This window comes from Nocardia acididurans (genome assembly GCF_016741815.1).
In the GTDB taxonomy this organism is placed as follows: Bacteria; Actinomycetota; Actinomycetes; order Mycobacteriales; family Mycobacteriaceae; genus Nocardia; species Nocardia acididurans.
This window is the reverse complement of record NZ_JAERRJ010000007.1, coordinates 226,331-454,897: the sequence shown is the minus strand read 5'-3', so window position 1 is coordinate 454,897 and position 228,567 is coordinate 226,331. Positions and strand designations below refer to the sequence as shown.

Here is a 228,567-nt window from a genome sequence, read left to right as displayed (position 1 = left end):
GACCGGATTTCACGCCGACCGGCGTGGTGGCGATCCCCGCGCACACCGGGCTCGCGCCGATCAGCTTCGCCATCGTCGAATCGGAGCAGTCGATCGGGATCACGGTGTCCTGCCGCAGCGGCAGGGGAATCGCCGAGCGTCTGGAACGGCTCCTCGACGAGATCGCCGACGCGGTCGCGGAACCGAATCCAGCTGGTTCCCAGGAGATTACGTCGCCCGCGACAGTGGTGGAGGTGTTGCGGCAGCAGGTCGCGGCACGGCCCGCGGCGATCGCGGTCGCCGGGCCGGACGGGGAACTCACCTACGCGCAGCTGGGGGAGCGCGCGGCCGCCGTCGCGGCCGTACTGCGCGACAACGGCGTCCGTCGTGGCGATGTCGTCGCGATCCTGGCGGGCCGGACCTCGGCCGCGATGGCGGGACAGTGGGGCATCCTCGCGGCCGGAGCCGCGTTCCTGCCGCTGGATCCCAAGCATCCGCGCGAGCGGATCACGCAGACGCTGCGGGACTCCGGAGTCGGCGTATGCCTGGTCGAACGTCGGCACGCCGACATCGTGGTCGACACGGTGCCGGTGCTGGTGCTGGAGGATCTGCCCGAAAACTGTTCGGACACAATCGATGCCGGTGTTGAGCCGGGCGATGTCGCCTACGTGACCTACACCTCCGGGTCGACCGGACGGCCCAAGGGCGTGCGGGTCACCCACGACGGGGTCGTGCACTACCTGCGCGCCGCGCGGGACTGGTACCGGCTCACTGGGCAGACCCGGTACGCGCACTATCACACGCCCGCGGCCGATATGGCGTGCATGGCGATGGTGACGCCCGCCGTCGCGGGCGGCACGGTGCTGCTGGTGCCCGGGGAGATCAACCACCTCACCCTGTCGCGGATGCTCGGCTCCGACGGCGCGAACACGATGTTCCTGACGCCCAGCCTCGCGGAAGTGCTGCTGCGCCAGGATATTCGGCCCGAGCGGGTGCACACCGTGGCGCTCGGCGGCGAACAACTGAGCCTGGATCTGGCCCGGCGGGTCCGCGAGTTCTTCGGCCCCGCCGTGCGACTGGTCAACAGCTACGGACCGACCGAAGTCAGCCTGGTGTGCGTCTCGCAGGTACTCGACGGCGCGCCCGTGGCGGGTGCGAGCTCGGTGCCGATCGGCCTGCCCGCACCGGGTACGACCGTGCACCTGCTGGATGCCGCCGGTCACCCGGTGCCCGACGGCGAAGCGGGCGAACTGTATCTGGGCGGCCCGCAGGTCGCCGCCGGTTACCTCGACCGCCCCGAACTCACCGCCGAACGGTTCGTCACCGTGCACGGCGAGCGCACCTACCGCACCGGGGATCTGGTGCGCCGGCTCTCCGACGGCACACTGGAATTCGTCGGCCGCGTCGACCACCAGGTCAAGATTCGCGGCAACCGGGTGGAGCCCGACGAGATCCGCTGCGTCCTGGAATCGCACCCCGAGATCGCCGCCGCGGCCGTCGTCAGCCGCCGCCGCGAGGAGCACAGCGATCACGTGCTGGACGCCTTCCTGGTGCCCGCGCCCACCGCGACCGGCGGACAGCCCGACGATCGCGCCCTGCGCGATTTCCTGGCCGCGCGGCTGCCGGTCTACATGATCCCCAGCGGTTTTCACCGCCTCGCCGAACTGCCGTTGACCAGCAACGGCAAAACCGATCGCCGCGCCCTGGCCGGACTGCTCGGCGGCCCGCCCGCGGATTCCGCCGACGCGCCGGACCCGGTGCCGGACAACGGGATCGCCGCCGAGGTGGCGGACGGCCTCGATATCGCCTCGCGGGTGGCCGAGATCTGGGCGCGGATCCTGCGTTGCGACAGTGCCGATCTCACGCCGGACGCCGACTTCTTCGCGCTGGGCGGCGATTCGCTGGCCACCGTGGAGATGCTCGCGCAGGTGTCGCGTGACATCGTCGGCGGCGCGGGGGAGCAGGCGTTCGTGGCGCAGGTGGAGGGCCTCATCCACCACCTGACCCTGGATCGAGTATGTGAGGCCGTGACCGTCGCGGTGAGCGGAGGAGTGCGCGCATGATCTTCATCGGAAGTGGTTCGCTGCTGTGGCGTGCGGTCGATTTCGCTGCCGCCGCAGGGTATTCCGTCGATCTCGTGGTGGTGCCCGCGGGGCAGGCGGCGAGTGCGGGCAACCGGCGGGTGCCGGTGCTCGCCACCGCCGACGTGAACGCCGCCGCCGAGCAGGTGGCCGCCGCCGCCACCGACGGCATCGCCTTCTCGGTCAACAATGCCGCGATCCTGCGGGAGCCGTTGCTGGGCAAGGGATTGCGCATCTACAACATCCACAACGGCCTGCTGCCGCGGCATCGCGGCCTGCCCGAGGCGGCCATCGCGCACGCGATCCTCAACGGGGACACCGCCTACGGCGCGACGCTGCACGAGATCGACGCCGGAGTGGACACCGGGGCGATCCTCGACGTCGAACAGTTCCCGATCACGACGTCCGACGGGTTCCAGGACATCATGCTGAAGGGCCTGCGCGCCTGCACGTTGCTGTTCGAGCGCAACCTGGAAGCCATTGCGGCCGACCGCACCAGCCCGATCCCGCAACCGGTCGAGGGCGGCGCCTACTACGGCCGCAAGGCGCTGGGCGCACTGAGCGATCTCGCCGACCACCCGGATTTCCCGCGCGCCACCGATCTCGGCATCTTCGCGGCGTTCTATCCGGAACTGGCCGCCGCGCGCGGGGCATCCTGACGAGGCGGGTCAGGGGCCACCGACCCATTCGCCATTGCCGTCCGAGCCCATGCACATGACGCCTCGATTATCGGAGCTGCGGGCCAGCTTGCCGAGATACACGCTCGGATCACAGGACTCGCCGACCTCATAGGTGCCGGAGATGACAGGGCCGTGGCCGACCCGGTAGTTGTTCGGTCGGCCGGTCGTCCATGGAATCGCCCCTCCCTCGATCCGAAGTCGCGTGACGGCGATGTAGCACACGGAGGGTATCCGGAATGCGCGGAATCGCTACAGTGGGAAGCGGTTCCGTGCGGAGGGGAGGGTTCCGGTGCCACGGATGGACGAGCCGTACATCGAACGGGGACGGCTGTGGTACCTGGACGTCCAGGCACTGCCCGCCGAACTCCAGGAGAAGCTGCGCCGGCGCGCGGCGGCCGACTACGAGACGGTGCGCTCGGCGCCCGAGGACGACCTGCGGCAGCTGGACTCGGAAATCGCACGGCTGCAGGGCAAGATCTGGGAGGCCACGCTCGGGCACGCCGACGCGGGCTATATCCGGGAACTGCACGGGCTGGCCGCCAACGCGCGGGCACGCAAGCGGGAGGCGCTGCGCGGACGGGCCTCCGCTACCGGGGCGCGCGGCCGGACCATGGCCGTCGTCGCCCCGATCTTCGGGCTCCTGGGTGTGGTGGTGCTGGCGGCGCTCGGGGCCTCGGCCGTGCTCACGGTGCTCGTCCCGCTGCTGCTCACGGTGGCGATCGCGACCCCCTACCTGCTGTCGCGGCGGAATCCGCACACGCTGACCGGTGCCGAGCTGGCGGCGATCGAGCAGGCCACCCGCAGCCTGCCCGTCGCCGACGAGATCCGCGCGCGGGCACTGGTATCCGGGCAGGAGGAACCGCGCGACGCCGCCGATCTGGTGGCCGTCGCCGCCCACCTGGTCGATGTCGTCACCGCGAGTACCGCGTGGCGCAGCGCCTACCTGCAGCCGCATCGCGCCCAGTTCGACGTGCGGGCCGAAGTCCGCCAGATCGCGCACAGCGCCGCCCGCTACGACGCCATGGCCCGGCGGCTCGCCGTCGCGCCCACCGGTGACACCCGCACCGCCGAACTCGCTCGCAGCGCCCAGGATTCGGCGAAACGGCAGCTCGAGATGGTGTGGCAGACGCTGTGCCGCCGCGTCGACGCATTGCGTGAGTTCGCCGCCCACCTCGCACAGCTCGACCTCGAACTGCACAATGCCGACCTCGCCCGCCAGGCCCTCGACATGGACGACGACCTGGCCGAACTGCTGGCCTCGGCGGTCTCCAACGAGCTTGCCACCGAACAGCTCCGGCATATGAGCGAGCAGACCGCCGGACTCACCCTCGCCATCCGCGAACTCGTGGATCAGCTGCACCTGGATGTGCAGACCCTGCGTGCGCTGGCGCCCGGGGACGCGTAACCGGCGCGCCCGGACTTCACAGGTTCGGGTGGTAGGGTCCCGGACCCGAGTCAGGGCGAGGTGCGACCGGAGCCGGTTCGAGCGGCGGCACGCGGATCGCACCCGCCGCGGAGCGTCGGGTTGGAGGGTTCGATTCAGTTGCGGGGCAGTGCTTCCGGGAATTCTCGCGGGGTGGGCGATGCGGTGGATCGGGGGACCCGGCGCGGCAGGCATCGCAGGCCGTCGCCGCTGCACGCGCTGAAGGGGCGCGCGGTCATGGCGGCCGTCGCGTTCGGGGCGGCGGTATCGGCGATACAGGCGGGCATGCAGGAGGCGTCCGCGCACGACCCCGCGAGCGTCGGCATCCAGGCGCTGGGCGCGGCTCAGGTGACGGCCGAGGCCGCCGAGCAGCCCCCGGCCGGGCTCTCCGGCACCGACGCGCATTTCCCCGAGATCCTCACCGCCGCACCGATCGAGGATTCCGCGCAGATCCAGAACCTGCTGCGCAACGGCGAGCACTTCGCCGCCGACGACGCGGCCCGCGCCTCCGCGGGCCTGCGCCCCCTGTTCGTGAAATTCGCCCAGGGCGTCTTCACCTCCGGGTACGGAGCCCGCTGGGGCGTAACCCATTACGGCGTCGACGTGGCCGCCCCGATCGGCACCCCCATCGAAGCCGTCGAGGACGGTGTGGTGATCGACGCCGGACCCGCCTCCGGATTCGGCATGTGGGTCCGCCTGCTCCACGACGACGGCACCATCACCGTCTACGGCCATGTGGACACCACCTCCGTCACCGTCGGCCGGCGAGTCCTGGCCGGCGACCAGATCGCCACCGTCGGCAACCGCGGCTTCTCCACCGGCCCGCACTGCCATTTCGAGGTGTGGCTCAACGGAACCGACCGCGTCGACCCGCTGCCCTGGCTGGCCAGCCGGGGCATCTCGCTGGGGCCGGAACAGGATTGAGCCGTCCGGTGGAGTGCGCGGCCGCTACCGGTAGCGTGGATGGATGCCCGAGATCGCCGAGAACGCGCGGCGCCTGTCCGCCGCTGCCCGCGAGCGCGGGTGGTGGGTGGCGGTCGCCGAATCGCTGACCTGCGGCACCCTCTCGTCCGCGCTCGGTGCCGCGCCGGACTCCGCCGAGTGGTTGCGGGGCGGCGTGATCGCCTACAGCGCGCAGGTCAAGCACGAGGTGCTGGGCGTACCCGAGGTCCCGGTGGTCTCCGAGACCGCGGCCCGCGCCATGGCTTCCGGCGTGCGCTCCCTGCTCGGCGCCGACCTCGCCGTCGCGGTGACCGGTGTCGGCGGACCGGACCCGCAGGACGGCGAGCCCGCCGGATCGGTCTGGCTGGCGGTGGACGACGGCTCCCGGCAGTGGGCCCGTCACGAACAGTTCGACGGCGAACCCACGCAGGTGCTCGAACAGTCCGTCGCGGTAGCCCTGGACATGCTGCTCGACGCGATCCGCGGCTGAGACGTCAGTGCGGGTTCCCGTACGGCGTGTCCGGTGGATCGGTCTGTTCACCACGGCGTTTACGGCGCAGGATCACGACGGCCACGGCGATCGGGATGGCGAGTAGGACGAGGAGTTCCATACTCGGCGACTACCCGCGCGGGGCGAATGATCACCGATTGCCCGGATTACTCGTCGACGGTGATGGTGAGGTGGGGTTTGTCGGCGTCGTCGGGGCCGGAGACCATCTGCCAGACCGCATCGATCATGGGGGCGAGGAGTAGTTCGCCGAACTGGCGCACCAGAATCGCCACGATCTGGGTGGATTCGCGGCGGGTGGTGGAGGCGAGGCCGGATTCGCGGAGTGAGACGACTTCGTTGCGGGTCAACTCCACCAGGCGTTCGAGGAATTTCTGCTGGGTGGGTTCGGGCTCGAGGATGGTGCGGCGCAGGTAGTTCACGACGGCGGGGTTGTCGCGCAGCATCCGGCGGACGGCGTCGTCGCGGGCGGAGGCGACCTCGGTCGCGGTGCCGGTGGGCGGAATCGAGTGCACCGCTTGATAGAAGTACTCGCTCACCAGCTGGTCGACCGCGTCGCGCAGGCCCGCCTTGGTTTTGAAGTGGTGCTGCACCAGGCCGAGGGTGACGGAGGCTTCGGCGGCGACCGCGCGCAGCGAGACGCGGGATTCGCCGTACTGGGCGAACAGGTCCATGGCGGCATTGCGGATGCGTGCCTTCGCGGTCAGGTCCTCGTTGGTGGCCCGTGGATTCAGCATCGCCCCTCGACTCGTCATGTGGTGCGGGTCAGTTTACTGCTCGTAGTAATTGCTGGTCGGATGCCATGTCTGTTTGGTCGTTGACCTAGTTCACGATACAACTGTATCGTTCGCTGCATGGAGGTACCAGCAAAGCGCCCGCTGGCGGGCATCGAAGTCGTGTCACTGGCGGTCAACCTGCCCGGCCCCCTGGCCGCCGCCCGGCTGGCCGAGCTCGGCGCGACCGTCACCAAGGTCGAACCGCCCGCCGGTGACCCGCTCGCGGCCGCCGCGCCCGACTGGTACCGGAACCTCATCGCCGATCAGCGCGTGGTCTCCCTGGACGTGAAGCAGGAGGCCGACCGCGCCAAACTCGACGAACTGCTCGCCACCGCCGATCTGCTGATCACCTCCATGCGCCCGACCGCCCTGGCCCGCCTGGGCCTGGCGCAGCCGCAGCAGCGCTTCCCGGAGCTCTCACTCATCGAAATCGTCGGCCACACAGCCGATCCCGAGATCCCCGGACACGATCTGAACTATCAGGCCGTGCACGGCACCCTCACCCCGCCGCAGATGCCCACCGTGCCCGTCGCCGATATGCTCGGCGCCGAACGCGCGGTGTCCACCGCCCTGGCCGCCCTGGTGGCCCGCGCGGAATCCGGTGGCGGACAACCGTATCGGGTGGCGCTCGAGGAGGCCGCCGCCTGGGCGGGCAATGCCGTGCACTACCGGCTCATGGGCGAGGGGGCCGTACTCGGCGGCGCGTTCCCCGGCTACGGCATCTACGAATGCGCCGACGGCCATGTGGCCCTGGGCGCGGTGGAGCCGCACTTCTTCCTGGGCGCGCTCGCCACCTTCGGCGCCGACGGCACCCACGAGGCCTTCGCCCGCGCCTTCGCCGACAAGACCATGGCTGAACTCGAGGCCATCGCGGCCCGGGACGACCTGCCGCTCAACGGAATCCGCACCAACTCCGGAAAGTAGACACCGATGTCCGAACTGTTCCCCGACTACCGTCCCACCTGGGAGACCGATCAGCACCGCGAACTGCGCAAGCACGCGGCCGAGTTCTTCCGCAAGGAGATCGCGCCCAACCGCGAGCGCTGGGGCAGGCAGCACATGGTCGACCGCGACTTCTGGAACAAAGCCGGCGACGCGGGCCTGCTCGGCCTCGATCTGCCCGAGGAATTCGGCGGCGCCGCAGGCGATTTCGGCCTGCAGGCGGTCGTGCAGGAGGAGCTGATCTACGCGCACGACAATGCCTTCGGCTTCTCGGTGCACTCGCCGATCGTGTCGCACTACGTCTACAAATACGGCAACGAGGCGCAGCGCGCGAAGTGGCTGCCGGGCATCATCAGCGGTGAGCTGGTGCTGGCCATCGCCATGACCGAACCGGGCACTGGATCGGATCTGCAGTCGGTGCGCACCACCGCCGTCCGCGAGGGCGACCACTACGTCATCAACGGCTCGAAGACGTTCATCTCCAATGGAACCCACTGCGACCTGCTGGTGATCGTCGCCAAGACCGACCCCTCCAAGGGCGCGGCCGGCGTCTCGCTCATCGTCGCCGAGACCAAGGATCTGCCGGGCTTCGAACGCGGCCGCGTGCTGGAGAAGATGGGCCAGCACGGCCAGGACACCCGCGAGCTGTTCTTCTCGGATATGCGGGTGCCGGTGGCGAACCTGCTGGGCGAGCAGGAGGGCCTGGGCTTCTACCAGCTCATGGAGCAGCTGGCCCGCGAGCGCCTGATCATCGCCAGCCTGTGCTCGGCGCTGGCCGAGGCCGCCGTGCTGGAGGCGCTGCGCTACTCCAGGGAACGCGAGGCGTTCGGCCGTCCGATCGGCAAGTTCCAGCACAACGCCTTCACCCTGGCGGAGGTGAAGACCGAGGCACTGGCCATCAAAACCCTTGTCGACTACGCCATTGCGCAGTACATCGACGGCAAGAACGATCCGTCGACGGCGTCCATGGCGAAACTGTTCGCCGCCGAGACCGCCGACAAGGTGGTCGACAAGTGCCTGCAGCTGTTCGGCGGCTACGGCTACATGATGGAGTACCCGATCGCGAACATGTACGTGGGTTCGCGGGTGAACCGCATCTACGGTGGTACCAGCGAAATCATGAAGGAGATCATCTCCCGCTCGCTGTGAGCGCGCGGACTCGCGCAGTAGCGGTGGGCGGCGGTCACCGGATCGGCGTGCGCGGTCGGGCCACCATGCGCAGCCCGTGGCGCGGGCGCAGGGTCAGGGTGGCCTCGGGTTCGACGGGGTGGCCCGGCACCAGATCGAAGACGTAGCGCTGACTCCAGATCGCCGTGATCAGAACGGCTTCCATGAGCGCGAAACTGGAGCCGATGCACATCCGGCGGCCGCCGCCGAAGGGCAGGTAGGCCGATCGCGGCCGGGTGCGCGCCGTGCCGGGCAGGAAGCGGGACGGATCGAACTGCTCCGGGTCCGGCCACCACCGGTCGTCGTGGTGGATGTGGTGCGAGGGCAGGATGACGGTGGTGCCGCGCCGGATGCGGTGGCCGTCGATTACGGTGTCGCGCACCGCGACTCGTGGGATCACCCAGGCGGGGGAGTAGTACCGCATGGCCTCCTGGAAGCAGGCGGCGGTCCAGGTCAGGCGGGGCAGATCCGCGACGCCCGGCGGGCGGCCGCGCAGTACGGTGTCGATCTCGTCGAGCATCCGGTCGCGGGCCCGCGGATGCAGCGCGAGCAGGTACCACATCCACGACAGCGCGTTGGCGGTGGTCTCGTGGCCGGCGAGCATGAAGGTGAGGGCTTCGTCCCGTACGCGTTTCAGCGGCAGCCCGCCCTGCTCGCCGGCGGCGGTGAGCAGGTGGTTGAGCAGATCCGGGCTGTCCGTGGGGTTTTCGTGGCGCTCCCGGACCACCCGCCACACCTCGGCGTCGAGGGTGCGCACGATGCGCTGGATCTTGCGCAGCGGCGGCGGCAGCGGCACCGGGGTGAAGGCGACCCGGGAAGTGGCGCGCCACAACCGTTTCGGTGGCGCGGCGATGACGAAGAGCCGTTCGAGGCGTTCCCCGAAGCGCAGCCCGTCGGTGACCAGCCCGGACATGCGCACCGCGATATGCCCGAACTGCTGACCGAACAGCGCGTTGCCGACCACGTTCAGGGTGAGCCGCACCATCTCGTCCACCATGTCGAGCTCGAGGCGGGCCGCCCCGGTGTCCAGGGCGTCGACCCCGGCGCGCATGGGTTCGGCCATCAGCTCGAGCAGTCCGTTGAGATGGCGTCTGGCGAACATCGGATTGAGCATGGTGCGATGCCGCTGCCAGGATTCGTCCTCGTCGGTGAACAGGCTGACGCCGAGCAGGGCGCGCAGGATCTCGTATTCGAACGCCTTGTGGAAGTTCAGCCGCCCCGTGTGCAGCACCTGATCGACATGGTCGGGATGGCCGAGGGCCACATAGCGCCGGGTGCCCGCCCGGAAGCGCAGGACGTCGTGGCCTTTGATGCGCCCGATCAACCCGGCCCGATGATCGAGCCCGATGGTGAGGGCCTCGACGGTGGCGATCCGGGTGCTGGTTCGGTGGCTGGGCCGATGCGAAACCGATTGCCTGCCTTGCGCTTCGGATATCACTGTGGACATGCCGGACCTCCTGCGGCGTACACGGCGTCGTGCCTGATCCGCAGTAAGTGGTGACACCCGTCACCATTGGCTGCGGGTGTCACCAGTTTGGGTTCGCAGCCCGGCCTTGTCAAGATGGGAACCGTGGCGAAAACCAAGACGTGGGGCGGCCGCAGTGCGGAGCAACGACGCGGCGAACGCCGCGAGCGACTCCTCGACTCCGCACTGGCCCTGTGGCGCGAAGGCGGCTGGACCGCGGTGACCATCCGCGCCGTCTGCGCGCGCACCTCGCTCAACGACCGCTACTTCTACGAGGCTTTCACCGATCGCGACGAACTCCTCGTCGCCGCCTGGGAGTCCGTGCGCGACGATATGCTCGCCGCCCTCACCCGCGCCTTCGAACACAACCTGGACCGCCCGCTGCGCGAGATCGTCCGCCTGGCCGCCACCGTCGTGGTCGACCGCATCGCCGCCGACCCCGCCTACGGCCGAATCCTGCTGCTGCACAACGCCGGAAGCCCCGCCCTCGAGGAATGCCGCGCCCGCGCCCTGCGCCTCACCGTCGACCTGGTGGTGGCCGCCGCCCAGCAGTTCGCCGATCCCGCCGAGAACCCCACCGACCTGCACATGAACGCCATCATCGGCGTCGGCGGCTTCGTGGAACTCATCACCGCCTGGCAATCCGGCGTCCTGGTCTGCGACAGCGAGCAGATCGTCGACCACGTCGCCGACCTGGTCGCCACCTTCGGCACCCGATACCGCCACGGGCACGAGCTCACCTAGTCCGCGGACGGGCTCGGCGAACTCCCGCGCCCGTGGCGCGCATCGAGCGGCGGCGGTTGCTGTAAGAATGCTGAGGTGGTGGCGACGGCAGCGGTGGACTATGGGACCGGGCGGCGCATCGCGGTGCTGGTGATCTGCTGCAGCGCGGTACTCGTGGCCGGGCTCGACACCACCGCGCTCAATGTGGCGCTGCCCGCCATCAGCCGGGATCTGCACTCCGATATCGCGGGCGCGCAGTGGACCATCGCCTCGTACACGCTGGTGCTGGCGTGCCTGCTGACGTTCTCGGGAGCGCTGGGGGATCGGATCGGGCGGCGCACCGTATTCCAGATCGGGCTGGGCATTTTCGCCGCCGGATCGCTGGCGTGCAGTCTCGCACCGTCGCTGGGCTGGCTGGTGGGCTTCCGGATGGTGCAGGCGGTCGGCGGCTCCATGCTCAGCCCGGCCGCCATGGCCATTGTCACGCATGTCTTCGCGCAGCCCGCCGATCGGGTGCGCGCGCTCGGAATCTGGAGTGGCGCATACGGTGTCAGCATCGCGGCCGGGCCGTGCCTGGGCGGGCTGCTGGTGGACGGCATCGGCTGGGAGGCCGTGTTCTGGATCAATGTGCCGATCTGCCTGGCCGCGCTGGTGGCGACCGCGGTGTTCGTGCCGCAGTCGCGGGCGGATCGGGCGCGGCGACTGGATCCGCCGGGCCAGCTGCTGGTCATCGGATTCCTGGGTCTGCTGATCTTCGCGATTATCGAAGCGCCGCACCGGGGTTGGGGGTCGCCGATGGTGGTCGGCGCGTTCGCGGGATCGGCGGTGTGCCTGGCCCTGCTCATCCGGCAGGAGTTGCGGACGCCCGAACCGCTGGTGGACGTGCGCGCCTTCCGCTCACCGAAACTGTCCGGGGCCACCGTGATCGCGGTGCTCGCCTACTTCGCGCTCGGCGGGTTCCTGTTCCTCAATACGTTCTATCTGCAGGAGGTGCGCGGAGACCGGCCGGTGATCGCGGGCTTGGAACTGCTCCCCATGGCGGCGGCCATGGTGGTGGGCGGTCCGGTCGCCGGTCGACTGGTGGCCCGCTGGGGGACCCGGTTCACCCTGCAGGTGGGCACGGTCGTCGCCGCCGCGGCCTCGATTCTGCTCACGTTCACCTTCGATACCGGTGGGCAGATTCCGCTGCTGCTCGGCTACGCGCTGTTCGGCGCGGGCATCGGAATCGTCAACCCGCCCATCACGAATGCCGCCGTCTCGGGTCTGCCCGCCGCGCAATCCGGCGTCGCGTCCAGCCTCGCCTCGACCTCACGGCAGGTCGGCCAGTGCCTGGGTGTGGCGGTCATCGGCTCCGTCGTGGCCGGCTACTCGGGCGCGCTGGCCTCCGCCGAGGCGTTCCACCGCCCGGCCACCCTCAGCTGGCTGACCATGAGTGCGGTGCTGGTGGCCGCGTTCGTCGTCGCCCGCGCCATCACCCGCCGCTGATCGGCCGACTCAGCGGCCGCGCCGGCCGGTGAGCAGGACGACGCCCAGGCCCGCGATCAGCACGATGCCGACGCCGAGCGCGAGGAGCCAGACCGGCACGCCGCTGGAATCGTCTGTGGCGGAGCTGTTCTCGTCAGTGGTGGTGGGCGCGGCGGGGGCGGTGGCGTCCGCGGGGGTGGTGGCGGGAGTGGAAGTGTTCACGCGAGTGAGTTCGAAGCCGTAGCTGCCCTGGATCGGGTGACCGTCCTCGGAAACCACCCGGTATCCGACGGTATAGCTGCCCGCCGGAGCCTGCGGGTCGAAACCGACCGTCAGGGTGGCCCCCGCGGCCCTGGGTTCGCCCCGGCCGTACTGCTTACCGTCGGGACCGACGATATTCAGTGTGGTGAACGAGGACTGGATGTTCTCGTTGAAGGTCAACGTGACCGCGGCGGGCGCGGCGTCGAGCCGTGCCCCCTCGGCCGGATCGCTACCGGACAGCGCGGCATGCGCGGCGGCCGGGCCCGCCGTCAGGGTGAGCACGGCCAGCACCGCCGCGAACACGACGCCCAACCGCCGGATACCGGCCGCTGACAGAGGATTCACTCCCACTCGAACACGCATGAGGGCACCCTACAGGCACCGTCACGGCACCCGGCCACGTCAGCGGACTCGCGGACCACCTCCGTCCGGAGCAGCCCCGGTGCGCCGCACCGGGGCTACTGGCCGGTCGCCGAACGGCCTACTCGGCCACCGCTTTCGGCAGCTCCACCGCTTTCGGCAGATCCTCCTCCGCCAGCACCGCCTCGCCGCGCGCCACCATGCCCGCCTCATCCGACAGCGTCAGCTGCGGAATGAACAGGGCGAGCAGGAACGCCACCGCCACACCCGGCAGCAGGTACCAGAAGCCGGGCACCAGGGCGTCGACGTACGCGCCGACGATGGCATCGTGCAACTGCTCCGGCAGATGCTTGACCACCGACGGCACCAGCGCACCCGGATCCACCCCGGCCGCCTGTCCCGGATTCGCCAGGAACGCGCCGGTGAGTCCCTCGGTCAGGCGGTTGGTGAAGATCGAGCCGAACACCGCGACGCCGATCGCGCCGCCCATTTCGCGGAAATAGTTGTTGGCGCTGGTCGCGGTGCCGATCTGATCGGGGGAGACCGCGTTCTGCACCACCAGCACGATGATCTGCATGATCAGGCCCAGGCCCGCGCCCATCACGAACAGCATGCCCGACACCACCCACATGGAGGTCTGCGCGCTGAGCTGGGTCAGCCACAGCATGCCCAGGCCCATCACCACCGCGCCGATCGGCGGGTAGATCCGGTAGCGGCCGGTCTTGGTGATGGCGGCCATGGAGGTGATGAGCGTGGCCATCATGCCGACCATCATCGGAATGAGCAGCAGACCCGACACCGAAGCCGAAGCGCCCGTTGCCATTTGCAGGTAGGTCGGGATGAACGCGACGGCCGCGAACATGACCAGGCCCACCACCAGGCCGATGGCCGAGGTCAGCACGAAGGTGCGGTTGCGGAACAGCCATAGCGGCAGCATGGGCTCCTCGGCCCGCGACTCCACCACGATGAACACGCCGACCACCAGCACCAGGGCCGCGATCATGGTCAGGATGGTCGGGGAGTCCCAGGCGTAGCGCTTACCGCCCCAGTCGGTGAGCAGGATGAGCAGGGTGGTCGCCGTCGACATGAGCACCACGCCCAGGTAGTCGGGCTTGGTCTTGGGACGGTGGGTGGGGATGCTCAGGTAGCGGAACGCGACGATCATGGCCGCGATACCGATCGGCACGTTGATCCAGAAGCACCAGCGCCAGCCGATGTGATCGGCGAAGAATCCGCCGAGCAGCGGCCCGGCCACCGAGGTGATGCCGAAGATCGCGCCCATCGGGGCCATGTACTTGCCGCGATCCTTCGCCGGCACCACATCGGCGATGATGGCCTGCGCCAGGATCATCAGGCCGCCGCCGCCCACGCCCTGCAGGCCGCGGAAGGCGATGAACTCCCAGAATCCGGTGGCCAGCGCCGCGCCGATGGAGGCGAGGGTGAACACGCCGATGGCGAACAGGAACAGCCAGCGGCGGCCGAACATATCGCCGAACTTGCCGTAGATGGGCATGACGATGGTGGTCGCCAGCAGATAGGCCGTTGCGGTCCAGGCCATTTCGGAGACGCCGCCGAGTTCGCCGACGATGGTCGGCATGGCGGTGCCCACGATGGTCTGGTCCAGGCTGGCCAGGAACATGCCTGAGATCAGGGCGGAGAAGATGAGCCAGATGCGTTTCTGGGTGAGGACGATCGGGGTCGGCGGCGCGCTAGCCGTCGTGGTCATCGGCACAACTCCTCAGCTGTTGTCGGGTCGGTGGAACAGTTCGGCCGCCAGCGCGCACTGCGCTCGCAGCGCATCGGCGAGCGTCCGAGCAGGATGGGTGGCCAGCGACATCGCGGCCCGGGTGGCGAGGGCGGACATGAGTCCCGCGGTGAGCCCGGCGAGTTCGGCCGAGATCGCGCCGCCGGCGCGCGTGGTCATCAGCTCGCTCAGCGCCGCCTCGTGCTGCGCACCGGCCGCCATGAATCCGGCCAGGACCCGCGGCTCGGTCTTGATGATCTCCGCGACGAACGAAATGCTCTCCCGCACTTCATCTTCTGGTTCGTACCCGGAGGCGTAGAGCGTGACCACATCGTCGATGAGCACGCCGCTGGGTCCGCCGCTGATGAATTCCGCACGCGCGGCGGGTGTTCCGATCTCGGTGACCGGCCCGACGACGGCGTCCAGCTTCGTTTCGTAGTAATTGAAGAAGGTGCGCGGCGAGACCCCCACCGCCTTGGCGATGTCATCGGTCGTCGTCGCGTCCAGCCCGCGTTCGACCGTGAGCCGCCGGGCCGCCATGCACAGATCGATCCGCGTCTGCCGCTTCTTGCGTTCCCGCAGCCCGAGTTCCGGCTCGCCGCCCGTCACTTCCGCCATGGTCGAAAATCTAGCAGAAACTGCAAAATTTCAGAAACTGCAAGTTCAATGGTCCGCTGTGCCGCCTGCCGACCGCGCGCGGGGGTGGCTGGTTTCGGGAACCCGGCCACCGCGTGTGATTCCTTGCCGGGTTCGTCGGGGTGGCGTGGATCAGGCGGTCACGCGGTGCCAGTTGGAGCCGTCCGGGCCTTCGATCTTGTAGTCGATGGACTTCTTGGTGCCGTAGAAGTCGCTGCCCGAGGTGACCACGCCCAGTGCCTTCTTCAGCGCCTTGGCGTATTCGAAGGAGTTGCAGGTCGACATGTAGATGTCGCCGGTGTAGCCGCTGGGGATGATCTGTTTGATGATCCCGGCCAGGGTGCCGGCGTCGAGCTCGAGGGTGGGGCCGACGTCACCGATGAGCTTCTTGTTGCCGTGGGCGGTGATGAAGAGGTTCTCCTTCTTCTCCAGCCGGGCGGCCGGCCAGAGTGATTTGACGTAGGCGTACGGGATGCCGAAGACGCTGCTGTCGTGTGCGTCCTTGTAGCCGGAGTCGAGGACATCGATGTCGTTCTTGACGAAGACCACAATCATGGGACTAGCCGTTTCTTTGGGAACGAAAGCATCCCCCCGAACGGAATTCCTTGTGTCCGTTAAGCTTTCAGCCGATTTGGCGGTTCGAGGGTAGCACCGTCGTGCCCGCGCGGGTGTCACCTTCCGGACGTTCGACCAAGAGGTTTCCAAGCTGTTGCACTGGAGTGGCGCAGGTCACAGTTTGATAGCAGAACGCACCAATCGTTCGCAAAGGCTTTCCAGCTTCTTTGCTTGGTCTTTACGATTACCGGCGTTCTTCATAGCGTCGTGCTTTCTCAGCCTCGCCCGCCGCTCGCTCTCGATGCCAGTACATGTTGACCGATGAACCGGAGCGGCACAGCCACTTCGGCGAAGGAGAGATATGTCCACCGACACCGAACAGCTTCCACGGACGTCGCTGCCCGGCCTCGCGGCCCGGGTCCGCCACGATCTGCCTGCCTCGATCGTGGTGTTCCTGGTTTCCTTACCCCTGTCCATCGGTATCGCCGTCGCCGCCGGCGCACCGGTGGCCGCGGGACTGATCGCGGCGGTCGTGGGCGGTGTCGTCGCGGGTGCGCTCGGTGGTTCGACACTGCAGGTGAGCGGGCCCACCGCCAGCCTGACCGTGGTCGTCGCCGAGTGCATCAACCAATTCGGCTGGGCCACCACCTGTTTCATCACCGTACTGGCGGGCGGCGTGCAGATCCTGTTCGGACTCGGTCGCATCGCCCGCGGGGCGCTGGCCATCGCACCCGTCGTCGTGCACGCCATGCTGGCCGGAATCGGCGTGGTGATCGCGCTGCAGCAGGTCCACGTCCTGATGGGCGGCGATTCGCTGAGCTCGTCGTGGGACAGCATTACGGGCCTGCCCCGGCAACTGGCCTCGGTACATGTGGGCGACCTGTTCCTGGGCCTGCTGGTGATCGTCATCCTGGTCGGCTGGCGGTATCTGCCCGCACCCGTGCGCAAGGTGCCCGGACCGCTGGTGGCGGTCGTCGTGGCCACCCTCATGGCGCTGGTGCTGCCCACCCAGGTCGAGCGCATCGTGCTCGACGGCACCCTGCTCGACGAGATCGGGCTGCCCGCGCTCCCGCACGGCGGCTGGGCGACGGTGGCGCTGATGGCCGTCACCATCGCCCTCATCGCGAGCGTGGAGACCCTGCTGTCGGCGGTCGCGGTGGACCGGATGAGCCGGAACGCCTCGCGCCGAACCGATCTCGACCGCGAACTCATCGGACAGGGCACCGCGAACATGGTGTCGGGCGCCATCGGCGGGCTGCCGGTGGCCGCGGTCATCGTCCGCAGCATCACCAATGTCAAAGCGGGAGCGCACAGCCGGGCCTCCACCATGCTGCACGGCGTGTGGATCCTGCTGTTCTCGGTGGCGCTGGTCGGCGTGGTGCGGCAGATTCCCAAGGCCGCGCTGGCCGGACTGCTCATCGTGGTCGGCATCCAGCTCATCAAGCTCGCGCACATCCGCCGCGCGCAGCGCACGGGTGATCTGGTGGTGTACGCGGCCACCGTGATCGTCGTCGTGTTCTGGAATCTGTTGCTGGGCATGCTCGTCGGGCTCGCACTGGCTTTCGCGCTGCTGCTGTGGCGGGTGGTGCGGGTGACGGTGCTGGCGCAGGCCATCGAACTGGGCCGCTGGCGGGTCGCCATCGACGGCACCTGTACTTTCCTCGCGATGCCCAAGCTCGCGGCGGAATTGGCCAAGGTGCCGGCGGGAGCGAAGGTCACCCTCGAGATGACGGTGGACTACCTCGACCACGCCGCGCAGGAAGCCATCCAGGAGTGGGTGCAGCAGTTCCGGACCGGCGGCGGCACAGTCGAATTCGTGGAGATGGGCTCCGCGCGCATGGCCGACACCGCGGACGGCGCGCCCGCGCGGCGGCACTCCCGGCACATGCTCGACGAGGTGCTGGGACCGTGGCGGCGGACCGGGGCCGAGGTCGATCCGATCGTCGCGGGCGTGGCCGCCTACCACCGCGGGCACGCGCATCTGATCCGTCCGCACCTGGGCGTGCTGCGCGACGGTCAGGAACCGGACTCGCTCTTCGTCACCTGCGCGGATTCGCGGGTGGTGCCGAATGTGATCACGAGCAGCGGGCCGGGTGACCTGTTCACGGTCCGCAATGTCGGCAATCTGATCCCCGCTGGATGCCGCGACGCCTCCATGGAGGCCGCGCTCATCTACGCGCTGGAGAAGCTCGACGTGCGGTCGGTGGTGGTGTGCGGGCATTCGGGATGCGGTGCGATGGAAGCGCTTTCGAGTGGCGCGGTGACCGGATCGGGGCTCGACGAGTGGCTCGCCCACGCGCGGCCGAGCCTGGAGCGCTACCGCGACGGGCATCCGGTGGGCGTGGCCGCGCTGGCGGCGGGCTTCGGGCCGGTGGATCAGCTCGGGCTGGTGAATGTGGCGGTGCAGTTGGAGACGTTGTACGCGCACCCCGTGGTGCGGCGGGGTGTGGAGGAACGCGGAGTGGTGCTGTCGGGTTTGTTCTTCGATATCGCGACGGCGCGTGTGGTCGAGGTCACGGTGGACGGCATCGCGGAGATCGACGGCGTAGAACGCCCGGTCGCGGCCCAGATCGCTTGACAAATGCCGAATACACGGATGTATCGGAAAGGGGATCATGCGCGTTTTGCATTGTGGCTCAGGTTTTCTCAGGCTTTGCTAAGTCTTTACTTCTAACCTTGCCACCACTCGTCCGGTGAGTCTGTGGCCAAAGCTGTCCACAGTCGCAAATTCGAATGCCCGCAGACACTTCGAGTTCAGCCCGGGTCTATGGGGGACCCGGTGGAGGAGCGATATGTCCATCGACACCGATTCACCGCCAGGCAGATCCAGTGACCGGTTCAATACCTGGCTACGTCACGACCTGCCCGCATCCATAGTCGTCTTCCTTGTCGCACTACCGCTTTCGATCGGTATCGCGGTGGCCTCCGACGCGCCCGTCGCCGCCGGACTCATCGCGGCCGTCGTCGGCGGTGTGGTCGTCGGCCTGCTCGGAGGATCCCCACTTCAGGTCAGCGGTCCCGCCGCCGGCCTGACCGTGGTGGTGGCCGAGACCATCAATCAATTCGGCTGGAAGACAGCCTGTTTCATCACCGTCGCCGCGGGCGGCCTGCAGATCGTCTTCGGTCTGAGCCGCATCGCCCGCGCCGCGCTCGCCATCGCGCCGGTGGTCGTGCACGCCATGCTGGCGGGCATCGGCATCACCATCGCTCTGCAGCAGTTGCATGTGCTACTCGGAGGGGCCTCGCACAGCACCGCGCTGCAGAATCTCATTCAACTGCCCGGTGAACTCACCAGCCTGCACGGGGATGATTTCTTCCTGGGCGCGGTGGTCATCGCCATCATGCTCGGCTGGAAATACGTGCCCGCCAAGGTGCGCGTCGTTCCGGGACCGCTGGTCGCCATTCTCGTCGCGACCGTGCTTTCGCTGATTCTGCCCGGCAATGTGGAACGCATCGTCCTGAGCGGATCGCTGTTCGACGCCATCGGGCTGCCCGATGTGCCCAGCGGTAACTGGGGCGCGGTCGCACTCGCCGTATTGACCATCGCACTCATCGCGAGTGTGGAGAGCCTGCTGTCCGCGGTCGCCGTGGACAAGATGCACACCGGGCCGCGCACCAATTTCGACAAGGAACTCGTCGCCCAGGGCGCGGCCAATATGACCTCCGGACTGCTGGGCGGTCTGCCCGTCACCGGCGTGATCGTGCGCAGCGCCACCAACGTGCAGGCCGGAGCGCGCACCAAGGCGTCGGCGTTCATGCACGGCATCTGGGTGCTGGTGTTCTCGGTCGCGCTGGCCGGACTCGTGCAGCAGATTCCGAAGTCGGCGCTGGCCGGTCTGCTCATCGTCATCGGCATCCAGCTGGTCAAGCTCGCGCACATCAAGCTCGCGCGTCGCACCGGCGACCTGCTGGTGTACGTGGTGACCGTGCTGGGCGTGGTGTTCCTGAACCTGCTCGAGGGCGTGCTCATCGGCCTGCTGCTGGCGTTCGCGCTGCTGCTGTGGCGGGTCGTGCGGGTGTCCATCACCAGTGGTCCGGTCGAGGGGACCGACCGCTGGATGGTCAGCATCGACGGCACCTGCACCTTCCTGGCGCTGCCCAAACTGTCCGCGCAACTGTCCAAGGTGCCCGCGGGCAGCGACGTGCTGGTGGAGATGAGCGTCGACTTCCTCGACCACGCCGCCTACGAGGCCATTCACGACTGGGCCGGTCAGCACGAGAGCAACGGCGGCACAGTCGAATACGTGGAGCTCGGCACCGCGCGCATGGCCGCGGCGCTGGACGGGCCGCCGGTGCGCGGCCGGGCGCGCGGACTGCTCGACGATGTCCTGCGGCCGTGGCGCAAGGAGGACGACGACAACCCGATCACCGCCGGCGTCGCCGCCTACCACCGCACCCACGCACACGTCGTGCGTCCGCACCTGGACGAGCTACGCAACGGGCAGAACCCGCACTCGCTCTTCCTGACCTGCGCGGACTCCCGGATCGTGCCCAATGTGATCACCAACAGCGGTCCCGGTGACCTGTTCACCGTCCGCAATGTCGGCAATCTCGTGCCCGCCCAGGGCCGCGACAGCTCCATCGAAGCGGCCATCGTCTTCGCGCTCGACGAGCTGCAGGTGGATCACGTTGTGGTGTGCGGACATTCGTCCTGCGGCGCGATGAAGGCCATCCTCGCCGGGCCGCCCTACGGCCCCGGCCTGGGCGACTGGCTCAAGCACGCCCGCCCCAGCGTGGAGCAGTTCGGCCAGGGTCACCCGGTGGCCTGGGCCGCGGGCGAGGCCGGATTCGGCACCGTCGACCAGCTCGGCATGGTGAACGTCGCCATGCAGCTGGAAACCCTGCGCCACCACCCGGCCGTGCGCCGAGCCGTGCTCGAGCGCGGCGTCACGGTGACCGGCCTCTTCTTCGACATCGGCAGCGCCCGAGTCCTGGAGGTCGGCGTGGACGGCATCGCCGAGATCGCAGACGTCGACCTATCGGCCCTGGCCGAGGCAGTCGGAGCCCACTCGCACTGAGCTGTGAGCTGAAGTGACCCGCGAGCGCGGAATCATCCCATCAGGTGGTTCCGCGCTCGTCGCGTATTCGCCCGCGCCGCAGCATGATCCGGCGGCGACGCAGACGGCGGTGGCGATCCGCGCGCGGCGTGGGTGTCCAGGCCCCGCCGAAGTCGGTGCTCGCCCGCCTGTGGCGGTGCTGTGATGTGGGGGTGCGCGGCGGCTTCGGTCGCGTTCGGTTGTGTCAGTTCGCCTTCGCGCCGTGGCGGTCCGGTGCCGCGGGCCGCAGTGACGCCGTAGGTGCGAGAGACCGCCCGGGATGCGGGGCCGAGCCACCCGCCGCGATTCGCATTTATGCTGGCGAATGTGTCGAGCCCTACCGTTCACTGGCGCGCCTTGCGCCGCTTCGTCTCCGATCGACCTACCCTGAACCTCGCCTATCGCATCGCGGTGGGCGTGCTGGGGGCCGTGGTGCTGGTGATCGGCATTCTCGCGATCCCGTACCCCGGACCGGGCTGGCTGATCGTCTTCGCGGGGCTGGGCATCCTGGCCACCGAATTCGCTTGGGCGCATCGCACACTGCACTGGACACGTGAGCGCTATCGGCGTGTCATGGACTGGTTCGGCGCGCAGGGAATCCTGCTGCGCGGACTCGCCGCGGTCGCGACCGCCGCGCTGGTGGTCGTCACACTGTGGTTGCTCGGAACGTTCGGAGTCGTCGGGAATCTGATCGGAGTCGAATGGGAATGGTTGCGCAGCCCGCTGTTCGGATGAACGTGGTGCCAGGCACCGAACTGCTGCGGCCGGACTGGCTGCGCGAGCGGATCGCCGAAATGGGCATCTCGTGGGGGACGGGGGACACCCGCGTCTCCGGCACCCTGTGGTGGTGCATGGCTGCCTCCTCCCTGGTGGACCCGGTCATCGAAGCCTGGGTCGCGGGCGAGGACGATATCGACCCGACCCTGGAACGCCTCGCGCTCGAAGTGCGGCCCGACGGCGGCATCGAGCGGGTACACCAGGCGGACGCACATCCCGCGACGGTCACCGAACCCGATGCCGAGACGCAGACCCCGCCCACGGAACCCCGCGCGGCCGTGCGGCTCGCGCCCGGTGTTCAGCTCGCACCCGGTGTGCGTCTCGAACCGGGTACGGATCCGGAACCGTGCTCGGATCCGGAGCACTGCACCGGAAATTCCGGCGCGCACGAATCGTTCTCGACGATCGGCACCGGTCCGGTCCTGCGGCACACGCTGTCCCGGGTGATACCGGTGGTGGCGGAGGTCTCCGGGGCGAGCGTCGCCTCGCTGTGGGCGATCGTGGCCGACGCCATCGGCAACCGCGCCCTGGACGCGGGCGATCAGGAGGCCGGTGCCGCGCTGGCCCGCGATATCGCCGGACGCCTGCCCGTCCCGCGGTTCACCGATATCGGTGGCCGCACCTTCGTACGCCGTATCTCCTGCTGCGTGGTGTTCGAGGTCCCCGGCTGCGAAATGTGCACAAGTTGCCCGAAACGTCCTGCGGCCCAGCGGGAAACACTGCTCGCCGAGCTGGCGTCGCAGGGCTGAGCAGGTCGCCGCACCGGCGACGACGCGGCGGGGGCCGGTCCATTGGCACGGCTGACGGGGCGTGCCGATAGAGTTGTGCCCGCCGGAGCTCTCCGTTTCACGCATGTGCGCGGGGTGTGACCGGCCGTGATCGTGGGGAACCGTCCCCGCATGCGATGCCAGCGGGCCCAGCCCGTACCGACCGAGCCAAGGAGTGCGCAGCCGTGACCACCACAGCCCCGAAGACCCCAGCCGCCCGCGTCCGGGTCCCGGCTGGGACTACCGCGGGCGCGGCGCTGCGCGAGGCGGACCTGCCCAACAAGGGTCCGGGCGCGGTGATCGTCGTCCGCGACGACGAGGGCAACCTGAAGGATCTGTCCTGGGCACCCGAGGCCGACACCGAGGTCGAGGCCGTCACCGCCGATTCCGCGGACGGCCGCAATGTGATCCGGCATTCGGCCGCGCATGTGCTGGCCCAGGCCGTGCAGCAGGAGTTCCCGGAAGCCAAGCTGGGTATCGGCCCCTACATCAAGGACGGCTTCTACTACGACTTCCAGGTGGACAAGCCGTTCACCCCGGAGGATCTCACCAAGCTGGAATCCCGGATGAAGAAGATCATCAAAGGCGCGCAGCGGTTTTCGCGCCGGGTGGTCGACATCGAGGAGGCTCGCGTCGAACTGGCCAAGGAGCCGTTCAAGCTCGAGCTCATCTCCGACAAGTCCGGTATCGACGATCCGGAGGTCATGGAGGTCGGCGGCGCGGAGCTGACCATCTACGACAACCTCGATCCGCGCTCGGGCGACAAGATCTGGGGCGATCTGTGCCGCGGCCCGCACTGCCCGACCACCAAGTACATTCCGGCCTTCAAGCTGACCCGCTCCTCGGCCGCCTACTGGCGCGGTGACCAGTCCCGCGAGGATCTGCAGCGCATCTACGGCACCGCCTGGGAATCCCAGGAGGCCCAGGACGAGTACCTGCACCTGCTGGCCGAGGCCGAGAAGCGCGACCATCGCAAGCTGGGCCTGGAACTGGACCTGTTCTCCTTCCCCGACGAGCTGGGCTCGGGTCTGCCGGTGTTCCACCCCAAGGGCGGCATCATCCGCAAGGAACTCGAGGACTACTCGCGCCGCCGCCACATCGCCGCGGGCTACGAGTTCGTCAACACCCCGCACATCACCAAGGGCCACCTGTTCGAGGTCTCCGGCCACCTGGACTGGTACCGCGACGGCATGTTCCCGGCCATGCACCTCGACGCCGAACTCAACGAGGACGGCACCGTCCGCAAGCCCGGCCAGGACTACTACGTCAAGCCGATGAACTGCCCGATGCACAACCTGATCTTCCGGTCGCGCGGGCGCTCCTACCGCGAACTGCCGCTGCGCATGTTCGAATTCGGCTCGGTGTACCGCTACGAGAAGTCCGGCGTGGTGCACGGCCTCACCCGCGTGCGGGGCATGACGCAGGACGACGCGCACATCTACTGCACCAAGGAGCAGATGCACGCGGAGCTCACCACCACGCTCCAGTTCGTGCTGTCGCTGCTGCGCGACTACGGCCTCGACGACTTCTACCTCGAGCTGTCCACCAAGGACCCGAAGAAGTTCGTCGGCTCGGACGAGCTGTGGGAGGAGGCCACCGAAACCCTGCGCAAGGTGGCCACCGACTCCGGTCTGGACCTGGTGCCGGATCCGGGCGGCGCGGCCTTCTACGGCCCGAAGATCTCCGTGCAGGCCAAGGACGCGCTGGGCCGCACCTGGCAGATGTCGACCATTCAGCTCGACTTCAACCTGCCCGAGCGTTTCGAACTCGAGTACACCGGCGCGGACGGCGCCAAGCACCGCCCGGTCATGATCCACCGCGCGCTGTTCGGTTCCATCGAGCGCTTCTTCGGCGTGCTCACCGAGCATTACGCGGGCGCGTTCCCGGCCTGGCTGTCGCCGGTGCAGGTGGTCGGCATCCCGGTCGCCGAAACCTTCGCCGAGCACCTGGACGCCGTCATCGAAGAGCTCGCGGCCCAGGGCATTCGCGCCGAGGTCGACCGCTCCGACGACCGCATGCAGAAGAAGATCTTCAACCAGACCGCGCAGAAGGTGCCGTTCATGCTGCTCGCCGGTGCGCGCGACGTGGAGGCCGGCGCGGTCAGCTTCCGGTTCCGCGACGGCACGCAGGTCAACGGCGTACCGGTCAAGGACGCTGTCGCCACCGTCGTCGACTGGATTCAGCGCCGCGAGAACGCTTCTCCCACCGCGGAGGGGTTCGAGATCCGCAAGGGTGATGCATGAGTGAACGTACGGCTGCTGGTGGCCTGAACGAGGCTGCCGGGCAACAGGATTCGGCGATCATCGATCGCGGTGCCGGGGAACCCGATCGCCTGCAGCGGTTGTGGACGCCGTACCGCATGTCGTACATCACCGGTGAGGCCGCCGAGCAGGAGGCGCGAAACGCCGACGCGCCCAAGAAGTCCGGACACCCCTTCACCGACATCCCGGAGATGGCGGACGAGGACGGCCTGATCATCGCGCGCGGCCAGTGGGTGTACGCGGTGCTCAACCTGTACCCGTACAACCCCGGCCACATGATGGTCGTGCCCTACCGCCGGGTGGCCAACCTCGAGGACCTGACCCTCGAGGAGAGCAGCGAGCTCATGGCCTTCACCCAGCAGGCCATTCGCGTCATGAAGAAGGTGTCGCGCCCGGCCGGTTTCAATGTCGGCTTGAATCTCGGCGGTGTTGCCGGGGGTTCACTTGCCGATCACCTGCATCAACACATCGTGCCGCGCTGGAGCGGCGACGCGAACTTCATTACCGTCGTCGGCGGAGTGAAGGTCATGCCGCAGCTGCTGCGCGAGACGCGCGGGCTGTTGGCGCAGGCATGGAAGGAATCCGAGTAGCGTGCTGAGCTTCTTCGGTCGCGAAACGTTCGCCAAAGCGACTGCCCCCCTGGGGAAGGCACTGGTGAGCACGGGGCTGACCCCCGACGCGATGACGCTCATCGGCACCACCGCCTCGATCGCCGCCGCGGTCACCCTGTTTCCGACCGATCACCTGTTCTGGGGAACCATGGTGATCTGGCTGTTCGTCATGTTCGACATGCTGGACGGCGCGATGGCGCGGGCGCGCGGCGGTGGCACGAAATACGGTGCGGTGCTGGACGCCACGTGTGACCGCGTGGCCGACGGCGCCATCTTCGGCGCGCTCGCCTGGTGGGCCGTGTACACCGAGAACAGCAAGCATCTGTTCCTGGCGACCCTGGTGGTCCTGGTGACCTCACAGGTCATCTCCTACGCCAAGGCGCGCGCGGAGGCCAGCGGACTCTCGGCCGACGGCGGGCTCATCGAGCGCCCGGACCGCCTGGTCATCGTGCTCGTCGGCGCCGGATTCACCGGCATCGGAGGGCATTTCGGCATCGAATGGCTGTCGTATGCCGTGTACGCCGCCATGTACGCCCTGGCGGTGCTGAGCATCATCACCGTGTTCCAGCGGGTCCTGGCGGTGCGCAATTCGCCCGGGGCACGCGACGTTCTCGCCCCCGTGGCGAAGGCCCCGGAGGCACCGCAGCAGTGAGCAGCGATTTCACGTCCGCGTTGACCGACAAGGGGTACGCGGCCGGGTGGCGGCTGGTGCGCGGACTCCCGGAGGGGCTGGCGCGCAAGGGTTTCGACGCCGGAGCCGATTTCGCGTCGCGCAAGGCCAACCGGGCCGCGCACGCGGGGCACCCGAATCAGCTGCGCCGCAATCTGGCCCGCGTCCTGGACACGACCCCGGACCGGGTGCCGGACACGCTGATTCGCGACAGCATGCGGTCCTATGCCCGCTACTGGCGGGAGGCGTTCCGGCTGCCGTCCATGGATCACGCGGAGATGGTGCGCACCGGACGGCTGTTCGTGAACGAGGTCGAGAACCTCGATGCCTCGATCGCCGCGGGCCGCGGCACCGTGCTGGTCCTGCCGCATTCCGGCAACTGGGATATGGCCGGTGTATGGCTGGTGCAGAAGCACGGTGGGCTCGCGACCGTCGCCGAACGACTGAAGCCCGAATCGCTGTTCGAGCGGTTCGTCGAATACCGGGAAAGCCTCGGCTTCGAGGTGTTCCCGCTCAGCGGCGGCGAGCAGCCGCCGTTCCCGCAGCTGGCGAACCGTCTGCGCGACAACCGCGTGGTCTGCCTGATGGGGGAGCGCGACCTCACCGGCAAGGGCGTGCCGGTCGAGTTCTTCGGCGAACGCACCTGGATGCCCGCGGGCGCGGCCAAACTGGCCGTCGAAACCGGTGCGGCGCTGATCCCCGTGCACTGCTGGTTCACCACCGGCCCCGACGGCCGCGAGGGCTGGGGTTTCAAAACCGAAGCCCCGATCGACGTTTCGGGCGGTGTCGCGGCGGCGACCCAGGCGCTGGCCGACCGGTTCGCCGCCAATATCGCCGCCCACCCCGCCGACTGGCACATGCTGCAGCCGCTGTGGGAAAGTGACTTGTCCCAGGAGCGACTGGCTCGCATCGAGGCGGCGCAGCAGGCGCTGGGATACAGGGAGCCGGAAGCCGATACCGGCACCGCGGGGTTCAGGGGAGACGGCGCACTATGAGAATCGGCATGGTCTGCCCGTATTCGTTCGACGTTCCGGGCGGGGTTCAGGCGCATGTCGTGGAATTGGCGCAGGTGCTCATCGAGCGCGGCCACAAGGTGAGCGTGCTCGCACCCGCCGCCGACGACACGCCGCTGCCCGACTATGTGGTGTCGGCCGGGCGCGCGGTCGCGATTCCCTACAACGGGTCGGTGGCGCGACTGTCGTTCGGGCCCACCGCGTATTCGCGGATCCGCCGCTGGATCGCCGAGAACGATTTCGACGTGCTGCACATCCACGAGCCCAACGCGCCCAGCCTGTCCATGCTGGCGTTGAAGATCGCGGAGGGGCCGATCGTGGCCACCTTCCACACCTCGACCACGAAGTCGCTGGTGCTCAGCACTTTTCAGGGTGTGCTGCGGCCGTACCACGAGAAGATCAGCGGCCGGATCGCGGTGTCGGAGCTGGCGCGGCGCTGGCAGGTGGAGGCGCTCGGCGGTGACGCCGTGGAGATCCCCAATGGGGTCGACGTGCCCGCCTTCGCGCACGCGCCGCTGCTCGACGGTTACCCGCGCACGGGCGGAACCGTACTGTTCCTGGGGCGTTTCGACGAACCTCGCAAGGGCATGGACATTCTGCTGGGCGCACTGCCCGAGCTGGTGCGCCGCCACCCCGGTATCGAGATCCTGATCGTCGGCCGCGGCGACGAGGACCGGCTGCGCCGCGAAGCCGGGGAGCACGCCGGGCATCTGCGTTTCCTGGGCCAGGTCTCCGACGCGGAGAAGGCGTCGGCCATGCGCAGCGCCGACGTGTACTGCGCCCCGAACATCGGCGGCGAGAGCTTCGGCATCGTGCTGGTCGAGGCCATGGCCGCCGGAACCGCCGTGGTGGCAAGCGATCTCGACGCCTTCCGCCGCGTACTGCGCGACGGCACCGCCGGAATGCTGGTGCCGGTGGGTGATTCGGCTCGCCTGGCCACCGCGCTGGACAGCATGCTCACCGACACCGCATTGCGCGAGGAGTTCATCCGCACCGCCAATCAGGTTGTCGGCGAATATGATTGGCCGGTGGTGGCCGAGCAGATCCTGCGCGTCTACGAAACCGTCACGGTCGGCGATGTCCGTGTCAGGACCGCCGGATGATCACATTCTCCGCGACCGGGATTCTGGTCCTCTCCCTCATCGCCGCGGTCGTCATCACCATCGGCGTGTGGGCCTACACCACCGCCAATCGCCTGGACCGCCTGCACGTGCGCACCGACCAGGCCCGCCACGCGCTCGACGCGGCACTGGCGCGGCGGGCCGTGGTGGCCCGCTCGGTGGCCACCACCCTCGCGGGTCGCGCCGCCGACCGCTCGGTCAACCCCTCCCGCCGCACCGGCGCACCGGCCTCCGACAACGAACTCGCCGAACAGGCCCGCCGCCTGACCGCACTGGCCGACCGCGCCGAACGCACCAACTGGCGCGACCGCGAAACCGTCGAGAACCAGCTCGCCGCAGCCCTGTCCGCCGTGGACGTCGCCCTGCTGCCGCCGCAACTGGTGGCCGAACTCGCCGACGCCGAGGCCCGCGTCCTCATCGCCCGCCGTTTCCACAACGACGCCGTCCGCGACACCCTCGCCCTGCGCACGCGCCGTCTGGTCCGCTGGCTGCATCTCGGCGGCACCGCCCCGCTGCCCACCTACTTCGAGATCGCCGAACGCGTCACCCCCGCCGCCTCCACCGGCCTCGACGTCGACACCGTCCGCACCTCCGCCCGCGTGGTCCTGCTCGACGAACAGGACCGGGTACTGCTGCTGCGCGGCCGGGATCCCAAGGTCCCCGACGTGCAGTTCTGGTTCACCATCGGCGGCGGCATCGACCCCGGAGAAACCCTGCGCGAGGCCGCGATTCGCGAACTCCACGAGGAAACCGGCTACCCCGCCGACTCCTCCATGCTGCGCGGCCCGCTGTGGCGGCGCGTGGCCGTCTTCCCCTTCAACGGCGAACTGATCCGCTCCGAGGAACTCTTCTTCGTCCTGCGCGTCAAGACCTTCGACCCGAAGCCCGCCAAACTCGACTTCATCGAACGCCGCTCCATCACCGGCAACAAATGGTGCACCCCCGGCGACATCATCGACCTCGACGGCTCCGGCGAAACCGTCTACCCCTACCACCTGGATCAGCTGCTCCCCGAAGCGATCAAGGCCCTCGAGACCGATACCGAGCCCGAGGTCCGCTCCATCCGCTGAGCGTTCGGGTTCAGGCGGGTGGGGCGGCGGTATCGCCGTAGGACACCAGCAGCGTGCTCAACGCGGCGGCCACCTGATCCCGTTCGCCGGGGGCGAGACCTTTCAGCAGCCGTTCCTCATTGGCGATGTGCAGCGGCAGCACGCGGTCGATGACCTCGAGGCCGTGGTCGGTGAGCCGGATCCGGACCGAGCGCCGGTCCTTCTCGTCGCGGATGCGCGTGACCAGGCCCTTGTCGTGCATCCGATCCACGCGCAGGGTGATCGCGCCGGTGGTGACCAGCGAGGTCTTGAGGAAGGTGCCCGCGCTCAGCTCATAGGGCGCGCCGGAGCGGCGCAGTGTGGACAGCACATCGAATTCGCCTGGCTCCAGGCCGTGTTCGGCCAGGAAGTCCTTGATCTCCCTGTCCCACATGCGCGAAATCCGCATGAGCCGCCCGACGACGCCGAGTGGCGCGAAGTCGATATCGGGTCGTTCTCGCCGCCATTGCTCGACCACCGCGGCCACGCTGTCGGTCATGGGCCCTCCGGGAATTTCCGTGCGACGAGCGGGTTGACAGTATCCGCAAGCGCTAATTATCTTAGCGCTCACTTTATCAGAGCTGGCTCAACAAGGAGGGTCCGTCATGCCTCACACCTCGACCCGCGGCACCCGGGTGCACTACGAAGCGGATGGTCAGGGCCCGGGCCTGGTGCTCGTCCACGGCACCGGCGGTGACGCCGAGAAGGTCTTCGGCAATGTGTTCGGCCATTTCACCGACAGCCGAACCGTGGTGCGGCCCAACGTCAGTGGCAGCGGTGCGACCACCGACGACGGTTCGGACCTGACCGTCGACCTGATCGCCGACCAGGTCGTCGCGGCGACCGAGGCCGCGGTGGACGGTCCGGTGGACCTGCTCGGGTTCTCCCTCGGCGCGGTCGCCGCGGCAGCGGTCGCGGCGACCCGCCCCGACCTGGTGCGCAGCCTGATCCTGGTCGGTGGCTGGGCGCACTCCACCGGCCCGCGCGACCAGTACTACTTCCGGACCTGGGCCACCCTGCTCGACACCGATCGTGAACTGTTCAAACGCTTTTCGGCGCTGACCGGATTCAGCGCCGCCGCACTGGACCGCTTCGGCCACGAGGGCCTGGCCTACTCCCTGGCCGACGAATGGCCGCCGGCGGGCATCGGACGGCAGATCGACCTCGGACGGCGGGTGGACCTGCGTCCCCTGCTGCCGAAGATCACCGCGCCCACCCTGGTGATCGGCTTCGCCGACGATGCCATGATCCCGATCGAGGGTTCCCGGGATCTGCACGCCGCCATCGCGGGCAGCCGCCTGGTCGAGGTGCCCGGTGAGGGCCATATGGACTGGTTCGCCGACCCCAGCGGCCTCATCGAGCTGACCCGCGACTTCATCGCCACGCCCGCGTCGGTCGGGTAGCGCTCGAAAAGCAGGCGAAATCGGCGGCGCGTGGCCGCTAGTCTCGCGACATGAGCATGCAGACGGCGGGGAGTGCCGTACGCCCCGGGGACGACGGGTACGACCGGTTTCTGGCGGGCGTCGGGCGGGCGTTCGAGGAGACCGTCGCCGAGGGCGCGGAGCTGTTCACCGTCGATACCGAGGGGTTGTTCGACGTCTTTCTGGCCGGGCTCGGTCCGGAGCTCGCCGCCGAGAACGCCTGCGGCACCTGCCGGAGCTTCATGCGCCGATACGGCGGACTGGTGGTGGTGGACGCGGACGGGACGACCCGCTCCGCGGTGTGGCGTGGTGCCCGGGTGCCCGCGGAGTACGCCGCGGCGGTGGGCGCGCTGGCGGAACATGTTGAGCGCGGTCCCATTACGTCGGTGTTCCGGTCGAAGGAGACCGCGTGGGGTCGGGCCGAGGGCGGATCGTGGACGCATCTGGCGCTCGTCCCGCCCGCCGGGCTCGTGCACCAGCCGTCGGCGCTGGTGACCACCTATCAGTATGTCGCGGGGAAGAACGCCGACCGGGGCACGCTGGCGCGCGGGCTGGCCGAGTATTCGCACGACATCGTGAAAAAGGCTGTGGCCCTGCTGCGTACCGAGCAGCTGTATCGCTCCGACGCCATCTTGGGCGCGGGCACCTGGCTGCTCGACGTGCACGAGCGGCTCGACAAGGTTCGCGGTCGTGGCGAGGCTGCCCAGCGGCGGCGGGACGCTATCGTCTGGCAGGCCGCCGCCACGGCGCCGGCGGGGTTCGCGCACGTCAAGAGCGGCATGATCGGCACCCTGCTCGCCGATCTCGCCGACGGTCTGCCGTATCCCGTTGTGAAGCAGCGCTTCTCGGAGAAGATGCACCCGCTGCAGTACCGTCGCCCCACCGCCGCACCGACGGCGGCGATGATCGCCCGCGCCGAGAAGGTCATCGCCGAATTGCGGGCCGCCGGTGCGCTCGAGCGGCGATTCGCCACGCTCGCCGATGTCGTCCCGCTGTGGCGGCCCCGGCCGCAACCGGATCGCCCGCGCGGCGACGGTGTGTTCGGCCATCTCCGCCCGGCCGAAAAGCGCGCGACCGCCACCGATCTCGATGCCGAGCCGGTGGTGATGACCTGGGAGAAGTTCGAGCGCACCGTGCTGCCGGACGCGGAGCGCATCGAATTCGAAGTACCTTCGGGCACAACCAGTTTCGGCGCGATGGTGACGGCCGTCCACCCGGGCGCACCGCCGATCATCCAGTGGGACAGCCGAGATCAGCGCAACCCGGTGACCTGGTACCTCTACGTCAACGGTTCCCCCGCCGAGCGCTGGGGACTGAAGCCGGGGGAGTACCGCGAGGTGACGGCCGTCGTCGGCCACCCGGCCACCTGGCGCGCCGGAGCCGACCGCACAGGTCGAGCGCGCGGCGCGATGCTCGCCCTCGCCGGCGCGACCGACACCCAGTACACCCGCAGCGCCGGTTTCTTCCCCGAGGACCTGAAAAGCGAACTCCACGAGATCCGCAAGACCCTCGAGGCATACACCCGGGACGCGGTGGTCGCGGGCAAGGACGACGCCGAGGTCTGCGGCCTGCTCCTGTTCCCCGGCGGCACACTCGGCCATACGGTGCGCGTCAGCTCGGATGGTGTTCGCGTGCGCTACGTCCTGGATCGCTGGGACTGACCTGTGCGGGGACAACCGCCCCCCGGAGTGGTCGGAGGTGACGCGCCGACAGCCGCACGGTGTCGAGGATCCGCAGCAGCATCAGGACGGCTGCGAGCACCAGAACGAGGTAGGTCAGCACGGCGATATCCGGTGCCCACAGCAGCAATTGGGGCAGTTCGACGCCGTAGGACGCCGGAAGTGTCACGCCCAGCAGGTAGAGCAGCGCCGCCAGGAGCAGCAGGGGTACTCCGGCCCGCGCGACGAGCCGGTACCACGCCGAATCCTCCGGGCTGGGCCGCCGCAGCACAACGATGGTCCGGACGCTGAAGGCGATCAGGAGAACGGCACCCGCGCCGAGCGCGCCCAGGATCGCCGCGTAGGTGTGATCCGCCGGGTCGGACGGCGGGTCCAGGCCGAGTGTGGCGGCGGCCAGTCCGAAGCCGATGTCGAGCAGCCGTGGTTCCTGGAAGGTGCCGTACGCGTTCAGCATCAGCACCACGGCCCGGTCCGGGAGCAGGATGACCTGTGCCATATAGCCGGGAGCCGCACCGCCGTGCCAGATCATCGGCGTATCGCTTCCGGGGACGGTCCACCGTCGCCAGCCGAGGCCGTAGCTCTTCCCCGGACTGGTGTCGATATCGCCCCGGAACATGCTGTCCCGCTCGGCATCTCCGAGGATCTGCGGTACGCCGCCCAGCCCGGCTCGGGCGAAGGCGGCGAGATCGGTGACGGTTCCGCCGAGGTAGCCGTAGCCGACGCCCGCGGGATCGAACGGGGCGGCGAAGGCGGCCGGGCGGCCGAACAGATAGCGATGCCCCCGGGGGACTTCCGTGCGCGCCTGTTCCGCACTCGTGACAGCGGTGGCCATGCCGAGCGGATCGAGTACCCGTGCGCGCAGTACGTCGGCGAACGGTGCGTTGGTGACAGCCTCCACGACGGCGGCCAGCAGCAGGTAGTTGGTGCTCGAATAGTGGTGCGCGGCACCGGGTTCGCCGGTGAGGGAGGTGCCGGTCAGGTCCGGCAGCACGTCCGCGGGCCGCCGCCCGGCATCGTCACAATCGGTGTGGCGGGTGGACGTCGGCAGGCCGCTGGTCTGATTCAGCAGCTGGCGCACGGTGATTCGGGCGGATCGCGCGGCATCGCGGGTGTGGAAGCCGGGCAGGTACGCGACAACCGGTGCGTCCAGTCGCAATTCACCGGCGGCGGCCATCCGCATCACGAGGGTCGCGGTGACCGGTTTGGCGACCGAGCCCCACAGGAATCGCGTGTCCTGCCCCACCGCGGCGCCGTCGCCGTCGGTGCCGAACAGGCCGGTGTGCCGTACACCGCCGGTATCGACGATCGCGTACGCGGCTCCCGGAATGCGCAGGGCGCGCAGGCGTTCGCGCAGGAAGTCGTCGGTCCGCTGGAACTCGGATCCGGCGTCCGGGCTCGATCCATGGTGTGCTGCTTCGCCTTTCGGTGCGCATCCGCTCAGAAGCAGGAGGGCCAGCGCCGCCAGGCACCGTAGCAATATGACCATATTGGAACGATAACCATACGGGTATATTGTTGTCACGTGCCCCGAGTCGCCGACCATGACCAACGCCGAGAGTTGATGACGCGCGCCTTCCAGCGCCTGCTGGCCGCCGAGGGGATCGGCCGGGTCTCCTTCACCCGGGTCGCCGCCGAGGCCGGTATCTCGGTCGGGCTGATCCAGCACTATTTCGCCAACAAGGATGAGCTGCTGCGGTTTTCCTACCGGGACTGTCTGCGCCGCAGTGCCGAGCGCGTGGCCGCCCGTATCCGTGCGGGGGAGGCCGCCGCCGAGCCCATCTCGGCCATGCTGCTCGCGAGTCTCACCGAGCTGCTACCCCTCGACGCCGAGCGAACCGTGGAATTCCGCGTCGAGCGCAACCTGTGGCTGCTGTCGCTGCACGATGCCGAGTTGGCCGAGCTCGCCCACCGGGCCACCGCCGACCTGCACGGGCGGATCGTCACGGCGATCGAGAACGGCAAGGAGTGCGGCGAAGTCCGGCTCGAGGTGGACGGTTCCACGGCGGCGACCATGATCCTGTCCGCGACCCGCGGGCTCGCCGACGCGCTGTCGATGCGGCCCGGCCCGGCGCTGGACGCGGCGGCGGTCGACGCGGTGCTGAAACCGGTCGTGTCCGTTGTCTTCACGGGCCGCTGCCGCCATTACGACCCCGGAACCGGCGGGCGGGTTCCCGATTCTGAGACGGATGTCCAGTAGTCGGGACTGTTCGGTCATAGCGGACTTCCGTGGGGCTCGGCACGGTTACCGTGAGGCCGACCAATGGTGCTCGGTGGCAAGGACTTCGGGAATGAAGCTGATGTACGCCCTCTGGGGTGAGGGACTCGACGAGTGGCTGCACGGGGCCGAGCTGCGCAAGCGGCTGGCCGATATCGGCGGCTACGAGTTGCAGGTGAACGTGCGCGACGCGGAGGTGGCGGGAGCGCAGCTGCGGCACAGCACCTATGCCGAGCCGATCTCCGCCATCGTCGGGGTGCGGACGCTGGGCGGGCACGAAACCGTCACCGCGGCACTGGGTTCGGTCGCCGATGAGCTCAACGGGTGGATCGTGGACGAGCGGCGGCCACTGGTGCCGCCCCAGGTCGAGGACGGGGTGCGCACCGACGCCCTCGCCAATGTGGCGCTGCTGCGGATCCCGGCCGAGCTGACCCGGGAGGAGTGGCTGCACCGGTGGCACGATCTGCACACGCCCATCGCCATCGAGACGCAGGCGACGTTCGGGTACGTGCAGAACACGGTGGCCGAGTCGATCACCCCGGGCAAACGGGTCGACGCGCTGGTCGAGGAATTGTTCCCGATGGAGGCATTGGAAAGCCCGCACGCCTTCTACGGCAGCGGCGGCGACGACGCCGAATTGCAGCGGCGGATCACCCGGCTGATGGAGAGCGTCGTGAATTTCGGCGCGCACGTGGACCTGGACGTGGTTCCGACGAGCAGATACGTCTACAAGCTCACCTGAGAAGCCGACGAACCCACTACCGTGGCTGCAGGAGACGGTTTGCCGCGTGCCGAATGCGGTAAAGCCCTGTGTGGAGGTGATTGGTTCTCGTGTCCTATCTGCTGTACGACTTCTTGATGCCGTACCTGGGTCCATCCGCCGCGGAATATTGGGCGACATTGCTGGTGATTGCGCCACTGTAGGAACAGTGGCCCCCGACACGCCGAATGGAATACGGTTCATCCGAATTCGCTGATGATTTGCTCATTCTGAATTGACCGGCCTCGCGCGCTGAGGCGAGTCGACGCGAAAGGAATGTGCCAATCATGCCGCACTCGATTGTGCGGGGGATTCGGTGTGTCGGGAAATTCGCCGTCGTCGTGACGGTGGCCACCGCGCTGGCGGTCGCCGCCGCGGCCACGGCTCAGGCGCAGGAGGCGGACTGCGGACCGGGGTGCCCGGATGGGACCCAGCCCGCCGCCCTGTCCCTGTCGGGCCTGGTCGGCCTCGGCTGGGGTGCGATGCTGGGCGTCTACACCCTGACGCCGCGGGCCATCGCCCTGGCCATGGTCCCGCCGGATCAATTCCTGGCCTTCGACGCCATCATCGACCGCGAGAGCAGCTGGAACACCTTCGCGGTCAACCCGGTCAGCGGCGCCTACGGTCTGCCGCAGGCGCTACCCGGACACAAGATGGCCTCGCACGGCCTGGACTGGCCGTTCAATCCCGTCACCCAGATCCGCTGGGCCTACGACTACATGTGCCAGCGCTACGGCAGCCCCAATGCCGCCTGGGTGTTCTGGCAGGCCAACGGCTGGTACTGAGCGGTCGGCCGCCTCGGTGCGGCTCAGCCCAGGGGAGTGCGGCCCAGCAGCACATGCCCGGTGAATCGGAGCTGCTTGGCGCGCGGCAGCGGATGGAACAGACAGCCGTGGATGTCGCGGTACCACATCTCCACCGGGTAATCGCGTGAGAAGCCCAGTCCGCCAACGATTTCGATGGCCAGCCGCACGGTCTGGATCAGCGCGTCCGCGGCCACGGTCTTCCGGCTGAGAATGCGCGCGGCGTGCGCGTCGGTCGCCGCGAACCGCAGATTGTCCGAGTCGATGAACATGGCGTTGATCAGATCGGCGGCCGTGGTGTGCGCATTCGCCAGCTCGCCCACCAGGCTCGCCAGATGCGCGTCGCTGCGCTGGGCGGCCAGGGTCGTCGCCAATTCCAGTGCGTTGTCGGCGATTCCGAGATAGGCGGACATGACCAGCGGCATGGCCGCGCCGATCACGATGTTCAGGATCGGCGGCCACACCCCGGCGGGCCGGATCAGCGATACCGCCGCATCGGGCACGAACACATCCTCGAACACCACCGTATGCGAGCCGCTGGCGCGCAAACCCAGTGTGTCCCAGGTCTTGTCGATGCTGACGCCCTCGGCCGAGAGCGGGATCGCGCAGTGCAGCACCTGCGGCCCGTCGGGCGCGTCGTCCCAGCGGATACTGGTCACCACGATCGTGCCCGCCTCGCAGCCGCTGGCCGGGGTCTTGCGGGCGCTCACCCGGTAGCCGCCGTCCACCCGGACGGCCCGGCCGTTGGAATCCACCCAGTCCGACGCGCCCGTGCTCACCAGAATCGCGCCGGCGGACACCTTCCCGAAGATCGCGGAGGCGTCCATGCCGTGCTTGTGCCGCCACAGCTGGGTGGCCACCAGATGCGTGTGCATGGCGAAGGCCACCGCCGTGGAGGCGTCGTGGCGGCCGAGTTCGCGCAGGATCTCACCCATCTCGGCGTGCGTGACCGCGCCGCCGCCGTATTCGGCGGGCACCAGGGCGCGGGCGAGTCCGGCCGAGCGGAGCAGGTCGAAGGCGACGGTGGAGATCTCCCCGGAGCGGTCGCGGTCGGCGACCCCTTCGGCGAGTTCCGCGCCGATGGCGGCGGCCGCCGCGATCGGGTCCGGGGCGGTGTCGGCGGGGCGGGTTTCAGGAGCGGAAGTCGTCATGTTTCGAAAGGTAGGGACGGGCGCGATAACCGGATAGTCCAGAAATTGAACTCTTCCGGTCCGCATAATGGACCTGTTCTGCGAGGTGATGCATGGAAGACCCGGCCATCGGTTACGGGCAGTACTGTCCGATTTCACGAGCGCTCGATCTGCTCGGCGAGCGGTGGTCGCTGCTCATCCTGCGTGATCTGTGCACCGGCACAACACGATTCAACGATCTGGCGCGCGGCCTGCCGGGGCTCTCGCGCAGCCTGCTCACCAAGCGGCTGCGGCGGTTCGAGAAGGCCGGGCTGGTGGAAAAGATGGGCAGTCGCTACCTGCTGACGGAAGCCGGGCGCGAGCTGGAACCCATCCTGTTCGGCCTCGGCGCGTGGGGTGCGCGCTGGACCTTCGGCGATCCGATGCCCGAGGAACTGGATCCGGATCTGCTGGTGTGGTGGATGCACACCCGCCTGGACACCTCCGCCTTCCCCGGCAAGCGGCAGGTCTTCGGCGTGCGGTTCACCGACGACCCGAAGCGGTACTGGATCGTGGTGGAATCCGGCGACGCCTCGGTCTGCGATACCGACCCCGGCTTCCCGGTGGATGTCACCATCACCTCGGATGTGGGCACGCTCTACCAGGTGTGGCTGGGCCGCATCCCGCTGCATCACGCGCTGCGCACCGGCCGGGTGGAGTTCTTCGGCCCGACCGCGCTGACCCGGCACATGGGGACGGTGCTGAAACTGTCGCCGGTGGCCTGAGTCACCAGACTCCGCCGGTGTTGCAGTGAAATAGCCGCTGGTGCAAGAGCTTTGCGCGCCCGACTGTGACCCGCGCTACTGGGCTGCTGGTGACCAGTCCAGTGGTGTCGGACTGGCTATCAAGTGGCCTGGTGTGGACGCCTAGAATCGGGGTGTTCGATTCCGAGCGATCCGATTGGCCCAGATGACACAGGAGTTTGCCGTGACCACGCCCGACACCACATCCACCATCGGCACCGCCCGCGTGAAGCGCGGCATGGCCGAGATGCTGAAGGGCGGTGTGATCATGGATGTCGTCAATGTGGAGCAGGCCAAGATCGCCGAAGATGCCGGCGCCGTCGCCGTCATGGCCCTCGAGCGGGTTCCCGCCGACATCCGCGCCCAGGGCGGCGTCTCCCGCATGAGCGATCCGGACATGATCGACAGCATCATCAACGCCGTCTCCATCCCGGTCATGGCCAAGGCCCGCATCGGCCACTTCGTCGAGGCGCAGATCCTGCAGTCGCTCGGTGTCGACTACATCGACGAGTCCGAGGTGCTGACCCCGGCCGACTACTCGAACCACATCGACAAGTTCGCCTTCACCGTGCCGTTCGTGTGTGGCGCCACCAACCTGGGCGAGGCGCTGCGCCGCATCACCGAGGGCGCGGCCATGATCCGCTCCAAGGGTGAGGCCGGCACCGGCGACGTCTCCAACGCCACCACCCACATGCGCAAGATCCGCGACGAGATCCGCCGCCTGGTCTCGCTGCCCGAGGACGAGCTGTACGTGGCCGCCAAGGAACTGCAGGCCCCCTACGAGCTGGTGCGCGAGGTCGCCTCCACCGGCAAGCTGCCGGTCGTGCTGTTCACCGCGGGCGGCATCGCCACCCCTGCCGACGCCGCCATGATGATGCAGCTCGGCGCCGAGGGCGTCTTCGTGGGCTCGGGCATCTTCAAGTCCGGCAACCCGGCCCAGCGCGCCGCCGCCGTCGTCAAGGCCACCACCTTCTTCGACGACCCGGACGTGCTGGCCAAGGTGTCGCGCGGCCTGGGTGAGGCCATGGTCGGCATCAATGTCGAGGAGATCCCGCAGCCGCACCGCCTCGCCGAGCGCGGCTGGTAAGCGCCGGTAAGCAACGAACTGCGAACCGCCGGACGGTCTTTCGGGACTGTCCGGCGGTTTTCTTGTGCCATAAGTCCCTAGCGCGAGCCGGGCGGGTTGCGGGCCGGGTGCTGAGCGTCAAGGGACGCTGACACGAACCGTTCGTTCCGGGCGTGTCCGGCTACGGCTGCGCTACCTGCGTGGATAGCTTCCGGCAAACCCAGCTATTTTTCCCGGATTGTACTGCGGCAAATTTACTACCTGGCGATTCCTGGCTATGTTCGGCTCAACCACCGGTGGCACAGTCGACGCGAAGCATTCTGGCAAGGAGTCCGCATGCTGGAGATTGACCAGTTCACCTATGGCTGGCTGACCCCCACACTCGCCTACGTCATGTCCGTCACCGGTTCGTTGCTGGCGCTGCGCTGTATGGTGCGGGCGCGCAATGGAAACGGGCACGGCGGGTGGATCGCCACGGGGGCGATAGCACTCGGCGGCACCGGTATCTGGGTCATGCATTTCATCGCGATGCTGGGATTCTCGGTGCAGGAGACCACCATTCGCTACAACATCCCCATCACGCTGCTGAGCGCGGCCATCGCCATGCTGGTGGTGTGGATGGGACTGTCCATCGTGGTGCATCAGCACGGGGATGTATTCGCCCTGCTGGTGGGCGGTTCGATCACCGGGCTCGGGGTCGGGGCCATGCACTACTCCGGCATGTACGCCATGAAAACCGATGCGGTCGTGCGCTACGACCCGTGGATCGTCTTCCTCTCGCTGGTGATCGCGGTGGTCGCGGCCACCGCCGCGCTCTGGTTCGCCCTGCATGTGCGCGGGGTGCTCGCCACCATCGTGGCGGCGCTCATCATGGGAATCGCGGTGTGCGGCATGCACTACACGGGCATGTTCTCCATGCGCGCGCATCTGGCCGAACATATCGCCGCGCCCGCGGGAGCCCAGGCCAGTCAGCTGCTGACGCCGTTGATCATCGCGGTCAGCATGGTCACCATGCTCATGCTGCTGCAGGTCGGCATCACCGATGTGGACGAACCGGATCTGAGCCGCATCCGCGGGCAGTACGCCAGCCGCTACTGGCCCGCCAAGGACGACGACGAGGAGCAGGAGCGTCCCCGCCGCATCGCGCCCGACGATTTTCCCACCGAGACCTTCAAACCGAGTTCGCGCGAGTGGTGAGCTCGAACATCGCGCGCAGGGATTCGTCCGTGAAATCGTCCAGGGGATAGAACAATTCGATCGCCAGCTCCGACAGTGTGACATCCGACGGCGCGCCGAAGGTGACCATGGTGCTGAACACCCGCAGCTCCCCGCGCGGGGTGGAGATCCGCAGCGGGACCGAGAACGGGGTGGACGGCATTGCGGGGGAGGAGGTTTCGGGCTCCGGCGGCATCGGATACGCCGACACCTCCTCGTACAGATCCCGCAGCACCGGGTCACCGGTGGCCTGGACCTGGCGAAGCAGGCGCTCCAGCAAGAACTCTCGCACGTCGTGATAGTTCGCCAGCTGGACCGGCGCGGCCGGATCCTCCGGATACAGGGCGTAGCGGTACATGTTGGGCGGCAGGCCCCGCAGCGCCTCGGGCACCGCGCTGTCGAACAAGCCCATGGCGCGATTGGTGGTGACCACATTCCAGTACCGGTCCACCACCACCGCCGGATACGGTTCGTGGTTTTCCAGGATGGTGTCCAATGCCGCTCGCGCCGAACGCATCTCGGCGTCGTCGAGGCCGCGCTCCCGATATTCCGGCGCGAAACCGCCCGCCAGCAGCACGGTATTGCGTTCCCGCAGCGGCACATCGAGGGTCTCGCAGAGTTTCAGCACCATGGCCCGGCTCGGCTGCGCCTTCCCGGTCTCCACGCAGGACAGGTGCCGCGCGGAGGTGCCGGCCGCCAGCGCCAGATCGAGCTGACTCAACCGCCGCCGCTGCCGCCACTCGCGCAGCAGCGCGCCCACCGGGGACTCCGGTACCGAACCCGTCACCGGGCCAGGGTATCCGGCGCGGGTGCAGCCCTCCATGACCTCCGAGGTCATTGAGAGCATGACCGGGTCCTGGCAGCGTCGAGACCATGACAACGACGACAGCACCTCTCCGCACCACCGACCCGGAGCCGCTGCGCGCCCTACTCCAGGCGCAGCGCGACGCCTGGGCGGCCGGCGACGGCGCCGCCTTCGCCGCGACCTTCACCGAGGACGCCGACTTCATCTCGGTCATCGGCGAATTCATCCGTGGCCGAACCGAACTCGCCACGGTCATGCAGGAGGGCTTCGACGGCTTCATGAAGGGCACCCACATGGCCGAGCCCGATACCCTGACCATCCGATACCCGGCACCCGACATCGCGATCATGATTACCGTAGGGGACCGGCCGCTGCGCCCCGGACCGAAACCCGACGCGGTACCCCAGTCCATTCAGACCCGAGTCGCGGTGCGCGCCAACGGAACCTGGCTGTTCACCAGCTTCCACAACACGCACATCCGCGAGTTCCCGGCCTGAACACCCGCCTCACCGCACGAATCCACCCTCGGCGGCGATGGTCTGACCGGTGATCCACTCGGCATCGGGGCTCAGCAGGAACCGCACCAGGCGAGCCGCGTCACGCGGTTCGCCCCAGCGGCCCGTGGGGAAGCGCTGCCGTACGAGTTCCCACGCCGCCCCGGGTGCGTAGCCGGTATCGGTGGGGCCCGGATTCACGCAGTTGACTCGAATCCCCCTGGGGGCCAGCGCCGCCGACGCCTGGGTGCAGACACCGCGCACCGCCTCCTTGCTCACCGCATACGCGATCTCACCGGCCATGGGCCCGAGATACTGCCCGCTGGTGAGCAAGACGATCGAACCCCCGCGTCCCTTGGGCAGCGCGGCCGCGAACTCCTGAACGAGCAGCATGCTCGCCCGCACATTCACCGCGAGGTGCCGATCGATATTCGCCGCCGTCCACGCGCCGAAGTCCTCCGCCACGGAGTAGGCGTGATCGACGACCAGCCCGTCCACGATCTCATGCTCGTCACGCACCTGCGCGAAGATCCGGCCCGGTTCCTCGGGCTCGGCCAGATCCCCGTCCCGCAGGGCCGACACCTCCAGCCCCTCGCCCCGCAGCTGCGCGGCCACACTGCTGCCGGCGAGCCCGTCCGCATCCGGATATCGTTGCTGCCGATCGTATTCCGGCAACCCATGGGTCAGCACCGCCGCACCCGCCCGCGCACAATGCTCCGCGATGGCGGCCCCGATCCCGCCGGGACGGCTCACCCCCGTCACCAGAATGCGCTGCCCGCGTAACTGATCCACCCTGCTCCTTCGGCTATCCCAGCGCCGCGAACCACAGCTCGAAGCTCAGCACCCGCTCCCGCACCCGAGGCGGCGTCATCGCGTCGAGCCGATTCACCAGCGCCTGCGCCGCCGGCTTCGGGAAGCTCCCCTTGGTGGCGAGGCTGACCCGCAGTGGCCGCTCCGGCGCGAATTCGACTCCCACCACCAGCTGTTCGAGGTCGTGATAGGGCGCACCCGCCACCGCCTCGTCGACGATGCGCGACATCTCATCGCAGAAAGCGGTCAGCTCCTCCACGGACAGTTCCGCGGCGAACGCCGCCTCCTCCGCCAGCAGCACCACCTGCGTCCGCTGCACTGCCTGCGGTAGGGGCGTGCCGTTGACCGGTGCGGGTGGGGTGAGGCGCTGCGTGGCCGCATCACCGGTGGCGGCGTGCGGCGGGTTCGAGTCCTGCCAGTAGGGGCGACTGTCGGGGGAGGCGCCGAGGCGGGCGGGAGCGTCCGGATGCCAGAGCGGCGGAGGCGGCGGCAGGTCCGGTGCTTGCTGCTTGGCCGTGCGGTCCGAGCGGGGCCAGAGCCGCTTCGTCGGCGGGTCGGGGGTCGGCTGTCGTGCTGGAATCCGTTGCGTCGCAGCCATGTCGGGGTGTGGCGCGGGTGGAGCCGGTGCGGCTGTCTCCGGTTCGTGGCGGCGGAAGGTGTCGGTCGCGATGTAGGCGCCGAAGGGGGAGGCGTGGCCGATGGCGCCGGTGCCCACGACGACTTCGGTGTGGCCCAGGCGGCGGCGGAATTCGTGGCCTCGGGTCAGGGCTTCGGCGATGGCGTCGCGGTCGGCGGGGGACAGGACCAGGCCGAAGCCGTCTTCCAGATGGTTTGTGCTGGAAGCGCCTTCGGCGACGACGAGCATGAGGAAGTTGCCGGCGGTGAGGGTGTCGGGGGTCGGGCGGGTGCCGGTGATGTTGATGGCGGAGCGGATGCCGTCGCGGGTCCAGTAGAAGCGTTGCGGGGCGACGCTGTGGGTGGCGGCGGTGAGCAGGGCGATGCCGCGCGGGGCGTGTTCGCGCAGCAGCCAGGCCAGCCAGTCGGCGCGGTCCGGGGTGACGGTGACGCGTAGCTCGGTCTGGTTGCTCGCCACCTCGATCCACGGGGTGTGCGTCATCGGCATGAGGTTGAGTTTGGTTGCGGCGCTGTGCTTCCGGAAGTCGAGGACGGCGCGGCGGCGGCGCGTGAAGTACGCCGGATAGGGGAACACCCGGGCCTGTTCGCCGAGCAGTGCGAGCAGGCGGGCGTGGCCGAACATGTCGGCCACCTGGTATTCGTCGTCGATCAGCGGGACGGCCAGGATCGGCGGGAGGCCGTCGGGGTACAGGCTCGCGCCGTCGGGGTGTTCCTCGAACAGATATCCGGTGACGCCGGGTTCATTGGCGGCGACGCCCGCGGCGGGTACGCGTTTCCCGGCTTCGAAGGGCCGTCCCGCACTCGCCTCCTGGTGTGCCAGCGTCATGAGCGCGAGCGGGTAGTTCGGCACCGTGCTCCCGTCCTCGGCGTCGCGTCGCTCGCGCAGCACCTGCAGCACGAGTTCGCGCTGCCCCAGCCGCTGCAGTCCGTCGCTGGCGTACAGCCACACCTCGCGCCCGCCCGGCGTGGTGCCGACCAGTATGCGCGCGGACAATCGGCCCGGAATCAGCTCAACGGTGCGGATCTGGCGCATACCGTCGGGACACCCCCTCGAGAATCGGACTTTCGCAACGGTTCTACCAGGGCTCAGTCGATCCGCAATGCGGGGCGGTCGGGGTGGTCCCAGCGCACGGTGAGGTCGGGTTGCTCGGTGGTCTCCTGATCGTGCTGCAGCAGAACGGGAATGGTCCACTGTTCGGCCGGGGCCGTGTGGCGGCGCAGCGCCGCCGCCGACATCTGCAGCCGTACCGTGAGATCGAACTCCAGCCCGCGCCCGAGCAGCATCGGTCCCGCGAGGATCAGCACGGTATTCGGCTGGGCGGCCAGCGGCCGGGCGCGCGCCGACCGGTCGGTGTGTTCGTCCCACAGCGCGGGCAGCCACCGCTGCCGCTCCCGGAGCGCCTGCACCACTTCCCGGTCGAGCGCCGCGTAGTCGAACCAGGCCGTGCGATACGACAATTCATCGGTGTGCCCGAACTCCAGCCGCAGGGACGCGGGCCGGATGAAGTCGTGCACGGCCACCACACCCGACTCCCGCCCATACCGCACACCCAGATCCGCCACCCGGTGCGCGAACGGCACCGGATCGGCCGCATCCGCGCCGTCGATCGCGATCACGCCGGCGCCGGGCAGTCCGAACGCGCGCTCGGCGACCAGCTCCGCGAGGGATCCGGGTGTGATGGCGGTGAATTCGGGCACGAGAGCATTCTTGATCGTCGCCCGCCGCGCCGCGCGGGCAGTCCGGAGTACGGCCGGGCGCAGTCCGCCGTTCCGGCAGGTCGCGCGGTTGCCGAAGGCGGCCGGTTGTTAGCCTGAGCCCGACAATCCGGAAAGGGACGGTGCATGGCGACGATCGAAGAGGCCCTCGAAATCGAGCAGATCGAGCGGGACATCTTCCGCGGCGCGTCGACGAAGACGCAGCTGCCGCGCACCTTCGGCGGACAGGTCGCCGGGCAGGCGCTGGTGTCGGCAGTGCGCACGGTGGATCCGCGATACCAGGTGCATTCACTGCACGGGTACTTCCTGCGGCCGGGCAATCCGGTGGAGCCGACCGTCTACCTGGTCGACCGCATCCGGGACGGCCGTTCCTTCTGCACCCGCCGGGTGACCGGCGTGCAAAACGGCGAGGCCATCTTCACCATGTCGGCGTCCTTCCACATCGGCGACGAGGGCCCCGAACATCAGGACGAGATGCCGGTGGTGCCCGCGCCGCTGGATCTGCCCGACGCCAAGACCTCCATGAGCCCGGAACGCCTGTGGGCCATGCGCGAATGGGAGCACTGGGACATCCGCACCATTCCGCAGGAGGAGGTGGCCCGCCGCGACGGTCTGGCCGCCCAGCAGCAGGTGTGGTTCCGCTACCGCCACGAGCTGCCGGACGATCCGCTGTTCCACGTCTGCACCCTGGCGTACATGAGCGATATGACCCTGCTCGGTTCGTCCAAGGTCATCCACCCGGACGAGCCCACCCAGAACGCCTCCCTCGATCACGCCATGTGGTTCCTGCGTTCCTTCCGCGCCGACGACTGGCTGCTCTACGACCAGCAGTCGCCGTCCGCGGGCTTCGGCCGCGCGCTCACCGCGGGCCGCATCTGGAATCAGCGCGGCGAACTCGTCGCGGTGGTGGTGCAGGAGGGCCTGATCCGCAACCTGCGCGAACCAGGCGAATCCTTCCCGCCCGGCACGGCGTAATCATCCTCCCGTAGCGCGAATCGCCTTGGCGCCGAAGGCTCGTCACCGTCGGCGCCGGGCTCGGCATCAGGCAGTCTGGACTCGCAGGTGGCACACCACGGTGTCCGGCATCTTGCGCAGCACCTTCTCGAGTTCGTCGCTGCGGTGGCTGGGCAGCACGTGATTCCAGCCCGCCGGGGGTTCGATCTCGGCGATCACCACGACCTTGCGCCGGCCTTCGAAATTGTCCCGCACATAGCGTGCGACCGGTCCGCCGACCGTGGAGTCCCCGTCCTCCAGCATGATCAGCCGGACATCGGGATGCCAGGCCTCCCACTCCTTGGTGAACAGGGTCATGTTCTCCCCGGGCAGGCAGACGTGCACGGCGATCACGTCGCGGCCCAGTGACATGGCGGCCGACAGCGCCTCCCGGCTCAGTTCCGACACCTCGGAGACGGGCACCACGATGGCGGTCTCGGTGGCGCGCGGCTCCTCCGGCACGCAACCGGTGCCACGGCAGCCGTCGATCCGGTTGTAGGCCTTGCGAATTCGTTCCATCCCGAAAACCAGCAGCGGCAGCACCACCACGATCAGCCACGCGCCCTCGGTGAACTTCATGGCGGTGGTGACGAGCGCGGCCACGAAGGTCAGCAGCGCGCCGAAGCCGTTGAGCGCGATCCGCCACTCCCAGCCGGGCCCGTGCGTGGCCAGCCAGTGCCGCACCATGCCGACCTGCGCGATGGTGAAGCCCACGAACACGCCGATCGCGAACAGCGGAACCAGCGCATTCATATTGCCCTCGGAGGCGATGAGCAGTACGGCCGCCGAAATGCCCAGTGTCACGACGCCGAAGCGGTACACCTGGCGCGGCGAGGTGACCGCGAACCGGTGCGGCAGGCAGTTGTCGTCGGCCAGGATCTTGGTCAGCGTCGGCAGCCCGCCGTAGGAGGTGTTGGCCGCCAGCGCCAGCAGGATCACGGTCGCGAATTGCACGATGTAGTAACCGATTCCGTGCCCCAGCGCGGCTTCGGTGAGCTGCGACAGCACGGTGGTGCCCTCGATCGGATGCACCTCGAACTTCTCGATCAGCGTCGCCAGCCCGAGCAGCATCACACCGAGCAGCACGCCCAGCGCCACCTCGGCCCGCTGGGCGCGGCGCACCTTCGGCTGCGCGAAACTCGGCACCGCGTTGGCGATGGCCTCGACGCCGGTCAGCGCCGCACAGCCACTGGAGAAGGCCTTGAGCAGCAACAGGATTCCGATGGTGTGCGCATCGGTGACGACCTGCGCGCCGGTGGCCACGCTCGCCGGTTCCGAGCGCAGCAGGCCCGCGACGATCACGGTGAGAATGCCGAGCACGAACACGATGGTGGGCGCCATGAACGCCCGCGCGCTCTCGCGAATCCCGTACAGGTTGAGCACGGTGATACCGACCAGAATGCCCAGGCACAGCCACACCGTGTACGGCAGCATCCCCGGGAACGCGGAGGTCAGCGCCGCGACACCGGCCGCGATGGACACCGCCACATTGAGGACATAGTCGACGATGAGCGAGGCCGCCGCCACCAGGCTGGTCCGGTGTCCGAGCCACTTCTTGGCCACCGCGTACGCGCCGCCACCGTTCGGGAAGGTGGCGATGACCTGCCGATACGAGGCGATGAGCACAGCCAGCAGCACCACGATGGCGGCCGTGACCGGAAGTGTGAAGCCCAATCCGGCCGCGCCCGCGGCGGCCAGTACCAGCACGATCGCCTCCGGGCCGTACGACACCGACGCCATGGCGTCCAGCGACAGTCCGGCCAGTCCGGTGGAAACGGTGAGGCCGCGACGAGGCGGAGGTACGGCGGAATCGTGGACAGCATTGTTCGGAACGCGCGGGTTCGAACCGGGCTCCGAGTGGGGAAGAACTTCGGTCACAAGGGACGAGTGTCGGCCCGCGTCCCGCACCCGGTCACACGTCCTGATGCAATCTTGACGCCGTGGGTGAGCAGGGCCACACCTGCCCCGAATCGTAGGATCACCAGTGTGACTCCGACGATTGGTGTGCTGGCATTACAGGGTGACGTGCGCGAACACGTGCACGCGCTGACGGCTTCGGGCGCGCAGGCGGTCCCCGTGCGCCGGGAATCCGAACTGGCAGCCGTCGACGGCCTCGTCATCCCCGGCGGCGAATCCACCGCGATCTCCAAACTGCTCGAGGTCTTCGATCTGCTCGAGCCCGTGAAGCAGCGCCTGCGCGACGGCCTGCCCGCCTACGGTTCCTGCGCGGGCATGATCCTGCTCGCCTCCGAGGTCCTCGACACCCGCCCGGATATGCAGCCCCTGCACGGCATCGATATGACCGTGCGCCGCAATGCTTTCGGCCGCCAGGTGGATTCTTTCGAGACAACCCTCGATTTCGCCGGCCTCGAGGACGGACCGGTGCACGCCGTGTTCATCCGCGCCCCCTGGGTGGAACGGGCGGGGGAGGGCGTGGAGGTGCTCGCCCGCGTCCCCTCCGGCCCGGCGGCCTGTCGCATCGTCGCGGTGCGACAGGGCAATGTCATGGCCACCTCCTTCCACCCCGAGGTGACCGGTGACCTGCGCGTACACAAACTGTTCGTGGACACCGTGGTGCGCCCGCGCGCCGGTGTCTGAAATGTGAATCACACGTCGCAGTAGACTGGGGCCCGCTGTCCGTCCGCGGGCGCGCGATTCTCCGGAACCGTCGAGCCCCCTGAACCGAGGAAGTAGGGAATGAGCGGCCACTCCAAATGGGCCACCACCAAGCACAAGAAGGCTGCCCTCGACGCCAAGCGCGGCAAGCTCTTCGCGAAGCTGATCAAGAACATCGAGGTGGCGGCGCGGACCGGCGGTGGTGACCCGGACGGCAACCCGACACTCTGGGATGCCATTCAGAAGGCGAAGAAGAACTCGGTCCCCAACGACAACATCGAGCGCGCCCGCAAGCGCGGCGGTGGCGAAGAGGCCGGCGGCGCCGACTGGCAGACCATCATGTACGAGGGCTACGGCCCCAATGGTGTTGCCGTGCTGATCGAATGCCTCACCGACAACCGCAACCGCGCCGCCGGTGAGGTCCGCGTCGCCATGACCCGCAACGGCGGCAATATGGCCGACGTCGGCTCGGTGTCGTACCTGTTCTCGCGCAAGGGCATCATCACCCTCGACAAGAACGGCCGCAGCGAGGACGACCTCCTGGAGATCGTGCTCGACGCCGGCGCCGAGGAGATCAACGACCTGGGCGACCAGTTCGAGATCATCTCCGAGCCCACCGACCTGATCGGGGTGCGCACCGCCCTGCAGGGCGCCGGCATCGACTACGACTCGGCCGAATCCGGCTTCATGCCTTCGGTTTCCGTGGCCGCCGACGCCGACCTGGCGCGCAAGGTGTTCAAGCTCGTGGACGCGCTCGAGGACAGTGACGACGTGCAGAATGTCTACACCAATATCGACATCTCCAGTGAGGTGCTCGCCGAGCTCGACGCCTGAGCTGCCGATCGACGAAACAGCCGCCCGTATGTCTACGGGCGGCTGTTCTCTTTCTACCGGCTGGGTGTCAGCGCAGCGTCGTATTGGCGGTCCGGAGCCTGGGCAGCAGTACGCCCAGCGCGATCATGCCCACGCCGAGCACGAAGTGCAGCCAGTCGTCGGCGGTATTGAGCGGCACGAAGTTGATGTCATCGGTCTTGTCGATCACCAGGCCGAAGATCCACAGGATCAGATAGATGACGCCGCCGCCGATCAGGAATCCGCGCGCGGCCGAAATCGTCCTGCTCGCGGCCAGGCCGGCGAGACCGAAGACGACGTGAACGAGGTTGTGCAGCACCGAAACCTGGAAGACGCCCAGCAGCTTCGCATGCGATTCGTGCCCGGCGAATTCGAGCATGTCGTAGTCGGTGGTGATGCCCGGAATGAAGCCGAGCACGCCCACCAGCAGGAATACTGCCCCGACCGCGGCCGAGGCCAGCTGCACCGGAGTCCACCGGCGAGTGGTGCTGGGATTGAAAGTGGCCATCTCCTCATCGCCTTTCCTCGATCCGGCGAGAGACATCGCAGGTCGCGCTGCCCGCCTCACCGGGCCTGTCGCCGAACTACCCGGCGGACGGGGACGCAAACAGTGGCAGGATCCAGGTCATGGCTGAACTGATCGCGGTCCGTGGGGACATCACCGAGCAGGCGGTGGACGCGGTGGTGAACGCCGCCAATTCGTCGCTGCTCGGCGGCGGGGGAGTGGACGGCGCGATTCACCGCAAGGGTGGGCCGGAGATTCTCGCCGAATGCCGCAAGCTACGCGCTTCGCAGTACGGCAAAGGGTTGAAGACCGGGCAGGCCGTGGCCACCACCGCCGGAAATCTGCCCGCGCGCTGGGTGATTCACACCGTGGGGCCGGTATGGTCGGCGGCCGAGGACCGTTCGGAGCTGCTGGCTTCCTGCTATCGCGAATCCCTGCGCGTGGCAGATGAATTGGGCGCGCGCACGATCGCGTTCCCGGCCATCTCCACCGGAATCTTCGGCTGGCCGATGGATGACGGCGCGCGGATCGCGGTCGAGATCGCGCGCACCACCGAAACCGCTGTCCAACAAGTGCGATTCGTCCTGTTCAGTGAAGACGCGCTGCAAGCCTTCCTCGCCCAAGGGATTTAGCCGCAGTCGCCGCCCGCGGATCCGCGCCGCGCCGGTCGGGCGGCGGTCGTGTAATCGTGTAGTCGTGTCCGGTAGGCTCTCGAACAGTTGTTCGCGTATGGCGAGAGGGGTTGTGGTGCGGGTCATGGGCGTCGACCCCGGGCTGACCCGGTGCGGCCTGAGCATGGTCGAGGGCGGGGTGGGCCGGCAGGTCACCGCGATCCAGGTCGATGTGGTCCGCACCCCGCCCGATATGGATCTCGCCGAACGGCTGCTTCGCGTCTCCGACGCCGCCGAACTCTGGATGGACACCCACAAACCCGAGGTCGTCGCCATCGAACGCGTCTTCTCACAGCACAATGTGCGCACGGCCATGGCCACCGCGCAGGCGGGCGGCGTCATCGCCCTCGCGGCGGCGCGGCGCGGCATCCCCGTGCACTTCCACACCCCCAGTCAAGTGAAAGCCGCCGTCACCGGAAACGGTTCCGCCGACAAGGCGCAAGTGACCACCATGGTGACGCGTATCCTCGGGCTCGCCGTCGCACCGAAACCCGCCGACGCCGCCGACGCGCTCGCACTGGCCATCTGCCACTGCTGGCGCGCGCCCATGCTCGACCGCATGGCGAAAGCGGAGGCGATGGCCGCGGCGCAACGGCGCCTGTACGAGGAAAGGCTTGCCCAGCAACGGAAGGCGGTACCCCGGTGATCGCGTCGATACGCGGTGAAGTGCTCGAGATCGGACTCGACCATGCGGTGCTGGAGGCCGCCGGAGTCGGCTACCGGCTCAATGCCACACCCGCGACGCTGGCCACCCTCACCCGCGGCGAGGAATCCCGGCTCTACACGACCATGATCGTGCGCGAGGACTCGCAGACGCTGTTCGGCTTCGCCGACACCGAAGCCCGAGACCTGTTCGGGCTCTTGCAGACCGTCTCCGGCGTCGGCCCGAAACTGGCCATGGCCGTACTCGCCGTACTGGAACCCGAAGCCCTGCGCAAAGCCCTCGCCGAAAGCAATGTGGCGGCGCTGACGCGCGTCCCCGGTGTCGGCAAGCGCGGCGCCGAACGCATGTGCGTGGAACTGCGCGACAAGGTGAATCTGGTTCCGGTGCAATCGGGTCCGCCCGGATCCGGCCCCGCGCCCATGGTCACCCCCATTCGCGATCAGGTGGTGGACGCGCTCATCGGCCTCGGCTTCCAGGCCCGCCAGGCCGAGGGCGCGGTCGACGTGGTCCTCGTCAACGACCCCGACGCCAACACCAGCCAGGCGCTGCGCGCCGCACTGGCACTGCTGGGCAAGAACCGATAGGTCGGCGCTGATCATGAAAGACGACCCAGCCGAACACGGCGCAGCCGAATTCGATCCCGAAGCGGACGGCGCGGCCGAATTCGATCCCGCGCGGGTGAACCCCGAGGGATACGGTCCCGGCGAGTTCGATCCCGCCGAATCCGCCGTCACCGCGAGCCTGCTGCAATCCGAGGGCGAGATCGAAGCCAGCCTGCGGCCGAAATCCCTGGAGGATTTCATCGGCCAGCCGCGCGTGCGCGAACAGCTCGCCCTCGTCCTGCGCGGAGCCAAATTGCGTGGTGGCACACCGGATCACGTGCTGCTGTCCGGCCCGCCCGGACTCGGCAAAACCTCGATGGCCATGATCATCGCCGGTGAACTCGGCACCGCCCTGCGCCTGACCTCGGGCCCCGCCCTGGAACGCGCCGGCGACCTGGCCGCCATGCTCAGCAACCTGGTCGAAGGCGATGTCCTGTTCATCGACGAGATCCACCGCATGGCCCGCCCCGCCGAGGAAATGCTCTACCTCGCCATGGAGGACTTCCGCGTAGACGTCGTGGTCGGTAAAGGCCCCGGCGCGACCTCGATCCCCCTCGACATCGCCCCCTTCACCCTGGTCGGCGCGACCACCCGCTCCGGCGCGCTCACCGGCCCCCTGCGCGACCGCTTCGGCTTCACCGGCCACATGGATTTCTACGAACCCGATGAGCTGCAACTGATCCTGCAGCGCTCGGCCCGAATCCTGGGTGTCCGCCTGGAATCCGACGCCGCCTGGGAGATCGCGGGCCGCTCCCGTGGCACGCCCCGCATCGCCAACCGCCTGCTGCGCCGCGTCCGCGACTACGCCGAGGTGAAGGCCGACGGCCTGGTCACCCCTGAAATCGCCCACGCCGCGCTGGCCGTCTACGACGTGGACGTCCTCGGCCTCGACCGCCTCGACCGAGCTGTGCTCTCCGCCCTTATCCGCAGCTTCAACGGTGGCCCCGTAGGAGTTTCGACCCTGGCCGTGGCAGTCGGCGAGGAAGCGGCCACCGTCGAAGAAGTCTGCGAACCCTTCCTGGTCCGAGCAGGCCTGGTGGCCCGCACCCCCCGCGGCCGTGTAGCCACCGCCGCCGCCTGGGAACACCTCGGCCTGGTCCCACCCCCCGACCTGGTCTTCGGTTCCATCGAGGTCCGCGCCCGCGAAAACCACCCCACCCTGGACCTTTTCGAGTAAAACGGTGTGCCCTCCCTGCGGGGGAAGGGAGGTGGCGTATTCCTGGAATGCGCGAACGATGGCGACTGAGATTCCGGCCAAATACATGCCGGAATGACGGAGGTCGGCTGGACGACATCGCGGCAACAGGCTCAGGAGCTGTAGGTCGGTGAGGCGGTCGAACCGCATCCCACTCGGCTGCGACCCGCCCGCGGTCGATCAGTCGACTGTCAGGACGATCTTGCCTGCGGTGCGGTTGGTATCGCCGAGGGCGTGACCCTTCGCGGCCTCGGACAGTGGGAAGGTCGCGGCGATCTCGGGGTGGAGGGCGCCGGATTCGGCGAGGTCGGCGAGGGCGGTCATCCCTGCGTGGTCGGCCTCGACGAGCAGGCCCGCGAAGCGCACGCCGAGTCGGTCGGCCTCCTTGGTGAGCTGATCGGAGCCGAACGCGCGGATGGAGACGAGGATGCCTCCGGGGCGAGCGCAGGGAACGCAGGGCGTGGGCTTCGTCGATGGGGTCCAGGATCACATCGGCGTCGCGTACCGCTTCGGTGAAATCGGTTGTGCGATAGTCGATCACTTCGTCGACGCCGAGGCGGCGGAGGAAGTCGTGGTTGGCCGGGCTCGCGGTGCCGATGACGTGTGCGCCGCGTGCTCTGGCGATCTGTACCGCGAAGTGGTCGACGCCGCCGGCGGCCGCGTGGATCAGAACCCGTTGGCCCGCTTGCACATTCGCGGTGTCGACCAGGGCCTGCCAGGCGGTGAGAGCAGCCAGGGGGATGGCGGCGGCTCGAACGTGATCGAGGTTGTCCGGTTTGCGGGCGAAGGCGCGGGCGGGACCGGTGACATATTCGGCGGCCGCGCCGTGGCCGTGCGGGTAGGGGAGCATGCCGAAGACCTCGTCGCCGGGGTGGAACAGGGTGACCCCCGGGCCGACGGCCGCGACCTCACCGGAGACATCCCAGCCCAGCACGAACGGCGGCGCGGGGAGGAACATGCCCGCCAGGGCGCGGTGCTTCCAGTCGGTGGGGTTGAGGGCGGTGGCGCGGACCCGTACCAGGATCTCGCTCGGGCCGGGGGTCGGCACGGGCTGCTCGACCTCGTGCAGCACCTCCGGGCCACCGAGAACGTCCTGGTCGATGGCCCGCATGGTCTCCGGAATCGTGATGTTGTTCTGGCTCATGCCGACCAGATTGCCGCCTGAACCGCGCCCGGAAAATGGCAGGATAGCCAATATTCGATAGGATCATGCCATGCGCGCGGAGGGTGGCAGTGTCTCGAACGAAGGAGCGACCGGTCTGTCGTGGGACGGTCCGGTCGCCGGACCGCCGAGCGCCGAGGCGGACGGTGCGCGACCTCATCGCGTGGTGGTCCTGGCCCTCGATGGGGTGTATCCATTCGAGCTCGGCATCCCCAACCGGGTTTTCGGCACCGCCGGTGGGCGCTACGAGATCGTCACGTGTTCCCCGGACGGCCGTCCCGTGCGCAGCAGCTCCGACTTCGATATCGCGGTCGCCCACGACAGCAGTGCGCTGGAATCCGCGGATACTGTTGTGATCCCGCCATGCGAGGTGTGGTCGATCCTGGATCACGGTCTGCCGCCGGAGATTTCCGACGCGCTCACCCGGATTCGGCCGGGAGCGCGCGTGGTGTCCATCTGCACGGGGGCGATCGTGATGGCGGCGGCCGGGCTGCTCGACGACCGGCCCGCCACCACGCACTGGAACTTCACCGCGGAATTCCGGCGCAGATTCCCGCGTATCCGGCTCGATCCGGATGTGCTGTATGTCGACGACGGCGACATCCTGACCTCGGCGGGCGCAGCCGCCGGAGTCGACCTGTGCCTGCATCTGATTCGCCGCGATCACGGCAGCGAGGTGGCCAATTCGGTCGCCCGATGCTGTGTGGTCCCGCCCTGGCGGGAGGGCGGGCAGGCGCAGTTCATCGAGCAGCCCGTGCCGCCGCCGGCCTCCGCGGGCACCGCCGCCGCCCGGCAGTGGGCCCTGGAGAACCTGCACCTGCCGGTGTCCATGGCCGATCTCGCGGCGCAGGCGCGCATGAGCGGCCGCACCTTCGCCCGCCGCTTCCGCGATGAAGTCGGAATGAGCCCGGGGCGCTGGCTCATTCAGCAGCGGGTGTTCCGGGCCCGGGAGCTGCTCGAGGCCACCGATATGCCGATCGACCGCATCGCGAGCGAGGTCGGCTTCGCCACCGGCGCGTCCCTGCGGCAGCATCTGCACGAGGCCATCGGCGTCTCCCCGGGCAGTTATCGGCGTACCTTCCGGGCGGCGGCCGGAGTACCGTGAGGATCATGGAGCCGGACAACGGAATCCAGGATCTGCCGGTCATCGACATGTGGGCGCCGATCGTGCCGTCGCGGGGGATCATGCGGCACGTCGGGGCGAATCTGCCCGACGAATTGCTCTCGTATCTGGCCGTTTTCAGCAAGATGCGGGTCACCGCGGAGCAGTACGCCCAGGCCGCCCCGGCTCTGACGCGCGAGGACGACGAGATTCTGGCCGATCTCGACGCCGCGCGGATCCGCTGGTCGCTCATCACCGGATTCGACGAGAAGTCCACCTGCGGCAAGACCTTCGTCTCCAATGAGGTGGTGGCCGAACTGGCGGCCCGGTATCCGGATCGGTTCATACCGTTCGCGGGCGCGGATGTCCTGGCCGACGGAGCGTTGAAGGAGTTCGAGCACTGGATCACCGAGCGGGGATTCCGGGGACTTTCGCTGCGGCCCTTCATGATCGGGCGTCCGCTCACCGACCCGGTCTGTCAGCCGTTTCTCGCGGCCTGCGCCGAACTCGGGGTGCCGGTGAGCGTGCACTGCTCGCACAACTGGACCAGCACCCGGCCCTCCGACCTCGGCCACCCCCGCCACATCGACGAAATCGCCTGCCGCTACCCGGAACTGACGCTCATCATGAGTCACGCCGGATATCCGTGGGTGCTGGAGGCGTGCCTGACGGCGTGGAAGCATCCGAACGTGTACCTCGAACTGGCGGCCCACCGCCCGCGCTACTTCACCGCGGCGGGCGCGGGCTGGGAGCCGCTCATGCGTTTCGGGCGGTCCACGATCGCCGACAAGATCCTCTACGGCACCGGCGCTTTCCTCATCAACCGGCCCGCCTCGGAGCTGGTGGGGGAGATGCGGGAGCTGCCGCTCTCGCCCGAGGTCGCCCGGAAGTGGTTGTACGACAACGCGGCCCGGCTGCTGTCGCTCGACTGAGTGCGCGAGGCCAGCACCAGCCCGAGCAGCCCGACGGCGAGTCCGGCAATGGTCAACGGCGGCAACGGTTCACCGATCACCAGCCAGGCCATGGCCGCGGTCACGGCGGGGATGGCGAAGAAGTATCGGCCGACCCGCGTGGTGTCCCAGTACCGCAGCATGGTGTTGAGCAGCAGGAACGCCGCCATCGAGTTCACCAGCACGATCCAGGCCAGGGATCCGGCGAAGTGCCCGGCGTCGGCGACGTGGAAATCATTGCCCAGCAAGGCGATCAGGCCCGCGAACGGTGCGCTCACGGCCACGTGGACGGCCGTCCCCGTCCGGGGATCGATGCCCGGCGTGAACCGCTTCTGATAGATCGTGCCCAGGGACAGCCCGGCCAACCCCACCACGCACAGGATCAACCCGCTGACCGAGAACGTGGACTGATCCACCACCGCCAAACCGACTCCCACACCGCCGATTCCGAAGCCGAGCCACTGCCGCCGCGTCACCCGTTCGCCGAGCGCGCCCGCGAATACCGCGATCACCACCGGGCTCAACCCCTGCACCAGCGAGATCACCGCCGCGGAGACATGCTCGCCCATCGCGGTGTAGAACGCCCCGAACTGCACCATCTGCATGAGCAGCCCGGCGACGACGGCGTGCCCGAGCATCCGCCCCCGTGGCCACGCCGCCCGGGTCAGCACGGCCAGCAGGATCAACAACACCCCCGCGATCCCGAATCGCGCGAACAGCACCAGCATCGGCGGAGCCGCACCCACCCCGATGATTCCCGCGATGAACGCGCTGCTCCACATGAAGATCAGTGCGGGCGGACCCGCCACCTCCAGCAACCGATTCTCCACGAGACCCTCCTCAGTAACCGCCTCAACTGGTTACCACCGTCGCATTCCCTTGAATAACCTGTCAAGGGGGTTACGATGGCTCCGTGTTCACCTTCGTCAGCGGCAACCTCACTCTGGACTTCATCGGCACGGTGAAGGCCCGCCGCACGGACTTCGCCGACACCCTGACAACCCCGGCCGACCTGAGTGACTGGTTCGTAGCTGCAGGGCTGCTGGACCGCGCCCCCGCTGTGGACGCCGACACGCTCGAGCAGGCCAAAACCCTCCGCGAAGCCACCTACCACCTGACCCTGAGCCGGTTCGACGTGCGGCAGGACGGAGCGATGCTGCCGCCCCCGAACCTGCGGCAGGACAGCACGACCGCCGACGTTGCCCGGCGCGCGGTCAACCGATTCGCGCGGGTCTCGCTGCCCGATATCGACCTCCGCCCTGACGGCACCATCCGCCGCGCCGGGACAGCGGAGCAGGCCCTGGCCGAAATCGCCCGCACCACAATCGAACTGCTCGGCACCACCGCCGCGCGGATCAAAGAATGCGGCCGCGACGGGTGCACCCGCCTCTACCTCGACACCTCCCGCGCCGGCTCCCGCCGCTGGTGCGATATGACCGTCTGCGGCAACCGCTCCAAGAGCGCCGCCTTCCGCGCCCGCAACGCCTGACAACCTGCCACGCCTCGAGCATCCGCCGGGACCGGCGGATGCGGGTACCGGGTATCGCGAAACCGCCAGCGGCGGTGCGGTTCTCGTGGACGACCGACCAGGGCGTTCTGTGCGGTCCGTGTCGCGGACACGGCCGTGACGGGTTCGCCGGTTGTCGGTCGGTGCGGCTAGGGTCTGCGCATGCACCGCACCCACTGGCTCCCCGACCGTCCTGTTCAGTCGTCGACGTCCCGGCAAGTGCGCGACCGCTTGTTCTTCGCCACCGCGACACCACCCGAAAACGATTCGGAGGTGTGGACATTGGTGGCCACCGGGCTGCCCGGTGAACTCAGCTGTACCGTTCGAGCCCAGTCCATGGAGCAGGCCGAAGCCGAGGCCCGCACCCGCATCGCTGATCTGATGGCGGTACATCCGGGCAGTGTCGAGCTCATGGTTCACGTGACCACGACACCCGCCGAGGCAGAACGCTTCCGCGCCATGACCGAAAGCATTGTGAGCGAATGGTCGGAACTGCTCGAGCGCCTCGCTGATACCGAGTACTAGAACCCGCGTGAACAGTTGATCCGGTGGCGGGGCTCGTGAGCCACGGCGGCTACTTGTGCGCGACCACGAAGATGCGCCGGAACGGCAGCCAGGTCGTCCCGTCTGGTTGCCGCGGGTAGGCGGTACGCAGGAGCGGGGCGAGCTCCGCGCGGAACCGCTGCCATTCCTGCTCGTCCAGCGCGGTGCGCACCGGTGTCAGCGCGGTCCCCGTCACCCACTCCAACACGGGATCATCCCCGTTCAGCGCCTGCAGATACGTTGTCTCCCAAGCGTCCACCGCACATCCGGACGCGGTGAGCACCCGCGCGTACCCCTCGGGGTCGAGCACATCGCGCGGCTCCAGAATCCCGCTGTCGCGCAGCTTGTCGCGCCAGCCGTCCCGGTGCGCCAGCTCGCGGATCGCCCGGTGCGAGGGTGCGTCGAAATTCCCCGGCACCTGGAAGGCCAGCCATGCCCCAGCGGGTAGCGCGCGCACCCATCCGGGCAGCAGCTCCGCATGGCCCGGCACCCATTGCAGTACCGCATTGCACACGACCACATCGGTGTCCGGCGCGGGCCGCCACTCCCGCACATCGGTGAGTCCGGCCGACAGCCCCCGCGAGCGCGCGGCGGCGACCATTTCCGGTGAGGAATCCAGCGCCTCGATCACCGCGCCCGGCCACCGCTGCGGCAGATGAACCGTGAGGTTGCCCGGCCCGCACCCGAGATCGACCACCCGTCGCGGTTTCTTCGCATCGACCCGCGCCAGCAGCTCGAAGTACGGGCGGGCGCGGTGATCGTCGAAGACGAGGTATTGCTGCGGGTCCCACATGGTTCCTCCAGCGTCGGCCGAGATCCGGGGCGATCTCCAAGCTACCTGGGCGCCCGGGTGTACCGGTGTTTGACGCCAGGCGGAAAATACTCCGGATCCCCGTGCGGGTGCAGCAGCACCCGGGGCCGCTGGCGGCGCGCGGGCACATAGTGTGCGAACTCGCTGTTGAGGCGGAGCAGTTCGGCGTGCACGGAGTCGGCGACGCGGGTGGCGAGGCCGGTGAAAGCGACTGTGCCGGGGGCGAGTTCGACGCTGATCTGCAGGTGGCGGTCCTCGTCGCCGTCGGATACGACCTCCAGCACGAACTTGCCGGTGATATGTTCCGCGACGCCGGGTCGTTCCAGACCGACGGTGATGTTCTCCGGATAGATGTTCGCGCCGTAGAACGACACCGTGAAATGGCTGCGCCCGAAGACATAGACGAAGGGCTGCTCCGGTCCCTCGGTCCGCGGGTGCAGGCCGTGCGCGTGCAGGAAGTCGAGCATCCGATGATGCGGGATCAGCCCGCCTTCATCGGCAATGTGATAGCGCACCAACGGAATTCCGCCGTCGGCCGAGACCACCAGGGTGCCGTCGACCGCTTCGAAGAAGCGGTGATACGGGTCGTACTGCACGAGAGTCGGCAGGCGGGATTCGCCGAAGAGCTCGCGGGCGATCTCCGGCCGCGCGGCCAGCAGCCGCCGGATCTCCACGGACAGTGGAGTCTCGTTGGCGAGCACGCCCGCATCGGCGGTGCCGTACAGCGACGCGATATCGGTGCGCGGATCGCAGTGCGCGCGCTGCGCCACCAGCGTGCGCCACTCCTCGCTGAAAACCTCACCGGCGGTGACCAATTTGATGCGGTAGTCCACCCACGGCACGCCCTCGGCGTGCCCGGAGTCGATCACATCCTTGAGGAACGGCGGATAGCCGAGCAGCACCACCTGATCGAAATGCGGTGCGAGAGTGGGCAGTACGCGCAGAATCTCGGCCTTGTTGTTGCCGGGCGCGACCGTCGTCACCGGATACCCGCGCGCGGCGAGCTCACGCACACAGCCCAGCGTGTACAGCCCGCCCACCCAGGTGCCCAGTGCGAAGCACACCACGGCCAGCGTCCTCCGCTCCGCAGCCTGGAAACCATCCCGGAACACCTGCTCGAAACGCGCTGTGGTCCTTTGCTCATCGCCCATCGATCGCGGCCACGGCGTGGGCTCCCCGGTCGATCCTGAGGACATGGCGATCATGTCCGCGATCCGCCCGTCCCGGCACAGCTCGGGCAGCGGATACCGGCGCAGATACCCCGGCTTGTCCACCAGCGGCAGCTTGCTGAAATCTGCGGCGGAGCCGATCGTGGCGGGGTCGATACCGTGCTCGGCGAGGAAGGTGCGATAGGCGGGCACCGTGGCGGCGGTGCGCTCGAACAGTCCGACGACGACCTCTTCCGGAGTCAGCACCATCGGAACCTCCTGGGATCGAACGAGATAGGGCAGCCCTCAGTGCATCTTCTCGAGCTCAGTGCATCTTCTCGAGCTGCTGCGCCACCAGATCGAGAAACGCGTCCACCTCGGCGCGATGGTAGGCGGGCGCGCCGTCCGTCGCGGTGTGAAAAGCCATGTGCCGCACATCGTCCGCGGTGAGCCCGTTCGGTGTGCGGTGCGCCAGCGTCGCGGCGAGCCGGTCCAGGAACGCACCCACCTCCTCGGCCCGGTACCCGGATAGCCCGTTCGGCGGCGCGGAGAACCGGATGCGCAGCACATCGTCGTGGGTCAGCGTGTCCTCGAACCGCCCGGCGGGCACGCGAGACCGCCCCAGCCGCAGGAATTCCAGTTCGATGCACACGTGGTCGAGGAAGTCGTCCACCTGTTCCGGGTCGTACCCGCGATTGCCGCGCGGCGCACCGTCGAAGTGCATCTGCCGGATATCGGCGGCGGTGAGGTGGTCGAGGCCGAGCATGGTGTCGGCGATGCGCGCGCAGAAGGCGTCCACCTGGGCGGGGTGGTAGCCGTGGTGCCCGAACGGTGCTCTGCCGAAGTGTTTGCGGCGTACGTCTTCGGGGGTCACGCGGGTCATTGTGCCAATCGGCTCATGTCCGAATCGCTGCCGCCCCTGCCTGATACGCACTGACCGGTCGGCCCGCTCAGTCCTTGCGGATGCCGTCCACGAGCAGCCGCCGGATCGCCTGGGTGAGGTCGCCGGTCTCCATCTCGTCGGGATCGCGCAGCCCGTGCAGGATGGCGGCGAGGATCATGCCCGTCACCGCGCGTGCGGTATTGCGGGTATCCAGATCGGCACGCAGGTAACCGTGTTCCACGCCGTGCTCGAGATATCCGGCGGTCAGAGCGTCGGCGGTGTCCATGAGCCCGTACAGCCGGGTGGTCAGTTCCGCGTCGATGCCGGTGGCCTGGAACAGCAGCAGCTGCGCCACGCGGCGGTCCTCGAGCAGGATCCGGGTGAGCGCGCGCCCGATGCGCTCGGTCTGCTCGCGGTACTCCTCGAGCGAGTCGGCGGCGTCGGGTGCGTTCTCGGTGCCGAGCGTCTCGATGATGCGGGCGGCCACATCGTCGATGACATGGTCGATGATCTCGCGCTTGTTGGCGAAGTACCGGTAGAAGGTGCCGTGCCCGATGCCCAGCTCGGCGGCGATATCGGCGATCCCGGTGGCGTGATAGCCCTTCTCGGCGAAGCACACGAATGCGGTGTCGATGATCTCCTGGCGGAGTTCTGCCTTGCGTCGTTCGATTCTCGAGGATGGCTTCGTCACAGCCCCGATGATACGGTGATCACAAACGGAATGAGATGTCATTCCGTGATAAGGGATTCACATTCTGCAGGGAGGTTCGCTGTGGCACCTCAGTACGACGCCATCGTGGTCGGTGCTGGATTCGGGGGAATGGGCGCGGGCATCGAGCTCGATCGGCTCGGTCTGAGCAACTATCTGATCCTCGAGCGCGAGGACGATCTCGGCGGCACCTGGCATGTCAACCACTACCCGGGCCTGGCGGTGGACATCGCCTCGGTCACCTACTCGTACTCCTTCGAGCCCAACCCGAACTGGTCGCGGCTGTTCGCGCCGGGCGCGGAGCTCAAGAAGTACGCCGAGCACGTGGCCGACAAGTACGACCTGCGCCGGCGCATGCGCTTCGACACCGTGGTGGGCGGGGCCCGCTGGGACGAGGAGAACCAGCAGTGGGTCGTCGCCATCGAGAACGGTGAATCCCTCACCGCCCGCTACATTTTCACCGCCACCGGCTTCCTGTCGCAGCCCTACACGCCGCCGTTCCCCGGTATCGAGACCTTCCAGGGCAAGATCATCCACTCCACGGACTGGGACGACAGCTACGACCTGACCGGCCGCAAGGCCGCGCTCATCGGCACCGGCGCGACCGGCGTGCAGCTGGCCCCCGAACTGGCCGAGAAGGTCGACGAACTCACCGTCTTCCAGCGCACCGCCATCTGGGTGGTGCCCAAGGTCGACTTCGAGATCCCGCCGGCCGTGCAGAAGCTGTTCCAGCGCGTGCCCGCCACCCAGAAGGCCGCCCGCCTGGTGAACACCACCATGCTCGAGGCGCTCATGGTTGTCGGCGTGCTGCACTTCAAGGAAGCCAAGCTGCTCAACAAGGGCGCGGGCGTGCTGGCCAAGGCGCATATGTTCAGCCAGTTGCGCGACAAGAAGACGCGCAAGGCCATGACGCCGGACTACGATTTCGGCTGCAAGCGGCCCACCTTCTCCAACAAGTACTTCAAGATCTTCAACGAGCCGCATGTGCGCCTGGAGACCAACTCCATCGACCACATCGAGCCCGACGGCATCGTCACCACCGACGGCCACAAGACCGAGATCGACACCCTGGTGCTGGCCACCGGCTTCAACCTGTGGGACGTCAACTTCCCGGCCATCGAGATCATCGGCCGCGACGGCGTGAACCTCGGAAAGTTCTGGCGCGACAACCGCTTCCAGGCCTACGAGGGCATCACCGTGCCGAAGTTCCCGAACTTCCTGAGCCTCAACAGCCCGTACTCCTACAGCGGCCTGTCCTACTTCACCACCATCGAGGCGCAGATGAAGCACATCGGCCGCCTCTTCGGTGAGATGCTGCGCCGCGGCGAGCAGACCTTCGAGGTCACCGAGGACGCCAACCAGCGCTTCCTGGACACCGTCACCGACAAGCTCGGCTCCTCGGTGTTCTACGACGGCGACTGCGGCACCGCCCGCAGCTACTACTTCAACCAGCACGGTGAGGCGGCGCTGCTACGCCCGAACAGCACCCTCACCACGCACCGGCACGCCGTGAGCTTCCCGCTCGACGACTACAGCTACGGCCGCACGGCCTGATCGAGGCTCGCCCGGAGAGACGGTCGGCAGGGGCGGTACCGGTTCGAAAGAGCCGGTACCGCCCTACAGTGTTTTCGGGGCCGGCAGCGGGCGGCCACATGTTTGTCGCGGGTCCGCGGCTGTGTCTTTCGGTCGGCCCAGTGTCTTTCGGTCGACCCAGCACTTTTCGGTGCACAGGCAAACTCCGCTATTCCAGGGAGCGCGTGTGCTGCGCGGTTTCGATGAGTCCCGCGAACAGGCGGGTGATGCGTTCGGCCAAGGCGTCGGCCGTTGTGCCCATCTCGCCGGCGCGTTTCACCAGCTTCCCGTCGATCTCCAGGGAAGCGAGCCCGTGCGCCATCGCCCACCAGGCCATGATCAAGGTGTCGGCCTCGGCGGCGGGTAGTGCGCCGGCGTGAATCGCCTCGGCGACAGCATCTTCCAGCACGGCGAAGGCGGCGTCGCCCGCGTGCTCGGTTTCCGGATTCTTCTCCGGCTGGGAGAGTTCCGGTCGGAACATGAGCCGGAAGTAGGCGGGCTGCTCCCGGGCGAACCGGACATACGCGTCAGCCATGGCGATCATCGTCCCCATGATGGTGTCCGCCGAGGTGCAGGCTGCCGCCAATCTGTCCCGCAGCAGCTCGAACCCGCGACTGCTCAGCGCCGCCAGCAGGGCCGACCGATCGGCGAAGTGATGGTAGGGCGCCCCTGGACTGACCCCCGCCGCGCGCGCCACCTTGCGCAGGCTCACCGCCGCCAGCCCCTCGGTCTCGATGAGGTGCAGGGAGGCGCGCAGCAGTTCTTCGCGTAGCGCCCCGTGGTGGTAGCGGTCCTTCGTCGGCGGCATGCGAAGAGCGTAAGGGGTTGACAGCGGGTGCCCGGTGAATCTATACATTGTTCAGATTCTAAACAGTGATTAGATCGGAGTGGCAAGCATGTCGAATCGTGTTCTCGTGACCGGTGTTTCGGGTTACCTCGCCGGCCATATCGTCACCGACCTCCGCGAGCGCGGGTACGAGGTGCGCGGCACCGTGCGCTCGCTCGCGAAAACCGCCGCCACCGCACACCTCACCGGCGTGGAACTGGTCGAGGCGGACCTCTCCTCCGACGCCGGGTGGGCCGAGGCCGTCGCGGGCTGCCGCTATGTCGTGCACGCCGCCTCGCCCTTCCCCGCCGCCGAGCCGAAGCGCGAGGACGAACTCGTGCGCCCCGCCGTGGACGGCACGCTGCGCGTCCTGCGTGCGGCCGCCGCCGGGGGAGTGGAACGCGTCGTGCTCACCTCCTCCATCGCCGCCGTGCGCATGGGCCACGACCACCGCTGCACCGAGGACGACTGGTCGGTCCTCGACGCCTGCGACCCCTACCCCAAGAGCAAGACCCTCGCCGAACGCGCCGCCTGGGACTTCGCCGCCGAACACCCGGAAACCGAACTGGCCGTGATCAATCCGGGCATGATCCTCGGCCCCGTGCAGCGCGCCGGCGTCGGCACCTCCGTCGACGCGATCCGAGCCCTGATGGCCCGCGAGATCCCCGCGGTTCCGCGCATCGGCTTCTGCCCCGTCGACGTCCGCGATGTCGCCACCGCCCACCGCCTCGCCCTGGAGACGCCCGCCGCGGCCGGTAACCGCTACATCGTCGCCGGTGAATTCCTCCCCCTCCCTGACATGGCCCGCATCCTGGCCACCCGCTACCGCGTCCCCACCCGCGTCCTGCCCGATGTCCTGGTCCGCCTCGGCGCCCGCTTCGACCCCACCGCCCGGACCGCCGCCCGCTTCCTCGGCCACGAGGAACACGTCAGCTCCGACAAGGCCCGCCGCGACCTAGGCTGGACCATGCGCCCGGTCGAGGACACGCTCTTCGACACCGCCGCCGGCCTCATCGACTTCGGTGTGGTCACCGACCCGGGCCGCCCGCGCGGACACGCGCGCAGCGCGGCCTCCGGCGCCCGCACCGCCACGGCCGGCTGAAGCGGGGTTGACGCATGCTGGTCATGACTGCTCTCGTGGCGCTGACAGCGTTCATCCGCCGCCGGGTTCGCGCCCGGCGAACCGGGGCCGCCGATCCCGCCGTCGCGTCGAAACGATTCGTGCGCAGGGGAATTGGATCGGGTCGACCGCGGCTGGCCGCAGCCGCGGGAGGCGCTTTCCTCACCTTCGCGGCGGCGATGGTCATCGTGCAGCTGACAACCCCCTGTTGAGCGGGATCGGGGCCGGATCACCGGGGATCGCGGCCTCATCGAGGTGGTCGGCAGGTGCGCTCGAGGTGGACCCGGTTACGCCGTGAGCGGATTCGTGGCAGGTGTGACAGGTTCAGATAGAGAGTCGGCGCGCCCTGCCTTAGGTTGTGCTGGCAGACTGTCTGGGTAACAACCCAACCGACCACTGACTAGGGGCTGACTTCGACGATGGACCTTCTGCTGCCACTGCTTCTGGTTGCTCTGCTCATTCCCATGTTCCTCGGCGTTCGCCGACAGAAGCGGGAGATGGCGAAGGTGACCGAGATGCAGGACAACCTGAAGGTCGGCGACCGGGTCATCACCACGTCGGGGCTGTACGGCACCGTTGTCGAGACCGATGATTCCAGCGTCGATCTCGAGATCGCCGAGGACGTCGTCACCACCTGGTCGCGTGCCGCGATCCGCGAGGTGCGCAACGACGACGCCGAGACTTCGACCGCCGGCATCTCGGAAGAGGCCGTCGACGATTCCGTGCCCGGAACCACCGAGGCTCCCGCCACCCCGGCTGCCTCGGCCGAATCCACCGGCGATGCCGCCGGTGACGCCCCGCGGCTGACCAAGGACTGACATCCCGCGCGCCATCGGCCGCCGCGATCCGGCGGCCGGTGGCGCTGCGGCGTGCGCCCGCGACCACCTCGATTCCCGCCTAGGAGATTACGAACCGTGCCACCTTCCCAGGGATCGGCGCATCCATGGCGCCTGCTGGGCGTCTACGCAGCGCTGCTGGCTTTGATATTCGGTCTGGTGTTCTTCACCGGCGACAAGAGTCACTCCCCGAAACTCGGTATCGACCTGCAGGGCGGCACCCGCGTCACGCTCACCCCGCGCACTCCCGACGGCGGTAAGCCCAGTCAGGACGCGCTGCGCCGGGCGCAGGACATCATCGAGCAGCGTGTGAACGGGCTCGGCGTCTCCGGCTCCGAGGTCGTGATCGACGGCGACAACCTCGTGATCACCGTGCCGGGTGACAGTGGTTCGCAGGCCAAGACCCTCGCCACCACGGCCAAGCTCTATATCCGCCCGGTGCTGAACGTGATTCAGGCGCAGAAGCCGGGAGCCGCACAGCCCCAGCCGAACGCGCCCGCCACCACGGCCCCGGCCGCGCCCACCACCGCCGCGCCGCCGGCCGCGGACAATCCCGCCACCGACAGTCCCGCCACCGACGAAGCGCCGGTGACGAGTGAGGCTCCCGCGCCGCAGAATCGGGTGTTCCCGGCACAGGCGCCGACCACGGAGGAAGCGCCGACCACGGAACCGGCTCCGCCGACGGAGGAGGCGCCGACCACCGAACCGGCCACGCCGCCCACCACCGAGCCCGCCAAGCCCGGTCTGACCAACCAGCAGAAGACCCAGCAGGAGATCGCCGACGCCAAGGCGACCCGGCAGTCCACCGATCCGACCGTCCAGCAGATGGCCATGCTGACCCTGGACTGCTCGAAGCCGGATCCGCTGGCGGGCAACGACGATCCGAACCTGCCGCTGGTCGCCTGCTCCACCGACGGCCAGTACGTCTACCTGCTCGACAAGTCCCGCCTGGACGGCCAGGAGATCAAGGACGCGCAGGCGGTCGCGCCGCGGCAGAACCAGCCGCAGTGGACGGTCAACATCGACTTCAAGTCCAGCGGCGCCGAGACCTGGGGCAAACTCACCAACGAGTTCCTCAACAAGCAGCTGGCCTTCACCCTCGACTCGAAGGTGGTCAGCGCGCCGCGCGTCAACGACGGCAACCAATTCGCGGGTAATACCGAGATCTCGGGCAGCTTCACCAAGGCGTCGGCGACCGAGCTCGCCAATCAGCTGAAGTACGGTTCGCTGCCGCTGTCGTTCACCACCTCCGAGGCCGAATCCGTCTCGGCCACACTGGGTCTGTACTCGCTCAAGGCTTCGCTCATCGCGGGTCTGATCGGTTTGATCGCGGTGCTGCTGTACTGCCTGATCGTGTACCGCATGCTGGGTCTGCTGGCCGGTTTCTCGCTGCTCATGGCGGGTGTGGCCGTGTACGGCGTGATCATCCTGCTGGGCCGCTGGCTGAACTTCACCCTCGACCTGGCCGGTATCGCCGGTCTGATCATCGGTATCGGTCTGACCGCCGACTCGTTCGTGGTGTTCTTCGAACGCATCAAGGACGAGATGCGTGAGGGTCGCAGCTTCCGTTCGGCGGTGCCGCGCGGCTGGCAGCGTGCCCAGCGCACCAACCTGTCGGGTAAGACCGTGTCGCTGATCGCCTCGGCCGTGCTGTACATGCTGGCCGCCGGTCAGGTGAAGGGCTTCGCCTTCACCCTCGGTATCACCACCGTTCTCGACGTGATCGTGCTGTATCTGGTGACCGCCCCGCTGATGATGCTGGCCTCGAAGTCGCCGTTCTGGGCGAAGCCGTCGGTCAACGGACTCGGCGTGGTCTCGCAGATCGCCCGTGAGCGCAAGGCCGCCGCGTCTGTCGGCGCCGGTGCCGGTAAGGAGCTCTGACGATGAGCAATCCCGTCGTTGATTCCGACATCGACTACGTCGACGCCGCCCCGAACGCCCCCCAGCACAGCTTCCTGGAGCGGTTGTACACGGGCACAGGCGGTTTCAAGATCGTCAGTCGCCGCAAGTTCTACTACTCGCTGAGTGCGGCGTTCGTCATCATCTCGCTGCTGAGCATCGCGGTGCGCGGGTTCACCCTGGGCATCGACTTCGCCGGTGGCACCCGCATCCAGATCCCGGCCGCCGACAATGTGTCGGTCGAGCAGGTGGAGAAGGTCTACACCGACACCCTCGGCCATGCGCCGGTGACGGTGCAGAAGGTGGGGTCGGGCGCTTCGGCCACCATCCAGGTGCGCTCGGACACGCTGGACACCGCGCAGTCCGATCAGCTGCAGACCGCCATGTTCGACGCCTTCCATCCGAAGGACAGCGACGGCCAGTCGACGCGCAATGCCATCAGCATCGCCGAGATCAGTGAGACCTGGGGACATCAGATCACCCAGAAGGCCCTGATCGCGCTGGTCGTGTTCATCGCCCTGACCATGGTGTACATCGCGATCCGCTTCGAGCGGGATATGTCGTTCGCGGCCATCGCCTCACTGTTCTTCAACCTGATCGTCACCGCGGGCATCTATTCGCTGGTCGGTTTCGAGGTGACTCCGGCGGCCGTGATCGGTCTGCTCACCATCCTCGGCTACGTGCTCTACGACAACGTGGTCGTGTTCGACAAGGTGGAGGAGAACACCAAGGGCATCCTGCACGTCACCCGGCGCACCTACGCCGAGCAGGCGAACCTGGCGGCCAACCAGACCCTGATGCGTTCCATCAGCACCACGGTCATCGGCATTCTGCCGATCATCGGCATGCTGGTGATCGCGGTGTGGATGCTCGGTGTCGGCACGCTCAAGGATCTGGCGCTGGTGCAGCTGGTCGGCATGATCGTCGGCGCGTACTCCTCGATCTTCTTCGCGGTGCCGCTGCTGGTGTCGATCAAGGAGCGGTTCGGTCCGGTCGCGGCGCACACCCGCAAGGTGCTCGCCAAGCGTTCGGGTGCGACCACCTCGCGGGTCGGTACGGCCGCGGGGCAGCGCGCCTCCCGGTCCGCCGCCCGCGACGCGGGCACCGAAACCGGTTATGCGGCCAATGGTTTCGCCGCCTCCGGCCGCGAGACCTCCGGTCCCCGCACCCGCGACGCCGGCGCCCCGCGCCCCGGCGCCAAACCGAGCGGGAAACGACACAAGAGAAGGCCCTGACATGCGCCGGGGGTCGCGGGCGAGGTGGCAGGAAGCTGAATCTTTCGATGGGAGTGGAATCTTGACGCCTCGCCGGGGTGGCGCGCGTGACGGTGACGGAACGACGGCTCGCGGCGCCATGCTGCGTCGCGGCCTGGCCGTCGGTGTGGCCGGGGTGCTGGCCGCCGGCGCCGTCGCCGGATGCGCGGGCAAGAATCAGGTGCCGTCCATCGGCTACGGCGTCGACGCGGTGATCGCCAGCTACAACGGCGGCAGCACGCTCGGCGCGAGTTCCGGTGCGGCAGCGGTGTTCTCACGGGTGCTGACCGGGTTCTACTACACCGGTCCGGACGGCCAGCCGGTCGCCGACACCGATACCGGCACCGCCAAGGAGGTGCCGGGGGAGACCCAGACCATCCAGTACCGGCTCAACGCGGACGGTGTCTACTCCGATGGCGTGGCCACCTCCTGTGACGATCTGGTGCTGGCCTGGGCCGCGCGCAGCGGCCGGTTCACCAAAGCCGGTCCGGGCGGCCCGGTTCCGCTCTTCGACGCCGCGACGACCGCGGGCTACAGCGATATCGAGCGCGTCGACTGCCAGCCCGGATCCAAGGACGCCACCGTGGTGTTCCGGCCGGGCCGGCACTATTCGCCGTGGAAGACGCTGTTCAACGCGACCGAGCTGGTGCCCGCCCATGTGGTGGCCAAGCAGGCGAATGTCGGCAATCTGGTGAATGCCCTCCAGTCCGGTGACACGGGCACGATCGAGCGCATCGCCGAGTTCTGGAACAACGGCTTCACGCTGACCCCGGGCAAGCTGGATCTGTCGGTGCTGCCGGCGTCGGGGCCGTACAAGATCGAATCCTTCACCGCCCAGGACGGTCTGGTCCTGGTGAAGAACGACAAGTGGTGGGGCGATCAGGCCAAGACGCCGCGCATCGTGGTGTGGCCCCGGACCGCCGACCTGAAGAAGAAGGTCGCCGACAACGCCATCGGCGTGCTCGATGTCGGCGCGGGCTCGCTCGGTGAGGTGGGCCTGGGCGGATTCTCCGTCGAGTCGCTGCCCAGCCGGGGCGTCGAGCAGTTGGTGCTGAGCACCGGCGGCGTCTTCAGCAATACCGACGCGCGCCGGGCGCTGGCGCTGTGCACGCCGCGGCAGGCGCTGTTCGACAAGCTGGGGCATCCCGAATTCGACGCGAAGTCCGGTCTCGGTTCCGGACCGCTGAATTCCCGCACCCTCCAGCAGGATTCGCTGTACTACGACGCGGTCACCGGGGCGGCGAACCGGTACAAGGGCGGTGATGTCGCCGGTGCGACCCAGGCGCTGGGCGCGTCGGGAGTGCAGGCTCCGACCATCCGGATCGGCTACGCCAAGCCCGACGAGCGGCGCGCGCAGACGATCACCATGATCGCCGAGGCGTGCAAGCCCGCCGGAATCACCGTGGTCGACGCGGGCACACCCGATTTCGCGCCGTCCCAGCTCACCGAGGGCAAGGTGGACGCCATGCTGGTCGGCACCGCGGGCATGCCCGGTCCGTCCGGTTCCCTCACCGGCACCGACGCCACCGCCGCGCTGAAGACCGGTCAGGGCCTGAATTTCAACCGCTTCGGCAACGGCCGCTACGATGCCATCGCGGATCAGCTTGCGGCGGAGGACAACTCGACCACCGTGCTGAACCTGCTGACCGAGCAGGAGAATCTGCTGTGGAGCGAGATGCCGTCCATCCCGCTGTTCGCCACCCCGCGCACCATCGCGTTCGGCGACGGCATGGAGAACGGTATCGCCAGTCCCACCCGGGCGGGTGCGGGCTGGAATATGGATCGCTGGGTGCTGAAGCGGTGAGTTGCGCCGGACGGCGTGCTGACGAGGAGTGTGGGTGTAGATGAGCAAGCATGAGATGGTCGAGTCGGCCGAGATCGCCGATGAGCGGGCCGCCCGCGCCGCCGAAGCGGTCAACGAGCTGACCCGCTGGCACGACGACTTCCCTTCCCCGGGAGTGCGTTTCGCCGACCTGACCCCGGTGTTCGCCGATTCTGCGGGCTTCCGCGCGGTACTGGACTGCTTCGCCGCCTGCGCACCCGACGCCGACCTGGTGGCGGGCGTGGACGCGCGCGGCTTCCTGCTCGGCGCGGGCGTGGCCGCGGTATTGGGTACCGGCGTGGTGGCGGTGCGCAAGGCGGGCAAGCTGCCGCCGCCGGTCATCTCGCGGGAGTACACCCTCGAATACGGTTCCGCCGCACTGGAAATCCCCGCCGACGGCATCGATCTGAAGGGCCGCAAGGTCCTGCTGCTCGACGACGTGCTCGCCACCGGCGGCACCCTCGCGGCAGCCGCGGAACTGTTCCACGCGGCCGGCGCCGAGGTGGTCTCGGCAGCGGTGGTGCTGGAGCTGAGCTTCCTCAACGGCCGCGACAAGCAGGGCGGCTATCCGCTGACCTCGATCGTCAAGCTCTGAGAGCTGCGAACCAGAGGGTGGGGTGACGACATGGTCGTCACCCCACCGTTTTTCGTGCGCTACTTACCCGCGCCGATGGCCTGACCGATCAGCGCCTGTGCGGCGGTCGGCAGCAACTCCGCCATCGCCTGCCAGAACCGCGGTTCGCCCGGCACGAACACCGGACTGGTGATCGTGCACCCGGCGGTCGCGGGCACCCCGTTGAGCCGATCCCGCACGAACGTGAACGCCCCCGGAATATGCCCGGCGACCCCGGAAATGTGCTCCGCCACCAGTTCTCGCTCGTACACGACACTGGGCGCACCCTCCGCGCAGTACTTGCCGATCAGTCGATCCACCCCCGCGTTCGGCAGGATCTCGTCGTACTGCGCGTGATAGATGTACACCGGCATCGACGGTGTGTGCTGCCCCAGCGCGTTCTCGGCGAAGAACCGCCGCAGCGCCGGATGCTCGAACGGATCCCCCTGGAACGCGCCCAGATAGTCGTAGAACGGCACCAGCGCGGTCCCCATCGGATGGCACAGCAGGCTCTTGGAGGCGATGAGCAGATTGGTCACCGGGTCCACGACACTGTTGCGCAGCAGCTCCCGCACCTCGGGATACTCGTTCGAGACGCCCGCGAACACGCCCATGACCAACCCGGTGTACAGCCCCCGGTTGTTGTGCCGCAGGGCAGCCGGGAAATCGGCGGCCGCCACCCCGCCCGCCGCGATGCCCACGATGTTCAGCTCGGGCGCGTAATTCTGCGCGATCTCCGCCGCGAACGAGGACGGCACGGTTCCGCCCGAATACCCCCACAGCGCGGTCGGCGTCCCCGGTCCCGACAGCTGTGCCGGCGCGAAGTTCTCCGCCGCCCGGATGCCGTCCAGGGTCGTCTGCGCATTGAGCCGTGAGGTGCCGTACGACGAATTCGGTCCCTCGTAGTCCGGCAGCGCCACCGTCCACCCCTGCCCGATCCCCGCGGCGATGGGGATCATGACCTCGGCGGCATTCACATAGTCGAAAGGTATTGCGCCGGACTGGATCACATACGACGGCGCACAGTACTGCGCCGCACTGTCCTCGGCGATCTGATACGACAGCAGCTTGCGTCCGCCCTCCGGTGCGGGCCCCTTGGGTACCAGCACGGTGGTGACGGTCGAGATCGGCTCCCCGAACGAATTGGTGGTCCGGTAGAGCAGCTGCCAGGCGTCGATATTCAGCTGTATCAGCCCGAAGAACGCGGGGTTGATCCGCCGCGCGCGCAGGATCTCCCCGGGTTCCGCGTCCGCGACCAGTCCGGCGGGCGGCGAATAGAATTCGTCGAATTCCGGTGGCAGCGTCACCGCGGGCGCGGGCTCGACCCGCACCTCCCGATTCGGTTCGGCGGTCGACCCGGCCTGCCCCGTCGTAACCAGCAGCCCGACCGCGATTCCGGTCGCGAGCAGCCGTCCCCATCCACGTCTGTTCATCATGTCTCTCTCTGCGCACCGCACTGTGAGGCTCGAGCGTCTCAGGCGGGGGCCGCCGCGGTCTGTGTGCGCGAGATCAGGGTTGTGACAGCTGGTTTGTCCTCAGTGACAAGGTTTATCCGGCAGCACACGCCAAAATCCCCAGTTCCACATGATTCGGATGCGTAAGAGTTCGTTCGGATCCACAATGCGGGGGTGGGTAGTTCATTGGAGGAACCAGAGCAGTCATTCCCGGCGTTCGTCACCGCGTGCATTCCCGACATGGCCAGGCAGATGGTGGCCGCGGTACTGCAGGCGTTCCCCGACTACGACCAGCTGCCGCGCACGGTCGTGGAACAGGATCTGGTGCGCCGTGCCGAGGAGAACCTGCGCCTGTTCGTCCGGCTGGTCATCGAGGGCCGGGAACCGCGCCCGGAGGATCTCGACGACATGATCGCGGTCGCGGTCCGTCGTGCGCGCGAAGGCATTCCGCTCGACGCGGCGCTCGCGGTCTACCACCGGGGCGCGCTGGAGGCGTGGGACTTCCTCAGCCGGGCGGCCGACACCCCGCAGCGTCAGGCCGAGCTGCTCGCCGCCGTGCCGCAGCTGCTGCGCTATCTGGGCGTGGTCATCCCCGGTGTCGCGGGTACCTATCTGCGCGAACGCCAGGATCTGCACTGGGAGCAGCGGGAGGCCAAACGCACGCTGGCGCAGGCGCTGCTGCAGGGCAAACCGGCCGAACTGCTGGCCGAACGGTTCGGGCTGACCCTCGGCGGCTATCACGTCCTGGCCCTGCGCACCGCCGACACCGTGGAATCCTCGGAGGCCGGGCGGCCGGCGCTGCGCGTCATTCACGGCGAGATCGACGTGCTCTCACCGCATGCGCTGACCCTGCTGGATCGCACCGGGGGCTGGGTGCTGGTGCCGACCACCGAATCGCAGGCCCGGCTGGATTCGGCGGTGGCCCGCATCGCCACCGCCGCCGGTGTCCGGGTGATCGCCGGAACGGCAACGGCCACAGTGGTTTCCGAGATTCCGGCGCGTGCGGAGGAGGCGGGGGAGATCGCGCGGCTGGCGCGCGGTCTGGGTCGCCCGACCGGCGTCTACCGGATGGCCGACCTCGCGCTGCAGTACCAGTTCGCGCGGCCCGGTCCGGCGCGCGCGTGGCTGCTGGATCTGCTGGCTCCGCTCATCCCGCATCCGCATCTGATGGATGCGCTGCGGGCCTACCTGGCGCACGACCACAATCGGGTCGCGGCGGCGGAGTCGCTGGTGGTGCACCGGAATACGCTCAACTACCGCCTGAATCGCATCGCCGCCCTCACCGGATACGATCCCGGCCGCTCCGAGCACACGCCGCTGTTCTCCGCGGCGCTCACGGCCTACGATCTGGCCTCGGCTGACCTCTGATCGTGGTGGGCGCGGCGCTCACTTGGCCACCATCCTGGCGACGGCGCCGCTGACTATCAGCCAGAACAGCGCCGCCAGACCGTAATTCAGGACGATGTCCAGATCACCGTTGCCGGTGTGGAACAGGCCCGGGAAGAACAGTGCCAGGGGTTCGGCGAACTGCTTGATGAACAGGAAGAACCGATTGGATTGATCGGCGTCCAGCACCAGCATCAGGATGTACAGGCCCTCGGTCAGGGCGAACAGAGCACCCACCCCGGCGATGATGCGCGCGGCGGTGGCCTCATTGCGGGCGACGTACGGCATAACGGGAATATGCCCGAAACATGCCGTCGCCACGCCCGCCGCAACCGTGTCGCGACCAGCGGAAACCGCGTGTCGTTATCGGCTGGGCGGACTGGGCAGTATCAATCAGCGAGCAGGTACCGGCACTCGGTGGGACCGGACGAAGCGAACCCGGCCGCACCCGTCAGTACCGGGCCACCAGGCGGGCGATGAAGCTGGTCACGACGAGCCAGAACACGGCCGCCAAACCGTAGTTCAACACGATGTCCAGATCACCGTTGCCGGTGTGGAACAGACCGGGGAAGAACAGCGCGAGGGGTTCGGCGAGACCTTTGATGAAGGTGAAGAACCGATTGGACTGATCGGCGTCGAACACCAGCATCAGGATGTACACACCCTCGATGAGCGCGAACAACCCACCGATCCCCGCGATGACGCGGGCTGCGACACCCTCGGATTGAGTGCGATAGAGATAAGGCATATGTCTCGGATGCCCGGTGCGTACCGGTTGAAACAAGCTGGCGTTCCGGTCTTTCGGCGACCGGGCATGGCATGATGTCCGGGTGATGACCGCGGCGGCCATGGGCGTTCGGGCGTGAACTCCAAAGTCCTTGTGGGCGTGGGCCTCGGCTTGCCGCTGGCTCTCATGGCGCTGATCCTGGTCATCATCCTGCCCGCCACCGAGGAGAACTGTGGCGTCGGCACACCGGCGGTGGTGTCGGCCACCACCGGGCGCACCGAACCCAACTGTCCCGCCACGGGATCGCCCGCCGAAACCGGGCTGCGGGACGGCACACTGCGCGCACTGCGCTGTGTGGTCGCGCAATTCGGGATGATGGATATGCGCGGTGTGATCACCGACGACTCCTATCCGGACCATCGGGACGGGCGCGCAGTGGAATTCATCGTCGGCGCCGATCAGGCCAAGGGTGATCGGATCGTCGCCTACCTGCAGGAGAACGCCGCCGCCTTCCGGGTCGACTACCTGATCTGGAAGCAGCGCAGCTGGACCCCCGCCGCGGCGTCGGCCATCGCCTGGACGCCCATGGAGGATCGCGGCGACAGCGCCCGCAACCACACCGATCGGGTGCAGGTCACCATCAAGGAGCAGACCGCCACATCGGCCGGCGCGACGCCGGAGGTGTCGCTGGCCGCGGTGAACGAGGCGGGCCGCCTCAACGGCCTGGGTCGTCGTCAATACCCTTTGGCAGCAGGAACTTTCACCGTCTCCGACGTATTCGGCTCGCGTGGCGGCGGGCACCTCGGCGTGGATATGGCCGCCTCCGACGGCACCCCCATCTACGCGGCCGCCGACGGCCTGGTGGTGGCCGCGGGCCCGGCCTCCGGATTCGGCGAGTGGGTGATCATCGACTCGCTCGACGAGAGCGGGCGGCGGTACTCCACCGTGTACGGGCACATGTGGTCCAACGGCGTGTTCGTGCGCACCGGCGATGTCGTGCGGATGGGCCAGCACATCGCGAATGTCGGCAACAACGGCCAATCCACCGGTGCGCACCTGCATTTCGAGGTGGTGCCGGGTGGCCGCCTCACCGGCGGCTCCCAGGTCGACCCGATCGCCTGGCTGGGCGGCGCGAGCCTGCCCGCCCCGGGCGCGGCGGTGTACTGCGAGAACGGATTCGGTACCGCCGGAGGCAATCTCGCCACCGGCAAGGTGCCCGCCGAACTCGAGATCTGGTACCGGCGCGCGGGCTCGCTGTGCCCGGAGATCAGCGCCTCGCTGCTGGCGGCGCAGGGACAGGCCGAATCCGGTTTCCGGCGCGGGCTGACCTCCCCGGCCGGCGCGCAGGGTCTGGCGCAGTTCCTGCCCGGCACCGCGCGCTCGCTCGCACCCGACGGGCAGCCGTATGTCATCGACGCGGACGGCAACGGTTCGGCCAGCGTGTGGGACGACGGTGACGCCATCATCGGCCAGGGGCGCTACATGTGCACCATCGCCGCCACCGTCAAGGGCTGGATGCAGGAGGGCAAGGTGAGCGGCGACCTCACCGCGCTGACCATCGCCGCCTACAACGCCGGTGAGGGCGCGGTCCTCGCCTCGGGCGGCATGCCCAGCCAGTACGCCGCGCACTTCAGCGAGACGCGCCCCTACGTCGCGCGAATCCTGGCGGCGGAGGCGAGCTTCCGCAGCGTGACCAGCGGCGGCCGGTTCATCCCCGACGCGGCCGCCGATCTGGGGCCGCAGATCGCCGAGGCCGGACGCGAATGGATCGGCACCCCCTATGTTTTCGGTGGCGGCGGCACCTCCGGTCCGACCAACGGCGGCTTCGACGCGGCCGGATTCACCACCGCCGCAGTCTTTTCCGCCAGCGGCGGCACCATCACCCTGCCCAATACCGCCGAGCAGCAGTGGGAACGGGGCGCGGAGGTGGAGCTGATCAAGGCCAAGGCCGGTGATCTGGTGTTCGGCACCTTCGGCCCGCGCGGTCCCGCGACGGTCGGCATCTACCTGGGCAACGGGAAGATGCTGCACGCCGAAAGCGACCGGGGCGTGGCCGAAGTGCCGCTGCTCAACGGCATGAAGGCGCGGCGCATCGGGCAGTGAACCCGGCTCCCGGTGAGCCGGTTCACGGAAATAAGTGCTTGCGCAGATTCGTTAGCCTGGATAACTTGGGTGCATTCCCTTCCCTGTCCGATCGGAGCTCTGACATTGATCTTCTGAGGTAACCGCCGCTGCGTGGCCCGCATTAGCGCGCCGCATCTTCACTCGCGAGCACACCTCAGGAGGGTTTATGTCTATTTCTGTCTCCCTTTCCGATCTCACCTTCGCGTGGCCGGACGGCACCCCTGTCTTCGACGGTCTCGACGCCATCCTCGGACCCGGTCACCTCGGCCTGGTCGGGAGCAACGGCGCGGGCAAATCGACGCTGCTGCGGTTGATCACGGCTGAACTGAGTCCCCAGCGGGGTTCGGTGAGCGTCCCCGGGCGGCTCGGCTACCTGCGCCAGGACCTCGGTCTCGCCGCGGGGCAGCGGGTCGACGAGGTGCTCGGCATCGCCGATATCCGGAATGCCTTGCAGCGCATCGAATCCGGTGACGGCGGTGAATCCGACTTCGAGGTCGTCGGCACCCGCTGGGATGTCGAAGGCCAGGCGGTGGCGCTGCTCGGCAAACTCGGATTGCATTATGTCGCAGGCGATGTCACGCAGCTCGACCGTCGTCTCGACACCCTCTCCGGTGGCGAGACGGTGCTGCTCGGCCTGGTCGCCGAACTGCTGGCCGAACCCGATGTACTGCTGCTGGACGAGCCGACCAACAATCTCGACGCGGTGGCGCGTGCGCGTCTCTACGAGGTCGTCGGTCAGTTCCCCGGCACGGTGCTGACCGTCAGCCACGATCGGGAACTGCTGGAGCGCGTCGATGCCGTCGCCGAACTCCGGCAGGGCGAAATCCGTTTGTTCGGCGGCAATTACAGCGAGTACGAGCGGATCATCGAGATCGAGCAGGAGGCCGCCCGCGCGGCTATCCGCGACGCGCGCAGCGATGTGAAGAAGCAGGCCCGCGAACTCGTCGAGGCCCGCATCAAACTCGACCGCCGCCAGCGGTACGGGCAGAAGATGTGGGATCAGAAGCGTGAGCCGAAAATCATCATGGCCGAACGCAAACGGCAGGCCCAGGTGTCGGCGGGCAAGCTGCGCAACAACCACATCGGCAAACTCGACGACGCGAAGGACACGCTCACCAAGGCGCAGGAGCAGTTGCGCGACGACCGCGAGATCCGCGTCGATCTGCCCGGCACCCGGTTGTATCCGGGGCAGGACGTGATCGACCTGGAGAACGTGGTGCTGGCGAACGGCCCGACGGTGACCCTGAAGATCACCGGCCCGGAACGCATCGCCCTCACCGGTCGCAACGGGGCCGGGAAAACCACACTGCTGCACCGCATTCGCGCGGAACAGCCGAAGGTGGCCTGGCGCATGCTGCCGCAGCGCCTCGACATCTTCGACGAGCAGCGCACGGTTTTCGAGAATGTCGCCGCGAGTGCGCCGCACGCCGAACCCGAGCGGATCCGAGCACAATTGGCGCGCTTCCTGTTCCGGGGCAGCGACGCCGACGTGCTCGCCGCGGCGCTCTCCGGCGGCGAGCGATTGCGGGCCGCGCTGGCCATGCTGCTGCTCGCCGATCCGGCGCCGAAGCTGCTGCTGCTCGACGAGCCCACCAACAACCTGGATCTGCCCAGCCTCCGGCACCTCACCGAGGCGCTGGCGGCTTTCCAGGGGGCGCTGGTGGTGGTCAGCCACGATCCGCACTTCCTCGCGGATATCGGTGTGACCCGTCGCGTCGAGTTGTCGGCGGAGGGGCTGGTCGATGTACCCGTCGACCAGCGGTGAGCAAGCGGGACGCAACGTGGCCCGGACCGGCCCTCGAGCGGGTAATCTTCCTCGCTCGGGGCCTTACCGGTCCAGCAGCGTTCGGCGTCCCGGTCCAGATACGTTTCCAGGACTAAAGTGGGTGGTCCGGGTGGTTGAACGGTCCGATAGGGTGAGCCAGGTCGAGACCGGGAGAGGTGGTGGCATGACTCAGCATTTGGAGAAGGCGAACGCCGAGCAATCGGGCGACGCCGCGTCGAACGCTGCGCAGCCCACGCCACCGCCCGGCACGCCTCCTCGCAACAACTCCACAGCGGTGCCGACGTCGGCGTCCCGTCGCGTGCGGGCGCGCCTGGCGCGGCGCATGACCGGGCAGCGCGGAATCGCCGCGGTGAAACCGGTGCTCGAGCCGCTGGCCACCGTGCATCGCGAGCTGTACCCGAAGGCGAATCTGGCTCTGCTGCAACGGGCTTTCGACGTCGCCGACGAGAAGCACGCGCACCAGTTCCGCAAGTCGGGTGACCCGTACATCACGCATCCGCTCGCGGTCGCGAACATCCTCGCCGAACTCGGCATGGACACCACCACGCTGGTGGCGGCCCTGCTGCACGACACCGTCGAGGACACCGGCTACTCGCTGGACGAGCTCACCAACGAGTTCGGCCAGGAGGTCGCGCACCTCGTCGACGGCGTGACCAAACTCGACAAGGTCAACCTGGGTGCGGCCGCCGAGGCCGAGACCATCCGCAAGATGATCATCGCCATGGCCCGCGATCCGCGCGTGCTGGTGATCAAGGTCGCCGACCGGCTGCACAACATGCGCACCATGCGCTTCCTGCCGCCGGAGAAGCAGGCCAAGAAGGCGCGCGAAACCCTCGAGGTGATCGCGCCGCTCGCACACCGCCTGGGTATGGCCACGGTGAAGTGGGAGCTCGAGGACCTCGCCTTCGCGATCCTGCACCCCAAGAAGTACGACGAGATCGTGCGCCTGGTCGCCGACCGCGCGCCGTCGCGCGACACCTACCTGGCCAAGGTGCGCGCCGAGATCGTCAACACGCTGGCGGCGAGCCGCATCAACGCCATCGTCGAGGGCCGTCCCAAGCACTACTGGTCCATCTACCAGAAGATGATCGTCAAGGGTAAGGACTTCGACGACATCCACGACCTGGTCGGCATCCGCATCCTCTGCGACGAGGTGCGCGACTGCTACGCGGCCGTCGGTGTCGTGCACTCGCTGTGGCAGCCCATGGCCGGCCGCTTCAAGGACTACATCGCCCAGCCGCGCTACGGCGTCTACCAGTCCCTGCACACAACCGTCGTCGGCCCCGACGGCAAACCGCTGGAAGTGCAGATCCGCACCCAGGACATGCACCGCACCGCCGAGTTCGGTATCGCCGCGCACTGGCGCTACAAGGAGACCAAGGGCAAGCACTCCCAGGACTCCACCGAGGTCGACGATATGGCGTGGATGCGTCAGCTGCTCGACTGGCAGCGGGAAGCCGCGGACCCGGCCGAGTTCCTGGAGTCGCTGCGTTTCGACCTCAAATCGCCCGAGATATTCGTCTTCACCCCCAAGGGCGATGTCATCACGCTTCCGCAGAAGTCCACCCCGGTGGACTTCGCCTATGCCGTGCACACCGAGGTCGGCCACCGCTGCATCGGCGCGCGGGTGAACGGCCGCCTCGTCGCCCTCGAACGCCAGCTCGAGAACGGTGAGGTCGTCGAGATCTTCACCTCGAAGGCCCAGAACGCGGGCCCGTCCCGCGACTGGTCGAACTTCGTGGTGTCCCCGCGCGCCAAGGCGAAGATCCGGCAGTGGTTCGCGAAGGAACGCCGTGAGGAGGCCCTCGAGGCGGGCAAGGAGCAGATCTCCAAGGAGGTTCGCCGCTCCGGCCTGCCGCTGCAGCGCCTCATGAGCGTCGACGCCATGACGGCCCTGGCCCACGAACTGCACTACACCGACATCTCGGCGCTGTACGCCGCCGTCGGCGAGAACCAGGTCTCGGCCCACCACGTCGTGCAGCGCCTGATGGCCCAGCTCGGCGGGGTCAGCGATGTCGAAAACGAACTGGCAGAACGCAGTACGCCCTCGACCCTGCCTTCCCGGCAGCGTTCGACGGGTGACGCGGGCGTCGAGATCCCCGGTGCCCCCGGCACGGTCTCGAAGCTCGCCAAGTGCTGCACGCCCGTCCCCGGCGACGAGATCATGGGCTTCGTGACGCGCGGCGGCGCGGTCAGCGTCCACCGCACCGACTGCACCAACGCCGATTCGCTGCGCTCCGAGCCGGAACGCATCATCGAGGTCAAATGGGCCCCGTCCCCGTCATCGGTCTTCCTGGTCGCCATCCAGATCGAGGCCCTCGACCGCACCCGCCTGCTCTCCGACGTCACCAAGGTCCTCGCCGACGAAAAGGTCAACATCCTCTCGGCGGCGGTCACGACTTCCGGTGACCGCGTTGCCATTTCGAAGTTCACCTTCGAGATGGGCGATCCGAAGCACCTCGGCCATCTGCTGAACGTGGTCCGCAACGTGGAAGGCGTCTACGACGTCTACCGCGTGACCTCGGCCGCCTGACGCCTTCCGATCCCTCACCGCCGCACCCCTCGCGGCGGTGGGGTAGCGGCAGGAAGTTAGGCTGACCTCTCCCGATCCACTACCAGGAGAGTCGATGACCGCGTTCGAGAATGTCACCGTCACCAAGAAGGCCAACGTCTATTTCGACGGCAAGTGCGTGTCACACAATCTTGTGTTGGCCGACGGTACCAGCAAGTCGGTGGGCGTCATTCTTCCGGCGACGCTGACGTTCAACACCGGTGCTCCGGAGATCATGGAGCTCATTGAGGGTGAAGCCAAGGTGACGCTTGCGGGTGAAACCGAGGCCAAGGTGTATCGGGGTGGGGAGTCCTTCAATGTTCCCGGCAACTCCAGCTTCCAGATCGAGGTGGCTGAGCCGGTTCACTACGTTTGCCACTTCGGCTGAGTCGCAGTGTGATTCGTGCGGCGCTCGGTTCGGTCGGACCGGGCGCCGTTGTGCATCCGAGGGTGGGGGAGGTGGGGTACTCGGGGCCTACGTAGCCGGGTTGGCGCGCTGTTGTTGCTGTTCCAGCGGGGTTCGGGAGGAAAAGAATAACCCCGCAGTGCTGGTTGCTTCGCCTGCCGTACCCGGCTTTCGCTCCCCCATTGTTCTTGTTCGTTGTTGTTTGTCTGTGGAGGTGACCACGGCCGGTCTCCCCGTCGGGGAGGTGAGATGACGGCAGGCGATGGGGGAGCGAAACTCCGGTAGGGCAGGCGAAGTGACCAGCACTGCGGGGTTATTCTTTGTCTCCCGAACGCCGCTGGGACTGTAGGCGTGCGTGAGCGGCTCGGCTACGTAGGCCCCGAGTACTTCACTTCTGGCTCTTTTGTCGTTGTCGTTGTCGTTGTCGCCGTTGGCGGATCACCGCGTCGGTGCGTGCGCTGATCTGCTCGCGCGCTCGAGCGAGTAGTTCGTCGGGGTGGTGGCGGTGGTTGACCCGTGGGGTCTGTGTGGGATCGATGTGGGGTGGCGCGATCCATCCGGTGCGGCCCGGATAGTCCGAATCCTGGCCCATGACAACCGTTTTCCAGCCGCCGGGTCCGTCGTTGACCAGGGCGTGGCATCGATCGCATGCCAGGGTGAGGTTCGGCAGATCGGTGCGGCCGCCCTTGGCGTAGTCGGTGATGTGGTGCACCGCCGAGAGTGTGGCGGGAGCATCGCAGCCGGGCCGAGTACAGCCGCGCTCAGCGGCGAACAGCGCCAGACGCTGCGCGGCCGACGCCAACCGCTTGCGCCCCAGGAACAACGGCACCCCGGCGTGGTCGATGAGGGCGAGCAGCGGGTGCGCATGCTGTGCCATCTTCAGCGCCTGCGGGATGGGGACCGTGCCGCCGGTGGCGGTGGTGGCCACGCCGGAGGCGGATTCGAGCTGATCGACGGTCATGGTGACGATCGCTGTCACCGGCAGCCCGCGATGGGAGCCGAGTTTGTCCAACCGCGTCCCGGGCGCGAACAGGGCGACGAACGCGTCATGGTTGCGCTGGGCGACGCTGCGGCAGTCACGTGCGGCGGCGTCGACGAGGTCATGGTTGTCGGATTCGGCACCGACCGCAGGGCTTTCGTCGTCGTCGGGGTTGCACATGCCGGGGCGGGCGTACTTGGCCAGGAACGCATCCAGATAGGCGCGCAGGGTCGGATCGACCTCACCACTGATCGGTGACATGCCGTCGGCACGCTGACGCCCCAGGGTGATCCCGCGCATGCGTGCCTGATCCTTCACGTCGGTGAGCGTGCCGTCCGGATCCAACCGCGCCAGGATCGCATTCCCGATGACCGACAACTTGTCCGGTGACCCCTGGGTGGCGTACCCGGCCAGGATCTGTTCGGCCTGTTCCCGTTCGGCCGCATTGACCCGGTCAGGAAAACGCTGCATCACCCGCGCGATTCCCCGCACGTGATCAGTCGAGATCAACCCGTCCGCATGCGCGGCAGCGGTGTGCGCCAACACGACCGGGCGGGGTGTGCCCTCGGCGGTGAGGAACTGCCCGCACCCTTCGGCAACCCGGGTGCGCGCGTAGGCATCGGCACTCGACAGATGCAGGGCCTCCTTCAAATACAGCGGCATCGACCCCGCCCCCGCCCGCTTGTCGATCCCACGCTCGGCCAGATCCACGATCTGAGGCGTCCGAAACGCAGTGAGCTTGCGATGCGCATACTCGGTAACCCGCAACAACTCCACGGCCTTGCCATCGGAATGACTCGGAAGCGGCAAGGCGCAGAGTGCGTCCACAGCATCGAGGAGGGCGCGCAGGGCAGTATCGACGACCGAGTCGCCGAGCCTGACATCAACCTCCTCCATCGAACGCATGTGCTAATTCTATGCCGATCCGATCAAGACACGCCAGCAGAAACATGCCGTGAACTGCACGTTTTCACTTCTGTTTCAGTCCATCGATTCCGATATGCACCGTTCGCAAGGGGCCTATCGTGAACACACAGTGGAAGGGAAACGCTATGAATACGGCGGAGAAGATTCTCACCATCGGCGGCCTGCTCACCCTCGGTTACGGTTCGCTGCTCGGCTTTCCGATGACCGCCATGCGGATGAAGGAGGGCCATCCGCCGACGCCGCGATATCTCACCGTCGCGCACGTGGGCGCGGTCATGCAGGGCGCCATCCTGCTGGGCCTGGTGTGGGCGGCCCGCATGTCGGAGCTGTCGAGCTGGTGGGAGACCACGGCCGCCATCCTTCTCGTCGCCTCCGGAGTCTTCATCGCCATCAAGGACACGGCCAACTGGCTGACCGGCGTGAACGACGAGTTCGCCGACAAGACGTGGACCGGCCCCTTCGGTTTCGCGGGTGCGGTGACCCTGATGGCCGGTCTGGTCATCCTCGCAGTCGGCGTGTTCGCGGCGCTCTGAGCCCGGCGTACGGCGTGCCGCCCGGGCGCGGGCGGTTCCGCGTGCGCTAATAGCGCGCATGATCGTTCGCTCGGTGTTCGCCGCAGCGGCATTCCTGATTGCGGCGCTGATGGGTTCGTGCATGTTCGTGATCGCTCGGTATCGGATACCCGAGCAGTTCACGGTGTTCTCGATGATCGTGAGCAACTACGGGTTGTATCTGATCCCACTGGGGTTGGCCGGTGCCGGCCTGGCTCTGCTGGCCAGATTCCGGGCCGGGCGCGTAATGCGTTGGGGCGGTGTGCTGATCGCTCTCGTCTGCGCGGCCGGTGTGGTTGCTGCAGGTTTCCCAGTGGTCGCTTCCTGGCAGGATGCCGACCGGGCGGGCGCGACGCTGTCGGTCAAGGACTACCTGAAGGGCGGCTCCAACAACGGCAAACCGGATGAGCGCCGCAGCGTCGCCTACAACACGATCGACGGCAAGGACCTACTGCTGGATGTGAAGCTGCCGCCGGGAACCCCGGAGCAGCCCCGCGCGGCCGTGGTCTGGGTGCACGGCGGCGGTTTCGCCGAGGGCGACCGTGGCGAGGGCCCGAAATGGCATCAGTGGCTCAACGACCGGGGGTACGCGGTGTTCGCCGTCGATTACCGGCTCTCCCCGCCGCCACGCTGGAACGAGGCCCCCGCGGACGTGAAATGCGCTGTGGGATGGGTGAAACAGCACGCCGCGGCCTATCTGGTCGACCCGGAGCGGGTGATGGTGATCGGCGGTTCGGCGGGCGGAAACCTGGCCCTCATGGCCGCCTACGCGGGGGAGCAGGTGCCGCCGAGCTGCCCGGTGCCGGACACGTCGGTCAAAGCGGTCGCCGCCTTCTATCCTGCGGTCGATCTCGCCGCCATGTACTCGGATCCAGCGCTGGTGAGCAAGGTCGATACCCTGGCGCGCGACTACACCGGCGGCACGCCCGGCCAGGTGCCCGATCGCTACGCGGCCGCTTCGCCGATCACCTATGTGCGGCAGGGCTTGCCGCCCACCCTGCTCATTCACGGCACCCGCGATCACGTGGTGCCCTATACGCAGTCCGTCGAGCTCGTGGAGCGGCTGAAGGCGGTGGGGGTGCAGTATCAGCTGCAGCCGATTCCCTACGGAGAGCACGCTTTCGACGCAGGCTGGGGCGACTGGGGTACGCAGATCAGCCGACATGTGCTCGGCGAGTTCATGATCAAGAAGTTCCCCGCGCGCTGACGCCGGTGCGCTGCGGGTCGTCGTCACGGCCCGCAGCGCACCACCGCGTACTACCGCGGCGCCATCCGGATGGCGCCGTCGAGGCGGATGGTCTCGCCGTTCAGCATCGGGTTCTCCACGATGTGGCGGACCAGCGCGGCGTACTCGGCCGGATCGCCGAGCCGGGCCGGGTGCGGCACCTGCGAGCCGAGCGCGGCGATGGCCGAGTCCGGCAGCGTGGCGAACAGCGGCGTGTGGAACAGGCCGGGCGCGATGGTCATGACGCGAATCTTGAACGAGGCCAGGTCGCGCGCGACCGGCAGCGTGAGGCCGACGATGCCGCCCTTGGACGCCGAGTAGGCGGCCTGTCCGATCTGGCCGTCGTAGGCGGCCACGGAGGCGGTGTTCACGATGACGCCGCGCTCGCCGTCGGCTTCCTCGACCTGCGAGATGCGTTCCGCCGCCAGGCGGATCACGTTGAATGTGCCGATCAGGTTAACGTTGATGATCTTGGTGAAGGCATCGAGCGGGAACGCGCCCTGCTTGCCGACCGTCTTGACGGCGTTGCCGATGCCCGCGCAGTTCACCGCGATTCTCAAAGTGCCGAGCGCCTGGGCGGCGTCCAGCGCGGCGGTGACGTCCGCTTCGCTGGTGACGTCGCCGGGCGAAAACACCACGCGCTCACCGAGTTCCTCGACCAGGGTCTTCCCGTTCGACGAGGGAAGATCCAGGATGACGACCTTCGCGCCCGCCGCGTGCAGTTCCCGCACGGTGGCCTCACCGAGGCCCGAGGCGCCGCCGGTGACCACCGCGACGATATCTGCTGTCTTCACAAAACCTCCTGTAACAAGTTCTAGTTAATGTAGATTCTCTCTCCGTGGAGGGGAAGACTGGGGTCCGGCGTGGTGTGCACGCCCCGGTCGGGACACTGCTATCGCGCACGCGCGCGGATTATTAGGACTACCTGTCCGGCGCGTCGAGTCGTTGGATTCCTGTCCATGCGAGAGAATTTCCGATCGGGACCGTCTCGCCCGAGCCATGCGGCCGTGCGGCGGTGGGACCACTGTTCGACACCGACGACAGCAACCGACCGCCGAGAGGGTCCACGATGCAGCAGGACGTGCCTGGCGCCGCGGCTCCCCGCGCAATGTTGAAGTCGTACAAAAAAGTGTCGCGCTGGTATCCCGCGCTGGACCCGGCGAAGGACGCCCCGGATGCCAACGGCGACAGCGGCTTCGACGCCGCCGACCTGGATCCGGCCGACGGTCCGGCCCGCTATCCGTACTACATCCAGGACGCCGAACCCGAGTTCGACATTCCGCCGCTGCCCGAGTCCGTGCTGCGGCGGAGCCATTTCAGCGGCGCCTGGTCGGATTGGATGACCGATCGCGAGTCCGATTCGTACACACCGAGACTGCGCTACCGTGAATCCACCGTGCTGGAATTCCCCAGCGAGAGTGATGAACCCGGCGAGCCGCGCCCGGATCGCGCCTCGGAGCTGCTGGATGCGCTGGACGACAACACATCGTCGAGCGGCCGCACCGAGCGGTCCACGGGCCGACGGCTTTTCGCCATCGCTTTCCTCATTGTTGCCGTGTTGTTGCTAGCCGTCGCGGGCGGAGTTGCCCTATATGTGCTGAACTCGGGCGGCGGAACCGCGCAATCTCTGGGCACCCTGTACGGGGCAACCCGTTTCGTTCCGGGCGGCGAGTTCGCGGCGTACAACGAAATGACGGCCACGCGATGATCGGCGACCATAAAACTGTCGCGGGCAGCCCAGCAGGCTAGAGGAGAGCTGAGACCAATGGATCAGGACTGGAGCCGCTGGCTCGACGAAGTGCCCGAGGAGGGCGAATCGTCGAGTCGTGCCGCGCGTTCCAAGGCTCCGGTGGTGCGATTGCGCAAGCGCCGTGGGGATTCCGGTGAATCCGGTCCCGCGCAGCGCCCGATTCTGGTCGTGGGTGGTTGCGGCGGCGCCGGAACCACCACGACCGCACTGGGTATCGCGGGCGAGATCGGCGCCACCGGCGCGCAGACCGTCGCCGTCGACGCCACCTCCGCCGGCAGTGATCTAGCGCTGCGCGGCGCCGACGAGCATCTGAGCCCGATCAGCCTGCAGTCCTGGCTCTACGGCCGCGGCGACAACGAGCCCGCGCCGCTCAAGGAATGTCTGTCCCGGGCAACCTCCGGCATCGGCCTGCTGTGGCGCGATCCGGACCCGCTGCGCCGCCGGGCTACCTACCTGACGGTAGCCCGCGCCATCGACGACGCCGGGTATACCCCGGTATACGACGGAGGCAATCCGATCGCCTCGAGGCATCTGCGGCCGCTGCTCGAGGACGCGGATATCGCACTGGTGCTGTCGATTCCGGCTCGCGTGGACGCCGCCAACCGGCTGCGGGTCACGTTGGAGTGGCTCGACGACCAGTTCGGCGCGCCGGGCGAGGGGCAGGGCGGTGGAATCGTGGGAGATACCACGATCGTCGTGTCACATCAGTTGCCGGGCACCGACTCCCGAATCGCTGATCATTTGCGGGAACATCTCGACGGGTGGGTTCGGGACGTCCGTGAGATTCCCTACGACCCGCACCTGGCACGCGGAGAGCTGGTGCGCCACAGCAATCTTGCCGCTGAGACACGCCGTGCGTATCGCCGCCTGCTTGCTGGAGTGGCATCATGACCGCAGCCATGAAGGAACGCCGATCCTCCTCCGAGGCCGCTCTGGCGGCCGGTGTGGTGCCGCCGCCGGAAGCCCGCCGCGCACCGATTTGGGACCGTCCCGTACCCGGCGCCGGCCGCGCACCTCTGGTGTGGCTGCTCGGCGTGCACGGGGGCGCGGGCGCGTCCACGCTCGCGCATGTCCTTGCGCCCGCGGCTGATTCGTATCGCCGCTGGCCCGGAGTCTTCGACCGCGAATCCCCGTTCGTCGTACTGGTGGCCCGCGAGACCATCTCCGGCCTGACCCGCGCCCACGACCTGCTGCGCCAGCATCACGCCGGCCTGGCCGGGCCGTGCGATGTGCTCGGTCTGGTGACGGTGGCGGCGCGGCCGGGCCGGATCCCCGCGGAGATCCGGCGCTACCGCGACGTGGTGGGTTCGCTGGCCGGTCAGGTGTGGCAGCTGCCGTGGCACGAGGAGTGGACGCTCGTGGAATCGGATCAGCTGCCGGTGTGGTCGCCGGGAGATCCGGCGCCCGCCCAGCGGAAGCGCAAAATCGATCCGCTGCAGGAAGTTACGCCCGAAGTCCGGGAGCTCGGCGCCGGTCTGCTGGCGGCCGTCCAGGATGCCCTGGACACGCCACGAAACGACGCGCCGGACTCGGAGGAGTGATCATGGATGCGAATGGAATGCTTTGCGTGCGAACGTATTCCGGGCGTCCGGAAATGGTTGGAACGCTAGCTGTGCACGGTGGATCCGATGCTGCGGGCAAACCGCTCATCGGCGAGATTGTTACTAGCAGTTCGCTTTTGGAGAAGGACAGACAATGAGCATGCTCCTCGCCGTACACGACGCGTACGGCACCCTCCTCGCTCAGGTCGGGAATCCGACCCCGGAGGCGCCACCCGCGTCGGACAAGCTGTTGAAACTGGTTCGCTACTTCACCTGGTTCGTGCTGTTGTCGGGAATCATGGGCATCACCTACGCGGGCGGCCGCTTCGCGTGGGAGAAGTGGACAGGAGGCGGTTTGGAATCCCCGAAGATGGTGGCGGGAGCCATGATCGGTGGGATCATTGCCACCAGTGCGGGCACGATCATGAACGCAGCGATCGGCTGATGTCCGCCACCCTGGCCGTGCTGGCATACAAACAGATGCCGGCCGACGTGATCCGGCCCATCATGCAGCTGATCGACTGGCTGCTGTGGTGCGTGCTGCTGTTCTGCATGGCCTGGATGATCCTGTCCGCGGGCAGACTCTGGTACGCGTTCCGCGACGACCTGGCCGAGAACGACGCGACGCACGGGGTGGTGATGAGCCTGCTGGGCGCCATCATGGCGAGTTCGGCCAGCGGGATCGCGCTCGCCCTGCTGCCTACGTAAAGGCGTGTGCAGCTGAATTGTCCAGTGGGATACGAAACTTGGAGGCGCCATCATGAGCGAGAAGGAGTCGCCCGAGCGCGACCGCGTCTCGTTCGGCGTCATCGCCTCCGCGGCCGTGGTGGTGTTGATCCTCATCGTCGGCGCGGTGGTGTACTTCAGTCGTGACGACGAACCGTCGACGGTGAAAGTCGAAGGCGGACAGGTGACTACGGGAGATTCCGGGCTGACCGGATTCGCCTCCCCGGAGATCGACCTGTTCGGCCGCCGCGTCGACATCCCGAACAACCCTGCGGGGCAACCGCTTCCGCAGGACTCCTCGAAGCAGCGCACGGCCTCGGACCAGGACTGGCTGACCGCCGCGCCGGCCGGGCTCACCGATCCGCAGGGCTGGCAGCGGGTGTACGGGGCCTCGGTGCCGTTCACCACCTCCGACGGGCCGACGCGCCTGGAAGACGGTCTGGCCGTGGGCTATTCGCACACCCCGCAGGGTGCGGCGGTGGCGGCGGCGCAGATCACCTACCGGCTCAACGCGCGACCGGCCGACCGGAACCTGTACGTGAAGCAGGTGCGGGTGTCCGCCCAGCAGATCGCCGCCTACGACCAGGCGCTGGCCGACGACCGGCTACCGAAACAGCAGCCGGAGAAGGTGACCCGCTACCTGGTGGCGCCGGATGCCTTCCAGATCGAGAACTACGCGGACGACATGGCCATCGTGCGCCTGGCGGTGCGCGGTCCGGTGCTCGCCAACCAGCAGCAGTGGTCGGCCGTGCGATTGATCATGGTGTGGGACGCCGGGGACTGGCGGCTCAAACCGGCGACCTCCAAGACCTCGCAGACCGAGAAGGTCGATTCCCTTGCGGGGTGGACGAAATGGTGATGACTGAAATGGCATTGCGACCCATCGAGAGGTGGACCACATGCTGAGGAAGCTGCTCACGATCCTTGCGGTCGTGTTCACCGTCATGATCGCGACACCGACGGTGGCGTACGGTCAGACCTACGGTTTCGACGACGCGTGCAACGAGTTGCACGACTCGCTCGACGGACTCGGCATCCCGGGGATCTCCCTCGGCGACGCGGCCTCGGCAGCGTGCAAGGCGGGCAATGTCGCCACGCACCCGAGCGACGCCGCGTCCGCCGTGCGCGACAAGGCATGGGACTCCACCTTCGGCAAGGTGGTGGACTCGCTCATGAGCGGTCTGGGCGAGGCGCTGATCCTGGCGCTGACCTTCTGGATGAAGGTGCCCAACGAGCGAATAAGCGACGGCGGAACACTATTCACCAAGATCAACGACTACACGTATCAAGCGCAGATCCTGCTACTCATGGTCTCGGTGATACTCACCGGCGCGAAACTGGCCGAGGCCAGACGCGGAGCCGCCGTCAGTGAGGCCACCGAATCCTTCCGCATGTTCGCGCGCGTGATCTTCAGCTCGTGGATGCTCGGCGCGGTGATCGTGGCCGGTACCCAGGCCTCGGACAAGTTCTCCGAGTGGGTGATCAACGACTCCACCAACGGCGAAGCCAAGAACCTGGCCGAGCTCATGGTGAAAACCGCTGCGCTGCAGGCATTCTCGCCCGGCCTGGTGTTGATCATCGCGATCGTCGGCCTGCTCGGGGCGCTCGCGCAGATCGTGCTGGCGATCGTCCGGCAGGGGTTGCTGATCGTGGCCGCCGGTGTATTGCCCCTGGCGGCAGCGGCTTCCGGAACCAACACCGGCAAACAGTCCTACCCGAAACTGATCGGCTGGATCATCGCGTTCATGCTGTACAAGCCGGTGGCCGCGATCGTGTACATGATCGCCTTCGCCACCGCCGGACATGTGGACGAGCTCACCGCCGCCGGCTCGCTGCCGGACGCCGATCAGGCACAGCGCATGCTCGTCGCCATCGTGCTGCTGTGCAGCGTGGCGTTCGTGCTGCCCGCGCTCATGCGCCTGGCCACCCCGGCGGTCGCCATCGTCGGCAGCGGTGGCTCCGGTTTGACCGCCACCACCGGCACTCTGGTGGGTGTCGCGGCGCTCGGTGCGGTGGGTACCCGCGCCGTCGCGCCGCGGGCGACCACCGGCGCCGCCGGACATGTCGGCCCCGGTCGCGGACCGCGACCGCCGGGCGGCGCGGGCGGTCGCGGACTGCCCGGCACCGGCGGACGTCCCGTCCCGCCGCCGCGTCCCGGCGGCGGAGGAGGCGGCGGCGCGGCCGCGGCGAGTCCCTCCGGTGGCGGCGGGGGCGGAGGCTCCGGCGCAGTACCGTCGGGCGCGGCGCGCGCCGCGAACCGCGCGGCCCAGGTGCGGGCCGCCACGTCGAGCCTCAACCGGGCCGACGAGAAGATGGGCGATCTCGCCGGTGACACCTGGGCCAACCGTTCACCCGACCTCGGCAGGAGCACCATTCCGCGATGACGATGACCGACACCTACGAGCGCCGCTCGTACGGACTGTGGCAGAAGCCCCGCAGCGCAGGACTTTTCGGCCTGCGCTGGGGCGAGACCGTGGTCGGCTTCGCCGTCGTGATCACCGCACTGCTGGTGGCGCTGGTGGCCGGACCCAAACCGGCCGCCGTCGTCGCGGGCGTCGGTGTGATCGTGATGGTTCCACTGGTGTGGCGGACCGGGGGACGCTCCGGCTATGAGACGGGATTGATGATGTTCCATTGGTTGCGCGGCCGCAGCAAGGGCGAGCACGTGTATCGCGGCGGCCGGTTCTCCCGGATCCCCGGCGGCGTCACCCGGCTGCCGGGACTCATGGCGCCCTCGCGGCTCTATGAGGGCATCGACGCGGGCGGATACAGCTTCGGCATGATCCACCTACCCCAATTCGGGCAGTACACCGTGGTGCTGCGCGCCTGGCCGCAGGGGCACGAAGCCGTCGACCAGCCGGTGATCGACCGGTGGGTCGCGGCCTGGGGCACCTTCCTGGCGTCGCTGGGCCAGACCTCCGACATCGTGGCCGTGGTGCCGGTGATCGACACCGTGCCCGAGACCGGAAACCGTTTGCTCACCGAGGTTTCCGCGATCACCCGGCCGGAAGCGCCGGATCTGGCGCAGCAGGTCATGTACGAGCTGGCGACCGAGCTGCCGCAGGAGCGGGTGCAGCTGCTGCCGCGCGTGGCGATCACGTTCAAGGCCACCACGGCCGAGCGGCGCAAGAACCCGGCGGAGGAAGCCGTCGAGATCGGACGGCGACTGCCCGGCATCTGCGCGGCGCTGGCCGAAGCCGGTGTGCGGGCGCAGCCGATGTCGGCGGACGAGGTGATCTCGTTCATCCGGCGCAGTTACGACCCTGCCTCGCAGGCGGATCTGGAAGTGGCGGCGGGCGAGCCCGGCGGGCACGGACTGGATTGGGCCGACGCCGGGCCGGTGTCGCACGAGGAGCGGTGGGACCACTTCATCCACGACGGCGGCCGATCCGTCACGTGGGAGATGGACACGGCGCCCGAGGGCGCGGTCGACGAGCGCGTGCTGCAGCGGCTGCTCGCACCGAATCCCGAAGTGCCGCGCAAACGGATCGCCATCGTGTACCGGCCGCACTCGGCCGGCGACGCGGCGCAGATCGTCGACGACGACTACAAGAACGCGCTCGTCGCCCAGCAGAGCGAACGCGGCGTGGTCTCGGCCTCGGCGACCATTCGCGTCGGCGCCACCCAGCAGGCTCGTGAGGAGCAGGCACGCGGGCACGGCGTCACGCGGTTCGGCGCGCTGGTCACCATCACCGAACCGCTGCGCGGCGACCTGCCGCGCATCGAGGCCATCACCCGCGACCTGTCCACGCAGGCGCGCCTGAAGATCCGCCGCTGCTACCGCTATCAGGGCGCCGCCTTCGCGGCCTCCCTCGGCTGCGGCGTGATCCTGCCCGAACACGCCACCATTCCGAAAGCACTTGCGGGGTGATCCTCCATGGCTCGTGACTTCGAACCCCCCGTCCGGGAACGGGATTCAGCGTCGACGCGTCGCGGCACCCGCCGCGACGCCCCGACCGAAGCCCCCGACCCCGCCGCCGAGGCCGACCAGACCTCGGCGGCTCCGCGCGTCGTCCGTGACGAACACCGCCCCCGCCGCGGCACCCTCCCGGACCGTCGCCTGCTGCGCCGCGACACCCCGTTCGAACCCGAGCCCACCGAACCCCCGCCCCCGCCTATGACGAGCGCCGAACGCCGCGCCGCCGAAATGGCGGAACTCGAACGCGCCCGCATAGCGGCCCGCACCACCAGCGCCCGAGTCCGCGGCACCGACCGCCCCGACCACGGCAGCGAACGGACCGTGGAGCGCGGCATCAACCGCAGCCCGGACCGGGACACCGACCACGCCGCAGGTCGCGGTGAGCAGGGTTCGGGTCGCGGTGCGGACCACGCGACGGGCCGCGGCACCGATGGCTCCGGCCGCGGCAGTGGTAGTGGAGGCGGCCATGGCTCCGGGCGCGGCACCGGCAGTGGCTCTGACCATGGCTCCGGGCGCGGCACCGGCAGCGGCTCTGACCATGCCTCTGGGCGCGGCACCGGCAGTGGCTCCGCGCGCGGGCTCGATCGCGGCTTCGGCCGTGGCACGGACTCCGCAGGCCGTTCGGAAACCACCGCGCCTGAACTCAACCGGGCCCCGGGCGTCGGCTCCCCGCGTACCCGCCCGCCCGAGGCGATCAGCGCTCCCGGTCGTGCCGCCGCCGAAATCGCCGAGCGGGAACGAGCCCGCGCCGCCGAGAAGGCTTCCGGTGGCAGCCGCCCGTCCGGTTCGGAACGCGCCACGACAGAGCGCCGCACCGGCACCCCGGCTGATTCCGGCCACACGTCAGCCACTCGATCCACCACCGCGCGCGAACGCGCTGCGGAATCCCTGAACGCCCCTGGCCGCGCCGCCGCCGAGATCGCGGCCCGCGCCGACGCCCGTACCGCGTCGCGCTCTGCGGGAACGCCCGAGGACGCACCGGAAACCTCACCCACCGCGCGCCGCGCCGCCACGGAGATGGCCGAGCTGGAGCGCTCCCGCACCCCCGGCCGCCCCGGCACCACCCGCCCGGCCACATCGTCGGCCACCGGGGAATCCACTGAGGTCACGGGTGCCGCCGGTACGAGCCGTGCAGAGGCAGCCACAACCCATCCGGAGTCGACCACCGGCGCGGCCGTGCCTCCGGCGGGCGAGAACTCCGGTCCGGCAGCCGGTTCCGGCCCACGGCAGCGCATGGGCGACGCTACTCCGGTAGCCGGTTCCGGCCCACGGCAGCGCATGGGCGACGCTACTCCGGTAGCCGGTTCCGGCCCACGGCAGCGCATGGCCGACGCCGCTTCGGCAGTCGAATCGGATGCTGGGTCGGCTCGCGTGAATGGGCGACCCGACGCCGGGACCGCCACCGAAAGTGACCGTCCAGCAGTAGGTGCGCGGCTCCCCGAGCATTCGCCCGCAGTGCGCCGGGCTGCGGAGATGGCCGAGCTCGAGCGCGCCCGAGCCCTCGGCCGCCCCCGCTCCGGTCGTCCCAATCTTCCCAGCCTCGAGCCGGATCCCGCCGCACCTGTCGCAGCCTCGGCCGCAGGACAGACCACTGCGTCGCCCGGACCTGTCAACGGGGCCGGGGACGCCGCGCGCCCCGCCGTTGAATCCTCCAGTGCGCAAGCGACTTCCGATGCGGCCATCGCCGACAGCGGAACGGTCTCGGACGGAAACTCCACTGCGGTACCGGTCGAGAAGCCCGTCGAATCACCCGGGGCGCCGGCGACTGGCCGAACCGACGTCGAACATGCTTCTGTCGAACGTGCCTCAGCCGGAACCGATTCGCCGAACGCGGAAGGCGGTTCTGCCCGCAGCGGTTCAACCCCCTCGGCCCCTCGCGTTGCGGCGTCCCCTGGTTCGACGAATGCCGATCGAAGCGTTGGCTCGGTGTCGGCGGATGCGGTCCGTGCCTCGGTCGAATCCCGGCCTGCGGGTGATTCTGCCGCCGCGGAGTCGTCTACCGGTGTCCGTCGTGCCGAGGTGGCCGGTGGCGGTGCGGAGAGCGGCACGTCGGCGGCCGCCGAGCACTCGACTGGGTCTGCGGCAACGGATCCCGGTCACGCACCGCTCGCGTCCCGAACCTCGGGGCGAGACGGAGCGGGCGCATCCGGGCAGGCCGCACCGCATGTCGACGACCCGGATCAGGGGCGTTCGAGCGGAAGTGTTTCCGACCGGGTGGCGGACGAGAATTCCGCGAGCCGTGCGGATTCGGTGAGCGGCGCCCCCGAAGGTGAGGCGGGCGCGAAGGATACGGGCGAGAGCAGCGGTTCAGTTGCTGCGAATTCCGGTCGGGCACAGGGTGAATCCGGTGCGGTGGGAACTCGCGACGCCGAGTCGTCCGGGCAGGGTGAGCTGCCGGTAACCGCCGCTGAGGTGGAGCCGTCGGGCGAGCCGGTCGAGGCTGGTCCGCTCGATGCGCTGCGGCGGGCGGCCGACGACTCGAGCGGCCGGAATGTCGCGGGGAGTGGTGCGCGGCAGGGGGATTCGGCTGGAGCCGCGGGTGGCGGCCAGGTCGAGGCGTCGCGGGCTGCGAGTTCCGCTGGTGGGGATGGGGTGCGGGCGAGCGGATCCAGGGAGCTTGCTCGGCTCGATGAGTCCCCGTCGACCGGGGTGCCGGGTGCGGAGGCTGCCGGGCATGTGGTGCGTGGGGCCGGTGCGGGGCGTGGTGGGGATACGCGCTCGGAGGTTGCGCGGTCGCGGGATTCGGATGCGGCGGCGCGGCGTCGGGCGCGCGAGCACGGGGCCGAGGCAGTCGGTGGCGGGCGTTCCGGCGGGGTGGAGCGTGGGCGTCGTGGAGCCGGGGCCGATCGGGGAGAGGGGGATCCGATGCGGAGCAAGCGGACTGGACAGGAACGGGTGCGTGGGGGCGAGGCGGTCGGGCGGGAACGCCGGGCCGAGGGCGAGAGGCGCGCGGGAGAAGCGCAGGGGCGGGGAAGGCGGACCGATGCCGATCGGGCGCATCTCGGTGGGCGCGCCGGTGGGCCGGAGCGGTCCCGGCGGCCGCGGGCTGAGGGCGAATCCGGTGAGCGGCCGGTGCGCAAGCGCACGACGCGCAGTACTCAGCCGGTGCTGACGGCTGCCGATACCGAGGGTGTCGGGCTGCGGAAGGGGAAGCGGGGGAAGGCTTCCGATCCGGTGGCGGTGCGCAAGCAGGGCAAGAGGAAGCAGTCGGGGCCGAAGCTGCTCGACGACGCTACCCGGGCGCGGCTGGAGGTTACGGCTCGGGAGGGGAAGGGGATCCGGGCCGCGCTGGCCACCTTCCGGCTGCATACCGATGATCTGCGGCGGCGGAACTTCGCGGCGCGCGCGGAGCGGATGGAATACGGCAGCTTCGACGAATTCGACCGGACCACACAGCAACTCACCGATCGCGGGTATGTGGGCGGGGGCGGTGGGCGGATGAACGTCATCGGGCGGCCGGTGGAGTACCGGGCCACCACCGCGCAGGTCGCGGGGTTGTGGCCGTGGTCGGTGGGCGCCGGTGCGCCGCTGATCGGGACGCCGCTGGGGTCACATCTGCATACGGGTGCGCCGGTGTGCTTCGACCCGATGAACTGGTTCATGCGCGGCAGTTTCATCACCGCGCCGAGCCTTTTCGTGCTGGGGCTCAACGGTTTCGGCAAGTCGTCGCTGGTGCGCCGGATCGTGCTCGGCGGTGTGGCACAGGGGATCACGCCGCTGATCCTGGCCGACGTCAAGCCCGACTATCGCAAGCTGGTCGAGCTGGTGGGCGGGCAGGTCATCGATCTGGGTTACGGCCACGGCAAGCTCAATCCGCTTGCGGCCGGTGTGCTCGGGTCGATCGTGCCGCGGCTCGACGATATGCCCGCGCTGCAGACACAGGTGCTGCAGGAGTTGCGCGCCCGGCAGGTCACGCTGGTGGCCGGTCTGGTGGAGCTGGTTCGTGGTGCGCGCGTCCGCGATTACGAGGAGACGCTGATCTCCACGGGCCTACGCATCCTCTACAAGCCGGGCAGCCAGTTCACCCCGGACAAGCCGCCCATCATGGACGATCTGCTCGCCGTGATCGTGGCGGGCGGTGACGAGCTGCAACTCGACGCGGGCGCCGACAATCCCGACGAATATCAGAACGCCATCAAGGGCCTGCGCCGCTCGCTGCGCGCGCTCACCCAGGGCCCGTTCGGCGCGATCTTCAACGGCCACACCACGACTCCCATCGACACCGCCGCCACGGCGGTGTGCATCGACGTCTCGCACATCCCCAACGGGGACAAGAAGCTCAAGGCCGCCGTCATGCTGGCCTGCTGGGCCGACGGTTTCGCCTCGGTGGAGGCCGCGCATGTGCTCGCGGACGCCGGCCTGGGCCCGCAGCGCTACTTCCAGGTGGTCATGGACGAGCTGTGGCAGGTGCTGGGCCTGGGCGACTTCATGGTCGACCGCGTGGACGAGCTGACCCGTCTGCAGCGCAGCATCGCCACCGCGCTGATCATGATCAGCCACACCATCAAGGATCTGCAGGCGCTGGGTTCCGAGGCTGCCATCGCCAAGGCGCTCGGCTTCCTGGAACGCGCCCGCGCCAAGATCTTCGGCGCGCTGCCCGCCGAGGAGATCCAGCGCCTGGATTCCACGGTCCCGTTCACCGCCGCCGAGGAGGACATGGTGACGAGTTGGTCTGCGCCGCAAGCGCTCACCGGCGAGGCCCTCAAACCCGGCCAGCAGCGCCCGTCCGCCCCCGGCACCGGTAAGTTCCTGCTGAAGATCGGTGAGGACCGCCGCCCCGGCATCCCGTTCCACATGGAGTTCACGCTCTCGGAGAAGGAGAGCGGAATCCACGACACCAACCAGCGTTTCAGCGAGTTCACCGAATCCACGAACCGTCGCGGCCACAGTGAGGCGGGCGGCAACGGTGACGAGGGGAGTGCCGCATGATGCCGCACCGGTCCTACCGCAGAGTGTCGCCGGAGGTGCGACAGGCCGCGGTCGAACAGGTCATCGCCCTGACCGGCAAGCTGAGATCGGAATCCGAGGCATGCCGGGTGGTCGCCGACCAGATCGGTGTGCACACCAACTCCGTCCGCAACTGGGTGCGTGCCGCGGAAACCCCTGGGCTGGAACGCATGGACGCAATCGCGTTGCGCCGCAAGGTGGCTCTGCTGCAGCAGCAGCTGGCGGCCGCCGCCGAGATGAACCGCACCCTGGTCGAGACCCTCAACGACGCCAAGCGGGGCGTATGACCCGCGACCGTGTCGATGAACACGCCGATCCGGGAAAACCGCTGGTATCGCCCATATGTCGGACCCAGCGACTAGCCTGGAGGGGTGGTCCGGTGCTGCGCCGCCGGCGCGGACCGGACGGTGTGCAACCGGTGGTGCAACCCGCGATCCAGGTGGTGATGCTGGTGCTGAGCGTCGCGATGCTGGCCACCGCCTGCGGTGGCGACAGCGGCAGTTCCGAGGGCTCGGGCTACACCACGTTCGCTCCGCCCACCTCCACCACCCGATTGCTGGAGGATGCCCCGGCGCTCGACCCCACCACCGCCGACGGTGTCGCGGTGCGTGCGCTGCAGGAAATCTTCACCTGGTACCCGGCCACCGAAACCCAGGACTCGGCGCTGCGCCGGGCACGTAAATGGCTGGGTCCCACGCTGATCCGTACACTGGATACGCCACCCAGCGGAGCGGAAACGCCGAAGGCGTCGCTGCAGTGGGCCGACTGGGCCAAGGCCGGCGCACACGTCGAGGCTTTCGCGTTCGCGTCCGGGGAGAAGGCGCCGACGGGCGCCGATCCGGACACGCAGCAGTACAAGATCGGCATCGAGCAGACGGTCGTATACCCCGACGGACGCCGCGCGCCCCTGCCCTCGAGCACGGTCGTCGCCACCGTCGTACGCACGCCCGGCGGCTGGCTGCTGGACGAATTCCGTTGAGCGGCATCGACTTACAGGTCATCCCAGGAGGCTAGAGATGGCGAAGAAACCGGTGAAGGATCCGGCCGACCCCGGTCCGGACACCACCCTATATCTGATCTACGCGGGGTTCGCGATCTTCGGAACCCTGTGGCTCGCCATACAACTGGGCAGCCTGCTGACCTCGCCACGGCAGAAGGCGCCGATCAACCCGATCGCCATCGGGCTGGATCTGGCGCGCGGCAATCTGAAGTGGCCGATCGCGTCCACGGTGATCGTGCTGCTGGTGATCGCCGCGAGCATCGCGTGGGTGGTCTTCAAACGCAAGAAGGCGGCCAAGGCGACCATCGGGCGACTAGCGGTGGACGACAAGGCCGATTACATGGGCAGCGGTGGCGCGATCAAGTCGCTCACCGAGGCCGGTGTGCGCGAGAAGGCCGAACGGCTCGGGATGCGCCTGGGCCGCGATGACATGCCCGGCGTGCCGATCGGCAAGTCCGTGGCCGACAATGTCATGCTCTACGGCTCGTACGAGGACCTGCAGGTCGATATCTGGGGTCCGCGTCAGGGCAAGACCACCTCGCGGGTCATTCCCGCCATCCTGTCGGCCATCGGTCCGGCGATGGTCACCTCGAACAAGCGTGACGTGGTCGACGCCACCCGCGCCGTTCGGCAGGAAAGGGGCAGCGAGACATGGATTTTCGATCCGCAGAGCGTGGCCGACGAACCGCCGGACTGGTACTGGGATCCGCTGGCCTGGGTCAATCCGCACCGGCCCGGCTTCGACGGTCGGGCGGCGAGCCTGGCCGGGCACTTCGCGGACGGCTCCGACGGCCCGTCCGGCGGCGGTGACAGCGACTCGTACTTCACACAGGAGGCCGAGGAACTGCTGACCTGCCTGTTCCTGGCCGCGGCGGTGTCGCGGCGGCCCATCACCCAGGTGTGGGAGTGGGTGACCAATCCGCTCGACACCGAACCGATCGAAATCCTGCGCAACACCGATCGTTACGACGTGTCCTCGGAGTTCCGCGACAGCTACCACTTCGTGGCCTCGGGACTCGCACAGCAGTACAACATCGATCCGCGCACCCTGGGCGGCATCTTCGGCACCGCGAAGAAGATGATCCGCTGCCTGAAACTGTCGTCGGTACGGCACTGGGTGCAGTCGCGGGCGCGCTACGACGAGAGTGACGTCGAGAAGGATCTGGCCCGCATGATCGCGGAGGGCAGGGTGAACCCGGACAGCGACAAGGAAGTCAAGGCCGCCCGGGACAAGCTCAAATGGTGGATCGGCAGCCAGAAGCCGGACGGTCGAAAGCAATTCGACGAACTCGAGTTCATCGAGGGCAATGGCACGCTGTATTCGCTGTCGCTGGAGGGCCGCGGTTCGGCCGGTCCGCTGGTGAGCGCGTTCATCGAGGCCGTCATCGACGTCGCGGTGCACAAGGCTTCCCGCTCGCCGCGCGGGCGGCTGCCCATTCCACTGCTCGCCGTGCTGGACGAGGCGGCGAACGTGGTGCGCTGGAAGGATCTGCCGAAGCACTACAGCCACTTCGGATCTCGCGGCATCGTGGTGATGACGGTGCTGCAGTCCTGGGCGCAGGGCGCGCGCTGCTGGGGACCGGACGGTATGGAAGCGCTCTGGGCGGCGGCCAACATCAAGGTGCTCGGCAGCGGCGTGGACGATGTGCAGTTCCTGCAGCAGCGGGCGGAGGCCATCGGCGAATACGAGTCCATCTCGCAGTCGGTCTCGGAATCCAAAGGCGGCAAGAGCTATTCGCGTTCGCTCGGGTCCTCCAAGACCTTCAACGTGAACTCGCTGGCGACGCTGCCGACCGGCCGCGCCATCGTATTCTCCTCTGCCACACCGGCGGTGCTGATCAAGACCGTGCCGTGGTGGGAGGGCGAGTACTCGACCGCGGTACTGCAATCCCTCGAGAAGCACGAGCCCGGCACCAAGGCGAAGACCGAGATGATCGACCTGGTCAACGAGCGCCTCTCGATGACCAAGAAGGAGCCGGCACCGGGTGCGGGCACAGTCAAGGAGGTCCCGTCGCTGTGAGCGAGCAGGAACAGTCCATGGTCTACCAGACGGTGGTCGAGTTCGTGGAGAACTACCTGAGCCTGGTGTATCGGCGGCAGGTCACCGATATCAGTGACACCGTGTGGTGCCCGGAATGGTGGAAGCACGCCGAGGCGTCCATTCGCCTGGAAGCCATGTGGCGCGCCTGGGAGCACTACCGCAAGGACGGGAAGACCGGCCTGAGCGTGTGGTTCCTGGACCATGCCGACCCGCACATGGCGCGGCTGTTCGATCCGAAGGGGCCGTTCAAGTACTGCAGTGTCCGCAACGGGCACAAGGACATGCTGACCCCGCTGCCCTTGAAGTCGCCGCAGCACGGAATGTTCACGGATCCGGCCATCGGAGACTTCTCGAGCTGAGGTGGAAGAACCTCGGTAAACCGTTGGGGCGGACCGTATTTTTACGGTCCGCCCGGTCTGGTCTTCGGTGAAACTCGGAGTGTGGGACTCAGAGTGTGCGAACCCGCTCGAGCTCGCGCTGCCGTTCCCGCTCGCGTGCTCGGGCTTCCATTTCCCGGCTACGGCGCTGCGCGACAGTCGCTTCCTGCTCACGGGCGCGGACGGCTTCGGCAGCCGACTGCGCCTGCCCGACCTCCATCAGCATGCGTACCGCGGCCAGTTCGGGCGCGATACCCATCCGTGAAAGATGCTGGGCGAGAGCGGTTCTGCGTTCCACCGAGTCATGACGGACCAGCGATTTGTTCACGGCGGCCTGCGTGGCGGCCATTCGCGTGGCTTCGGCCTGAGCGGCGAAGCGGTCCTTCTCGAGGGAAATACCCTTGTCCAGCGGAGGCTTTTCGAGAATGCGGCTCAGCTCGGCATTGCGCGGATCCTTGGCCTTGGAGTTGGCGGCCTCGCGGAGCTGGCGCTCGCGAGCCTCCTTCTGGCGGGCTTCGGTAATCTTGACGCGGGCTTCCGCTTCCTTCTGGCCACGTTCCCGGGTTCGCAGCGCGACAAGTGTCGCCAGCTGCAACATTTGCCTCATCATCGCCGCTGTTTCGCGGCCGATGTCGTCGAGTTCCTCGGCCATTGCCTGCTCCCCGATGCTGCAGTGATCACTATGGATGATTGTGGTGCTTCGTCACGGACATCGCCACACGAACGGTGGTTCGTGGACGGTGTCCCGCCTGCAAACGTGGACACCGGGAGCACTGGGAGGCGTGGGACGTGTCCGGTGGGGGTTGCCCGGTGGGCCTGTACTACGCCCTCTCGTACTCCGTTCTACGAGGTTACCAGCGAAAACTTGGATACCGCCGTACGCGCGGGTCGCGATCCAGCATATATCGCACATTTCCGGCAGATGGCGGAAAACTCAGGATTTTCTTTGGTTAGGGAAGCCTAATTCTGAAGGATCCCTGACCCCGTCGGTCGGTTCTGACCGGAAAAGGAACGGGCCCGGCGCCACTCGTGTCCCGCGGGGGGAACACGAAGGGCGCCGGGCCCGAAAAACCGTGCTGGTCAGTCGATTCGAACCGACTGGATGGTTACCGGCGAGGCGGGTTCGCCGTCCTGCGCGCCACCGGCGATACCGGCCGCGGCGATCTTGTCCAGGGTGGCCATGCCGGCCGCGTCGACCGTGCCGAAGATGGTGTACTGCGGCGGCAGCTTCGAATCGCCGTAGACGATGAAGAACTGGCTGCCGTTGGTGCCGTGGCCGTCGACACCGTTCGAACCCATGCCGCCGTTCGCGCCGCCGTTCGCATTGGCCATCGCCAGCACGCCGCGCTTGTAGTCGATCGGCTCCTGCGCCTTCGGATCGTCGGCCGGGTAATCCGTGGTGGGGTACTCGTTGTCGAACTCGTAGCCCGGTCCGCCCTGACCGGTCGCCGTCGGGTCACCGCACTGCAGTACCTTCAGCGTCTCGGAGTTGGTCATGCGGTGGCAGTTGGTGCCGTCGAAGTACTTCTGCTTCGCCAGGCTCTCGAAACTGTTGACCGTGTAGGGCGCCTTGTCCGCATCCATATCCACGGTGATCGGACCCTGAGTGGTCTCGATGGTCGCCTTCACCGTGCCCTTGGGCAGGTTGTCGTCGCTCGGCTTGTCCACCGGGCGGGACGCCGGTTCCGCGCTCGCGCGATAGAAGCTCGGCGGCTCCGGGCGGGTCCAGTAGTAGATGCCGACACCCACCGCGGCCGCGATCACGACACCCGCGGCCGTCGCCGCGATGGTGATCTGCTTGCGCTTGCGCGCCCGCGTGGCCCGATTGGCCAGTTGACGCTCCAGCTTCCTCTTGGCCGCAGCGCGTCGCTGTTCATTTGTCGGCACTAGCTGATCCCTCCGTATCGGTTGCTTCCGGGTTAGGAGTGTGCCACTAGTTCCTGAGATATTCCCTCGTGACCAGCGGGACGATACTGGTTGGACTTGCGGGGGAGCGGTAGTGGAAACTGGATGATCGTGACCAAGACCAGCAGCTTCAGTGCCCCGAGGGGTGTGCCGGATTATCTGCCGCCCACGTCCGCCGAGTTCGTCGCCGTGCGCGACGGGCTCGTACGCACGGCGCGTCTGGCTGGTTACGGGCATATCGAACTGCCGATCTTCGAAGAAACCGCGTTGTTCGCCCGGGGTGTCGGCGAGTCGACCGATGTCGTCAGCAAAGAGATGTGGACCTTCGCCGACCGCAACGGCGAGAGCTTCACCCTGCGGCCCGAAGGCACCGCCGGAGTCATGCGCGCGGTCATCGAACACAATCTGGATCGCGGGCAGCTGCCGGTGAAGCTGTGCTACGCGGGGCCGTTCTTCCGCTACGAGCGGCCGCAGAAGGGGCGCTACCGGCAGCTGCAGCAGGTCGGCGTGGAGGCCATCGGCATCGACGATCCGGCGCTGGACGCCGAGGTGATCGCGGTGGCCGACACCGGATTCCGCACGCTCGGGCTGTCGGACTACCGGCTCGAGATCACCTCGCTCGGCGACGACAGCTGCCGCCCGCAGTATCGAGAACTGTTGCAGGACTTCCTGTTCAAGCTCCCGCTCGACGAGGAGACCCGCCGCCGCGCCGAGATCAACCCGCTGCGCGTGCTCGACGACAAGCGCGCCGAGGTGCAGGAGATGACGGCCGACGCGCCGCTCATGATCGACCACCTCTCGGAGTCGGCCAAGGCGCACTTCGATCAGGTGCTCGGATTCCTCGACGGCATGGGCATGTCGTACGTGGTGAACCCGCGCATGGTCCGCGGGCTCGACTACTACACCAAGACCACCTTCGAATTCGTGCACGACGGGCTCGGCGCGCAATCCGGCATCGGCGGCGGCGGCCGCTACGACGGACTGATGGCCCAGCTCGGCGGCCAGCCGCTCTCGGGCATCGGCTTCGGCATCGGCGTCGACCGCACGGTGCTCGCGCTCGAAGCCGAAGGCAAGACCGCCGTCGACAGGCCGCGCATCGACGTCTTCGGCGTGCCGCTCGGCGATCTCGCCAAACAGCACCTGGTGCCGCTGGCCGCGCAGCTGCGCGCGGCGGGCATCCGCACCGACCTCGCCTACGGCGGGCGCGGGATGAAGGGGGCCATGAAGGCCGCCGACAAGTCCGGCGCGCGCTTCGCCCTCGTCCTCGGCGACCGCGAGGTCACCGAAGGCCAGATCGGCCTGAAGAACCTGAGCAACGGCGAACAGCGCTCGATCCCGCTGGACGAGGCCGTCGCCCAGGTCGCCGCCGCCCTCGCGGGCGAATAGCGGCCGGAGTTCCCGAAAGCCAAGGCGGGCAAGGTCTTTGTGCTCAGCTCCCCGAGCGTTGGGGAGGCCGAACGTGTCGACAGCGCAGCTCAGGGAATGTTTCGGTCGGATGGTCGCGGGGAAGACCGGATAGGTGCGATCCGCCGGTGGTGCGTTGCGTTCGGTCCGGACCGTAGCGAAGTGCGGTGCCGGGGCGGGCATCCTGGTACCGTGCCGGTCGGTGCGCGACGCGACGACCAAGTATCCGCGCCCCCAGACGAACTCGGACGAATGCACCTGTGACTGAACAGCCGAATACGCAGCCCGCCACACCGGTCGGGCTCGATCTCATCGCACCCGAAATGTATGCGCCCGCGCTGCGGCGGCTGTCGCTCGCCGCGCTCGGCGTCGGCATAGGTGTCGGTCTGCTGCTGGCGTTGTTCGTGAGCTGGCCCATCGCGCTGTGCGCGGGCGTGGTGCTGGGCGCGCCCACCGCGTTGTACGCGGTCGCGGCGCAGCGGCGGCGAATGTCGCTGGACGGCACCGTGATCCACGCGCGGAACTGGTCGGGGGAACACACCCTGGATCTGGCCGCGGCCACCGGGGTGGAGGTGCTGGTGTATCCGGGGCGGCTGAGCCGGGTGGTACTGCGTGTCACCACCGGACCCGAGACGCGCATCGTGCCGCTGGCCATGTACACCGACGGCGGCAGCGGACGCGAGATGCACATCCTCGGGCTACGCAAGCTCGCCGACGCCCTCGCGGCCTGCCCGCTGGCGGCGGCCCTGGCGGTGTCGTCGATGCTCGTGCATCAGCTGCGCGCCGAGGCCCGCGACGCCAACGCGGAGGAGCGCCCGCTCTACCGCGCCGCCCGCATGGTGCGCGCGAAGGATTCCGTGCAGCCGGTCGTGCTCAGCGACCAGGACATCGCCGAACTCGCGCGTTAGACGCACGCGCCGCGGCGCAGGCTACTGTCTGGTTGCTCACGACGGCTGGGGTACGCCGGTGAGGTCTCGTTAGGGTGGAGGCGGATGTCCGTCTACCGCGAGGAGATCGTCGTGAGCAGTGCCGCCCGACCCGTGACAGTGACCGTGACCGGCGCCGCCGGGCAGATCGCGTACGGGCTGTTGTTCCGGATCGCCTCCGGGGCGCTGCTCGGGACCCAGACACCGGTTCGGTTGCGGCTGTTGGAGATTCCCGCCGCCGTCGCCTCGCTCGAGGGTGTGGCCATGGAGTTGGAGGACGGCGCGTTTCCGCTGCTGTCGTCCATCGACATCGCCGATGATCCGTGGGTGGGGTTCGAGGGTGCGAATGTCGCGCTGCTGGTCGGGGCGCGGCCCCGCACCGCCGGGATGGAGCGCGGTGATCTGCTGGCCGCCAACGGGCCCATCTTCACCGATCAGGGCGCGGCCATCAATGCCAATGCGGCACAGGACATCAAGGTGCTGGTGGTCGGAAATCCGGCCAATACCAATGCCTTCATCGCCATGAGCAACGCGCCCGACGTGCCCGCCGCGCGCTTCACCGCGCTGACCCGTCTCGACCACAATCGCGCCATCGCCCAGCTGGCCGCGCGCACGGGCGCGGCGGCCGCCGATATCGAGCGAATCGCCATCTGGGGCAACCATTCCGCGACCCAGTACCCGGATATCAGCTACGCCACCGTGGCGGGCCGCCCGGCCCTCGATGCCATCGGCGACCGGGCCTGGCTGGTGGATGACTTCATTCCCACCGTGCAGCAGCGCGGCACCGCCATCATCAAGGCGCGCGGTGCGTCCTCGGCGGCGAGTGCGGCCAGCGCCGCCATCGACCACATCCACGACTGGGTGCTGGGCACCGCGCCCGGCGACTGGACCTCCATGGCCGTCCCCTCGGACGGTTCCTACGGCGTGCCGGAGGGTCTGATCAGCTCGTTCCCGGTCACCTGCGCCGACGGCGAGTACACCATCGTCCCGGACCTGGAGATCGACGAATTCTCCCGCGCCCGAATCGATCTCAGCGTCGCCGAACTGGCGGCCGAGCGCGATGCGGTGGTCGAACTCGGCTTCGCCAAACGGTCCTGAGCGGCGGGATCAGCTCAGCTTGCCGATCACGTTCTCGCCGTACCAATTGATCTTGGCGATCTTGTCCTCGAGGGATTCGGTGTCGGCTTCCATGGCGTAGGAGTTGCGGAAGCCCACGATCGCGTCGGTGATGCCCTTGTCCTCGAGGCGCTTCACGCCGTCGGGGGAGTAGGCGTCCAGGGAGACGGCGTGGATCTCGAAATCACGGGGATTGTCACGCTCACTGCGCAATTCGGCGATGCGCGCCAGGTACTTGTCGAGATCCTCGGCATTGCCGCCGGCGTGCATCCAGCCGTCACACAGGCGCACGGCGCGCTTGAGGGCGGCGTCGCTGTGCCCGCCGATGAGGATGGGCAGCGGTTCGGTGGGCGCGGGGGTGAGCTTGATCTTCGGGATGTCGTAGAACTCGCCGTGGTACTCGAAGTACTCGCCGGTGGACAGCCCCTGCACGATCTCGATGCACTCGTCCAGGCGCTTGCCGCGGCGCTCGAACGGGACGCCCATGATCTGGAAGTCCTCCGGCCACGGGCTGATGCCCACGCCCAGGGCGAAGCGGTTGTTGCTCAGGCGGGCCAGCGAACTGGCCTGCTTGGCCACCAGTACCGGTGGGCGGATCGGCAGCTTGAGCACGAACGGAGTGAGCCGTAGCGTGGTGGTCGCCGCGGCGATGGCGGCCGAGAGCACGAAGGTTTCGATGAACGGCTTGCCGTCCAGGAATTCGCGATTGCCGTCCTTGGTGTACGGGTACTTCGAATCCGATTCGGCCGGGTAGGCAATGCTGTCGGCGATGGTAATGCTGTGGAACCCGGCGGCCTCCGCGGCCTGCGCCAGCGGGATGTAGTAGTCCGGGTTGATCATCGCCTCCGCATAGGTGAAGCGCATCGGATCGTCCTCTCGACAGTGAGCAAGTGCGAAAATTAGAACAGATTCTAGTGGTGTTGGCGATGCTATCGGAGGCTTTCCGGTCCCGGTAGATGGGACCGTGCGGGTTGGGACTTGCCCGATAATCTGGAGCTTGTTCTAATCACTGTCATGACCATCGCCATCACCGGATCGGGATCGGGAATCGGTGCGGCCACCGCCGCCGCCCTCACCGCCGCGGGCCACGACGTCATCGGCATCGACCTGCGCAACGCGGATGTCACCGCCGACCTGACCGACCCGGCCGCCCGGGAGGCCGCCGTGGCGGCGGTGCTCGAGCGCTCCGGCGGCGTGCTCGACGGTCTCGTGCTGTGCGCCGGCGTCGGCCCGCACGTGCCGGACCCGAACTTCGTGGTCGAGATCAACTACCGGGCCACCGTCGCCTTCCTCGACGCTCTGTTCCCGGCCCTGCAGAAGGGCGAATCGCCTGCGGCCGTGGTGGTTTCGTCGGTCGCGTCCACGCATATCAGGTGGGAGCAGAACCCGATCAACACCGGCACCGAGGCCGAGTCCTTCGCGCAGGCGGGCGATTTCGCGGGCCAGTACGCCTACGCGTCGTCCAAGAACGCGGTCACCGTCGCCGTGCGGCAGCGCGCCGAGGAGTGGGGCGCGGCCCGCGTGCGGCTGAACACCGTCGCCCCCGGCAGCGTGGACACCCCGCTGCTGCGGGCCGGGCTCGACGATCCGCGCTACGGCGAGGCCATCCGCAACTTCACCGCACCCATCGGCCGCAACGGCACCCCGGACGAAATCGCCTCGCTCATCACGTATCTGCTCGGCCCGCAGGCCGGGTTCATCCACGGCGCGCAGTTCGTCATCGACGGCGGCATGGACGCCAAGACGCGCCCGGCGGCGGTCTGACGCCTCAATACTCTGTTCCGCGCGCTCGCCACGAGAGAGCGCCACGAACGGTGGTCGAGCCCGCGGGGTGTACAGCCGCTCTCGGCCTCCACCGATGCCGCGGTGACCGGGATACCCGACCGGTTACCGCGGCATCACCTCTGTCACGGGTGGAGCAGTTGCTCTGATCAGGTGCGCTCGGTGTTCTCCGAGGTGGATTCGGCGGGCGTGCCCGCGCTGGCGAAGCGGCCGCCGATGACGCCGTCGGGGACTGTCTTGGGGACCTCGCCCAGCAACTCGCGGGTGTTCTCCTCGTTGACGAGTTCGACGTTGCGGGCGAATTCGCCGTCGCCCGCGCCCGCGCCACCGCGCGCGCCGGCGGCGGGGGAGCCCATGAAGCCGGAGGTGCCGGTGCCCGAACCTGTGCTCGCGGCGGTCGTGCCGGAGCCGAAGGGGGAGCTCGCGCCCGCGACCGTGCCGCCGGGGATCGAGGAGCCGTGGCCGCCGGGGACCGAGGCCAGGCCGCCGCCACCACCACCGCCGCCCCCGCCGCCTCCACCACCACTGCCGACTCCGGCCGCGGTGGTGTCGTCGTCGGTGGTGGTGTCGGTGAGCACAGGGTTGTCGGTGCCCGGGTTGTTGTTATTGGTCGTGTTGTCGTCGGTGGTGGTGTTCGACAGCAGCGACTGCGCGCCCGTCAGCAGATCCTCGCCACTGGAGACCAGGGCCTGGCTCACCTCGGAGGCATTGAGGCCGTTGGTGCCCAGCAGCTGGCTGATCATGGTGTTGACCTGGCCGGTGTAACCGGCGAGAGTGCCGCGGGTGGTGTTGACCACCGAGGCGGCAGCGGTGAGATTCTCGGTGGCCGAGGCGATCAGCGCGGCCTGGCCGACGGGGGTGACCGCCAGCGGAACCAGGGCCGACGCCTGGGCGATGAAGTTGTTCACGATCCCGGTGAGCTGAATATTGCCGGTCTGCACGGCGGCGGCGGCCTGCTCGGTGATCGCGGACAGGTCGAAGCCGTTCTGCACCGTGGTGGTCTCGCCGTTGGCGACCGTCTGCTGACCGGTGTTCTGCGCCGAGGTGGAGGAATCGCCCTCCCAGACCGACGACAGATTCGACAGCACACTGCTGCCCGTCGACAGCGCGGTCTGGATGATCGTCGAACCCTGGCTCAGCAGCGTGGCCGGGTTGAAGCTGCTCAGGATGCCGGAGCCGAAGCTGCTCAGCATTTCCTGGAAGGGGGTGAACAGGGCCTGCAGGTCGGTGAGCGACGTCAGGTTCAGGTTCTGCAGCGCGGCGTCGATGGACTCGGTCGACACGGCCGGGATGGTGATGCCGTCGGCGGCGGCCTGCAGCAGCGCGGCCTGCGCGGCATCCACCGAGGCCGGGATGTTGTTCACCGCGGTCTGTGCGTTGGTGACAGCGGTCTGCGCATTGGTGAGCGCCGCCTGGGCGCCGGAGAACACGCTGTTCGCGCCGCTGACGACGGGGGAGATGGCACCGTCGAGCACGGAGGCGGCGTAGGTGTTGTCGGAGTTGCCGCCGCCGAGCCCGGAGGGCAGGCCGCCGCCCATCGCGGAGCCGCCGTTCTGCTCGAACTCCTTGCGGGACAATACGAATGCCGGAGCCTCGGTGGGCTCCATCTCCGCGGGCAGCTGGCCCAGCGGTAGGTCGGCGAACGCGCCGTTACCGCCCACCCGCAGATCGGTCGTGGTGGGCAGCGGCGCGGCGGCCGGGGTGCTGGGGGTGTTGGCGCCGATCACGCCGGAATCGAGGGGCTTCATCCCAGCGCTCCGATCTGCGCTGCCTGGTCGGTGTCCTCGGTTTCGACCGCTGTGACGGTGTTGTTGGCGGTTTCGCTCAACGCGGTGAACTTGCTCGCCAGGGCATTGACGTCCTTGTTGTGCAGCAGTTCCGCGACCGCGAAGCTGGCCAGGAAATCGGCCCCGATGACGCCGAACACGGGGGTCATGCTGGCCACGTTCTTGGCGACATCGCCGTTACCCGCCCCGGAGATGTCTACGGCCAGCCCGTTGATGGTGGTTGCCGCAGCCCGGACCTCATCGCCTTCGAGCGAAAAATTGTTCGCCATCTGGTGCCCCCCAAATCGTCATGGACATGCGGTGCCGAATATATCCCACCGGCCGTCCAGCTCTCGATCTTGGCTGGTTCTCGCACCCCTGAACCGACCCCCGGCTCAAACTGGAACGTGTTGCAAATTAGAACAAGTTCTATATTCTTCATGCCATGAAGGTCGCAGTCACCGGCGCCGCCGGGTTCCTTGGCACCAACCTACTTCGCCAGCTCACGGATCGCGGTCACGAGGTTACCGCCATCGATCGCGTCCGGCCCAGCACGAGCCAGGACGGTGTCACCTGGGTCAACGGTGACGTGCTCGACCCCGCCTCGATGCGTACGGTGCTCGACGGCGCGGAGGTCGTCTACCATCTGGTCGCGCTGATCACCCTGGCGCACAAGAACGATCTGGCCTGGCGGGTCAACACCGAGGGCGTGCGCGTCGTGGCCGAGGCCGCGCGCGAGGTCGGCGTGCGGCGCATGGTGCACACCAGCTCCATCCACGCGTTCAACCAGTACAGCTGTGGCGGTCGCATCAACGAGCGTGCGCCGCGGTCCATCGATCCGGATCTGCCGGTGTACGACCGCTCGAAGTTCCAGGGCGAGATCGAGCTGCGCAAGGTGATCGACGAGGGTCTGGACGCGGTCATCTGCAATCCGACCGGTGTGTACGGACCCATCGACTACAGCGACTCCCGCATCAACAAGGTGATCTGGGATGCCGCGCGCGGCCGGGTGCCGGTGATGATCGGCGGCGGCTTCGACCTGGTCGACGTGCGCGATGTGGCCAAGGGCCTGATCCTGGCCGGCGAACGCGGCAAGACCGGTGAGAACTACCTGCTCGGCGGCGAATTCGTGAACATGCTGGAGATCACCCGCTTCGCGGCCGAGGTGAACGGGAAGCTCAAGCCCGCCTTCGCGATCTCGCCCAAGGTGATCGCCGCGCTGATGCCGGTGCTCGAGCCCGCCGGGCGCGCCTTCGGCACCGACAAGCTGTCCAAGGCGTCCATGGGCGCGCTGCTGTCCGCGCCGATCGTCGAACACGCCAAGGCCGCAACGGAACTCGGCTATCAGCCGCGTCCGGCCAAGGAGACGGTGCGCGATCTGGTGGCCTTCTACAACGGGCAGACCGTCAAGCCCGACACGCTGAAGATCGCGTGAGACAGCGGTATCGCTTGACTTCGAGCTAGAACACATGTTCGACTTGGGTGGTGCGGTGGCAAAGCCAGACCTTGGACGCCGATGACGGCGCGCTGCCCGGGCTCGAACGTGCCGGTTTCGTACGCAGCGTACAGACCCCCGAGTTCGAAGGCATCACCTTTCACGAGGTGTTGTGTAAGTCCGCGCTGAACAAGGTCGACAGCGACAGCCTGCCGTTCGGCTGGACGGTCAATCCCATGCGCGGGTGCTCGCACGCGTGCCGCTACTGTTTCGCGCGCGGCACGCACGAGTACCTCGATCTGGACGCCGGCGACGATTTCGACTCGCAGATCGTCGTCAAGACCAATGTCGCCGCGGTCCTGCGCCGGGAGCTGCACAAGCGCTCCTGGCGGCGGGAACCCGTTGCGCTGGGCACGAATACCGATCCCTATCAGCGCGCCGAGGGCCGCTACCGGCTGATGCCGGGCATCATCGGCGCGCTCACCGAATCCGGCACGCCCTTCTCGATTCTCACCAAGGGCACCCTGCTGCGCCGGGACCTGCCGCTGCTCACCCAGGCCGCGCGGCAGGTGGACGTGCAGGTGGCGGTGTCCATCGCCATCCTCGACGAGGATCTGCACAAGAGCCTGGAACACGGTACGCCCTCGCCGCGCGCACGGCTGGAGCTGGTGCGTGCCCTCGCCGATGCCGGATTCGCCGTGAATGTCATGGTGGCTCCGGTCATTCCGTACCTCACCGACGGTAAGGCGCATCTGGACGAGCTCTTCGCCGCCATCGCCGACGCCGGGGCCGATCACGTCACCGCCTTCCCCATGCATCTGCGCGGCAGTACGCGCGGGTGGTTCCTCGAGTGGCTCGCCGAAGAGCACCCCGCGCTGCTGCGACGCTACCGACAGTTGTATGGTCGCGGAGCTTCGGTTACACCGGAGTATTCTGCGTGGCTACGCGGCCGTATCGAGCCGCTGCTGGAGAAATACCGTTTGAACCGCGAGCGTCCTACCGACAGTGAGCTTCCGGAGAACCCGGAGCTACGGGTCAGCGACTCTCCGGCACCCGACCGGCAGTTGGCTCTTTTCGCCTGAAACCGGCCGAGATTTCTTGTGCAACCGCTAACTTCGCGGGTGTGTCGCGAATATGGCGGAGTAGTTTGGCGTTGGTACCTCACAGCGACGAGGAAGTGATGCACGCGCATGGTTTCGCAGCATGACGACAGCGCTGGGGCTCAGGCTGGAAAGGCCGGTGCCACAGAGAAATTGGAAAGGGTCGTAATTCGCTTCGCGGGCGACTCCGGTGACGGTATGCAGCTCACCGGTGACAGATTCACCCACGAGGCCGCGGCCTTCGGCAACGATCTTGCCACCCAGCCCAATTTCCCCGCCGAGATCCGTGCGCCCCAGGGCACGCTGCCCGGTGTCTCGTCCTTCCAGATCCAGATCGCCGACTACGACATCCTCACCGCGGGTGACCAGCCCGATGTGCTGGTGGCGATGAATCCCGCGGCGCTGAAGGCGAATCTGGAGGATCTGGCGCGCGGGGCGACGGTCATCGTCAATACCGACGAGTTCTCCAAACGCAATCTGTCCAAGGTCGGGTACGCTGGCGACCCTCTCACCGATGACACTCTGTCCGATTTCGTGGTGCACCGGGTGCCCATGACGTCGTTGACGCTCACCGCAACCGAACCGACCGGTGTGGGCAAAAAGGATGGGCAGCGCGCCAAGAATATGTTCGCGCTGGGATTGCTGTCCTGGATGTACGGGCGGCCCATCGGCGGCACCGAACAGTTCATGCGGGAGAAATTCGCGGCCAAACCCGATGTGGCCGAAGCGAATATCCTCGCATTCCGGGCAGGCTGGAATTACGGCGAAACGACCGAATCGTTCGCGACGACCTATGAGGTCGCTCCCGCGACGCTGCCCGCCGGAACCTATCGGCAGATCACCGGGAATACCGCGCTCGCCTACGGACTCGTCACTGCGGGCCAATTGTCGGGATTGCCGGTATTTCTCGGGACGTATCCCATCACCCCGGCCTCCGACATCCTGCACGAACTGAGCAAGCACAAGAACTTCGGCATCACTACGTTCCAGGCCGAGGACGAGATCGCCGGAATCGGTGCGGCGTTGGGGGCCACCCTCGGCGGCGCGCTCGGCGTCACCTCCACCTCCGGGCCGGGTCTCGCGCTCAAGAGCGAGGCCATCGGCCTGGCCGTCATGACCGAACTGCCGCTGGTCATCATCGATGTGCAGCGCGGCGGGCCGTCCACCGGTCTGCCCACCAAGACCGAGCAGGCCGATCTGCTGCAGGCGCTCTACGGGCGCAACGGCGAATCGCCGGTGGCCGTCATCGCACCGCGTTCTCCCGCCGACTGTTTCGACGCGGCGGTCGAGGCCGCGCGGATCGCGCTCACCTACCGCACACCGGTGCTGCTGCTGTCCGACGGCGCCATCGCCAACGGCTCCGAACCGTGGTCGATTCCGCGGGTGTCGGAGATGGCGCGCATCGAACCGGGATTCGAGGCCGACGGCGAGGACGGCGACGACTTCCAGCCCTACGCCCGCGATCCCGAAACCCTCGCGCGCCCGATCGCCGTGCCCGGCACCAAGGGTCGCGCGCACCGCATCGGCGGCCTCGAGAAGGCCGACGGCAGCGGCAACATCTCCTACGATCCGGCCAATCACGAACTCATGGTCCGGTTGCGCCAAGCCAAGATCGACGGCATCACCGTGCCCGATATCGAGGTCGACGATCCGGACGGGCGCGCGGAACTGCTGCTCATCGGATGGGGCAGCTCCTACGGACCCATCGGTGAGGCGTGCCGCCGTGCCCGGCGGCGCGGCGTTCCGGTGGCGCAGGCGCATTTGCGGCATCTGAATCCCTTCCCCGCCAACCTCGGTGACGTCCTGCGCCGGTATCGCACGGTCGTCGCGCCGGAGATGAACGGCGGACAGCTCGCCATGCTGCTCCGCGCCGAATACCTGGTAGACGTCCAGCCGTGGACCAAAGTCGCCGGAACCGCCTTCTCCGCGCAGGAGCTGGTCGGCGTGATCGACGCGGCCCTGGACGGTTCCATCGCCGAGATGGAACAGAGCAAGGCCTTCGCCGCGCGGGCGCGGGCGACCTACCGCACCACAGGGGGCAAGTCATGACCATCATGGAGAACCCGCTCGTCGGAACGGATCTCGGGCTCACCGGGCTGTCCGGCGTGCCGCATGCCGACGGCCCCCAGAAAGCCAAGGACTACACCTCCGATCAGGAGGTGCGGTGGTGCCCCGGCTGCGGTGACTACGTCATCCTCGCCACCGTGCGCGGCTTCCTCGCCGACCTCGGCCTGCGCCGCGAGAACCTCATGTTCGTCTCCGGCATCGGCTGCTCGAGCCGGTTCCCGTACTACCTGGAGGCGTACGGGATCCACTCCATCCACGGCCGTGCGCCCGCCATCGCGACCGGTCTGGCGGTGACCCGCCCGGACCTGTCGGTCTGGGTGGTGACCGGGGACGGCGACGCCCTCTCCATCGGCGGCAACCACCTCATCCACGCCCTGCGGCGCAATGTGAACATGACGATTCTGTTGTTCAACAACAGGATCTACGGTCTCACCAAGGGCCAGTACTCACCGACCTCGGAACCCGGGAAGGTCACCAAGTCCACGCCCATGGGCTCGGTCGACCATCCGTTCAACACGCTGTCGGTGGCGCTGGGCGCCGAAGCAACCTTCGCCGCACGGGCGCTGGACTCCGACCGCGCCGGCCTCACCGAGGTGCTGCGCGCCGCCGCCGAACACCGCGGCACCTCCTTCGTGGAGATCCTGCAGGACTGCCCGATCTTCAACGACGGCTCCTTCGACATGCTCCGCAAGGAGAACGCCGAATCCCACCTCATCCGCCTGCACCACGGCGAACCCATCCGCTTCGGCGCGGACGGTGAATTCGCGGTCGTGCGACAGGGTTTCGGCATGCGCGTGGTGTGCGCCGACACGGTCGCGGAATCCGAGATCGTGGTGCACGACGCCTACGCCGAGGATCCCGAATACGCCTACGCGCTCTCGCGGCTGTCCGAACAGGATCTCTCCCACGTGGTCACGGGCATCTTCCGCAGCGTCTCCCGCCCCACCTACGACGACGGGGTCCGCGCCCAGCTGGAGACGGCCGCCGAACGCAAACCGGTGCGCGAGGATTCGCTGCAGCACCTGCTCACCGGCCGCGAAACCTGGACCGTCAGTTAGCGATCCGCTGCGGTCGGCGATCGGCTCGCTGACCGCAGCGGGAACTCACGCGGCGACGAATGCGGTGAGCAGACTGTCGAACACCGTGGTGAAGCGGGCGCGGGAGGCTTTCTGCTCCTCGGTGAGACCATCGGTGACGGTGGGCGCGTAGACGATCAGATGCACATCCTGATCCGGCGGCGCGGGCATGTAGTCGAGAATCACCGCGCCCTGGTCGGTGACCGACGGCGTGCCCATATCCGCGGCGGCGAGTGCGCGAATCTCACTGGCCGCCGCGGCGAGTGCCGCGGCGGGCACCGTGCCGTTGATCTCCTGGGTGCCGCCATCGGGCCGCTTGACGGCGGTTCCGTCCGACCGCACCTCCAGCACCGGCTTCAGATCCAGGCGCGTCTGCCAGGCATTCGGCAGCGTGGTCAGAATGAACTGCGTGGTCACCGCGACCGGAGCGGGAGCAGGCGCCGCGGGCGAGACGGGCGAGACCGGAGCGACCGAGGTCGGTGCGGCCGGTTCCTGAGCGGCGGCGAATCCGCCTGTGCCCGTGAGCATCACACCCGCCAGCACGGCGGCGGCAACTCGCCGTGCCACGACCGCGCGCGCTGTCCCTCCGAAACGCGCTGTGCCGCTGAAACGCGCTGTGCCGCGCGGTCTTCCGAGTTCCAGCCCGCCGTTGCTCCGCATGAACCGCCTCCAAGCTCCCTCGCGAGCACGCGCCCGCCGCCGGTGATTCTGCCTCGCGCGCGGCGCCGAGTCACCGAAGGCACGCCGACGTCACGCGGGCACGGCACCGGAACGGTTGCTCCACAGTGTGATTCGGCTACGCGCGGCGGGGGCTCGGTTGTGGAGTGGTCTGCGGCTGCACACCCGGAGCTCGGCTCACAGCTTCAGGGTCGGCGGGTTGTCCAGGTCGCGGGCGTTGTAGGTGTCGCAGGAGGTGACCTGGCCGGTCTGGTAGCCGGCGAGGAACCACTTCTGGCGCTGTTCGGAAGAACCGTGAGTCCAGGCTTCGGGATTCACGCGGGCACCGGACGATTTCTGGATGTGATCGTCGCCGACGGCCGCGGCGGCGGAGAGGGCGTCGCGAATCTGGTCGCGGGTCAACGGCTTCAGGAAGGGTTCGCTGGAGCCGGGGGCGGGGAGCTTGTCGGCCCAGTAGGCCCAGACGCCCGCGTAGCAGTCGGCCTGCAGTTCGGTGCGGACCGCGCCGGATTCGGGGCCCCGCGGATCGCGCTGGGCGCGGCCCAGATCGCCGAGCAGGTTCTGGATGTGGTGGCCGAACTCGTGGGCCACGACATACTCCTCGGCCAGCGGGCCGCCGGTCGCGCCGAAGCGGTCCTTGAGCTCCTGGAAGAAGCTGGTGTCGAAGTAGGCGGTCTGGTCGGCGGGGCAGTAGAAGGGGCCGACCGCCGAGGAGGCGCGCCCGCAGCCGGTGTTGATGACACCGGAGAACAGCTGCACCTTGGGCTCGACGTAGCGCTTGCGGGTCTGCTTGGGCAGTTCGGTGTTCCACACCGAGTCCAGGCTCTGCACCGTCAGCACCACGCGGCAGTCGACGTACTTGTTGGCGTCCGCGCCGGTCTTGCAGTGCTCGGGGGTCTGCGCGGTGCCCTGCTGCTGGGAGTCGGCTCCGGTGAACTGGCCGAGAATGCTGCCCGGATCACCTCCGAGCAGCAGTGTGGCGATCAACGCGATGATGCCCAGCGCGCCGCCGCCGAGCGCGATACCGCCGCCCATGCCCGGCCCGCCGCCGGACGACACCCGATCCGGATCGATCTGCAGGCCCTCGTTGAAAGTCATTGCGGTAACTCCCGTCTGCGGTCGCCCATCGGGGCCTTCGGTGCGTCAGGATCGTTGCTGTTCGGTGCGTGCCGCTACAGCTTGGCACGGGGGATCGGATATCGGTTTCCACTTGGTGAACGTGTCTAACTACGATGTACGGCGCACCCGTTCACACTCCGGTGCTCGAATCCGTCGAAAGGAATCCCGTGCTGCGCACCCACTTGGCTGGTTCGCTGCGAAGCGAGCACGCCGGTCAGACCGTCACCCTCACCGGTTGGGTGGCCCGGCGGCGAGACCACGGTGGCGTGATCTTCATCGATCTGCGCGATGCGTCGGGTGTTTCGCAGGCCGTCTTCCGTGAGGGCGAGCCCGCCGAACAGGCCCACAAGCTGCGCAACGAGTTCTGTGTGAAGGTCACCGGTGTGGTCGAGAACCGCCCGGCGGGCAGCGAGAACCCGAATCTGCCGACCGGCGCGATCGAGGTCAACGTCACCGCGCTCGAGGTGCTCAACGAGGCCGCGCCGCTGCCGTTCCAGCTCGATGACGAGCCCGGCGAAGAGGCGCGTCTGAAGTACCGCTACCTCGACCTGCGTCGCGAGGGCCCCGGCCACGCCATCCGCCTGCGCTCGAAGGTGAACGCCGCCGCCCGCGAGGTGCTGGCCAAGCACGCGTTCGTCGAGGTCGAGACCCCGACCATGACCCGGTCCACCCCCGAGGGCGCGCGCGACTTCCTGGTTCCGGCCCGTCTGCAGCCGGGCAAGTTCTACGCACTGCCGCAGTCGCCGCAGCTGTTCAAGCAGCTGCTCATGGTCGGCGGCATCGAGCGCTACTACCAGATCGCGCGCTGCTACCGCGACGAGGACTTCCGCGCCGACCGCCAGCCCGAGTTCACCCAGCTCGACATCGAGATGAGCTTCGTCGAGCAGGAAGACGTCATCCTGCTGGCCGAGGACATCCTGGTCGCGCTGTGGAAGCTGGTCGGCCACGAGATCACCACGCCGATCCCGCACATGACCTACGCCGAGGCCATGCGCCGCTACGGCTCCGACAAGCCCGACCTGCGCTTCGGTGTCGAGATCACCGAGATGAAGGAGTACTTCGCGGACACCCAGTTCCGGGTGTTCCAGTCTCCGTACGTCGGCGCGGTCGTCATGCCGGGCGGTGCGTCGCAGCCGCGTCGCCAGTTCGACGCCTGGCAGGAGTGGGCCAAGCAGCGCGGCGCCAAGGGCCTGGCCTACATCACCTTCAACGAGGACGGCACCCTCGGCGGCCCGGTCGCCAAGAACCTCACCGACGCCGAGCGCGAGGGTCTGGCCAAGCAGGTCGGCGCGGAGCCGGGCGACTGTGTGTTCTTCGCCGCCGGTGACGCCAAGTCCAGCCGTGCGCTGCTGGGCGCGGCGCGTGGCGAGATCGCGCGCAAGTGCGGTCTCATCGACGACGACGCCTGGGCCTTCGTGTGGATCGTGGACGCGCCCATGTTCGAGCCGGCCGCCGACGCCACCGCGAGCGGCGATGTGGCCCTGGGCCATTCGGCCTGGACCGCGGTGCACCACGCGTTCACCTCGCCCAAGCCCGAGCACCTGGCCACCTTCGACACCGATCCGGGTGCGGCGCTGGCCTACGCCTACGACATCGTCTGCAACGGCAATGAGATCGGCGGCGGCTCGATCCGTATCCACCGCCGTGACGTGCAGGAACGCGTGTTCAAGGTGATGGGCATCGGCGAGGCCGAGGCGCAGGAGAAGTTCGGCTTCCTCCTCGACGCGTTCTCCTTCGGCGCACCGCCCATGGGCGGCATCGCCTTCGGCTGGGACCGCATCACCGCGCTGCTTGCCGGGGTGGATTCCATCCGCGAGGTCATCGCCTTCCCGAAGTCGGGTGGCGGCGTGGACCCGCTGACCGACGCGCCGACGCCGATCACCCTGCAGCAGCGGCAGGAGGCGGGCTTGAACGCCAAGCTCGACGCTGACGGCAACCCGGTCGTCGAAGCCAAGAAGTAACGCTCTTCACGACAGTGCCCCCGGTATCGGCCGATACCGGGGGCACTGTCGTTTTCGAATCGGGTGGGCGCTCAGGTCCAGGCGACCAGGCCGCCGGTGAGGGTGCGGTAGGCGTAGGTGACCGCGATGGCCGACACCGGACCGGCCACCAGCAGGCCCAGCCCGCACAGCAGCGCGCCGATGACGGTCATCACCAGTACCGCGACCGCCAGCAGGATGACCGGCAGCGGATTGCGGATGACCAGCTGGGCGCTGGCCTTGATGGCTTCGAGCGGGCTCAGGTCGTGGTCGATCACGAAGTGCAGCGAGAACATGCACAGCACGCCGACGATCACCGCGGGGAAGACGCAGGCCAGCGAGGCGACCAGTCCGGCGACGAACACGATGAGCGCGGTGACGAGGACGCGCCCGGCGTTGTCGAAGGCGAAGAAGGTGGGGAAATCCGGTGGGGTGCCGTCGGTTTCGCTGAGCGCGCCGCGAATCATGGCCGCCTGCAACAGCCACACCACCAGGGCGGCCACGGCGAACAGCAGCAGCACCCCGGAGAGGGATTGCACATCGAGCAGGTTCACCAGCAGGGTGACCATGAGCCAGGCGATCAGGCCGATGAGCACCATGCCCATCCACGCAATCGGGTTGAGGCGGAAGCGATCCCAACCGTAGCCGAGGGCGCGGCCGACATCGAGGCGGTCTCGGTCGTAGCCGGGTGCCGCGGCCGGTGCGGGCGCATCGCCCTGCGGCGGAACGCCTGCGGGCGGGGCGCCGGGGGTTGCTCCGGACGGGGCCGCGCCCTGCTGCGGCGTGGATCCCGCTGGCGGATAACCACCTTGGGGTGGGTACCCACCGTGCTGCGGGTTCGCACCCTGCGGTGGGTACCCGCCCTGTTGTGGGTTACCGCCCTGCGGTGCGTACCCGCCCTGCTGTGCGTACCCACCCTGTTGGGGGTACCCACCCGGCGGTGTGTGCCCCGGCTGGGGTGCGTACCCACCCTGCGGCGGCAGACCTCCCGATTGGGAGTATCCGGACGAAACGGGCGCGCCGGTGGGGGGATTCAGTGGCGGCGGCGGTTCCACCGGTTCGCTGCCGTAGTGCGCCGCACCCGGGCCCTCGAACTGCGGATACCCCGCGAGCCCCGGCATACCGTGCCGTCCGCCCGCGCCCGCGGCGCCCGAACCCGCCGAATGCGGTGGGGGCTCGGGGTTTTCCTGCTGCGGATTCTGATGCTGTCCGGAACGGGGTGGATACTGGTACCCGCCCTCCCCCGCGGGGTTCTCGCCAGAAGGTTCTTTCGGTGCGGCGGGCGGCGTGCCGGTCATAGGCGCTAGCCTTTCACATTTCCCGGTTTACGGTGTGGCGCACAGCAGTTGAACATGAGACAACTAGAGGGTCCCGGTCGTGTCAAGCATCCAGCGCCGTGTGGGCAAACCCTTCACAAAGACACGCCGGAAGACGCGCGAAAGGTTGCGTAACCGCTCGCTGAAAGTGACCTGGAGCGAGTAACTTGGAGCCCGATGACCGCACTATTGGCCGAACGCGCCGCCGAAGTCGTGTACGCGGCACAACAGTTGCTCACAAAGCGAATGGGTGCTGCGGTAAAGCTGAGCGATCCGATGGAACTCAGCGGCAGTGGTAGGACGACGGTTCTACGCGTCCGTGTTGCGGAGAACGCTTTTTCACTTCCTCGCACCCTCATAGTGAAACAGGTGCGCGGGGCAGCGAAGGAGCGACGCACCGGAGGCATGGCACCCGGAGTCGCGAGTATCGACTCCGCCTTCCTACGCGAGGCTGTCTCCTACCAGTTCACCACCGCCCTCGGCCGCGACCACCGGCCCGGCGCGTACCTACTGGGATACAGCCTGCCCGAGCGACTGCTCATCCTCAGCGACCTGGGGGAGAACACGTCGCTCACCCAGGTGCTGCAGGCGAACGTCGAACCCGCCGGGCGCAACGCCCTCATGGCCTTCGCGCAGGCGCTGGGCCGCATGCACGCGGCAACCGTCGGGCGTGAGGCCGACTTCGTCGCCCTGCTCCGCCGGGTCGACGTCGTGCACCGGGTCGACGGCATCGCCCAGCAGGCCGAATCCGCCGTCGCCGAAGTCCCGGCCATGCTAGGCCGCGAACTCGGCATCGAGGTGCCGGGCGAGATCGCCGAACGCATCGTGCGCGGCAATCGGCTCTTCTCCGCCGGCCGCTATCGCGCGTTCAGCCCATCCGACCTGTGCCCCGACAATGTCATCCTCAACGAGGAGGGCGCGCGGTTCCTCGACTACGAGTGGGGCGGTTTCCGCGACGCCACCCTCGACATCGCCTACGCCCTCGTCTCCTTCCCCGGCTGCCTGTGCGACTTCGAGCTCTCCCGCGAACGCGCCCGGCAGATGGTGGAGGCCTGGCGCTCGGAAGTGGTGGCGGTCTGGCCGTCCCTGGCCGACGACGACGTCCTCGCCGAACGCATCCTCGAGGCCCGGCTCATCTGGGTCTGGTTGTCCACCTACTGGTTCCTGCCCGCCGACCACACCCGCATCGCGGCCGCCCGCGAACACGGGCTGTCGATCCCGCGCTCCGCGGCGCTGATCAACCGCTGGGCCGCCCTCGCCGAGGACGCCCGCTGCACGGGTGACGACACCCTCGGCGACTTCGCCGAACATGTGTCGGCCACGCTCGAGGAGCACTGGGAGGAATAGTCCCGAGCCATCGAAGGCCGGAATTCGACTGGGAAACAGTCGAATTCCGGCCTTCGTCGGTTATCGGGCAGCCGTTCGGAACGGGAGTCAGGCCATCGGCGCGGTGCGCGATTCCATCCGGCCGCCGGTCGGCACCGCCCGCGACGCGCCGTGGCGCACACCGGCGTTCGGGTCGGTCACCGAGCTGACGTAGAACCAGTCCATCTGCGCCTGCGTGCTGTCCACGTGCAGGACGCCGTACCCGTGCGAATCCAGTTCCGCGTACTGCATGTGGTGGTTCATGGCGCGAATGGTGTTCTCCAGAGCCACCGACACCGTGCGCGGCGGCAGATGGGTGAAGTCGCCGATACTGCCCATGGAGACCGAGGGCACCACGAACTCCGCACCGACCGTGGGTCCGGCGGGGTACTCGCCGGCATCGACCGGCAGGTCGGCCGCCCACGAGCTGTGGATGTCACCGGTCAGGAACACCACATCGCGGACGGACTGGTCGCGCAGGGCGGTGAACAGTCGCTGCCGGTCGGCGGCGTAGCCGTCCCACTGGTCCAGGTTGACCGGCAGCCCGGACTCGGGGGTGCCCAGTGTCTTCGCGAAGGCCTGAGCGGTGGTGGGATCGAGGGTCGGCAGGTTCAGCGGTGCGATCATCACCGAGGTGCCGACCAGCTTCCACTGGGCGGTGGCGGTGGTGAGACCCGCTGTGAGCCACTCCATCTGGGCCGCGCCGGTCAGCGTGCGCGCCGGATTCTCGACCTCACGCCACCCCGCGCCCACCTTCAGCTGCTGATCGCGGTAGCTGCGCAGATCCAGCATGGACAGCTCGGCGAGGGTGCCGAACCGCAGTCGCCGGTACAGCTGTGCGCCCGCGCCGGTGCCCACGGCCCGCACCGGCATCCACTCCAGATAGGCGCGCAGCGCGGCGGCCCGGCGCGCCTGCCAATCGCCTTCCGTTGCGGGCGAATGGTTCTCGGCCCCGCCGCGCCACGCGTCATTGGCGCTCTCGTGATCGTCCCAGGTGCAGATGAACGGGACGCGCGCGTGCAGGTTCGCCAGGTGTTCGTCGGTCTTGTACTGCGCGTGGCGAATTCGGTAGTCGGCGAGACTGACGATCTCGTTCGCCGGATCGTGCTGGCGCACATTGGGCAGCGCGATCGCGTGCGCTCCGCGCGCGTATTCGTACAGGTAGTCGCCGAGATGAATGACGGCGTCGAGGTCCTCCCGCGCGGCGAGATGCCGGTAGGCGGCGAACCACCCCTCCTCGTAGTTGGCGCAGGACGCCACCCCGAACCGCAGTCGATCGGGGGTGTCCTGTGCGCCGGGCGCGGTGCGGGTGCGGCCGATCCGTGAGACCTGTCCCAGGGCGGTGAAGCGATAGAAATAGTCGGTGGCCGGGGCGAGCCCGCCCGCGTCCACCTTGACGGTGTGGTCGGATTCGACTGTGGCCGTGTGGTTTCCCGATGCGGCAACGCTCCCGAATCCGGCATCGGTGGCGATCTCCCACCGCACGGTGACGGCCTCGCCGCGACCGGAGCCGGGCAGCGCGTCCTCCGACGGGGTGACGCGAGTCCAGAGCATCACTCCGGTGGGCAGCGGATCGCCCGAGGCGACGCCGTGCCGGAAGACCGGCGAGTCCGCGGCGGCGCGGCCCGTGGTCAGCAGGGCGGCGCTGCCCGCGAGTGCGGCGGTGGTGCCGGTTTTCAGGGCGGTGCGACGGTCGATGCCCGCGCGTGTGATCGAAAGGGGGAGCACGATATTCGATCACACCCGATGAAGCGCCCACTAGCAATACTGGTCAGTTGAACAGTTGGGTAACTCGGCGATAGCGGATCGGTGCGGTGGCTAGACCATGGGCGTGGCACGCGGCTCGATGCGGCCGCCGCGGCGGACGCCGTAGGAAGCGCCGTGGCGGACAGCGGTATTCGGGTCGGCGACATCGGCGACGTAGTACCAGTCCATCTGGGCCTGGTCGGCGTCGACGTGCAGGACGCCGTAGCCGTGGGAGTCCAGTTCGGTGTAGTGGAGGTGGCGGTTGATGCCCTTCACGGTGCCCTCGATCGGGACCGCGGCGGTGCGGGGCGCGCCGCCGATGGTGTCGCCGATGCTCATCGACGTGATCGAGGGGACGACGAATTCGACGCCGGCGGTGGGGCCGTTCGGGTAGGCGGCGGCGTCGAGAGGAACGTCCGCGCCCCAGGAGCTGTGGATGTCTCCGGTCAGGAAGACCACGTCGGAGACCTTGTTGTCGGTGATGGTGCGCAGCAGGCGGGTGCGGTCCGCGGTGTAGCCGTCCCACTGGTCGGGGTTGGCGGGGATGCCGGACCGGGGCAGGCCCAGGGCGGTGGTGAAGGCGGCGGAGGCGGCCGGGTCCAGGGGCGGGAAGACCAGGGGCGCGATCATGACCGGGTTGCCGATGAGCTTCCAGGTGACCGGGGCGGAGACCAAACCCGCCTGGACCCAATCCATTTGGTCCTTGCCGGTGATGGTGCGGTCCGGGCTGTCGATCTCGCGCCAGCCCGCGCCCGCCTCGGCCTCCTCGCTGCGGTAGCTGCGCAGATCGAGCATGGAGAGTTCGGCGAGGGTGCCGAAGCGCAGGCGGCGGTAGAGGCGGCGGTCCGCGCCGGTGCGCACGGGCATCCATTCCAGGTACGCCTGCAGCGCCGCGGCCTTGCGAATCCCGAAGTCGCCCTCGGTGGCGGGCTGGTGGTTCTCCGCGCCGCCCGACCAGGTGTTGTCGGCGGTCTCGTGGTCGTCCCAGGTGCAGATGAACGGCAGCCGCGCGTGCAGCGTCATCAGGTCGGGGTCGGTCTTGTACTGCGCGTGGCGGATTCGGTAGTCGGCCAGGCTCACGATCTCGTGGGCGGGCTCGTGCCAGCGGACCGAACCGGTGCGGCCGCCGTATTCGCCGCGCTGGTACTCGTAGAGGTAGTCGCCCAGGTGCACGATGGCGTCCAGATCGCCGCGGTCGGCGAGATGGCGGTAGGCGGAGAAGTATCCGGCTTCCCAGTTCGCGCAGGAGACCACGCCGAGGCGCAGCCGGTCCGGGGTGGCGGAATCGGCTGGGGCGGTGTGGGTTCGGCCGACGGGGGAGGTCTGGCCGAGGGCGGTGAAGCGGTAGAAATAGGTGCGATCCGCGGCGAGGCCGGTGGCGTCGATCTTCACGGTGTGGTCGGAATCCGCGGTGGCCGTATGGGTTCCGGAGGCCGCGAGAGATCCGAAGGCTTCGTCGCTCGCGATCTCCCAGCGCACGCTGACGGGCGCGCCCGCGCCGGAGCCGGGCAGCGCGTCCTCCGACGGGGTGACGCGGGTCCAGAGGATCACCGCGTTCGGCAGTGGATCACCCGAGGCGACGCCGTGCCGGAACGCCGTGGACTCGGCGCGCGCGACCGCGGCGCCGAGCAGGCTCACCGCCACCGCGGCGGTGCCACCCTTGAGTGCGGCACGCCGGTCGAAGCGGGTGGAGATCATCTCACCGAGAACCATGGCTGAGATCACAACTGATCAAGCGACCAAAATGCAAACCGGGCAGATGAATTGTTCGTAAAGCGGAAGCTGACGGTTTGCCGGATGCTCCGATCGGTCACCGGAAGACCTTAACCGGACCGCCCGCGCGATGGCCCGCACGCACAAGTGTGTCGGCCCCGCTCGGTAGGGTCGTGCGCGTGAGTGATGGGCTGTTCGAGGCGCCGGGAGCGGAGGCCGTATCCGAGGACTTCACGCCGCGCGGACCGGCGGGTGGCGAGAAGTTCGCGCCGCTCGCCGTCCGCATGCGACCGCGCACCCTCGACGAGGTGGTCGGGCAGCAGCATCTACTCGGGCCGGGGTCGCCACTGCGCCGGTTGGTCGAGGGCTCCGGCGCCGCCTCGGTCCTGCTGTTCGGTCCGCCCGGAACCGGCAAGACCACCCTCGCCTCACTGCTGTCGCAGGCCACCGGCCGGCGCTTCGAAGCGCTGTCGGCGCTGTCGGCGGGCGTGAAGGAGGTACGCGGGGTCATCGATCTGGCGCGCCGCCGCCTCGTGCACGGCGAGCAGACCGTGCTGTTCATCGACGAGGTGCACCGCTTCTCCAAGACCCAGCAGGACGCGCTGCTCGCGGCGGTCGAGAACCGCATCGTGCTGCTGGTCGGCGCGACCACGGAGAACCCGTCCTTCTCGGTGGTGTCCGCACTGCTGTCGCGTTCGCTGGTACTCCAGTTGAAATCGTTGACCGAGGACGAGATTCGCGCGGTGCTCAAGCGCGCCGCCGCCGACCCGCGCGGGCTGGCGGGGGAGTACGAGATCGCCGACGCGGCCTACGACCACATCGTCCGGATCGCGGGCGGGGACGCGCGCCGGGCGCTGACCGCACTGGAGGCGTCGGCCGAAGCCTCGCTGGACGGCAAGGTCGGCGTGGAGCTGGTGGAGGCCAGTGTCGACAAGGCGGCCGTGCGCTACGACCGCGCGGGCGATCAGCACTACGACGTCATCAGTGCCTTCATCAAATCGCTGCGCGGTTCCGATGTCGATGCCGCGCTGCACTATCTGGCCCGCATGATCAGCGCGGGCGAGGATCCGCGATTCATCGCCCGCCGCTTGATGATTCAGGCCAGCGAGGAGGTCGGCATGGCCGACCCCACCGCGCTGCAGACCGCCGTCGCCGCCGCGCAGGTGGTGCAGCTGGTGGGGTTGCCGGAGGCGCAGCTGGCGTTGGCGCAGGCCACCATTCACATTGCCACGGCCCCGAAGTCGGGTGCGGTGATCAAGGGCATCGGCGCGGCCATGGCCGACATCTCGGCCGGGAAAGCCGGTGCGGTGCCGCCGCATCTGCGTGACGGGCACTACGCCGGGGCCGCCGCGCTCGGCAACGCGCAGGGTTACCGGTATCCGCACGATCACCCGGATGGTGTTCTCGCCCAGCAGTATCCGCCGGACGAATTGGTGGGCACGGACTACTACCATCCCACCGACCACGGCTACGAGCGTGAGGTCGGACCGCGAGTGGTGAAGCTACGCCGCATCGTTCGCGGCCGCTGACCCGGCGCGGCGGAACGCGTCGGGTGAAGCCGCCTGGCGGGCAAGGAGTTCCATGCGTCGAGGCGCTGTATGCAAGGTTGCATGCGGTGGTCCACGGAGTGTGGTTCTCGCCTCGAAACAGGAAATCCGCGGACGTCCATGATCAACTGATTCCTGTACCCGAGTACCAACTTCGGGTAGCTCCAACGGAATTAGGGAACAACCATGGATGTACCGAAACCTCCGGGACCGCGCGGCAAGATCCGGGAGATCGACGTGGGCGCCATGCCCGCCCGGTATGCCCGGGGCTGGCACTGCCTGGGTCTGACCGAGAGCTTCCGCGACGGGAAGCCGCACTCGGTCAAGGCCTTCGGCACCAAGCTCGTCGTCTTCGCCGACAGCGCGGGCGAACTGCAGGTTCTGGACGCGTACTGCCGCCATCTCGGCGGCGATCTGTCCATGGGTGAGATCAAGGGCGACGAGGTCGCCTGCCCGTTCCACGACTGGCGCTGGGGCGGTGACGGCAAATGCAAGGCGATCCCGTACGCCCGCCGCGTTCCGCCGCTCGCCCGCACCCGCACCTGGACCACCCTCGAGCGCAACGGTCAGCTGTTCGTCTGGCACGACCACGAGGGCAATCCGCCGCCGCCCGAGGTGACCATTCCGCATGCCATCGGCCCGTACACCGCCGTCGACGGCAGCGGGATCGAGCAGCTCGCCGAGGGCTGGACGCCGTGGGAGTGGAATTCGGTCCTCATCGAGGGCGCGAACTGCCGCGAGATCATCGACAACGTGGTGGACATGGCGCACTTCTTCTATGTGCACTACGCCTTCCCGACCTTCTTCAAGAATGTCTTCGAAGGACATGTCGCCACGCAGTACCTGGTGACCAAGGGGCGTCCCGATATCGGCATGGCCGCCGAAACCGGTATCGACGTGCTGATCGATTCCGAGGCCTCGTACTTCGGGCCGTCGTACATGATCAACCCGATGCTCAACGACTACGGCGGCTTCGAGATCAAGACGGTGCTGATCAACTGCCACTATCCCGTGACGCAGGATTCGTTCGTGCTCATGTGGGGCGTCAGCCTGGAGAAGCCGAAGGATCTGCCCGACGAGCACGTCAAGATCTTCGCCGAGCAGCTGGCCGAGGGCGTCAGCGTCGGCTTCCAGCAGGATGTGGAGATCTGGAAGCACAAGACGAAGATCGACAACCCGCTGCTCTGCGAGGAGGACGGGCCGGTGTACCAGCTGCGTCGCTGGTACGACCAGTTCTACGTCGATGTCGCCGATATCGACCCGAAGTCGGTGCAGCGCTTCGAATTCGAGGTCGACACCGCCAAGGCCAATGAGGCATGGGAGGCCGAGGTGGCCGAGAACCTGCGGCGGAAACACGAGCGCGAGGCGCAGGAACAGCAGCAACCGGAACCGGCCGCCCTCGGCTGAGTCGGCTCAGATCACGCCGTTCTCCCGGGCGATCCGCTCGATCTCCGCGGGGGTGCCGCTCATGATCGCGCGGACGTGCTCGGTGACGAGCTCGACGGGCCAGTTCCACCACGCGGCCCGCAGCAGTCGCGCCACGTCCGCATCCGAGTAGCGCTGCTTGGCCACCCGCGCCGGATTGCCGCCGACGATCGCGTACGGCGGCACATCCGCGGTGACCACGGCGCCGGTGGCGATGATCGCGCCGTCGCCGATGGTGACGCCCGGCATGATCAGCGTGTTGTAGCCGAACCACACGTCGTTGCCGACGACGGTGTCACCCTTGGACGGAATCGAGGTGATGATGTCCATGGTCTCGTCGGCCCAGGTGCCGCCGAAGATGGTGAACGGGAAGGTGGACACGCCCTGGGTGGCGTGATTGGCCCCGGCCATGATGAACCGGGTGCCGGTGGCGATCGCGCAGTATTTGCCGATGATCAACTTCTCCGGCCCGAAGGCGTAGAGCACATTGCGGGTCTCGAACTCGGTCGCGAACTCCGGATCATCGAAGTACGTGTAGTCACCGACCTCGATGTTCTCCGATTCCACATGCGGTTTCAGGAAGACCGTCCGGTGTGCGTGCGGGAGCGGGAACGGCTGGGATGGGTCCGGGATCACAGTCACTTCGGCGATGGTAGCCACGGCCCGGTGGTCGGCGGAAACTCGGTGGATCGCAGCCGGTAGGCTGGATACCCGTGCAGACCCACGAGATTCGACGGCGCTTCCTGGAGCATTTCGTTCGTGCCGGACACACCGAGGTACCCAGTGCCTCGCTGGTCCTGCCCGACCCCAACCTGCTGTTCGTCAATGCGGGCATGGTCCAGTTCAAGCCGTACTTCCTGGGCCAGGAGGCACCGCCCTACTCCCGGGCGACCAGCGTGCAGAAGTGCGTGCGCACCGGCGATATCGAAGAGGTCGGCGTCACCACCCGGCACAATACGTTCTTCCAGATGGCGGGCAACTTCTCCTTCGGTGACTACTTCAAGGAGGGGGCCATCACCCTCGCCTGGGAGCTGATCACCAAGTCGCAGGAGGACGGCGGCTTCGGGTTCGATCCCGAGCGCATCTGGGTCACCGCCTACGAATCCGATCCGGAGGCCGCCGAGATCTGGGCGCGCGTGGCGGGAATTCCGCAGGAGCGCATCCAGTTCCGTGACGGCAAGGACAACTACTGGGATATGGGCGTGCCCGGTCCCGGCGGTCCCTGCTCGGAGATCTACTACGACCGCGGCCCCGCCTACGGTAAAGAGGGCGGCCCGGTCGCCGACGAGGATCGCTACCTGGAGATCTGGAACCTGGTCTTCATGCAGGACATCCGCGGCGACCAGAGCCCCAAGCTCGGGTTCCCGCCGATCGGCTCCCTGCCCAAGAAGAACATCGACACCGGCATGGGCGTCGAGCGCGTCGCCATGCTGCTGCAGGGCGTGGAGAACGTCTACGAGACCGATCTGCTGCGCCCGATCATCGACAAGGCCGAGGAACTGACCGGCCGCTCCTACGGTGTCGAGCACACCGACGACGTGCGCTTCCGCGTGATCGCCGACCACGTCCGCAGCTCCGCCATGCTCATCGCCGACGGCGTGAACCCCGGCAACGACGGCCGTGGCTACGTGCTGCGCCGCCTGCTGCGCCGGATCGTGCGCTCGGCCCGTCTGCTCGGCGCCGACAAGCCGGTGATGGCCGAATTCATGAAGGTCGTCAGCGAGCTCATGTCGCCGTCGTACCCGGAGCTGGCCACCGACTTCAAGCGCATCGAAACCGTGGCGGTCGGCGAGGAGACGGCGTTCCTCAAGACGCTCAACACCGGCTCCAAGCTGTTCGACGACGCGGTCTCCGAGGTGAAAGCCAAGGGCGGCAAGACACTTGCCGGTTCCGAGGCGTTCACGCTGCACGACACCTACGGTTTCCCGATCGACCTGACCCTCGAAATGGCTTCCGAGGCAGGGCTTTCCGTGGACGAGGACGGCTTCCGCTCGCTCATGGCCGAGCAGCGCGCCCGCGCCAAGGCCGACGCCGCCGCGCGCAAGCACGCGCACGCCGACCTGTCGATCTACAAGGAATTCGTCGATCGCGGCCCCACCGAGTTCACCGGCTTCGACGAACTCGCCACCGAGGCAACGGTTCTCGCGCTGCTCAAGGACGGCGTGCGGGTGCCGGTGGCCGAGGAGGGCTCCGAGGTCGAGGTCATCCTGGACCGCAGCCCGCTCTATGCCGAATCCGGCGGCCAGATCGCCGACCGCGGCTCCATCGTGTCCTCGGCCGGGCTCAAGGTGCACGTCAACGACGTGCAGAAGATCGCCAAGAAGCTGTGGGTGCACAAGTCCACCGTCGAGGCGGGCCAGATCGTCGAGGGCGACACCGTGCTCGCGCAGGTCGATCCGTCCTGGCGGCGCGGCGCGACCCAGGGCCACTCCGGCACCCACATGGTGCACGCGGCGCTGCGACAGGTGCTGGGCCCCAACGCCGTTCAGGCCGGCTCCATGAACAAGCCGGGCTACCTGCGCTTCGACTTCAACTGGCAGGGCCAGCTGTCCGAACAGCAGAAGGCCGATATCGAGGCCATCTCCAATGACGCTGTCGCCGAGAACTTCCCGGTGAACACCTTCGTCACCGACCTGCCGTCGGCGAAGAAGATGGGCGCGATGGCGCTGTTCGGCGAGAACTACGGCGACGAGGTGCGCGTCGTGGAGATCGGCGGACCGTTCTCCATGGAACTGTGCGGCGGCACGCATGTCGAGGCGTCCGCGCAGATCGGCCCGATCACCCTGCTGGGTGAGGCGTCGGTCGGTTCCGGTGTGCGGCGTGTCGAGGCGTTCGTGGGCCTGGACTCCTACAGGTACCTGGCCAAGGAGCGGGCGCTGCTGGCCGGTGTGGCGTCCTCGCTGAAGGTGCCGTCGGAGGAGGTGCCCGCGCGCGTCGAGCAGCTCGTCGAGCGGCTCAAGGCGGCCGAGAAGGAACTCGAGCGCACCAAGATGGCGGCGGTGCTGTCGTCGGCCGGTGGTTTCGTCGAGCGGGCGCACCGCCTCGGCAAGGTGCTGCTGGTGGCCGAGGCCGCGCCGGCGGGCGTGGGCGCGGGCGATCTGCGCACCCTGGTGTCGGATATCAAGGGCCGCTTGGGTTCCGAGCCCGCCATCGTGGTGCTGCTCGGCAATGCCGACGGCAAGGTGCCGTTCGTGGTGGCAGTGTCCAAGGCCGCGCAGGACCTCGGCTTCAAGGCCGGTGATCTGGTCGGTGCCTTCGGCCCGAGCATCTCCGGCCGCGGTGGCGGCAAGCCCGAGATGGCGCAGGGCGCGGGCTCGGATCCCTCGGGAATCGAGGCCGGTCTGGCCGCGGTGCGCGCACGGGTGGCCGAGCTCGCCGGGTGATGGCCGCCGACTCTTCGGACACGCCGGGCGGCCACAGCGCCGCCTCGGATAAATCACCACGGCAATTCACTGCGGATCGTCCCAATTGCGAGGATGATCCGGGGCGTGGACGGCGTATCGGCATCGATGTGGGCACCGTCCGCGTCGGTGTCGCCTCCAGCGACCCCGACGGCGTTCTCGCCACGCCCGTGGAAACCGTGCCGCGCGCCAAGAAGGTGCGCCCCGGTGAGCTCGCTCCCGACCTCGAAAGAATTGCCGAGATTGTGCGGGAGTACGAGGCCGTGGAAGTGATCGTCGGCCTGCCGCGCACCTTACGCGGGGAGAGCGGGTCTTCGGCTAAGCTGGCGGCCACCTTCGCGGGCCGTTTGCGGAGCCTGATCGCACCGGTGCCGGTGCGACTTTCCGACGAACGTTTGACTACGGTGTCTGCTGCACGCGCGTTGCGGGACAGCGGAGTTCGCGCTCGCGGGCAGCGGCAGGTCATCGATCAAGCGGCCGCCGTATCGATCCTGCAGGGATGGTTGGACGAACGGAGTTCGCAGTTGAAGCCGCGCGAGGATGATGCATGACCGACCGTTGGACGCGAGCCGAGGAACGCTACCGGCAGAACGCGGAACGCCGCTATCGCCGGGACGACGTGGACTGGGCCGACGCGGACGACTACGAGGACGACACCACTGTCATCCCGCGCTACACCGATGACGACGAGCAGTTCGCCGAGGACGACGGACGCTACGCCGGTCAGCCGGGGCGCTACACCGACGACGACGAGCTCTACGACGAGGACGAATACCTCGACGAGCCCGCACCCCGGCGCGGTGCGGCGCGACGTAGCGAGGAGCCCGCACCCCGGCGGGTCGGCCGTCGCGAGGAAACCGCCGAGCGGCCCGCACGCGGCCGCGGCGGCGACCGGGAACGCGGGGGCCGGGCCAAGTCCGGCGGCCGCGGCTCCCGGCCCAAGCGGTCCCGCGTCGCCTCCCGCAAGGCGGCCGAGCGCAAGCGCCGCCGTCGCAACCTGCTGATCATCGCCAGCGTGTTCGCCGTATTGTTCGTCGGCGCAGTCGGTTTCGCGGCCATGAAGATCATGAACCGCTTCACCCCGCCCGAGGACTTCGCCGCCGGGTCCACCGGCCCCCTCGCGGTCGTGCAGGTGAAGGACGGCGACACCGCCACCCAGATCGCCAGGACCATGTACGACAAGGGCGTGGTGGCCAGCAGCGCGGCCTTCTACGAAGCCGCCGTACAGAACTCGGGGATGAACTCGGTCCAGCCCGGGTACTACTCGATCGCCACCCACAGCCCCGCCGCCGAAGCCGTCACGGCCCTGGTCGGCAAGGACTCCCGGGTCGGCAACCTGGTCATCTCCGAGGGCCGACAGCTGCACGACTCCAGCGACGTGCACACCGGCGCGCCCAAGGAGGGCATCTACCGCAAGATCGCCGACGCCAGCTGCGTCGGCACCGGCACCGCCGCCAAGTGCGTCACCTACGAGCAGCTGGACCAGGCCGGGGCCACCGCGGATCTGTCCGCACTCGGCGTGCCGTCCTGGGCCATGGACCGGGTCAAGGCCGTCACCGATCCGACCCGCCGCATCGAGGGCCTGATCAGCGCGGGCACCCTGGACTTCGACCCCAGCGGCAGCGCGGTGCAGATCCTGCACCAGCTGATCACCGAGAGCGCGGCCCGCTACGAGGTCACCGGGCTGCTGCAGTCCGGCAAGTCCAACGGGCTCAGCCCCTACGACACGCTGGTCGCCGCCTCCCTGGTGGAACGCGAGGCGCTGCCGCAGGACATGTCGAAGGTGGCGCGGGTGATCGTGAACCGGCTCGCCGTCGACCAGCCGCTGCAGTTCGACTCCACCGTGAACTACACCCTCGACAAGACCGAGGTGGCCACCACCGACGCCGACCGGGCCCGCAAGACGGCCTGGAACACCTACGCCATGTCCGGACTGCCCGCCACCCCCATCTCCTCGCCGTCGCTGGACGCGTTGAAGGCCATGGAGAATCCGGCGGCCGGACCGTGGCTGTACTTCGTCACCATCGACAAGCAGGGCACCACGAACTTCACCGAGGATTACAACGAGCACCTGCGAAACATCAAGAAAGCGCAGGAAAGTGGGATTCTCGACAGTGGACGGTGACATTCGCAAGGCGGCCGTACTGGGCAGCCCGATCTCGCATTCCCGTTCGCCGCAACTGCATCTCGCGGCCTACCGCGCGCTCGGGCTCGACTGGACCTATGAGCGCATCGAATGCACCGGGGAGCAGCTGCCCGGACTGGTGGACGGGCTCGGGCCGGAATGGGTCGGGCTGTCGGTGACCATGCCGGGCAAGGTCGCCGCGCTCGAGTACGCCGACGAGCGCACCGACCGGGCCGAACTGGTCGGATCGGCGAACACCCTGGTGCGCACCGACACCGGCTGGCGTGCGGACTGCACCGATGTGGACGGCGTGCGCGGCGCACTGCAGGGCGGGGGAGTCGAGCAGGTCGAGCGGGCGGTCGTGGTCGGCGCGGGCGGTACCGCGCGGCCCGCGATTCTGGCGCTGGCCGAACTGGGCGCGCATACGCTGACCATCGTGGCGCGGGACCGGGGGCGGGCGGCGGACACGCTGGATCTGGCCGAGCGCCTTGGTCTTTCGGCGGAGGTCATCGACTTCGACCCGGAGACACTGCTTTTCGTGTGCTCCGATGTCGACGCGGTGGTCAGCACGGTGCCGTCCGCCGGTGCTGCGCCCGTGGCGGATTCGATCGCGGTGGCGCCGGTGGTCCTCGACGCCATCTACAACCCGTGGCCCACCCCGCTCGCGGAAGCGGTCGGCCGGGCGGGCAATACCGTCATCAGCGGTCTGGAGATGCTGCTGAACCAGGCCTACGGGCAGGTCGAGCAGTTCACCGGCAAGCCCGCGCCGCACGAGGCCATGATCGCCGCGCTGGCCGAGTGACCGGCGGCCCGGCGCCGGATTCAATTTCTGGAACGGGTTTCAATTCTGTGATCGACTGCGACAGGTTAAGGTGATCCCCATGAATGCGTGGGTGTTGCGTGCCGTAGGTCTCGGGGCGCTGACCGTGGTGCTGCGAACCGTGCTCGGCTTCGCCATGGTGTATTTGCCGACCGCCGGTTCCTGGCTGCGGATACTGTGCCTGATCGTGCTGCTCGCAGCCGTCATCACCTGGGGTGTGCTGGACGGGCAGGCCGACCGCCGGGCCAATGCCGATCCCGATCGCGGCGCCGATCTCACCATGCGCTGGCTGTACGCCGGTCTGGCCGGCGGGCTCGGCAGCGGCGTCGTGGCCTGGATCCTGGACTTCGTGCCCAAGTTCGACCTGGGCGACAACGGACTGCTGTTCGAGGTCACCTCCGCGGCCTCGTTCATCATCCTGCTGATCTTCGTGCCCGCCGTGGCCGGTGTGGCGCTGGGCCGCTACCTGGTCAGCCGCAATGGCGAGAAGTCCGACGGTGCGGCGGACACCGTGGTGCTGAACAAGGAGACCGCGGGCGTCTGACCCGCCGTGGCGGGACCTGAAACGGCAAGTGCCGCATCCACTCTCGTGGATGCGGCACTTCGCGTATCAGGGGTGTCCGTCAGAGCAGGATCGCGCCGCCGGCCGGACGGTCCTCGCGGGCGATGGCCGAATAGGCGGCCGCCAGCAGCGACGGATCCGGGCCCTCGAGGCGGCCCGGCTTGGCCAGACCGTCGAGCACCACGAAGCGCAGCACACCCGACTGGGTCTTCTTGTCGGTCTGCATGGCATCCAGCAGCTGCGGCAGCGCGTCGGCGTCGTAGCTGACCGGCAGGCCGATGCTCGCGAGAATCGTGCGGTGCCGATCGGCGGTGGCGTCGTCGAGACGTCCGGCCAAGCGGCCCAGCTCGGCCGCGAACACCAGGCCGACCGACACAGCCGCGCCGTGCCGCCACCGGTACCGCTCCCGCCGCTCGATGGCATGACCGAGGGTGTGCCCGTAGTTCAGGATCTCCCGCAGGCTCGACTCCTTGAGATCCTGCGCGACGACATCGGCCTTCACCTGGATGGCGCGGCGCACGAGTTCGGGCAGCACCTCCCCGGCCGGATCGATCGCGGCCTCGGGATCACGCTCGACGAGCTCCAGAATCACCGGGTCGGCGATGAAACCGGCCTTGATGATCTCGGCCATCCCGGCCACGATCTCATTGCGCGGCACCGTCTCCAGCGTCGCAAGATCCACCATGACGGCGGTCGGCTCATGGAAGCTGCCGACCAGGTTCTTACCCGCCTCGGTATTGATGCCGGTCTTCCCGCCGACCGCGGCATCCACCATCGCCAGCAGCGTGGTGGGCACGTGGACGATCTTGACCCCGCGCATCCAGGTCGCGGCGACGAAGCCCGCGAGATCGGTGGCAGCGCCACCGCCGAGGCTGATCACCACATCCTTGCGGGTGAGCCCGATCCGCCCGAGCACCTCCCAGCAGAACCCGGCAACCTGCAGATCCTTGCCGTCCTCGGCGTCCGGAATCTCCACCCGGTGCGCGTCGATCCCCTTGTCGGCCAGCGCCTTCCGCACCACCTCGGCGGTCTCCGCCAGCGGCGGCTGATGGAAGATCGCCACCGTCCGCACCCCGGACTGCCCGGTCACCTCATCGACCAGATCCGTCAGCAATCCCCGCCCGATGATCACCGGATACGGGTCGGCGGTACGGACCTCGATGCGGGTCGGCTCGCTCATCAGCAGCTCTCCTCCGTAACTGATCCCGCCACACGGCGGGGAAGTATCGGGCTCCCCGCACGGGGGGAGATGACGTACACGTGCGCGCCGATGCCCCACCGGCGCGGTGAATCCCGGTGCGTGCTGTCGCGATGCGCAAGGCGGTGCGCTGGAATCATGGCGCTGCGCCTGACGCCGGGGCGGGATTCGGATGGGCCGGTGCGGGTGCCGTGGATGCGGTCGACCCGGTGGCGCTCGGTGCCGGAGCTGCCGATGTGTCCGGCGAACCCTGCTCGGTGGATTGCTGTCGGGCGCGCGCCCTGGCGCGGCGGGCGCGGGCGCGGCGGGAACGACCGGCTCCCGGGGCGGCCGGGGTGCCGGATGCGGACTGCCTGCGGGTGTCGGTGACCGAGCCGCCGGGATCAGCGGATGCGGGTGCGGCCGCATTGTGCTGGGCGGAAGACGAATCCACGCCGCCGTTCGCGGTGGGCGCGGTGCCGCCGCCGGTCGGGGCGATGCCGGTGCCCGCTGTGGCGGCCGGTGTGCTCGTCGTGGTGTCGAGTGTGTCCGCCGCGGTGTCCGACGCGCGGCCGCGGCGACGGGATCGCCTGCTGCGGCGGCGTTTCGGGGCGTCCTGCTGGTCGGCGCTGTCGCCGTCGGCTGCCGGAGCGCCGGTGGTCGTATCCGATTCGGCGGCAGTGGCTTTCGTGGCGGGCTCGGCGTCACCGCGACCACGGCCGCGGCGGCGTCGCCGGCGGGAGCGGGATCTGCTCGCGCCCTCGGCGGGCGGGGTGATCGGCTCGGGGGTCGGAAGCTCTTCGGGGAGAGCGGATTCCAGGCCGAGCTTGGTCAGGATCATCCGGACCACGCGACCGGGGGAGCGGCCGTCGGTGCGGACGCGGACCGTCGCCACATCGCGGTAGAGGGGGCGACGGATCTTCATCAGCTCGCGATACTTCTTGGCCGGGTCGTCGCCGTTGAGCAGGGGGCGGTTGCTGCTCGCGCCGGTGCGCCGAAGCCCTTCGCCCACACTGATTTCCAGATAGACCACGGTGCGGCCGCGCAGGAGTTCGCGGGTGGCGGCGGACAGCACGGAGCCGCCGCCGAGGGAGATGATGCCGTGACCCGCGAGGACCGCGTCGCGCACGACCTGTTCCTCGATGCGGCGGAACTCCGGCTCACCGTCCTCGGCGAAGATCTCCGGAATGGTGCGGCCGGTCTGCTCCTCGATACCGGCGTCGGTGTCGTAGAGGTCCAGCCCGAGCTCGCGCGCCAGCTTGCGGCCGATGGTGGACTTGCCCGCGCCGGGCGGACCCACCAGCACCACGGATAGCCGCTGCGCGTCGTCCCCGGTGGCTACCTCCGCATCCGGCGGGACGTCGCCTTCCGGGCGTCCCGCCGAATCGGTCTCATCGGTCACTGCGGTGCGTTGCCCGGAACGTGCGGGCGGGCGTTGACGCGCTTGAGGTAGGCGTTGATGTTGTCGACGGTTTCGGGCAGTGAGTCGCCGCCGAACTTCTCCAGCACGGCCTGGGCGACGACGAGGGCGACCATGGCCTCGGCGACGACACCGGCGGCCGGGACGGCGCAGACATCGGAGCGCTGGTGGATGGCCACGGCCTCGCCGCCGGTGGACATGTCGACGGTGGACAGGGCGCGCGGCACGGTGGAGATCGGTTTCATCGCCGCGCGCACGCGCAGCGGTTCGCCGTTGGTCATGCCGCCCTCGAGGCCGCCGGCGCGGTTGGTCGAGCGCAGCACGCCGTCGGGGCCGGGGCGCATCTCGTCGTGGGCCTGGCTGCCGCGGCGGCGGGCGGTCTCGAACCCGTCACCGACCTCGACGCCCTTGATGGCCTGAATGCCCATGAGCGCGCCCGCTAGTCGTGAGTCCAGGCGGGCGTCGCCGCTGGTGAACGAGCCCAGGCCGACGGGCAGGCCCTCGATGACGACCTCGACCACCCCGCCGAGGGTGTCGCCGTCCTTCTTGGCGGCTTCGATCTCGGCGATCATCGCGGCCTCGGCGTCGGAGTCGAAACAGCGGACCTGGCTGGCGTCGATGGCCTCGAGATCGGTGGCGGTCGGGACCACGCCGGTGGTGTTGGCGGCCGCGCCGATGGACACCACATGGGAGATGACCTCGACGCCGAGGGCCTGGCGCAGGAAGTTCTTGGCGATGGTGCCGGCGGCGACGCGGGCGGCGGTTTCGCGGGCGCTGGCGCGTTCGAGCACATTGCGGGCATCGTCGAAGCCGTACTTGAGCATGCCCGAGTAGTCGGCATGGCCGGGGCGCGGGCGGGTCAGCGGCGCGTTGCGGGCCATGTCGGCGAGTTCGGCCTGGTCGACCGGGTCGGCGGACATGACCTGGGTCCACTTGGGCCATTCGGAGTTGGCGACCTCGACCGCGACCGGGCCGCCCATGGTGCGGCCGTGGCGCACGCCGCCGACCAGGGTGACCACGTCGGCTTCGAACTTCATGCGCGCGCCGCGTCCGTAGCCGAGCCGACGACGCGCCAGCTGCGCGGCGACGTCGGCGGAGCTCACCTCGACACCGGCCACCATCCCCTCGACGATGGTGACGAGAGCAGGGCCATGGGATTCTCCGGCAGTTATCCAGCGCAACACGGGTTACATCTTTCCATGTCAATTGCCTTGGCTGGACACATGGTCCGGCACATACGGCGATTACGGCACCACGACCAGCGCCAGCAGGCTCGCCACGCACATGGCGGGGCCGTGCGCGACGGTGCCGTCCGGCGTGCCCGGACCAATCGAATCCCGAGGTAGCGCGGTGGACGGCTCGTGCTCGCGCGGCGAGGTGAGGGTGGTGGTCGACACTGAGCTACCGACTGCCGGTGTGCGCGGGTTCACCCGAGCGCCCCCTCGCTCGAGACGGGCGAACCAGCAGCCGCCCAGCCACGACGCGGTCGCCGGCCCGGCTCGGCTTGCGAGTGGGGCCGGGCCGGTTTCCCGGCCGGGAGCCCTGTGCGCCAGCAGTATCCCGATACCCGCCGCGGCGGTCAGGACGGGCGCGGCCAGTGCCGCCCACACCCAGACCTGCGCCCCACCCAGCGCGGTGGCGGCCCCGAGACCGAGCGCGAGCTTCACATCCCCGGCTCCGAGCGCGTCCGGCGCGCAGAGGTGCAGGAGGAGATAGGGCACGGCCAGGAGTAGCGCGCCGACCGCGGCCGTCGCCCAACGGCCTTGGGCCAGCCCGTATATCGCGATGACGGCGGCCCCGGGCAGGGTGAGGACGTCGGGCAGACGCCGCGATCGGAGATCGATCACGCTCAGTGCCGCACACCAGGCGGCGAGGAGGAGCAGGGCTGCGATTTCCATGTATTCAGGATCACGGCGCGGAGCGCGCGGCGGGCCGCGTGAGCGCGAAATGTGGAGAACCGCTTGGTATGTGAACAACCGGGCTTTCTCGTCGCCGGTCCACATTCACGTGTTGCCGTCGGTGTTGCGGCGTGTCGGCGGTAGCTTGGACGCATGTCTGCTGATCACGATCCGGGCGCGCGGCCGAACTACGCATGGCGAAGGGCATCGCTGCGGGACCTGCTGGTGGAGAACCGCGTCGACGCGCTACTGGTCACGGATCTGATCAATATCCGCTATCTCACCGGATTCACCGGATCGAATGCCGCCCTGCTGGTCTACGCGTGGGACAGCAGCGAGGACCGCACCGTCATCTGCACCGACGGCCGCTACATCACCCAGGTCGGCGAGCAGGTGCCGGATCTGCGCGCGGAGATCAACCGCGCCAGCGCCCGCCGCGTCCTCGAGATCGCGGGCGAGTGGCAGACCGGCCGGGTCGGTTTCGAGAGCCATATCGTCACCGTCGACCAGCATCAGGGTTTCCAGGCGCTGAAGGCGGGCCTGGACCTGGTGCCCATCCCGGGCCTGGTCGAACAGTTGCGCATGGTCAAGGACGGCTACGAGGTCGCCCAGCTGCGCGCGGCCTGCGATGCCGCCGACGCCGCCCTGGCCACGCTGATCGAGCGCGGCGGCCTGCGCCCCGGCCGCACCGAACGCCAGGTGGCCCGGGAACTCGAATGGCTCATGTTCGAGCACGGCTCCGAGGCCGTCTCCTTCGAGACCATCGTGGCGACCGGCGTGAATTCGGCTGTCCCGCACCATCGCCCGACCGACGCCGTACTGGCCACCGGCGATTTCGTGAAGCTCGACTTCGGCGCGGTGGTCGGCGGCTACCACTCCGATATGACCCGCACCTATGTCCTGGGCCGGGCCTCGGAGTGGCAGCGCGAGATCTACGAACTGGTCCGCGCCTCCCAGCAGGCGGGCCGCGAGGCGCTCGCCCCGGGCGCCGCCACCAAGGCCGTCGACGCCGCATCGCGCAAGGTCATCGAGGCGGCGGGCTACGGCGACCTGTTCGTGCACGGTCTCGGACACGGTGTCGGCCTGCAGATCCATGAAGCGCCCGGAATCGCCAAAACGGGCACGGGTACACTACTCGATGGCGTGGCGGTGACCGTCGAGCCAGGTGTGTACTTCCCAGGCCGCGGCGGCGTCCGGATCGAGGACACGCTCGTGGTTCGCAAGGGGGGCCCGGAACTGCTCACCCGCACCAGCAAAGACCTGACCGTCGTCGACTGACGCGCGGTTGTATACGACTAGTAGGAGATCCGAGGACAGTGGCGGACACCAGCGACTTCAAGAACGGCCTCGTGCTGAAGATCGACAATCAGCTCCAGCAGATCGTCGAGTTCCAGCATGTGAAGCCGGGTAAGGGTCCCGCCTTCGTGCGCACCAAGCTGAAGAACGTCGTCTCCGGCAAGGTCGTCGACAAGACCTTCAACGCGGGCGTCAAGGTCGAGACCGCCACCGTCGACCGTCGGGACATGACCTACCTGTACCACGACGGCTCGGACTACATCTTCATGGATGGCGACACCTACGACCAGATCCACCTGAGCGAGCAGCTGCTCGGCCGCAATGCCGGCTTCCTGCTGGAGAACATGGGTGTGCAGATCGCCATGCACGAGGGTGAGGCGCTGTTCGTCGAGCTCCCCGTCGCCATCGACGTGGTCGTCACCCACACCGAGCCGGGCCTGCAGGGCGACCGCTCCTCGGCCGGCACCAAGCCCGCCACCGTGGAGACCGGCGCCGAGGTGCAGGTGCCGCTGTTCATCAACCAGGGTGACAAGCTGCGCATCGACACCCGCGACGGCTCCTACATCAGCCGCGTCAACTCCTGACGCGCGGATAATGGTGACCGTGGCCGATCAGCCCGACAAGAAGTCGACCTACAAGAAGCTCGGCGCGCGCCACAAGGCCCGCCGCCGCGCCGTGGACCTGCTTTTCGAAGCCGAGGCCCGCGATGTCGACCCCGCGGAACTCCTCGCCGAACGCGTCTCGCTGTCCGTGCGTGACGATTCGGTGGCCCCGGTGAACCCCTACACCCGCGTCCTGGTCGAAGGCGTCGCCGACGATCTGGACCGGGTGGACGGCACCATCGAGTCCTACCTGCAGGATTGGACGCTGTCCCGGCTGCCCGCCGTGGACCGCGCCATTCTGCGCGTGGCGGTGTGGGAGTTGTTCCACGCCAACGACGTGCCGCCGGTGGTGGCCGTCGACGAGGCCGTGGAGCTGGCCAAGGCCCTGTCCACCGACGATTCGCCGTCGTTCATCAACGGCGTGCTCGGCCGGGTCGTCGAGGTGGCCCCGCAGGTGCGTGCCGCCGCGGCCGCGACCCGCGCCACCCCCGCCACGGACGAGTAATTCCGAAGGAGTAGCGCAGGGTGCGCAAATATCTGGTGATGGCCATGCGCACCCCGCGCTTCGACTCCACGGTGATCGAGCCGCACAAGCAGTGGCTCGACGCCGTCCGTTCCCGGGGTCAGCTCGTGGAGACGGGCAAGTTCACCGACGGCTCCGGCGGTGCGTACGTCCTGCTGGCCGAATCGCTGTCCGCCGCACAGGCTCTGGTCGAGACCGACCCCATCCACACCACCGGCGCCTCCGAACCCACCGTCTACGAGTGGGAGATCACGGGCTGAGGCCCGTGCATTTCGAGAATCACCGCCGTGCCCGCGACCGGGCGGGCCTCGTGCATGGCGATGGTGTCGCCGACGACCAGATGTGACCAGCCCGACGGCTCCAGCGGCAGCAGCCGCACCGTCGCGGTGCCGCCCGGCGCGAGTTCCGGCACATCCTCCACCCACAGTGCCGCAATGCGCAGTGCGCGTGCGTGATTCGGGTCGTGGGAGCCGACATCCCAGAAGGGCCGCAGCGTGCCCGCGCCTGGAATCGGCGAGCGCCTGGCATTCGGGACCAGCGCGAGTTCACAGCGCAGGATGCCGGTGTGCGATTCGGCGGCCCGCCAGCGACACCAGGCGGCGGCGCGGCCCAGCCGCAGCTGGCGTGCGGCGGTGAGCAGCAGCTCCCAGAACGCGACCGGCATCGGATGGGTGCCGGCCAGCTCGGCGAGCAACTCGAGCGCGACCTCCCACTCGTCGTGATCGAGATATGCGCGGACGTCGGCGGTGGTGCCGCCCGTCGCGGAGGCTTCCCGGGGAAGCAGATCGCATGCGGCGACCAGGATTTCGGTGGTGCTCACGGGTGCGTCGGCTTCCCTTCGCCACTGTGCGGCCGCGCGTCGCGCGCGCCGGATCCCGGGACGGCCCGGCCGGATTGCGCTGGGGGACCGGGTTTCGTCGCGGCCAAGCCGTAGAGCAGGGGGATCGCGGGGTCTGCGGCGGGGAGTCGCCACCAGCCGTTGTCGGTGGGCCGCATCCGTTTCCAGCGTGGCCAGGGGAGCATGTCGGATTCGTGCAGGCCGGTGATGTGCAGGCCCACGCCCAGCAGGGCGTTGATCACCTCGCCGAGGCCGTGCCGCCATTCGTGCGCAGCGGTGGCTTCGGTGAGTTCGGGGCCGTCGGTGTAGGTTCGGGCGCTGTCGCGGTGTATGGGGCCGCGGCCCTCGAGGTAGTCGTCGGCCAGCAGCAGGGCGTCGGGGTCGGCGCCGGGCGGCGGAGTCGGGTCGAGGGCGTGCAGCAGGGGATGGAATTCGACGATGTAGAGCAGGCCGCCGGGGCGCAGGAGTTCGGCGAGGACCGTGGCCCAGCGGGGCAGGTCGGGCAGGTAGCAGAGCGCGCCCTTGCCGGTGTAGACGATGTCGAATTGCCTGTGCCGCAGAGCTTCCACGGCGTCGTGGACGTCGGCGCAGACGTATTCGACTGCGTCCCCGGCGAGTTCGCGGGCGTGGCGCAGGGATTCGGCGGAGAAGTCCAGGCCGGTGGCGCGTGCCCCGCGTTTCGCGAATTCGATTGTCTCGGTGCCGAGATGGCATTGCAGGTGCACCACGTCGCGGTCGCGGACATCGCCGAGGACATCCCACTCGTAGGGGGCGAACCAGAAGGAGGAGTCGCGGCCGCGATAGAAATCCGAGTTCGCGTGGATGGGGGCTCGCGCATCCCAGTTGTCGCGGTTGGCGCGGAGGAGGTCGATCCGGTTGTCGGAGTCCACGGCCGCCATCGTACGACTCGCAGCGGGTTCGGTCCTCGACTGCGCGGATCGAGGACCGTATGCCCGATTCGCTACGGCTGCAGGATGATCGTGCCGAGCGGCACGCGGTCGGCGATGAGCTGGTGGGCCGCGTTCGCCTGGGCGAGCGGCAGCACGCGGTCGATCAGCGGCGTAATCGATCCTGTCGCAGCGCGTTCCAGGGCTGCCGCGCGATTCCGGTCGACCCCGGCCAGCCAGGCCGCGCCCGAACATCCGGTGAGGGTGAGGCCGCGCATGATCAGATCCAGGGCGGTGACCTGCGCCGGCGCTCCGGACAGGAAACCGTAGCTGAGCATTCGGCCGCGCAGCGGGGTCATGAGGTCGAGCAGGATGCGGGCGCTGTCGCCGCCGATCGCGTCGAACACCACGTCCACCGTTGTGCCGCCGAGGATTTCGGCCAGGCGGGCGGGCCAGGCGGGATCGGTGTGATCGATCACCTCGTCCGCGCCGAGTTCCCGGGCCCGATCGGCCTTGACCGGCCCGCCCGCGGTGGCGATGACCCGCGCCGCGCCGAACTCCTTGGCGAGCTGGGTCAGATATCCGCCGATTCCTGTTGCCGCGGCTTGGATCAGGACGGTTTCGGTGCCGGTCAGGGCCGCGGTGTCCAGCAGGGGCAGGGCGACCGACATGCCCATGGTGACCGCCGCGGCATCGATCGACGACAGCCCCGCCGGGATCGGTGTCACGGATTCGGCTGGGACGCATACCTGTTCGGCATAGGTTCCGAAGGCGTTGCTCGCCGCCAGGACCCGTTGACCGATGAGCCCGGTGTCGACGCCCGCCCCGGCTTCGCGCACCACTCCGGCTGCCTGGGTGCCGAATACCAGGGGCATCGCCGCGGGGAGGGGGAAAGCTCCCGAGCGCAACAGGGTTTCGGGATAGAGCACCGGCACGGCCTCGGTGCGGATCAGCACCTGCCCGGCCTGCGGCTGGGGCGTGGGCACCTCGCGCGCCACCAGGACATCGGGTCCACCCACTGCGGTCATTACGATTGCCTGCACGATAACCTCATAAATTGACTGACAGTCCACTTGCCTGCTGAACAATATGGACCGTCGGTCAACTTTGCCAATGAAAGTGCAGGAAATGGCCGCTGAACAGCGAAAAGAACGGGCCGACGCGGCGCGCAACCGGCGCGCGATCCTCGACGCCACCAGCGCGCTGCTGGCCGAACACGGCGCCGAGGGCGTCACCATGGACCGCGTCGCCGCCGCGGCCGGCGTCGGCAAGGGCACTGTCTTCCACCGCTTCGGCAGCCGCGCGGGCCTGCTCCACGAACTCATGGCCGAACCGGCGTTCACCCTCATGGCCGCCATCACCGAGGGGCCGCCCCCACTCGGCCCCGGCGCCCCCGCCCCCGACCGCCTGCTGGCCTTCGTCGACGCCATGATCACCATGGCCGCCGATCACGTGGAGTTGATGGCCGCCTCCCGCGCCCTCGCGCTACCCCCGCACCCGCGTACCGCGGAAATCCACGGCACCTGGTTCGGTCACGTCGCCACGCTGCTGCGGGAGATCCGCCCGGATCTGGACGCCGAGACGGCCGGGCCGCTCCTGCTCAGCATGATCAGCACGGAGTACGCGGCCACCGTGGCTCGAGCGGGTGGGGTCGACCGCCTGCGCGCGTCGATACTGGACATCGTCCGCTCGGTCGTGCGGGGCGCGCCCGCTCGATAGGCCGAGCAGCGGAGCGGACGCTCCTTCTCGTCAGGCCGTGCGGTCGAAGGCCCAGACGGCGGCCGGGCGGCCGGTGGCTTTGACCCGCACGCGTTCTCCGGTGCGGGTGAGGCCGGGCAAGGCGGCGAGGGTGCGGTTGAGGTTGCCCGGATCGGGGCGCGCGCCGTCGAGGGCGGTGGTGAGTTCGACCGCGCGGGTGGCGGGGAACTCCTCGCCGACCATGGCCCGGGTGAAAGTCAGGTCCTTCCACAGCATTCCGGCCAGCAGCTCGCGGGCGGCCTCGATGATGCGGTTGTGGTCGAAGGCCAGCGGCGGGACCTTGTCGAAGGGCACCCAGGTGGCATCGGAGGGGTGGTCGGCGACGACGGCCCACATGGCGATGGAGAGGGTGGGTCCGCGCGGATCGCGGTTGGGTTCGTCGAAGGTGGCGAGCTGACCCACCGCCGTGATGGCGGCTTCGGGGGCCCCGAGTTTGGTGTGCACGGCGCGGCGGGCCGCGGCGACGAGGCGTTCCCCGCGGCCGAGCAGGACACCCGGGAGGGCGAGTTCACCGGCGAAGGGCTCCCACTGGCGTGCGGCGACGCCGAGGGTGAGGGTGGGGTCGTCGGGGCCGTAGCGCAGGGTGACGACGTCCAGGGATACTGCGGATTGCTGCTCCACGTCGAACAATCATGCCGCAGTGGGCACTCGGAGTGTGCGAGCGGACCGGTCGGGCCCGTCGGCGGTGAGGACGACGGGGACACCCAGTGCCCGCTCCAGGTACGCGGGCACATCGGCGGGGCGGTCGGTGAGTACGGGGACGGCGGCGGTCAGCAGGTCGGTGAGCCGCTGCTGATGGGCGAGATCCCGCCATTCGCCGGGTGCGATCCGGTCGAGGTAGCCGTCGGGGGTGAGATAGCCGGTGGCCGTGCGGATATCGGCCGCGGCATCCAGATGGTTGAGGACGAGGCCGTCGATCCCGCCGCAGACCTCGACCGCGTAGCGCAGCAGGATCGGATCGAGGTGACCCTGCCGGAACGCGCCCTGGTAGACGCCGATTCGATTGTGCGGCTCCGGAATTGCCAGGTTCGCATCCTCGGTGGGGAACGGTCCCGCGCCGTGCCGGGTCAGGTACGCGCGGGTCACGCCCAGTACCCGGCTCGGCGCGCCGATGCGTGCCAGCATGGCCCGGGCATTGCGCGGTTCCACCGTCGACCAGGTGGTGTACGGATGCAGTCCGCGCCATTCGTCGAGGAGCACCCCCTGCGCGCCCTCGAACACCAGGCGGCCCGCCTCGGCGAAGCCACGCAGCTGATCACCCGGCAGGATGGGCACCGCCCGCGCGAACTCGGTGTACACCTGCATCAGTTCGTCGATCGGGTCGTAGCGGTGTACGCCCTGCCCGAGCAGTGGCCGGTACTGCTCCTCGAGCGCGAGGAGCTTGCGCCGCAGCACATCCGGTCGCAGGCAGTCGCCCACGCGCGGGGCGTCGTGGTCGAGGGCGTAGCGCGCGGTCTCGCCGATGCCGATACCGCACGAACCGTGCCGGGAGGAACCCCTCGCGTCCTCCCGGCAGCGGTTGGCGGCCCCGTGGATCGGGGTGGTCAGCAGGGCGCGTTCGTCGAGGTGCAGCAGCGACAGCGGATCGGTGACGCCGAGTGCGGTCAGCGCCCGCGCCTCGGCGGCCAGGGCGATCGGCTCCACCAGCATGTGCTGGGACAGCAGGGTCGGCACCCGCGAGAACGTGCCGGATCCGAACTGCCGGAAGGTGTGCTGTCGTTCGCCCGCGACCACGGTGTGGGCGGCCTGCGCGCCCCCGTTGAAGCGCACCACGGCCGCCACCTCCAGTCCGGCCTCGGGCGAGCACAGCCAGTCCACGGTGGCGCCCTTGCCTGCGTCGCCGAAGCCGAGGTCCACCACGATCAGGTGACTGTCGCCGAACATGCTGTGTCCCTTCAGTTCCCGAAGCAGACGTCATCGTCGCCGCGGGTGGCGGCGGGCAGTGCGCCCACGCTGCGGGTGCGGCCGTGCCCGGCCCTGCCCAGCGGGGTGAGGGCCTTGCCGACGGCGTCGGCCTCGCCGATGGAGCCGATATCGCGCAGATCCGCCAGGCCCGCACCGAGATCCACGCGGTCCTCGTTGATGCCGATGGTGAGCGCGATGAGCTCGCACACCGCCGCGGGATCGTCGAGCCGCAGGAAGCGTTCGCCGAGCAGGCCCCGCCAGTGTTCGGCGATCTCGGGATCGTGGTAGTAGCTGGACTGATTCGGCAGGATGTAGTGCACATGCCAGCGGTCGGCCAGTTCGCGGTAGATCGACTCGACCGAAATATCCTGGTGCACATCGTCTCCGATGCGGGATCGGATGTGGCGCGCGCCGAGCCGGGGCTTGTTCAGCTCATCGCCGACCAGGAACAGGTAGCCTTTGCGGCCGCGCTTGTCCCAGGCGTCGGTGGCGATGTGCCGGGCCATGAAATACGCGGCCAGTTCATAGCTTTCGGACTTCTGCCCGCCGCCTCCGCCCTCCAGCAGGATGAGGCGCAGCTGCTCGTCCATCCGGTTGTCGGATTCGAACTGGCCGACCTGCAGCGGAACCCGGTCGCTGTCGGCGTCGCCGATGGCCCCGAACAGGATCTGCGGATCGTCCGCGTAGCCCTTGCGCTGCAGCAGCCCGTGCAGCTTGCCGAGCTTCTCCTGCATGATGCGCGGCACCATGCCCATCGACCCGGTGACATCGAAAAGTACTGCGATGGGCAGGGATTCGCCGTGGTCGTCGGAGTCGCGGCATTCGCGGACCGTCACCCCCTTCGGATCGAGCGAGGGGTGCGCGGTCCACCTGTCGTAGGGGATGGCGCGCATATCCGCGGTGTAGCCGAAGTCGTCGAGTCCGCGGGCGGCGCGGAAGGTGCGCGCGGCATCGTAGGCGCTGTCGTCCCAGTGGCCGTAACCCATGGTGATCACTGTCCTTTCGTGAGCGCGAACGGCCGGAAGCGGCGCTTCCCGTAGAGCCGGTCGAGCAGGTCGTCGAATTCGCCGAGCAGGGACGCGGCGTCGGGCCGCAGTCGCGGGTCGGCCTGCAGGCAGCCGGAGGCGAAGGCGCGCAACGGATCCGGCGCGCGGTCGCCGAGCATGGTGAGCATGAGCCGATGTGCCAGGTACACATCGGTTTCGGGGCGCACGGCGGTGCGGATCTCCGGCGGATGGCCGAGGAAGCCGAGGGTGGCCGCGGCGGGTGTGCCGGGGCGGGTCGCGAACGACCAGCCCGCCAGCACCACGCCGTGCAGGCGCGGGTGGATCAGCACATTGGCGGGGGAGATCGCGGTGTGCACCCAATTCGCCAGTGCCGCACCGGCGAGGCAGCGCAGCAGGCGGCGGTGCATCCAGGCGTAGTCGCGGGGATCGAGGCCCTCGGGGTAGGCGATGCGCACGTCGTCGAGGGTCACGAACTCGCCCGTGAGCGCGCCCAGCACATTGATCGTGCGGTGTTCGCCGGTGGCCGGGTCGTGGTGATCGACGGTGTCGGCGAGAGCGGGGAAATAGGGCCGTAACCAGGGATGGTCGTCGGCCACGGCGGCGATGTCGCGCAGGGCGTTTCGTTCGCCGGCGAGCAGGCGGTTGGCGGCGGCGCGGCGCGGGATCTTCACCACGTGCTCGCTGCGCGCGAGGTACACGTCGGCCACCGAGCCCGTGGCGTGCAGGGCTCCGACGGTGTACCGGCCGTGCGCCCCGATGAGGTCGAACGTCTCCGTGCCCAGGGCGAGCCACTCCCGGTACAACTCGGCGAGCCGCGCGAAAGCCGCACTGTCGCCCGCGGTCCCGCCCGCGTGATCGGGATGCACCAGCTGGGCCAGCTGATGGTATCGGCGGCGTGCGGCCTGCCGGGTCGCGGAATCGCTTGCGGCAGTGCCGAAGAGGTCTTCGGGGGAGCGGGCCGATCCGATCGTGCCGGCGGCGTCGCGCACTGTCGTCATGAGTTTTAGGCTAAACGACTAAAACGGTAGACGCCAGCGATTTCGGGAACTTTCTTGTCAAGAAGACCAAAAGTAATGCTTCGGCCCCGGCCGGGGGTGTACGGAACCGGCCGGGACCGAACCGAGGCCGCTAACCGGCCTGCGGGACCAGGGTGTTCTGCCGCGCGCTCACCCACCAGCGCCCGTCCTGCTTCACCAGGACGTACAGCGCGCGCATGGCATCGTCACGATCGATGGGCTGCCCCTCGGCGGTGGTGGCCCGCGCCCCCTTGTGCGCGATCGCCACATCGGGTCGCAGGAAAGCGATTTCGAGCACCTCGTACCGCACGTACTCATCCTTCAGGAAACCCGCGAGCCCCGCCCGGCTGGCCTCCAGCACGGCCTCCCGCCCGCGCTGGAGTACTCCCATCGCATTCCCCACGACCGCGTTCTCCGCCAGGTCCGCCACCATGAGCTCCGCGTCATTGGTGTTGTACGCGGTCTCCACATTCCGGATGACCTGCGCGATGGCCGCCCGATCCGCCGTGTGATCGACGCTGTCGTCCGCGATGACCGGCGCTTCGCTCTTCGCTGTGCTCATGAGTCGATCTTGATACCTCAACCACACTCGAGGTCAACGGGATCCGGACGAGTCGATCGTCACATACCCTCATCCCACTCTCGGATCAGATGAAGCGCCCGCAGCCCCTGTGCCATTCGGCGCAGATCCCACGTCCGATCCGCCCCGGGCGTGGTATCGCCCAGGAGCAGGTGTACATCGAGATCACCTGTGCCGGAAACGGTTACCCGCGTGACCGGGTCGTCGAAGCCGAGGGCGACCACGTCGTCGCCGGCAGCATGCGCGTATCGGGGCTGATATCCAGCGGAAAGCGTGGAATCACCCCGTCCGCTGGTGCGTGGGCGGTGGGGGAGGTGCGGTTGCGGCTCGGTGGGGGTGGGGTGGAGTGGATGGCCCGAGCGGTGGTGCGTCAGGGGGCTGAGATAGTTTGATGGGAAGTTTGTCATTCACTCGTGCGAGGAGGCTCGTGGTGGGCGCGGAGGATTCGGCCGTGGACGGCGCGGCGCGGCTGGGGATGTTGCTCGAGAGTGGATGCACTCCAGAGCAGGCGTGGGAACTGTTCGACAGTCTGCCCGCGGCGCGAGTGGAGGCGATCACCACCGGGCGCTGGCGCGGGCGCGAACTCGACACCGGACATCCGTGGCAGGGCGTGCTGGTCGAATCCGGTTGGTACGGGAAGCAATTCGACGACGCCGACAGTGTGCAGCCGCTGCTGTTCGCGGAGCCGGACGGGACGGTGTTCGCGGTGGATCCCCGGCGGGTGCCGTTGTTCCTGGCGGGGAAGGTGCCGGTCTCGGCTATTCGGCCGCTGCGCAGGTCGCTGGGGTTGATGCGGCCGCTGTTGAGTACGCGGACGCCGCGGGCACGGCTGCGGAATCTGGAGTTCCGCGGTGAGTCCGGCGCCGCGATGATCTACGACCATCTGCCGATCATCGACATTTTCCGGAGGGTGGACGAGGACACTCTGCTGGGGGTGATGGATCTGCGGGGGATGCGGGAGCCGTACTTCTTCGTGCTGTTCCGGGATCGGTAGGTCCGTTCGCGGGAAGGGCACTGCCGCCCGGTGTTTCGGGCCTACCATCGGGGGAACGGATGGTTGCCGATTCGGGAGGTGGGCCCGATGGAACGTACGACCTGTCTCATCGCCGGTGGTGGACCGGCGGGCATGATTCTCGGGCTGCTGCTCGCGCGGGCCGGGGTCGAGGTGACGGTGCTGGAGAAGCACGGGGACTTCCTGCGTGATTTTCGCGGGGACACCGTGCATCCCACCACCCTCGAACTGCTCGACGAGCTGGGGCTGCGCGAGGAGTTCGCGAAACTGCCGCAGCGCCGGTTGAATTCGGTGCAGATCCCGATCGCCGGTCGCATGCAGACCGTGGCCACGCTCGAACATATTCCGGGGCGGCACAAGTACATCGCGATGGTGCCGCAGTGGGATCTGCTCGATCTGCTGGCCCGCGCCGCCGACGCCGAGCCCGCCTTCCGGTTGCGCATGAACACCGAGGCCGTGGACCTGCTGCGGACGAACGGCACGGTGTCGGGCGTGCGGTATCAGGCGAAGGACGGCACCGCCGGGGAGATCCACGCCGATCTGGTGGTGGCCTGCGACGGCCGCACCTCCGCGCTGCGGCTGGCCGCCGGTCTGGGTTCGCGCCGCTGGGCCACCCCGTTCGACGTGTGGTGGTTCCGGTTGCCGCGCAACGACACCGACCCGGCGGGCGCGGTGCCGGTGCTCACCCGGCATCGCGTCGCGATCATGCTCGATCGCGGCGACTACTGGCAGGTCGCCACCCTCATCGCCAAGGGCAGCGACCCGGCGGTGCGGGAGAAGCGTCCGGTCAGCGATATCACCATCCCCATGGCCGACGCCGTGCCCTGGCTGGCCGACCGCGCCGAAGCCCTGCAGGGCTGGGACGAGGTGAAACTGCTCGACGTCAAACTCGACCGCCTCGACCGCTGGTACACCGACGGCCTGCTGTGCATCGGCGACGCCGCGCACGCCATGTCCCCGGTCGGCGGGGTCGGCATCAACCTCGCCATCCAGGACGGGGTGGCGGCCGCGAGAATCCTTGCCCCGAAACTGCTGTCGGGCACGGTCACCACCCGCGACCTGGCCCGCGTACAACGCCGCCGCACCCTGCCCACCGTCGCGGTCCAGGGTTTCCAGCGGCTCGCGCACGCCCGCTTCATCCGCCCGGCGGTCGCGGGCGAACTGAATATCTCCAACGCCCGCGAAACACCGTTGGCGCTGCGGGTCTTCCGACGCCTGCCGATCATCCGCAGCATTCCGCCGACGCTGATCGCGCGCGGCGTATTGCCCGAGCACGCACCGGAATTCGCCCGCCGCCCGTGACCGGAGCATGACAATCAGGCGCAGGTCACTGTTGCGGGCGGGACTGGCGCTCCCGCTCGTCACGGCCTGCGCGCCCACGGTGCTGCTCGGCGACCGCGACGCGGTGCGAATCGCCGTGCCCTGGAGCGGATTCGAATTGCTGGCCTTCGATACGGTGCTGGCCGGCGCCCGGCAGCGCGCCACCGCCCGGGGTATGCGACGCGAGACCCGGTTGATCCTGCTCGGCGATGACATCGACACAGCGTTCTCGGCGCGCGGCGCGTCCGCACCGGAAATCGTCATGCTGCCGCAGATCGGGCGAATACAGGAACTGCTGGCGGACAAGCACTCTCCGCCGGCGATCGACGCCGCACTATGGGAGGACGCGGCCGGGCTGTGCTACGCGCAGCACTGGGATCGGGCGCTGCGGCGCAGTGCGGCACGCACCGACGACAACCACTACGGCTTGCCGTTCAAGAGCGCACAGAAGTCACTGATCTGGTACGACAGGCAAACCTTCGCCACGCATGAGAAGGCGCTGGCCGCACACGGTGTGGGTGATCCGGGCACCTGGACCGTCGCCGACTGGCCCACGGCCATGGCGGCGCTCGAACCCACCGGTGTGCGGCTGCTGGCCTTCGGCGCGGCCGACAGCTGGGTGGTCACCGATCTGTTCGAGAACCTGCTGCAGGCCGAATCACGGTCCGTGTACACCGAATTGGAAACCGCGACCATCCGATGGCCGTGGGATCGGCCGGAAGTGCGTGCCGCACTGCACCGTCTGGGCGAGTTGTGCAGTCACCCCGCGGCGTTCCCGCACGGCCTCGCCGTCGCCTTGACCACCCAGTTCCCCGCATCGATTCGCGACGTCTTCGACCGCCGTCGCGCGTTGATGGTCGCCGCACCGGATTTCGCCGAACCGTATGTCCGCCGCAGCCTGACCGATTCGGGGCGCGGCACCGGCAGCGTCGGCCTGCTGCCCTTCCCCGCGCTTGCCCCCGGCGGCACCCGGCCGGTGCTCGGTGGCGGTGATGTCATGGTCCTGACGCGGGAGGCCGGTGACGATGCCCGCCTGCTGCTGGCCGAACTCGCCGCTCCGGATGCGGCGACGACGTGGATCGACGATCTGGGCGGCTTCTCGTCCCCGCATCTGCGCAGTGCGCGCCGGTACTCGGCGCTGCTGGAACCTGTTGCGCGGGAGCTGGATTCGTGGACCAGCTTCGACCTGTCGGACCGGATCGGCTCGGCAGGCGGCCGGTGGGGGCTGCGTCGCATCCTGACCGACTTCCTGCTGGAGATCGCCGAGTCGGGGCGCGCCGGACTGCCCGCCGCGGTGGACCGCGTGGTGGTCCGCCTGGACGAGTTCCGGACGGGCGGGCCGCGGTGAGCACCCCGGAATTCGACCCGCGGGTCTTCGAAACACCAGATCTGCGAATGGAATTGGCCACGCGACGACTCTCGGGCCCGCTGGTGTCCGGCCATCATCCGCGCCGCTGGTTCGGCTGGGCCGTCCGGATCCCGGCGCTCGCGCTGATCGCCGTCCTGCTGGTGGTTCCGGCCGGGTGGACGGTCTGGCTCGCGGTCGCGGCCCGGCCGTTGGTGGTGGCCGGTTGCGGTCTCGCGGTGCTGTGCGGAATCGCCGATACGGTGCTGGGCCGGACGCGGCGCTGGCTGTCGGTCCTCGGCGTGGTGATCGTGAGCGCGGTGGTGCTCACGGAGTTCGGCGCGACGGGCGCCTGGGCCTATGTGCGCACGCTGGGCTGGGTGCTGTGGGGTGTGTTCCTGGTGCTGTTCGCGCTGCTGCTCGCCTGGATGACCCGTGGTCCGCGCTGGGTCTGGCTGCCGCTGATCCTGCCGTTCGGCATCTCCGCGTTCGTCTCGGGCATCGCCTTCCGCCTGATCTTCGAACAGATCGCGGAACTGCTGCGACTGGATTCGGTCGGCGAGTACCGGTGGCTGTTCACGGTGCTGATCGCCTCGGCCTTCGCCTGGACCTGGCTCGGTGCGCTGACCGGCGTCTGGCGGGCGGCCGTGATCGGCCTGGAGGCCGACCCGGTGCAGGCGCGGATCGTGTACGGCCCCGACACGGTGGATCCGCCGGGGCACGGGTGGATACGCAGGCGAATACGTCTGCTGCGCAACCAGATCCGCATGCTGCACGAGGTGCGCAAACTGCTGCATCCGACGCTGCTGATGCTCGGGTTGATCGTCGGCGTCGCGGCGGCGCGGGTGTTCGACGTCGTCCTGATCGCGGTGCCCGGTCCGCTGCAACCGGCGGCGGAGAGCGCCACCGTGCACTGGTGGTATCTGACCGGCCGGTCCGGATTCGGGGACGGCGACGCGGCGGCCTACGCCCTGCCGCTGGCGGTCCTCGTCGGGTTGACGGCCTGGCTGTTGCAGCCGGATATGCGCCGCTATCGCAGGCCGCGGCCCTCCGCTCCGTCCATGCGGCGGGATCCGGTGCGGGATCGCCCGTCCTGGTGGTCGCGGCTGTGGCTGCTGATCGTCATGGTGCCGCTGCTCGTCCCGATCGGCTGGCTGCTCGTCGTGGCGCTGCGGCAGCGCGGCGGCTTCGGCGTCGAAGGGCTGCGCTGGGTGTGGAGCGACGCCGCGCTGTGGCGCTCCCTGGAGACCACACTGTGGGTGAGCGCCCTGGCCACCGCGGTCGTGGTGACCGCCGCCGTTCCGGTCGCCTTCTGGCTGGCCGAACTCGCTCCCGGACAATGGATCTCCCGGATCGCCGTGCCGATGACGGTGATCCTGGCGGTCATGCCCGCACAGATCTACGGTGGCCCCATCCGCCTGCTGATGGATACCTGGGGCCTGTCGCACAGCCGCGTTCCGCTGATCTTCGTCCACGCCGCCGCCGGGCTGCCGATCGCGATCCTCATTCTGCGCGCCGCCCTGCTGGCGCCCCCGGAATCGCCCGCCGCCGACGCGCTGCACGGTTTGGCGCGACCGGCGACGATTCGCCGCAGACTGCGGGAGATGGCCGGCCCGGCGATCGGCGCGGTGGCCGTCCTGGAGTTCGTCCAGGTGTGGAACGACTTCTTCGTCGGTCTGCTGATCGGCGGCGTGGGTGAGTCCCCGTGGTCCCGGTTGCTGTGGGGCGAGGCGCGCCAATTCCACGAGAACGCAAGCCATCTCGCGGCGGGCGCACTGTTGTCGGCGATTCTGCCGGTGCTCCTGCTGCTGGGCACGTGGCGGCGCTGGGTGGTGCCCGGCATCACCGGCGGGGTGCGCCGGTGACCCGGCCGGTGCCGCCGAGCGGGCAGTCGCTGTCGATCGCCACCCCCAAGTCGTCGCTGTGGCGCGGCCTGCTCGCGACGGCCTCGGCGGCCGCGACCGCGCTCTGCTACGAATTGGCCCGCACCCTGGTGGCCGACACCTTCGGCGGCAATCCGGCGGTGCAGCGGATTCTCCAGGCGATGCGGTGGCTGCCGTTGGTGATCGTCGCGGTCGCGGGCGGGTACGTGGCCTACCGGACGCTGCACTCCGTGCGGGATCGGCGGCGGCGAGCGCGGGACGCCGACCTGCTGGCCGACCTGATGGGGCCGGGACATGTTGCGGTCGAAGGCATGTCGCCGCCGCGGGCGGGAGCCGCACCCGGGGTCAACGCCACGGTTCCGCAGGCCGCGATCGGCGCGGTGATCCGGGTGCTGCGCCAGCTGCCGATCGGGACGTACCGGCGCACCGGGTTCATGGTCATGCTGGGCGCGATGCTGGAAGCGCCCGCGCGGATACCGGCCCGGGACACCGACGACTGGACTCTTCCGCCCGGTGCGCCCGCGGTCGTGCTCGCGGAGTTGTTCTCGCGCCGTGAACTGGCACTCGACGGACCGGACGCCTACCGGTGCATGGACAACCTGCTCACCGCGGTGCCGCCGGCCCCGGAGGTGGTGGTGGCCGCCATGCGCGCCGCGGCGCTGCCCGCCCTGATCGCCTATCACGCCGACCGCGCGACCCGCTGGGCCAAGGCCCTCGACACCTTCGCGCTCGGGGCCGCGGCCCGGGGGTGGTTCGCGGAGGAGGGCGCGGCGCTGCGCGGCCTGATCGTGGACTGCGGTCCACCCACGGCATTGCCCGCCAACACGATTCGCGATCTGGCTCGCATCGCCGACGCACTCGATACCTGGTACGCCGGTCTCGGCGCGGACGAGAACGGCCCTACCGCAACGGTTCCGCCGCTCCCAGAGGCCGTGCTGCGGCTGCGGGGGATCGAAAACGATTCGGCGGCACGGGAGTTGGCGCGAATTCGCAGCCGCGGCCATCACGCTCCGTCGCGGCGTTCCGGCGCTCGGCTGCGTTCGAGCCTGGCCGCGCGCAGGGAACATCGGCGCGCGCTGAGTTTCCTGCGGCGCTATCGCCCACCCGCCGCGCTCACCGGCGCGGCGGCCGTCCGCCAGCGCGCGGCGGTGGTGCAGCGGCGGCTGGCCGCCGCCGAGCGCATCCTCGAGTCGGCGTGGTGGCTGCTGCCCCGCGCCGATGTCGCCGGTGAGGTGTCCACGCTGGTGAATCTCGCGGTCGTCCATCTGCATCAGGGCCGTTACGACGCCGCCGGGGATCGGCTGGAGCTCGCGGAAGCCTTGACCCGCAACGGGATCGACCCCGTCGGTCGCGCACACGCCTACGAGACCATGGGCGTGCTGATGTGGGCCAGGAAGGAGCCGGAGGGCGCGGTCCGCTACTGGCAGGGCGCGCTGCGCGACTTCCGCGCTCTGCGCCACGAGCCGGGAATCGCCCGCTGCCTGCAGCATCTGGGCTCGGCGGCGGTGGCCGCGCCCCGTCGGATCGGCGGTCTGGTCCTGCCGGGCGACGGCCGGGTGACCACGGTCGAGGTGCTGCGCCAGGCCACCGGATGGCTGGCCGAAGCCGACCGCCTCGGCACCGGCACCGGGCTGGCCGGCGACTACCGGGCCGAGGCGCTGGCAGTGCTCCCGGCCTCGGTCGGCCCGCTGAACGAGATCGACCGCTGGCCGCTGGCGGCCGAGGAAGCCGGCTGAATCCATCCGACGGTCTAGCGCACTCCGCGCGGCCGGAACTGGATGCTGATGCGCGGCCCCACCGCCCGCCGCGTCTTGAGAACGGCGTGCTCCCAGGTGCGCTGGCACGATCCGCCCATGACGATGAGATCCCCGTGTCCGAGGGGATAGCGGATACTCGCCCCGCCGCCGCGCGGACGCAGCGACAGTGCCCGCGCCGCGCCCACCGAGATGATGGCCACCATGGTGTCGGCGGTCGCGCCGCGTCCGATGGTGTCGCCGTGCCAGGCGACGCTGTCGTTCCCGTCGCGGTAGTAGCACAGGCCCGCCGTGGTGAACGGTTCGCCGAGTTCGTCGCGGTACCGGGCGCTCAACGCGTCGCGCGCCTCGGTGAGAACCGGGTCGGGGAGCTCGCGGGACTCGTCGTAGAAGCTCAGCAGCCGTGGCACATCCACCATGCGGTCGTACATGTTCCGGCGGTCCACCCGCCACGGCACGTGCGCCGCGAGTCGTTCGAACAGCTCGTCGGCCCCGCTCAGCCACCCGGGCAGCACATCCACCCACGCGCCGTGCGTGAGCTCGGTGCGCTGAATTCCGTCCAGCGCGCCGAGCTCGATCTCCCCGAATCCATCGAGCAGCGATCCCTGCAGCGGTGTCGACATGCCGCCGAACCTACCACGGCGATCGAACATACGTTCGCGTGAATCGGACGTCGTAGTCGAAGCGCCGGTCGGGTGTCCGCGATGGTCAGTGCGCGAGTTCGGCCTGATCGTGCTGTGCGATGAAGTCGAAGACGCGCGCCAGGACCACGCCCTTGTGCGAGTCCTGGAACAGGAGCCCGTGGCCCCCGCCGGGTACGAGTTCGAACTCCGCGCCGGGAATCAGGCGCACTCGCGCGCGGGCCGTCTCGGCATCCTTCAGCAACACCGATTCGGAGCCGTAGACGACCAGCGTCGGTGCTGTGATCGATTGCAGCTCGGCGTCTTCGAGCGGTGCGGGCCATGGTGTGCGCGGCCGGTATCCGAGCGCGGCGAGCGAGCCTTCGATCTCCACCTCGGACAGCTCCACGCCGGGCATGAACCACGCGCTGAACCGCCGCAGCTTCTCCGGAGTCGGGTTCACGCCGACCCGGATCATCCGCAGCAGCAGCCGCCACGACGGCTTCACGATGCCGGCCCCCGGTTCGACGAGTGTCAGGCTGGCGAGGCGGCGCGAGCTGTGCACCCCGGCCATGCTCGCCCGCCACGCGCCGTCGGAGTAGCCGAGTAGGTGGGCCTGTTCCAGGCCGAGGGCGGCCAGCGCGTCCTCGATCCAGGCCGCGTAGTCGGCGGCCGCGGTGATGGGCCGGGTCTGTTCGCTGCGGCCCGGCGCACCGATGGTGTCGAGTGCGTAGACCGTTCGTTCCGCGGCCAGCTGCTCGATGATCGGGTACCAGCACAGGCCGTTTCCGCCCATCGGGTGGAAGAGCACCAGGGGAGTCCGCGGATCCGACCCGAACTTGCGCACCCGTGTGCTGCCGTACGAGGTGGCGACGTCGAATCCGGTCGACGCCACGGGCTGCAGTTCCTCGAGCGAATCGTAGATTCGCATGGCCTTCGCCTTCGCGGCGTCGCTCTTCCACTTCCCGATCTTGGCCATGGCCAACCCCTCCGTATGCGTCCGATTGTTAATGATACGAACGTATCATGAAATTGATATGGGCGTACCATCGAGACTTTCGCGGTCATCGATGAGACAGGAGACGCAGGCCATGCCCCGCTTGGTGGATCACGATCAGAGGCGGCGCGAGATCACCACCGTGGCCCGGAAGGTCATCGCCGGGGGCGGCATGGATGCGGCGACCTTCCAGTCCATCGCGGCCGCGGCGGGGATCTCGGTGCGGCTGATCCAGTACTACTTCGGCACCAAGAGCGAACTGCTGGCCGCCACCTTCCGGGCCGTCGTCGAGGACTCCGGGGTGCGAATGGCCCAGCGCCTCACCGCATTGGGTGTGGATCCGGAGCCTCGCGAATTCGTGCGCGCCGTCTGCACGGTGGTGATGCCCCTCGACGACGCCGGGCACGAGGACGCCCTCGTCCTGGCTGCCTTCCATGCCGCGGCCCTGGAGGGCGCGGGGCTGAGCGTGGCGGAGCGCGTCGGCCCGGTGCGCTGGCTGATCACCGCGTACGCGGAACAGATCCGGCGCTATCGGGGCGACGGAAAGTCCGGTGACACAGCGGAACTCGACGCCGAGTTGATCGTCGTCGCGACATCGGGGATCACCCAGGGCGTGCTGGCGGGGATGGCCACCCGGGAGCAGGCGGAGGTGCTGCTGGACCGCCTGCTCGATCGGACGATGGGGGAGAACTGACCCCGGGCTCGGATCGCCGGTAGCGGTATTCGCCTACAGCGCCGCGGGTTCCGTGGCCGAGATCCGATCCACCAGTGCGGTAAGGGATTTCGACAGCCCGGCGTTGCCGGCGAGCCCGGTGAGCCCGCCCGTGGTGAGCGCCTCGGCCATGACCCGGTGGGTCAGCACCCCGCGGCGCGTCGGAAAGACCAGGACACGCCGCCGGTCGGTGTCGTCCACCTTCCGGTGCACCAGATTGTCGGCGATCATGGCGTCGATCAGCCGCGTGAGCGTGGCCGCGTTGAGCAGTGTGGCATCGGCGAGCTGCGACATGGACAGCCCCGCGCCGCCGGCGACCGCGTGCAGCACATGCCAGCGGCCGACCGAGGTTTCGCCGAGGCATCCGGCGATGGCCCGATCCAGTTCCTGCGAGGCGCGTCGCACCAGTCGCGCCAGATCGTCCAGTGCGCCGAGCGCGGTGCTATCGTCCACGTCAGCACTGTACAACGCCGTGAGATCCGTTTTCATTTGCAAGCATTACGGTGGTGATGTCCGTGGCCGCCCGAAGCCCGAACACCTCCCGCGAGACGGTGGACATCGCCCTGGTGGTTCCGCTGAGCGGTCCGGCGGGCATGTTCGGCCCGTCCGCGGAGGCCTGCGCCGAACTCGCACTCGCCGATATCAACGCGGCGGGCGGCATTCTGGATCGCCGTGTGCGCCTGCATCCCGTCGACGCCGGTGCGCCGCTGCCGCTGCTGGCGGCGCGCATCGACGACATGGTCTCGCGCGGCCTCGTGGACGGGGTGGTGGGCTGGCATCTGTCCAACGCCCGCAAGGTCATCACCCCGCGGACCGCCGGGCGGGTGCCGTATGTGTACACCACCTTCTACGAGGGCGGTGAGAGCGGTGACGGGGTCTACATGGTCGGGGAAACCCCGGAGCAGCAACTGTTTCCGGCGCTGCGCTGGATGCGCGCGGAGTTCGGCATCCGCCGCTGGTGTGTGATCGGCAACGATTACGTGTGGCCGCGGGAAACCGCCCGCGCCACCGTGGAATTCAGTCACGGCACCGATATCGAGGTCGTCGGCTCGGCGTTCGTGCCTTTGGGCGGAAGGGATTTCGCGCCCGCGCTGCGCCTGATCGGTGAGTCCACCGCGACCGGTGTGCTGTTGTTCATGGTCGGCGCGGACTGCGCCGCCTTCAATCGGGCCTTCGCGGCCGCGGGTCTGGATGAGCACCGGGTGCGGCTGAGCATGATGATCGGTGAGGATGTGCTGTACGCGGGCGGTCCGGACAGCGCCCGCGGATTGTTCACGGCCTGCGGCTATTTCGAGAGCATCGTTTCGCCGGAGAGTATGGCCTTCGGCAGCCGCTACGCCGAGCGGTTCGGCGCGATCGCCCCGGCCCTGAACAATATCGGCGAATCCTGCTACGAGGGCCTGCTGCTGTTCGCGGCGCTGGCCGACAGCGCCCGGAGTCTGGATCTGCGCGCCATCGAATCCGGCGCGTCCCGGGTCACCTATCACGGTCCACGCGGCGAGGTCCGGGTGCGGGGCGCGCACACCACGCAGCCGGTGTACGTCGCGGGCGCCGACCTGCTGCGCTTCGAGGTCCGGGCCGAGCTCTCGTAACAGGCAATTAATCCGCCGGTTTCCACTGTGAGACCGGCCTCGCTTTGTATTGTGGGGCAAATGAAATATACCCGGATGAAAATATTCTGGGTCCGATGCCGGAGGTGACCCGTTGCCCCGCTACGACTTTCGCTGCCGAGACTGCGGCGACTTCGACGGCTTCCATCCCCTCGCCACCGTCCCCGACGCGGTGGCGTGCCCGACCTGCGCGCAACCGGCCCGGCGTCGCCCCGGCGGCGGGGCGCTGCTGCACGGCGGCACCACCGCCATGCGACTGCTCGACAGCACCGCCCGCACCGCGTCCGAACCGGCGGTAGTGGCGGCGCCACCACCCGGCGCACGCCGTCCCGTCAGCCGAAATCCGCTGCACCGCAAGCTCCCCCGCAACTGATCCGAGGAGGCATCGATGCCCGAATTGATCTTCCCGCTCGACTCGACCAAGCGGTTCGCCGACCAGAAGTTCGTCGGCCACAATCGCTGGCACCCCGATATCGCGCCCGTCGCCACCGTCACGCCCGGCACCGAATTCCGGGTGCACGTGCGGGAATGGTTCGACGGCGCGATCCGCAACGACGACAGCGCCGAGGATGTGCGCGACGCACCGCTCACCACCGTGCACTGCCTGTCCGGTCCCTTCGCGGTGGCGGGCGCGGAACCCGGTGACCTGCTCATCGTCGACATTCTCGATATCGGCCCCATCCCGCAGGAGGATTCGGGTCCCCTGGCCGGCCAGGGCTGGGGCTACACCGGCATCTTCCCGACCGACAACGGCGGCGGCTTCCTCACCGAGCATTTCCCGGACGCCTACAAGGCCATCTGGGACTTCAGCGGGCACACCACCACCTCACGCCATATTCCGCGGGTGAAGTTCACCGGCATCATGCACCCGGGGTTGATGGGTACCGCGTCCTCGGCGGATCTGCTGAGTACCTGGAACACTCGCGAGGCCGCGCTCATCGCCACCGATCCCGAACGGGTGCCGCCGCTGGCGCTGCCGCCCGAACCGCGCGACGCCATCCTGGGTTCCCTCGCGGGTCCGGAGTACGACCGCATCGCCGCCGAGGCCGCCCGCACCGCGCCGCCCCGGGAGAACGGCGGCAATCAGGACATCAAGAACCTCACCCGGGGCAGCCGGGTCTTCTATCCGGTGTTCGTGCCGGGCGCGAATCTGTCGGTGGGCGATCTGCACTTCTCGCAGGGCGACGGCGAGATAACCTTCTGCGGCGCAATCGAAATGGGCGGTTTCATCGATCTGCGGGTCGATGTGATCAAGAACGGCATGCAGCTGTACGGCGTGCACGAGAACGCGGTGTTCCTGCCCGGCAACGAGGGGCCGGTCTACTCGGAGTTCCTGGCCTTCTCCGGCACGTCGGTCACCCTCGACGGCGAACAGCGGTATCTGGACTCGCAATTGGCGTTCGAACGCGCGTGCCTGCACGCCATCGACTACCTCACCCACTTCGGGTACAGCCGCGAGCAGGCGTACCTGCTGCTGGGGGCCGCGCCGATCGAGGGACGGTTCTCCGGGGTGGTGGACATTCCGAACTCGTGTGCCACCGTCTATATCCCCACGGCCATCTTCGATTTCCCGATCACGCCGACCGCCGACGGTCCGGTGCGCATCGACCCGGGTGTCGGTGCGCCGCACGCCGCCCGCTGAGGCGGCCCCGCCGGACGACGAGGTCCGGCGGGTGCGCCGGTGTCAGCCCTGCAACCGGGACCGCACGAAATCGACCACCGCGTCGGTGAATTCGTCATTGGCGTCGCTGGCCGCGGTGTGGGCGGCGCTGCCGATCTCGATGTAGTCGGCCGCGGGAACCAGGGCGCGGAAGGCGGCCACGCCCTCCTCGCTGACCACGTCCGACAGCGCACCGCGCACCAGCAGCACGGGGATGCGCAGGTTCCGCGCGGCGGCCTCGAGGACCTCGCTGTTGAAGTCGATGTCCTCGCCGACGCCGCTGCGGGCCATCATGGCCGGATCCCAGTGCCAGTACCAGCGTCCGTCCGGGCGCTGCCGCAGATTGCGTTGCAGCCCTTCGGGATTGCGCGGGCGGCGGCGGTGCGGCAGGTAGGCGGCGACGGCGTCGGCGGCCTCCTCGAGGCTGGCGAAGCCCTCGGGATTACTGCTGAGGAAGGTCAGCACCCGTTCCACTCCGGCGCGTTCGGGCCGCGGCACCACGTCGACGAGGACGAGTCCGGTGATCCGTTCGGCCGCTTCGGGTTCGGCGGTGGCGAGCAGTCCGGTGATACCGCCCATGCTCGCGCCCACCACGAACGCCGGCCTGCCGAGCTGCGCCAGCACGCTGAGCAGATCGCCGACCATGGCGTCGCGTCGGTAGTCGCCGTCGGTCGCCCAGTCGCTGTCGCCGTGCCCGCGCGCGTCGAGCAGGACGGCGTGCATCCCGGCTTTGGCCAGGGCCAACCCGGAGTCCTTCCAGGAGTGCCGGGTCTGCCCGCCCCCGTGTAGGAATACGACCAGCGGTCCGTCCTGGGGTCCCCAGCGCTCGCCCGCGATCTCGATACCGCCGTGCCCGGCGAAGGTGACGCGGGCGGGTTCGGTGAAGTCGGCTTCGTTGCTCACCCTCCGAGCATCGCACATCGGTTTACGGTGTATGAAGACCTGCCAGCAAACGGGATCCACGCTCGCTGTCCGGAGCGAATTCGAGTACGCGCGTCGGGAAGGGGAAGACGATGCCTTCCTCCCGGTAACGGCGGTGCAGGGCTTTGATGAATTCGCTGATCAAGAGGTATTGGTCCTCGTAGTGGCGGGTGCGCAGCACGACGCGGAACTCGACGCCGGAGTCGCCGAAGGTGTGGAAGCGGACGCGCGGATCGGCCCCGGCGAATCCGCAGTCGAGTTCCTTCATCACTCGCCGCGCTACGTCCATGGTCACCGATTCCACATGTTCGAGGTCGCTGCCGTAGCTGGTGCTCACCTCGACCAGCACGGCCATATCCTGTTCCGGGCGGTGGTAGTTGGTGAGAATGGCCTCGGCGAACTTGCGGTTCGGCACGATGATGAAGTTTCCCGGGATGTCCTGGATGGTGGTGGTCCGCCAGTTCACATCGGAGATCCAGCCGGTCTCGCCGGTGTCGAGCTTCACGAAATCCCCGGGGTTCACCGTCTTCGATGCCAGAATGTGCACGCCCGCAAAGAGATTCGCCAGCGTGCCCTCCAGCGCCAGGGCGATGGCCAGTGCGCCGATACCGAGAGCGCCCAGCAGCGGGGTGATCTTCACGCCGACGCTGTCCAGGGTGATCAGCACGCCGAGCACGAAGACCACCACGCGCGTGATGGTGCCGAAGAGGCTGACCGAGCCGGAGATGCCGGTCAGCCGCCGCGCCACGGTGGTCACCACCTCGGCCGCGAGCCGCGCCACCGAGAAGGTGATGGCGAGCAGCAGCGCCGCCTCCAGCATCTGATGGACGGTGCGCGGTGAGAACGGCAGCCCGGTCGGCAGGGCCAGGGCGAGGGTCAGGCCGCCCAGGGAGCAGACCGGCACCGCGAGATCACGCAGCAGGCCGAAGGTCATGCGATGCACGGCCCGGGTATCGCTCGACAGCTTGGCGGCGAGGCGGTCGACGAGCCTGCGGACCGCGACGCCCACGAGTGGCCCGGCGATGACGAGCGCGGCGGCGATCGCCCAGACCAGCGGTTTGTTCATCGAAGATCCTCCCAGCATCGACTGATGGCGGTGGAACAGATGCAAACCAAACGAATCGGATCATAGCTGTGAGATAGCTGACACTCTGCTCGGGGCCGGTCGCGCACATCGTGCTGAATCTGCAGGTGCGCTGGTCGCCGGGGCGATTGCCGCGGGGGTGCGGTGACGGCGGCGTTCTCCGGCGCTGCTAGGGTTGCCAGTCGAAAAGACATCCTTTAACGGACCGTCCGGTGAGGCGGGGAAGGAGGTCGGCATGGCTGTGCCCGAAGACGGGGCCGCCAAGTCGAGCGCTGGCGAATACTCGCAGCGGCACGATCCCGAACAGGTCGAGGCCGGTCGCGAGCTGCTTTCCGATTCGGATGTCGGCCGGACCATCGCGCGCATGGCGCACCAGATCATCGAGAAGACCGCCCTCGATTCCGCCGACGCCTCGCACGGGCGCGTCGTGCTCATCGGAATCCCCACGCGCGGAACCACTCTCGCCACTCGTCTGGCCGGACGCATCGAAGAGTTCTCCGGAATCCGCCCCGCCGTGGGCTCCCTGGACATCACCCTCTACCGCGACGATCTGCGCAGCCGCCCGCATCGCCCCCTGGAACGCACCTCGGTCCCCGAGGGCGGTATCGAGGACGCGCTGGTGGTGCTGGTCGACGATGTGCTCTTCTCGGGCCGCACCGTGCGCTCGGCGCTCGACGGCCTGCGGGATCTGGGCCGCCCCCGCGCGGTGCAGCTCGCGGTGCTCATCGATCGCGGTCATCGCGAACTGCCCATCCGCGCCGACTATGTCGGCAAGAACGTGCCCACCGCGCGCACCGAGGACATCTCCGTGCTGCTGCGCGAGCACGACGGTCGTGACGGTGTGTATCTGCGTCAGGAGGGGGACAAGTGAAGCATCTGCTGTCGGTCACCGATCTGGATCGGGTCGCCGCCAACGGTTTGCTGGACGAGGCCGAACGCTTCGAGCAGGCGCTGCTGGGCCGCGAGGTCAAGAAGCTGCCGACGCTGCGCGGGCGCACGGTCATGACCGTGTTCTTCGAGAACTCCACCCGCACCCGGGTTTCCTTCGAGGTTGCCGGCAAGTGGATGAGCGCCGACGTGATCAATGTGAGCGCGTCGAGTTCCTCTGTCTCCAAGGGCGAATCGCTGCGCGACACCGCGCTGACCCTGCACGCGGCGGGCGCGGACGCGCTCATCGTGCGGCATCCGGCTTCCGGTGCGGCACACCAGATCGCGCGCTGGTTCGCCGAAATGGACCGGGCCGCAGGCGGTTACAACGGGCCGGGGCCGGCCATCATCAACGCCGGTGACGGGACGCACGAGCATCCCACCCAGGCACTGCTGGACGCGCTGACGCTGCGGCAGCGCCTCGGCGACCTGGAGGGCAAGCGGGTGCTGCTGGTCGGCGACATCCTGCACAGCCGGGTGGCGCGCTCGAATGCCTTCCTGCTCAGCACCCTCGGCGCCGAAGTGGTCCTGGTGGCCCCGCGCACCCTGCTGCCGGTGGGCGTGGAAGCCTGGCCGGTGCGGGTCTCGCATTCACTCGACGCCGAACTCCCCGGCGCGGACGCGGTCATGATGCTGCGCGTGCAGGCCGAGCGTATGAACGGCGGCTTCTTCCCGTCGGCGCGCGAATACTCGATCAACTACGGGCTGAGCGAACGCCGCCTGGGCATGCTCGAGGATCACGCCGTGGTACTGCACCCCGGCCCCATGCTGCGCGGCATGGAAATCGCCTCCGCGGTCGCGGATTCCCCCAAAGCAGCTGTGCTGCAACAGGTCAACAACGGCGTGCACATGCGCATGGCGGTGCTCTTCCGCCTGCTGGTCGGCACCGACGAGGTGGTCGCGTGAGCAGCTACCGCAACACCGACGGCTCGCACCGAGAGGAGACAGCATGAGCATCCTGATCAAGAACGCCAAGGTCTACGGTGAGGGCGATCCGGTCGACGTGCTGATCGCCGACGGTGAGATCCGTGAGATCGGCGCGGGCCTGACGGCCGCCGACGCCGAGGTCATCGACGCCGCGGGCCAGATCCTGCTGCCGGGCTTCATCGACCTGCACACGCATCTGCGCGAGCCGGGCCGCGAGGACACCGAGACCATCGAAACCGGTTCCGCCGCAGCGGCTCTCGGCGGTTACACGGCGGTGTTCGCCATGGCCAACACCAGCCCGGTCGCCGACTCCGTGGTCATCACCGACCACGTGTGGCGGCGCGGGCGCGAGGTCGGCCTGGTGGACGTGCACCCGGTGGGCGCGGTCACCGTCGGGCTCGAGGGCAAGCAGCTGGCCGAGATGGGCACCATGGCCGCCGGTGAGGCCGGGGTCCGCATGTTCTCCGACGACGGCCACTGCGTCTACGACCCGCTGATCATGCGCCGCGCGCTGGAGTACTCGAACTCGCTCGGCGTACTCATCGCCCAGCACGCGGAGGAGCCGCGGCTCACCAAGGGCGCGGTGGCGCACGAGGGTCCGAACGCCGCCCGCCTGGGCCTGGCCGGGTGGCCGCGCGCCGCCGAGGAGTCCATCGTGGCGCGCGACGCGCTGCTGGCCCGCGATGCCGGTGCGCGCGTGCACATCTGCCACGCCTCCACCGCGGGCACCGTGGAACTCCTGAAATGGGCCAAGGCGCAGGGGATTTCGATCACCGCCGAGGTGACCCCGCACCACCTGCTGCTGGACGACTCGCGACTGGAGACCTACGACGCGGTGAACCGGGTGAACCCGCCGCTGCGCGAGAGCTCCGATGTCGCCGCGCTGCGGCAGGCACTGGCGGACGGCGTCATCGACTGTGTCGCCACCGATCACGCGCCGCACGCCGAACAGGACAAGTGCTGCGAGTTCGCCGCCGCCCGTCCCGGCATGCTGGGCCTGGAGACCGCGCTCTCGATCATCGTCGAGACCATGGTCAACACCGGCCTGCTGGACTGGCGCGGCGTCGCCCGGGTGATGAGCGAGAACCCGGCGCGCATCGTAGGACTGGACGATCAGGGCCGCCCCCTCGCGGTCGGCGAACCGGCCAACCTGGTGCTGATCGATCCCGACACCGAATGGACGGTCGAGGCGAAGGAACTCGCGTCGATCGCCCACAACACGCCGTTCCAATCGATGACCCTGCCCGCGAAGGTGACCACCACCTTCCTGCGCGGCCGGATCACCGCGCGGGACGGCAAGGTCGTCGCCGGGTGATCCGGCGGGTGGGGAACCCAGGGATGGGCGGTCAGTGGCCGGAGGCGGCAGCCCGCGTAACCACGCGGGCCACCCGCACATCCCTAGATGGACACGGAGGAATCTGATGGAACTGGAGCGGTGGCTGTGGATAGCCGGGTTGCTCGCCTTGTTCCTGCTGAGCCTGTGGGGCATGTACCGCGCCTGGACCGGGCGGGCCCGACGACAGGCCGACTCGATCGGTGAACTCCCGGTGGTGCCCGCCGATTGCGGCGCGCAACTGCTGGAGCCCACCACGGGCCTGTACCTCGGCAGCACTCTGGCGCCCAGCTGGATTCAGCGAATCACGGTGGGCGACCTGGGCTTCCGTGCCACGGCGGAGATGACCCGCTTCGAGCGCGGCATCCTGCTGCAGCGTGACGGGACGGCCCCGATCTGGATTCCCGCCGAATCCATCACCGCGGTGCGCACCGAGCGTGGGCATGCGGGCAAAGTAATGACAGAAGACGGTGTGCTGGTAATTCGCTGGAAGCTGCCGACCGGAACCGAGGTGGATACCGGATTCCGGGGCGACGACAAGGCTGTATATCCGGCATGGACCGGCGTGAAGACGGGAGACGAGGCATGAGCAGCGGCAATCGGGGCGGGATAGGGGACAAAGACGCCGTGATGGTGCTCGAGGACGGCCGCGTATTCCGCGGGACGACCTTCGGAGCCACCGGACAGACCCTGGGCGAGGCGGTGTTCTGCACCGCGATGACCGGCTACCAGGAGACCCTGACCGACCCCAGCTACGACCGCCAGATCGTGGTGGCCACCGCGCCGCAGATCGGCAACACCGGCTGGAACGACGAGGACGACGAGTCGCAGCGGATCTGGGTCGCGGGCTACGCGGTCCGCGATCCCGCGCGCCGCGCCTCCAACTGGCGCGCCAACCGCACGCTGCAGGCGGAACTGGAGAACCAGAACATCGTCGGCATCGCGGGCATCGACACCCGCGCCCTGGTGCGGCACCTGCGCACCCGCGGCTCGATGAAGGCGGGCATCTTCTCCGGCGACTCGCTCGCGGAGTACGAGGAGATGCTCGACCGCGTCAACGGCCAGCAGTCCATGCTGGGCGCGGACCTGGCCGGGGAGGTCTCCACCAAGGAGATCTACACCATCGACCCGGTCGGCGAGCACCGCTTCACTGTGGTCGCGGTCGACCTGGGCATCAAGTCCAACACCCCGCGCATGTTCGCCGAGCGTGGCATGCGGGTGCACGTGGTGCCCTCGAACGTCACCCTCGACCAGATCAAGGAACTCGACCCCAACGGTGTGTTCCTGTCCAACGGTCCCGGCGACCCGGCCACCCAGACCGGCGCCATCGAGCTCACCAAGGGCGTGCTCGGCGAGGGCCTGCCGTTCTTCGGCATCTGCTTCGGCAACCAGATCCTGGGCCGCGCCCTGGGCCGCAACACCTACAAGATGAAGTTCGGCCACCGCGGCATCAATATCCCCGTGGTCGAACATCATTCGGGCCGCATCTCGATCACCGCCCAGAACCACGGCTTCGCCCTCGAGGGTGAGCGCGGCGAGGTGTTCGACACCCCGTTCGGCAAGGCCGAGGTCAGCCACGTGTGCGCCAACGACGGCACCGTCGAGGGCGTGCGCCTGCAGAACGGCAAGGCCTTCTCGGTCCAGTACCACCCGGAGGCGGCCGCCGGTCCCCATGACGCCGCGTACCTGTTCGACCGCTTCGCAATGCTGATGGAGGGACGCTGATGCCACGCCGTACCGATCTCAACCACATCCTGGTGATCGGCTCCGGCCCGATCGTCATCGGCCAGGCGTGTGAGTTCGACTATTCGGGCACCCAGGCCTGCCGCGTGCTGCGGTCCGAGGGCCTGCGGGTGTCGCTGGTGAACTCCAACCCGGCGACCATCATGACCGACCCCGAATTCGCCGACTCCACCTATGTGGAACCCATCACCTGGGAATTCGTCGAGAAGGTCATCGCCAAGGAGCGCCCGGACGCCATCCTCGCGACCCTGGGCGGTCAGACCGCGCTCAATTGCGCTGTCGCACTGCATGAGAACGGCATCCTGGAGAAGTACAACGTCGAGCTGATCGGCGCGGACTTCGAGGCCATCCAGCGCGGTGAGGACCGGCAGAAGTTCAAGGACATCGTCGCCAAGGTCGGCGGCGAGAGCGCTCGCTCCAAGGTCTGCTACACCATGGCCGAGGTGCGCGAAACCGTTGCGGAACTGGGTTTCCCGGTGGTCGTGCGCCCGTCGTTCACCATGGGCGGCCTGGGCTCGGGCATGGCCTACGACCACGAGGATCTCGATCGCATCGCCGGCGGCGGCCTGGCCGCCTCGCCCACCGCGAACGTGCTCATCGAGGAATCCATCCTGGGCTGGAAGGAATTCGAGCTCGAGCTCATGCGCGACCGCAACGACAATGTGGTCATCGTCTGCTCGATCGAGAACGTGGACCCGATGGGCGTGCACACCGGTGACTCGGTCACCGTCGCCCCGGCCATGACCCTCACCGATCGCGAATACCAGAAGATGCGCGACCTCGGCATCGCGATTCTGCGCGAGGTCGGCGTCGACACCGGTGGCTGCAACATCCAGTTCGCGGTGGACCCGAAGGACGGTCGCCTGATCGTCATCGAGATGAACCCGCGTGTGTCGCGCTCGTCCGCATTGGCTTCCAAGGCAACGGGTTTCCCGATCGCCAAGATCGCCGCCAAGCTGGCCATCGGCTACACCCTGGACGAGATCGTCAACGACATCACCAAGGAGACCCCGGCCTGTTTCGAGCCCACGCTCGACTACGTGGTCGTCAAGGCGCCGCGGTTCGCCTTCGAGAAGTTCGTGGGCGCGGACCCGACGCTGACCACCACCATGAAGTCCGTCGGCGAGGCGATGTCGCTGGGCCGCAACTTCTCCGAGGCGCTCGGCAAGGTGCTGCGCTCGCTCGAGACCAAGGCCACCGGCTTCTGGACCCTGCCCGACGGTGAATGGACCGACGTGCAGGCCATTCTCGACGATCTGAAGGTTCCGACCGAGGGGCGCATCTACCAGGTGGAGCGCGCGCTGCGCCTGGGCGCGAGCGTCGAAGAGGTCGCGAAGGCGTCCGGCATCGACCCCTGGTTCGTCGACGAGGTCGCCGGACTGGTCGAGCTGCGTCAGCAGGTCATCGACGCCCCCGTGCTCGACGCCGACCTGCTGCGCCGCGCCAAGCACTACGGCCTGTCCGACCGCCAGATCGCCGCTCTCCGACCGGAACTCGCGGGCGAGAACGGCGTGCGCGAACTGCGCCACCGCCTCGGCATCCGCCCGGTGTTCAAGACCGTCGACACCTGCGCCGCCGAATTCGAGGCCAAGACCCCGTACCACTACTCGGCCTACGAACTCGATCCCGCCGCGGAATCCGAGGTCGCGCCGCAGCGTGAGCGCGAGAAGGTCATCATCCTGGGCTCCGGCCCGAACCGCATCGGCCAGGGCATCGAGTTCGACTACTCGTGTGTCCATGCGGCGCAGACGCTTTCGGACGCGGGCTACGAGACCATCATGGTCAACTGCAACCCGGAGACCGTCTCCACCGACTACGACACCGCCGACCGCCTCTACTTCGAGCCGCTCACCTTCGAGGACGTGCTCGAGGTGTACCACGCCGAAACCGAGTCCGGCACCGTCGTGGGCGTCATCTGCCAGCTCGGCGGCCAGACCCCGCTGAGCCTCGCGCAGCGGCTCACCGACGCCGGCGTGCCGGTGGTCGGCACCTCCGCGGCCGCCATCGACCTGGCCGAGGACCGCGCGGAATTCGGCGAAGTCCTTGTCGCGGCCGGACTTCCGGCTCCGAAGTACGGCACCGCCACCACCTTCCCGCAGGCCAAGAAGATCGCCGCCGAGATCGGCTACCCGGTGCTGGTGCGCCCGTCCTACGTGCTGGGCGGCCGCGGCATGGAGATCGTCTACGACGAGCAGACCCTCGAGGGCTACATCTCCCGCGCCACCGAGATCAGCCCGGACCGCCCGGTGCTCATCGACCGGTTCCTGGAGGACGCCATCGAGATCGACGTCGACGCCCTGTGTGACGGCGACGAGGTCTACCTGGGCGGCGTCATGGAGCACATCGAGGAGGCCGGTATCCACTCCGGTGACTCCGCGTGCGCCCTGCCGCCGATCACCCTGGGCCGCAGCGATATCGAGGCCGTGCGCCGCTCCACCACCGCGCTGGCCAAGGGCATCGGCGTGAAGGGCCTGCTGAACGTGCAGTACGCGCTCAAGGACGATGTGCTCTACGTCCTCGAGGCCAACCCGCGCGCCTCCCGCACCGTGCCGTTCGTCTCCAAGGCCACCGCGGTGTCGCTCGCCAAGGCGGCCGCGCGGATCGCCCTGGGCGCGACCATCGCCGACCTGCGCAAGGAGGGCCTGCTGCCCGCCGAGGGCGACGGCGGCTACGCGCCGTTCGACGCCCCGGTCGCGGTGAAGGAAGCCGTGCTTCCGTTCCACCGCTTCCGCCGCCCGGACGGCTCCGGCATCGACTCGCTGCTCTCGCCGGAAATGAAGTCCACCGGTGAGGTCATGGGCATCGACGCCGACTTCGGCACGGCCTTCGCGAAGTCGCAGGCCGCCGCGTACGGTTCGCTGCCGACCGAGGGCACCGCCTTCGTCTCCATCGCCAACCGCGACAAGCGGGCCATGGTGTTCCCGGTGAAGCGCCTGCACGACTTGGGGTTCCGGATCCTGGCGACCGACGGCACCGCGGAAATGCTGCGGCGTAACGGAATTCCTTGCGAGCGGGTGCGCAAGCACTCGGACCCGGAGCTTGCGGAGGGTCGCACCGGCACGGCTGAGGGTTCCGACCTGTCGCCGAGCATCGTGGACATGATCAAGGACGGCGACGTCGACATCGTGTTCAACACCCCGTACGGCAACAACGGCCCTCGCGTGGACGGCTACGAGATCCGCACCGCCGCAGTCGGTGCCAATATCCCGTGCATCACCACCGTGCAGGGTGCGGCGGCGGCCGTGCAGGGCATCGAGGCCACCATCAACGGCGGCATCGGGGTACGGTCCCTGCAGGAACTCCACGCGACCCTGCGAGGCTGACGACATGGCGACATTCGGTGTGCGGCTGCGGGATGCGATGCGCGAGCACGGTCCGCTGTGCGTGGGTATCGACCCGCATCCGCCGCTGCTGCGGGCCTGGGGTCTGACCGAGGACGTGGCCGGGCTGAAAGCCTTCACCGATGCCTGCGTCGAGGCGTTCGCCGGCCGGGTCGCCCTGGTCAAGCCGCAGGTGGCGTTCTTCGAGACCTATGGTTCCGGCGGAATCCTGGTGCTGGAGGAGGCCATCGGCGAACTGCGCGAGGCGGGCACCCTGGTGCTCGCCGACGCCAAACGCGGTGACATCGGCTCCACCATGGACGCCTATGCGCACGCCTGGCTGGCCGGCGGACCGCTGGCCAGTGATGCGGTGACGGTATCGCCGTATCTCGGATTCGGTTCGCTCGCACCGGCATTGGATCTCGCCAAGGCCAACGACCGTGGCGTGTTCGTGCTGGCCGCCACCTCGAATCCCGAAGCGGCGGAACTGCAGACGATCACCGGCCCCGACGGCCGCACCATCGCCCAGCGCATGGTCGACGACGCGGCCGCCGCCAATGCCGGGGCCGAATTCGGTTCCGTCGGCGTGGTTGTCGGCGCGACGCTCACCGAAGCGCCCGATCTGGGCTCGCTCAACGGCCCCATCCTCATGCCGGGCGTGGGCGCGCAGGGCGGGGGAGCGGACTCCATTCGAAAGCTGGTGCCCGACAGCGATCTCGGCGCGGTCGTGCCCAATGTCTCGCGTGAGGTGCTCAAGGTCGGACCCTCGGTGTCCGCCCTGCAGGCCAAGGTCGCCGAACTCACCGGCGAATTCGCGTTCCTGCAGCGATGATCCCTACGTTCCGGGCCCGGTTCGCATCCACCGATGCGGGCCGGGCCCGGCGTCGTAGGCTGGCGCGATGATGTCGACGGCACAGATTCTCGCGTTGGCCGGGGTGATCCTGCTCGGCTGTATGTCTCCCGGACCGGATTTCGTGATCGTGGTGCGCAATGCGGCGATATCCGGCCGTCGCGCCGGAATCGCCTGTGCCGCAGGGATTGCGCTGGGGGTGTTCGGCTGGGCGGTGGTCACCGCGATCGGTGTCGCGGGGCTGCTGGCCGCCTCCGCCATGGCCTACACCGTGGTGAAACTCGTCGGGGCGGGGTATCTGGCGTACCTCGGAGTGCGGGCGCTGCTGGCCGCCCGGCGCGGCGACTACGCCGACGCCGAGGCGCTCGGGCCGAAACAGCGCGGGCCGCTGGCCGCGTTCCGGCAGGGGCTGCTCACCAATCTGCTGAATCCCAAGTGCGCGGTGTTCTTCATCGCGCTGGTGCCGCAGTTCCTGCCCGCGGATCCGTCACTGCTGGGTACGGCCGAGCTGGGGCTGGTGGCGACGACCGTCACGCTGACCTGGTTCGCGATCCTGGCCGTCGGTATCGGGGCGCTGCGGCATGTGTTCACCCGCCGCCGGGTGCGCCGGGCGCTCGACGCCGTCATGGGCAGCCTGATGGTGGCCCTGGGACTCCGCATCGCGGCACAGGGCAACTGATCGTTCTCGCCCCTTCGGCACTCTGATCTTGTTCGCCTTCGGCACTGTGATCTTGTTCGCCTTCGGCACTGTGATCTTGTTCGCCTTCGGCACTGTGATCTTGTTCGCCTTCGGCGAAATCGGACATTCGTAATCACGAACTATCCACGGCCGCAATTCGATTCGATACCGGGTGAGTCGCGCGGCGCAGTCCCCTTGACGGTTCGTGGAACGGCGCGATTGCCCCTAACAAGCGCTCAGTGCCGTTCTGCGGGCCGTGAGCTCTCGCTCGGCACCGGGAACTACACCGATGTGGTTTCGCGCCCCAGTGGCCGTTCAGGGTGCGTTTTCGCGGGCCTCAGGGCTGCGGGCGCACTGTTCGAACCGTGACCCATCCCTTCGCCGTGATACGCGACACGCGGTGCGCAAAATGCGCGACACGCCGATGAATCCGAGAAAATTCCAGGTCGCACGATCACGGCTCGGTTACGGCCCGATCGGCCGCTCGAACGTGCGTTCCAGCGCCCCGGTCCGGAGCCGAAAAACCCCTGGCTACAAGGACATTCGCGATGCCGGGGCTAGTATGGCCGCGGCCGGTCCGGGACAACCCACCCCGACGACCGTCTCCCCTGGTCGTGCCCGGAATCACGCGCTGACCTGGGGGGCGGGTTCGCAATCGCGAGGCGTCGTGGGTACGGTCGCTGAGACCACCGGGTTACCGGCGGTAGATCATGCAATGAACGATGAGACGGAGGAACCGTGGCCCTTCCCCAGCTGACTGACGAGCAGCGCGCCGCTGCTTTGGAGAAGGCGGCTGCCGCTCGCCGCGCTCGGGCGGAGCTCAAGGAGCGCTTGAAGCGTGGCGGTACTGACCTGAAGACGGTCCTTGCCGATGCCGAGAAGGACGAAGTCCTCGGCAAGATGAAGGTTTCGGCTCTGCTCGAGGCCCTGCCGAAGGTGGGCAAGGTCAAGGCTGCCGAGATCATGAGCGAGCTGGAGATCGCCCCCACCCGCCGTCTGCGCGGCCTGGGCGACCGGCAGCGTAAGGCGCTGCTGCAGCGCTTCGACTTCAGCGTCGATTAATCCGAGGGTGGTCGCACACACTCGGAAGGGTCGACTGGTAGTACTGGTCGGCCCCTCGGCCGTCGGCAAGTCCACCGTCGTGCGCTGCGTGCGCGAACGACTGCCCGAATTGGTATTCAGTGTGTCGGCCACCACCCGGGCTCCCCGGCCCGGTGAGGTGGACGGACGCGACTACCACTTCGTGTCCCGCGAGCGGTTCGACGCCATGATCGAGGCGGGCGAGCTCCTCGAATGGGCCGATATCCACGGTGGTCTGCAGCGGTCGGGCACCCCGGCCGCACCTGTGCGGGAGGCGCTCGCCGCCGGGCAGCACATGCTCATCGAGGTCGACCTCGAAGGCGCGCGCTCGATCCGCAAAACCATGCCGGAGGCCGTACAGGTCTTCCTGGCGCCGCCCAGCTGGGAAGAGTTGGTATCCCGGCTGACCTCGCGAGGCACCGAATCGCCCGAGGTCATCGAGCGTCGGCTGCAAACCGCCGAGACCGAGATGGCGGCATGTGACGAGTTCGACATCGTCATCGTGAACGACGAGGTGACCAGCGCCTGCGAGCGATTGGTATCGTTGTTCGTTAGCACAAATTCGCGGTGAACCTTCCGGGGTGATCCTCGAACAACCGGCTCTTCTTCGAAGGGAGCCGGTCCGCAACCCTTCCGAACAACCCGCAGGAGCCCTCCTAGTGAGTGATCTCAAGACCGTGCCCGCTTACGACACTCCGGTCGGCCTCACCAACCCGCCGATCGACGAGCTGCTCGAGCGCACGTCGTCCAAGTACGCGCTGGTCATCTACGCGGCCAAGCGGGCCCGGCAGATCAACGACTACTACAACCAGCTCGGCGACGGCATTCTCGAATACGTCGGCCCGCTGGTCGAGCCGGGTCTGCAGGAGAAGCCGCTCTCGGTCGCCATGCGTGAGATCCACGCCGATCTGCTCGAGCACTCCGAAGGCGAGTAATACCCGGACATCCGGGTTACTCGGATTTCGGAGCGGTACAACGTAACGACGGCGCTGGAGGCGTAGTGAAGACTCCCATCGCGCAGTGCGCGACATACATCCGGAGCGTGCGGTGACCCGGATCGTCGTCGGAGTAGGCGGCGGCATCGCCGCATACAAGGCATGCAACCTCGTGCGCCGGTTCACCGAGACCGGGCACGAGGTTCGCGTCATTCCCACCGAATCTGCTCTGCAGTTCGTCGGCAAGGCAACCTTCGAGGCCCTGTCCGGTAATCCGGTCAATACGGGCGTGTTCGCCGATGTGCCGGAGGTGCCGCACGTGCGCCTCGGCCAGGAAGCCGATCTGGTCGTCATCGCCCCCGCCACCGCGGACCTCATGGCCCGCGCCGCGCAGGGCCGCGCCGACGACCTCCTCACCGCCACACTTCTCACCGCCCGATGTCCCGTCCTGTTCGCCCCGGCCATGCACACCGAGATGTGGGAGCATCCGGCCACGCGCGCGAACGTCGAGACGCTGCGGCGGCACGGGGCCATCGTCATGGAACCCGCGCACGGCCGGCTGACCGGGGCCGATACCGGTGCCGGGCGGCTGCCCGAGCCGGAGGAGATCTTCGGACTCGCCTCGCTGCTCATGGAGCGCGCCGACGCGATCCCGCGTGATCTCGAGGGCAAGCGCGTCGTGGTGTCCGCGGGCGGCACTCGCGAACCCCTGGATCCGGTGCGGTTCCTGGGCAATCGCAGTTCGGGCAAGCAGGGCTACGCCATCGCGCGGGTCGCCGCGCAGCGCGGCGCGCAGGTGACCCTCATCGCGGGCAACACCATCGGCCTGGAGCCCCCGGCCGCGGTCGAGGTCGTGCACGTGACCACCGCCGAGCAGCTCAAGGTCGCCGTGGACAAGCACGCGCTGGGCGCGGACGCGGTGATCATGGCGGCGGCCGTCGCCGACTTCCGGCCGGTCAATGTGGCCGCGGCGAAGATCAAAAAGGGTGCGGGCGAACCGAATTCGATCGAGTTGTCCAAAACCCCCGACATCCTCGCCGGGCTGGTGCAGGCCCGCCGTGATGGTCAGTTGCCCGGTACCGCGATCGTCGGATTCGCCGCCGAGACCGGTGACGAACACGCCGATGTATTGACCCATGCGAGAGCCAAATTGGCCCGTAAGGGCTGTGATCTGCTGGTGGTCAACGCCGTTGGCGAAGGCAAAGCCTTCGAGGTAGACCATAATGATGGTTGGCTGCTCGGCGCCGATGGCACCGAGATCGCCCTGGATCATGGATCCAAGGCACTGCTGGCCAGCCGGGTGCTCGACGCACTCGGCCCCTTGCTCCGCTGAAGCCTCGGCACCGCAGGGTTCCGGACAGACCGTTCGATACGGTAACTGTCTGAGTCACAATATGTCCGTCACCGGGCCGGGACCGGCCCTGTGCTGGACATAGTGGAATAACCTGAGACAAAGGGTTGTGCCCGGGCGGGAGTCCGCTACGGTCATGGCCCGATACGAGAAACCCGTTGAGGGAGAGGGAACAACTGTGCGCACGTCTGGCAGCCGCCTATTCACCAGTGAGTCCGTGACCGAGGGCCACCCGGACAAAATCTGTGACGCCATCAGCGATTCCATCCTCGACGCGTTGCTCGCGGCCGACCCGCGCAGCCGGGTCGCGGTGGAGACCCTGGTGACCACCGGTCAGGTGCACGTGGCCGGTGAGGTCACCACCTCGGCCTACGCCGATATCCCGACCATCGTTCGCGAGAAGGTCCTGGAGATCGGATACGACTCCTCCGCAAAGGGTTTCGACGGCGCGTCCTGCGGCGTGAACGTCGCCATCGGCGCGCAGTCGCCGGATATCGCTCAGGGCGTTGACCATTCGCACGAGGCCCGCGTCGGCGGCGAGGACGACGACATCGCGCGTCAGGGCGCGGGCGACCAGGGACTGATGTTCGGCTACGCCACCGTCGAGACCCCGGAGCTCATGCCGCTGCCGATCTCGCTGGCGCACAAGCTGTCTCGCCGCCTCACCGAGGTCCGCAAGTCCGGCGTACTGCCGTACCTGCGCCCCGACGGCAAGACCCAGGTCACCATCGAATACGACGGCTCGATCCCGGTCCGGCTGGACACCGTGGTCATCTCCACCCAGCACGCCGCCGATATCGACCTCGACAACCTGCTCACCCCCGATATCCGCGAGAAGGTCGTCGACTCGGTGCTGGGCGAGCTCGAGCTCCCCAACCCCCTCGACACCTCCAACGTCCGCCTGCTGGTCAACCCGACCGGCAAGTTCGTCCTCGGCGGCCCCATGGGTGACGCGGGCCTGACCGGCCGCAAGATCATCGTCGACACCTACGGCGGCATGGCCCGCCACGGCGGCGGCGCCTTCTCCGGCAAGGACCCGTCGAAGGTCGACCGCTCGGCCGCCTACGCCATGCGCTGGGTCGCCAAGAACGTCGTCGCCGCCGGCCTGGCCGAGCGCACCGAGGTCCAGGTCGCCTACGCCATCGGCAAGGCCGCCCCCGTCGGCCTGTTCGTCGAGACCTTCGGCACCGAGAAGATCGACCCGTCCAAGATCTCGGCCGCCATCAGCGAAGTCTTCGACCTCCGCCCCGGCGCCATCATCCGCGACCTCGACCTGCTCCGCCCGATCTACGCCCCCACCGCCGCCTACGGCCACTTCGGCCGCACCGACGTGGACCTGCCCTGGGAGCGCACCGACCGCGCCGACAAGCTCCGCGCGGCCGCCGGGCTGTAAGAACGTACGACCCGGCCACCGGGAGCCTCGGCTCCCGCCCGGCCGGACCGGCGGGCCACACCCGCCAGACAACGGAATCCTGTGCCCCGGTACAGGATTCCGTTCTTGCTATGGGAGGTATCGACCCCGTCGGAGGACGAAGCACCGGTGACCGCGCAGCAGGAGGAGACGATGTCGCACCCGGCAACCGAATCCCGCTCTGAGACAGCGCAACCCGGTACCACCGATCGACCGGATGCCGCCGTCGATCCGGTGAGCGATACCGTCGGCCCCGCGCCAACGGATGCCCTCGACTCCGCAGCCGATACCGAATCCGCCGGCGGGGAAGCGAATTCGAGCGAGATGCGGCCCGCTGCTGCGGCAGCCGCTCCGGCGGAACCCGCGGTGTCGCTCGGAACCGTGCCCACCACGTCGGCGGAAGTCGACGCCCCGCGTGGCACGGCGGCCGAATCCCAACCCTGGGTAGAAGATTCCGACGATCACCCAACCGGCGATGTAGCAGTGCGGGTGGCTGGGGAAACGGCGGTTGCCGTCGAGCCCGACGGTGCTGAGGCAGGCGCGTCGGAAGACGGGCTGTTCGATGTCGGGTCTGTTCCGGCGGCTCGGGGCACGGTGGCAGGCGTTTCTGTCGTGACGGCGAGTGTCGAGCGGCCTATCGCGCGGGTGCTGCCGCTGCTCGAACCCGCCCATCTGGACCGGGATTTCGATTATGTGGTGCCGCCGGAGATGGATGAGGCGGCGCAGCCCGGGGTGCGGGTGCGGGTCCGGTTCTCGGGGCGGTTGGTCGACGGGTTCGTGCTGGAGCGGCTCGAGAAGACAGAGCACACGGGGAAATTGGTGCGGCTCGAGCGGGTGGTGTCGGGGGAGCGGGTGCTGACGCCGGAGATTCTGCGGCTCGTCGAGGCGGTTGCGGCGCGTTATGCGGGGACTCGGGCCGATGTGCTGCGGCTGGCGATTCCGCCGCGGCATGCGAAGACGGAGGCCGAGGAGCCGAAACCTGTTGAGGTGCAGGAGATTCCGGAGGTCTTTCCCGCGTGGGACCGGTATCTGCACGCCGGGTCGTTCCTGGGGGCGGTGCGCGAGGGGAAGGGGCCGCGCGCGGCGTGGCAGGCGCTGCCGGGGGAGAACTGGGCGCGGCGGCTGGCTGAGCTCGCGGCGGTGACCGTGGCCGGTGGCCGCAGTGCTGTCGTTCTCGTACCCGATCAGCGTGACCTCGAGCGTGTTATCGCGGAATGTACTGCGCTGGTCGGAGATTCGGCTGTCGGTCTGGCCGCCGGGCTGGGACCCACGGCGCGGTATCGGCGGTGGCTGGCGGCGCTGCGCGGAACGGCTCGGGTGGTGGTCGGCACGCGGAGTACGGTTTTCGCGCCCGCGCGGGATCTCGGGTTGATCGCCATCTGGGATGACGGGGACGACACCTACGCCGAGCCGCGGGCGCCGTATTCGCATGCGCGTGAGGTGGCCATGCTGCGGGCGCACGAGACCGGGGCGGCGTTCATGGCGGGCGGGTTCGCGCGGACCGCGGAGGCGCAGGCCATTGTCGAATCCGGTTGGGCGCATGACCTTCTCGCGGATCGGGCGGTACTGCGGCAGGTGACGCCGCGGATCAGTGCGCCGGGCGACTCCGAAGCGGCCATGGAGCGCGATCCCATCGCGCGGGCGGTGCGCATTCCCGGCAAAGCCTTCCTGACCGCGCGCAAGGCTCTCGCCGAAGGCGCGCCCGTGCTGGTCCAAGTGCCCAGACGCGGTTACATTCCCGCGCTGTCCTGTGCGAAATGCCGGACGCCCGCGCGCTGTCGCCACTGCAACGGCCCACTTGCGCTGCCCGACAGCGGTTCTGCCGCGCAGGGCGGTCCGGGCCCGCGTACGACTTCCCGGGACCGGGGGATCGCCGGGGGCGAGACCGCGCACAGTCCCAGTTGCCGGTGGTGCGGTATCACCGAGGCGGCGTTCCGCTGCGGCTCGTGCGGTTCTCGGGCGCTGCGGGCCGTGGTGATCGGTGCGGTGCGCACCGCCGAGGAGCTCGGTCGCGCGTTTCCCGGTGTGCCCATTCGTGGTTCGGGCGGTAAGTCGGTGCTGAGCGAAGTGCCGGAGGGGCCGCAGGTGGTGGTCTCCACCATCGGTGCGGAACCGACCGTGCCGGGCGGCTACGGGGTGGCGCTGCTGCTCGACGGGTGGGCGCTGCTGGGCCGGGCCGATCTGCGCGCGGCCGAGGATACGTTGCGGCGCTGGATGTCCGCGGCCGCGCTGGTGCGCCCGCACGGTCAGGTGCTGGTCATGGCGGAACCGTCGCTGCCGACCGTGCAGGCGCTGGTGCGCTGGGATCCGGTGGGGCACGCGCGATTCGAGCTCGACGGGCGGACCGAGGTGCGGTTCCCGCCGTCGGTGCGTTTCGCGGCGATCGACGGCACCACCGACACCATCGCCGAATTGCTCGGTGAGGCAAAGCTTCCCGGCGACACCGAGGTGCTCGGCCCGGTGCCGCTGCCGTTCGGGGCGCGCAAACCCTTCTCCGGGGACACGCCCGCCGACGTCGAGCGCATGATCCTGCGCATCGATCGTGCGCACGGTTCGGCGCTGTCGCGGGCGCTCATCGCGGCGCAGGCGGTGCGCAGCAGTCACCGTTCCGATGGCCCCCTGCGCGTGCAGATCGACCCCATCGATATCGGCTGACAAGTAACCGGCAATCTCCCCTGAGCCGGGTAGCGTGACGCATCTTACGAGGTCAGTGCCGTCAAAAAAGCGGAAAGAACCTGGGCTGCCGACGGTTTGCTGAATACCGTGACGTGGCATGGTTACTGAAGCAGTACTTTTCGACTTCTCCGGAACCCTGTTCCGGCTGGAGGAATCTGTTTTCCACGCCGCGGGCCTGTGCGACAGCGCGGGCCGGGCGTTCGACGCGGACGAGATCGCCGAGATCACGCGCCGCATGACCCACCCCGTCGGTCAACTCGTCGAATTCGACGAGGCGGGCAAATACGCCTGGGACCGCCGGGATCTCGACCCCGCCTACCATCGCGCCGCCTACCTGCAGGTTCTGCATCGTTCGGGCGTCCCGGAGGAATCCGCGCGGCGCATGTACCAGCGGGTGGTGGATCCGCTGTCGTGGACGCCGTATCCGGATACCGGCAATGTGCTGGCCGCACTGGCCGAGCGCGGTGTCCGGGTGGCGATCGTCAGCAACACCGGGTTCGATCCGCGCCACGCCTTCGTCTCGCGCGGCTGGGATCGGTACATCACACACTTCACGCTGTCGTTCGAAGTGGGTGCGACGAAGCCCGATCCGCGAATCTTCCGTTCTGCCCTCGAACATCTGGGCGTCGCCCCGGACCGGGCGCTCATGGTCGGCGACAGCGTCGAAGCCGACGGCGGGGCACTGGGTCTGGGCTGCGACTTCGCCCATGTGGAAGCCCTGCCGACCCGTTCGCGCGCCGCCGCGCTCAGCAAGGCCGTGCACCAGCGCGTCCTGTTCGACGCCGCCGCCTAGCCCGCACCCTTCCCGGTCCGCCGGTTCGCCTCGAGCGCGGACTGTTCCAGCCGCTCGCGGCTCGCGCCCATGCCGACCAGCAGGTCGTAGGTGGCCGGTCCGAGAACCGTTGCGGCACTCTGCCCTTCAGCGCCGAAGTGGCCTGCCATCTCCAGCAGGATCGCACCGTGCAGCAGCGCCCACAGCCGGGCGGCGACCTGACGCGGCGGATCGGAGCGGATGTGCCCGCCCGCGATCATGCGCTCCGCGGCCGTGATGGCGTGCCCGAAGGTGTCCGCGCCGACAGCGTCGTCGGGCGTCTCGGTGGTGAGATCCATGACGTACCCCGGTTTTCCGGCTCCCGGCGCGGTGAGCCCGAACATGAGGCGATAGCGCTGGGGATTGGCGAGAGCGTACTCACGGTAGGCCCGGCCCATGACGAAGAAGTCGGCGACCGGATCATCGGTGAACGCGGCCGCGCCCAGTGCCGCCCCGAAACGTGAGAAGGCTTCGGCCGCAACCGCATCCAGCAGTCCGGTCATTCCGCCGAAATGCGTGTACACGGTCATGGTCGACGCACCGGCCGCCGCCGCGACCCGCCGTGTCTGCAGGGCTTCCGGTCCGTCCTGTTCGAGCAGCCGGATGGCCGCCTCGATCAGTTCCGTGCGCATGGCCGAGCTGTCACGCCGCTGTGCCTGCCGGGATCGGGAATTCACTGTTGATACACCTCCATAACAGCGTTATTCTAGACGGCATAACAGCGTTATACCGTTTGGAGACCCGGATATGGGCACTGGCAATCGCTACCTCGACGGCGGCTTCGCACCGCTCGAACAGGAATACACACTCACCGAACTGCAGGTCACCGGCTCGATCCCGGAACATCTCGACGGCCGCTACCTGCGCAACGGGCCCAACCCCATCGGCGAGATCGACCCGCAGCTCTACCACTGGTTCGGCGGTGACGGCATGGTGCACGGCATCCGCCTGCGCGACGGCCGCGCCGAGTGGTACCGCAACCGCTGGGTGCGCGGACCGGTGACCTCCCTGGCATTGGGCGAACCGCAGCGTTTCACCGCCGAGCAGGCCTTCGGCATCGGCGCGAACACCAATGTCATCGGGCACGCCGGCCGCACCCTGGCCCTGGTCGAGGCGGGTCTGACCAACTACGAGCTGACCGAGGAACTCGACACCGTCGGCCCCTGCGACTTCGACGGCACGGTGCGCGGCGGCTATACCGCCCACCCCAAGCGCGACCCGGAAACCGGTGAGCTGCACGCGGTGTCGTACGCGTTCACCAGCGGCAACAAGGTGCGGTACTCGGTGATCGGCACCGACGGCCGGGCACGGCGGACCCTGGATATCGAGGTCGGCGGCGCGCCCATGATGCACGACTTCTCGCTCACCGAGAACTACATCGTGCTCTACGACCTGCCGGTCACCTTCGACGCACGACAGGCCGCCGAGATGACCGTCCCGCGCGCCCTGCGGCTGCCCGCCCGGCTACTGCTGTCGGCCCTGATCGGCCGCGTCCCGATCCCCGCCCCACCCCGCAAACCGTCGCTGTCGGGCGATCGCCGTCTGCCCTACAGCTGGAATCCCAAGTACCCCGCGCGAATCGGCGTACTCCGGCGTGACGGCGCGGCGGATTCGGTGCGCTGGTTCGATATCGAACCCTGCTACGTCTTCCACCCCATGAACGCCTACGAGGACGGCGACACCATCGTCCTGGATGTCGTCCGCTACCCGAAGATGTTCGACACCGACAAAACCGGCCCGGACGACGGCGCGCCCACCCTGGACCGCTGGGAGGTGGACCTGTCCGCGGGAAAGGTCCGGCAATCCCGCCTCGACGATCGCGCCCAGGAATTCCCGCGCATCGACGAACGCCTGCTCGGCCGACGTCACCGCTACGGCTATGTCCCGTCGGTGGGGCAGGGGCTGACCGGCGAATCCACCTTGTACAAACACGATCTCGTGAACGGCGGCATGTTGAGCCGCTCGTTCGGCGCCGGAAAGGGCCTGGGCGAGTTCGTCTTCGAACCCTCCGCCCCCGACGCCGCCGAGGACGAGGGCGTACTCATGGGCTTCATCTACGACGCCGCCACCGACCGCAGCGAACTCGCCATCCTGGACGCCCAAACCCTCGAATTCGTCGCGAGCATCCACCTGCCGCACCGGGTACCACAGGGCTTCCACGGCAACTGGGTGCCCGCGGCGTAGTCCTCGGTTCAGCGGAACGCGGCGATATTGCGTTCCACCCACTGTGCGTAGGAGGCCGGTGCGCGGCCGGTGAGCAGTTCGACCGCCGGGCTTACCGCCAGTTCGGCGGGCAGCGGTGCACCGATGATGTCGAGCGTGCCGTCGGCCACCGCGGGCGGCATGAAGCGCAGCAGGTTCTCGCGGGCCTGTTCGCGGGTGAGTTCCACGAATCGCACCGGCTTGTCGAGGGCTTCCGCCACGATCCGCGCCTGCGCGCGGGGCGCGATCGGGGCGGGGCCGGTCAGTTCGTAGACGCGGCCGTTGTGCCCGTCCTCGCGCAACGCCGCCGCGGCCACCGCCGCGATATCGGCGGGGTCGATGGCAGGCAGGGCGATATCGCCGAAGGGGGAGAAGATCGTGCCCTGCTGCCGGACGGGGTCTGCCCAGGCGTAGGTGTTGGAGAAGAACCCGCTGGGCCGCAGCGCCGTCCATTCCAGGCCGGACTCCTCGGCTGCCACCTCGAAAGCCCGGCTGCGGGAATGTGATCCGAGTTCCGGCCGGGTGCCCGCCGCCTGCGATGACAGCAGCACCACACGCCGGACACCGGCCCGCTTCGCGTGCGCGAAGTACTCGGCCGGGTCGGGACCTTCGACCAGCTGCGGTCCGGTGAACATCAGGAACAGCGCATCCGCCCCGGCAACGGCCGATCCCAGTTGATCCGGGTCGGCCAGGTCGGCGCTGCGATGCGAAACCCCCTCGGGGAGAACGGCGTTCTCCGCGCGGCGCGAGACGGCGACCACCTTCTCGCCGGCGTCGGCAAGGGTCTGCACGAGGGTGCGCCCGATGTTTCCGGTAGCTCCGGTCACCACGATCATTGTCACTCCTTGAGTTAGTTGGCTGACTAACTCGAACCGTAGTGCACATCGGGCGGGCTTGTCTATAGTGAGTCGTATGACTAACTCAGTCGCGAAGGCGTCGGCGGCCGGCAAACGTGAGCGGCTGGCCACCGCGGCCGCCGACGTCTTCTACCGCCAGGGCGTGGAGAAGACCACCATCGCCGACATCGCCCGCGCCGCCGAAGTGCCCGTCGGCAATGTCTACTACTACTTCAAGACCAAGGACCAGCTGGTCCAGGCCGCCATCGGCGCGCACGAGCGGAACCTGCACGAGATCCTCAGCGCGCTCGAACAATTCGACACCCCCGCCGAACGCCTCCGGGCGCTCGTCCGCGGCTGGGTGGACCAACGCGAGATGGCCGCCCAGTTCGGTTGCCCCTCAGGGAGTCTGGCCACCGAGCTCGACAAGCGCGACGACGGCCTGGAACAGGAACTCGCGCAGGTGATGCGCCGCCTGGTGGACTGGATCCAGGCCCAGTTCGCGGCCATGGGTCGCGCCGACGCCCGCGAGCTGGCAGTGGCGTTGTTCGCCGCCTATCAGGGAATCTCCCTGCTCACCAATACTTTCCGTGATCCCGCCATGATGGCGGCCGAGGGGGATAGGCTCGAGCGCTGGATCGAGGCCCTGGCGGCGTGAATCGATTTCAGGCGTCGGCGTGCTGTGCGGTGTGCACGCTCCACCGCCCGCCGGTGCGCGCGATCCGCACCGGATAGTCGAAGCAGGCACTGACGTGCTCGGTGGTGAGCACCTCGTCCACCGGCCCGGCGGCGACAATGTGGCCCTCGCGCAACAGCATTGCGTGCGTGGTGCCGGGCGGCAGTTCCTCCATGTGATGGGTGACCAGCACCGAGGCCAGCTCCGGATGGGTTCGCTGCAGTCCGTCGATGCGGTCGAGCAGGTGTTCGCGCCCGGCGAGATCCAGCCCGGTGGCGGGTTCGTCGAGCAGTAGCAGGCGCGGGCTGGGCATGAGCGCCCGTGCGATGAGCATGCGCCCGCGTTCGCCCTGGGACAGGATGGGCCACTCGGCATTTCGGCGATGGGCCAGGCCCATGAGCTCGATGAGCCGGTCCGCCTCGGCCTGCTGTGCGGTGGTCGCCGTCCAGCGCGGCACGAGTTCGGCGGTGTTGGTGAGCCCGGTCAGCACGCACTCGTGCACGGTGAGCGGGGAGCGCGGGGTACGCCGGGGATCGACATGGCCGATGGCGGTACGCAATTCGCGCATGTCGACCCGGCCGAGCCGATGCCCGAGCACCTCCACCGTGCCGCGTGTCGGATGCTCGAACGCGCCCAGCATCTTCAGCAGTGTGGTCTTGCCGGCGCCATTGGGTCCGAGGAGCGCCCAGTGCTGTCCGGTGTGCACGGTGAGCGAGACCCCATCGAGAATCTCAGTGCCGTTGCGGATGAAGTCGACGCTGGAAACCCTGAGCAATGCGGTGTCGGACACGCGGCCACCGTAGCAGAACTCCTCAGACAAGCTGATGAATTATCGCTTTGCGCAGCCGGTCCGGTACTGGACGGCCGGTAGGCTGGCGGTATGGCGATCGAGGCTGTTCTCTTCGACTTTTCCGGCACCGTCTTCCGTCTGGAGGAATCCGCGCTGCGCTCCGTCGACCTGGTCGACGCCGACGGCCGCGCCTTCGACCCGCACGAGGTCGCCGAGATCATGCGGCGCATGACGGCGCCCGTCGAACAGTTCGTGGAGTTCGACGAGGAGGGGCAATTCGCCTGGGAGCGCAGGGATCTCGATCCGGAACTGCATCGCAAGGCATACGTGCAGGTGCTGCGGCAGTCCGGCGTCCCCGACTCGGCGGCGGTCCCGCTCTACGAGAAACTGCTCGATCCCTACGCCTGGACGCCGTACCCGGATACCGGCGAGGTGTTCGAGACGCTGCACGCCCAGGGCTTGAAGGTGGGCATCGTCAGCAATATCGCCTTCGACATCCGCCCGGCGTTCGCCTCGCGCGGCTGGGATCGATATATCGGCGATTTCGCGCTGTCCTTCGAAATCGGTGTCATGAAGCCCGATCCGCTCATCTTCCGCACGGCCCTGGATCGCCTCGGCATCCAGCCCGAAAACGCCCTCATGATCGGTGACAGCCTCGAGGCCGATGGCGGTGCCAAGGCGCTGGGCTGCGCTTTCGAGCTGGTCGAGGCCCTGCCGACCGCCGATCGTCCCGATGCCCTGCTCGAGGTGATCCGCAACCTCGGCAGCTGATCCCATCCGGCCGGTCGCAACGAGGCGACCGGCCGGTTCGTGTCCCGCTTCACACTTGTCATGGATAGATTGCCGATATATCGTCGATATCAGCAAGAGTAACGACAAGCCTTGAAGGAGGCACCACCATGGAACACATGGACATGAACGAGAGAGGCCGCGGACCCTGGCGTCGCCAGCGGCCCGAAGAAGCCCAAGGCCCCGAACACCCGCGCTTCCGTCGCGGCCCGCGCCCGGAGCGCGGTGAACACCACCGCCACGGTCGCGGCGGCTACGGCCCCGACTTCGGACCCGGTGGATTCGGCCCCGGCGGTTTCGGCCCCGGTTTCGGGCCCGGCCCGCACTTCGGTCGCGGTCGAGGCCGCGGCGGCCGAGGCCGGCGCGGTGACGTCCGCGCCGCCATCCTCCTGCTGCTGCAGGAGCGGCCCATGCACGGCTACGAGCTGATCCAGCAGATCCGCGAACGCAGCCAGGACGTCTGGCGTCCCAGCCCCGGCTCCATCTACCCCGCGCTCTCGCAGCTCGAGGACGAGGGCCTGGTACTCATCGAGAAGGTGTCCGGCCGCAAGACCGCCAAACTCACCGAATCCGGCACCGAATACGTCGAGGCCAACAAGGGCGAGCTCGGCGATCCGTGGCAGGACGTCAAGGACGGCGTCGGCGATCAGGCCCTCGACCTGCGCGGCCTGATCGGCCAGCTCATGGGCGCCGCCGCCCAGGTCGCCGCCGTCGGCAACAAGGATCAGGCCGAGAAGGCCGCGGAGGTGCTCACCGAAGCCCGCCGCGCGCTCTACCGGATCCTCGCCGAAGACGACACACCCGAAAAGTAGTGGCCGCGAAACACCCCGTCCCGCTGGGAATTTCACTCCCGCACCAGCGATCATTATGGAATGGCACAAACGCGCCACGTGATCGACTGTGGCTTGGGACAAAGGGGGAGCCGGATGCGCCGCTCCGTGATAAGGGGCTTCGCTACGGCGGGGGTAGTGGCCGCGACGGTCGTCCTCGGGACGACCATGACGCCGGTCGGCTCGGTGACCGCCGAGCCGACCGGGGTCCGGGCACCGGTGGTGCCCACCGAATCCGGGCCGCCGCAGCAGGATCATCTGACCTCGGCGCGCTATCTGGAGGAGCATCCGAACGCAACGCCCATGGGCAGCAACGATTTCGGGTGCAAACCGACCGCCGCGCATCCGCGCCCGGTGGTGCTGGCCCACGGCACTGATTCCTCGGCATACTCCGATTTCTCGGTGCTCGGACCGCAGCTCGTCGAGGCCGGGTTCTGCGTGTTCGCGCTCAACTACGGCGGTAAGCCGGGCGCCACCACCTACGGCACCGAGGATGTCTGGGAAAGCTCCGCGCAGATCGGCGTTTTCGTCGATCAGGTGCTCGCGGCGACCGGGGCCTCCCAGGTGGATATCGTCGGGTTCTCCCAGGGCGCGAGCGTGTCGCGCTACTACATCAACAAGCTCGGCGGCGCGCCCAAGGTCGGCCAGTGGGTCGGGGTGGCCTCACCCAGCTACGGCGGCGTCATGTACGGGCTGGTGCCGGTGGCGCAGAAGCTGCCGATTCTCTTCGATATCGCGGAACTGGCGTCCTCGACGGCGGCCATTCAGCAGGCGCAGGGCGCGCCGTTCATCACCGAGCTCAATGCCGGGGGCGACACCGTCGCGAATGTGCGATACACCACGATCGGCAGCCGCGTGGATGAAATGATCCAGCCCTTCGACAACATCGCGCTGCACGGTCCCGGGGCCACCAACCTGGTGCTGCAGGATCTGTGCCAGGGCAATCTGACCGGGCATTTCCATATGGTCTACGACGCCTTCGTGCAGCGGCTGGTGGTCAACACGCTCGACCCCGCACACGCCGTGACACCCACGTGCGCGCCCGTCGCGCTCGGCACGGGCATCGCCGAAGTGGTGCTGGCGGCGCATTCCTGAACAGGGCACTCCCGGTCGTCCGTAAAATAGGACGACCGTATTCATCCGCGACCGGGAGAGTTGCCCGTGACCATCCAGCCTGTCCGCCTGTTCGGCGATCCGATCCTGCGCGCCCGCGCGGCGGAGGTCGAGACCTTCGACAAGGAGGTGCGCCAGCTGGTGACCGACCTGACCGACACCATGTACGAGAGCGGCGGTGTCGGCATGGCCGCCCCGCAGATCGGGGTCGGGCTGCGGGTGTTCGTGTACGACACGGGCGACGCGCAGGGGCATCTGATCAACCCGGTGTTCGAGGTGGTCGGCGAGGAAACGCAGACCGGACCCGAGGGCTGCCTCTCGATTCCGGGGGTGCGTGAGGATGTCACGCGCGCGCTGACGGTGATCGCGCGCGGCGTCGACATGGACGGTGCGCCAGTGGAATTCCGGGCCGAGGGCCTGCTGGCGCGCTGCGTGCAGCACGAGACCGATCATCTCGACGGAGTGCTGTTCCTGCAGCGGCTGGAACCGGCCACGCGTAAGGAGGCGATGCGCACCCTGCGCGAATCGTCTTGGTTCACACAGGGAATCACAGTGCTGGCCGCCTCCGAGCTCGGCGGACGCCGCCGGGCCGGCGCGGGTGCACAGGAACGGGGTCGCTGATGCGTCTGGTCTTCGCGGGTACGCCCGAACCGGCGGTGCCGTCGCTGCGGCGACTCATCGAATCGGAGCGGCACGAGGTGGCGGCGGTGGTGACCCGGCCGGACGCGGTGGCCGGGCGCGGGCGCAAGGTCACCCGGTCGCCCATCGGCCGCCTGGCCGACGAACACGGCATCCCCGTGTTCACTCCCCGCAAGCCCTCGGAGCCCGAATTCGTCGAGCAGCTCACCGAATTGGCTCCCGACTGCTGCCCGGTGGTGGCCTATGGCGCGCTGCTGCCGGAGAATGTGCTCGGCATCCCCCGCCACGGCTGGATCAACCTGCACTTCTCGCTGCTGCCCGCCTGGCGCGGCGCGGCGCCGGTGCAGGCGGCCATCCTGGCCGGTGACGAGATCACCGGCGCCTCCACCTTCGTGATCGAGAAGGGCCTCGACACCGGCCCCGTCTTCGGCACCATGACCGAGAAGGTCCGTGTCACCGATACGGCGGGCATCCTGCTGGATCGCCTCGCCGAAAGTGGCGCGCAGCTGCTGGAATCCACCCTCGACGGCGTCGAAGCCGGTGCTCTGCAGGCGATCCCGCAGTCCCCGGACGGAATCTCCTACGCCCCCAAGGTCGAATCGGACTCCGCCCACATCCGCTGGGATCAGCCCGCCCTCGCCATCTCCCGCCGCATCCGCTCGGTCACCCCCGCCCCCGGCGCCTGGACCGAAATCGACGGCAAACGCCTCAAACTGGGCCCCGTCGAACTGGTGGAGGAATCCCTCCCCGAATCCACCATCGACATCCGCAAATCCGGCGTCTTCATCGGCACGGCCACCACCGCCGTCCGCCTGGTGGAAGTCCAGCCCCAAGGCAAGCGCATGATGCCCGCCCTCGACTGGGCTCGCGGCGCCCGCCTGGAGCCCGGCACGGTGATCGGATGACCCGCCCCGATCGGGACGACGACGACCGCCGCGGCGGCAAGCCCTCCCACGGCCGCACCGGCGATCAGCGCCAAGGCGGCAACAACCGCCGAAACCCAGCCCCCCGCACCGGCGGTACCGGCAACCGCAACGGCGGCTACTCCGACAGCGGCCGATCGCGCGCCGATGGGGGAGTGGGCCGCAAGAACTTCTCCGGCACCGAGCGTGGCCGCGGCAACACCTCCGGTCCCCGCAACGGCGACTCGAGGTCCGGATCGCCACGCCGCCAGTGGGACAGCGATCGTCGCACCGACCGCGATCAGCGACCCGATCGCACCTCGGACGCGGGCTTCGACCGTGGATCCGGCAGCGGCGGAGGATTCCGGCGCGGTGCCGGCTCGGATCGGCGCGATTCGGGTCAGCGGGGTGCTCGGGCCGGGGATCGTTCGGGCGGCGGCTCGCCGCGCGATCGTGACAGCAATGGTTTCGCGGGAGCGCGCCGCGGTGATTCGTCCGGCGACGGATTCCGTCGGCGGGGCGGCGACTCCGCCGCCGGTGGTTCCGGTTCCTCGCAGCGGAACGCCAAGGGTGGTGCGCGGCAGGGCAATCGGGGCGGGGACGCGGGCGATCCGGTGCGCCTGGTGGCTCGGGATGTGCTGCGGGCGGTGCGCGAACGCGATGCCTACGCGAATCTCGTGTTGCCGGGGATGCTGCGGGAGCGGCATGTCAGCGGCCGCGATGCCGCGTTGGCGACCGAGCTCGCGTACGGAGCCAGTCGGTCGCTGGGGTTGCTGGATGCGGTGATCGAGGCGGGGGCCGGGCGGTCGGTCGAGGAGATCGATGGTCCGCTGCTGGATGTGCTGCGACTGGGGACCTATCAATTGCTGCGGACTCGGATCGGGGCGCATGCGGCGGTCGATACGTCGGTGGCCTTGGCGCGCGGTGAGTTCGGACAGGGGCGCGCCGGGTTCGTGAACGCGGTGCTGCGGCGGGTCGCGGAGAAAACGACCGAGGAGTGGGTTCAGGAGCTCGCGCCCAAAGATCCGTTGGGGCACATGGCGTTCGAGTACGCGCATCCGGTGTGGATCGCGCAGGCGTTCGCGGATGCGCTGGGGGCTCGGGCGGGGGAGTTGAAGGAGGTGCTGGAGGCCGATGACGCGCGGCCCCTGGTGCATCTCGTCGCTCGGCCGGGTGAGATCAGTGCCGAGGAACTGGCTTTGGTGACCGGTGGGGAGGAAGGCCGCTGGTCGCCGTACGCGGTGTATCTGGAGGGTGGGGATCCGGGGAAGCTGGAGCCCGTGCGCGAGGGTATGGCCGCCGTACAGGACGAGGGCAGTCAGCTTGTGGCGCTGGCGGTTACGCGTGCGCCGCTCGACGGTCCCGATGGTGGCCGCTGGCTGGATCTGTGTGCCGGACCGGGCGGTAAGACCGCGCTGCTGGGCGCGCTCGCCGATATCGACGGGTTCCGCGTGGACGCGGTGGAACCGGCCGAGCATCGAGCAGAGCTGGTGCGCAAGGCCACGCACGGTATGCCGGTGCAGGTTCATGTCGCGGACGGCCGCGACAGCGGACTCGAACCCGGCTACGACCGCATTCTCGTGGACGCGCCGTGCACCGGTCTCGGTGCGCTGCGGCGCCGGCCCGAGGCGCGCTGGCGGCGGCAGCCGTCGGACGTGCGGGAGCTGGTCACCCTGCAGCGGGAATTGCTCACCGCCGCTTGGGATCTGCTGCGGCCCGGGGGCGTGGTGGTGTACTCCACCTGCTCGCCGCATCTACCGGAGACCGTGTCGGTGGTGGCCGATGTCGCTCGCCGGACGGGCGCGCAGCAGCTCGACTCCCGCGAATTGCTGCCTGGCGTACCGGAACTCGGTGACGGTCCGGGCGCGCAGCTGTGGCCCCATCGGCACGGCACGGACGCCATGTTCCTCGCGGCACTGCGCAAACCGCTGTAGCACCGGCCCTGTTCGAGCTCCCGTGCGGCCGGAGGGAATGGCCGCCGGAGCTCGACCGCAGGCCGCGGGGCAGGGCCGATTCACGCCTCCGAAACCCGAGGTCGTCCCGATTGTCGGATCTGCTAATAATACCTACACGCGGATATGCGCATCTATGCATTGGATGCGCGCATGTCACCCCGCAGGGAGGTGAATGCCTGGAGGTCGGGGGGCTACCGGCGACCGGAGCTACTCGCGCGCCGATTGCTCCCGCAGCCGCGCAAGGGTTTTCGACAGAATCCGGGACACGTGCATCTGCGAGATCCCCATCTGCTGAGCGATCTGCGTCTGCGTCATGGATTCGAAGAACCGCATGGTGAGGATGCGGCGTTCCCGTTCGGGCAGCCCGGCGAGCAGCGGCCTGATCGCCACATACTCCTCGACCCGGTCGAACTGCGACTCCTCCTCGCCGAGGGTGTCGAGCAGCGACGCCTCGGTATCCCGCCCGACCGACACCGCGTCGATCGAACTGGGCTGGTACGCGTTTCCCGCGATGACCGCCTGCGTCACCTCGTCCGGATCGATCCCGAGTTCGGCCGCGATCTCCTTGGCGGTGGGGGAGCGCCCCAGCTGTTGCGACAGCGCGTCGATGGCCGACCCGATGCGCAGGTGAGTTTCCTTGACCCGGCGCGGAACTCGCATGGCCCAGGTGTTGTCGCGGAAGTACCGCCGGACCTCGCCCATGATGGTCGGCACGGCGAAGGACAGGAAGTTGGATCCGCGGCTGATGTCGAATCGGTCCACCGCGTGCACCAGCCCGACCCGCGCCACCTGGGTGAGATCGTCGAACGGCTCGCCGCGCCCGCTGAACTTGCGGGCGATGTGGTCGGCGAGCGGAATGCACCGGTTGATCAGTTCGGCCCGCAGCACCGAGCGCCGAGACGAGTCGGGCCCGACGGCCGCGAGTTCCTCGAACAGCGCGGTGACGTCGTCGTATCCGGAGACGCTGCGGGCGACCTCGTCGGCTTCCTCCGCGTCGATGGTTTCCTCGGCGTCGGCTTCTTCGTCGGTGGTGTCCCGTTCCTCGGGCGGATCGGGTTGTGGCTGGGCCGGGTCGGCCGGGGTTTCCGGTGCTTCGGGGGATTCGAACACTTTTTCCTCGCCCGTCACTAGGCCTTCCCCCGGACCCGCCGGAACTCGACCGTCGTGGGGTATCCGGAGACCGCGGGATCGTAGGGGCCCTGACCGGTTTTCACTTCATCGGTGAGGGTCCGCAGTACGTGCCAGCCGAAGCTGCGCTGATCCGGTAGCCCTTCGGTGCTCGCGATGCCGCTGACGCGGACCACGAGATCGGTGTCGCCGACGATGAACCGGCACTGCAGGGTGGTGCCGGGTGCGGCGACCGAGATGACGGTGGAGGCGGCCTCGTCGACGGCGAGCCGGATGTCGGCGACTTCGTCGAGTGTGAAATCACTGAGCAGCACCAGTGTTTCGGCGAGTCCGCGCACGATGGGCAACTGGGAGACGGATGCCGCGACACCGATCTCGACCGGTGTGGCGCGCAACCCTTGTTCCGCCGAAATATTGATCACCCTGAAGAGGCTACCCATTCCGGCGTGCCGCAATCAGCTCAATGGGTGTGTTCGACCGCTACCCGGTCGCGAACGGGGTGCCGATACACTGCCGACTGTGTGCACCTCTTCCTCCCCCTTTCACCGGCCGGCGCCGATGATCGCCCCGTCCATCCTGTCCGCCGATTTCGCGAATCTGGCCAGCGAGTTGAAGGCCATCGAGGGGTCGGACTGGGTGCACGTGGATGTGATGGACAACCACTTCGTCCCGAATCTGACGCTGGGTCTGCCTGTGGTGCAGAGCATTCTGAAGGCGACCGACATTCCGGTGGACTGCCACCTCATGATCGAGAACCCGGAGCGCTGGGCGCCCGGCTACGCGGAGGCGGGCGCCTACAACGTCACCTTCCATGCCGAGGCGACCGACAATCCGATCGCGGTGGCGCGTGATATCCGGGCCGCGGGTGCGAAGGCGGGGCTGTCGGTGAAGCCGAACACTCCGATCGAGCCGTACCTGGAGATCCTGCGCGAGTTCGACACCCTGCTGGTGATGAGTGTCGAACCCGGTTTCGGCGGACAGTCTTTCATCGCGCATGTGCTGGACAAGGCCAAGCAGGTGCGCCGTCTGGTGGATGCCGGCGAGCTGCGCCTGGTGGTGGAGATCGACGGCGGCATCAATATGGACACCATCGAGCAGGCCGCCGAGGCGGGGGTGGACTGCTTCGTCGCCGGTTCCGCCGTGTACGGCACTGCGGACCCGGCCGCGACCGTGGAAGCCTTGCGGCAGAAGGTGATCGCGGTCGAGCGGTCAGCGGTGTAGCAGTGCTTCGATAACGGATTCCAGCGGCGGGACCGTGTTCACGGTCTCGGGTGGCTGGATCCAGGTGCGGTAGCCCGTCCGCTCGTCGTCGGCGGATGGGAGCACGACCTGTGCTCCGGTGCACGCGACGGTGGCGTAGAGGCGGAACAGCGCGGCGGATTCGGCTTTGCCGAGTCCTTCCGCGCGAGCGGGGCCGGTGATGAAGGTCCAGCGTCGTGCCCGGGGATGGTGTACGACCGGTCCGGCGAGTTCGGCCTGTGCCAGACACTGCTGTACCCGCTCGCCGAGTTCGGCCGGCATGGTGATGGCGCCGTAGCGGCTGCCTATCTCGAGCAGGATGTGTCGTGACGTCGGATCTATCGATGCCGGCAGGTGAAATTCGCGACGGTACTGCACACAGCGAACTTCGAGTGTCGAATCGAGAAGCGTGGTCACGCTGCACTCCCAAATATGTTGATGTCCAACTGGATCCGACCCGCGCGGGGTCCAACCTTCCTTCGGTCTGACTTGCTGCGATGCACACCGCGACCATGGCGGCGGCGGGGCGTGAAGACGGTTCTGCGTTGAACTGCTTGCGGAGAAGTTGAACTGTAGGAATCAGCTGCATAACAATCTTGCGACCATTTTTGTCTCCGCGCAAGATTTTGGTGTAAGCGAGTCGTGGATTGGGTACTGCGAGGCGTTTGCGACGCGTCCGGCAATTCGGGAAGTCGGGAAATGCATACCTTTCAATTGGCAATTCCGGGTAATTCGGACAATGTTGCGTATGCATGGTCGGCTATCGCCGGATTCCGAAAGATGTCCGGTATCGAACTCTCCAGAGAACAAGGCCACATGTCGCCTACGACCCGGCGTCGTTAGGCTGGTGGCAGTAGCCGCCGCGCCCGGGGAATCTCCCGGCCACCGCGGCTGTTGGCGCAAGCGGTGGGCCGGTGCACGGCCCGTTCGGAGAGGGAGAGGCAGGGCATGTTCACAGGCATCGTCGAGGAGCTGGGCGAGATCGTCGGCACCGAGCAGTTGGCCGACGCGGCCCGGCTCACCATCCGCGGCCCCAAGGTGACCTCCGATGCCGGGCACGGTGATTCGATCGCGGTCAACGGCGTCTGCCTGACCGTCGTGGACGAGCAGGTCGCCGGCGACACCTTCACCGTGGACGTCATGGGTGAGACGCTCAATCGCTCCAGCATCGGCGCGCTCGGCGTCGGCTCGCGCGTGAACCTCGAGCGCGCCGCGGCGATCAACAGCCGCCTCGGCGGCCACATCGTGCAGGGCCACGTCGACGGCACCGGCGTCATCGTCGCCCGCACCCCCCACGAGAACTGGGAGGTGGTGCGAATCTCGCTGCCCGACAAGCTGGCTCGCTACGTCATCGAGAAGGGCTCGATCACCGTCGACGGTATCTCGCTGACGGTGTCCGCCGTGGGCGTCGCCGACGATGCCCACACCGACGGCAGCAAGGACTGGTTCGAGGTCTCCCTCATCCCGACCACCCGCGAACTCACCACCCTCGGCACCTCGCCGGTGGGCACCGTCGTGAATCTGGAGGCGGATGTGATCGCCAAGTACGTCGAACGGCTCGTCCAGCGCGGCTGACACGCAAGGTTCGCGGCCGGCTCGGTCTGGACTGACGGAGCGGAGGAGCGAAGCGGGGGAGCGGAGGAGGGAAGACCGAGCTTGCAGGCCGCGAACCCGCGACGCCGGAGGCGGCGCAAATTAGACACTGCCTTACTGTAGGTAGGCACCTAATTCGAGATGGAGCACAACAGACGTGACCAGGTTCGACACCATCGAGCGCGCAGTCGCCGACATCGCCGCCGGTAAGGCGGTTGTCGTCGTCGACGACGAGGGCCGTGAGAACGAGGGCGACCTCATCTTCGCGGCGGAGAAGGCGACCCCCGAACTCGTGGCCTTCATGATCCGCTACACCTCCGGTTACATCTGTGTACCGCTCACCGGTGAGGACTGTGACCGGCTGGGCCTGCCGCCCATGTACGCGGTGAACCAGGACAAGCACGGCACCGCCTACACCGTGGCCGTGGACGCCCGCGAGGGCATCACCACCGGCATCTCGGCCGCCGACCGCGCCACCACCATGCGCGTGCTCGCCGACCCGCAGGCCAAGGCCGAGGATCTGACCCGTCCGGGTCACGTGGTTCCGTTGCGCGCCAAGGACGGTGGCGTCCTACGCCGCCCCGGCCACACCGAGGCCGCCGTGGATCTCTCGCGCATGGCCGGCCTGAGCCCGGCGGGCGTGATCTGCGAGATCGTCAGCCAGAAGAACGAAGGCGATATGGCGCGCACCGAGGAGCTGCGCATCTTCGCCGACGAACACGATCTGGCGCTCATCTCCATCGCCGACATGATCGCCTGGCGGCGCAAGCACGAGAAGCATGTCGAGCGCATCGCCGAGGCGCGCATCCCCACCGGCCACGGCGAGTTCCGGGCACTGGGCTACCGCAGCGCCTACGACGACTCCGAGCATGTCGCCCTGGTGATGGGCGATATCCCCGGCGTGAACGGCAAGGGCGAGGACGTGCTGGTGCGCGTGCACTCGGAATGCCTGACCGGCGATGTATTCGGTTCGCTGCGCTGCGACTGCGGCCCGCAGCTGGACGCCGCGCTCGAGATGGTCGCCAAGGAGGGCCGCGGCGTCGTGCTCTACATGCGTGGTCACGAGGGTCGCGGTATCGGTCTGATGCACAAGCTGCAGGCCTACCAGATCCAGGACGAGCGCAAACTCGACACCGTGGACGCCAATCTCGAGCAGGGCCTGCCCGCCGACGCGCGCGATTACGGTACGGGCGCACAGATTCTCGTGGATCTCGGCATCTCGTCGATGCGCCTGCTGACCAACAATCCGGATAAGCGCGCCGGGCTCGAGGGCTATGGTCTGAGCATCACCGAGCGGGTGCCGATGCCGCTGCGCGCGAATTCGCACAATCTGCACTACCTGCGCACCAAGCGGGATCGGATGGGCCACGACCTGGTCGGTCTGGACGATCTCGATCTCGGCGAAACCGCCAACTAGACAACCTCGAACAGATAACGGGAAGGGCGTACACCGATGAGCGGTACGGGCGTACCGACATTCGAGCTCGCGGATGCCAAGGATCTCAAGCTGGGGATCGTGGCCTCGCGCTGGCACAGCGAGGTCTGCGACGCGCTGGTCTCCAATGCCGAGAAGACCGCACGCGACGCGGGGGTCGCCGACATCACCGTGGTGCGGGTCGCGGGCGCGATGGAGCTGCCGGTGGTGGCGCAGGCGCTGGCTCGCACCCATGACGCCGTGGTCGCCCTGGGCGTTGTAGTGCGTGGTGGGACACCGCATTTCGAGTACGTCTGCGATTCGGTGACCGCCGGGCTGACCCGGGTGTCGCTGGACGAGAGCACCCCGGTCACCAATGGCGTGCTCACCGTGAACACCGAGCAGCAGGCCCTGGATCGTGCGGGCCTGCCCGGCTCGATCGAGAACAAGGGCGAGCAGGCTGCCGCGGCGGCCCTGGACGCCGCGCTCACCCTGCGCGAGCTCGCCCAGACGGTCTGACGCATGTCCGGGGAGACCGAATTGCCTGCCGCACAGTCGAATCCCGCGACCGCCACCGGGATGTGGGATCTGGAAGTGCGGCCGCGTCACGCGATTCTCACCGTCCGCATCGTGGCCGTCGTGATCGCCGCCTTCTTCATCTTCGGTGGCATCGTGCTGCGCAACGGTTCGACCGGCGTGAACTTCCGGTTCGCCGATCAGATCGGCATGTGCCTGATCGGCCTGCTGCTGGCCGGTGGCGTGCTGCTGCTGAGCCGGCCGCGGGTGCGGGTCGGCGCGCGCGGGGTCGAGGTGCGGAACATCCTGAGCGACAACCACTTCCAGTGGCAGGACATCCGCGGCATCTCCTTCCCGGACAAGAAGTCGTGGGCGCGGCTGGAACTCGTGCACGACGAGTACGTGCCGATGATGGCCATCCGCTCCAATGACAAACTCCGCGCGGCCGCGGCCATGGACCGCTTCCGTGAACTGGGCGCGAAGTACAGCGGCGAGAACTGAGTCTCACGAGGAAGGCCGGGTGACCATGAGTGGTCACCCGGCCTTCACGGTATCCGTCAGCCGACGGCCCGCTTCACCAGCTCGGTCAGCCGCGCGGCATCGGCGTCGGTGAGTTCGGTGAGGGCGAAGGCGGTGGGCCACATGGTGCCGTCGTCGAGGTGGGCGGCGGCCTCGAAGCCGAAGGTCGCGTAGCGCGCCTGGAATTTGGACGCGGCCTGGAAGAAGCACACGAGCTTGCCGTCCTTGGCGTAGGCGGGCATGCCGTACCAGGTCTTGGGCGTCAGCTCGGGTGCGGCGTTCAGCACGACCCGGTGCACTCGCTGGGCCAGCGATCGATCCGGCTCCGGCATCTCCGCGATCTTGGCCTGGACATCGGCCTCCCCGTCGGCCTTGGTGGTCTTGCCGCGCCGGGCCGCCTTCTTCAGCTCGGCGGCATGCTCCTTCATCGCGGCCCGCTCATCGGCCGAGAACGAGGCCGACGGCGTGCTCTTGCCGGCGCGGGTGGATTTCTTGGCCTCGCTCATCACGTCTCCTCCTGTCTGGGTGCGGTGCGATCGTTTCTCAGCCTAAGTGCGCAGGTGGGACGGATGCTTCTTCGAAACTGATCGATCTCCGGTGTCGTCGGGCGCTATTCGGTGTCGCCCATGACGGCGCCTTCGCGGCGGGGGTCCGCGCCGCCGATGAGGCCGTCGTTCTCGGTGGCCAGGACGGACAGGCCGCTGGATTGCGGGGCGACCGAGACCTGGTGGCCCTTGGCGATCAGGGCTTGGACGAGGGGGTCGTTCTTGCCGCCGTCGGTGGGGTCGATATTCGGGTTCTCGCCGCCGACGTTGGTGGTGGGGGAGTTGCCCGCGCCGAAGGAGACGAGGGAGACGGCCTGCTGCGGGTTGAGGCCCCAGTCGAGCATGCCGACAAGGGATTTCAGGACGAACTGGATGATGACCGAGCCGCCGGGGGAGCCGGTGACGTGGGTGAGGGCGGCGCGGGAGCCGTCGGGGTTCAGGTCGAAGACGAGGGTGGGGGCCATGGAGCTGCGCGGGCGTTTGCCGGGTTCGAGGCGGTTGGCGACCAGGTTGCCGTCCTTGCCCACCGGTTCGGCGGCGAAGTCGGTGAGCTGGTTGTTGAGGACGAAGCCGTCGACGAGATGGAAAGAGCCGAAGGCGGATTCGACGGTGGTGGTCATGGTGGCGGCATTGCCGTAGCTGTCGATGATGGAGATGTGGCTGGTGCCGTGCTCGGGCGGCTGCGGGCCGGTGCCGAGCGGGACGGGGCCGAAATCGCCGGGCTGGGCGGTGCCCATGCTGCGATCGGGGTTGATCAGGCCCGCGCGCTGTTTCAGGTAGTCGGGGTTGAGCAGGGTTTGCGGCGAGTTGCCGGGCAGCGGGACGAAATCGGAGTCGGCGATGTACTTGTCGCGGTCGGCGTAGGCCAGCCGCTCGGCTTCCGAGATGAGGTGTACCGCTTCGGGTTTGGGCTCACCGCCGTTGCGGGCGGTGGTGCCGTCGCCGCTGGTGTCGTCGGGGCGCAGCGCGGCCAGATCGAAGTTCGAGAGGATGCCGAGGGTGGCCGCGACGGTGATGCCGCCGGAGGACGGGTTGGGCATGCCGCACACCTGATGGGTGCGGTAGGGGGTGCACAGCACGGTGCGCTTCTTGGTCTCGTAGCTCGCCAGATCGTCGAGGGAGATCAGGCCCGGGGTGCGGCCGCCGGTGGTGTCGGCGGTGGCGTCGACGATATCGGCGGCGATGGCTCCGGTGTAGAAGGCGTTCGCGCCGTCGGTGGCCAGGGTGCCGAGGGTTTTGGCGTAGGCGGGGTTCACCAGGGTGGTGCCCTCGTCCTTGGGGGTGGTGCCGTCGGCCTGCAGGAAGTAGGTGCGGGCGTTCTCGTCGCGGGCGAGATCCTTTGCCGATTCCGCGATTTGGGCCGCGAGCCGCGGGCTGATCGGGAAGCCCTGATCGGCGAGGCTGGTGGCGGGGCCGAAAAGGTCTGCCCAGGGCTGTTTTCCGTGTTCGCGATGGGCGGTCTCGAGCAGTCGCAGGACGCCCGGTACGCCGATGGAACGGCCGCTGGCGCGCGCATTCGGTTGCGGCGCGGTGCGATCGGCGTCGCTGACCCAGCGCAGGTAGTCCTGGGTGGCGGCCTTCGGGGCGGTTTCGCGGCCGTCGTAGGCGTCGACGGTGCCACCGGCCCTGTCGTAGTAGAGCAGGAACGCGCCGCCGCCGATACCGGAGGACTGCGGTTCCACCAGTCCGAGCACGGTCTGCGCCACGATCAGGGCGTCGGCCGCGGTGCCGCCGTCACGCAGCACCCGGCAGGCGGCCTCGGTGGCCAGCGGGTTGGCGGTGGAGACGGCGAAGGTGTCGCTGCGCACCGGTGTCATGCCGGTGCGGTAGCCGCTGGTGATCTCGGGTCGCAGCCGGATGTCGGCGGTGGTCGTCGCGGTGGCGGTGCTGCTCGCGCGCGGGGTGACCAGGGTGCCGTTGGTGGAGGCGGTGCAGGTCGCGTGTCCGCCGCCGCTGTCGGAGGAGCAGGCCGTGGCCGCCCCGACCAGAAGCAGCAGGGTGGCGGCCGCGCCGCCCCAGATGTGCCGTCGCGTGCGCCTCATTCTGGGACTCTAACGCCGGTCGGCCGGGTGAGGGCCGGTTTGATCGCTCTACCGGTGTGGTTTGTCCGGATACCGCCAGCCCTGATCAACCGGCCACCGTCGGCTACTGCCCAGATTCTGGAATAGCCGCAGGTGAGCACGTTCAGCGCTCAGGCGGCAATTGATGGGATGCATTACTCCACGACACCGTCGCGGACGGCATTGTGCAGCCTTCTCGTGCAGGTCGGAGAGCCGATGTGGTTCTCAGCAAATTGCAAGGTAACCTCACAACGCCTCACTACACGATTGCGGAGGGTTAACCGGCGTATGACCGAAATCCGGACACAGGCCACGAACCTCACTGCCGAGGACAGCGGGTATCACAAAGCCCTCAAGCCCCGGCAGCTGCAGATGATCGCCATCGGCGGTGCCATCGGAACCGGCCTGTTCCTCGGCGCGGGCGGACGCCTGCACAGCGCCGGGCCGTCGCTGTTCCTGGTCTACCTGGTCTGCGGCATCTTCGTCTTCTTCATTCTGCGCGCCCTGGGCGAACTGGTGCTGCACCGCCCGTCCTCGGGCTCGTTCGTCTCCTACGCGCGCGAATTCTTCGGCGAGAAAGCCGCCTTCGTAGCCGGCTGGATGTACTTCCTGAACTGGTCCATGACCGGCATCGTCGACACCACCGCCATCGCCACCTACCTGCACTACTGGGGTCCGTTCCAGCCTGTGCAGCAATGGATTCTGGCGCTGGGCGCACTGGTCATCGTGCTCGGCATCAACCTGGTCTCGGTGAAGTGGTTCGGTGAGATGGAGTTCTGGGCCGCCATGATCAAGGTGGTCGCCCTGGTCACCTTCCTGGTGGTCGGCACCATCTTCTTCGCGGGCCGCTTCGAGATCGACGGCCAGGCCACCGGTTTCGGCATGGTCGCCGACGCGGGCGGCTGGTTCCCCACCGGCGTGCTGCCGCTGATCACCGTCACCTCCGGTGTCGTATTCGCCTACGCCGCAGTCGAAATGGTCGGTATCGCCGCCGGTGAGACGGAGAACCCGGCCAAGATCATGCCGCGCGCCATCAACTCGGTCATCATGCGTATCGCGGTGTTCTACTGCGGTTCGGTGATCCTGCTGGCCCTGCTGCTGCCCTACACCGACTACGCCGCCGGGGAGAGCCCGTTCGTCACCTTCTTCTCCAAACTCGGTGTGGCGCACATGGGTTCGATCATGAACTTCGTGGTGCTCACCGCGGCGCTGTCCAGCCTCAACGCAGGTCTCTACTCCACCGGCCGCATCCTGCGCTCGATGGCCATGAACGGCTCCGCGCCCACCTTCACCGCGCGCATGTCCAAAGCCGGTGTGCCCTACGGCGGCATCCTGCTGACCAGCGCCATCGCCCTGTTCGGCATCTGGCTCAACTACATCGTGCCCGAGCAGGCCTTCGAGATCGTGCTGAACGTGGCCTCGCTGGGCATCCTGGCCTCGTGGGCGACCATCGTGCTGTGCCAGCTCAAGCTCTGGTACTGGTGGAAGCAGGGGCGCATGGAGCGCCCGTCGTTCCGGATGGCCGGTGCGCCCTACACCGGTATCGCGACGCTGGTGTTCTTGTTCGCGGTGCTGGTGCTCATGGCCTTCGACAAGCCGGTCGGCACCTGGACCGTCGGCAGCCTGGTGATCATCGTTCCGGCGCTGGCCATCGGCTGGTTCTTCGCCAAGAAGCGGGTGCTGGCCATCGCCAAGATGCGCGAGGGCTACACCGGCGAGTTCCCGGTGATCCGCCCGATCTCCTCCGACGACCAGTAGCGCGGTTGCGCGGCGGCGGGTGGACCGGACTGCGGCGCACCCGCCGATTCGCCTGTGCGCCCGGCCGATTCGAGTGGCCGGGCGGGCACGGTCGCGGTGACGCGGGTGCCCGCGCCCGGCGCGGAGCGCACGCTCAACGTGCCGCCGATGACCGCGAGCCGATCGGTCATGTTCGTCAGCCCCGCGCCCGAACCCGTTGTCGCGGAATCGAATCCGTACCCGGTGTCGGCGACGATGACGGTCAGGGTCCGGGCGTCCTGGCGGGCCGTCACCGACACCCGCGCGTGCGGTCCGCCGTGCTTGGCCGCGTTCTGCAGGGCCTCGAGACAGCAGTAGTAGACCGCGGTCTCGATCTCGGTCCGGTAGCGGCCCAGCTCCTCGGTGTGCACCTCGACCGGAATCGGGCAGCGCGCCGCCGCCGCGGGCAGCGCCGCGCGTAATCCCCCCTGCGCCAACAGCACCGGATACAGCCCGTGCGCGAGCCGCCGGATCTCGGCGATGGCGGTCTGCAGCAGCTCGCCCGCCTCACCGAGCAGCTGCTCGCACTCCGGGTTCGCCCAGTGCCGCGCCAGTTGCAGCGTCACCGCCACCGCCACCAGATGCTGCTGCGCGCCGTCGTGCAGATCCCGTTCCAGCCGACGACGTTCCGCGTCGGTGGCCTCCACCAGCCGTGCCCGCGAGGCCGCGAGCTGTTCGGCGCGTTCGGCCAGCAGCCGCTGGGAGCTGGTGAGCGCCTGGGCATTGCTCCGCGCCGACCGGGCGACGGTGCCGAGGGTGTCGGCGGTGTGCCAGAGCACCAGCATGATCAGGATCGCCACCGCGGCCAGGCCCGCGAGCATCGCGTAGCGCGCGGGCAGCGGGGGATACTCCATCACCGGGATGGCGACCAGCGCCGAGGCCACCACACTGACCACCGTCACGCCCGCGAACCACGGCAGCCGCCGGCGCGCGACATAGGGCACCACGAAAATCGCGGGCAGCAGCGCCATCACCAGGTGCAGCGACAGGGTGGACGGCGTCAGATAGGACGAGGCGATACTCGAAACCCACACCAGCACAGCGATGGTCGTCACGGCGGTGGCGAAGCGGCCGTCGCGCACCAGTCGCAGCAGCCCGGCCAGGATGAGCCCGTCCACCAGCAGCATCGCGATCACCGTGACCGTCCACCAGTTCGGCCGCAGCCACAGCATGAGCAGCGCGAGGCCGAGCAGGAACACGGTATTGGCCAGCGCCGCGAAAACGAACTGCCGCAGGCGTTTCCGGGTTATCTCGGCGGTGGGGTCCGGAACAGGCGTGAGCCGGTCGGCGGAATCAGATGGCGCCACCACCGGCTCAGCAGATCCGGGGTCAGGGCCTCCTTGTGTACGTAACCGCCTGCGCCGCACTGGGACACCTCTTCGGGTAGATCGGTCGTGTCGTAGGTCGACATGAGCAGCACCGCCATCTCGGGATGGCGGCCGCGAATCCGTCGCGTCGCCTCGATCCCGCCGATACCGGGCATATTGATATCCATCAGCACCAGGCCGGCCTCGCTGCCGTGCCGCCGCCGCATGAGTTCGAGCGCATCCTCACCACTCGCCGCCTCACCCGCCACCACGAACCCCGCGCTCGCCGAGACCACCGCCGCGGCTACCCGCCGAAACGCGGGGCGATCATCGACGATCCACACCCGCACGTCTGCAGTCATGGATGCCATGGTGCGCGCACACCCGACGGTACGAAAGGGTGCCTGCATCCCTACCTCGGTTGCGCGGCAAGGAACATCAGGACCGCGGTGACCCGCTGATCCAGGGCGGGATCGAGGGTGATGCCGAGCTTGGCGAAGATCGAGTTGATGTGCTTCTGCACTGCCCGCTGCGACAGCCCGAGCCGCCGCGCCACCACCTGATTGCTGCCGCCCAGCGCTATCTCACCGAGCACCTCCCGTTCGCGTGTGGTCAGCCGGTGCAGCGGATCGCTGTCCCGCCGGTTCGGCAGCAGGGCCTCCATGATGAGGGGATCGAGCACCGAACCGCCGTCGGCGACCACGTGCACGGCATTGAGCAGCTGGTCGAATCGTGCGATGCGCTCCTTGAGCAGGTAGCCGCGTCCGGCCGAACCGCCGTCGAGCAGGCCCGTGGCATAGGCGGATTCGGCGTAGTGGGTCAGCACGATGACGCCGGTCTCGGGCAGGCGGGTGCGCAGTTCGCGGGCCAGGCGCACGCCCTCGTCCGTGCCGGTGGGCGGCATGCGCACATCGGTGACGAGAATGTCGGGTCGTTGTCTGTGAACCATGTCCAGCGTCGAGTCGTAATCGGCGGCGACGCCGACCACTTCGATGGACGAATCCGTCGACAGCGCCCGGACGACGCTGTCGCGAATGAGCATCGAATCCTCGGCGACGACCACCTTCACGCCGGAAGCGTTCACAGTGTCCAAGGATCCCATGCGCGCCGCCCCCGCGACATGAGTAAGCGACTACCTCAATGTTCTTGTCCGAGTGGAGTGTGCCCCCGAAATCAGGGGGCCGAGGGTGCAGGCACCCCGGCCGAAGTGGTTCGCGCAGGCTGTTTCCGGAAGGTGCGGCAGCCGACCATTGATGCACCGGTGGTTTCCGGGGCGGTGGGGTCGGTGGTGTGGAGGGGACATCACCGCCTCGCGGCGGGCGGCGCGTCGGATCGGGCGCGGACAACGGAGTTCGCGATTCAACGGCGAACCGTTTTCCTTCTCGTCGCCGCGCGTGATGTGCCTGTGATCACAAACCGGTGATGAGGTTTCCGGCTGTGTCCATTGCCATAAGTGTCCTTCGGAGATTGTTCGACCTCCATTCACCTGGTTAGCGTCAAGGCGGCGCGTTCGCAGGGGGCGTGTCGCGGACAATGCTCGACGAGGAGTGCTGTGAGTACGCATTCGGCTGTGGTCGACGAGGTGGAGATCCCGTCGGCCGATGCGGAGAACGGTGGTCCTGCTTCGTTTTTCGAGCGGATCACCGCGGTGGTGGGGACAATGCGCCGTGATGGTTCCGAGATAGCGCTGCCCGTGAAAGTGCGCGAAACGCAGCTGGCGGCGCTGGCGACAACGGGTTTGGCGCTCGTGCACGGTGTGCTGGCGCTGATCGGCGGGCTGGACTGCCTGCTCGGCAGCCTCGGGCACTTCTTCGCCGCCTGGGTAACCGGCGGGGCCGCACTGCTTTTCGGGTTGCGCTCGCGCTGGGTGTGGGTGGCGGCGCTGGGGTTGACCAGCGCGCAGACCCTGCTCGGTGTGCTCACCCTGGTGTCGGCCGAAATGCCTACGGGGGTGGGGCCTTTCACCGTGCTGGCCGGGGTGATGGCCTCGGGCGTCGTGCTGGCGCTGCTGCTGCGCCGCGACTGCTACAGCTGGTTCGCCGCCGTGGACGCCGCGGCCGCGGGCGGCGAAGCCACGGCCTGAGACCCGAGATCCGGCCACGCGCAAGGGGTGCGGCCGGATTTCGGGACGGCGGTCGTCAGCGTGCGGCGCGCGCCATGGCCCGGCCCGCCGCGCGGCCGGAGAAGATGCAGCCGCCGAGGAAGGTGCCTTCCAGCGCGTTGTAGCCGTGCACGCCGCCGCCACCGAAACCGGCCACCTCACCGGCCGCGTACAGGCCCGCGAACGGACTGCCGTCGGGGCGCATGACCTGGGAGTCCAGATTGGTCTGCAAGCCGCCCAGCGTCTTTCGGGTGAGAACGTTGAGCCGGACCGCGATGAGCGGGCCGTGCGCCGGATCCAGGATGCGGTGCGGGGTGGCGACCCGGCCGAGTTTGTCGCCCAGGTAGCGGCGGGCATTGCCGATCGCCATCAACTGCGCGTCCTTGCTGAACTTGTGTTCGGCGTCGCGGTCGCGCGCCACGATCTGACGCTCGATGTCGGCGAAATCCAGATGCGGGCCCCGGGCGATCTTGTTCATCCCCGCCACCAGATCCGAGAGATTATCGGCGACAACGAAATCCACGCCGTGCTTCTTGAACGCTTCCACCGGACCGGGCGCGCCCTTGGCCACCCGGCTCTTGAGCGTGAGTTTCAAGTCCTTTCCGGTGATATCCGGATTCTGCTCCGATCCCGAGAGCGCGAACTCCTTCTCGATGATCGACTGGGTGAGAATGAACCATGAATAGTCGTATCCGGTCGACAGGATCGCCTTCATCGTCGAATTGGTGTCGAATCCCGGGAAACACGGTGCGGGCAGCCGCTTTCCATTCGCGTCGAACCACAGCGAGGACGGTCCCGGAATGATCCGGATGGCGTGGTCGGGCCACACCGGATCCCAGTTGTGGATGCCTTCGGTGTAGTGCCACATGCGATCCCGGTTCACGATGCGCCCGCCGGCCGCCTCGGTGATCCCCAGCATGCGCCCGTCCACATGCGCGGGCACGCCCGAGATCATGTGCTCCGGGCACGGACCCAGCCGGTCCACCGGCCAGTTGCGCCGGATCAGCTCATGGTTGTGGCCGATGCCGCCGGAGGACACCAGCACCGCCTTGGCCTGGAACTCGAAGTCGCCCACCACTTCCCGGGAGGATGCCACGCCCCGCTCGGTGCTGCTGGGCTCGAGCACGCTGCCGCGCACCCCGGTGACGGCGTCGCCGGTGGTGACCAGCTGATCCACCCGATGCCGGAACGCGAACCCGACCTGCCCGCGCTGCTCGGCCGCGAGTACCGGCTCCAGGAACACCCGCACCACCTCCGGCCCGGTGCCCCAGGTGAGATGGAAGCGCGGCACCGAGTTCCCGTGCCCGTCCGCGGTCGCGCCGCCCCGCTCGGCCCAGCCGACCAGCGGTGTCACCCGCAAACCGAGATCGAACAGATACTGCCGCTTCTCCGCGGCCGCGAACTCCACATACGCCTTGGCCCACTGCCGGGCCCACAGATCCTCGTCCTCCCGATCGAACCCGGCCGAGCCCATCCAGTCCTGCATGGCCAGCTCGAGCGAATCCTTCACCCCCAGCCGCCGCTGCTCGGGACTGTCCACGAAGAACAGCCCGCCCAGCGACCAGAACGCCTGCCCGCCGAGGTTGGCGCGGTTCTCCTGATCCAGGACGAGCACCTTGCGCCCGGCCTGGACCAGCTCATAGGTGGCGACGAGCCCGGCCAGCCCGGCTCCGACGACGATGACATCCGGGTTCTCGATCATGCCCATTTCCTAGGGTCGTAGAAACTCGATACACCAATGTATCGAACTTCTGTGTCGGTGGGACATGGCATGGTGCGAGTGTGCCGACTTCTCTCACCGGGATTCCGACCCTGACCGTCGCCGCGGCGCGTCGCACCGCGCTCGCCGCCCAGGGCTTCGCCGCGACCAGACCGAGCGGCCCGCCCACGCGGCGCACGCTGGCGAAGGTGCTGGAGAATACGCGGCTGCTCCAGCTGGATTCGGTCTCGGCGGTGGTGCGGGCGCACTACGCACCGATGTTCGCGCGCATCGGGGCCTACGACCGCGCGCTGCTCGACGAGTTCGCCTGGAGTCACAGCGCCAAGCGCCCGCGTCAGCTCATCGAGTACTGGGCGCACGAAGCCGCCCTGCTTCCGGTCCAGGACTGGCCCCTGATGCGCTGGCGTATGGAGCAGTACCGGCACGGGCGCTGGAACGGGATGCGGCAGGTGCTGGAACGCAATCCGCACCTGGCCGACGATGTGAAGAGCGTGCTGAAGGAGTTCGGCCCCAGCACGGCGGGCGAGGTCGAGCGGCACCTCGAGCTGGATCGCCCACGCGCCAAGGATCATTGGGGCTGGAACTACAGCGACACCAAGGTGGTGTGCGAGGCGCTGTTCGCCGCCGGTGAGGTGACGGTGCCGAAACGCGTGAATTTCCAACGCCATTACGACCTGACCGAGAGCGTCATCCCGGCCGATGTGCTGGCGCGCGAACACGACGAGGCAGACGCCGTGCGCGAACTGGTCCGCCGCGCCGCCGCGGCGCACGGCGTGGCCACCGAAACCGATCTACGCGACTACTACCGGCTCAAGCGCCCCCAGACCGAGCCCGCCATCGCCGATCTCCTGGCGGCGGGCGAGCTCGAACAGGTCAGGGTGGAAGGCTGGGACAAACCCGCCTACCTGCATCACACCGCGCGCACCCCGCGCCGGGTGACCGGTTCGGCGCTGCTGTGCCCGTTCGATCCGCTCATCTTCTTCCGGGATCGCACCGAGCGCCTGTTCGACTTCCACTACCGCATCGAGATCTACACCCCGGAGCACAAACGGGTGCACGGGTATTACGTCTTCCCGTTCCTGCTGGACGGCGAACTGGTGGCGCGCGTGGATCTGCGGGCCGAGCGGGGGAGCGGGCGACTGCTGGTGCCGGGCGCGTTCACCGAGTCCGGTCGCGAAAGCGCCCGTATCGCAGTCGAACTCGCGGCCGCGCTGCGGGAGATGGCGGAGTGGCTGGAACTCGACACCATCGAGGTGGGGGAGCGCGGCGATCTGGCGGCGGAGTTGCGGGGCGCGGTGGCCTCCGGCGTGCGGGTCTGAACGGACGCGATCCGTGGTCGCCCCGTCACCGACGGGACGACCACGCGAATCAGCGAATCAGAAGGGGCCTTCGGTCCAGGCGTTGAGCACGACCCCGGTCTTGCCGTCGCCGGTGCACTCGATGGTCATCGGGATATGCGGCCGCGGCGAGTCGCCGACGATGTAGGTGGGCGACTGCATGCCGTTGCCCACCTTGCGGGTGCCCAGGCACTGGACGACCGCCGCGTACCACGCGCCTTCGGGGCAGGTGTAGGTGGCGGTGTCGAGGGTGCGGTCGATACGGCAGGCCGTATCGGCGGCGGCGGTCGGGGCGGCCACCACCACGAAGGGCGCGGCGCCCAGGCACAGGGCCGAGCTCAGGGTGAGGAACCGGTGACGCGGGTGGAGACGGGACATATGGAGTACTGCTCCCCTCGTATGCGGAGATCAACCACGGACAGATCGTCCAATCTTGACCGGGTGCGGCGGCTGGACACGGTAAAAGACCGCTTTCGCCGTCCCGGCGTGGCGCGCCGACGTATGGCGTGGCGAACCCGATTCGCGGACAACGACTCCCGGCCGCGCGCGGTCCGCGCCGCCGCAGGGGTGGCGCGCCCGCGCCGGTCGCGGCTACGCGCGGATCACGCGGCGGCGAGGCCGGCCGTGCTGCTCTGGGCTCCGGCGCAGACCATGAGGGTGGAGGTGTGCCGCAGGTAGTCGCCGTAGACGAAGATGTCCTCGGATTCGGCGTTCGCCGGCATGGACACGGCCACCAGGGCGGCGGCGGCCATCATGAGGGCGGACCCGACCGAGAGGGACCGGCGCTGGCGGCGAAGGCGGATCATGGGGCTCCTGTCTGGGTTCGCTGATCTTGTGAGGTACTTCGGTGCCGGGACGGTCCCGGATGGCACCGGTCTCGTGAGAGCTGTCGGAGCGGCTCGTTAACCTGGTGGCGTGGCAGATCCCGCGACGTACCGGCCCGCTCCCGGCACCATCCCCGTCGAACCCGGCGTGTACAAGTTCCGGGACGCGCACAAGCGGGTCATCTACGTCGGCAAGGCGAAAAGCCTGCGGAGTCGGCTGAACTCGTACTTCGCCGATGTCACCCAGCTGCATCCGCGCACCCGGCAGATGGTCACCACCGCCGCCTCCGTGGAATGGACCGTGGTGTCCACCGAGGTGGAAGCCCTACAGCTGGAATACAACTGGATCAAGGAATTCGATCCGCGCTTCAATGTGCGCTACCGCGACGACAAGTCGTACCCGGTGCTCGCGGTCAGCCTCGACGAGGAATATCCCCGCGTCTTCGTCTACCGCGGCGCGCGCAAGAAGGGGGTCCGGTACTTCGGCCCATACGCGCACGCCTGGGCCATCCGCGAAACCCTGGATCTGCTGCTGCGCGTGTTCCCGGTGCGCACGTGTTCGGCGGGAGTCTTCAAGCGGCACAACCAGATCGGCAGGCCGTGCCTGCTCGGCTACATCGACAAGTGCTCCGCGCCGTGCATCGGCCGGGTCAGCGCCGCCGAGCACCGCCAGATCGTGGACGACTTCTGCGACTTCCTCTCCGGCAAGACCGACCGCCTGGTCAAGCAGCTGGAGAAGCGCATGATGGAGGCCTCGGACGAGCTCGATTTCGAGCTGGCCGCCCGCCTGCGCGACGATGTGCAGGCCCTCAAGCGGGCGTTGGAGAAGCAGGCCGTGGTGCTGGGCACCGGCACCGACGCCGACGTGATCGCCTTCGCTATCGACGAATTGGAAGTCGCGGTGCAGATCTTCCACGTTCGCGACGGCCGGGTGCGCGGTCAGCGCGGCTGGGTGGTCGACAAGTCCGGTGACGTCCTGAACCCCGATGCCGTGGAGGCCGGTGGCGAGGCGCCCGCCCTCGTCGAGCAGTTCCTCACCCAGTTCTACGGCGAGCAGACCGCCGTGGCCGCGCAGACCGGTGAGGCCCAGCCCGGCGCGGTGGTGCCGCGTGAGGTGCTGGTGCCCGCGCTGCCGAATGACGCCGAGCAGGTGCAGCAGTGGCTGTCGGGGCTGCGCGGTTCGGCCGTGCAGTTGCGGGTTCCGCAGCGCGGCGACAAGAAGGCCCTGGCCGAAACCGTCGAGCGCAATGCGAAAGAGGCTCTCGCACAACACAAGCTGAAGCGCGCGGGCGATCTCACCGCCCGCTCGGCCGCGCTGCAGGGCATTCAGGACGCCCTGGATCTGGACAGCGCCCCGCTGCGAATCGAATGTGTGGATATTTCGCACGTACAAGGCACCGATGTGGTGGCCTCGCTGGTCGTCTTCGAGGACGGTCTGCCGCGCAAGACCGAATACCGGCACTACGCCATCAAGGAGGCCGCGGGCGACGGCCGCTCCGACGACGTCGCCTCCATCGCCGAGGTGACGCGCCGCCGCTTCGGCAAACTGCGCCGCGATATGGACGCGGCCGAGGCCGCCGACCTCGAGAACGACACGGACGCACTGAGTTCCGGACTTCCCGGTATCGACCCCCGGACCGGGAAGCCGCGTCGCTTCTCCTACCCGCCCAACCTGTACGTGGTCGACGGCGGCGCCCCGCAGGTGAATGCCGCCGCCGAGGTGCTCGACGAGCTCGGCATCACCGATGTCGCGGTCATCGGCCTGGCCAAGCGTCTGGAGGAGGTGTGGGTGCCCAATGAGCCGGATCCGGTCATCATGCCGCGCACCAGCGAGTCGCTGTATCTGCTGCAGCGGGTTCGCGACGAGGCGCACCGCTTCGCCATCACCTTCCACCGCAGCAAGCGTTCGCGCCGCATGACCGAATCGGCGCTGGATTCGGTGCCCGGTCTGGGTCAGGCCCGCAAAACGGCCCTGGTCACGCACTTCGGCTCGGTCGCGAAGCTCAAGGAGGCGACCGTGGAGCAGATCACCGAGATCCCCGGCATCGGCGTGGCCACCGCCAAGGCGGTCCTGGCAGCGCTCGCGCCGAGTGGCGAGCCGGGGTTGCACACCGACTAGCTCCGCCGGGTAGGGTGCGACACGCCGAGCGCAGTGTCGCGCGACACGCCGAGTCGCAGGTGGAGCCGGACAATCACATCTGTATCTCCACTCGCGCGTGTTTGTACCGCGTTTTACGGCATCGGTGCAGGATGATCGTCGGAAAGCCCATAAGGAACCCGGTAGGACATGACGCGCGTCGAAGCCACCAACAATGCGGTCGAGAATTCAAGTAGGTCGACCGGTGAAAATGATCCACAGTCACACGCCCGGCGCGAACTATCGCAGTCGGACGACGCCGCCTCGCCGGTGGAGGTCGTCGTTGTCACCGGTCTGTCCGGCGCGGGTCGCGGCACCGCCGCCCGCGTACTGGAGGACCTGGGCTACTACGTCGCCGACAACCTGCCGCCCGCGCTGATCGGCCGCATGGTCGAACTCGGCGAGAGCGCCGATCCGCCCATTCACAAGCTCGCGCTGGTCATGGATGTGCGTAGTCGTTTCTTCACCGGGAATCTCTCGGCCGTGACCGAACAACTGCGCGCGGCCGGCGTGCGTACCCGGATCCTGTTCCTGGAAGCCTCCGACGATGTGCTGATCCGCCGGTTCGGCTTCGCGCGGCGCCGGCATCCACTGCAGGGGGAGAGCGCCGACGGCACGCTCACCGCGGGCATCGCCGCGGAACGCGAACGCCTGGCGTCGGTGAAGACCGCCGCCGATCTGGTCATCGACACGACAGCGCTGTCGATCCACCAATTGCACCGCAAGCTCGAGGAGGCGTACGGCGGCAGCGCGACCCGCGCTCTGCAACTAACAATCCAATCGTTCGGTTTCAAGTACGGAGTACCACTGGACGCGGATATGGTGTTGGATTTGCGTTTCCTGCCCAATCCGCATTGGGTCCCGGAACTCCGCGAACAGACCGGACAGGATGCCCCGGTCAGTGAGTATGTGATGTCGCGCCCGGGCGCCCAGGACTATCTGGGCACCGCGCGGCACCTCGTGGATCTCACGACCGAGGGCTACCGCCAAGAGGGGAAGCGATACATGACCGTGGCAGTGGGCTGCACGGGCGGAAAGCACCGCAGTGTGGCGATATCCGAGGCGCTGGGCGAGCTACTCGGAGACAGCGGATCGGGTGACGTGGTGCGCGTGGTCCATCGGGACTTGGGGCGAGAATGAGTGCGCGAGAAACGAATCCGGCGATCGTGGCGCTGGGCGGCGGGCACGGCCTGTACGCCACGCTGACCGCGGCGCGCCGGCTCACCCGCAAGATCACGGCGGTGGTGACCGTCGCCGACGACGGCGGCTCCTCCGGACGCCTGCGCGCCGAACTCGGCATGCTGCCGCCCGGTGATCTACGAATGGCCCTGGCCGCGCTGGCCGAGGAGTCCGACGGCATCTGGGCGCGCACCATGCAGCACCGCTTCGGCGGTACCGGGGCGCTGGCCGGGCATTCGGTCGGCAACCTGATCCTGGCGGGCCTCACCGAGGAGTTCGGCGACCCGGTGGCGGCCCTGGACGAGGCGGGCCGGATCCTGCGCGTCACCGGCCGGGTGCTTCCCATGTCGCCGATCGCGCTCACCATCGAGGCGGATGTGGCCGGGCTGGAGGGCGATCCGCGGGTAAGCCGTTGCATCCGTGGGCAAGTCGCGGTGGCGACGACGCCGGGCAAGGTGCGCCGGGTGCGGTTGATCCCTTCGGATCCGCCCGCCTGCCCGGAGGCGACCTCGGCCATCGAGCACGCCGATGTGGTGGTGCTCGGGCCCGGTAGCTGGTTCACGAGTGTGATCCCGCATGTGCTGGTGCCCGAATTGCACGAAGCGTTGCTGCATACGCGGGCGCGGAAAGTGCTGGTGCTCAACCTCGCTGCCGAACCGGGCGAAACGGCCGGATTCTCCGCGGAACGGCACCTGCATGTATTGTCCCAGCACGCACCGGATTTCACAGTCGACCACGTTCTGGTGGATTCAGGTTCCGTACCGGAGGGTAGGGAACGCGAACATGTGGCAAGAGCTGCCGAACAGCTCAATGCGCGAGTAACCTTCGCTGATGTCGCCGAGGCGGGGACGGACCGGCACCACCCCGGAAAGCTTGCCGCCGCACTGGATCAGGTGATCCGGCAACCTCGGCCGGAATTGGCAGAGCTTCGAATCGAAGGACGGCATATGGGCCAACGTGTGCGGTCCGGATTGGGTGGAAAGGAGCGCGTCTCGTGGCGATGACAGCGGAAGTGAAGGACGAGCTGAGCCGGCTCACCGTATCTCAGGTGAGTTCGCGCAAGGCCGAACTGTCCGCGCTACTGCGGTTCGCCGGTGGATTGCACATTGTCGGCGGTCGCGTGATCGTCGAGGCCGAGGTGGACATGGGTTCCATCGCGCGCCGGCTGCGCCGGGAGATCTTCGAACTGTACGGATACGGTTCGGACGTGCACGTACTCGGTGCCGGCGGGCTCCGCAAGACGTCCCGGTATGTGGTACGGGTTTCCAAGGAGGGTGAGGCACTCGCCCGCCAGACCGGCTTGCTGGATGTGCGCGGACGTCCCGTCCGCGGGCTTCCGGCACAGGTGGTCGGCGGCAGCATCGGCGATGCCGAAGCTGCTTGGCGCGGAGCCTTTCTCGCGCACGGATCGCTCACCGAACCGGGCCGGTCCTCGGCTCTCGAGGTGAGCTGCCCCGGACCGGAGGCGGCCCTGGCCCTGGTGGGCGCGGCCCGCCGCATGGGTATCTCGGCCAAGGCCCGTGAGGTCCGCGGCACCGACCGTGTGGTGGTGCGCGACGGTGAGGCCATCGGCGCTCTGCTCACCCGCATGGGTGCGCAGGACACCCGCCTCACCTGGGAGGAACGCCGCATGCGCCGCGAGGTGCGTGCGACGGCCAACCGGCTCGCGAATTTCGACGACGCCAACCTGCGCCGTTCGGCCCGCGCCGCTGTCGCGGCCGCCGCACGGGTGGAACGCGCCCTCGAAATACTGAGCGAGGATGTGCCCGACCACCTGGCCGCCGCCGGCAAGCTGCGTGTGCTGCACCGGCAGGCCTCCCTGGAGGAACTCGGCCAGCTGGCCGATCCGCCGATGACGAAAGACGCTGTGGCAGGCCGCATTCGACGCCTTCTGTCGATGGCCGACCGCCGCGCCAAGGAACTCGGTGTGCCGGACACCGAATCCGCCGTTACCGCAGAGTTGTTGGAAGAGGCGTGATCCCGTCCTGAAATCGGACATAATCGACTGATGGCGCCGCACCTCGAAAAGGTGCGACGCCATCGGTGTTTCGACACACCCTCGCAGACCGTTCCGTACGGGCTGTGCCACCTGCTCACACCCTGCCGTGCAGCGGTGAGAGGGGCCTGTCCGTGACCTTCGCGTGACGGTCTAGGGTGAGGGTGCAACAGAATAAGTTCCGCGACACAACTGAGGAGCGATAACGTGACTGTCCGGGTAGGTATCAACGGCTTCGGCCGCATCGGACGTAACTTCTTCCGGGCCGTCGAGGCGCTGAAGGCCCTCGGCACCACCGACATCGAGATCGTCGCGGTCAACGACCTCACCGACATCCAGACTCTCGCGACCCTGCTGAAGTACGACTCCATCCTGGGTCGCCTGCCGCAGGACGTCTCGGTCGACGGTGACTTCATCGTGGTCGGTGAGCAGCGCATCAAGGCGCTGGCCATCAAGGAGGGCCCGTCCGCCCTGCCGTGGGCCGACCTGAATGTCGACGTGGTCGTCGAGTCCACCGGCATCTTCACCGACGCCGCCAAGGCGAAGGGCCACCTGGCCGCCGGCGCCAAGAAGGTCATCATCTCCGCCCCCGCCTCCGGCGAGGACATCACCATCGTGATGGGCGTGAACGACGACAAGTACGACGGCTCGCAGAACATCATCTCCAACGCCTCGTGCACCACCAACTGCCTGGGCCCGATCGCCAAGGTGCTCAACGACTCCTTCGGCATCGAGCACGGCCTCATGACCACCGTGCACGCCTACACTCAGGACCAGAACCTGCAGGACGCGCCGCACAAGGATCTGCGTCGCGCCCGCGCCGCCGCGCTGAACATCGTGCCCACCGGCACCGGCGCCGCCAAGGCCATCGGCCTGGTGCTGCCCGAGCTGCAGGGCAAGCTCAACGGTTACGCGCTGCGCGTGCCGGTCCCGACCGGTTCGCTCACCGACCTGACCGTGGTGCTGAAGAAGGCCGCGACCGTCGACGAGATCAACGCCGCCATGAAGGCCGCCGCGGAGGGCCCGCTCAAGGGCATCCTGAAGTACAACACCGATCCGATCGTGTCCACCGACATCGTGACCGACCCGCACTCGTCGATCTACGACGCGCCGCTGACCCAGGTCATCGACAACCAGGTCAAGATCGCCTCCTGGTACGACAACGAGTGGGGCTACTCCAACCGCCTCGCCGACCTCATCGGCCTCGTCGGCAAGTCCCTCTGAGCCCGATGACGATCAAGACACTCCAGGATCTGCTGAACGAGGGTGTCGAGGGCCGGGGCGTGCTCGTGCGCTCCGACCTGAACGTTCCCCTCGACAACGGCGTCATCACCGATCCGGGCCGCATCCTCGCGTCCGTGCCGACCATCAAGGCGCTCTCGGACGCGGGAGCGAAGGTCGTCGTCATGGCGCACCTGGGCCGCCCGAAGGGTGAGCCGGATCCGAAGTTCTCCCTCGCCCCGGTCGCGGCGCGGCTGGCCGAGGAGCTGGGCCGCAATGTCCAGCTCGCCGGTGACGTGGTGGGCTACGACGCGCTCTCGCGCTCGGAGGGCCTCACCGACGGCGATGTGATGCTGCTCGAGAACATCCGCTTCGACGCCCGCGAGACCAGCAAGGACGACGCCGAGCGCGCCAAGCTGGCGGGCGCGCTGGTCGAATTGGTCGGCGACGACGGCGCTTTCGTGTCCGACGGCTTCGGTGTGGTGCACCGCAAGCAGGCGTCGGTGTACGACATCGCCAAGGTGCTCCCGCACTACGCGGGCACGCTGGTCGCGGCCGAGACCGAGGTGCTGAAGAAGCTCACCACCGATTCCGAGCGTCCGTACGCGGTCGTGCTCGGCGGCTCGAAGGTCTCCGACAAGCTGGCGGTCATCGAGGCGCTCGCGCCGAAGGTCGACACGCTGGTCATCGGCGGCGGCATGTGCTTCACCTTCCTTGCGGCACAGGGCCTTTCGGTGGGCACCTCGCTGCTGCAGGAGGAGATGATCGACACCTGTAAGAAGCTGCTGGACACCTTCGCCGACGTGATCCACCTGCCCGTCGACATCGTCGCCGCCGACAAGTTCGCGGCCGACGCCGAGTCGAAGGTGGTCTCCGCCAACGAGATTCCGGACGGCTGGATGGGCCTGGACATCGGCCCCGAATCGGTGAAGCGCTTCTCGGCGCTGCTCACCGAGGCCAAGACGGTGTTCTGGAACGGCCCCATGGGTGTGTTCGAGTTCGAGAAGTTCTCGGCGGGCACCCGCGGGGTCGCCGAGGCCATCGCGACCGCCACCTCCAAGGGCGCGTTCACCGTGGTCGGCGGCGGCGACTCCGCTGCTGCCGTGCGCACGCTCGGCCTGCCCGACGACGGTTTCTCGCACATCTCCACCGGCGGCGGCGCGTCGCTGGAATACCTGGAGGGCAAGGAACTTCCCGGCCTTTCGGTTCTGGAGGACTGACGCATGGCACGTAAGCCCCTGATCGCCGGCAACTGGAAGATGAACCTCAATCACCTCGAGGCCATCGCTCTGGTGCAGAAGATCGCGTTCGCCCTGCCGGAGAAGTACTTCGCCAAGGTCGATGTCACGGTCATCCCCCCGTTCGTGGACCTGCGCAGCGTGCAGACCCTCGTCGAGGGTGACAAGCTCCTGATCACCTACGGCGCCCAGGACGTGTCCACCCACGCCGAAGGCGCCTACACCGGCGAGATCAGCGGTTCCATGCTGGCCAAGCTGGGCTGCTCGTTCGTCGTGGTCGGCCACTCCGAGCGTCGTCAGTACCACAACGAGACCGACGACATCGTGCTCGCCAAGGCCAAGCGCGCCCTGGAGTACGGCATCACCCCGATCGTCTGCATCGGTGAGGGCCTGGGCATCCGCGAGGCCCAGACCCACGTCGAGTACAACCTCGAGCAGCTGCGCGGCTCGCTCAAGGGCCTGACCGCCGAGGAGATCTCCAAGGTCGTCATCGCCTACGAGCCCGTCTGGGCCATCGGCACCGGCAAGGTCGCCACCCCGGCCGACGCCCAGGAAGTCTGCGGCGCCATCCGCAAGGAACTCGCCGAACTGGCGAATCCCGAAGTGGCCGCGGGCGTCCGCGTCCTCTACGGCGGCTCGGTCAACGCCAAGAACGTCGGCGAACTGGTCGGCCAGACCGATATCGACGGCGCCCTCGTCGGCGGTGCCTCGCTGAAGGGTGACGAATTCGCCACCCTCTCGGCCATCGCCGCGGGCGGCCCACTGCCGTAACGGTTTTCACCCCGACAGGGCCGGACATCAACCCCGATGTCCGGCCCTGTCGCATACCCGGCACAGAGTGCTCTCGGGGATTCATCCCATATTGCAGCACACCGCAGAAGTGGTTATAACCAGTATATGACGGTTATCGCCACGCTTGTAGCTCGCGGCCTGCTGCTCGACATGGACGGCACCCTGGTGAACTCGGATGCCGTGGTGGAGCGGTTGTGGGGACAGTGGGCGGCCGAGCAAGGCTTGGACGTGAACGCCGTGCTCGCGGTCGCGCACGGACGGCAGGGCTGGGCGACGATGGCGCAGTTCCTGCCGGAACGACCCGTAGAGATCAACCACGCCGAGAACGCCCGCATGCTCGAGGAAGAGACCGTGAGTGTGGACGGAGTCGTCCCGGTCGATGGGGCGCAGGCGTTCATGGCAAGCGTGGCGCACCTGCCGCACGCGCTGGTCACCTCGGCCAACACGGCGCTCGCGGAGGTACGGATGCGGGCCGCCGGGCTGGCATTGCCTGTGAAAAGGATTACCGCGGAATCGGTCTCGGTCAGCAAGCCGGATCCGGAGGGCTTCCTGAAAGGCGCTGCAGAATTGGGAGTCGCGCCAGCGGACTGCGTGGTCTTCGAGGATTCGGAAGCCGGGATCGCCGCGGGAAAGGCCGCCGGAGCCATGGTCGTCGGTGTCGGTCCACGTGCGGCGGCTTTCGCGCCCACCGTCCACGTACCCGACCTGACCCGGATCACCGTCGAACCACTGGCCGAGGGCGCGATCGCAATTCACGTGCTGGACTGACGGGCGAAAACGAGTCGCATCGCGGCTCGGGCAGCTCGCCTGGTTCGATACCGCCGCCCGGCAGTTCCCACCGTCCGGCCAGGAAGACTCCGGGGGCGCGGCGGATCAGCAGTACGGCGTCCTCGCGGACGATGCGGCAGCCTTGATCGGGAGTGGCGGTGGTGGGGGCCAATATTCGGACATCGGGTGGGCAGCGGAGGGGGATGCGATCATGATGGGGGAGTGGCTGGGGAATTCGTTGCCGTACCGGGGTGGTTTTCGACGCGCAATCAGGACTGCGGGGTGGCGCTCGCCGATCTGACCGGGGGCGGGCGCGATGTCGTGGTGCTGATGGTGGACGATCCGCCGGGGCAGAACGCGGGGTACTACCGGGTTGGCGCCGGGCTGGCGGCGGATGGCACCGTGAACGACTGGGGCCCTTGGATTTCCGTGCCGGACTGGTGGGGGTGGGAGAACCAGGGCGCGGGGATCGCGGTCGCGGATCTGAGCGGGAACGGGCGGCCGGATCTGGTGGTGTTCCTGGTGGACAATCCGGAGGGGCAGAACCAGGGGTATTTTCGCGTCGGGCGGGATCTGGCGGCGGATGGGACGGTCACCGGCGGCTGGTCGCCGTGGCGGCAGATCCCGGACTGGTACGGCTGGGAGAATCAGGGGGCCGATATCTGCCTGACCCGGGTCGACGGGCAGGTCACCATGGTGGTGCTGACCGCCGACAATCCCGGCGGGCAGAATTCGGGGCAGTTCCGGCTGGCCAAGGGGCTCGACGCGGACGGGTTCGTGGCGGAATGGACACCGTGGGTGGCGGTGCCCGAATGGTGGGGGTGGGAGAACCAGGGTGCGGGCATGACCGTGGCCGATCTCGACGGTGACGGGCGGCCGGAGCTGATCGTCTTCGCCGTCGACAACCCGCAGCAGGGCAATGCCGGGGTGTACGCGATCGGCTGGGGGCTGGACGGTTCGGGCCACTGCGTGGACGGGTGGAGCCGGTGGTCGCAGGTCCCGGGCTGGGGATTCGACGAGAACCAGGGCGCGGCCGTGGTCGTATTGCCCTCTGCCACAGGTGATCCGGAGCTGGTGGTGTGCACCATCGAGTCCACGCCGGGCGGCAATGCCGGATACGTGCGGGTCGTGGCGCTCGATACCGGGCTGGCGCACGCCGCGCACATGGGGGTGTGGCGCATCCTGGATTTCGGCACCGAGATCAACCCGGTGCACGCCGCACTGCTGCACACCGGGGACGTGCTGTTCTTCGCGGGTTCCGGTAACGACGCGGACAAGCATCACGCGCACGAATTCCGCACGCGCGTATGGCATTACCCGAATCCCGGACTCGATGCCCCGTCGACGCCGATCGACATGTTCTGTGCCGGGCACGCCTTCCTGGCCGACGGCCGGCTGCTCGCGGTCGGCGGCACCGAGCAGTACGACCCGTTCTACGGACTGCGCGACGCGCTGCTCTTCGACCCCGCCGACCCGCACTGGAAGGTGCTGCCGGACATGGCCTTCGGCCGCTGGTACCCGACCCTGTGCGAGCTGCCGGACGGCAAGGTGGTGGCGGTGTCCGGCCTCGGTGCGGACGGCTTCCTGGCCACCACGCCCGAACTGTTCGACCCGGTCACCGAAACCTGGTCGCAGCTACCGGTTCCCGGCCCCATCCCCATGTACGGCCACCTGCTCCTGCTGGCCGACGGCCGCATCTTCTACGCGGGCGGCCAGTACGGCGGCAACAACGGTATGCGCCCGTCGGTCTGGGATCCGCTGACCGGTGCGGTCACCGAGGTGCCCGGTCTCGTCGATCCGGGCTCGCGCAATCAGGCCGCCAGTGTGCTGCTGCCGCCCGCGCAGCAGCAGCGGGTGATGATCCTCGGCGGTGGCGGCTACGACATGCACAGTCCCGCACCGGCTTTGGCCGACACCCGGATCGTGGATCTGAGCGAGCCGACGCCCGCCTACCGGCAGGGCCCGCCGCTGCATCACGCCCGCATGCACGTCTGCGCGGTCATCCTGCCCGATCGCACAGTACTGGCCACCGGTGGCTCGGGCATGGAGGAAATGGCGCATGCCGCACCGGAATTCGCCGAGGTCTTCGACCCGGTCACCGAAACCTGGATGCACACCGCACCGCAACGCATTCCGCGCCTGTACCACTCGGTGGCGCTGCTGATGCCCGACGGCAAAGTGATCACCGCGGGATCGAATCCGATGCGCAAGACCGAGGAGTTGCGCATCGAAGTCTTCTGGCCGCCCTACCTTTTCCTGGGCGAGCGCCCCGAACTGCGGTTGGACGCCGAGCAAGCCGGCTACGGCAGCACGCTCACCGCCACCGCGACCGGCGACCTTCGGGAGGCGAGCCTGCTGCACCCGACCTCGACGACCCACTCCTCCGACAATGATCAGCGCCTGATCGATCTGCCCTTCACGGTCGACCCCGGCGGCACGCTCACGCTGACCATGCCGTCGAACCCCGCCCTCGCGCCGCCCGGCTGGTACCTGGTCGTCGTGGTCGACACCGCCGGTGTGCCGTCGATCGGCCGCTGGATCCGGCTGACGCACAACTGATTTCGGGTCACCGCCCGCCGCCGCCACCCAGCACGGTGATATCGGTGTCCGGTGCCGCCACCGAATCGGTGACCACCCCGCGCACCCCGTCCCGCACCACGAACGAGGCGCGGGTGCGGATCGGCGCGCCGGGGCGCCGCACGTAGGGAACCACCCGCAGATCGCTGCGCCACAGTCCGTGATCCACGTCGACCCGCACGTACCCGCGCTGCGAGTTGGAGAACTTGAGATCCGGATTGTCGGCGAGCAACTGCCGCGCGGCGGGGGTGAGATCGGTGCCGTCACCCCGGCTGGTGATCGAGGTCCCGATGAATTCCGAGGCCACGACCGGTGATTCGGGATCGCTGTGGTCGCGGCGCAGATCCGCGACCACGTTCTCGTGCCGGTCCCCGGTGATCACCACCAGATTCCGCACCCCCCGATCGGTCGCCGCCCCGAGCACCGTATTGCGGTCGGCCACATAGCCGTCCCAGGAGTCGGTGCCGAGTTCGTCGCCGGGCCCGGGATCGTAGTCACTGCGTGCCATGGGCACCTGGTTGCCGATCACCTGCCACTTCGCGGGTGAGCCGCGGAACCCTTCGACCAGCCAATCCCGCTGCCGCGCACCGAGAATCGTGCGATCGGTGTCATAGCGCGCATCGCAGCCCGCCACCGCCTTGCCGTCGTTGCAGGGCTGCCGGGTGCGGTACGAGCGGGTGTCGATCAGGGTGATCTCGGCCAGATCCCCGAACTGGAATCGCCGGTGCAGCAGGATGTCCGGCCCGGACGGCAGCTGCGCGATCCGCAGCGGCTGATGTTCGTACATGGCCTGGAAGGCCGCCGCCTTCCGTCGTCGGAACAGCGGCGGAATACGGTAGATGTCGAACCCCAGCCCAGGAGTGTCGCCCGCCCAGTTGTTGTCGATCTCGTGATCGTCCATGGTGGTCAGCCACGGGAACGCCGCATGGGCGGCGCGCAGCGGTTCCTCGGCCTTGGCTTGGGCGTAGCGCAATCGGTAGCCGGTGAGATCCGTGGCCTCGGCCGCGAGATCCGGATCGGGTTCGGTGCCGATCCGCGCGTGGATCCAGGACTGCTCGTAGATGTAATCGCCCAGGTGCACCACCAGATCGAGGTCTTCCCGGCTCATGTGGTCGTAGGCGGTGAAGTAGCCCGAACTCCAGGACTGGCACGAGGCGAAGGCGAACCGCAGTCGTTGGGTGGCCTGTCCGATCGTGGGCGCGGTGCGGGTGCGGCCCACCGGCGAGATCGCCGATCCGGCCCGGAACCGGTAGTAGTACCACCGATCCGGTGCCAGCCCGTTCACTTCCGGATGCACGCTGTGCGCGAGTTCCCTTGTGGCGACCGCTGCTCCGCGTGCCGCCACCTGCCGGAAGCCTTCGTCGTGCGCCACCTCGTACTCGACGGTCACCGGCGCGTTGGTCATGCCGCCGTGCCCGTCGAGCGCGAGCGGGTCCGGCGCGAGCCGCGTCCACAGCACCACCCCGTCGGATGTCGGATCCCCCGAGGCCACCCCGAGCGCGAAGGGATCCCCGCCGCGCAGGCGCGGGGTGCGCAGGCGGCTGCTGCTCGCCGCGGAGGTGCCCACCAGTACCGCGGCCGATCCGGCGGCCCCGAATCTCAACAACTGCCGACGCGACAAGCCCATACGACACGGTAGACGCCGCAGCGGCGGCGCGCCGTGTCGTACGGGCGTCGGAATTACAGACTGAAGAAGATCGCGCGCAACACCAGTGCGACGATGAACACCACCGTGAACGCCAGATCGATACCCACCGACCCGAAGTTGACCGGCGGCAGGATCCGCCGGACGGGAGCGATCACGGGTTCGGTCACCTTGTAGGTGACCTCGCGGACCTTGCCCACCCACGGGGCGGGGTCGCGGCTCAGCGCGGCGATCCAGTCCACGACCAGCCGCGCCAGCATGAACAGGATGAATACGGACACGACCCAGCCGAGCAGGGTCCCGATAGCGGTCATTGCGTGTTTCCTTCCAGACGCATTGCGATCGTCCTACCGTGATCAACGCGGCCGGACGGTCCGAAGTGCCGTGTTCGCCGCTTTGCCAGCTGATTATCAGGTCGACGACGGCATCCGCCGGGTCCGCCACTCCGTCGGCTCGCGTACCTGCTCGCCGCAGCGCGGCGGGCGGGACGGTTCGGCTCGAGCGGACCTCAGCGTCGTTCCGGCAGGTCCCGTGCGGGAAGGGCGAGATCGGCGGTCGGCGTAACAGGCGCTTCGGGTTCGGGACGCCACGCCTGGGTGGTGCCGGGGATGCCGTTCTCGACGACGTAGGTGGCGCGGGTGCTGATCGGAGCGCCCGGGCGGTTCACGTAGGGGACGACGCGGAAGTCGGTGCGCCACAGGGCCTGATCGACCTCGACTCGGACATAGCCGCGCTGATTGTTGCTGAACTTCAGATCGGCGTCGGTGCGCAGCAGATCGCGGGCGGTGGGTGTGATGTCGCTGCCGTTGCCGCCGCTGCTGATCGAGGTGCCGATGAATTCGGCCGCCACGACCGGTGATTCGCGGTTGGTGTGGTCGCGGCGCAGGTCGGCGGCCCAGTTCTCGTGGCGGTCGCCGGTGATGACCACCAGGTTCGGCACGCCGCGGTCGGCCGCCGCGCCCAGCACGGTGTTGCGGTCGGCGACGTAGCCGTCCCAGGCGTCGGTGCCCAGCAGGTCGGGCGGGCCCGGGTCGTAGTCGTTGCGACTCATGGAGACCTGATTGCCGAGCACCTGCCAGCGGGCCGGGGAGTCGCGGAAGCCGTCGAGCAGCCAATCGCGTTGCCGCGCACCGAGCAGCGTGCGGTCGGTGGCGTAGCGCTGCGGGCAGTCGGCGGTGGCGCTGCCGTCGGTGCACGCCTGCTTGTCGCGGTACTGCCGGGTGTCGAGCATGGTGATCTCGGCCAGGTTCCCGAACCGGTATCGCCTGTGCAGCAGGATGTTCGGCCCCGACGGCAGCTGCGCGATGCGCAGCGGTTGATGCTCGTAGAGTGCCTGGAAGGCGGCGGCCTTGCGCCGCCGGAAGAGCGCGGGAATCCCGTAGACGTCGATGGCCGGGCCGCGGGATTCCCCGCCCCAATTGTTGTGCACCTCATGGTCGTCCATGGTCGTCAGCCACGGGAAGGCGGCATGTGCGGCCTGCAGCGGCGCCTCGGCCTTGACCTGTGCGTAGCGCAAGCGGTAATCGGCGAGATCGACTGCCTCGCCGGTGACTTCGTCACGCCGCGTGAGCCCGTCGCGCCCGCGCACCCACGGCGTCTCATAGGTGTAGTCGCCCAGGTGCACGACCAGATCCAGATCCTCGCGGCTCATGTGCTCGTAGGCGGTGTAGTACCCGTAGGTCCAGCACTGACAGGAGGCGAAGGCGAATCGCATACGCGCCGTGGGTGATCCGGCCGCCGGTGCGGTCCTGGTGCGCCCGGTCGGCGATATCGCCGACCCGGCGCGGAAACGGTAGTAGTACCACCGGTCCGGTTCGAGCCCGCTCACCTCCGGGTGCACGCTGTGCCCGAGCTCCCGGCTCGCGACGGCTTCTCCGCGTGCGACTATCTGCTGGAATCCGGCGTCGTGCGCGACCTCGTAGTCGACGGTCACCGGCCGCAGCGGCATGCCGCCGAGGCCGTCCGGTGCGAGCGGGTCGGGAGCCAGTCGCGTCCACAGCACGACGCCGTCGGGCGTGGGATCGCCGGAAGCCACACCCAGCGCGAAAGGATAGCCCCCGGCCCATCGGGGCGCGGGGAACCGCCGGCTGCTCACCGCCGAGGTGCCCA

At 68.4% G+C, this 228,567-nt stretch carries 211 protein-coding genes and 4 pseudogenes (2 of these 215 only partly in view); 138 read left to right on the top strand and 77 right to left on the bottom strand.

Annotated elements, in window-relative coordinates; translation table 11 throughout:
* Positions 1 to 2,042: the 3' portion of a non-ribosomal peptide synthetase gene (locus tag JK358_RS20555; protein WP_201949326.1), read on the top strand. 988 nt of this gene lie to the left of the window's left edge; the window shows 2,042 of its 3,030 coding nt (coding positions 989-3,030); the start codon falls outside the window, past its left edge; the stop codon is at positions 2,040 to 2,042.
* Positions 2,039 to 2,719 carry a formyltransferase family protein gene (locus JK358_RS20550; RefSeq protein WP_201949325.1) on the top strand — a complete coding sequence of 227 codons (681 nt, stop codon included), beginning with the start codon at positions 2,039 to 2,041 and terminating at the stop codon, positions 2,717 to 2,719. Before JK358_RS20555 ends, JK358_RS20550 begins: the two co-directional genes overlap by 4 nt.
* A 9-nt stretch (positions 2,720 to 2,728) precedes the next feature.
* On the opposite strand, the gene JK358_RS20545 is transcribed toward JK358_RS20550, so the two are convergent.
* Complete coding sequence (locus tag JK358_RS20545; protein ID WP_201949324.1) at positions 2,729 to 2,962, bottom strand: hypothetical protein; 234 nt, start codon at positions 2,960 to 2,962, stop codon at positions 2,729 to 2,731.
* Between the two features lie 76 nt (positions 2,963 to 3,038).
* Here JK358_RS20545 and JK358_RS20540 point away from each other — a divergent pair, with 76 nt between their 5' ends.
* From JK358_RS20540 to JK358_RS20530, 3 genes and pseudogenes are all read left to right on the top strand, one after another.
* Positions 3,039 to 4,145, top strand: a complete 1,107-nt coding sequence (locus JK358_RS20540; protein ID WP_201949323.1) for a hypothetical protein — start codon at positions 3,039 to 3,041, stop codon at positions 4,143 to 4,145.
* Positions 4,146 to 4,343: 198 nt separating this feature from the next.
* A pseudogene (locus JK358_RS20535) lies at positions 4,344 to 5,087 on the top strand (M23 family metallopeptidase); the annotation flags it as partial.
* Between the two features lie 43 nt (positions 5,088 to 5,130).
* Positions 5,131 to 5,595: a CinA family protein gene (locus JK358_RS20530; protein WP_201949322.1), complete on the top strand. Its 465-nt coding sequence runs from the start codon at positions 5,131 to 5,133 to the stop codon at positions 5,593 to 5,595.
* A 167-nt stretch (positions 5,596 to 5,762) separates the two neighbouring features.
* On the opposite strand, the gene JK358_RS20525 is transcribed toward JK358_RS20530, so the two are convergent.
* Positions 5,763 to 6,350: a TetR/AcrR family transcriptional regulator gene (locus JK358_RS20525; RefSeq protein ID WP_201949437.1), complete on the bottom strand. Its 588-nt coding sequence runs from the start codon at positions 6,348 to 6,350 to the stop codon at positions 5,763 to 5,765.
* 117 nt (positions 6,351 to 6,467) lie between these two features.
* Between JK358_RS20525 and JK358_RS20520 the strand changes: the two genes are divergently transcribed.
* Positions 6,468 to 7,313: a CoA transferase gene (locus JK358_RS20520; RefSeq protein ID WP_201949321.1), complete on the top strand. Its 846-nt coding sequence runs from the start codon at positions 6,468 to 6,470 to the stop codon at positions 7,311 to 7,313.
* A 6-nt stretch (positions 7,314 to 7,319) separates the two neighbouring features.
* Positions 7,320 to 8,480 (top strand): acyl-CoA dehydrogenase family protein, encoded by a 1,161-nt coding sequence (locus JK358_RS20515; protein ID WP_201949320.1) that lies wholly within the window; start codon positions 7,320 to 7,322, stop codon positions 8,478 to 8,480.
* Positions 8,481 to 8,514: 34 nt separating this feature from the next.
* Here the strand turns inward: JK358_RS20515 and JK358_RS20510 are convergent, their stop codons facing one another.
* On the bottom strand, positions 8,515 to 9,945 hold the full coding sequence (locus JK358_RS20510; protein ID WP_201949319.1) for a cytochrome P450: 1,431 nt from the start codon (positions 9,943 to 9,945) through the stop codon (positions 8,515 to 8,517).
* A gap of 123 nt (positions 9,946 to 10,068) precedes the next feature.
* Here JK358_RS20510 and JK358_RS20505 point away from each other — a divergent pair, with 123 nt between their 5' ends.
* Positions 10,069 to 10,707: a TetR/AcrR family transcriptional regulator gene (locus JK358_RS20505; RefSeq protein WP_201949318.1), complete on the top strand. Its 639-nt coding sequence runs from the start codon at positions 10,069 to 10,071 to the stop codon at positions 10,705 to 10,707.
* A gap of 75 nt (positions 10,708 to 10,782) precedes the next feature.
* Positions 10,783 to 12,171: an MFS transporter gene (locus tag JK358_RS20500; protein WP_201949317.1), complete on the top strand. Its 1,389-nt coding sequence runs from the start codon at positions 10,783 to 10,785 to the stop codon at positions 12,169 to 12,171.
* A gap of 9 nt (positions 12,172 to 12,180) precedes the next feature.
* Here the strand turns inward: JK358_RS20500 and JK358_RS20495 are convergent, their stop codons facing one another.
* The 4 genes from JK358_RS20495 to JK358_RS20480 all read right to left on the bottom strand — a co-directional run bounded on the left by JK358_RS20495 (position 12,181) and on the right by JK358_RS20480 (position 15,706).
* Positions 12,181 to 12,774 (bottom strand): copper resistance CopC family protein, encoded by a 594-nt coding sequence (locus JK358_RS20495; RefSeq protein WP_201949316.1) that lies wholly within the window; start codon positions 12,772 to 12,774, stop codon positions 12,181 to 12,183.
* Between the two features lie 118 nt (positions 12,775 to 12,892).
* Complete coding sequence (locus tag JK358_RS20490; protein ID WP_201949315.1) at positions 12,893 to 14,497, bottom strand: MDR family MFS transporter; 1,605 nt, start codon at positions 14,495 to 14,497, stop codon at positions 12,893 to 12,895.
* 12 nt (positions 14,498 to 14,509) lie between these two features.
* On the bottom strand, positions 14,510 to 15,133 hold the full coding sequence (locus JK358_RS20485) for a TetR/AcrR family transcriptional regulator (RefSeq protein WP_201949314.1): 624 nt from the start codon (positions 15,131 to 15,133) through the stop codon (positions 14,510 to 14,512).
* A 150-nt stretch (positions 15,134 to 15,283) separates the two neighbouring features.
* Positions 15,284 to 15,706: a hypothetical protein gene (locus tag JK358_RS20480; RefSeq protein ID WP_201949313.1), complete on the bottom strand. Its 423-nt coding sequence runs from the start codon at positions 15,704 to 15,706 to the stop codon at positions 15,284 to 15,286.
* 361 nt (positions 15,707 to 16,067) lie between these two features.
* Between JK358_RS20480 and JK358_RS20475 the strand changes: the two genes are divergently transcribed.
* The 10 genes from JK358_RS20475 to JK358_RS20430 all read left to right on the top strand — a co-directional run bounded on the left by JK358_RS20475 (position 16,068) and on the right by JK358_RS20430 (position 29,032).
* Positions 16,068 to 18,284 carry a SulP family inorganic anion transporter gene (locus JK358_RS20475; RefSeq protein WP_201949312.1) on the top strand — a complete coding sequence of 739 codons (2,217 nt, stop codon included), beginning with the start codon at positions 16,068 to 16,070 and terminating at the stop codon, positions 18,282 to 18,284.
* 214 nt (positions 18,285 to 18,498) lie between these two features.
* Positions 18,499 to 20,724, top strand: a complete 2,226-nt coding sequence (locus JK358_RS20470) for a SulP family inorganic anion transporter (protein ID WP_201949311.1) — start codon at positions 18,499 to 18,501, stop codon at positions 20,722 to 20,724.
* Positions 20,725 to 21,057: 333 nt separating this feature from the next.
* Positions 21,058 to 21,477, top strand: coding sequence for a TIGR02611 family protein (locus tag JK358_RS20465; RefSeq protein WP_201949310.1), 420 nt, complete (start codon positions 21,058 to 21,060; stop codon positions 21,475 to 21,477).
* Positions 21,474 to 22,268, top strand: a complete 795-nt coding sequence (locus JK358_RS20460) for a (2Fe-2S)-binding protein (protein WP_201949309.1) — start codon at positions 21,474 to 21,476, stop codon at positions 22,266 to 22,268. Before JK358_RS20465 ends, JK358_RS20460 begins: the two co-directional genes overlap by 4 nt.
* A 155-nt stretch (positions 22,269 to 22,423) precedes the next feature.
* A complete protein-coding gene (gene thrS, locus JK358_RS20455; protein WP_232851566.1) occupies positions 22,424 to 24,529 on the top strand; it encodes a threonine--tRNA ligase in 2,106 nt (701 codons plus the stop codon).
* Positions 24,526 to 25,137, top strand: a complete 612-nt coding sequence (locus JK358_RS20450) for an ATP adenylyltransferase (protein ID WP_201949307.1) — start codon at positions 24,526 to 24,528, stop codon at positions 25,135 to 25,137. Before thrS ends, JK358_RS20450 begins: the two co-directional genes overlap by 4 nt.
* A gap of 1 nt (position 25,138) precedes the next feature.
* Complete coding sequence (pgsA, locus tag JK358_RS20445) at positions 25,139 to 25,810, top strand: phosphatidylinositol phosphate synthase (RefSeq protein ID WP_307817639.1); 672 nt, start codon at positions 25,139 to 25,141, stop codon at positions 25,808 to 25,810.
* Positions 25,807 to 26,823, top strand: a complete 1,017-nt coding sequence (locus JK358_RS20440; protein ID WP_307817638.1) for a phosphatidylinositol mannoside acyltransferase — start codon at positions 25,807 to 25,809, stop codon at positions 26,821 to 26,823. Before pgsA ends, JK358_RS20440 begins: the two co-directional genes overlap by 4 nt.
* Positions 26,820 to 27,944, top strand: a complete 1,125-nt coding sequence (locus JK358_RS20435; RefSeq protein WP_201949305.1) for a glycosyltransferase family 4 protein — start codon at positions 26,820 to 26,822, stop codon at positions 27,942 to 27,944. Before JK358_RS20440 ends, JK358_RS20435 begins: the two co-directional genes overlap by 4 nt.
* Entirely contained in the window at positions 27,944 to 29,032 is a 1,089-nt protein-coding gene (locus JK358_RS20430) for an NUDIX hydrolase (protein WP_201949436.1), read from the top strand. The genes JK358_RS20435 and JK358_RS20430 overlap by 1 nt, the downstream gene beginning before the upstream one ends.
* Positions 29,033 to 29,042: 10 nt before the next feature.
* Here JK358_RS20430 and JK358_RS20425 read toward each other — a convergent pair whose 3' ends face one another.
* Positions 29,043 to 29,549, bottom strand: coding sequence for a MarR family winged helix-turn-helix transcriptional regulator (locus JK358_RS20425; protein WP_201949304.1), 507 nt, complete (start codon positions 29,547 to 29,549; stop codon positions 29,043 to 29,045).
* A gap of 106 nt (positions 29,550 to 29,655) precedes the next feature.
* Between JK358_RS20425 and JK358_RS20420 the strand changes: the two genes are divergently transcribed.
* Both JK358_RS20420 and JK358_RS20415 read left to right on the top strand, forming a co-directional pair.
* Entirely contained in the window at positions 29,656 to 30,453 is a 798-nt protein-coding gene (locus JK358_RS20420; protein ID WP_201949303.1) for an alpha/beta fold hydrolase, read from the top strand.
* A 50-nt stretch (positions 30,454 to 30,503) separates the two neighbouring features.
* On the top strand, positions 30,504 to 32,132 hold the full coding sequence (locus JK358_RS20415) for a DUF8224 domain-containing phage-derived protein (RefSeq protein WP_201949302.1): 1,629 nt from the start codon (positions 30,504 to 30,506) through the stop codon (positions 32,130 to 32,132).
* Here JK358_RS20415 and JK358_RS20410 read toward each other — a convergent pair.
* Positions 32,083 to 33,636, bottom strand: a complete 1,554-nt coding sequence (locus JK358_RS20410; protein ID WP_201949301.1) for a serine hydrolase domain-containing protein — start codon at positions 33,634 to 33,636, stop codon at positions 32,083 to 32,085. The two genes, JK358_RS20415 and JK358_RS20410, sit on opposite strands and share 50 nt — an antisense overlap.
* A 36-nt stretch (positions 33,637 to 33,672) precedes the next feature.
* Here JK358_RS20410 and JK358_RS20405 point away from each other — a divergent pair, with 36 nt between their 5' ends.
* From JK358_RS20405 to JK358_RS20395, 3 genes are all read left to right on the top strand, one after another.
* Entirely contained in the window at positions 33,673 to 34,347 is a 675-nt protein-coding gene (locus JK358_RS20405; RefSeq protein ID WP_201949300.1) for a TetR/AcrR family transcriptional regulator, read from the top strand.
* A gap of 91 nt (positions 34,348 to 34,438) precedes the next feature.
* Positions 34,439 to 35,107, top strand: coding sequence for an EthD domain-containing protein (locus JK358_RS20400; protein WP_201949299.1), 669 nt, complete (start codon positions 34,439 to 34,441; stop codon positions 35,105 to 35,107).
* A gap of 305 nt (positions 35,108 to 35,412) precedes the next feature.
* On the top strand, positions 35,413 to 35,910 hold the full coding sequence (locus JK358_RS20395; RefSeq protein ID WP_201949298.1) for an aggregation-promoting factor C-terminal-like domain-containing protein: 498 nt from the start codon (positions 35,413 to 35,415) through the stop codon (positions 35,908 to 35,910).
* A gap of 23 nt (positions 35,911 to 35,933) precedes the next feature.
* Here JK358_RS20395 and JK358_RS20390 read toward each other — a convergent pair whose 3' ends face one another.
* Entirely contained in the window at positions 35,934 to 37,079 is a 1,146-nt protein-coding gene (locus JK358_RS20390) for an acyl-CoA dehydrogenase family protein (protein ID WP_201949297.1), read from the bottom strand.
* Between the two features lie 92 nt (positions 37,080 to 37,171).
* Here JK358_RS20390 and JK358_RS20385 point away from each other — a divergent pair, with 92 nt between their 5' ends.
* The 3 genes from JK358_RS20385 (at position 37,172) to JK358_RS20375 (ending at position 40,103) form a co-directional block, all read left to right on the top strand.
* On the top strand, positions 37,172 to 37,822 hold the full coding sequence (locus JK358_RS20385; RefSeq protein ID WP_201949296.1) for a winged helix-turn-helix transcriptional regulator: 651 nt from the start codon (positions 37,172 to 37,174) through the stop codon (positions 37,820 to 37,822).
* A 184-nt stretch (positions 37,823 to 38,006) separates the two neighbouring features.
* Positions 38,007 to 38,927 (top strand): pyridoxal 5'-phosphate synthase lyase subunit PdxS, encoded by a 921-nt coding sequence (gene pdxS, locus JK358_RS20380; RefSeq protein WP_201949295.1) that lies wholly within the window; start codon positions 38,007 to 38,009, stop codon positions 38,925 to 38,927.
* Between the two features lie 315 nt (positions 38,928 to 39,242).
* Positions 39,243 to 40,103, top strand: a complete 861-nt coding sequence (locus JK358_RS20375) for an MHYT domain-containing protein (protein ID WP_201949294.1) — start codon at positions 39,243 to 39,245, stop codon at positions 40,101 to 40,103.
* Here the strand turns inward: JK358_RS20375 and JK358_RS20370 are convergent.
* On the bottom strand, positions 40,078 to 40,968 hold the full coding sequence (locus JK358_RS20370; RefSeq protein ID WP_232851564.1) for a helix-turn-helix domain-containing protein: 891 nt from the start codon (positions 40,966 to 40,968) through the stop codon (positions 40,078 to 40,080). The two genes, JK358_RS20375 and JK358_RS20370, sit on opposite strands and share 26 nt — an antisense overlap.
* Before the next feature lie 26 nt (positions 40,969 to 40,994).
* Between JK358_RS20370 and JK358_RS20365 the strand changes: the two genes are divergently transcribed.
* Positions 40,995 to 41,423: an SgcJ/EcaC family oxidoreductase gene (locus tag JK358_RS20365; protein ID WP_201949293.1), complete on the top strand. Its 429-nt coding sequence runs from the start codon at positions 40,995 to 40,997 to the stop codon at positions 41,421 to 41,423.
* A gap of 9 nt (positions 41,424 to 41,432) precedes the next feature.
* Here the strand turns inward: JK358_RS20365 and JK358_RS20360 are convergent, their stop codons facing one another.
* The 3 genes from JK358_RS20360 to JK358_RS20350 are packed head-to-tail and all read right to left on the bottom strand — an operon-like array spanning position 41,433 to position 44,564.
* On the bottom strand, positions 41,433 to 42,212 hold the full coding sequence (locus JK358_RS20360; RefSeq protein ID WP_201949292.1) for an SDR family oxidoreductase: 780 nt from the start codon (positions 42,210 to 42,212) through the stop codon (positions 41,433 to 41,435).
* Between the two features lie 13 nt (positions 42,213 to 42,225).
* Positions 42,226 to 43,899, bottom strand: coding sequence for a hypothetical protein (locus JK358_RS20355; RefSeq protein WP_201949291.1), 1,674 nt, complete (start codon positions 43,897 to 43,899; stop codon positions 42,226 to 42,228).
* A gap of 53 nt (positions 43,900 to 43,952) precedes the next feature.
* On the bottom strand, positions 43,953 to 44,564 hold the full coding sequence (locus JK358_RS20350; RefSeq protein WP_201949290.1) for a nucleoside/nucleotide kinase family protein: 612 nt from the start codon (positions 44,562 to 44,564) through the stop codon (positions 43,953 to 43,955).
* A 144-nt stretch (positions 44,565 to 44,708) separates the two neighbouring features.
* On the opposite strand from JK358_RS20350, the gene JK358_RS20345 reads away from it, so the two are divergent.
* Entirely contained in the window at positions 44,709 to 45,557 is an 849-nt protein-coding gene (locus JK358_RS20345; RefSeq protein WP_201949289.1) for an acyl-CoA thioesterase, read from the top strand.
* A gap of 66 nt (positions 45,558 to 45,623) precedes the next feature.
* Here JK358_RS20345 and JK358_RS20340 read toward each other — a convergent pair whose 3' ends face one another.
* Positions 45,624 to 47,315, bottom strand: coding sequence for an APC family permease (locus JK358_RS20340; RefSeq protein ID WP_201949434.1), 1,692 nt, complete (start codon positions 47,313 to 47,315; stop codon positions 45,624 to 45,626).
* Positions 47,316 to 47,561: 246 nt separating this feature from the next.
* On the opposite strand from JK358_RS20340, the gene pdxT reads away from it, so the two are divergent.
* A complete protein-coding gene (gene pdxT, locus JK358_RS20335; protein ID WP_201949288.1) occupies positions 47,562 to 48,173 on the top strand; it encodes a pyridoxal 5'-phosphate synthase glutaminase subunit PdxT in 612 nt (203 codons plus the stop codon).
* A gap of 99 nt (positions 48,174 to 48,272) precedes the next feature.
* A complete protein-coding gene (locus tag JK358_RS20330; protein WP_201949287.1) occupies positions 48,273 to 49,025 on the top strand; it encodes a YebC/PmpR family DNA-binding transcriptional regulator in 753 nt (250 codons plus the stop codon).
* A 67-nt stretch (positions 49,026 to 49,092) separates the two neighbouring features.
* Here JK358_RS20330 and JK358_RS20325 read toward each other — a convergent pair whose 3' ends face one another.
* Positions 49,093 to 49,551 (bottom strand): DUF4383 domain-containing protein, encoded by a 459-nt coding sequence (locus tag JK358_RS20325; protein WP_201949286.1) that lies wholly within the window; start codon positions 49,549 to 49,551, stop codon positions 49,093 to 49,095.
* A 119-nt stretch (positions 49,552 to 49,670) separates the two neighbouring features.
* On the opposite strand from JK358_RS20325, the gene JK358_RS20320 reads away from it, so the two are divergent.
* The 4 genes from JK358_RS20320 (at position 49,671) to ruvB (ending at position 52,662) form a co-directional block, all read left to right on the top strand.
* Positions 49,671 to 50,180, top strand: a complete 510-nt coding sequence (locus JK358_RS20320) for an O-acetyl-ADP-ribose deacetylase (RefSeq protein ID WP_201949285.1) — start codon at positions 49,671 to 49,673, stop codon at positions 50,178 to 50,180.
* Between the two features lie 115 nt (positions 50,181 to 50,295).
* The gene (ruvC, locus tag JK358_RS20315) at positions 50,296 to 50,865 is read left to right on the top strand and encodes a crossover junction endodeoxyribonuclease RuvC (RefSeq protein WP_201949433.1); all 570 of its coding nucleotides are present in this window, start codon (positions 50,296 to 50,298) and stop codon (positions 50,863 to 50,865) included.
* Positions 50,862 to 51,467, top strand: coding sequence for a Holliday junction branch migration protein RuvA (ruvA, locus tag JK358_RS20310; RefSeq protein WP_201949284.1), 606 nt, complete (start codon positions 50,862 to 50,864; stop codon positions 51,465 to 51,467). Before ruvC ends, ruvA begins: the two co-directional genes overlap by 4 nt.
* Positions 51,468 to 51,561: 94 nt before the next feature.
* Positions 51,562 to 52,662, top strand: coding sequence for a Holliday junction branch migration DNA helicase RuvB (gene ruvB / locus JK358_RS20305; RefSeq protein ID WP_201949432.1), 1,101 nt, complete (start codon positions 51,562 to 51,564; stop codon positions 52,660 to 52,662).
* Between the two features lie 198 nt (positions 52,663 to 52,860).
* On the opposite strand, the gene JK358_RS40405 is transcribed toward ruvB, so the two are convergent.
* Positions 52,861 to 53,097: a zinc-binding dehydrogenase gene (locus JK358_RS40405; protein WP_307817649.1), complete on the bottom strand. Its 237-nt coding sequence runs from the start codon at positions 53,095 to 53,097 to the stop codon at positions 52,861 to 52,863.
* A 136-nt stretch (positions 53,098 to 53,233) separates the two neighbouring features.
* Positions 53,234 to 53,791 (bottom strand): annotated as a pseudogene (locus JK358_RS40400) (NADP-dependent oxidoreductase); the annotation flags it as partial.
* A 103-nt stretch (positions 53,792 to 53,894) separates the two neighbouring features.
* On the opposite strand from JK358_RS40400, the gene JK358_RS20295 reads away from it, so the two are divergent.
* Both JK358_RS20295 and JK358_RS20290 read left to right on the top strand, forming a co-directional pair.
* Positions 53,895 to 54,947, top strand: a complete 1,053-nt coding sequence (locus tag JK358_RS20295) for a GlxA family transcriptional regulator (RefSeq protein WP_201949283.1) — start codon at positions 53,895 to 53,897, stop codon at positions 54,945 to 54,947.
* A gap of 5 nt (positions 54,948 to 54,952) precedes the next feature.
* Positions 54,953 to 55,876, top strand: a complete 924-nt coding sequence (locus JK358_RS20290) for an amidohydrolase family protein (RefSeq protein ID WP_201949282.1) — start codon at positions 54,953 to 54,955, stop codon at positions 55,874 to 55,876.
* 17 nt (positions 55,877 to 55,893) lie between these two features.
* On the opposite strand, the pseudogene JK358_RS20285 reads toward JK358_RS20290, so the two are convergent.
* Positions 55,894 to 56,676: pseudogene (locus JK358_RS20285) on the bottom strand (DMT family transporter); the annotation flags it as partial.
* Positions 56,677 to 56,807: 131 nt separating this feature from the next.
* Here JK358_RS20285 and JK358_RS20280 point away from each other — a divergent pair.
* Together JK358_RS20280 and JK358_RS20275 are read left to right on the top strand one after the other, a co-directional pair.
* On the top strand, positions 56,808 to 57,383 hold the full coding sequence (locus tag JK358_RS20280) for a CGNR zinc finger domain-containing protein (RefSeq protein ID WP_201949281.1): 576 nt from the start codon (positions 56,808 to 56,810) through the stop codon (positions 57,381 to 57,383).
* Between the two features lie 180 nt (positions 57,384 to 57,563).
* Positions 57,564 to 57,926 (top strand): hypothetical protein, encoded by a 363-nt coding sequence (locus tag JK358_RS20275; protein WP_201949280.1) that lies wholly within the window; start codon positions 57,564 to 57,566, stop codon positions 57,924 to 57,926.
* Positions 57,927 to 57,975: 49 nt separating this feature from the next.
* Here JK358_RS20275 and JK358_RS20270 read toward each other — a convergent pair whose 3' ends face one another.
* From JK358_RS20270 to JK358_RS20255, 4 genes are all read right to left on the bottom strand, one after another.
* Positions 57,976 to 58,737, bottom strand: coding sequence for a trans-aconitate 2-methyltransferase (locus tag JK358_RS20270; protein ID WP_201949279.1), 762 nt, complete (start codon positions 58,735 to 58,737; stop codon positions 57,976 to 57,978).
* A gap of 41 nt (positions 58,738 to 58,778) precedes the next feature.
* A complete protein-coding gene (locus tag JK358_RS20265) occupies positions 58,779 to 60,173 on the bottom strand; it encodes a phenylacetate--CoA ligase family protein (protein ID WP_201949278.1) in 1,395 nt (464 codons plus the stop codon).
* A 55-nt stretch (positions 60,174 to 60,228) separates the two neighbouring features.
* Positions 60,229 to 60,786 carry a DivIVA domain-containing protein gene (locus JK358_RS20260; protein ID WP_201949277.1) on the bottom strand — a complete coding sequence of 186 codons (558 nt, stop codon included), beginning with the start codon at positions 60,784 to 60,786 and terminating at the stop codon, positions 60,229 to 60,231.
* Positions 60,787 to 60,853: 67 nt separating this feature from the next.
* Positions 60,854 to 61,519, bottom strand: coding sequence for a TetR/AcrR family transcriptional regulator (locus tag JK358_RS20255; RefSeq protein WP_201949276.1), 666 nt, complete (start codon positions 61,517 to 61,519; stop codon positions 60,854 to 60,856).
* A gap of 39 nt (positions 61,520 to 61,558) precedes the next feature.
* Here JK358_RS20255 and JK358_RS20250 point away from each other — a divergent pair, with 39 nt between their 5' ends.
* Complete coding sequence (locus JK358_RS20250) at positions 61,559 to 63,049, top strand: flavin-containing monooxygenase (RefSeq protein WP_201949275.1); 1,491 nt, start codon at positions 61,559 to 61,561, stop codon at positions 63,047 to 63,049.
* 187 nt (positions 63,050 to 63,236) lie between these two features.
* On the opposite strand, the gene JK358_RS20245 is transcribed toward JK358_RS20250, so the two are convergent.
* The gene (locus JK358_RS20245) at positions 63,237 to 63,875 is read right to left on the bottom strand and encodes a TetR/AcrR family transcriptional regulator (protein WP_201949274.1); all 639 of its coding nucleotides are present in this window, start codon (positions 63,873 to 63,875) and stop codon (positions 63,237 to 63,239) included.
* Between the two features lie 88 nt (positions 63,876 to 63,963).
* Between JK358_RS20245 and JK358_RS20240 the strand changes: the two genes are divergently transcribed.
* From JK358_RS20240 to JK358_RS20215, 6 genes are all read left to right on the top strand, one after another.
* Entirely contained in the window at positions 63,964 to 64,995 is a 1,032-nt protein-coding gene (locus JK358_RS20240) for an NAD-dependent epimerase/dehydratase family protein (RefSeq protein WP_201949273.1), read from the top strand.
* 437 nt (positions 64,996 to 65,432) lie between these two features.
* Entirely contained in the window at positions 65,433 to 65,831 is a 399-nt protein-coding gene (gene yajC, locus JK358_RS20235) for a preprotein translocase subunit YajC (protein ID WP_201949272.1), read from the top strand.
* 96 nt (positions 65,832 to 65,927) lie between these two features.
* Positions 65,928 to 67,730, top strand: a complete 1,803-nt coding sequence (secD, locus tag JK358_RS20230; RefSeq protein ID WP_201949271.1) for a protein translocase subunit SecD — start codon at positions 65,928 to 65,930, stop codon at positions 67,728 to 67,730.
* A gap of 2 nt (positions 67,731 to 67,732) precedes the next feature.
* Positions 67,733 to 68,983: a protein translocase subunit SecF gene (gene secF, locus JK358_RS20225; protein ID WP_201949270.1), complete on the top strand. Its 1,251-nt coding sequence runs from the start codon at positions 67,733 to 67,735 to the stop codon at positions 68,981 to 68,983.
* Between the two features lie 118 nt (positions 68,984 to 69,101).
* Entirely contained in the window at positions 69,102 to 70,805 is a 1,704-nt protein-coding gene (locus JK358_RS20220; RefSeq protein ID WP_201949431.1) for an ABC transporter substrate-binding protein, read from the top strand.
* Between the two features lie 73 nt (positions 70,806 to 70,878).
* Complete coding sequence (locus JK358_RS20215) at positions 70,879 to 71,418, top strand: adenine phosphoribosyltransferase (protein ID WP_201949430.1); 540 nt, start codon at positions 70,879 to 70,881, stop codon at positions 71,416 to 71,418.
* Between the two features lie 59 nt (positions 71,419 to 71,477).
* On the opposite strand, the gene JK358_RS20210 is transcribed toward JK358_RS20215, so the two are convergent.
* Positions 71,478 to 72,869, bottom strand: a complete 1,392-nt coding sequence (locus tag JK358_RS20210) for a lipase family protein (RefSeq protein ID WP_201949269.1) — start codon at positions 72,867 to 72,869, stop codon at positions 71,478 to 71,480.
* Between the two features lie 195 nt (positions 72,870 to 73,064).
* Here JK358_RS20210 and JK358_RS40395 point away from each other — a divergent pair, with 195 nt between their 5' ends.
* Positions 73,065 to 74,258: a PucR family transcriptional regulator gene (locus JK358_RS40395; RefSeq protein WP_201949268.1), complete on the top strand. Its 1,194-nt coding sequence runs from the start codon at positions 73,065 to 73,067 to the stop codon at positions 74,256 to 74,258.
* 18 nt (positions 74,259 to 74,276) lie between these two features.
* Here the strand turns inward: JK358_RS40395 and JK358_RS20200 are convergent, their stop codons facing one another.
* Positions 74,277 to 74,564, bottom strand: a complete 288-nt coding sequence (locus JK358_RS20200; RefSeq protein ID WP_201949267.1) for a hypothetical protein — start codon at positions 74,562 to 74,564, stop codon at positions 74,277 to 74,279.
* A 163-nt stretch (positions 74,565 to 74,727) separates the two neighbouring features.
* Positions 74,728 to 75,024, bottom strand: coding sequence for a hypothetical protein (locus tag JK358_RS20195; protein WP_201949266.1), 297 nt, complete (start codon positions 75,022 to 75,024; stop codon positions 74,728 to 74,730).
* Between the two features lie 114 nt (positions 75,025 to 75,138).
* On the opposite strand from JK358_RS20195, the gene JK358_RS20190 reads away from it, so the two are divergent.
* The 4 genes from JK358_RS20190 to ppnP all read left to right on the top strand — a co-directional run bounded on the left by JK358_RS20190 (position 75,139) and on the right by ppnP (position 81,852).
* The gene (locus JK358_RS20190; RefSeq protein WP_307817636.1) at positions 75,139 to 77,106 is read left to right on the top strand and encodes a peptidoglycan DD-metalloendopeptidase family protein; all 1,968 of its coding nucleotides are present in this window, start codon (positions 75,139 to 75,141) and stop codon (positions 77,104 to 77,106) included.
* 187 nt (positions 77,107 to 77,293) lie between these two features.
* Entirely contained in the window at positions 77,294 to 78,892 is a 1,599-nt protein-coding gene (locus JK358_RS20185; protein ID WP_201949265.1) for an ABC-F family ATP-binding cassette domain-containing protein, read from the top strand.
* 184 nt (positions 78,893 to 79,076) lie between these two features.
* Positions 79,077 to 81,446: a RelA/SpoT family protein gene (locus tag JK358_RS20180; RefSeq protein WP_201949264.1), complete on the top strand. Its 2,370-nt coding sequence runs from the start codon at positions 79,077 to 79,079 to the stop codon at positions 81,444 to 81,446.
* Positions 81,447 to 81,540: 94 nt separating this feature from the next.
* Positions 81,541 to 81,852, top strand: a complete 312-nt coding sequence (gene ppnP, locus JK358_RS20175; RefSeq protein WP_201949263.1) for a pyrimidine/purine nucleoside phosphorylase — start codon at positions 81,541 to 81,543, stop codon at positions 81,850 to 81,852.
* Positions 81,853 to 82,258: 406 nt separating this feature from the next.
* Here the strand turns inward: ppnP and JK358_RS20170 are convergent, their stop codons facing one another.
* On the bottom strand, positions 82,259 to 83,755 hold the full coding sequence (locus JK358_RS20170) for an HNH endonuclease signature motif containing protein (protein ID WP_232851560.1): 1,497 nt from the start codon (positions 83,753 to 83,755) through the stop codon (positions 82,259 to 82,261).
* Positions 83,756 to 83,901: 146 nt separating this feature from the next.
* Here JK358_RS20170 and JK358_RS20165 point away from each other — a divergent pair, with 146 nt between their 5' ends.
* Both JK358_RS20165 and JK358_RS20160 read left to right on the top strand, forming a co-directional pair.
* The gene (locus JK358_RS20165) at positions 83,902 to 84,309 is read left to right on the top strand and encodes a hypothetical protein (RefSeq protein ID WP_201949262.1); all 408 of its coding nucleotides are present in this window, start codon (positions 83,902 to 83,904) and stop codon (positions 84,307 to 84,309) included.
* Between the two features lie 58 nt (positions 84,310 to 84,367).
* Entirely contained in the window at positions 84,368 to 85,534 is a 1,167-nt protein-coding gene (locus JK358_RS20160; RefSeq protein WP_201949261.1) for an alpha/beta hydrolase, read from the top strand.
* 50 nt (positions 85,535 to 85,584) lie between these two features.
* Here JK358_RS20160 and JK358_RS20155 read toward each other — a convergent pair whose 3' ends face one another.
* Complete coding sequence (locus JK358_RS20155; protein WP_201949260.1) at positions 85,585 to 86,346, bottom strand: 3-hydroxyacyl-CoA dehydrogenase; 762 nt, start codon at positions 86,344 to 86,346, stop codon at positions 85,585 to 85,587.
* Positions 86,347 to 86,621: 275 nt separating this feature from the next.
* On the opposite strand from JK358_RS20155, the gene JK358_RS20150 reads away from it, so the two are divergent.
* The 8 genes from JK358_RS20150 to JK358_RS20115 all read left to right on the top strand — a co-directional run bounded on the left by JK358_RS20150 (position 86,622) and on the right by JK358_RS20115 (position 93,440).
* Positions 86,622 to 87,260 carry a hypothetical protein gene (locus JK358_RS20150; protein WP_201949259.1) on the top strand — a complete coding sequence of 213 codons (639 nt, stop codon included), beginning with the start codon at positions 86,622 to 86,624 and terminating at the stop codon, positions 87,258 to 87,260.
* Positions 87,261 to 87,317: 57 nt separating this feature from the next.
* Positions 87,318 to 88,193 carry a MinD/ParA family ATP-binding protein gene (locus JK358_RS20145; protein WP_201949258.1) on the top strand — a complete coding sequence of 292 codons (876 nt, stop codon included), beginning with the start codon at positions 87,318 to 87,320 and terminating at the stop codon, positions 88,191 to 88,193.
* The gene (locus JK358_RS20140) at positions 88,190 to 88,843 is read left to right on the top strand and encodes a hypothetical protein (protein ID WP_201949257.1); all 654 of its coding nucleotides are present in this window, start codon (positions 88,190 to 88,192) and stop codon (positions 88,841 to 88,843) included. Before JK358_RS20145 ends, JK358_RS20140 begins: the two co-directional genes overlap by 4 nt.
* 154 nt (positions 88,844 to 88,997) lie before the next feature.
* Positions 88,998 to 89,288 (top strand): hypothetical protein, encoded by a 291-nt coding sequence (locus JK358_RS20135; RefSeq protein WP_201949256.1) that lies wholly within the window; start codon positions 88,998 to 89,000, stop codon positions 89,286 to 89,288.
* Positions 89,288 to 89,551: a hypothetical protein gene (locus tag JK358_RS20130; RefSeq protein ID WP_201949255.1), complete on the top strand. Its 264-nt coding sequence runs from the start codon at positions 89,288 to 89,290 to the stop codon at positions 89,549 to 89,551. The genes JK358_RS20135 and JK358_RS20130 overlap by 1 nt, the downstream gene beginning before the upstream one ends.
* A 52-nt stretch (positions 89,552 to 89,603) precedes the next feature.
* Entirely contained in the window at positions 89,604 to 90,428 is an 825-nt protein-coding gene (locus JK358_RS20125; protein ID WP_201949254.1) for a DUF8175 domain-containg protein, read from the top strand.
* 40 nt (positions 90,429 to 90,468) lie between these two features.
* Complete coding sequence (locus tag JK358_RS20120; protein ID WP_201949253.1) at positions 90,469 to 91,953, top strand: hypothetical protein; 1,485 nt, start codon at positions 90,469 to 90,471, stop codon at positions 91,951 to 91,953.
* Complete coding sequence (locus JK358_RS20115) at positions 91,950 to 93,440, top strand: SCO6880 family protein (RefSeq protein ID WP_201949252.1); 1,491 nt, start codon at positions 91,950 to 91,952, stop codon at positions 93,438 to 93,440. The genes JK358_RS20120 and JK358_RS20115 overlap by 4 nt, the downstream gene beginning before the upstream one ends.
* A 45-nt stretch (positions 93,441 to 93,485) precedes the next feature.
* Here the strand turns inward: JK358_RS20115 and JK358_RS20110 are convergent, their stop codons facing one another.
* Together JK358_RS20110 and JK358_RS20105 are read right to left on the bottom strand one after the other, a co-directional pair.
* Positions 93,486 to 93,992: a hypothetical protein gene (locus JK358_RS20110; protein ID WP_201949251.1), complete on the bottom strand. Its 507-nt coding sequence runs from the start codon at positions 93,990 to 93,992 to the stop codon at positions 93,486 to 93,488.
* A gap of 1,803 nt (positions 93,993 to 95,795) precedes the next feature.
* On the bottom strand, positions 95,796 to 96,488 hold the full coding sequence (locus JK358_RS20105; RefSeq protein ID WP_201949250.1) for a hypothetical protein: 693 nt from the start codon (positions 96,486 to 96,488) through the stop codon (positions 95,796 to 95,798).
* Between the two features lie 354 nt (positions 96,489 to 96,842).
* On the opposite strand from JK358_RS20105, the gene JK358_RS20100 reads away from it, so the two are divergent.
* The 5 genes from JK358_RS20100 to JK358_RS20080 all read left to right on the top strand — a co-directional run bounded on the left by JK358_RS20100 (position 96,843) and on the right by JK358_RS20080 (position 101,835).
* On the top strand, positions 96,843 to 98,417 hold the full coding sequence (locus JK358_RS20100) for a putative type IV secretion/conjugal transfer ATPase (protein WP_232851634.1): 1,575 nt from the start codon (positions 96,843 to 96,845) through the stop codon (positions 98,415 to 98,417).
* On the top strand, positions 98,414 to 98,722 hold the full coding sequence (locus JK358_RS20095) for a transposase (protein WP_181580315.1): 309 nt from the start codon (positions 98,414 to 98,416) through the stop codon (positions 98,720 to 98,722). The genes JK358_RS20100 and JK358_RS20095 overlap by 4 nt, the downstream gene beginning before the upstream one ends.
* Positions 98,723 to 98,853: 131 nt before the next feature.
* Positions 98,854 to 99,414: a hypothetical protein gene (locus JK358_RS20090; RefSeq protein ID WP_307817635.1), complete on the top strand. Its 561-nt coding sequence runs from the start codon at positions 98,854 to 98,856 to the stop codon at positions 99,412 to 99,414.
* Between the two features lie 37 nt (positions 99,415 to 99,451).
* The gene (locus tag JK358_RS39350; RefSeq protein ID WP_232851559.1) at positions 99,452 to 101,455 is read left to right on the top strand and encodes a type IV secretory system conjugative DNA transfer family protein; all 2,004 of its coding nucleotides are present in this window, start codon (positions 99,452 to 99,454) and stop codon (positions 101,453 to 101,455) included.
* Entirely contained in the window at positions 101,452 to 101,835 is a 384-nt protein-coding gene (locus JK358_RS20080) for a DUF4913 domain-containing protein (RefSeq protein ID WP_307817634.1), read from the top strand. Before JK358_RS39350 ends, JK358_RS20080 begins: the two co-directional genes overlap by 4 nt.
* Positions 101,836 to 101,923: 88 nt before the next feature.
* On the opposite strand, the gene JK358_RS20075 is transcribed toward JK358_RS20080, so the two are convergent.
* Positions 101,924 to 102,505, bottom strand: a complete 582-nt coding sequence (locus tag JK358_RS20075) for a hypothetical protein (RefSeq protein WP_201949249.1) — start codon at positions 102,503 to 102,505, stop codon at positions 101,924 to 101,926.
* Between the two features lie 428 nt (positions 102,506 to 102,933).
* Positions 102,934 to 103,740: a peptidylprolyl isomerase gene (locus JK358_RS20070; protein ID WP_201949248.1), complete on the bottom strand. Its 807-nt coding sequence runs from the start codon at positions 103,738 to 103,740 to the stop codon at positions 102,934 to 102,936.
* 129 nt (positions 103,741 to 103,869) lie between these two features.
* Between JK358_RS20070 and hisS the strand changes: the two genes are divergently transcribed.
* The 3 genes from hisS (at position 103,870) to JK358_RS20055 (ending at position 107,186) form a co-directional block, all read left to right on the top strand.
* A complete protein-coding gene (gene hisS, locus JK358_RS20065) occupies positions 103,870 to 105,144 on the top strand; it encodes a histidine--tRNA ligase (RefSeq protein ID WP_201949247.1) in 1,275 nt (424 codons plus the stop codon).
* Between the two features lie 278 nt (positions 105,145 to 105,422).
* Entirely contained in the window at positions 105,423 to 106,070 is a 648-nt protein-coding gene (locus JK358_RS20060; RefSeq protein ID WP_201949246.1) for a hypothetical protein, read from the top strand.
* Positions 106,071 to 106,154: 84 nt separating this feature from the next.
* Positions 106,155 to 107,186 (top strand): malate dehydrogenase, encoded by a 1,032-nt coding sequence (locus JK358_RS20055; RefSeq protein WP_201949245.1) that lies wholly within the window; start codon positions 106,155 to 106,157, stop codon positions 107,184 to 107,186.
* 9 nt (positions 107,187 to 107,195) lie between these two features.
* Here JK358_RS20055 and JK358_RS20050 read toward each other — a convergent pair whose 3' ends face one another.
* Positions 107,196 to 108,068: a TIGR03619 family F420-dependent LLM class oxidoreductase gene (locus JK358_RS20050; protein ID WP_201949244.1), complete on the bottom strand. Its 873-nt coding sequence runs from the start codon at positions 108,066 to 108,068 to the stop codon at positions 107,196 to 107,198.
* Between the two features lie 150 nt (positions 108,069 to 108,218).
* Between JK358_RS20050 and JK358_RS20045 the strand changes: the two genes are divergently transcribed.
* Entirely contained in the window at positions 108,219 to 108,968 is a 750-nt protein-coding gene (locus JK358_RS20045; RefSeq protein WP_201949243.1) for an SDR family oxidoreductase, read from the top strand.
* Between the two features lie 167 nt (positions 108,969 to 109,135).
* On the opposite strand, the gene JK358_RS20040 is transcribed toward JK358_RS20045, so the two are convergent.
* Positions 109,136 to 110,734 carry a hypothetical protein gene (locus JK358_RS20040; RefSeq protein ID WP_201949242.1) on the bottom strand — a complete coding sequence of 533 codons (1,599 nt, stop codon included), beginning with the start codon at positions 110,732 to 110,734 and terminating at the stop codon, positions 109,136 to 109,138.
* The gene (locus JK358_RS20035; protein ID WP_201949241.1) at positions 110,731 to 111,042 is read right to left on the bottom strand and encodes a type VII secretion target; all 312 of its coding nucleotides are present in this window, start codon (positions 111,040 to 111,042) and stop codon (positions 110,731 to 110,733) included. Before JK358_RS20035 ends, JK358_RS20040 begins: the two co-directional genes overlap by 4 nt.
* A 155-nt stretch (positions 111,043 to 111,197) precedes the next feature.
* Here JK358_RS20035 and JK358_RS20030 point away from each other — a divergent pair, with 155 nt between their 5' ends.
* From JK358_RS20030 to JK358_RS20015, 4 genes are all read left to right on the top strand, one after another.
* Entirely contained in the window at positions 111,198 to 112,187 is a 990-nt protein-coding gene (locus tag JK358_RS20030; RefSeq protein WP_201949240.1) for an NAD-dependent epimerase/dehydratase family protein, read from the top strand.
* A 50-nt stretch (positions 112,188 to 112,237) separates the two neighbouring features.
* On the top strand, positions 112,238 to 113,269 hold the full coding sequence (locus JK358_RS20025) for an Rv2578c family radical SAM protein (RefSeq protein WP_201949239.1): 1,032 nt from the start codon (positions 112,238 to 112,240) through the stop codon (positions 113,267 to 113,269).
* A 108-nt stretch (positions 113,270 to 113,377) separates the two neighbouring features.
* On the top strand, positions 113,378 to 115,336 hold the full coding sequence (locus JK358_RS20020; RefSeq protein WP_201949238.1) for a 2-oxoacid:acceptor oxidoreductase subunit alpha: 1,959 nt from the start codon (positions 113,378 to 113,380) through the stop codon (positions 115,334 to 115,336).
* Positions 115,333 to 116,412, top strand: coding sequence for a 2-oxoacid:ferredoxin oxidoreductase subunit beta (locus JK358_RS20015; protein ID WP_201949237.1), 1,080 nt, complete (start codon positions 115,333 to 115,335; stop codon positions 116,410 to 116,412). Before JK358_RS20020 ends, JK358_RS20015 begins: the two co-directional genes overlap by 4 nt.
* A 45-nt stretch (positions 116,413 to 116,457) precedes the next feature.
* On the opposite strand, the gene JK358_RS20010 is transcribed toward JK358_RS20015, so the two are convergent.
* Positions 116,458 to 116,997, bottom strand: coding sequence for a hypothetical protein (locus tag JK358_RS20010; protein WP_307817633.1), 540 nt, complete (start codon positions 116,995 to 116,997; stop codon positions 116,458 to 116,460).
* Between the two features lie 288 nt (positions 116,998 to 117,285).
* Positions 117,286 to 118,206, bottom strand: a complete 921-nt coding sequence (ypfJ, locus tag JK358_RS20005; RefSeq protein WP_201949236.1) for a KPN_02809 family neutral zinc metallopeptidase — start codon at positions 118,204 to 118,206, stop codon at positions 117,286 to 117,288.
* 188 nt (positions 118,207 to 118,394) lie between these two features.
* Between ypfJ and aspS the strand changes: the two genes are divergently transcribed.
* Positions 118,395 to 120,188, top strand: a complete 1,794-nt coding sequence (aspS, locus tag JK358_RS20000) for an aspartate--tRNA ligase (RefSeq protein ID WP_201949235.1) — start codon at positions 118,395 to 118,397, stop codon at positions 120,186 to 120,188.
* A gap of 71 nt (positions 120,189 to 120,259) precedes the next feature.
* Here the strand turns inward: aspS and JK358_RS19995 are convergent, their stop codons facing one another.
* Complete coding sequence (locus tag JK358_RS19995) at positions 120,260 to 121,504, bottom strand: hypothetical protein (protein ID WP_201949234.1); 1,245 nt, start codon at positions 121,502 to 121,504, stop codon at positions 120,260 to 120,262.
* A gap of 195 nt (positions 121,505 to 121,699) precedes the next feature.
* Here JK358_RS19995 and JK358_RS19990 point away from each other — a divergent pair, with 195 nt between their 5' ends.
* The gene (locus JK358_RS19990) at positions 121,700 to 122,869 is read left to right on the top strand and encodes a phosphotransferase family protein (protein ID WP_201949233.1); all 1,170 of its coding nucleotides are present in this window, start codon (positions 121,700 to 121,702) and stop codon (positions 122,867 to 122,869) included.
* An 87-nt stretch (positions 122,870 to 122,956) separates the two neighbouring features.
* On the opposite strand, the gene JK358_RS19985 is transcribed toward JK358_RS19990, so the two are convergent.
* Positions 122,957 to 124,615 carry an alkaline phosphatase D family protein gene (locus JK358_RS19985; RefSeq protein WP_372440691.1) on the bottom strand — a complete coding sequence of 553 codons (1,659 nt, stop codon included), beginning with the start codon at positions 124,613 to 124,615 and terminating at the stop codon, positions 122,957 to 122,959.
* A 90-nt stretch (positions 124,616 to 124,705) separates the two neighbouring features.
* Positions 124,706 to 126,346, bottom strand: coding sequence for an alkaline phosphatase D family protein (locus tag JK358_RS19980; RefSeq protein WP_232851558.1), 1,641 nt, complete (start codon positions 126,344 to 126,346; stop codon positions 124,706 to 124,708).
* Positions 126,347 to 126,525: 179 nt separating this feature from the next.
* Here JK358_RS19980 and JK358_RS19975 point away from each other — a divergent pair, with 179 nt between their 5' ends.
* Positions 126,526 to 127,875 (top strand): replication-associated recombination protein A, encoded by a 1,350-nt coding sequence (locus tag JK358_RS19975; RefSeq protein ID WP_307817632.1) that lies wholly within the window; start codon positions 126,526 to 126,528, stop codon positions 127,873 to 127,875.
* A gap of 204 nt (positions 127,876 to 128,079) precedes the next feature.
* Complete coding sequence (locus tag JK358_RS19970; protein ID WP_201949232.1) at positions 128,080 to 129,300, top strand: 3-ketosteroid-9-alpha-monooxygenase, oxygenase component; 1,221 nt, start codon at positions 128,080 to 128,082, stop codon at positions 129,298 to 129,300.
* Between the two features lie 6 nt (positions 129,301 to 129,306).
* On the opposite strand, the gene JK358_RS19965 is transcribed toward JK358_RS19970, so the two are convergent.
* The gene (locus JK358_RS19965) at positions 129,307 to 129,960 is read right to left on the bottom strand and encodes a CatB-related O-acetyltransferase (protein ID WP_372440690.1); all 654 of its coding nucleotides are present in this window, start codon (positions 129,958 to 129,960) and stop codon (positions 129,307 to 129,309) included.
* A gap of 71 nt (positions 129,961 to 130,031) precedes the next feature.
* Here JK358_RS19965 and alaS point away from each other — a divergent pair, with 71 nt between their 5' ends.
* From alaS to JK358_RS19940, 5 genes are all read left to right on the top strand, one after another.
* Positions 130,032 to 132,701 carry an alanine--tRNA ligase gene (gene alaS, locus JK358_RS19960; RefSeq protein WP_201949231.1) on the top strand — a complete coding sequence of 890 codons (2,670 nt, stop codon included), beginning with the start codon at positions 130,032 to 130,034 and terminating at the stop codon, positions 132,699 to 132,701.
* Positions 132,701 to 133,270, top strand: coding sequence for a Holliday junction resolvase RuvX (ruvX, locus tag JK358_RS19955; RefSeq protein ID WP_201949230.1), 570 nt, complete (start codon positions 132,701 to 132,703; stop codon positions 133,268 to 133,270). The genes alaS and ruvX overlap by 1 nt, the downstream gene beginning before the upstream one ends.
* On the top strand, positions 133,267 to 134,844 hold the full coding sequence (locus JK358_RS19950; protein WP_201949229.1) for an endolytic transglycosylase MltG: 1,578 nt from the start codon (positions 133,267 to 133,269) through the stop codon (positions 134,842 to 134,844). The genes ruvX and JK358_RS19950 overlap by 4 nt, the downstream gene beginning before the upstream one ends.
* On the top strand, positions 134,834 to 135,646 hold the full coding sequence (locus tag JK358_RS19945) for a shikimate dehydrogenase (RefSeq protein ID WP_201949228.1): 813 nt from the start codon (positions 134,834 to 134,836) through the stop codon (positions 135,644 to 135,646). The genes JK358_RS19950 and JK358_RS19945 overlap by 11 nt, the downstream gene beginning before the upstream one ends.
* A gap of 79 nt (positions 135,647 to 135,725) precedes the next feature.
* Positions 135,726 to 136,208 carry a B-4DMT family transporter gene (locus tag JK358_RS19940; protein ID WP_232851557.1) on the top strand — a complete coding sequence of 161 codons (483 nt, stop codon included), beginning with the start codon at positions 135,726 to 135,728 and terminating at the stop codon, positions 136,206 to 136,208.
* 79 nt (positions 136,209 to 136,287) lie between these two features.
* On the opposite strand, the gene aroB is transcribed toward JK358_RS19940, so the two are convergent.
* From aroB to JK358_RS19920, 4 genes and pseudogenes are all read right to left on the bottom strand, one after another.
* Positions 136,288 to 137,406 carry a 3-dehydroquinate synthase gene (aroB, locus tag JK358_RS19935; protein ID WP_201949226.1) on the bottom strand — a complete coding sequence of 373 codons (1,119 nt, stop codon included), beginning with the start codon at positions 137,404 to 137,406 and terminating at the stop codon, positions 136,288 to 136,290.
* Positions 137,407 to 138,226: 820 nt separating this feature from the next.
* Positions 138,227 to 138,712: pseudogene (locus JK358_RS39345) on the bottom strand (shikimate kinase); the annotation flags it as partial.
* Positions 138,713 to 138,801: 89 nt separating this feature from the next.
* Positions 138,802 to 140,007 carry a chorismate synthase gene (aroC, locus tag JK358_RS19925; RefSeq protein WP_201949225.1) on the bottom strand — a complete coding sequence of 402 codons (1,206 nt, stop codon included), beginning with the start codon at positions 140,005 to 140,007 and terminating at the stop codon, positions 138,802 to 138,804.
* Positions 140,008 to 140,067: 60 nt separating this feature from the next.
* Positions 140,068 to 140,721: a prepilin peptidase gene (locus JK358_RS19920; protein ID WP_201949224.1), complete on the bottom strand. Its 654-nt coding sequence runs from the start codon at positions 140,719 to 140,721 to the stop codon at positions 140,068 to 140,070.
* Positions 140,722 to 140,874: 153 nt separating this feature from the next.
* Between JK358_RS19920 and JK358_RS19915 the strand changes: the two genes are divergently transcribed.
* The 4 genes from JK358_RS19915 to JK358_RS19900 are packed head-to-tail and all read left to right on the top strand — an operon-like array spanning position 140,875 to position 143,402.
* Positions 140,875 to 141,999, top strand: coding sequence for a M24 family metallopeptidase (locus JK358_RS19915; protein WP_201949223.1), 1,125 nt, complete (start codon positions 140,875 to 140,877; stop codon positions 141,997 to 141,999).
* Positions 142,000 to 142,037: 38 nt separating this feature from the next.
* Positions 142,038 to 142,601: an elongation factor P gene (gene efp, locus JK358_RS19910; RefSeq protein WP_201949222.1), complete on the top strand. Its 564-nt coding sequence runs from the start codon at positions 142,038 to 142,040 to the stop codon at positions 142,599 to 142,601.
* 19 nt (positions 142,602 to 142,620) lie between these two features.
* Entirely contained in the window at positions 142,621 to 143,124 is a 504-nt protein-coding gene (nusB, locus tag JK358_RS19905) for a transcription antitermination factor NusB (protein WP_201949221.1), read from the top strand.
* 20 nt (positions 143,125 to 143,144) lie between these two features.
* Positions 143,145 to 143,402 (top strand): YciI family protein, encoded by a 258-nt coding sequence (locus JK358_RS19900; RefSeq protein ID WP_201949220.1) that lies wholly within the window; start codon positions 143,145 to 143,147, stop codon positions 143,400 to 143,402.
* Here the strand turns inward: JK358_RS19900 and JK358_RS19895 are convergent.
* The 3 genes from JK358_RS19895 to JK358_RS19885 all read right to left on the bottom strand — a co-directional run bounded on the left by JK358_RS19895 (position 143,378) and on the right by JK358_RS19885 (position 145,895).
* A complete protein-coding gene (locus JK358_RS19895) occupies positions 143,378 to 143,962 on the bottom strand; it encodes a hypothetical protein (protein WP_201949219.1) in 585 nt (194 codons plus the stop codon). The two genes, JK358_RS19900 and JK358_RS19895, sit on opposite strands and share 25 nt — an antisense overlap.
* Entirely contained in the window at positions 143,959 to 144,879 is a 921-nt protein-coding gene (locus tag JK358_RS19890) for a class I SAM-dependent methyltransferase (protein ID WP_201949218.1), read from the bottom strand. The genes JK358_RS19895 and JK358_RS19890 overlap by 4 nt, the downstream gene beginning before the upstream one ends.
* A gap of 62 nt (positions 144,880 to 144,941) precedes the next feature.
* A complete protein-coding gene (locus JK358_RS19885) occupies positions 144,942 to 145,895 on the bottom strand; it encodes a quinone oxidoreductase family protein (protein WP_201949217.1) in 954 nt (317 codons plus the stop codon).
* Between the two features lie 85 nt (positions 145,896 to 145,980).
* Between JK358_RS19885 and JK358_RS19880 the strand changes: the two genes are divergently transcribed.
* Entirely contained in the window at positions 145,981 to 146,586 is a 606-nt protein-coding gene (locus tag JK358_RS19880) for a TetR/AcrR family transcriptional regulator (protein WP_232851556.1), read from the top strand.
* Between the two features lie 30 nt (positions 146,587 to 146,616).
* Here the strand turns inward: JK358_RS19880 and JK358_RS19875 are convergent, their stop codons facing one another.
* The 5 genes from JK358_RS19875 to JK358_RS19855 form a co-directional block, all read right to left on the bottom strand.
* Entirely contained in the window at positions 146,617 to 147,255 is a 639-nt protein-coding gene (locus tag JK358_RS19875; protein ID WP_372440688.1) for an NUDIX hydrolase, read from the bottom strand.
* Positions 147,256 to 148,509 carry an adenylosuccinate synthetase gene (locus tag JK358_RS19870; RefSeq protein ID WP_201949215.1) on the bottom strand — a complete coding sequence of 418 codons (1,254 nt, stop codon included), beginning with the start codon at positions 148,507 to 148,509 and terminating at the stop codon, positions 147,256 to 147,258.
* 11 nt (positions 148,510 to 148,520) lie between these two features.
* Entirely contained in the window at positions 148,521 to 149,516 is a 996-nt protein-coding gene (locus JK358_RS19865) for a hypothetical protein (RefSeq protein ID WP_232851619.1), read from the bottom strand.
* Positions 149,517 to 149,521: 5 nt separating this feature from the next.
* Positions 149,522 to 150,535 carry a hypothetical protein gene (locus JK358_RS19860; RefSeq protein WP_201949214.1) on the bottom strand — a complete coding sequence of 338 codons (1,014 nt, stop codon included), beginning with the start codon at positions 150,533 to 150,535 and terminating at the stop codon, positions 149,522 to 149,524.
* A gap of 130 nt (positions 150,536 to 150,665) precedes the next feature.
* Complete coding sequence (locus JK358_RS19855; protein ID WP_201949213.1) at positions 150,666 to 151,115, bottom strand: SgcJ/EcaC family oxidoreductase; 450 nt, start codon at positions 151,113 to 151,115, stop codon at positions 150,666 to 150,668.
* A gap of 89 nt (positions 151,116 to 151,204) precedes the next feature.
* Between JK358_RS19855 and JK358_RS19850 the strand changes: the two genes are divergently transcribed.
* The 6 genes from JK358_RS19850 to JK358_RS19825 all read left to right on the top strand — a co-directional run bounded on the left by JK358_RS19850 (position 151,205) and on the right by JK358_RS19825 (position 158,429).
* Positions 151,205 to 151,525 (top strand): hypothetical protein, encoded by a 321-nt coding sequence (locus tag JK358_RS19850; protein WP_201949212.1) that lies wholly within the window; start codon positions 151,205 to 151,207, stop codon positions 151,523 to 151,525.
* Between the two features lie 83 nt (positions 151,526 to 151,608).
* The gene (locus JK358_RS19845; protein WP_232851618.1) at positions 151,609 to 152,127 is read left to right on the top strand and encodes a DUF4334 domain-containing protein; all 519 of its coding nucleotides are present in this window, start codon (positions 151,609 to 151,611) and stop codon (positions 152,125 to 152,127) included.
* A gap of 87 nt (positions 152,128 to 152,214) precedes the next feature.
* Positions 152,215 to 153,447 carry an FAD-dependent oxidoreductase gene (locus JK358_RS19840; protein ID WP_201949211.1) on the top strand — a complete coding sequence of 411 codons (1,233 nt, stop codon included), beginning with the start codon at positions 152,215 to 152,217 and terminating at the stop codon, positions 153,445 to 153,447.
* 7 nt (positions 153,448 to 153,454) lie between these two features.
* Entirely contained in the window at positions 153,455 to 154,813 is a 1,359-nt protein-coding gene (locus JK358_RS19835) for an ABC transporter substrate-binding protein (protein ID WP_201949210.1), read from the top strand.
* On the top strand, positions 154,810 to 156,675 hold the full coding sequence (locus JK358_RS19830; protein ID WP_201949209.1) for an ABC transporter permease family protein: 1,866 nt from the start codon (positions 154,810 to 154,812) through the stop codon (positions 156,673 to 156,675). The genes JK358_RS19835 and JK358_RS19830 overlap by 4 nt, the downstream gene beginning before the upstream one ends.
* Entirely contained in the window at positions 156,672 to 158,429 is a 1,758-nt protein-coding gene (locus JK358_RS19825; RefSeq protein ID WP_201949208.1) for a tetratricopeptide repeat protein, read from the top strand. Before JK358_RS19830 ends, JK358_RS19825 begins: the two co-directional genes overlap by 4 nt.
* Positions 158,430 to 158,443: 14 nt before the next feature.
* On the opposite strand, the gene JK358_RS19820 is transcribed toward JK358_RS19825, so the two are convergent.
* Both JK358_RS19820 and JK358_RS19815 read right to left on the bottom strand, forming a co-directional pair.
* Positions 158,444 to 159,070 carry an alpha-ketoglutarate-dependent dioxygenase AlkB gene (locus tag JK358_RS19820; protein ID WP_201949207.1) on the bottom strand — a complete coding sequence of 209 codons (627 nt, stop codon included), beginning with the start codon at positions 159,068 to 159,070 and terminating at the stop codon, positions 158,444 to 158,446.
* Positions 159,071 to 159,155: 85 nt separating this feature from the next.
* On the bottom strand, positions 159,156 to 160,046 hold the full coding sequence (locus tag JK358_RS19815) for an alpha/beta fold hydrolase (protein WP_201949206.1): 891 nt from the start codon (positions 160,044 to 160,046) through the stop codon (positions 159,156 to 159,158).
* A 112-nt stretch (positions 160,047 to 160,158) separates the two neighbouring features.
* On the opposite strand from JK358_RS19815, the gene JK358_RS19810 reads away from it, so the two are divergent.
* Positions 160,159 to 160,758: a TetR/AcrR family transcriptional regulator gene (locus tag JK358_RS19810; protein WP_201949205.1), complete on the top strand. Its 600-nt coding sequence runs from the start codon at positions 160,159 to 160,161 to the stop codon at positions 160,756 to 160,758.
* Between the two features lie 33 nt (positions 160,759 to 160,791).
* On the opposite strand, the gene JK358_RS40055 is transcribed toward JK358_RS19810, so the two are convergent.
* Positions 160,792 to 161,229 (bottom strand): MarR family winged helix-turn-helix transcriptional regulator, encoded by a 438-nt coding sequence (locus JK358_RS40055; RefSeq protein WP_201949204.1) that lies wholly within the window; start codon positions 161,227 to 161,229, stop codon positions 160,792 to 160,794.
* Positions 161,230 to 161,285: 56 nt separating this feature from the next.
* On the opposite strand from JK358_RS40055, the gene JK358_RS19800 reads away from it, so the two are divergent.
* The 3 genes from JK358_RS19800 to fmdA all read left to right on the top strand — a co-directional run bounded on the left by JK358_RS19800 (position 161,286) and on the right by fmdA (position 164,028).
* Positions 161,286 to 162,368, top strand: coding sequence for a substrate-binding domain-containing protein (locus JK358_RS19800; protein ID WP_201949417.1), 1,083 nt, complete (start codon positions 161,286 to 161,288; stop codon positions 162,366 to 162,368).
* A 112-nt stretch (positions 162,369 to 162,480) separates the two neighbouring features.
* Positions 162,481 to 162,759, top strand: a complete 279-nt coding sequence (locus JK358_RS19795; RefSeq protein WP_201949203.1) for an FmdB family zinc ribbon protein — start codon at positions 162,481 to 162,483, stop codon at positions 162,757 to 162,759.
* Positions 162,760 to 162,774: 15 nt separating this feature from the next.
* Positions 162,775 to 164,028 carry a formamidase gene (gene fmdA / locus JK358_RS19790; protein WP_201949202.1) on the top strand — a complete coding sequence of 418 codons (1,254 nt, stop codon included), beginning with the start codon at positions 162,775 to 162,777 and terminating at the stop codon, positions 164,026 to 164,028.
* A gap of 42 nt (positions 164,029 to 164,070) precedes the next feature.
* On the opposite strand, the gene JK358_RS19785 is transcribed toward fmdA, so the two are convergent.
* A complete protein-coding gene (locus JK358_RS19785; RefSeq protein WP_307817628.1) occupies positions 164,071 to 164,949 on the bottom strand; it encodes an alpha/beta fold hydrolase in 879 nt (292 codons plus the stop codon).
* A 22-nt stretch (positions 164,950 to 164,971) separates the two neighbouring features.
* Positions 164,972 to 166,033: a mechanosensitive ion channel family protein gene (locus JK358_RS19780; RefSeq protein WP_201949200.1), complete on the bottom strand. Its 1,062-nt coding sequence runs from the start codon at positions 166,031 to 166,033 to the stop codon at positions 164,972 to 164,974.
* A gap of 253 nt (positions 166,034 to 166,286) precedes the next feature.
* On the opposite strand from JK358_RS19780, the gene pyrR reads away from it, so the two are divergent.
* From pyrR to JK358_RS19705, 15 genes are all read left to right on the top strand, one after another.
* Positions 166,287 to 166,922 carry a bifunctional pyr operon transcriptional regulator/uracil phosphoribosyltransferase PyrR gene (gene pyrR, locus JK358_RS19775; RefSeq protein ID WP_201949199.1) on the top strand — a complete coding sequence of 212 codons (636 nt, stop codon included), beginning with the start codon at positions 166,287 to 166,289 and terminating at the stop codon, positions 166,920 to 166,922.
* Positions 166,919 to 167,884, top strand: a complete 966-nt coding sequence (locus tag JK358_RS19770; RefSeq protein ID WP_201949198.1) for an aspartate carbamoyltransferase catalytic subunit — start codon at positions 166,919 to 166,921, stop codon at positions 167,882 to 167,884. Before pyrR ends, JK358_RS19770 begins: the two co-directional genes overlap by 4 nt.
* A 43-nt stretch (positions 167,885 to 167,927) precedes the next feature.
* The gene (locus tag JK358_RS19765) at positions 167,928 to 169,220 is read left to right on the top strand and encodes a dihydroorotase (protein WP_201949197.1); all 1,293 of its coding nucleotides are present in this window, start codon (positions 167,928 to 167,930) and stop codon (positions 169,218 to 169,220) included.
* Between the two features lie 106 nt (positions 169,221 to 169,326).
* Positions 169,327 to 169,827, top strand: coding sequence for a PH-like domain-containing protein (locus tag JK358_RS19760; protein ID WP_232851555.1), 501 nt, complete (start codon positions 169,327 to 169,329; stop codon positions 169,825 to 169,827).
* Positions 169,824 to 170,963: a glutamine-hydrolyzing carbamoyl-phosphate synthase small subunit gene (carA, locus tag JK358_RS19755; protein WP_201949196.1), complete on the top strand. Its 1,140-nt coding sequence runs from the start codon at positions 169,824 to 169,826 to the stop codon at positions 170,961 to 170,963. Before JK358_RS19760 ends, carA begins: the two co-directional genes overlap by 4 nt.
* A complete protein-coding gene (gene carB / locus JK358_RS19750; RefSeq protein ID WP_201949195.1) occupies positions 170,963 to 174,304 on the top strand; it encodes a carbamoyl-phosphate synthase large subunit in 3,342 nt (1,113 codons plus the stop codon). The genes carA and carB overlap by 1 nt, the downstream gene beginning before the upstream one ends.
* Before the next feature lie 4 nt (positions 174,305 to 174,308).
* Positions 174,309 to 175,133 carry an orotidine-5'-phosphate decarboxylase gene (gene pyrF / locus JK358_RS19745; RefSeq protein WP_201949194.1) on the top strand — a complete coding sequence of 275 codons (825 nt, stop codon included), beginning with the start codon at positions 174,309 to 174,311 and terminating at the stop codon, positions 175,131 to 175,133.
* A gap of 67 nt (positions 175,134 to 175,200) precedes the next feature.
* Positions 175,201 to 175,830, top strand: a complete 630-nt coding sequence (locus JK358_RS19740) for a LysE family translocator (RefSeq protein ID WP_232851554.1) — start codon at positions 175,201 to 175,203, stop codon at positions 175,828 to 175,830.
* 738 nt (positions 175,831 to 176,568) lie between these two features.
* Entirely contained in the window at positions 176,569 to 176,892 is a 324-nt protein-coding gene (gene mihF / locus JK358_RS19735) for an integration host factor, actinobacterial type (protein WP_181580261.1), read from the top strand.
* 7 nt (positions 176,893 to 176,899) lie between these two features.
* Positions 176,900 to 177,481, top strand: a complete 582-nt coding sequence (gene gmk / locus JK358_RS19730; RefSeq protein ID WP_201949193.1) for a guanylate kinase — start codon at positions 176,900 to 176,902, stop codon at positions 177,479 to 177,481.
* Positions 177,482 to 177,569: 88 nt separating this feature from the next.
* Positions 177,570 to 177,845 (top strand): DNA-directed RNA polymerase subunit omega, encoded by a 276-nt coding sequence (gene rpoZ, locus JK358_RS19725; protein WP_181580259.1) that lies wholly within the window; start codon positions 177,570 to 177,572, stop codon positions 177,843 to 177,845.
* Positions 177,846 to 177,930: 85 nt separating this feature from the next.
* Entirely contained in the window at positions 177,931 to 179,178 is a 1,248-nt protein-coding gene (coaBC, locus tag JK358_RS19720) for a bifunctional phosphopantothenoylcysteine decarboxylase/phosphopantothenate--cysteine ligase CoaBC (protein ID WP_307817627.1), read from the top strand.
* Between the two features lie 196 nt (positions 179,179 to 179,374).
* On the top strand, positions 179,375 to 180,589 hold the full coding sequence (gene metK, locus JK358_RS19715) for a methionine adenosyltransferase (protein WP_181580257.1): 1,215 nt from the start codon (positions 179,375 to 179,377) through the stop codon (positions 180,587 to 180,589).
* A gap of 630 nt (positions 180,590 to 181,219) precedes the next feature.
* Positions 181,220 to 183,262: a primosomal protein N' gene (locus tag JK358_RS19710; RefSeq protein WP_307817626.1), complete on the top strand. Its 2,043-nt coding sequence runs from the start codon at positions 181,220 to 181,222 to the stop codon at positions 183,260 to 183,262.
* Positions 183,263 to 183,380: 118 nt separating this feature from the next.
* Positions 183,381 to 184,076 (top strand): HAD family hydrolase, encoded by a 696-nt coding sequence (locus JK358_RS19705; protein ID WP_201949192.1) that lies wholly within the window; start codon positions 183,381 to 183,383, stop codon positions 184,074 to 184,076.
* Here the strand turns inward: JK358_RS19705 and JK358_RS19700 are convergent.
* A complete protein-coding gene (locus tag JK358_RS19700) occupies positions 184,073 to 184,771 on the bottom strand; it encodes a TetR/AcrR family transcriptional regulator (protein WP_307817625.1) in 699 nt (232 codons plus the stop codon). The two genes, JK358_RS19705 and JK358_RS19700, sit on opposite strands and share 4 nt — an antisense overlap.
* A 70-nt stretch (positions 184,772 to 184,841) precedes the next feature.
* Here JK358_RS19700 and JK358_RS19695 point away from each other — a divergent pair, with 70 nt between their 5' ends.
* Positions 184,842 to 186,278 carry a carotenoid oxygenase family protein gene (locus tag JK358_RS19695; protein ID WP_201949191.1) on the top strand — a complete coding sequence of 479 codons (1,437 nt, stop codon included), beginning with the start codon at positions 184,842 to 184,844 and terminating at the stop codon, positions 186,276 to 186,278.
* Positions 186,279 to 186,286: 8 nt separating this feature from the next.
* Here the strand turns inward: JK358_RS19695 and JK358_RS19690 are convergent, their stop codons facing one another.
* Positions 186,287 to 187,132, bottom strand: coding sequence for an NAD(P)H-binding protein (locus JK358_RS19690; protein WP_201949190.1), 846 nt, complete (start codon positions 187,130 to 187,132; stop codon positions 186,287 to 186,289).
* A gap of 76 nt (positions 187,133 to 187,208) precedes the next feature.
* Between JK358_RS19690 and JK358_RS19685 the strand changes: the two genes are divergently transcribed.
* Positions 187,209 to 187,790, top strand: a complete 582-nt coding sequence (locus tag JK358_RS19685; RefSeq protein ID WP_201949189.1) for a TetR/AcrR family transcriptional regulator — start codon at positions 187,209 to 187,211, stop codon at positions 187,788 to 187,790.
* 7 nt (positions 187,791 to 187,797) lie between these two features.
* On the opposite strand, the gene JK358_RS19680 is transcribed toward JK358_RS19685, so the two are convergent.
* The gene (locus JK358_RS19680) at positions 187,798 to 188,598 is read right to left on the bottom strand and encodes an ABC transporter ATP-binding protein (protein ID WP_201949188.1); all 801 of its coding nucleotides are present in this window, start codon (positions 188,596 to 188,598) and stop codon (positions 187,798 to 187,800) included.
* 90 nt (positions 188,599 to 188,688) lie between these two features.
* Here JK358_RS19680 and JK358_RS19675 point away from each other — a divergent pair, with 90 nt between their 5' ends.
* The 6 genes from JK358_RS19675 to JK358_RS19650 all read left to right on the top strand — a co-directional run bounded on the left by JK358_RS19675 (position 188,689) and on the right by JK358_RS19650 (position 194,805).
* Positions 188,689 to 189,369: an HAD family hydrolase gene (locus tag JK358_RS19675; RefSeq protein ID WP_201949187.1), complete on the top strand. Its 681-nt coding sequence runs from the start codon at positions 188,689 to 188,691 to the stop codon at positions 189,367 to 189,369.
* Positions 189,370 to 189,506: 137 nt separating this feature from the next.
* Positions 189,507 to 190,199 (top strand): PadR family transcriptional regulator, encoded by a 693-nt coding sequence (locus JK358_RS19670; protein WP_372440692.1) that lies wholly within the window; start codon positions 189,507 to 189,509, stop codon positions 190,197 to 190,199.
* A 186-nt stretch (positions 190,200 to 190,385) separates the two neighbouring features.
* Positions 190,386 to 191,312: an esterase/lipase family protein gene (locus JK358_RS19665; protein ID WP_201949410.1), complete on the top strand. Its 927-nt coding sequence runs from the start codon at positions 190,386 to 190,388 to the stop codon at positions 191,310 to 191,312.
* 66 nt (positions 191,313 to 191,378) lie between these two features.
* Positions 191,379 to 191,951, top strand: a complete 573-nt coding sequence (gene def, locus JK358_RS19660; protein ID WP_201949186.1) for a peptide deformylase — start codon at positions 191,379 to 191,381, stop codon at positions 191,949 to 191,951.
* Complete coding sequence (gene fmt, locus JK358_RS19655) at positions 191,951 to 192,874, top strand: methionyl-tRNA formyltransferase (RefSeq protein ID WP_201949185.1); 924 nt, start codon at positions 191,951 to 191,953, stop codon at positions 192,872 to 192,874. Before def ends, fmt begins: the two co-directional genes overlap by 1 nt.
* A 620-nt stretch (positions 192,875 to 193,494) precedes the next feature.
* Positions 193,495 to 194,805 (top strand): RsmB/NOP family class I SAM-dependent RNA methyltransferase, encoded by a 1,311-nt coding sequence (locus JK358_RS19650; RefSeq protein WP_201949409.1) that lies wholly within the window; start codon positions 193,495 to 193,497, stop codon positions 194,803 to 194,805.
* A gap of 228 nt (positions 194,806 to 195,033) precedes the next feature.
* On the opposite strand, the gene JK358_RS19645 is transcribed toward JK358_RS19650, so the two are convergent.
* Positions 195,034 to 195,825 carry a SigB/SigF/SigG family RNA polymerase sigma factor gene (locus JK358_RS19645; protein ID WP_201949408.1) on the bottom strand — a complete coding sequence of 264 codons (792 nt, stop codon included), beginning with the start codon at positions 195,823 to 195,825 and terminating at the stop codon, positions 195,034 to 195,036.
* Positions 195,826 to 195,953: 128 nt separating this feature from the next.
* Positions 195,954 to 196,376, bottom strand: coding sequence for an ATP-binding protein (locus tag JK358_RS19640; protein WP_201949184.1), 423 nt, complete (start codon positions 196,374 to 196,376; stop codon positions 195,954 to 195,956).
* Positions 196,377 to 196,512: 136 nt separating this feature from the next.
* Between JK358_RS19640 and rpe the strand changes: the two genes are divergently transcribed.
* Positions 196,513 to 197,175: a ribulose-phosphate 3-epimerase gene (gene rpe / locus JK358_RS19635; protein WP_201949407.1), complete on the top strand. Its 663-nt coding sequence runs from the start codon at positions 196,513 to 196,515 to the stop codon at positions 197,173 to 197,175.
* Here rpe and JK358_RS19630 read toward each other — a convergent pair.
* On the bottom strand, positions 197,164 to 197,610 hold the full coding sequence (locus JK358_RS19630) for a hypothetical protein (protein WP_201949183.1): 447 nt from the start codon (positions 197,608 to 197,610) through the stop codon (positions 197,164 to 197,166). The two genes, rpe and JK358_RS19630, sit on opposite strands and share 12 nt — an antisense overlap.
* A gap of 531 nt (positions 197,611 to 198,141) precedes the next feature.
* On the opposite strand from JK358_RS19630, the gene JK358_RS19625 reads away from it, so the two are divergent.
* The 4 genes from JK358_RS19625 (at position 198,142) to JK358_RS19610 (ending at position 201,217) form a co-directional block, all read left to right on the top strand.
* Positions 198,142 to 198,768 carry a riboflavin synthase gene (locus JK358_RS19625; RefSeq protein WP_201949182.1) on the top strand — a complete coding sequence of 209 codons (627 nt, stop codon included), beginning with the start codon at positions 198,142 to 198,144 and terminating at the stop codon, positions 198,766 to 198,768.
* Between the two features lie 175 nt (positions 198,769 to 198,943).
* Positions 198,944 to 200,203 (top strand): bifunctional 3,4-dihydroxy-2-butanone-4-phosphate synthase/GTP cyclohydrolase II, encoded by a 1,260-nt coding sequence (locus JK358_RS19620; RefSeq protein ID WP_201949181.1) that lies wholly within the window; start codon positions 198,944 to 198,946, stop codon positions 200,201 to 200,203.
* A gap of 36 nt (positions 200,204 to 200,239) precedes the next feature.
* Positions 200,240 to 200,719 (top strand): 6,7-dimethyl-8-ribityllumazine synthase, encoded by a 480-nt coding sequence (gene ribH / locus JK358_RS19615; RefSeq protein ID WP_201949180.1) that lies wholly within the window; start codon positions 200,240 to 200,242, stop codon positions 200,717 to 200,719.
* Positions 200,720 to 200,722: 3 nt separating this feature from the next.
* A complete protein-coding gene (locus JK358_RS19610; protein ID WP_232851549.1) occupies positions 200,723 to 201,217 on the top strand; it encodes a PH domain-containing protein in 495 nt (164 codons plus the stop codon).
* A 56-nt stretch (positions 201,218 to 201,273) separates the two neighbouring features.
* Here JK358_RS19610 and JK358_RS19605 read toward each other — a convergent pair whose 3' ends face one another.
* Both JK358_RS19605 and JK358_RS19600 read right to left on the bottom strand, forming a co-directional pair.
* Complete coding sequence (locus JK358_RS19605; protein ID WP_201949179.1) at positions 201,274 to 201,741, bottom strand: iron chaperone; 468 nt, start codon at positions 201,739 to 201,741, stop codon at positions 201,274 to 201,276.
* 104 nt (positions 201,742 to 201,845) lie between these two features.
* The gene (locus tag JK358_RS19600; RefSeq protein WP_201949178.1) at positions 201,846 to 203,822 is read right to left on the bottom strand and encodes a gamma-glutamyltransferase family protein; all 1,977 of its coding nucleotides are present in this window, start codon (positions 203,820 to 203,822) and stop codon (positions 201,846 to 201,848) included.
* A 306-nt stretch (positions 203,823 to 204,128) separates the two neighbouring features.
* On the opposite strand from JK358_RS19600, the gene JK358_RS19595 reads away from it, so the two are divergent.
* Positions 204,129 to 205,598, top strand: a complete 1,470-nt coding sequence (locus JK358_RS19595) for an amino acid permease (protein ID WP_201949177.1) — start codon at positions 204,129 to 204,131, stop codon at positions 205,596 to 205,598.
* Here the strand turns inward: JK358_RS19595 and JK358_RS40390 are convergent.
* From JK358_RS40390 to JK358_RS19580, 3 genes are read right to left on the bottom strand one after another with little or no spacing between them, the layout of a single operon-like run.
* A complete protein-coding gene (locus tag JK358_RS40390) occupies positions 205,547 to 206,926 on the bottom strand; it encodes a sensor histidine kinase (RefSeq protein ID WP_307817623.1) in 1,380 nt (459 codons plus the stop codon). The two genes, JK358_RS19595 and JK358_RS40390, sit on opposite strands and share 52 nt — an antisense overlap.
* Positions 206,863 to 207,285: a response regulator gene (locus JK358_RS19585; protein ID WP_201949176.1), complete on the bottom strand. Its 423-nt coding sequence runs from the start codon at positions 207,283 to 207,285 to the stop codon at positions 206,863 to 206,865. Before JK358_RS19585 ends, JK358_RS40390 begins: the two co-directional genes overlap by 64 nt.
* A gap of 50 nt (positions 207,286 to 207,335) precedes the next feature.
* The gene (locus JK358_RS19580; RefSeq protein ID WP_307817622.1) at positions 207,336 to 208,007 is read right to left on the bottom strand and encodes a response regulator transcription factor; all 672 of its coding nucleotides are present in this window, start codon (positions 208,005 to 208,007) and stop codon (positions 207,336 to 207,338) included.
* Between the two features lie 468 nt (positions 208,008 to 208,475).
* Between JK358_RS19580 and JK358_RS19575 the strand changes: the two genes are divergently transcribed.
* Positions 208,476 to 209,006: a hypothetical protein gene (locus tag JK358_RS19575; protein ID WP_201949174.1), complete on the top strand. Its 531-nt coding sequence runs from the start codon at positions 208,476 to 208,478 to the stop codon at positions 209,004 to 209,006.
* A gap of 55 nt (positions 209,007 to 209,061) precedes the next feature.
* Here JK358_RS19575 and JK358_RS19570 read toward each other — a convergent pair whose 3' ends face one another.
* On the bottom strand, positions 209,062 to 210,726 hold the full coding sequence (locus JK358_RS19570) for an FAD-binding dehydrogenase (RefSeq protein ID WP_201949173.1): 1,665 nt from the start codon (positions 210,724 to 210,726) through the stop codon (positions 209,062 to 209,064).
* A 101-nt stretch (positions 210,727 to 210,827) separates the two neighbouring features.
* Between JK358_RS19570 and JK358_RS19565 the strand changes: the two genes are divergently transcribed.
* Positions 210,828 to 212,063 (top strand): winged helix-turn-helix domain-containing protein, encoded by a 1,236-nt coding sequence (locus JK358_RS19565; protein WP_201949404.1) that lies wholly within the window; start codon positions 210,828 to 210,830, stop codon positions 212,061 to 212,063.
* Between the two features lie 57 nt (positions 212,064 to 212,120).
* On the opposite strand, the gene JK358_RS19560 is transcribed toward JK358_RS19565, so the two are convergent.
* A complete protein-coding gene (locus JK358_RS19560; protein WP_201949172.1) occupies positions 212,121 to 212,459 on the bottom strand; it encodes a hypothetical protein in 339 nt (112 codons plus the stop codon).
* 224 nt (positions 212,460 to 212,683) lie between these two features.
* A complete protein-coding gene (locus JK358_RS19555; RefSeq protein ID WP_201949171.1) occupies positions 212,684 to 212,887 on the bottom strand; it encodes a hypothetical protein in 204 nt (67 codons plus the stop codon).
* 109 nt (positions 212,888 to 212,996) lie between these two features.
* Between JK358_RS19555 and uvrC the strand changes: the two genes are divergently transcribed.
* The 8 genes from uvrC to JK358_RS19520 all read left to right on the top strand — a co-directional run bounded on the left by uvrC (position 212,997) and on the right by JK358_RS19520 (position 222,236).
* Positions 212,997 to 215,024: an excinuclease ABC subunit UvrC gene (gene uvrC / locus JK358_RS19550; protein WP_201949170.1), complete on the top strand. Its 2,028-nt coding sequence runs from the start codon at positions 212,997 to 212,999 to the stop codon at positions 215,022 to 215,024.
* 168 nt (positions 215,025 to 215,192) lie between these two features.
* Complete coding sequence (rapZ, locus tag JK358_RS19545) at positions 215,193 to 216,182, top strand: RNase adapter RapZ (protein ID WP_201949169.1); 990 nt, start codon at positions 215,193 to 215,195, stop codon at positions 216,180 to 216,182.
* Complete coding sequence (locus tag JK358_RS19540) at positions 216,179 to 217,225, top strand: gluconeogenesis factor YvcK family protein (protein WP_201949168.1); 1,047 nt, start codon at positions 216,179 to 216,181, stop codon at positions 217,223 to 217,225. The genes rapZ and JK358_RS19540 overlap by 4 nt, the downstream gene beginning before the upstream one ends.
* Positions 217,216 to 218,199 (top strand): DNA-binding protein WhiA, encoded by a 984-nt coding sequence (whiA, locus tag JK358_RS19535; RefSeq protein WP_181580224.1) that lies wholly within the window; start codon positions 217,216 to 217,218, stop codon positions 218,197 to 218,199. Before JK358_RS19540 ends, whiA begins: the two co-directional genes overlap by 10 nt.
* A 225-nt stretch (positions 218,200 to 218,424) precedes the next feature.
* On the top strand, positions 218,425 to 219,441 hold the full coding sequence (gene gap, locus JK358_RS19530; protein ID WP_201949167.1) for a type I glyceraldehyde-3-phosphate dehydrogenase: 1,017 nt from the start codon (positions 218,425 to 218,427) through the stop codon (positions 219,439 to 219,441).
* Positions 219,442 to 219,446: 5 nt separating this feature from the next.
* Positions 219,447 to 220,658: a phosphoglycerate kinase gene (locus tag JK358_RS39335; RefSeq protein WP_232851547.1), complete on the top strand. Its 1,212-nt coding sequence runs from the start codon at positions 219,447 to 219,449 to the stop codon at positions 220,656 to 220,658.
* Positions 220,659 to 220,661: 3 nt separating this feature from the next.
* Complete coding sequence (gene tpiA / locus JK358_RS39330) at positions 220,662 to 221,447, top strand: triose-phosphate isomerase (protein WP_232851546.1); 786 nt, start codon at positions 220,662 to 220,664, stop codon at positions 221,445 to 221,447.
* A 126-nt stretch (positions 221,448 to 221,573) separates the two neighbouring features.
* On the top strand, positions 221,574 to 222,236 hold the full coding sequence (locus JK358_RS19520) for an HAD-IA family hydrolase (protein WP_201949166.1): 663 nt from the start codon (positions 221,574 to 221,576) through the stop codon (positions 222,234 to 222,236).
* Here JK358_RS19520 and JK358_RS40385 read toward each other — a convergent pair.
* Positions 222,184 to 222,408: an NUDIX domain-containing protein gene (locus JK358_RS40385; protein WP_307817621.1), complete on the bottom strand. Its 225-nt coding sequence runs from the start codon at positions 222,406 to 222,408 to the stop codon at positions 222,184 to 222,186. The genes JK358_RS19520 and JK358_RS40385 overlap by 53 nt on opposite strands.
* 50 nt (positions 222,409 to 222,458) lie before the next feature.
* On the opposite strand from JK358_RS40385, the gene JK358_RS40380 reads away from it, so the two are divergent.
* Positions 222,459 to 224,795, top strand: a complete 2,337-nt coding sequence (locus JK358_RS40380; RefSeq protein WP_201949165.1) for a glyoxal oxidase — start codon at positions 222,459 to 222,461, stop codon at positions 224,793 to 224,795.
* Positions 224,796 to 224,802: 7 nt separating this feature from the next.
* Here the strand turns inward: JK358_RS40380 and JK358_RS19505 are convergent, their stop codons facing one another.
* The 3 genes from JK358_RS19505 to JK358_RS19495 form a co-directional block, all read right to left on the bottom strand.
* Entirely contained in the window at positions 224,803 to 226,440 is a 1,638-nt protein-coding gene (locus tag JK358_RS19505) for an alkaline phosphatase D family protein (RefSeq protein ID WP_201949164.1), read from the bottom strand.
* A 53-nt stretch (positions 226,441 to 226,493) separates the two neighbouring features.
* Entirely contained in the window at positions 226,494 to 226,772 is a 279-nt protein-coding gene (locus tag JK358_RS19500) for a YggT family protein (RefSeq protein ID WP_201949163.1), read from the bottom strand.
* Between the two features lie 194 nt (positions 226,773 to 226,966).
* A protein-coding gene (locus tag JK358_RS19495; RefSeq protein ID WP_201949162.1) for an alkaline phosphatase D family protein crosses the window boundary here: on the bottom strand, positions 226,967 to 228,567 show its 3' portion. Its footprint extends 61 nt past the window's final position; 1,601 of the gene's 1,662 nt are visible here — the last part of the coding sequence; the start codon falls outside the window, past its right edge — the gene reads right to left on this strand; the stop codon is at positions 226,967 to 226,969.

Bases quoted from the DNA above. Each gene is read 5' to 3' on its own strand.
- JK358_RS19685 (WP_201949189.1), top strand. From the start codon at position 187,209: ATGACTAACTCAGTCGCGAAGGCGTCGGCGGCCGGCAAACGTGAGCGG.
- JK358_RS20015 (WP_201949237.1), top strand. From the start codon at position 115,333: ATGACCATCATGGAGAACCCGCTCGTCGGAACGGATCTCGGGCTCACC.
- JK358_RS19850 (WP_201949212.1), top strand. From the start codon at position 151,205: ATGAAGCGCCCGCAGCCCCTGTGCCATTCGGCGCAGATCCCACGTCCG.
- secF (WP_201949270.1), top strand. From the start codon at position 67,733: ATGAGCAATCCCGTCGTTGATTCCGACATCGACTACGTCGACGCCGCC.
- pyrF (WP_201949194.1), top strand. From the start codon at position 174,309: ATGGCGACATTCGGTGTGCGGCTGCGGGATGCGATGCGCGAGCACGGT.
- rapZ (WP_201949169.1), top strand. From the start codon at position 215,193: ATGACGCGCGTCGAAGCCACCAACAATGCGGTCGAGAATTCAAGTAGG.
- JK358_RS19835 (WP_201949210.1), top strand. From the start codon at position 153,455: ATGACAATCAGGCGCAGGTCACTGTTGCGGGCGGGACTGGCGCTCCCG.
- JK358_RS19540 (WP_201949168.1), top strand. From the start codon at position 216,179: ATGAGTGCGCGAGAAACGAATCCGGCGATCGTGGCGCTGGGCGGCGGG.
- JK358_RS19500 (WP_201949163.1), bottom strand. From the start codon at position 226,772: ATGACCGCTATCGGGACCCTGCTCGGCTGGGTCGTGTCCGTATTCATC.
- JK358_RS20035 (WP_201949241.1), bottom strand. From the start codon at position 111,042: ATGGCGAACAATTTTTCGCTCGAAGGCGATGAGGTCCGGGCTGCGGCA.
- JK358_RS19890 (WP_201949218.1), bottom strand. From the start codon at position 144,879: ATGGCGGCCGTGGACTCCGACAACCGGATCGACCTCCTCCGCGCCAAC.
- JK358_RS20530 (WP_201949322.1), top strand. From the start codon at position 5,131: ATGCCCGAGATCGCCGAGAACGCGCGGCGCCTGTCCGCCGCTGCCCGC.
- pyrR (WP_201949199.1), top strand. From the start codon at position 166,287: ATGGCTGTGCCCGAAGACGGGGCCGCCAAGTCGAGCGCTGGCGAATAC.
- JK358_RS19665 (WP_201949410.1), top strand. From the start codon at position 190,386: ATGACGCCGGTCGGCTCGGTGACCGCCGAGCCGACCGGGGTCCGGGCA.
- JK358_RS20465 (WP_201949310.1), top strand. From the start codon at position 21,058: ATGCTGGCGAATGTGTCGAGCCCTACCGTTCACTGGCGCGCCTTGCGC.
- JK358_RS19880 (WP_232851556.1), top strand. From the start codon at position 145,981: ATGAAAGTGCAGGAAATGGCCGCTGAACAGCGAAAAGAACGGGCCGAC.
- JK358_RS20495 (WP_201949316.1), bottom strand. From the start codon at position 12,774: ATGCGTGTTCGAGTGGGAGTGAATCCTCTGTCAGCGGCCGGTATCCGG.
- JK358_RS20450 (WP_201949307.1), top strand. From the start codon at position 24,526: ATGAGTGAACGTACGGCTGCTGGTGGCCTGAACGAGGCTGCCGGGCAA.
- fmt (WP_201949185.1), top strand. From the start codon at position 191,951: ATGCGTCTGGTCTTCGCGGGTACGCCCGAACCGGCGGTGCCGTCGCTG.
- JK358_RS19870 (WP_201949215.1), bottom strand. From the start codon at position 148,509: ATGTTCGGCGACAGTCACCTGATCGTGGTGGACCTCGGCTTCGGCGAC.
- JK358_RS20180 (WP_201949264.1), top strand. From the start codon at position 79,077: ATGACTCAGCATTTGGAGAAGGCGAACGCCGAGCAATCGGGCGACGCC.
- ruvX (WP_201949230.1), top strand. From the start codon at position 132,701: ATGGCCGCCGACTCTTCGGACACGCCGGGCGGCCACAGCGCCGCCTCG.
- JK358_RS20100 (WP_232851634.1), top strand. From the start codon at position 96,843: ATGGAATACGGCAGCTTCGACGAATTCGACCGGACCACACAGCAACTC.
- JK358_RS19980 (WP_232851558.1), bottom strand. From the start codon at position 126,346: ATGGTTCTCGGTGAGATGATCTCCACCCGCTTCGACCGGCGTGCCGCA.
- JK358_RS19885 (WP_201949217.1), bottom strand. From the start codon at position 145,895: ATGACCGCAGTGGGTGGACCCGATGTCCTGGTGGCGCGCGAGGTGCCC.
- JK358_RS20185 (WP_201949265.1), top strand. From the start codon at position 77,294: ATGTCTATTTCTGTCTCCCTTTCCGATCTCACCTTCGCGTGGCCGGAC.
- JK358_RS20340 (WP_201949434.1), bottom strand. From the start codon at position 47,315: ATGGCGTCGGTGTCGTACGGCCCGGAGGCGATCGTGCTGGTACTGGCC.
- JK358_RS20210 (WP_201949269.1), bottom strand. From the start codon at position 72,869: ATGAACAGACGTGGATGGGGACGGCTGCTCGCGACCGGAATCGCGGTC.
- JK358_RS20145 (WP_201949258.1), top strand. From the start codon at position 87,318: ATGGATCAGGACTGGAGCCGCTGGCTCGACGAAGTGCCCGAGGAGGGC.
- JK358_RS20275 (WP_201949280.1), top strand. From the start codon at position 57,564: ATGCACCGCACCCACTGGCTCCCCGACCGTCCTGTTCAGTCGTCGACG.
- JK358_RS20550 (WP_201949325.1), top strand. From the start codon at position 2,039: ATGATCTTCATCGGAAGTGGTTCGCTGCTGTGGCGTGCGGTCGATTTC.
- JK358_RS20110 (WP_201949251.1), bottom strand. From the start codon at position 93,992: ATGGTCAGAGCCACTGCCGGTGCCGCGCCCGGAGCCATGGCCGCCTCC.
- JK358_RS20355 (WP_201949291.1), bottom strand. From the start codon at position 43,899: ATGCGCCAGATCCGCACCGTTGAGCTGATTCCGGGCCGATTGTCCGCG.
- ppnP (WP_201949263.1), top strand. From the start codon at position 81,541: ATGACCGCGTTCGAGAATGTCACCGTCACCAAGAAGGCCAACGTCTAT.
- thrS (WP_232851566.1), top strand. From the start codon at position 22,424: ATGCCAGCGGGCCCAGCCCGTACCGACCGAGCCAAGGAGTGCGCAGCC.
- JK358_RS20345 (WP_201949289.1), top strand. From the start codon at position 44,709: ATGGCGACGATCGAAGAGGCCCTCGAAATCGAGCAGATCGAGCGGGAC.
- JK358_RS20390 (WP_201949297.1), bottom strand. From the start codon at position 37,079: ATGACGACTTCCGCTCCTGAAACCCGCCCCGCCGACACCGCCCCGGAC.
- JK358_RS20160 (WP_201949261.1), top strand. From the start codon at position 84,368: ATGATCGTTCGCTCGGTGTTCGCCGCAGCGGCATTCCTGATTGCGGCG.
- JK358_RS20490 (WP_201949315.1), bottom strand. From the start codon at position 14,497: ATGACCACGACGGCTAGCGCGCCGCCGACCCCGATCGTCCTCACCCAG.
- JK358_RS20045 (WP_201949243.1), top strand. From the start codon at position 108,219: ATGACCATCGCCATCACCGGATCGGGATCGGGAATCGGTGCGGCCACC.
- JK358_RS19610 (WP_232851549.1), top strand. From the start codon at position 200,723: ATGTCCGGGGAGACCGAATTGCCTGCCGCACAGTCGAATCCCGCGACC.
- JK358_RS19915 (WP_201949223.1), top strand. From the start codon at position 140,875: ATGTCTGCTGATCACGATCCGGGCGCGCGGCCGAACTACGCATGGCGA.
- JK358_RS20170 (WP_232851560.1), bottom strand. From the start codon at position 83,755: ATGCGTTCGATGGAGGAGGTTGATGTCAGGCTCGGCGACTCGGTCGTC.
- JK358_RS19970 (WP_201949232.1), top strand. From the start codon at position 128,080: ATGGATGTACCGAAACCTCCGGGACCGCGCGGCAAGATCCGGGAGATC.
- JK358_RS20165 (WP_201949262.1), top strand. From the start codon at position 83,902: ATGAATACGGCGGAGAAGATTCTCACCATCGGCGGCCTGCTCACCCTC.
- JK358_RS19845 (WP_232851618.1), top strand. From the start codon at position 151,609: ATGTTGCTCGAGAGTGGATGCACTCCAGAGCAGGCGTGGGAACTGTTC.
- JK358_RS19760 (WP_232851555.1), top strand. From the start codon at position 169,327: ATGGAACTGGAGCGGTGGCTGTGGATAGCCGGGTTGCTCGCCTTGTTC.
- JK358_RS19860 (WP_201949214.1), bottom strand. From the start codon at position 150,535: ATGACGACAGTGCGCGACGCCGCCGGCACGATCGGATCGGCCCGCTCC.
- JK358_RS20295 (WP_201949283.1), top strand. From the start codon at position 53,895: ATGCGCGCGGAGGGTGGCAGTGTCTCGAACGAAGGAGCGACCGGTCTG.
- JK358_RS20050 (WP_201949244.1), bottom strand. From the start codon at position 108,068: ATGCGCTTCACCTATGCGGAGGCGATGATCAACCCGGACTACTACATC.
- JK358_RS20260 (WP_201949277.1), bottom strand. From the start codon at position 60,786: ATGACCCGCGTGACCCCCGAAGACGTACGCCGCAAACACTTCGGCAGA.
- JK358_RS20195 (WP_201949266.1), bottom strand. From the start codon at position 75,024: ATGCCTTATCTCTATCGCACTCAATCCGAGGGTGTCGCAGCCCGCGTC.
- JK358_RS19520 (WP_201949166.1), top strand. From the start codon at position 221,574: ATGACGGTTATCGCCACGCTTGTAGCTCGCGGCCTGCTGCTCGACATG.
- JK358_RS19815 (WP_201949206.1), bottom strand. From the start codon at position 160,046: ATGGCCAAGATCGGGAAGTGGAAGAGCGACGCCGCGAAGGCGAAGGCC.
- JK358_RS19555 (WP_201949171.1), bottom strand. From the start codon at position 212,887: ATGATCCGCCTTCGCCGCCAGCGCCGGTCCCTCTCGGTCGGGTCCGCC.
- JK358_RS20425 (WP_201949304.1), bottom strand. From the start codon at position 29,549: ATGACCGACAGCGTGGCCGCGGTGGTCGAGCAATGGCGGCGAGAACGA.
- JK358_RS20415 (WP_201949302.1), top strand. From the start codon at position 30,504: ATGAGCATGCAGACGGCGGGGAGTGCCGTACGCCCCGGGGACGACGGG.
- JK358_RS19505 (WP_201949164.1), bottom strand. From the start codon at position 226,440: ATGGGCTTGTCGCGTCGGCAGTTGTTGAGATTCGGGGCCGCCGGATCG.
- JK358_RS19670 (WP_372440692.1), top strand. From the start codon at position 189,507: ATGGACATGAACGAGAGAGGCCGCGGACCCTGGCGTCGCCAGCGGCCC.
- JK358_RS20220 (WP_201949431.1), top strand. From the start codon at position 69,102: ATGCTGCGTCGCGGCCTGGCCGTCGGTGTGGCCGGGGTGCTGGCCGCC.
- JK358_RS20120 (WP_201949253.1), top strand. From the start codon at position 90,469: ATGCTGAGGAAGCTGCTCACGATCCTTGCGGTCGTGTTCACCGTCATG.
- JK358_RS20520 (WP_201949321.1), top strand. From the start codon at position 6,468: ATGGAGGTACCAGCAAAGCGCCCGCTGGCGGGCATCGAAGTCGTGTCA.
- JK358_RS19585 (WP_201949176.1), bottom strand. From the start codon at position 207,285: ATGACTGCAGACGTGCGGGTGTGGATCGTCGATGATCGCCCCGCGTTT.
- JK358_RS20245 (WP_201949274.1), bottom strand. From the start codon at position 63,875: ATGCCGCCGACGAAGGACCGCTACCACCACGGGGCGCTACGCGAAGAA.
- JK358_RS19675 (WP_201949187.1), top strand. From the start codon at position 188,689: ATGGCGATCGAGGCTGTTCTCTTCGACTTTTCCGGCACCGTCTTCCGT.
- JK358_RS20485 (WP_201949314.1), bottom strand. From the start codon at position 15,133: ATGGCGGAAGTGACGGGCGGCGAGCCGGAACTCGGGCTGCGGGAACGC.
- JK358_RS20030 (WP_201949240.1), top strand. From the start codon at position 111,198: ATGAAGGTCGCAGTCACCGGCGCCGCCGGGTTCCTTGGCACCAACCTA.
- ribH (WP_201949180.1), top strand. From the start codon at position 200,240: ATGAGCGGTACGGGCGTACCGACATTCGAGCTCGCGGATGCCAAGGAT.
- JK358_RS20240 (WP_201949273.1), top strand. From the start codon at position 63,964: ATGTCGAATCGTGTTCTCGTGACCGGTGTTTCGGGTTACCTCGCCGGC.
- JK358_RS39335 (WP_232851547.1), top strand. From the start codon at position 219,447: ATGACGATCAAGACACTCCAGGATCTGCTGAACGAGGGTGTCGAGGGC.
- JK358_RS20410 (WP_201949301.1), bottom strand. From the start codon at position 33,636: ATGGTCATATTGCTACGGTGCCTGGCGGCGCTGGCCCTCCTGCTTCTG.
- JK358_RS20255 (WP_201949276.1), bottom strand. From the start codon at position 61,519: ATGACATCTCATTCCGTTTGTGATCACCGTATCATCGGGGCTGTGACG.
- ypfJ (WP_201949236.1), bottom strand. From the start codon at position 118,206: ATGACTTTCAACGAGGGCCTGCAGATCGATCCGGATCGGGTGTCGTCC.
- JK358_RS19595 (WP_201949177.1), top strand. From the start codon at position 204,129: ATGACCGAAATCCGGACACAGGCCACGAACCTCACTGCCGAGGACAGC.
- JK358_RS19740 (WP_232851554.1), top strand. From the start codon at position 175,201: ATGATGTCGACGGCACAGATTCTCGCGTTGGCCGGGGTGATCCTGCTC.
- JK358_RS20320 (WP_201949285.1), top strand. From the start codon at position 49,671: ATGGCTGAACTGATCGCGGTCCGTGGGGACATCACCGAGCAGGCGGTG.
- JK358_RS20460 (WP_201949309.1), top strand. From the start codon at position 21,474: ATGAACGTGGTGCCAGGCACCGAACTGCTGCGGCCGGACTGGCTGCGC.
- JK358_RS20270 (WP_201949279.1), bottom strand. From the start codon at position 58,737: ATGTGGGACCCGCAGCAATACCTCGTCTTCGACGATCACCGCGCCCGC.
- JK358_RS20265 (WP_201949278.1), bottom strand. From the start codon at position 60,173: ATGGTGCTGACTCCGGAAGAGGTCGTCGTCGGACTGTTCGAGCGCACC.
- JK358_RS20395 (WP_201949298.1), top strand. From the start codon at position 35,413: ATGCCGCACTCGATTGTGCGGGGGATTCGGTGTGTCGGGAAATTCGCC.
- JK358_RS20365 (WP_201949293.1), top strand. From the start codon at position 40,995: ATGACAACGACGACAGCACCTCTCCGCACCACCGACCCGGAGCCGCTG.
- yajC (WP_201949272.1), top strand. From the start codon at position 65,433: ATGGACCTTCTGCTGCCACTGCTTCTGGTTGCTCTGCTCATTCCCATG.
- JK358_RS39350 (WP_232851559.1), top strand. From the start codon at position 99,452: ATGGCGAAGAAACCGGTGAAGGATCCGGCCGACCCCGGTCCGGACACC.
- JK358_RS19705 (WP_201949192.1), top strand. From the start codon at position 183,381: ATGGTTACTGAAGCAGTACTTTTCGACTTCTCCGGAACCCTGTTCCGG.
- JK358_RS19810 (WP_201949205.1), top strand. From the start codon at position 160,159: ATGCCCCGCTTGGTGGATCACGATCAGAGGCGGCGCGAGATCACCACC.
- JK358_RS19765 (WP_201949197.1), top strand. From the start codon at position 167,928: ATGAGCATCCTGATCAAGAACGCCAAGGTCTACGGTGAGGGCGATCCG.
- JK358_RS19840 (WP_201949211.1), top strand. From the start codon at position 152,215: ATGGAACGTACGACCTGTCTCATCGCCGGTGGTGGACCGGCGGGCATG.
- JK358_RS20075 (WP_201949249.1), bottom strand. From the start codon at position 102,505: ATGGCCGAGGAACTCGACGACATCGGCCGCGAAACAGCGGCGATGATG.
- JK358_RS20420 (WP_201949303.1), top strand. From the start codon at position 29,656: ATGCCTCACACCTCGACCCGCGGCACCCGGGTGCACTACGAAGCGGAT.
- JK358_RS20125 (WP_201949254.1), top strand. From the start codon at position 89,604: ATGAGCGAGAAGGAGTCGCCCGAGCGCGACCGCGTCTCGTTCGGCGTC.
- JK358_RS20510 (WP_201949319.1), bottom strand. From the start codon at position 9,945: ATGTCCACAGTGATATCCGAAGCGCAAGGCAGGCAATCGGTTTCGCAT.
- JK358_RS20370 (WP_232851564.1), bottom strand. From the start codon at position 40,968: ATGCTCTCAATGACCTCGGAGGTCATGGAGGGCTGCACCCGCGCCGGA.
- JK358_RS20055 (WP_201949245.1), top strand. From the start codon at position 106,155: ATGTCCGTCTACCGCGAGGAGATCGTCGTGAGCAGTGCCGCCCGACCC.
- JK358_RS19625 (WP_201949182.1), top strand. From the start codon at position 198,142: ATGTTCACAGGCATCGTCGAGGAGCTGGGCGAGATCGTCGGCACCGAG.
- JK358_RS19855 (WP_201949213.1), bottom strand. From the start codon at position 151,115: ATGAGCACAGCGAAGAGCGAAGCGCCGGTCATCGCGGACGACAGCGTC.
- JK358_RS20385 (WP_201949296.1), top strand. From the start codon at position 37,172: ATGGAAGACCCGGCCATCGGTTACGGGCAGTACTGTCCGATTTCACGA.
- JK358_RS19820 (WP_201949207.1), bottom strand. From the start codon at position 159,070: ATGTCGACACCGCTGCAGGGATCGCTGCTCGATGGATTCGGGGAGATC.
- JK358_RS19800 (WP_201949417.1), top strand. From the start codon at position 161,286: ATGTCCGTGGCCGCCCGAAGCCCGAACACCTCCCGCGAGACGGTGGAC.
- JK358_RS20435 (WP_201949305.1), top strand. From the start codon at position 26,820: ATGAGAATCGGCATGGTCTGCCCGTATTCGTTCGACGTTCCGGGCGGG.
- JK358_RS20140 (WP_201949257.1), top strand. From the start codon at position 88,190: ATGACCGCAGCCATGAAGGAACGCCGATCCTCCTCCGAGGCCGCTCTG.
- aroB (WP_201949226.1), bottom strand. From the start codon at position 137,406: ATGAGCGAGCCGACCCGCATCGAGGTCCGTACCGCCGACCCGTATCCG.
- JK358_RS20525 (WP_201949437.1), bottom strand. From the start codon at position 6,350: ATGCTGAATCCACGGGCCACCAACGAGGACCTGACCGCGAAGGCACGC.
- JK358_RS19690 (WP_201949190.1), bottom strand. From the start codon at position 187,132: ATGATCGTGGTGACCGGAGCTACCGGAAACATCGGGCGCACCCTCGTG.
- JK358_RS20105 (WP_201949250.1), bottom strand. From the start codon at position 96,488: ATGCGCCCGATCGGCATCGGTCCGCCTTCCCCGCCCCTGCGCTTCTCC.
- JK358_RS19940 (WP_232851557.1), top strand. From the start codon at position 135,726: ATGAATGCGTGGGTGTTGCGTGCCGTAGGTCTCGGGGCGCTGACCGTG.
- JK358_RS20290 (WP_201949282.1), top strand. From the start codon at position 54,953: ATGGAGCCGGACAACGGAATCCAGGATCTGCCGGTCATCGACATGTGG.
- JK358_RS19605 (WP_201949179.1), bottom strand. From the start codon at position 201,741: ATGAGCGAGGCCAAGAAATCCACCCGCGCCGGCAAGAGCACGCCGTCG.
- fmdA (WP_201949202.1), top strand. From the start codon at position 162,775: ATGCCCGAATTGATCTTCCCGCTCGACTCGACCAAGCGGTTCGCCGAC.
- JK358_RS20375 (WP_201949294.1), top strand. From the start codon at position 39,243: ATGCTGGAGATTGACCAGTTCACCTATGGCTGGCTGACCCCCACACTC.
- JK358_RS20540 (WP_201949323.1), top strand. From the start codon at position 3,039: ATGGACGAGCCGTACATCGAACGGGGACGGCTGTGGTACCTGGACGTC.
- JK358_RS20475 (WP_201949312.1), top strand. From the start codon at position 16,068: ATGTCCACCGACACCGAACAGCTTCCACGGACGTCGCTGCCCGGCCTC.
- JK358_RS19570 (WP_201949173.1), bottom strand. From the start codon at position 210,726: ATGATCGAGAACCCGGATGTCATCGTCGTCGGAGCCGGGCTGGCCGGG.
- JK358_RS20130 (WP_201949255.1), top strand. From the start codon at position 89,288: ATGTCCGCCACCCTGGCCGTGCTGGCATACAAACAGATGCCGGCCGAC.
- JK358_RS19780 (WP_201949200.1), bottom strand. From the start codon at position 166,033: ATGAACAAACCGCTGGTCTGGGCGATCGCCGCCGCGCTCGTCATCGCC.
- JK358_RS20095 (WP_181580315.1), top strand. From the start codon at position 98,414: ATGATGCCGCACCGGTCCTACCGCAGAGTGTCGCCGGAGGTGCGACAG.
- JK358_RS19920 (WP_201949224.1), bottom strand. From the start codon at position 140,721: ATGGAAATCGCAGCCCTGCTCCTCCTCGCCGCCTGGTGTGCGGCACTG.
- JK358_RS20040 (WP_201949242.1), bottom strand. From the start codon at position 110,734: ATGAAGCCCCTCGATTCCGGCGTGATCGGCGCCAACACCCCCAGCACC.
- JK358_RS20515 (WP_201949320.1), top strand. From the start codon at position 7,320: ATGTCCGAACTGTTCCCCGACTACCGTCCCACCTGGGAGACCGATCAG.
- JK358_RS20325 (WP_201949286.1), bottom strand. From the start codon at position 49,551: ATGGCCACTTTCAATCCCAGCACCACTCGCCGGTGGACTCCGGTGCAG.
- JK358_RS19560 (WP_201949172.1), bottom strand. From the start codon at position 212,459: ATGTCCCGTCTCCACCCGCGTCACCGGTTCCTCACCCTGAGCTCGGCC.
- JK358_RS20115 (WP_201949252.1), top strand. From the start codon at position 91,950: ATGACGATGACCGACACCTACGAGCGCCGCTCGTACGGACTGTGGCAG.
- JK358_RS19950 (WP_201949229.1), top strand. From the start codon at position 133,267: ATGACCGACCGTTGGACGCGAGCCGAGGAACGCTACCGGCAGAACGCG.
- JK358_RS19695 (WP_201949191.1), top strand. From the start codon at position 184,842: ATGGGCACTGGCAATCGCTACCTCGACGGCGGCTTCGCACCGCTCGAA.
- JK358_RS19865 (WP_232851619.1), bottom strand. From the start codon at position 149,516: ATGGGTTACGGCCACTGGGACGACAGCGCCTACGATGCCGCGCGCACC.
- JK358_RS20400 (WP_201949299.1), top strand. From the start codon at position 34,439: ATGAAGCTGATGTACGCCCTCTGGGGTGAGGGACTCGACGAGTGGCTG.
- tpiA (WP_232851546.1), top strand. From the start codon at position 220,662: ATGGCACGTAAGCCCCTGATCGCCGGCAACTGGAAGATGAACCTCAAT.
- pdxS (WP_201949295.1), top strand. From the start codon at position 38,007: ATGACACAGGAGTTTGCCGTGACCACGCCCGACACCACATCCACCATC.
- JK358_RS20480 (WP_201949313.1), bottom strand. From the start codon at position 15,706: ATGATTGTGGTCTTCGTCAAGAACGACATCGATGTCCTCGACTCCGGC.
- JK358_RS20020 (WP_201949238.1), top strand. From the start codon at position 113,378: ATGGTTTCGCAGCATGACGACAGCGCTGGGGCTCAGGCTGGAAAGGCC.
- JK358_RS19990 (WP_201949233.1), top strand. From the start codon at position 121,700: ATGACCGCACTATTGGCCGAACGCGCCGCCGAAGTCGTGTACGCGGCA.
- JK358_RS20150 (WP_201949259.1), top strand. From the start codon at position 86,622: ATGCAGCAGGACGTGCCTGGCGCCGCGGCTCCCCGCGCAATGTTGAAG.
- JK358_RS20200 (WP_201949267.1), bottom strand. From the start codon at position 74,564: ATGCCGTACGTCGCCCGCAATGAGGCCACCGCCGCGCGCATCATCGCC.
- JK358_RS19995 (WP_201949234.1), bottom strand. From the start codon at position 121,504: ATGACCGGCACGCCGCCCGCCGCACCGAAAGAACCTTCTGGCGAGAAC.
- carA (WP_201949196.1), top strand. From the start codon at position 169,824: ATGAGCAGCGGCAATCGGGGCGGGATAGGGGACAAAGACGCCGTGATG.
- carB (WP_201949195.1), top strand. From the start codon at position 170,963: ATGCCACGCCGTACCGATCTCAACCACATCCTGGTGATCGGCTCCGGC.
- JK358_RS20330 (WP_201949287.1), top strand. From the start codon at position 48,273: ATGAGCGGCCACTCCAAATGGGCCACCACCAAGCACAAGAAGGCTGCC.
- JK358_RS19600 (WP_201949178.1), bottom strand. From the start codon at position 203,822: ATGAGGCGCACGCGACGGCACATCTGGGGCGGCGCGGCCGCCACCCTG.
- JK358_RS20135 (WP_201949256.1), top strand. From the start codon at position 88,998: ATGAGCATGCTCCTCGCCGTACACGACGCGTACGGCACCCTCCTCGCT.
- rpe (WP_201949407.1), top strand. From the start codon at position 196,513: ATGATCGCCCCGTCCATCCTGTCCGCCGATTTCGCGAATCTGGCCAGC.
- JK358_RS20470 (WP_201949311.1), top strand. From the start codon at position 18,499: ATGTCCATCGACACCGATTCACCGCCAGGCAGATCCAGTGACCGGTTC.